This is a genomic window from Murinocardiopsis flavida (assembly GCF_003014485.1).
Lineage (GTDB): Bacteria > Actinomycetota > Actinomycetes > Streptosporangiales > Streptosporangiaceae > Murinocardiopsis > Murinocardiopsis flavida.
This window is the reverse complement of sequence record NZ_PYGA01000008.1, coordinates 1-230,686: the sequence shown is the minus strand read 5'-3', so window position 1 is coordinate 230,686 and position 230,686 is coordinate 1. Positions and strand designations below refer to the sequence as shown.

General features: G+C 72.2%; 205 protein-coding genes, 2 tRNA genes and 1 riboswitch (1 of these 208 cut by a window edge). Of the genes, 94 read left to right on the top strand and 113 right to left on the bottom strand.

Going from position 1 to position 230,686, the window contains the following annotated elements; all coding sequences use genetic code 11:
* The 11 genes from CLV63_RS13670 to CLV63_RS13620 all read right to left on the bottom strand — a co-directional run.
* Nucleotides 1-1,464, bottom strand: the 5' portion of a protein-coding gene (locus tag CLV63_RS13670) for a protein kinase domain-containing protein (protein ID WP_106583360.1). It extends 654 nt beyond the left edge of the window; 1,464 of the gene's 2,118 nt are visible here — the first part of the coding sequence; the start codon lies at nt 1,462-1,464; the stop codon falls past the left edge of the window.
* A gap of 420 nt (nt 1,465-1,884) precedes the next feature.
* On the bottom strand, nt 1,885-2,421 hold the full coding sequence (locus tag CLV63_RS13665) for a YbaK/EbsC family protein (RefSeq protein WP_106583359.1): 537 nt from the start codon (nt 2,419-2,421) through the stop codon (nt 1,885-1,887).
* Between the two features lie 5 nt (nt 2,422-2,426).
* Nucleotides 2,427-3,215: an enoyl-CoA hydratase/isomerase family protein gene (locus CLV63_RS13660; protein WP_106583406.1), complete on the bottom strand. Its 789-nt coding sequence runs from the start codon at nt 3,213-3,215 to the stop codon at nt 2,427-2,429.
* 78 nt (nt 3,216-3,293) lie between these two features.
* Entirely contained in the window at nt 3,294-5,111 is a 1,818-nt protein-coding gene (locus CLV63_RS13655; RefSeq protein ID WP_106583358.1) for a hypothetical protein, read from the bottom strand.
* A 216-nt stretch (nt 5,112-5,327) separates the two neighbouring features.
* Nucleotides 5,328-6,134 (bottom strand): energy-coupling factor transporter transmembrane component T family protein, encoded by an 807-nt coding sequence (locus tag CLV63_RS13650; RefSeq protein ID WP_106583357.1) that lies wholly within the window; start codon nt 6,132-6,134, stop codon nt 5,328-5,330.
* Nucleotides 6,131-7,708 (bottom strand): ABC transporter ATP-binding protein, encoded by a 1,578-nt coding sequence (locus tag CLV63_RS13645; protein ID WP_245928790.1) that lies wholly within the window; start codon nt 7,706-7,708, stop codon nt 6,131-6,133. Before CLV63_RS13645 ends, CLV63_RS13650 begins: the two co-directional genes overlap by 4 nt.
* Complete coding sequence (locus CLV63_RS13640) at nt 7,705-8,301, bottom strand: ECF transporter S component (RefSeq protein ID WP_106583355.1); 597 nt, start codon at nt 8,299-8,301, stop codon at nt 7,705-7,707. Before CLV63_RS13640 ends, CLV63_RS13645 begins: the two co-directional genes overlap by 4 nt.
* 6 nt (nt 8,302-8,307) lie before the next feature.
* Nucleotides 8,308-8,922, bottom strand: a complete 615-nt coding sequence (locus CLV63_RS13635; RefSeq protein ID WP_245928789.1) for an ECF transporter S component — start codon at nt 8,920-8,922, stop codon at nt 8,308-8,310.
* Between the two features lie 98 nt (nt 8,923-9,020).
* Nucleotides 9,021-9,128, bottom strand: a riboswitch (TPP riboswitch).
* A gap of 76 nt (nt 9,129-9,204) precedes the next feature.
* Nucleotides 9,205-11,832 (bottom strand): alpha-glucan family phosphorylase, encoded by a 2,628-nt coding sequence (gene glgP / locus CLV63_RS13630; RefSeq protein WP_106583354.1) that lies wholly within the window; start codon nt 11,830-11,832, stop codon nt 9,205-9,207.
* Nucleotides 11,833-11,961: 129 nt separating this feature from the next.
* A complete protein-coding gene (codB, locus tag CLV63_RS13625; RefSeq protein ID WP_106583353.1) occupies nt 11,962-13,242 on the bottom strand; it encodes a cytosine permease in 1,281 nt (426 codons plus the stop codon).
* Nucleotides 13,239-13,736, bottom strand: a complete 498-nt coding sequence (locus CLV63_RS13620; RefSeq protein ID WP_106583352.1) for a nucleoside deaminase — start codon at nt 13,734-13,736, stop codon at nt 13,239-13,241. Before CLV63_RS13620 ends, codB begins: the two co-directional genes overlap by 4 nt.
* A 635-nt stretch (nt 13,737-14,371) precedes the next feature.
* Here CLV63_RS13620 and CLV63_RS13615 point away from each other — a divergent pair.
* The 6 genes from CLV63_RS13615 (at nt 14,372) to CLV63_RS13590 (ending at nt 23,430) form a co-directional block, all read left to right on the top strand.
* The gene (locus tag CLV63_RS13615) at nt 14,372-16,366 is read left to right on the top strand and encodes an alpha-1,4-glucan--maltose-1-phosphate maltosyltransferase (RefSeq protein ID WP_106583351.1); all 1,995 of its coding nucleotides are present in this window, start codon (nt 14,372-14,374) and stop codon (nt 16,364-16,366) included.
* Between the two features lie 96 nt (nt 16,367-16,462).
* On the top strand, nt 16,463-18,325 hold the full coding sequence (treS, locus tag CLV63_RS13610; protein ID WP_394339769.1) for a maltose alpha-D-glucosyltransferase: 1,863 nt from the start codon (nt 16,463-16,465) through the stop codon (nt 18,323-18,325).
* A 3-nt stretch (nt 18,326-18,328) separates the two neighbouring features.
* Nucleotides 18,329-19,801 (top strand): maltokinase N-terminal cap-like domain-containing protein, encoded by a 1,473-nt coding sequence (locus tag CLV63_RS13605; protein WP_106583350.1) that lies wholly within the window; start codon nt 18,329-18,331, stop codon nt 19,799-19,801.
* A gap of 95 nt (nt 19,802-19,896) precedes the next feature.
* Nucleotides 19,897-22,104 (top strand): 1,4-alpha-glucan branching protein GlgB, encoded by a 2,208-nt coding sequence (glgB, locus tag CLV63_RS13600; RefSeq protein WP_106583349.1) that lies wholly within the window; start codon nt 19,897-19,899, stop codon nt 22,102-22,104.
* A 259-nt stretch (nt 22,105-22,363) separates the two neighbouring features.
* Nucleotides 22,364-23,215 carry a DUF5753 domain-containing protein gene (locus CLV63_RS13595; protein ID WP_106583348.1) on the top strand — a complete coding sequence of 284 codons (852 nt, stop codon included), beginning with the start codon at nt 22,364-22,366 and terminating at the stop codon, nt 23,213-23,215.
* 11 nt (nt 23,216-23,226) lie between these two features.
* A complete protein-coding gene (locus tag CLV63_RS13590) occupies nt 23,227-23,430 on the top strand; it encodes a DUF397 domain-containing protein (RefSeq protein WP_106583347.1) in 204 nt (67 codons plus the stop codon).
* A 74-nt stretch (nt 23,431-23,504) separates the two neighbouring features.
* Here the strand turns inward: CLV63_RS13590 and CLV63_RS13585 are convergent, their stop codons facing one another.
* The gene (locus CLV63_RS13585; protein WP_106583346.1) at nt 23,505-24,173 is read right to left on the bottom strand and encodes a hypothetical protein; all 669 of its coding nucleotides are present in this window, start codon (nt 24,171-24,173) and stop codon (nt 23,505-23,507) included.
* A 138-nt stretch (nt 24,174-24,311) separates the two neighbouring features.
* On the opposite strand from CLV63_RS13585, the gene CLV63_RS13580 reads away from it, so the two are divergent.
* From CLV63_RS13580 to CLV63_RS13570, 3 genes are all read left to right on the top strand, one after another.
* Nucleotides 24,312-25,556: a glycoside hydrolase family 18 protein gene (locus CLV63_RS13580; RefSeq protein ID WP_106583345.1), complete on the top strand. Its 1,245-nt coding sequence runs from the start codon at nt 24,312-24,314 to the stop codon at nt 25,554-25,556.
* 64 nt (nt 25,557-25,620) lie between these two features.
* Nucleotides 25,621-27,342: a signal peptide peptidase SppA gene (gene sppA, locus CLV63_RS13575; RefSeq protein WP_106583344.1), complete on the top strand. Its 1,722-nt coding sequence runs from the start codon at nt 25,621-25,623 to the stop codon at nt 27,340-27,342.
* Nucleotides 27,327-27,851, top strand: a complete 525-nt coding sequence (locus CLV63_RS13570; RefSeq protein WP_106583343.1) for a flavin reductase family protein — start codon at nt 27,327-27,329, stop codon at nt 27,849-27,851. The genes sppA and CLV63_RS13570 overlap by 16 nt, the downstream gene beginning before the upstream one ends.
* 291 nt (nt 27,852-28,142) lie before the next feature.
* Here CLV63_RS13570 and CLV63_RS13565 read toward each other — a convergent pair whose 3' ends face one another.
* The 6 genes from CLV63_RS13565 to CLV63_RS13540 form a co-directional block, all read right to left on the bottom strand.
* Nucleotides 28,143-29,048, bottom strand: coding sequence for an ABC transporter substrate-binding protein (locus CLV63_RS13565; protein WP_106583342.1), 906 nt, complete (start codon nt 29,046-29,048; stop codon nt 28,143-28,145).
* A gap of 59 nt (nt 29,049-29,107) precedes the next feature.
* On the bottom strand, nt 29,108-29,776 hold the full coding sequence (locus CLV63_RS13560; RefSeq protein ID WP_106583341.1) for an ABC transporter permease: 669 nt from the start codon (nt 29,774-29,776) through the stop codon (nt 29,108-29,110).
* Nucleotides 29,773-30,483, bottom strand: coding sequence for an ABC transporter permease (locus CLV63_RS13555; RefSeq protein ID WP_106583340.1), 711 nt, complete (start codon nt 30,481-30,483; stop codon nt 29,773-29,775). The genes CLV63_RS13560 and CLV63_RS13555 overlap by 4 nt, the downstream gene beginning before the upstream one ends.
* Nucleotides 30,476-31,636: an ABC transporter ATP-binding protein gene (locus tag CLV63_RS13550; RefSeq protein ID WP_106583339.1), complete on the bottom strand. Its 1,161-nt coding sequence runs from the start codon at nt 31,634-31,636 to the stop codon at nt 30,476-30,478. Before CLV63_RS13550 ends, CLV63_RS13555 begins: the two co-directional genes overlap by 8 nt.
* Before the next feature lie 158 nt (nt 31,637-31,794).
* On the bottom strand, nt 31,795-32,451 hold the full coding sequence (locus CLV63_RS13545) for an HAD family hydrolase (RefSeq protein ID WP_106583404.1): 657 nt from the start codon (nt 32,449-32,451) through the stop codon (nt 31,795-31,797).
* Nucleotides 32,452-32,493: 42 nt separating this feature from the next.
* A complete protein-coding gene (locus CLV63_RS13540) occupies nt 32,494-33,225 on the bottom strand; it encodes an NUDIX hydrolase (protein ID WP_211301290.1) in 732 nt (243 codons plus the stop codon).
* Nucleotides 33,226-33,354: 129 nt separating this feature from the next.
* Between CLV63_RS13540 and nadA the strand changes: the two genes are divergently transcribed.
* Nucleotides 33,355-34,347, top strand: a complete 993-nt coding sequence (gene nadA / locus CLV63_RS13535) for a quinolinate synthase NadA (RefSeq protein WP_106583338.1) — start codon at nt 33,355-33,357, stop codon at nt 34,345-34,347.
* A gap of 179 nt (nt 34,348-34,526) precedes the next feature.
* Nucleotides 34,527-35,945 carry an RNA polymerase sigma factor gene (locus CLV63_RS13530; RefSeq protein WP_106583337.1) on the top strand — a complete coding sequence of 473 codons (1,419 nt, stop codon included), beginning with the start codon at nt 34,527-34,529 and terminating at the stop codon, nt 35,943-35,945.
* Between the two features lie 66 nt (nt 35,946-36,011).
* Here the strand turns inward: CLV63_RS13530 and CLV63_RS13525 are convergent, their stop codons facing one another.
* A complete protein-coding gene (locus CLV63_RS13525) occupies nt 36,012-36,671 on the bottom strand; it encodes a TetR family transcriptional regulator (protein ID WP_106583336.1) in 660 nt (219 codons plus the stop codon).
* 636 nt (nt 36,672-37,307) lie between these two features.
* Between CLV63_RS13525 and CLV63_RS13520 the strand changes: the two genes are divergently transcribed.
* Genes CLV63_RS13520 through CLV63_RS13510 form a run of 3 tightly spaced genes read left to right on the top strand, consistent with a single transcriptional unit; the run spans nt 37,308 to nt 40,392 of the window.
* Complete coding sequence (locus tag CLV63_RS13520) at nt 37,308-38,591, top strand: glycosyltransferase family 4 protein (RefSeq protein WP_106583335.1); 1,284 nt, start codon at nt 37,308-37,310, stop codon at nt 38,589-38,591.
* The gene (locus CLV63_RS13515; protein WP_106583402.1) at nt 38,588-39,316 is read left to right on the top strand and encodes a class I SAM-dependent methyltransferase; all 729 of its coding nucleotides are present in this window, start codon (nt 38,588-38,590) and stop codon (nt 39,314-39,316) included. The genes CLV63_RS13520 and CLV63_RS13515 overlap by 4 nt, the downstream gene beginning before the upstream one ends.
* Nucleotides 39,313-40,392, top strand: coding sequence for a prenyltransferase (locus tag CLV63_RS13510; protein ID WP_106583334.1), 1,080 nt, complete (start codon nt 39,313-39,315; stop codon nt 40,390-40,392). Before CLV63_RS13515 ends, CLV63_RS13510 begins: the two co-directional genes overlap by 4 nt.
* 63 nt (nt 40,393-40,455) lie before the next feature.
* Here the strand turns inward: CLV63_RS13510 and CLV63_RS35015 are convergent, their stop codons facing one another.
* From CLV63_RS35015 to CLV63_RS13485, 5 genes are all read right to left on the bottom strand, one after another.
* Nucleotides 40,456-43,902, bottom strand: a complete 3,447-nt coding sequence (locus tag CLV63_RS35015; protein WP_281260730.1) for a transglycosylase domain-containing protein — start codon at nt 43,900-43,902, stop codon at nt 40,456-40,458.
* Between the two features lie 183 nt (nt 43,903-44,085).
* Complete coding sequence (locus CLV63_RS13500; protein WP_394339768.1) at nt 44,086-44,760, bottom strand: class I SAM-dependent methyltransferase; 675 nt, start codon at nt 44,758-44,760, stop codon at nt 44,086-44,088.
* The gene (locus CLV63_RS13495; protein WP_106583333.1) at nt 44,757-45,920 is read right to left on the bottom strand and encodes a pyridoxal phosphate-dependent aminotransferase; all 1,164 of its coding nucleotides are present in this window, start codon (nt 45,918-45,920) and stop codon (nt 44,757-44,759) included. The genes CLV63_RS13500 and CLV63_RS13495 overlap by 4 nt, the downstream gene beginning before the upstream one ends.
* Before the next feature lie 106 nt (nt 45,921-46,026).
* Nucleotides 46,027-46,398: a BlaI/MecI/CopY family transcriptional regulator gene (locus CLV63_RS13490; RefSeq protein WP_106583332.1), complete on the bottom strand. Its 372-nt coding sequence runs from the start codon at nt 46,396-46,398 to the stop codon at nt 46,027-46,029.
* Nucleotides 46,399-46,634: 236 nt separating this feature from the next.
* On the bottom strand, nt 46,635-47,546 hold the full coding sequence (locus CLV63_RS13485; RefSeq protein WP_106583331.1) for an SDR family NAD(P)-dependent oxidoreductase: 912 nt from the start codon (nt 47,544-47,546) through the stop codon (nt 46,635-46,637).
* A 487-nt stretch (nt 47,547-48,033) separates the two neighbouring features.
* Here CLV63_RS13485 and CLV63_RS13480 point away from each other — a divergent pair, with 487 nt between their 5' ends.
* The 6 genes from CLV63_RS13480 (at nt 48,034) to CLV63_RS13450 (ending at nt 54,871) form a co-directional block, all read left to right on the top strand.
* Nucleotides 48,034-51,726, top strand: a complete 3,693-nt coding sequence (locus tag CLV63_RS13480) for a multifunctional oxoglutarate decarboxylase/oxoglutarate dehydrogenase thiamine pyrophosphate-binding subunit/dihydrolipoyllysine-residue succinyltransferase subunit (protein ID WP_106583330.1) — start codon at nt 48,034-48,036, stop codon at nt 51,724-51,726.
* Between the two features lie 4 nt (nt 51,727-51,730).
* Nucleotides 51,731-51,922 carry a DUF6104 family protein gene (locus tag CLV63_RS13475; protein WP_106583329.1) on the top strand — a complete coding sequence of 64 codons (192 nt, stop codon included), beginning with the start codon at nt 51,731-51,733 and terminating at the stop codon, nt 51,920-51,922.
* A gap of 217 nt (nt 51,923-52,139) precedes the next feature.
* Nucleotides 52,140-52,994: a DUF4097 family beta strand repeat-containing protein gene (locus CLV63_RS13470; protein WP_106583328.1), complete on the top strand. Its 855-nt coding sequence runs from the start codon at nt 52,140-52,142 to the stop codon at nt 52,992-52,994.
* Complete coding sequence (locus CLV63_RS13465; RefSeq protein WP_106583327.1) at nt 52,991-53,992, top strand: PadR family transcriptional regulator; 1,002 nt, start codon at nt 52,991-52,993, stop codon at nt 53,990-53,992. Before CLV63_RS13470 ends, CLV63_RS13465 begins: the two co-directional genes overlap by 4 nt.
* 77 nt (nt 53,993-54,069) lie before the next feature.
* Nucleotides 54,070-54,306, top strand: coding sequence for a hypothetical protein (locus tag CLV63_RS13460; RefSeq protein WP_106583326.1), 237 nt, complete (start codon nt 54,070-54,072; stop codon nt 54,304-54,306).
* Nucleotides 54,307-54,679: 373 nt separating this feature from the next.
* On the top strand, nt 54,680-54,871 hold the full coding sequence (locus tag CLV63_RS13450; RefSeq protein ID WP_245928788.1) for a type II toxin-antitoxin system HicA family toxin: 192 nt from the start codon (nt 54,680-54,682) through the stop codon (nt 54,869-54,871).
* Nucleotides 54,872-54,904: 33 nt separating this feature from the next.
* Here the strand turns inward: CLV63_RS13450 and CLV63_RS13445 are convergent, their stop codons facing one another.
* Nucleotides 54,905-55,873 (bottom strand): zinc-binding dehydrogenase, encoded by a 969-nt coding sequence (locus CLV63_RS13445; RefSeq protein WP_106583323.1) that lies wholly within the window; start codon nt 55,871-55,873, stop codon nt 54,905-54,907.
* Nucleotides 55,874-55,924: 51 nt separating this feature from the next.
* Nucleotides 55,925-56,278 (bottom strand): VOC family protein, encoded by a 354-nt coding sequence (locus tag CLV63_RS13440; RefSeq protein WP_106583322.1) that lies wholly within the window; start codon nt 56,276-56,278, stop codon nt 55,925-55,927.
* 239 nt (nt 56,279-56,517) lie between these two features.
* Between CLV63_RS13440 and CLV63_RS13435 the strand changes: the two genes are divergently transcribed.
* Nucleotides 56,518-57,375: a helix-turn-helix domain-containing protein gene (locus tag CLV63_RS13435; protein WP_245928787.1), complete on the top strand. Its 858-nt coding sequence runs from the start codon at nt 56,518-56,520 to the stop codon at nt 57,373-57,375.
* A 117-nt stretch (nt 57,376-57,492) separates the two neighbouring features.
* Nucleotides 57,493-57,693 carry a DUF397 domain-containing protein gene (locus CLV63_RS13430; protein WP_106583320.1) on the top strand — a complete coding sequence of 67 codons (201 nt, stop codon included), beginning with the start codon at nt 57,493-57,495 and terminating at the stop codon, nt 57,691-57,693.
* 132 nt (nt 57,694-57,825) lie between these two features.
* Here the strand turns inward: CLV63_RS13430 and CLV63_RS13425 are convergent, their stop codons facing one another.
* Nucleotides 57,826-59,004, bottom strand: a complete 1,179-nt coding sequence (locus CLV63_RS13425; protein ID WP_106583319.1) for an NAD(P)-dependent malic enzyme — start codon at nt 59,002-59,004, stop codon at nt 57,826-57,828.
* Between the two features lie 365 nt (nt 59,005-59,369).
* On the opposite strand from CLV63_RS13425, the gene CLV63_RS13420 reads away from it, so the two are divergent.
* The 8 genes from CLV63_RS13420 (at nt 59,370) to CLV63_RS13385 (ending at nt 66,215) form a co-directional block, all read left to right on the top strand.
* Nucleotides 59,370-60,323, top strand: a complete 954-nt coding sequence (locus tag CLV63_RS13420) for an ABC transporter substrate-binding protein (RefSeq protein ID WP_106583318.1) — start codon at nt 59,370-59,372, stop codon at nt 60,321-60,323.
* A 12-nt stretch (nt 60,324-60,335) separates the two neighbouring features.
* Entirely contained in the window at nt 60,336-61,304 is a 969-nt protein-coding gene (locus CLV63_RS13415) for an amino acid ABC transporter permease (RefSeq protein ID WP_394339767.1), read from the top strand.
* Nucleotides 61,304-62,095, top strand: a complete 792-nt coding sequence (locus CLV63_RS13410; RefSeq protein ID WP_106583317.1) for an amino acid ABC transporter ATP-binding protein — start codon at nt 61,304-61,306, stop codon at nt 62,093-62,095. The genes CLV63_RS13415 and CLV63_RS13410 overlap by 1 nt, the downstream gene beginning before the upstream one ends.
* Nucleotides 62,096-62,160: 65 nt before the next feature.
* Nucleotides 62,161-62,724: a GNAT family N-acetyltransferase gene (locus CLV63_RS13405; RefSeq protein WP_106583316.1), complete on the top strand. Its 564-nt coding sequence runs from the start codon at nt 62,161-62,163 to the stop codon at nt 62,722-62,724.
* Nucleotides 62,725-62,809: 85 nt separating this feature from the next.
* Nucleotides 62,810-63,235 carry an anti-sigma factor gene (locus CLV63_RS13400; RefSeq protein ID WP_106583315.1) on the top strand — a complete coding sequence of 142 codons (426 nt, stop codon included), beginning with the start codon at nt 62,810-62,812 and terminating at the stop codon, nt 63,233-63,235.
* A 41-nt stretch (nt 63,236-63,276) separates the two neighbouring features.
* Nucleotides 63,277-64,035, top strand: a complete 759-nt coding sequence (locus CLV63_RS13395; RefSeq protein ID WP_211301289.1) for an RNA polymerase sigma factor SigF — start codon at nt 63,277-63,279, stop codon at nt 64,033-64,035.
* A 199-nt stretch (nt 64,036-64,234) separates the two neighbouring features.
* Nucleotides 64,235-65,785, top strand: coding sequence for a hypothetical protein (locus tag CLV63_RS13390; RefSeq protein WP_106583314.1), 1,551 nt, complete (start codon nt 64,235-64,237; stop codon nt 65,783-65,785).
* A gap of 1 nt (nt 65,786) precedes the next feature.
* Nucleotides 65,787-66,215 carry a hypothetical protein gene (locus tag CLV63_RS13385; RefSeq protein WP_106583313.1) on the top strand — a complete coding sequence of 143 codons (429 nt, stop codon included), beginning with the start codon at nt 65,787-65,789 and terminating at the stop codon, nt 66,213-66,215.
* Between the two features lie 77 nt (nt 66,216-66,292).
* Here CLV63_RS13385 and CLV63_RS13380 read toward each other — a convergent pair whose 3' ends face one another.
* The gene (locus CLV63_RS13380; protein WP_106583312.1) at nt 66,293-66,691 is read right to left on the bottom strand and encodes a hypothetical protein; all 399 of its coding nucleotides are present in this window, start codon (nt 66,689-66,691) and stop codon (nt 66,293-66,295) included.
* Nucleotides 66,692-66,846: 155 nt separating this feature from the next.
* Here CLV63_RS13380 and CLV63_RS13375 point away from each other — a divergent pair, with 155 nt between their 5' ends.
* Nucleotides 66,847-67,785 (top strand): diacylglycerol/lipid kinase family protein, encoded by a 939-nt coding sequence (locus tag CLV63_RS13375; RefSeq protein ID WP_106583311.1) that lies wholly within the window; start codon nt 66,847-66,849, stop codon nt 67,783-67,785.
* A gap of 448 nt (nt 67,786-68,233) precedes the next feature.
* A complete protein-coding gene (locus CLV63_RS13370; protein WP_106583310.1) occupies nt 68,234-68,491 on the top strand; it encodes a WhiB family transcriptional regulator in 258 nt (85 codons plus the stop codon).
* A gap of 58 nt (nt 68,492-68,549) precedes the next feature.
* Here CLV63_RS13370 and CLV63_RS13365 read toward each other — a convergent pair whose 3' ends face one another.
* The gene (locus CLV63_RS13365; RefSeq protein ID WP_106583309.1) at nt 68,550-70,097 is read right to left on the bottom strand and encodes a sensor histidine kinase; all 1,548 of its coding nucleotides are present in this window, start codon (nt 70,095-70,097) and stop codon (nt 68,550-68,552) included.
* A gap of 147 nt (nt 70,098-70,244) precedes the next feature.
* Here CLV63_RS13365 and CLV63_RS13360 point away from each other — a divergent pair, with 147 nt between their 5' ends.
* Nucleotides 70,245-70,985, top strand: a complete 741-nt coding sequence (locus tag CLV63_RS13360; RefSeq protein WP_106583397.1) for a GntR family transcriptional regulator — start codon at nt 70,245-70,247, stop codon at nt 70,983-70,985.
* A gap of 147 nt (nt 70,986-71,132) precedes the next feature.
* Nucleotides 71,133-72,794: an acetolactate synthase gene (locus CLV63_RS13355; protein ID WP_106583308.1), complete on the top strand. Its 1,662-nt coding sequence runs from the start codon at nt 71,133-71,135 to the stop codon at nt 72,792-72,794.
* 27 nt (nt 72,795-72,821) lie between these two features.
* Here CLV63_RS13355 and CLV63_RS13350 read toward each other — a convergent pair whose 3' ends face one another.
* The 5 genes from CLV63_RS13350 to CLV63_RS13330 all read right to left on the bottom strand — a co-directional run bounded on the left by CLV63_RS13350 (nt 72,822) and on the right by CLV63_RS13330 (nt 77,681).
* Nucleotides 72,822-73,196: a thioesterase family protein gene (locus CLV63_RS13350; protein ID WP_106583307.1), complete on the bottom strand. Its 375-nt coding sequence runs from the start codon at nt 73,194-73,196 to the stop codon at nt 72,822-72,824.
* A gap of 113 nt (nt 73,197-73,309) precedes the next feature.
* Nucleotides 73,310-74,608 carry an HD-GYP domain-containing protein gene (locus CLV63_RS13345; protein ID WP_106583306.1) on the bottom strand — a complete coding sequence of 433 codons (1,299 nt, stop codon included), beginning with the start codon at nt 74,606-74,608 and terminating at the stop codon, nt 73,310-73,312.
* Nucleotides 74,605-75,954 (bottom strand): HD-GYP domain-containing protein, encoded by a 1,350-nt coding sequence (locus tag CLV63_RS13340; RefSeq protein ID WP_245928786.1) that lies wholly within the window; start codon nt 75,952-75,954, stop codon nt 74,605-74,607. The genes CLV63_RS13345 and CLV63_RS13340 overlap by 4 nt, the downstream gene beginning before the upstream one ends.
* 798 nt (nt 75,955-76,752) lie before the next feature.
* Nucleotides 76,753-77,040 carry a mycothiol system anti-sigma-R factor gene (rsrA, locus tag CLV63_RS13335; RefSeq protein ID WP_106583305.1) on the bottom strand — a complete coding sequence of 96 codons (288 nt, stop codon included), beginning with the start codon at nt 77,038-77,040 and terminating at the stop codon, nt 76,753-76,755.
* A complete protein-coding gene (locus tag CLV63_RS13330; RefSeq protein ID WP_106583395.1) occupies nt 77,037-77,681 on the bottom strand; it encodes a sigma-70 family RNA polymerase sigma factor in 645 nt (214 codons plus the stop codon). Before CLV63_RS13330 ends, rsrA begins: the two co-directional genes overlap by 4 nt.
* A 578-nt stretch (nt 77,682-78,259) precedes the next feature.
* Between CLV63_RS13330 and CLV63_RS13325 the strand changes: the two genes are divergently transcribed.
* On the top strand, nt 78,260-79,156 hold the full coding sequence (locus CLV63_RS13325; protein ID WP_394339766.1) for a methyltransferase domain-containing protein: 897 nt from the start codon (nt 78,260-78,262) through the stop codon (nt 79,154-79,156).
* An 82-nt stretch (nt 79,157-79,238) separates the two neighbouring features.
* On the opposite strand, the gene CLV63_RS13320 is transcribed toward CLV63_RS13325, so the two are convergent.
* Complete coding sequence (locus CLV63_RS13320) at nt 79,239-80,102, bottom strand: SOS response-associated peptidase (protein ID WP_106583304.1); 864 nt, start codon at nt 80,100-80,102, stop codon at nt 79,239-79,241.
* A gap of 80 nt (nt 80,103-80,182) precedes the next feature.
* Here CLV63_RS13320 and CLV63_RS13315 point away from each other — a divergent pair, with 80 nt between their 5' ends.
* Nucleotides 80,183-80,704 carry a DoxX family membrane protein gene (locus CLV63_RS13315; protein WP_106583303.1) on the top strand — a complete coding sequence of 174 codons (522 nt, stop codon included), beginning with the start codon at nt 80,183-80,185 and terminating at the stop codon, nt 80,702-80,704.
* A 150-nt stretch (nt 80,705-80,854) separates the two neighbouring features.
* Here the strand turns inward: CLV63_RS13315 and CLV63_RS13310 are convergent, their stop codons facing one another.
* The 3 genes from CLV63_RS13310 to CLV63_RS13300 all read right to left on the bottom strand — a co-directional run bounded on the left by CLV63_RS13310 (nt 80,855) and on the right by CLV63_RS13300 (nt 82,656).
* A complete protein-coding gene (locus tag CLV63_RS13310) occupies nt 80,855-81,313 on the bottom strand; it encodes a VOC family protein (RefSeq protein ID WP_106583302.1) in 459 nt (152 codons plus the stop codon).
* Between the two features lie 58 nt (nt 81,314-81,371).
* Entirely contained in the window at nt 81,372-81,797 is a 426-nt protein-coding gene (locus CLV63_RS13305; protein ID WP_245928785.1) for a helix-turn-helix transcriptional regulator, read from the bottom strand.
* A gap of 352 nt (nt 81,798-82,149) precedes the next feature.
* Complete coding sequence (locus CLV63_RS13300) at nt 82,150-82,656, bottom strand: OsmC family protein (protein ID WP_211301288.1); 507 nt, start codon at nt 82,654-82,656, stop codon at nt 82,150-82,152.
* Nucleotides 82,657-82,810: 154 nt separating this feature from the next.
* Here CLV63_RS13300 and aroA point away from each other — a divergent pair, with 154 nt between their 5' ends.
* Nucleotides 82,811-84,085 (top strand): 3-phosphoshikimate 1-carboxyvinyltransferase, encoded by a 1,275-nt coding sequence (gene aroA, locus CLV63_RS13295; RefSeq protein ID WP_106583300.1) that lies wholly within the window; start codon nt 82,811-82,813, stop codon nt 84,083-84,085.
* Nucleotides 84,082-85,071: a ribosome small subunit-dependent GTPase A gene (gene rsgA / locus CLV63_RS13290; RefSeq protein WP_106583299.1), complete on the top strand. Its 990-nt coding sequence runs from the start codon at nt 84,082-84,084 to the stop codon at nt 85,069-85,071. Before aroA ends, rsgA begins: the two co-directional genes overlap by 4 nt.
* A gap of 360 nt (nt 85,072-85,431) precedes the next feature.
* On the opposite strand, the gene CLV63_RS13285 is transcribed toward rsgA, so the two are convergent.
* Nucleotides 85,432-86,037, bottom strand: coding sequence for a TetR/AcrR family transcriptional regulator (locus tag CLV63_RS13285; protein WP_245928784.1), 606 nt, complete (start codon nt 86,035-86,037; stop codon nt 85,432-85,434).
* Between the two features lie 257 nt (nt 86,038-86,294).
* Between CLV63_RS13285 and hisN the strand changes: the two genes are divergently transcribed.
* The 4 genes from hisN (at nt 86,295) to CLV63_RS13265 (ending at nt 90,549) form a co-directional block, all read left to right on the top strand.
* Entirely contained in the window at nt 86,295-87,101 is an 807-nt protein-coding gene (hisN, locus tag CLV63_RS13280) for a histidinol-phosphatase (protein WP_106583298.1), read from the top strand.
* 368 nt (nt 87,102-87,469) lie between these two features.
* The gene (locus CLV63_RS13275) at nt 87,470-88,678 is read left to right on the top strand and encodes an ABC transporter permease (protein WP_106583297.1); all 1,209 of its coding nucleotides are present in this window, start codon (nt 87,470-87,472) and stop codon (nt 88,676-88,678) included.
* 12 nt (nt 88,679-88,690) lie between these two features.
* Nucleotides 88,691-89,710 (top strand): peptidase M23, encoded by a 1,020-nt coding sequence (locus CLV63_RS13270; protein ID WP_106583296.1) that lies wholly within the window; start codon nt 88,691-88,693, stop codon nt 89,708-89,710.
* Between the two features lie 179 nt (nt 89,711-89,889).
* On the top strand, nt 89,890-90,549 hold the full coding sequence (locus CLV63_RS13265) for an ABC transporter ATP-binding protein (RefSeq protein ID WP_394339765.1): 660 nt from the start codon (nt 89,890-89,892) through the stop codon (nt 90,547-90,549).
* A 235-nt stretch (nt 90,550-90,784) separates the two neighbouring features.
* Here CLV63_RS13265 and CLV63_RS13260 read toward each other — a convergent pair.
* Nucleotides 90,785-90,861, bottom strand: a tRNA-Met gene (locus CLV63_RS13260).
* Between the two features lie 125 nt (nt 90,862-90,986).
* The gene (locus CLV63_RS13255) at nt 90,987-91,394 is read right to left on the bottom strand and encodes a RidA family protein (RefSeq protein ID WP_106583295.1); all 408 of its coding nucleotides are present in this window, start codon (nt 91,392-91,394) and stop codon (nt 90,987-90,989) included.
* Nucleotides 91,395-91,622: 228 nt separating this feature from the next.
* Here CLV63_RS13255 and CLV63_RS13250 point away from each other — a divergent pair, with 228 nt between their 5' ends.
* The 6 genes from CLV63_RS13250 (at nt 91,623) to CLV63_RS13225 (ending at nt 99,604) form a co-directional block, all read left to right on the top strand.
* Nucleotides 91,623-92,969, top strand: a complete 1,347-nt coding sequence (locus tag CLV63_RS13250; RefSeq protein ID WP_106583294.1) for an alanine racemase — start codon at nt 91,623-91,625, stop codon at nt 92,967-92,969.
* A 204-nt stretch (nt 92,970-93,173) separates the two neighbouring features.
* Nucleotides 93,174-94,811 carry an N-acyl-D-amino-acid deacylase family protein gene (locus tag CLV63_RS13245; protein ID WP_106583293.1) on the top strand — a complete coding sequence of 546 codons (1,638 nt, stop codon included), beginning with the start codon at nt 93,174-93,176 and terminating at the stop codon, nt 94,809-94,811.
* Nucleotides 94,812-94,887: 76 nt separating this feature from the next.
* A complete protein-coding gene (locus tag CLV63_RS13240; RefSeq protein ID WP_106583292.1) occupies nt 94,888-96,390 on the top strand; it encodes a GntP family permease in 1,503 nt (500 codons plus the stop codon).
* Nucleotides 96,391-96,579: 189 nt separating this feature from the next.
* Entirely contained in the window at nt 96,580-98,001 is a 1,422-nt protein-coding gene (locus CLV63_RS13235) for an alpha/beta fold hydrolase (RefSeq protein WP_211301287.1), read from the top strand.
* A gap of 341 nt (nt 98,002-98,342) precedes the next feature.
* Nucleotides 98,343-99,062 carry an ATP-binding protein gene (locus CLV63_RS35130; protein ID WP_342751401.1) on the top strand — a complete coding sequence of 240 codons (720 nt, stop codon included), beginning with the start codon at nt 98,343-98,345 and terminating at the stop codon, nt 99,060-99,062.
* Nucleotides 99,059-99,604, top strand: coding sequence for a DUF6879 family protein (locus CLV63_RS13225; protein WP_245928783.1), 546 nt, complete (start codon nt 99,059-99,061; stop codon nt 99,602-99,604). Before CLV63_RS35130 ends, CLV63_RS13225 begins: the two co-directional genes overlap by 4 nt.
* A gap of 75 nt (nt 99,605-99,679) precedes the next feature.
* Here the strand turns inward: CLV63_RS13225 and CLV63_RS13220 are convergent, their stop codons facing one another.
* Nucleotides 99,680-100,399 (bottom strand): SDR family NAD(P)-dependent oxidoreductase, encoded by a 720-nt coding sequence (locus CLV63_RS13220; protein ID WP_106583290.1) that lies wholly within the window; start codon nt 100,397-100,399, stop codon nt 99,680-99,682.
* Nucleotides 100,400-100,465: 66 nt separating this feature from the next.
* Here CLV63_RS13220 and CLV63_RS13215 point away from each other — a divergent pair, with 66 nt between their 5' ends.
* The gene (locus tag CLV63_RS13215; protein ID WP_245928782.1) at nt 100,466-101,044 is read left to right on the top strand and encodes a MarR family winged helix-turn-helix transcriptional regulator; all 579 of its coding nucleotides are present in this window, start codon (nt 100,466-100,468) and stop codon (nt 101,042-101,044) included.
* 231 nt (nt 101,045-101,275) lie between these two features.
* Here CLV63_RS13215 and CLV63_RS13210 read toward each other — a convergent pair.
* A tRNA-Met gene (locus CLV63_RS13210) sits at nt 101,276-101,352 on the bottom strand.
* Nucleotides 101,353-101,478: 126 nt separating this feature from the next.
* Nucleotides 101,479-104,484, bottom strand: coding sequence for a UPF0182 family membrane protein (locus CLV63_RS13205; RefSeq protein WP_106583288.1), 3,006 nt, complete (start codon nt 104,482-104,484; stop codon nt 101,479-101,481).
* A 348-nt stretch (nt 104,485-104,832) separates the two neighbouring features.
* Between CLV63_RS13205 and CLV63_RS13200 the strand changes: the two genes are divergently transcribed.
* On the top strand, nt 104,833-105,360 hold the full coding sequence (locus CLV63_RS13200; protein WP_245928781.1) for a PPA1309 family protein: 528 nt from the start codon (nt 104,833-104,835) through the stop codon (nt 105,358-105,360).
* Nucleotides 105,361-105,386: 26 nt separating this feature from the next.
* On the opposite strand, the gene CLV63_RS13195 is transcribed toward CLV63_RS13200, so the two are convergent.
* The 3 genes from CLV63_RS13195 to CLV63_RS13185 all read right to left on the bottom strand — a co-directional run bounded on the left by CLV63_RS13195 (nt 105,387) and on the right by CLV63_RS13185 (nt 108,058).
* Nucleotides 105,387-106,442: a YlbL family protein gene (locus CLV63_RS13195; protein ID WP_106583287.1), complete on the bottom strand. Its 1,056-nt coding sequence runs from the start codon at nt 106,440-106,442 to the stop codon at nt 105,387-105,389.
* A gap of 36 nt (nt 106,443-106,478) precedes the next feature.
* Entirely contained in the window at nt 106,479-106,916 is a 438-nt protein-coding gene (locus CLV63_RS13190) for a molybdenum cofactor biosynthesis protein MoaE (RefSeq protein ID WP_106583286.1), read from the bottom strand.
* 74 nt (nt 106,917-106,990) lie between these two features.
* Entirely contained in the window at nt 106,991-108,058 is a 1,068-nt protein-coding gene (locus CLV63_RS13185; protein WP_106583285.1) for an NAD-dependent epimerase/dehydratase family protein, read from the bottom strand.
* A 145-nt stretch (nt 108,059-108,203) separates the two neighbouring features.
* Between CLV63_RS13185 and CLV63_RS13180 the strand changes: the two genes are divergently transcribed.
* Nucleotides 108,204-109,739 (top strand): zinc-dependent metalloprotease, encoded by a 1,536-nt coding sequence (locus tag CLV63_RS13180; RefSeq protein ID WP_394339764.1) that lies wholly within the window; start codon nt 108,204-108,206, stop codon nt 109,737-109,739.
* Complete coding sequence (locus CLV63_RS13175; RefSeq protein WP_106583283.1) at nt 109,736-110,335, top strand: NUDIX hydrolase; 600 nt, start codon at nt 109,736-109,738, stop codon at nt 110,333-110,335. The genes CLV63_RS13180 and CLV63_RS13175 overlap by 4 nt, the downstream gene beginning before the upstream one ends.
* Here the strand turns inward: CLV63_RS13175 and CLV63_RS13170 are convergent.
* From CLV63_RS13170 to CLV63_RS13150, 6 genes are all read right to left on the bottom strand, one after another.
* Nucleotides 110,313-110,855, bottom strand: a complete 543-nt coding sequence (locus tag CLV63_RS13170; protein ID WP_211301286.1) for a M48 metallopeptidase family protein — start codon at nt 110,853-110,855, stop codon at nt 110,313-110,315. The two genes, CLV63_RS13175 and CLV63_RS13170, sit on opposite strands and share 23 nt — an antisense overlap.
* 361 nt (nt 110,856-111,216) lie before the next feature.
* Nucleotides 111,217-111,378 (bottom strand): hypothetical protein, encoded by a 162-nt coding sequence (locus CLV63_RS33545; RefSeq protein WP_170134217.1) that lies wholly within the window; start codon nt 111,376-111,378, stop codon nt 111,217-111,219.
* A gap of 47 nt (nt 111,379-111,425) precedes the next feature.
* Complete coding sequence (locus CLV63_RS13165; RefSeq protein WP_106583281.1) at nt 111,426-111,704, bottom strand: WhiB family transcriptional regulator; 279 nt, start codon at nt 111,702-111,704, stop codon at nt 111,426-111,428.
* A 209-nt stretch (nt 111,705-111,913) separates the two neighbouring features.
* Nucleotides 111,914-112,141, bottom strand: coding sequence for a hypothetical protein (locus CLV63_RS13160; RefSeq protein WP_106583280.1), 228 nt, complete (start codon nt 112,139-112,141; stop codon nt 111,914-111,916).
* Between the two features lie 184 nt (nt 112,142-112,325).
* The gene (locus CLV63_RS13155; protein ID WP_245928780.1) at nt 112,326-113,285 is read right to left on the bottom strand and encodes an acyl-CoA thioesterase; all 960 of its coding nucleotides are present in this window, start codon (nt 113,283-113,285) and stop codon (nt 112,326-112,328) included.
* The gene (locus CLV63_RS13150) at nt 113,275-115,395 is read right to left on the bottom strand and encodes an ATP-dependent DNA helicase UvrD2 (RefSeq protein WP_106583279.1); all 2,121 of its coding nucleotides are present in this window, start codon (nt 115,393-115,395) and stop codon (nt 113,275-113,277) included. The genes CLV63_RS13155 and CLV63_RS13150 overlap by 11 nt, the downstream gene beginning before the upstream one ends.
* A gap of 477 nt (nt 115,396-115,872) precedes the next feature.
* Here CLV63_RS13150 and CLV63_RS13145 point away from each other — a divergent pair, with 477 nt between their 5' ends.
* Both CLV63_RS13145 and CLV63_RS13140 read left to right on the top strand, forming a co-directional pair.
* Complete coding sequence (locus CLV63_RS13145) at nt 115,873-116,127, top strand: mycoredoxin (protein WP_106583278.1); 255 nt, start codon at nt 115,873-115,875, stop codon at nt 116,125-116,127.
* Nucleotides 116,128-116,379: 252 nt separating this feature from the next.
* On the top strand, nt 116,380-116,817 hold the full coding sequence (locus CLV63_RS13140) for an ANTAR domain-containing protein (protein WP_245928779.1): 438 nt from the start codon (nt 116,380-116,382) through the stop codon (nt 116,815-116,817).
* Between the two features lie 12 nt (nt 116,818-116,829).
* Here the strand turns inward: CLV63_RS13140 and nudC are convergent, their stop codons facing one another.
* Nucleotides 116,830-117,798, bottom strand: a complete 969-nt coding sequence (gene nudC / locus CLV63_RS13135; RefSeq protein WP_106583277.1) for an NAD(+) diphosphatase — start codon at nt 117,796-117,798, stop codon at nt 116,830-116,832.
* Nucleotides 117,799-118,188: 390 nt separating this feature from the next.
* Here nudC and CLV63_RS13130 point away from each other — a divergent pair, with 390 nt between their 5' ends.
* From CLV63_RS13130 to CLV63_RS13115, 4 genes are all read left to right on the top strand, one after another.
* Complete coding sequence (locus CLV63_RS13130) at nt 118,189-120,543, top strand: sensor histidine kinase (protein WP_106583276.1); 2,355 nt, start codon at nt 118,189-118,191, stop codon at nt 120,541-120,543.
* A gap of 172 nt (nt 120,544-120,715) precedes the next feature.
* On the top strand, nt 120,716-121,384 hold the full coding sequence (locus CLV63_RS13125) for a response regulator (RefSeq protein WP_106583386.1): 669 nt from the start codon (nt 120,716-120,718) through the stop codon (nt 121,382-121,384).
* Between the two features lie 169 nt (nt 121,385-121,553).
* Nucleotides 121,554-122,372, top strand: coding sequence for an alpha/beta hydrolase (locus CLV63_RS13120; RefSeq protein ID WP_106583275.1), 819 nt, complete (start codon nt 121,554-121,556; stop codon nt 122,370-122,372).
* 95 nt (nt 122,373-122,467) lie between these two features.
* Nucleotides 122,468-123,556 (top strand): hypothetical protein, encoded by a 1,089-nt coding sequence (locus CLV63_RS13115; protein ID WP_106583274.1) that lies wholly within the window; start codon nt 122,468-122,470, stop codon nt 123,554-123,556.
* A 114-nt stretch (nt 123,557-123,670) separates the two neighbouring features.
* On the opposite strand, the gene CLV63_RS13110 is transcribed toward CLV63_RS13115, so the two are convergent.
* The 7 genes from CLV63_RS13110 to CLV63_RS13080 all read right to left on the bottom strand — a co-directional run bounded on the left by CLV63_RS13110 (nt 123,671) and on the right by CLV63_RS13080 (nt 135,367).
* A complete protein-coding gene (locus CLV63_RS13110; protein ID WP_245928778.1) occupies nt 123,671-127,030 on the bottom strand; it encodes an ATP-dependent DNA helicase in 3,360 nt (1,119 codons plus the stop codon).
* A gap of 25 nt (nt 127,031-127,055) precedes the next feature.
* On the bottom strand, nt 127,056-130,184 hold the full coding sequence (locus CLV63_RS13105) for an ATP-dependent helicase (protein WP_211301285.1): 3,129 nt from the start codon (nt 130,182-130,184) through the stop codon (nt 127,056-127,058).
* 238 nt (nt 130,185-130,422) lie between these two features.
* A complete protein-coding gene (locus CLV63_RS13100) occupies nt 130,423-131,331 on the bottom strand; it encodes an SDR family oxidoreductase (RefSeq protein WP_106583271.1) in 909 nt (302 codons plus the stop codon).
* 532 nt (nt 131,332-131,863) lie between these two features.
* Entirely contained in the window at nt 131,864-132,187 is a 324-nt protein-coding gene (locus CLV63_RS13095; RefSeq protein WP_106583385.1) for an MGMT family protein, read from the bottom strand.
* A gap of 235 nt (nt 132,188-132,422) precedes the next feature.
* Nucleotides 132,423-132,788, bottom strand: a complete 366-nt coding sequence (locus CLV63_RS13090; RefSeq protein ID WP_146165560.1) for a hypothetical protein — start codon at nt 132,786-132,788, stop codon at nt 132,423-132,425.
* 236 nt (nt 132,789-133,024) lie between these two features.
* Entirely contained in the window at nt 133,025-134,185 is a 1,161-nt protein-coding gene (gene moeZ, locus CLV63_RS13085) for an adenylyltransferase/sulfurtransferase MoeZ (RefSeq protein WP_106583269.1), read from the bottom strand.
* A 183-nt stretch (nt 134,186-134,368) separates the two neighbouring features.
* Nucleotides 134,369-135,367 carry an alpha/beta fold hydrolase gene (locus tag CLV63_RS13080; protein ID WP_245928777.1) on the bottom strand — a complete coding sequence of 333 codons (999 nt, stop codon included), beginning with the start codon at nt 135,365-135,367 and terminating at the stop codon, nt 134,369-134,371.
* A 195-nt stretch (nt 135,368-135,562) separates the two neighbouring features.
* Between CLV63_RS13080 and CLV63_RS13075 the strand changes: the two genes are divergently transcribed.
* From CLV63_RS13075 to CLV63_RS13065, 3 genes are all read left to right on the top strand, one after another.
* Nucleotides 135,563-135,790 carry a hypothetical protein gene (locus tag CLV63_RS13075; RefSeq protein WP_106583268.1) on the top strand — a complete coding sequence of 76 codons (228 nt, stop codon included), beginning with the start codon at nt 135,563-135,565 and terminating at the stop codon, nt 135,788-135,790.
* Between the two features lie 154 nt (nt 135,791-135,944).
* Complete coding sequence (locus CLV63_RS13070; RefSeq protein WP_106583267.1) at nt 135,945-136,568, top strand: TetR/AcrR family transcriptional regulator; 624 nt, start codon at nt 135,945-135,947, stop codon at nt 136,566-136,568.
* Between the two features lie 276 nt (nt 136,569-136,844).
* Entirely contained in the window at nt 136,845-137,666 is an 822-nt protein-coding gene (locus CLV63_RS13065; RefSeq protein ID WP_106583266.1) for a mechanosensitive ion channel family protein, read from the top strand.
* Nucleotides 137,667-137,742: 76 nt separating this feature from the next.
* On the opposite strand, the gene CLV63_RS13060 is transcribed toward CLV63_RS13065, so the two are convergent.
* The 3 genes from CLV63_RS13060 to CLV63_RS13050 form a co-directional block, all read right to left on the bottom strand.
* The gene (locus CLV63_RS13060) at nt 137,743-137,985 is read right to left on the bottom strand and encodes a hypothetical protein (RefSeq protein ID WP_106583265.1); all 243 of its coding nucleotides are present in this window, start codon (nt 137,983-137,985) and stop codon (nt 137,743-137,745) included.
* A gap of 286 nt (nt 137,986-138,271) precedes the next feature.
* A complete protein-coding gene (locus CLV63_RS13055; RefSeq protein WP_106583383.1) occupies nt 138,272-138,583 on the bottom strand; it encodes a DUF6401 family natural product biosynthesis protein in 312 nt (103 codons plus the stop codon).
* A 180-nt stretch (nt 138,584-138,763) separates the two neighbouring features.
* The gene (locus tag CLV63_RS13050; RefSeq protein ID WP_106583264.1) at nt 138,764-139,468 is read right to left on the bottom strand and encodes a ferritin-like fold-containing protein; all 705 of its coding nucleotides are present in this window, start codon (nt 139,466-139,468) and stop codon (nt 138,764-138,766) included.
* A gap of 758 nt (nt 139,469-140,226) precedes the next feature.
* Here CLV63_RS13050 and CLV63_RS13045 point away from each other — a divergent pair.
* Both CLV63_RS13045 and CLV63_RS13040 read left to right on the top strand, forming a co-directional pair.
* Complete coding sequence (locus CLV63_RS13045) at nt 140,227-141,663, top strand: DEAD/DEAH box helicase (protein WP_245928794.1); 1,437 nt, start codon at nt 140,227-140,229, stop codon at nt 141,661-141,663.
* Nucleotides 141,664-141,854: 191 nt separating this feature from the next.
* Entirely contained in the window at nt 141,855-142,742 is an 888-nt protein-coding gene (locus CLV63_RS13040) for an alpha/beta fold hydrolase (protein ID WP_106583262.1), read from the top strand.
* A gap of 33 nt (nt 142,743-142,775) precedes the next feature.
* Here CLV63_RS13040 and CLV63_RS13035 read toward each other — a convergent pair whose 3' ends face one another.
* The 4 genes from CLV63_RS13035 to CLV63_RS13020 all read right to left on the bottom strand — a co-directional run bounded on the left by CLV63_RS13035 (nt 142,776) and on the right by CLV63_RS13020 (nt 146,946).
* Nucleotides 142,776-144,059 (bottom strand): MBL fold metallo-hydrolase, encoded by a 1,284-nt coding sequence (locus CLV63_RS13035; protein ID WP_106583261.1) that lies wholly within the window; start codon nt 144,057-144,059, stop codon nt 142,776-142,778.
* Between the two features lie 197 nt (nt 144,060-144,256).
* Nucleotides 144,257-145,120 carry a PHP domain-containing protein gene (locus CLV63_RS13030; RefSeq protein WP_106583260.1) on the bottom strand — a complete coding sequence of 288 codons (864 nt, stop codon included), beginning with the start codon at nt 145,118-145,120 and terminating at the stop codon, nt 144,257-144,259.
* Nucleotides 145,121-145,188: 68 nt separating this feature from the next.
* Entirely contained in the window at nt 145,189-145,851 is a 663-nt protein-coding gene (locus CLV63_RS13025; RefSeq protein ID WP_106583259.1) for a DUF6758 family protein, read from the bottom strand.
* Nucleotides 145,852-145,968: 117 nt separating this feature from the next.
* Complete coding sequence (locus CLV63_RS13020; protein WP_106583258.1) at nt 145,969-146,946, bottom strand: CPBP family intramembrane glutamic endopeptidase; 978 nt, start codon at nt 146,944-146,946, stop codon at nt 145,969-145,971.
* Nucleotides 146,947-147,276: 330 nt separating this feature from the next.
* Between CLV63_RS13020 and CLV63_RS13015 the strand changes: the two genes are divergently transcribed.
* Nucleotides 147,277-148,413, top strand: coding sequence for an Mrp/NBP35 family ATP-binding protein (locus CLV63_RS13015; RefSeq protein ID WP_106583257.1), 1,137 nt, complete (start codon nt 147,277-147,279; stop codon nt 148,411-148,413).
* Between the two features lie 60 nt (nt 148,414-148,473).
* Here the strand turns inward: CLV63_RS13015 and CLV63_RS35010 are convergent, their stop codons facing one another.
* The 4 genes from CLV63_RS35010 to sigE all read right to left on the bottom strand — a co-directional run bounded on the left by CLV63_RS35010 (nt 148,474) and on the right by sigE (nt 153,178).
* Nucleotides 148,474-150,249 carry a S1C family serine protease gene (locus CLV63_RS35010; protein ID WP_106583256.1) on the bottom strand — a complete coding sequence of 592 codons (1,776 nt, stop codon included), beginning with the start codon at nt 150,247-150,249 and terminating at the stop codon, nt 148,474-148,476.
* A 288-nt stretch (nt 150,250-150,537) separates the two neighbouring features.
* The gene (locus CLV63_RS13005) at nt 150,538-151,647 is read right to left on the bottom strand and encodes a sigma-E factor regulatory protein RseB domain-containing protein (protein ID WP_170134216.1); all 1,110 of its coding nucleotides are present in this window, start codon (nt 151,645-151,647) and stop codon (nt 150,538-150,540) included.
* Nucleotides 151,648-151,700: 53 nt separating this feature from the next.
* On the bottom strand, nt 151,701-152,444 hold the full coding sequence (locus CLV63_RS13000; RefSeq protein ID WP_106583254.1) for a zf-HC2 domain-containing protein: 744 nt from the start codon (nt 152,442-152,444) through the stop codon (nt 151,701-151,703).
* Nucleotides 152,441-153,178: an RNA polymerase sigma factor SigE gene (sigE, locus tag CLV63_RS12995; protein ID WP_281260732.1), complete on the bottom strand. Its 738-nt coding sequence runs from the start codon at nt 153,176-153,178 to the stop codon at nt 152,441-152,443. Before sigE ends, CLV63_RS13000 begins: the two co-directional genes overlap by 4 nt.
* 119 nt (nt 153,179-153,297) lie before the next feature.
* Between sigE and CLV63_RS12990 the strand changes: the two genes are divergently transcribed.
* Nucleotides 153,298-153,936: an O-methyltransferase gene (locus CLV63_RS12990; RefSeq protein WP_394339771.1), complete on the top strand. Its 639-nt coding sequence runs from the start codon at nt 153,298-153,300 to the stop codon at nt 153,934-153,936.
* A gap of 36 nt (nt 153,937-153,972) precedes the next feature.
* Here CLV63_RS12990 and CLV63_RS12985 read toward each other — a convergent pair whose 3' ends face one another.
* Both CLV63_RS12985 and CLV63_RS12980 read right to left on the bottom strand, forming a co-directional pair.
* The gene (locus tag CLV63_RS12985) at nt 153,973-155,469 is read right to left on the bottom strand and encodes a leucyl aminopeptidase (RefSeq protein WP_106583382.1); all 1,497 of its coding nucleotides are present in this window, start codon (nt 155,467-155,469) and stop codon (nt 153,973-153,975) included.
* A gap of 131 nt (nt 155,470-155,600) precedes the next feature.
* Entirely contained in the window at nt 155,601-155,768 is a 168-nt protein-coding gene (locus CLV63_RS12980; RefSeq protein ID WP_106583251.1) for a DUF3117 domain-containing protein, read from the bottom strand.
* Nucleotides 155,769-156,060: 292 nt separating this feature from the next.
* Between CLV63_RS12980 and CLV63_RS12975 the strand changes: the two genes are divergently transcribed.
* The gene (locus tag CLV63_RS12975) at nt 156,061-156,852 is read left to right on the top strand and encodes an enoyl-CoA hydratase-related protein (protein WP_106583250.1); all 792 of its coding nucleotides are present in this window, start codon (nt 156,061-156,063) and stop codon (nt 156,850-156,852) included.
* Between the two features lie 13 nt (nt 156,853-156,865).
* On the opposite strand, the gene CLV63_RS12970 is transcribed toward CLV63_RS12975, so the two are convergent.
* From CLV63_RS12970 to CLV63_RS34545, 5 genes are all read right to left on the bottom strand, one after another.
* Entirely contained in the window at nt 156,866-158,317 is a 1,452-nt protein-coding gene (locus CLV63_RS12970) for a serine/threonine-protein kinase (RefSeq protein ID WP_106583249.1), read from the bottom strand.
* A gap of 93 nt (nt 158,318-158,410) precedes the next feature.
* Nucleotides 158,411-158,878, bottom strand: a complete 468-nt coding sequence (locus tag CLV63_RS12965) for a hypothetical protein (protein ID WP_106583248.1) — start codon at nt 158,876-158,878, stop codon at nt 158,411-158,413.
* Between the two features lie 186 nt (nt 158,879-159,064).
* A complete protein-coding gene (locus tag CLV63_RS12960) occupies nt 159,065-159,637 on the bottom strand; it encodes a hypothetical protein (protein ID WP_106583247.1) in 573 nt (190 codons plus the stop codon).
* 277 nt (nt 159,638-159,914) lie between these two features.
* Nucleotides 159,915-160,376, bottom strand: a complete 462-nt coding sequence (locus CLV63_RS12955; RefSeq protein WP_106583246.1) for an SRPBCC family protein — start codon at nt 160,374-160,376, stop codon at nt 159,915-159,917.
* The gene (locus tag CLV63_RS34545; RefSeq protein ID WP_245928775.1) at nt 160,373-160,909 is read right to left on the bottom strand and encodes a hypothetical protein; all 537 of its coding nucleotides are present in this window, start codon (nt 160,907-160,909) and stop codon (nt 160,373-160,375) included. The genes CLV63_RS12955 and CLV63_RS34545 overlap by 4 nt, the downstream gene beginning before the upstream one ends.
* A 93-nt stretch (nt 160,910-161,002) precedes the next feature.
* On the opposite strand from CLV63_RS34545, the gene CLV63_RS12945 reads away from it, so the two are divergent.
* Complete coding sequence (locus tag CLV63_RS12945) at nt 161,003-161,338, top strand: hypothetical protein (protein WP_245928774.1); 336 nt, start codon at nt 161,003-161,005, stop codon at nt 161,336-161,338.
* 28 nt (nt 161,339-161,366) lie between these two features.
* Here CLV63_RS12945 and CLV63_RS12940 read toward each other — a convergent pair whose 3' ends face one another.
* From CLV63_RS12940 to CLV63_RS12930, 3 genes are all read right to left on the bottom strand, one after another.
* A complete protein-coding gene (locus CLV63_RS12940) occupies nt 161,367-162,182 on the bottom strand; it encodes an LOG family protein (protein ID WP_106583244.1) in 816 nt (271 codons plus the stop codon).
* 81 nt (nt 162,183-162,263) lie between these two features.
* Nucleotides 162,264-163,325 carry a succinyl-diaminopimelate desuccinylase gene (dapE, locus tag CLV63_RS12935; protein ID WP_106583243.1) on the bottom strand — a complete coding sequence of 354 codons (1,062 nt, stop codon included), beginning with the start codon at nt 163,323-163,325 and terminating at the stop codon, nt 162,264-162,266.
* A 104-nt stretch (nt 163,326-163,429) separates the two neighbouring features.
* Entirely contained in the window at nt 163,430-164,266 is an 837-nt protein-coding gene (locus tag CLV63_RS12930) for a 2,3,4,5-tetrahydropyridine-2,6-dicarboxylate N-succinyltransferase (protein WP_106583242.1), read from the bottom strand.
* Between the two features lie 257 nt (nt 164,267-164,523).
* Here CLV63_RS12930 and CLV63_RS12925 point away from each other — a divergent pair, with 257 nt between their 5' ends.
* The gene (locus CLV63_RS12925) at nt 164,524-165,423 is read left to right on the top strand and encodes a hypothetical protein (RefSeq protein WP_106583241.1); all 900 of its coding nucleotides are present in this window, start codon (nt 164,524-164,526) and stop codon (nt 165,421-165,423) included.
* A 32-nt stretch (nt 165,424-165,455) separates the two neighbouring features.
* On the opposite strand, the gene dapC is transcribed toward CLV63_RS12925, so the two are convergent.
* Both dapC and fdxA read right to left on the bottom strand, forming a co-directional pair.
* The gene (dapC, locus tag CLV63_RS12920) at nt 165,456-166,571 is read right to left on the bottom strand and encodes a succinyldiaminopimelate transaminase (protein WP_106583240.1); all 1,116 of its coding nucleotides are present in this window, start codon (nt 166,569-166,571) and stop codon (nt 165,456-165,458) included.
* 116 nt (nt 166,572-166,687) lie between these two features.
* Nucleotides 166,688-167,014, bottom strand: a complete 327-nt coding sequence (fdxA, locus tag CLV63_RS12915) for a ferredoxin (RefSeq protein ID WP_106583381.1) — start codon at nt 167,012-167,014, stop codon at nt 166,688-166,690.
* A 151-nt stretch (nt 167,015-167,165) separates the two neighbouring features.
* Between fdxA and CLV63_RS35350 the strand changes: the two genes are divergently transcribed.
* The 3 genes from CLV63_RS35350 to CLV63_RS12900 all read left to right on the top strand — a co-directional run bounded on the left by CLV63_RS35350 (nt 167,166) and on the right by CLV63_RS12900 (nt 170,089).
* Nucleotides 167,166-167,552 (top strand): putative acetyltransferase, encoded by a 387-nt coding sequence (locus CLV63_RS35350; protein WP_449288802.1) that lies wholly within the window; start codon nt 167,166-167,168, stop codon nt 167,550-167,552.
* 113 nt (nt 167,553-167,665) lie between these two features.
* Complete coding sequence (locus tag CLV63_RS12905; protein WP_106583238.1) at nt 167,666-169,006, top strand: hypothetical protein; 1,341 nt, start codon at nt 167,666-167,668, stop codon at nt 169,004-169,006.
* A gap of 168 nt (nt 169,007-169,174) precedes the next feature.
* The gene (locus tag CLV63_RS12900) at nt 169,175-170,089 is read left to right on the top strand and encodes a site-2 protease family protein (protein WP_245928773.1); all 915 of its coding nucleotides are present in this window, start codon (nt 169,175-169,177) and stop codon (nt 170,087-170,089) included.
* 153 nt (nt 170,090-170,242) lie between these two features.
* Here the strand turns inward: CLV63_RS12900 and CLV63_RS12895 are convergent, their stop codons facing one another.
* Nucleotides 170,243-170,689 carry an ester cyclase gene (locus CLV63_RS12895; RefSeq protein WP_106583237.1) on the bottom strand — a complete coding sequence of 149 codons (447 nt, stop codon included), beginning with the start codon at nt 170,687-170,689 and terminating at the stop codon, nt 170,243-170,245.
* Between the two features lie 123 nt (nt 170,690-170,812).
* Here CLV63_RS12895 and CLV63_RS12890 point away from each other — a divergent pair, with 123 nt between their 5' ends.
* Entirely contained in the window at nt 170,813-171,301 is a 489-nt protein-coding gene (locus CLV63_RS12890; RefSeq protein WP_106583236.1) for a MarR family winged helix-turn-helix transcriptional regulator, read from the top strand.
* A 166-nt stretch (nt 171,302-171,467) separates the two neighbouring features.
* Here CLV63_RS12890 and CLV63_RS12885 read toward each other — a convergent pair whose 3' ends face one another.
* Both CLV63_RS12885 and mshB read right to left on the bottom strand, forming a co-directional pair.
* Nucleotides 171,468-171,923, bottom strand: coding sequence for a hypothetical protein (locus CLV63_RS12885; protein WP_146165559.1), 456 nt, complete (start codon nt 171,921-171,923; stop codon nt 171,468-171,470).
* A 59-nt stretch (nt 171,924-171,982) separates the two neighbouring features.
* A complete protein-coding gene (mshB, locus tag CLV63_RS12880; protein ID WP_106583234.1) occupies nt 171,983-172,840 on the bottom strand; it encodes an N-acetyl-1-D-myo-inositol-2-amino-2-deoxy-alpha-D-glucopyranoside deacetylase in 858 nt (285 codons plus the stop codon).
* Nucleotides 172,841-173,185: 345 nt separating this feature from the next.
* Between mshB and CLV63_RS12875 the strand changes: the two genes are divergently transcribed.
* Complete coding sequence (locus CLV63_RS12875; RefSeq protein WP_106583233.1) at nt 173,186-175,354, top strand: S9 family peptidase; 2,169 nt, start codon at nt 173,186-173,188, stop codon at nt 175,352-175,354.
* Between the two features lie 118 nt (nt 175,355-175,472).
* Here the strand turns inward: CLV63_RS12875 and CLV63_RS33210 are convergent, their stop codons facing one another.
* Nucleotides 175,473-175,703, bottom strand: a complete 231-nt coding sequence (locus CLV63_RS33210; RefSeq protein WP_146165558.1) for a hypothetical protein — start codon at nt 175,701-175,703, stop codon at nt 175,473-175,475.
* Between the two features lie 195 nt (nt 175,704-175,898).
* On the opposite strand from CLV63_RS33210, the gene CLV63_RS12870 reads away from it, so the two are divergent.
* The 5 genes from CLV63_RS12870 (at nt 175,899) to CLV63_RS12850 (ending at nt 179,683) form a co-directional block, all read left to right on the top strand.
* A complete protein-coding gene (locus CLV63_RS12870) occupies nt 175,899-177,029 on the top strand; it encodes a S1 family peptidase (protein ID WP_106583232.1) in 1,131 nt (376 codons plus the stop codon).
* Between the two features lie 218 nt (nt 177,030-177,247).
* Nucleotides 177,248-177,700: a DUF3054 domain-containing protein gene (locus CLV63_RS12865; RefSeq protein WP_106583231.1), complete on the top strand. Its 453-nt coding sequence runs from the start codon at nt 177,248-177,250 to the stop codon at nt 177,698-177,700.
* An 82-nt stretch (nt 177,701-177,782) separates the two neighbouring features.
* Entirely contained in the window at nt 177,783-178,166 is a 384-nt protein-coding gene (locus tag CLV63_RS12860; RefSeq protein WP_106583230.1) for a hypothetical protein, read from the top strand.
* Between the two features lie 34 nt (nt 178,167-178,200).
* Nucleotides 178,201-178,860: a TrmH family RNA methyltransferase gene (locus CLV63_RS12855; RefSeq protein ID WP_106583229.1), complete on the top strand. Its 660-nt coding sequence runs from the start codon at nt 178,201-178,203 to the stop codon at nt 178,858-178,860.
* A gap of 160 nt (nt 178,861-179,020) precedes the next feature.
* Nucleotides 179,021-179,683 carry a GNAT family N-acetyltransferase gene (locus CLV63_RS12850; RefSeq protein ID WP_106583228.1) on the top strand — a complete coding sequence of 221 codons (663 nt, stop codon included), beginning with the start codon at nt 179,021-179,023 and terminating at the stop codon, nt 179,681-179,683.
* 57 nt (nt 179,684-179,740) lie between these two features.
* On the opposite strand, the gene CLV63_RS12845 is transcribed toward CLV63_RS12850, so the two are convergent.
* Genes CLV63_RS12845 through CLV63_RS12835 form a run of 3 tightly spaced genes read right to left on the bottom strand, consistent with a single transcriptional unit; the run spans nt 179,741 to nt 183,138 of the window.
* Nucleotides 179,741-180,490 (bottom strand): succinate dehydrogenase/fumarate reductase iron-sulfur subunit, encoded by a 750-nt coding sequence (locus tag CLV63_RS12845; protein WP_106583227.1) that lies wholly within the window; start codon nt 180,488-180,490, stop codon nt 179,741-179,743.
* Nucleotides 180,487-182,427, bottom strand: a complete 1,941-nt coding sequence (locus tag CLV63_RS12840) for a fumarate reductase/succinate dehydrogenase flavoprotein subunit (RefSeq protein ID WP_106583226.1) — start codon at nt 182,425-182,427, stop codon at nt 180,487-180,489. The genes CLV63_RS12845 and CLV63_RS12840 overlap by 4 nt, the downstream gene beginning before the upstream one ends.
* Nucleotides 182,428-183,138 (bottom strand): succinate dehydrogenase cytochrome b subunit, encoded by a 711-nt coding sequence (locus CLV63_RS12835; protein ID WP_106583225.1) that lies wholly within the window; start codon nt 183,136-183,138, stop codon nt 182,428-182,430.
* A gap of 79 nt (nt 183,139-183,217) precedes the next feature.
* Between CLV63_RS12835 and CLV63_RS12830 the strand changes: the two genes are divergently transcribed.
* From CLV63_RS12830 to CLV63_RS12815, 4 genes are all read left to right on the top strand, one after another.
* A complete protein-coding gene (locus CLV63_RS12830; RefSeq protein WP_106583224.1) occupies nt 183,218-184,177 on the top strand; it encodes a LysR family transcriptional regulator in 960 nt (319 codons plus the stop codon).
* 400 nt (nt 184,178-184,577) lie between these two features.
* The gene (locus tag CLV63_RS12825) at nt 184,578-185,396 is read left to right on the top strand and encodes a hypothetical protein (RefSeq protein WP_106583223.1); all 819 of its coding nucleotides are present in this window, start codon (nt 184,578-184,580) and stop codon (nt 185,394-185,396) included.
* A 143-nt stretch (nt 185,397-185,539) separates the two neighbouring features.
* Nucleotides 185,540-187,456, top strand: coding sequence for a fumarate reductase/succinate dehydrogenase flavoprotein subunit (locus CLV63_RS12820; RefSeq protein ID WP_106583222.1), 1,917 nt, complete (start codon nt 185,540-185,542; stop codon nt 187,454-187,456).
* Nucleotides 187,453-188,256 (top strand): succinate dehydrogenase/fumarate reductase iron-sulfur subunit, encoded by an 804-nt coding sequence (locus CLV63_RS12815; RefSeq protein ID WP_106583221.1) that lies wholly within the window; start codon nt 187,453-187,455, stop codon nt 188,254-188,256. Before CLV63_RS12820 ends, CLV63_RS12815 begins: the two co-directional genes overlap by 4 nt.
* 23 nt (nt 188,257-188,279) lie before the next feature.
* Here CLV63_RS12815 and CLV63_RS12810 read toward each other — a convergent pair whose 3' ends face one another.
* Both CLV63_RS12810 and typA read right to left on the bottom strand, forming a co-directional pair.
* Complete coding sequence (locus tag CLV63_RS12810; RefSeq protein ID WP_106583220.1) at nt 188,280-189,446, bottom strand: FAD-dependent monooxygenase; 1,167 nt, start codon at nt 189,444-189,446, stop codon at nt 188,280-188,282.
* 205 nt (nt 189,447-189,651) lie between these two features.
* A complete protein-coding gene (gene typA, locus CLV63_RS12805) occupies nt 189,652-191,538 on the bottom strand; it encodes a translational GTPase TypA (RefSeq protein ID WP_106583219.1) in 1,887 nt (628 codons plus the stop codon).
* A 269-nt stretch (nt 191,539-191,807) separates the two neighbouring features.
* On the opposite strand from typA, the gene CLV63_RS12800 reads away from it, so the two are divergent.
* Nucleotides 191,808-192,836, top strand: a complete 1,029-nt coding sequence (locus tag CLV63_RS12800) for an iron-siderophore ABC transporter substrate-binding protein (RefSeq protein ID WP_106583218.1) — start codon at nt 191,808-191,810, stop codon at nt 192,834-192,836.
* A gap of 38 nt (nt 192,837-192,874) precedes the next feature.
* On the opposite strand, the gene CLV63_RS12795 is transcribed toward CLV63_RS12800, so the two are convergent.
* Nucleotides 192,875-193,285: a (deoxy)nucleoside triphosphate pyrophosphohydrolase gene (locus tag CLV63_RS12795; protein WP_106583217.1), complete on the bottom strand. Its 411-nt coding sequence runs from the start codon at nt 193,283-193,285 to the stop codon at nt 192,875-192,877.
* 147 nt (nt 193,286-193,432) lie between these two features.
* Here CLV63_RS12795 and CLV63_RS12790 point away from each other — a divergent pair, with 147 nt between their 5' ends.
* Nucleotides 193,433-193,750, top strand: coding sequence for a hypothetical protein (locus tag CLV63_RS12790; RefSeq protein WP_106583216.1), 318 nt, complete (start codon nt 193,433-193,435; stop codon nt 193,748-193,750).
* 284 nt (nt 193,751-194,034) lie between these two features.
* On the opposite strand, the gene recD2 is transcribed toward CLV63_RS12790, so the two are convergent.
* The 3 genes from recD2 to CLV63_RS12775 form a co-directional block, all read right to left on the bottom strand.
* On the bottom strand, nt 194,035-196,266 hold the full coding sequence (gene recD2, locus CLV63_RS12785; RefSeq protein ID WP_106583215.1) for an SF1B family DNA helicase RecD2: 2,232 nt from the start codon (nt 196,264-196,266) through the stop codon (nt 194,035-194,037).
* 112 nt (nt 196,267-196,378) lie between these two features.
* The gene (locus tag CLV63_RS12780) at nt 196,379-196,813 is read right to left on the bottom strand and encodes a hypothetical protein (protein ID WP_146165557.1); all 435 of its coding nucleotides are present in this window, start codon (nt 196,811-196,813) and stop codon (nt 196,379-196,381) included.
* 207 nt (nt 196,814-197,020) lie between these two features.
* Entirely contained in the window at nt 197,021-197,194 is a 174-nt protein-coding gene (locus tag CLV63_RS12775; RefSeq protein WP_106583213.1) for a CsbD family protein, read from the bottom strand.
* Nucleotides 197,195-197,842: 648 nt separating this feature from the next.
* Here CLV63_RS12775 and CLV63_RS33540 point away from each other — a divergent pair.
* Both CLV63_RS33540 and CLV63_RS12765 read left to right on the top strand, forming a co-directional pair.
* Nucleotides 197,843-198,142 carry a DsbA family oxidoreductase gene (locus CLV63_RS33540; protein ID WP_170134215.1) on the top strand — a complete coding sequence of 100 codons (300 nt, stop codon included), beginning with the start codon at nt 197,843-197,845 and terminating at the stop codon, nt 198,140-198,142.
* 260 nt (nt 198,143-198,402) lie between these two features.
* On the top strand, nt 198,403-199,170 hold the full coding sequence (locus CLV63_RS12765; protein WP_211301284.1) for a nucleotidyltransferase domain-containing protein: 768 nt from the start codon (nt 198,403-198,405) through the stop codon (nt 199,168-199,170).
* Between the two features lie 34 nt (nt 199,171-199,204).
* On the opposite strand, the gene CLV63_RS12760 is transcribed toward CLV63_RS12765, so the two are convergent.
* On the bottom strand, nt 199,205-200,806 hold the full coding sequence (locus CLV63_RS12760) for a toll/interleukin-1 receptor domain-containing protein (protein WP_106583210.1): 1,602 nt from the start codon (nt 200,804-200,806) through the stop codon (nt 199,205-199,207).
* A gap of 303 nt (nt 200,807-201,109) precedes the next feature.
* Nucleotides 201,110-201,589: a MarR family winged helix-turn-helix transcriptional regulator gene (locus CLV63_RS12755; protein ID WP_245928772.1), complete on the bottom strand. Its 480-nt coding sequence runs from the start codon at nt 201,587-201,589 to the stop codon at nt 201,110-201,112.
* A 104-nt stretch (nt 201,590-201,693) separates the two neighbouring features.
* Here CLV63_RS12755 and CLV63_RS12750 point away from each other — a divergent pair, with 104 nt between their 5' ends.
* Entirely contained in the window at nt 201,694-202,056 is a 363-nt protein-coding gene (locus tag CLV63_RS12750) for a cupin domain-containing protein (protein ID WP_245928771.1), read from the top strand.
* A gap of 374 nt (nt 202,057-202,430) precedes the next feature.
* On the opposite strand, the gene CLV63_RS12745 is transcribed toward CLV63_RS12750, so the two are convergent.
* Nucleotides 202,431-203,420, bottom strand: a complete 990-nt coding sequence (locus tag CLV63_RS12745) for an SEC-C domain-containing protein (protein ID WP_106583207.1) — start codon at nt 203,418-203,420, stop codon at nt 202,431-202,433.
* A gap of 531 nt (nt 203,421-203,951) precedes the next feature.
* Between CLV63_RS12745 and CLV63_RS33535 the strand changes: the two genes are divergently transcribed.
* From CLV63_RS33535 to CLV63_RS12735, 3 genes are all read left to right on the top strand, one after another.
* A complete protein-coding gene (locus tag CLV63_RS33535) occupies nt 203,952-204,122 on the top strand; it encodes a hypothetical protein (protein WP_170134214.1) in 171 nt (56 codons plus the stop codon).
* 257 nt (nt 204,123-204,379) lie between these two features.
* Entirely contained in the window at nt 204,380-206,227 is a 1,848-nt protein-coding gene (locus CLV63_RS34065) for a serine/threonine-protein kinase (RefSeq protein ID WP_245928770.1), read from the top strand.
* Nucleotides 206,228-207,778 (top strand): serine/threonine-protein kinase, encoded by a 1,551-nt coding sequence (locus CLV63_RS12735; protein ID WP_245928769.1) that lies wholly within the window; start codon nt 206,228-206,230, stop codon nt 207,776-207,778.
* 69 nt (nt 207,779-207,847) lie between these two features.
* Here CLV63_RS12735 and CLV63_RS33205 read toward each other — a convergent pair whose 3' ends face one another.
* The 9 genes from CLV63_RS33205 to ychF all read right to left on the bottom strand — a co-directional run bounded on the left by CLV63_RS33205 (nt 207,848) and on the right by ychF (nt 222,540).
* Nucleotides 207,848-208,615, bottom strand: coding sequence for a hypothetical protein (locus tag CLV63_RS33205; protein ID WP_146165556.1), 768 nt, complete (start codon nt 208,613-208,615; stop codon nt 207,848-207,850).
* Between the two features lie 11 nt (nt 208,616-208,626).
* Nucleotides 208,627-209,787: a C40 family peptidase gene (locus CLV63_RS12730; protein WP_106583206.1), complete on the bottom strand. Its 1,161-nt coding sequence runs from the start codon at nt 209,785-209,787 to the stop codon at nt 208,627-208,629.
* A 39-nt stretch (nt 209,788-209,826) separates the two neighbouring features.
* A complete protein-coding gene (locus CLV63_RS12725) occupies nt 209,827-210,462 on the bottom strand; it encodes a hypothetical protein (protein WP_106583205.1) in 636 nt (211 codons plus the stop codon).
* 75 nt (nt 210,463-210,537) lie between these two features.
* Nucleotides 210,538-212,973, bottom strand: coding sequence for a type IV secretion system protein (locus tag CLV63_RS12720; RefSeq protein WP_106583378.1), 2,436 nt, complete (start codon nt 212,971-212,973; stop codon nt 210,538-210,540).
* Nucleotides 212,970-215,642 (bottom strand): VirB4 family type IV secretion system protein, encoded by a 2,673-nt coding sequence (locus CLV63_RS12715; RefSeq protein ID WP_245928768.1) that lies wholly within the window; start codon nt 215,640-215,642, stop codon nt 212,970-212,972. The genes CLV63_RS12720 and CLV63_RS12715 overlap by 4 nt, the downstream gene beginning before the upstream one ends.
* Nucleotides 215,643-215,721: 79 nt before the next feature.
* Complete coding sequence (locus CLV63_RS12710) at nt 215,722-219,750, bottom strand: conjugal transfer protein (protein WP_106583204.1); 4,029 nt, start codon at nt 219,748-219,750, stop codon at nt 215,722-215,724.
* A 36-nt stretch (nt 219,751-219,786) separates the two neighbouring features.
* Complete coding sequence (locus CLV63_RS12705; RefSeq protein ID WP_106583203.1) at nt 219,787-220,083, bottom strand: hypothetical protein; 297 nt, start codon at nt 220,081-220,083, stop codon at nt 219,787-219,789.
* A 91-nt stretch (nt 220,084-220,174) separates the two neighbouring features.
* Nucleotides 220,175-221,155, bottom strand: a complete 981-nt coding sequence (locus tag CLV63_RS12700) for a conjugal transfer protein (protein ID WP_106583202.1) — start codon at nt 221,153-221,155, stop codon at nt 220,175-220,177.
* Between the two features lie 290 nt (nt 221,156-221,445).
* Nucleotides 221,446-222,540: a redox-regulated ATPase YchF gene (gene ychF / locus CLV63_RS12695; RefSeq protein WP_106583201.1), complete on the bottom strand. Its 1,095-nt coding sequence runs from the start codon at nt 222,538-222,540 to the stop codon at nt 221,446-221,448.
* A gap of 352 nt (nt 222,541-222,892) precedes the next feature.
* Between ychF and CLV63_RS12690 the strand changes: the two genes are divergently transcribed.
* The 3 genes from CLV63_RS12690 to CLV63_RS12680 all read left to right on the top strand — a co-directional run bounded on the left by CLV63_RS12690 (nt 222,893) and on the right by CLV63_RS12680 (nt 225,903).
* The gene (locus CLV63_RS12690) at nt 222,893-223,852 is read left to right on the top strand and encodes an FkbM family methyltransferase (RefSeq protein ID WP_245928767.1); all 960 of its coding nucleotides are present in this window, start codon (nt 222,893-222,895) and stop codon (nt 223,850-223,852) included.
* A gap of 120 nt (nt 223,853-223,972) precedes the next feature.
* Nucleotides 223,973-225,334 (top strand): DNA recombination protein RmuC, encoded by a 1,362-nt coding sequence (locus CLV63_RS12685; RefSeq protein ID WP_106583199.1) that lies wholly within the window; start codon nt 223,973-223,975, stop codon nt 225,332-225,334.
* Between the two features lie 32 nt (nt 225,335-225,366).
* On the top strand, nt 225,367-225,903 hold the full coding sequence (locus tag CLV63_RS12680; RefSeq protein WP_106583198.1) for a DUF6542 domain-containing protein: 537 nt from the start codon (nt 225,367-225,369) through the stop codon (nt 225,901-225,903).
* A 46-nt stretch (nt 225,904-225,949) separates the two neighbouring features.
* On the opposite strand, the gene CLV63_RS12675 is transcribed toward CLV63_RS12680, so the two are convergent.
* From CLV63_RS12675 to CLV63_RS33200, 3 genes are all read right to left on the bottom strand, one after another.
* Nucleotides 225,950-226,249 (bottom strand): exodeoxyribonuclease VII small subunit, encoded by a 300-nt coding sequence (locus CLV63_RS12675; protein ID WP_106583197.1) that lies wholly within the window; start codon nt 226,247-226,249, stop codon nt 225,950-225,952.
* Nucleotides 226,246-227,478 carry an exodeoxyribonuclease VII large subunit gene (gene xseA / locus CLV63_RS12670; protein ID WP_106583196.1) on the bottom strand — a complete coding sequence of 411 codons (1,233 nt, stop codon included), beginning with the start codon at nt 227,476-227,478 and terminating at the stop codon, nt 226,246-226,248. The genes CLV63_RS12675 and xseA overlap by 4 nt, the downstream gene beginning before the upstream one ends.
* 79 nt (nt 227,479-227,557) lie before the next feature.
* Nucleotides 227,558-228,412, bottom strand: coding sequence for a hypothetical protein (locus CLV63_RS33200; protein WP_146165555.1), 855 nt, complete (start codon nt 228,410-228,412; stop codon nt 227,558-227,560).
* Nucleotides 228,413-228,714: 302 nt separating this feature from the next.
* Between CLV63_RS33200 and CLV63_RS12660 the strand changes: the two genes are divergently transcribed.
* The gene (locus CLV63_RS12660; RefSeq protein WP_106583195.1) at nt 228,715-229,689 is read left to right on the top strand and encodes a 4-hydroxy-3-methylbut-2-enyl diphosphate reductase; all 975 of its coding nucleotides are present in this window, start codon (nt 228,715-228,717) and stop codon (nt 229,687-229,689) included.
* A 132-nt stretch (nt 229,690-229,821) separates the two neighbouring features.
* Here CLV63_RS12660 and CLV63_RS12655 read toward each other — a convergent pair whose 3' ends face one another.
* The gene (locus CLV63_RS12655) at nt 229,822-230,184 is read right to left on the bottom strand and encodes a hypothetical protein (protein WP_106583194.1); all 363 of its coding nucleotides are present in this window, start codon (nt 230,182-230,184) and stop codon (nt 229,822-229,824) included.
* Between the last annotated feature and the right edge of the window lie 502 nt (nt 230,185-230,686).

Here is a 230,686-nt window from a genome sequence, read left to right as displayed (position 1 = left end):
CCCGAACCGGCCGAGCAGCCCCTTGCGCTCGCCGTCGTCCTCGTCGTCGCCCTGGAAGGTGGCGGTGTGGTCGGCCCTGCGGCCTTTGCGCTCCTGCTCGACCGGGGTGAGGATGTCCTCGAAGTCCTCGGGCCGCAGCGTGGAGTTGTAGTACATGGTGTGCTGCATCCGGTCCTGCGGCGACTCTTCGGGCTCGTCGTAGTCGGTGGACCGGTCGGGGTACCCGGAGTCGCCGCCGGGCAGCAGCCCGGTGCGCTGGGGGTCATCGGGCGACGCCGCCATGGTGCGGTCGACCTCGCCGCCCGCCATGGTGCGGTCGGCGGGTGCGGACCCGGCGGCCATGGTGCGGTCGGCCGGAGCCGAACCGGACGCCATGGTGCGGTCGTCGCGCCGTTCGCGCGGGGCGGGGGAGTCGCCGCGGGTCGCAGCGTCGCCGTAGGTCGCCGCGCCCGCGAGCCCGCCGGCCGCCGCGCCGGCGCCCGCCGCGGCCGCCCACGAGCCGAGGGTCTCGGCCGCGCCGCGCCCGCCGGAGGGCCCCGACGGCGCGCCCTCGGAACGCTGCGGATCGACGGCGCCCTGCACGGTGTGCTTGCCGGTCATACCGGTGCCGCCCTGGTAGGCCGCGCCCTCGGCCCAGGGCAGGTCGAGGTTGAGGCGGCCGGTCTCGGAGAGCAGTTCGGCGGACGTGGGCCGGGCGCGCATGTCGCGCGAGACGGCCCGCTGCACCAGGGGTTGCAGCGCCTCGTGCATGCCGTCGAGCTTGATCTCGCCGTTCAGGATGCGGAAGAAGATGACCTCGAACGCGCCCGCGCCGTAGGGCGGGCTGCCGGTCGCCGCGAACGCGACCGTGGCGCCCCAGGCGTGCACATCGGTGGACGGCCCCAGGTCGGTGCCCTCGATGACCTCGGGCGACAGGTAGCTCGGGGTGCCGACGAAGGTGCCGGTCTGGGTGAGCTTCGCGCCGTCGACGGCGTGCGCGATGCCGAAGTCGATGACGATCGGGTTGCCGTTGGAGATGATGACGTTGCCCGGCTTGAGGTCGCGGTGGATGACCCCCGCGGCGTGGATGTCGTCGATGGCCTGGGCCAGGCCCGACACCAGCCGGGTCAGGGCGCGGCCCCGCAGCGGCCCGTGGTCGGTGACCGTGGACTCCAGTGTGGGGCCGGGGATGTACTCGGTGACCACCCAGGGCCGGGGCGCAGCGGTGTCGGCGTCGATGACCTCGGCGACATTGCGGCTGTGGACCCGGCGCATGGTCTCGACCTCGCGCGCCAGCCGGGCACGCGCGATCTCGTCGCCGGCGACCTCCGGACGGAGCACCTTGACGGCGACCGGATTGTTCTGGGGGTCTACGGCTTGGTACACAACGCCCATACCGCCCTGGCCGATCTTCCGGCGGATCGTGTACGGACCGATGCGTTCCGGCAGCCCCTCGCCATCGGGGAAACCTGCCGTCATTGCCATAGCGAACTCATCCCCTCGAATACCCCACATACCACCTTGTTCAGGTTATCGGTGGATCGGCCCGCGGTACGAAAATCCGCTCCGCTTCTCACGACCCTCCTCCGGTGCCGCAACCACCCGGCCCTGCCTGTGCCGGGGACCAACGCCGACCCGCGCGCTCGGCCCGCGGCCCCGGCCGACGGTGCACGGCGCCGTGCGGCCAACACGAGTATGACGCAAAAATCGACACGCCCGGTTCCCAACGCCGGGCAAAGTGTCAGCCTGCGCAGACCAATTTCCGAGCGTGCACGATCCGCTGCTCGGACGCCAGACCGCCCGCCGGGGACCCGGGAGAGACAGGGGTGGCCCCCGAGACCCGGCCCAGGGTCGGCTCAGGGGCGGTCGGCGCGGCGCGCCGACCGCCCCTGGCGGCAGGACCCCTTATCGCGCCAGGTCGGCGACCGTCTCCGCGCCGGGAAGCTCCGCGACCGTGTGCCCGGGCAGGACGATTTTGGACCCGCGGAGTCCACTGCCGATCACGACGTGCGGCTGCTCGATCACAGCGGAGTCGACCAGAACCGGCCAATCGGCGGGCAGTCCGACGGGTGTGATGCCGCCGTACTCCATCCCGGTGGCGCGCACGGCGTCCTCCTGCGGCGCGAACGACGCCTTGCGCGCCTCCAGCCGCTTGCGCACCACCCCGTTCACGTCGGCGCGCGTGGTGGCCAGCACCACGCACGCCGCGTAGCGGACCTCCCCCGCGCGCTTGGCGGCGACGATGACGCAGTTGGCGGAGGCCGCCAGCGGGATGCCGTACTCGGCGCTGCACGCGGCGGTGTCGGCGAGCCCGGGGGCGATGGGCGCCACCAGGACCTCGCCGAGCGGCGTGGGCGCCTTCCACTCCGCCAGCGCCGCCGCGACCGGCTCGCCGAGAAGGGCGGGACTGCCGGCGGCGGGAACGGTGCGCAACCCCCACATGGCGCTCACTCCCCCGTGAACCGGGCCTTGCCCGGCCCCTGCTCGACGAAGCTGCGCATGCCGGTCTTCTGGTCCTCGGTGGCGAACAGGGCGGAGAACTGCACCCGCTCGATCTCCAGCCCGGTCGCGAGGTCGACCTCCAGCCCGGCGTCGACGGACTGCTTCGCCGCGCGCAGCGCGACCGCGGGCCCGTCGGCGTAGCGTGCGGCGAGCGCCGCCGCGGCCGCGTACACCTCGGCTGCGGGGACCACGTGGTCGACCAGGCCGATCCGCAGCGCCTCCGCCGCGTCGGCGTGCCTGCCGGTGAAGATGAGGTCCTTCGCCTTCGCCGGGCCGATGAGGCGCGGCAGGCGCTGCGTCCCGCCCGCCCCGGGGATGACGCCCAACTGGATCTCGGGCTGGCCGATGCGGGCGTCCTCTGCGGCGACCCGGAAGTCGGCGCACAGCGCGAGCTCGCAGCCGCCGCCCAGCGCGTAGCCGGTGATGGCGGCGACCACCGGCTTGGGGATCCGCGCGACAGCGGTGAAGGACTCCTGGAGCCCCCGGGAGTGCGCGCTCATGGCCGCGTAGGTCATGTCCGCCATCTCCTTGATGTCGGCTCCGGCGGCGAACACCCGCTCGCCGCCGTAGAGGACCACCGCGCGCACGGTGTCGTCGGCGGAGACGCGCAGCGCCGCCTCGTGGATCTCCGCCTGCACCTGCGCGTTCAACGCGTTCATCTTGGGCCGGTCGAGCCGGATGACCGCGACGGACGGCTGGTCCGGGTCGGTCTCCACACGCACGAATTCGCCCACCGTCAGCACCTCTCGCTCGGGAACCGGGTCATCCGATTGCCTATCACGCCGGGCCCGGTGCCGGGCGCCGGAGGCGCGTCAGCCGCCCGTGCCGAAGACCGTCATCGGCTCGCCGTCGGGGCCGGTGGCGGCGAGTTCGACGGCGGCGCCGGGGCGGTCGCCGTCCTTCGGCCCGGCGATGGCGAGCGTCTGGCCCTCCTCCTCTCCGTCGGCGCCGCCGGAGGCGCGGATCACCAGCGCGTCGCGGGAGGCGGCCGCGACGTAGTGCCAGCGGCCGGAATCGGCCCGCCACCAGGTGCCCCCGGCGATCCGGCGGCCGAGGTTGCTGCAATCCCACCCGTTGTCACGGGTCCCGACGTCGACGGCCTCGGTACCGTCGCCGGTGGTGGCGAGCAGCGTCATCCGGGCGCGCCCGTCGCCGTCGGCGTAGCCGAGCCGCGTGCACACCCACCGGGCCCTGCCGCCGCCCGGCAGCTCGCCCTCTGCGAACTCCCACGCGGTGGCGGTCTCGACCGACTCGTCGGGGATCCCCGTTCGGCAGCCGATCTTCGACCACAGCTGGAACGACGCCTCGTCCGTCAGCTCGTGCGGGCCGAGGCGGCGGATCTCGGCCGGGGGCGGCGGCATTGCGCCGATGTGCGCTGTGGCGAAGGAGCCGGTGTCGACCGCCGTGTAGGGCTGACCGTGGGCGACGCCGGGGGCGCGCAGCCGCAGCACGGAGTCGACGGCGCACTTGGCCCCTCCGTTGGGCCGGACCGGTTCGGTCACCCCGCCCTCGGTCGCCAGTTCCGCCCAGTCGGGTGCGCTGTCGGCGAGTTCGGCGGTGGCGGCCGAGGTCACCCACGGCGGCAGCAGGTAGCGGACGCCGTCGGCCCCTTCGGTGAGGCGCAGCGCGGGCCAGTTCGCGGCGCCCGCGCCGGGCGCCGGGTGGATGTCGGCCCGCCGCGTGTCCCCGCGCTCGATGTAGCGGACCACCCGCGGCTCCTCGTACAGCACCACCACGTCGGAGCCGTCGACCTCCCCGGCGAACAGGAGGTGCGGCTCCCCCATCGGCGGGGCGTCGGACGCCCCGCCGTGGGCGCGGGACGCCGGGGCGTCGCCCCATGCCTTCAGCGCGCGGCGGACGAGGGCGTCGTCGCCGCGCAGGCCGCCGCGCGCGTTCCACGCGCCGAGGTCCAGCCGGAACCGCTCGCGCCAGGTCCCGGCGGGGACGCTCCGCGCGTCGGTCGCGCCGTCGGCGCGCGCGGCCGGCGCCGCGTCGAACCCGCCGCCGTAGCGGCCCACGACCAGGAGCGCCCCGGCGCACAGCACCAGGGCCGCGCCGGCGGCGGCGACCCGGCGGCCCCGGTGGGCGGTCGTCGGCCGCGCGTAGACCCGGACGATGGTCGGGTCGAACGGGGGGCGGTCGAGCAGCCGCTCCTGGTGCTCCTTGCTCATCTCCAGGCGCCGCCCGAGCGCGGCGGCCTCGGTGATGGCGGTCGCGGGCTCGCCGACGCCGCACTCCACGAGGAGGTCGCGCACCACCGACGGTTCGAGCCGTTCGAGGAAGGCCAGCGCGTAGGCGGCCCGCGTCTCGGGCGCCAGCTCATCGAGCGCGCCGAAGAGGGCTACGTCGTCGCCGAAGCCGATGGCGGGCAGCATCCGGACCCAGGACGGCCGGCTGCGTACGCGCCGCCGGGGGCTGAGGGCGCGGCGCAGCACGGTCAACCGCACTTCGGCGTAGGCGCTCTCGGAGAGCTCGGCCTCCCTCCCGGGCAGCGCTTCGGCGACAACGCGGTGCGCCTGGTAGAGGCGCTGCTGGTCGCGCCGCGACCCGGGCAGCACCAGGTAGGCGATGCGCACGAGCGATCGGTAGGCGCCCAGCAGCCCGGGCGGGATGACTCTGGTCTCGAACACGCCGTACTCCAACGAACGGTCTTGGCGGTACCGAGGGCGGCGGGCGGCGGCGCGCCGCCCACTCCGACCCGAAGGGACTCTGTGCGATCGCACGATCCCTGTCCGTAGCGGTCGTTCAGGAGCGTAGAGGTCGCGACACGCCCGTGAAGGGCGAACCACGAGAGTCGTCCGATATCTGTGGAACATCCGGAGTTCCGGTGTTCTCAGGCGCGGGGGTCAGGAGAACAGCATCTGCCAGGTGCCGGCGGCGATGCCGAGGGCGTGCGCGGCGCACAGCAGCACCGCGGTGCCGACGAGGAACCAGGTGTCGGCCGCCCGCCATGCGCTGACGCGCGCGTGGCTGCGCTCGCCGGTGCCGAACCCCCGCGCGTCCATCGCCATGGCCAGCATGGTGCCGGTCCGGATCGAGCGCACCAGCAGGGCGAACGCCTTTCCGGCGAAGATCGCCACCGCTGCGGCCGGGTTGCGGCCCGCCTCCATGCCGCGGGCGCGACGGGCGAGGGTGAGCATCCGCCATTGCGCCGCGAGCAGCGGAATGAGCCGCAGCGCCGCGAGCACGCCCATGGCGGGCCGCTCGGGCAGCCGCAGGCGCTGGACGAGAGCGTCGGCGAGGTCGGTGGGGTCGCTGGTCATGGCGACCAGCACCCCGGGCAGCGCGATGGCCATGAGCCGCACGGCCGCGCCGACCGCGAGCAGCGGCCCCCCGTCGCCGAAGAGCCAGTTCACCACGCCGATGGAGGCGCCCATGAGCAGGAACGGCCCACCCACCAGGAGCAGGACGCGGGCGCGGACCCCGCTGAAGGGCAGCAGGGCGAGCCCGGCGGCGAGGACCACCGCGCTGCCCACCGGGTCGAGCACGGGCAGCAGCGCGATGGTGGTGATGACGGCGGCGAGGACCTTTGCCGCGGGGTTGGTCCGCGCCAGGAAGGCGCGGGCCGGCGGCGCGGCGGCGGGGCCGCCGGGCCGCGCCTCGGCGCCGTGCGGGGTGCCGTGCGCCGGGCGGGTGCCGGGGGACGCGCTCATCGCCGGTCCGCCTTCCGTGCGGGCGCGGCGCCGGTCCGCGCCGCGGTGTCGGGGACGGCCACCCGGCCCTGGTCGATGCGCAGTTCCGTGTCGGTGAACCGGCGCAGCAGCAGGGAGTCGTGGGTGGCCATGACGATCGCCCGCCCCTGTTCGCGCAGCACGGCGAGCAGTTCGACCAGTTCGGTCCAGGTCGTGGTGTCCTGGCCGAACGTCGGCTCGTCCAGCAGGAGGACGTCGGGCGCGTGCGCGGGCCCCGAACTGAGGGCGGTGGCAACGGACAGCCGCCGCTTCTCGCCCCCGGACAGCGTGAACGGGTGGACGTCGGCGAGCGCGGTCAGCCGGAGCCGTTCGAGCAGCTCGTCCACCCACGACTCGATGTCGGGCCCCGCCATCCCCGCCCTCAGCGGGGCGTAACGCAGTTCGTCGCGCACGGTCGGCGTGACGAACTGGTCCTCGGCGTGCTGGAACACGGTCCCCACGTGCCGGGCGAGGCGCCGCGCCTGCCACCGCCACAGGGGGCGCCCGCTCACCTCGGCGAGAGGGCCGCACGGCAGCACGGTGCCGCTGTCGGGGCGGGCCAGCCCGGCCAGCAGCATCAGCAGTGTGGACTTGCCGGAGCCGTTGCGGCCGGTGAGCGCGGTCGCCGTGCCCGCGGCGACGGCGGCGGTCGCGCCGGTGAGGACGGGGTGCCGCGGGCCGGCCGCGGCGCCCAGCTCCACCGGGGTCCGCGTGCGGCACTCCCGCGCCTCGATGAGCACCGGGCCGCCGGGACCGGGCGGCACCTCGGGGTCCGGTGCGCGGTCGGGCAGCCACACGCCCTGCGCCGCGAGCCGCGCGCCGTGCGCGGCGAAGACGTGGCCGGGCGCGCCGTCGGCGAGGACACCGCCGCCGGGCGCCAGCACGATCACCCGGTCGACCAGGTCCACCACATCGGCGACGCGGTGCTCGACCAGGACGAGGGTCGCCTCGGTCCGGGCGGCGGTGCGGGCGAGCAGGTCGCGGACGAGCAGCGCGCCCTCGGGGTCGAGGTTGGCGGTGGGCTCGTCCAGCAGCAGCAGGCGCGGGCCCATGGCGAGGACCCCCGCGATCACCAGGCGCTGCTTCTCGCCGCCGGACAGCGCGGCGGTGGAGCGGTCGGCGCCGTAGGGGAAGCCGACCTCCGCCAGCGCCTCGTGGACGCGCGGCCAGATGCGCTCGCGCGGAACGGCGAGGTTCTCCAGGCCGAATGCCGCGTCGTCGCCCGCGCGCGCCATGACCAGCTGGGTCTCGGGGTCCTGACTGACCAGACCGACGCGGCCGGGGCGGCGCGCCGCCGGTTCGCCGTCGACGAGCATGCCGCCCTGCTGCTCCCCGGCGATGGAGTTGTCGTCGCCGGTGAGCCCGGCCAGGGCGTGCAGGAGGGTGCTCTTTCCGGCGCCCGACGCGCCGAGCAGCAGCACGCGTTCGCCCGGCTCGATCGCGAACGTCACGCCGCGCAGCGCCCAGGAGTCGCGTCCGGCGTGCCGCCAGCCCCAGTCGGTCAGCGCGACCGCCGCGCCGCCGCCCTTCGGCACCGCCGCCCGATCCCCGCTCACCGGGCGCCGCCCGGCGCGGTCCGGAATGAGGCGAGCGCGCCGGTCCTGGTCAGCGCCTTGTGCAGCAGGACGCTGCCGCCCCCGGCGAGCACGGCCCCGCTCACGGCGGTGAGCGCGCCGAAGGCCAGCATGAAGGAGAGCGGCCAGGTGGGGTAGGCGGTGACGAGCGTGTAGAGCGTGGTGGTCGCGCCGGCGCAGACCCCTGCCGCCATCGCGGCGCCGGTGCCCCAGCGCCGGTACCCGGTGGCGGCGAACACGGCCTCGGCGCCGGCGCCCTGCGCGAAGCCGAGCAGGATGATCGCCATGCCGCCGACGGAGCCCAGCAGCACCGAGACCACGGCCGCAGCCACCTCGCAGAACAGGGCGGCGCCCGGCCTGCGGGCGATGAGGCCGCCCAGGACGGCGGGCAGCAGCCACACGCCGGTCATGACGGCCTGCGAGGGCGGGAACACGGCGAACACGCCGCTCACCGCGGCGAACGTGAGGTTCCAGATCCAGAACACCAGGCCGAACACCGCGCCGACGGTCGCGAGGACGACGATGTCGACGGTGCGCCAGCGCAGGCGGGACGGCGGGCGGTCATGCGTCGCCACGGCGCCTCAGCCCTTCGCCGACGGGAAGGCCGAGAGGGCGCCCGCACGGGCCAGGGCGCTGGTCAGCAGGCGCCCGCCGACGCCGCCGATGACCGCCGCGCTCAGCACCACGGCGGCCGTCCACGCCGCCTGGAACGGCGTCGTCCAGGTCGGGTAGTACAGCACCAGGTCGGTCACTGCCGCGGCGAGACCGGACGCGGCCCCCGCCAGGGCCGCCACCGCGATGCCCCAGCGGCGGTAGCGCCACGCGCCGAACACCAGTTCCGCCGCCGCGCCCTGGAGCACCGAGGCCAGCAGCACCTGCATGCCCCAGCTCGAACCGAGGAACATGGACACGGTCCCCGCCGCGATGGCGGTGAGCAGCCCCGCTCCGGGCTTGCGGATGACGAGGGCGCCCAGCACCCCCGGGAGCAGCCACACGCCGTAGAGCACCCCGCGGGCCGGCGGGAAGAACAGGAACGCCGCCTCGACGGTGTTCCACAGCAGTCCCCAGAAGAAGAACAGGACGCCGATGGCGACGCCCAGCACGGCGGCGACCATGATGTCGACGGTGCGCCAGCGGAACGTCCTGGCGGCGCCGCTGCGCGGTTGTGCGGACGGGTCGTCGGATCTGGTGTTCACGGTGGTTCCTTCGCGTCGCAGCGAGAAGGAGCGACTACAACCAAGAGCATCCGAACCCGGTCGCCGGGCATGCTCGCACGCCCGACGGCGGTGTCCGGAGGACGAGTCCTACGACTTCCTTCGCTGGTATTACCCAGATCAGGTGTGTAAGGGTCTGCGGCGGGTGACCGCACTCTCAGCGCCGGGGCGCTCCCCTGTCGGTTTCCCCTCCATTATGCGGTGCCGTCAAGCGCCGCGGTCAAGGGCCCCGCGGCGCGGGCGGTGCCGCGGCACCGCCCGCCGTCAGCGCAGCACGATCCCCTCGGCCATGCTCTCGGGCGGCTCGGGGACCACGACCAGGCCCATCTCGGCGGGGTTCGAGAGCATCGGGTGGCTCGGCAGCACCCGCAGCGTGTACCCGCAGGTGCCGGCGCGGTCGAGCGGCATCGACCCGGTGTAGCGGACGAGGGGGCCATCGCGCACGGCGTCGTCGGGGTCGAGCCGGGCGAACACGGGGTCGCTGAGCCGCTGGGCGGTGTCGACCCGGCCGAGCGCGATCTCCACGCAGACGTCCGCGGGGTCGAGGTCGCCGAGGACCAGGGTGGCGCGGACCTTCAGCTCCCCGCCGACCTGCGGGGGTTCTTCGACCCCCACCACCTCGACGTGCTCGATGTGCACGCCGGGCCAGGAGCGGACCACCCGCTGCTTCCACGCGGCGAGTTCGCGGACGCCTTCGGGGCCGTCGGCCGTGAGGCGCCGGGAGGAGTCGGCCGCGCCCTGGTACAGCTCGGTGACGTAGTCGCGCACCATCCGGGTGGCGAGGACCTTGGGCCCCAGCGAGACGAGGGTGTGCTTGACCATCTCCAGCCAGCGCTTGGGCAGCCCGGAGTCGTCGTGGTCGTAGAACAGCGGCATGACCTGCTCCTCGAACAGGTCGTAGAGCGCGGCGGACTCCAGGGCGTCGCGGCGGTCGGGGTCGGCCACGCCGTTGGCGGTGGGGATGGACCAGCCGTTCGACCCGTCGAACCACTCGTCCCACCAGCCGTCGCGCACCGACAGGTTCAGGCCGCCGTTGAGCGCCGACTTCATCCCGGAGGTGCCGCACGCCTCCAGCGGCCGCAGCGGGTTGTTCAGCCACACGTCGCAGCCCTGCACGAGGGAGGCCGCGAGGCCCATGTCGTAGTCGGGCAGGAAGACGATGCGGTGCCGGACGTCGGCCTCGTCGGTGAAGCGGATGATCTCCTGGATGAGGCGCTTGCCGCCTTCGTCGGCGGGGTGCGCCTTGCCGGCGATGACGATCTGGATGGGGTGCCGCGGGTGCCGCAGCATGGCCCGCAGCCGGGCGCGGTCGTGCAGCATCAGGGTGAGCCGCTTGTACGACGGGACCCGGCGCGCGAACCCGATGGTGAGGATGTCGGGGTCGAGGACGTCGTCGATCCAGCCGAGTTCGGCGTCGCTGGCGCCCCGGTGCCGCCACGACGCGCGCAGCCGGTCGCGCGCGTCGTCGACGAGGCGGCCGCGCAGGGTGCGGCGCATCTCCCACAGCTCGCGCTCCGAGGCGCCGGTGACCTTGCGCCAGCCGTCGGGGACGAGGAACTCCTCGGAGTCGGCGACCAGCCGGCCGGCGAGCTCCTGCGCCTCGTCGGCGATCCAGGTGCGGGCGTGGACGCCGTTGGTGACGGAGGTGATGGGCACCTCGGCGGCGTCGAAGCCGGGCCACAGGCCGCGGAACATCTCGCGGCTGACCTGCCCGTGCAGCCGGCTCACCCCGTTGACCCGCTGGGCCAGGCGCATGCCCATGACGGCCATGTTGAACACGCCGGGGTCGCCGTCGGGGTAGTCCTCCTCGCCCAGCGCCATGATGCGCTCGACGGGCACGCCGTCGATGGCGGTGTCGCCGCTGAAGTGGCGCCGCACCAGGTCGCGCGGGAAGCGGTCGATGCCGGCGGGGACCGGGGTGTGGGTGGTGAACACCGTGCCCGCGCGGGTGGCCTCGACGGCCTGGTCGAAGCCGAGCTCGCCCGCCGCGACGTACTCGCGCACGCGTTCGAGGCCGAGGAACCCGGCGTGCCCCTCGTTCATGTGGCAGACCTCGGGCGCCGGGTGCCCGCTCACGGCGCAGTAGGCGCGCACGGCGCGGATGCCGCCCACGCCGAGCAGCAGCTCTTGGCGGAGCCGGTGCTCGTTGCCGCCGCCGTAGAGGCGGTCGGTGACGCCGCGGAGTTCGAGGTCGTTGTCCTCGTGGTAGGCGTCGAGCAGCAGCAGCGGGACGCGGCCCACGCGCACGACCCACACGTGCGCCGTGAGCGTGCGGTCGTCGGGGAGTTCGAGGGCGATGCGGACCTGGGCGCCGTCGGAGTCGCGCAGCCGGCTCATGGGCAGGCTGTGAGGATCGATCTCCGGGTAGTCCTCCAGCTGCCAGCCCTCGGGCGACAGGGTCTGGGAGAAGTAGCCGTGCCGGTAGAGCAGCCCCACGCCGATGAGCGGCACACCGAGGTCGCTGGCGCTCTTGAGGTGGTCGCCCGCGAGGATGCCGAGCCCGCCGGAGTACTGCGGCAGGGTGGCGGTCAGGCCGTATTCGGCCGAGAAGTAGGCGACGGCCCGCGGCGGCTCCGGCCGTGCCGGGTCCTCGCCCAGGCCCTGGTACCAGCTGGCCTCGGACAGGTAGGAGTCGAGGTCGGCGGTCGCGGCGTCGAGCCGCGCCCGGAAATCGGGGTCGGCCGCGAGGACGGCGAGGCGTTCGCCCGACACCTCGCCGAGCAGCCGGATGGGGTCGCGGTCGACGGCGGCCCACAGCCGGGGGTCGACGGCGGCGAACAGGTCGCGGGTCGCCGCGTGCCACGACCACCGGAGGTTCGCCGCTAGTCGGCCCAGGGGGGCGAGGTCGTCGGGGAGGACGGTACGGACGGTGAACCTTCGGATCGCCTTCACGCAGCGTGAGATTAGCCAATGTGGCCGCGCGGCGCCAGCATTCCGGGATTTCGGCCCGGATTGGCGGCGAAAAGAACCGATCCGGCCGGCGCCGGGGCCGGCGGTGCGGCCGTGCCGCACCGCCGCCCGTCAGGAAGCCGCGGACCTGCGCAGACCCGCCACCGCCGCCCCGCCGAGCGCCGCGAGGACGATCCCCACGAGCGGCGGGATGAACCAGCCGGCCTCGCTGCACCACCACGCCGCGCCGCACGCCACCGCGTACACGGCGAGGGCGTCCCAGCGCACGGCCGGGATCGACGCCGGGTCGGCCGGGGCGGTGCGGCCGCGCAGCAGGAAGTCGCCGATGATCACGCCGCCCAGCGGCGGGATGAGGATGCCCAGCCAGGTCAGGTAGGCGATCAGGTGGTCGTAGATACCGGTGGCCGCCAGCGCGGTCCCCGCGACGACGCACACCACCACCCACGGGCGGCGGGAGCGGCTGTTGAAGATCTCCGCACCGGCCACGCCCACCGCGTAGGCGGCGTTGTCGTTGGTGCTCCAGATGTTGGCGATGAGCAGCACCACGGCCCAGAACACCAGGCCCATGCCGAACAGCACCTCGACGAAGTCGCCCTCGCCGAACGCCAGCGCCCCGATCGCGCCGCAGAACAGCATCAGCAGTTCACCGGCGAAGAACGCGACGGCGCACGCCCAGAACCCCGCTGAGGGTGTGGCCGCGAACCGGGTCCAGTTGGGCGCCTGGGTGCCGCCCGAGGCGAAGGTGCCGACGATGATGGTGACGGCGGCGGTCACGGTCATGGCCTCGTCCGGCACGATCGCGCTCAGCCCGGCGTAGCCGCCCGCCTCGGTCCACGCCGCCCAGCACACCCAGGCGCACAGCACGAGCAGCAGCGGCACGGCCACCAGGGACAGCCAGTACATCGCCTGGTAGCCGAGGTAGGCGCTGACGCCCATGGCGGCGCCGCACACGACCATGACCAGGGGCGCGGCGTAGGGGGCGTCCCAGCCCGCCGCCTTCGACACCAGCAGCCCCGCGGTGGCGATCGACACCCCGTACCAGCCGATCTGGGTGCCGCCGAGGAGCACCGACGCGAACTTCGCCCCTCCGGTGCCGAGGGTGGAGCGGGACATCATGACGGTGGTGAGGTTGGTCCGCGCGCCGATCCAGCCGAGGACGGCGACGTAGCCGCCCAGCACCAGCGAGCCGAGGAGCAGGACCCCCACGAGTGGGCCGAACTCGAACGCGGCCCCGACCTGCGCGCCGGCCAGCATCACCGGGGTGAACAGCGTGAAGCCGGTGAGCACCACCATCAGCGAGAACAGCGACTTGCGCGCGTGGGGCGGGACCGGCTCGATCGGGTAGTCGGGGTCGGGGGCGGCGTCCTGCCGCGCCGTCTCGGGCTCGCTCACCCGGCGTCCCGCCCGCCGGCCGGGTCGACTCCGATGTCCTCGTTCCACAGGTCGGGGCGGGCGTCGATGAACGCGGCCATCATCGCCGTGCACTCGGGGTCGTCGAGCAGCACGACCTCGACCCCGTTCTCGGCGAGCCAGTCGTGGCCGCCGTGGAAGCTGCGCGCCTCGCCGATGACCAGCCGGGAGATGCCGAACTGGCGGACCAGCCCGCTGCAATACCAGCACGGCGACAGGGTGGTGACCATGGTCGTGCCCGCGTAGCCCCGCTGCCGCCCGGCGTCCTTGAACGCCGCGGTCTCGCCGTGGACGGAGGGGTCGTCGTCCTGGACCCTGCGGTTGTGTCCGCGGCCGAGGACCGTGCCGTCGGCGCCGATCAGCGCGGCGCCGATGGGCACCCCGCCCTCGGCGGCGCCGGCGCGCGCCTCGGCGACGGCGACGGCCAGCCAGTCGGTGTACCGCGTGGTACCGGTCTCGGGCACGGTCTCCCCCATTGCTTCGACAGTTCGCACGCGGGCCCGGGAGAAACCGACAATCGACGCAAACTCCACGCAGAGCCCGGACGACTCTACCCGCTCCGCCCGGCCGGACCCGCCCGGACCACGGTGTGCTCCGGCGCAGCTCCGGCGGGGTCCGCCCCGGCCCGGTCCCCGGCCCGTACCGGCGGCATGTGTAATCCGCCGCCCCTCGGGCAGTAAAGCGATCCACAAACCCGGCAGGATCCGACCGGCGACCGATACGTTCCGTTGACGAAGAATGGCCGTCCGGCGGCGGCGCCCGAATTCCGGGAATTCCGGGCGAACCGGCCGCGCGGCCGACGCCAAGCCGTGCCCCGTCCGCCCCACGACCCCCTCATTGCGCAGGTCAGCACGGTAGTCTGTGCCTGTGAGGACAATCACAAAAAGACCTGTGGCCGGACTGTCGGAGATACGGCCGTCGCGGCCGACGATAGACAGGAGAACGTATTGGCGGCGGGACGCGATTTCCGGCCGGTGCGTGTTCCCCCTGATGCCCGACACCGTCCCGCAACCGCCGTTGTGAACCACGCTCCGATGGTCCCCGGCCGCCCGCCGGGAAGCCGTCGATTCCCCGTGCACGCCGCTTCGACCTGGACAGTCATGGTGCCCTTGTGATCGGACGCTTTCCCATTCTCGACGTCGCCCCCGAGGTCTCTCCCGGCGTCGCCAAGGCCGCCGCCGGCGAGACCTTCCCCGTCAGCGCGACCGTGTTCCGCGAGGGGCACGACTCGCTCTGCGCCGGGGTGGTCCTCTACGATCCGCGCGGCCGCCGCCGCCCGCTGGTCCCCATGCGCGAACTCGCCCCCGGCACCGACCGCTTGGGCGCCGACGTCACCGTCACCTCCGAGGGGCGCTGGTCGTTCGTTGTCGAGGCGTGGAGCGACCCGTACCTGTCCTGGTGCCACGACGCCGAGATCAAGATCCCGTTGGGCCAGGACGTCGAGCTGATGTTCGCCGAGGCGGCCCTGCTGTTCGAGCGCATGGCCCGGCGGGTGCCCCGGCGCCCCGCGTTCGCCCGGCTCGCCGAGCGGCTGCGCGACGACGCCCTGCCGGCCGGCGAGCGGCTCGCCCTCGCGACCTCCGCCGAGGTCGCCGCCGACGTCGCGGCCCGGCCGCTGCGCGACCTCCTCACGCGCTCGCGCCGGTACCCCGTGCAGGTCCACCGCAGGCGGGCGCTGTTCGGGTCCTGGTACGAGTTCTTCCCGCGGTCCGAGGGCGTGGTCCTCGACGGCGGGCCCGACGGGGCGTCCGCCGAGGCGCGCTCGGGGACCTTCGCCGCCGCGGCGAAGCGGCTGCCCGCCATCGCCGAGGCGGGGTTCGACGTCGTCTACCTGCCGCCCATCCACCCGGTCGGCTACTCGTTCCGCAAGGGCCGCAACAACACGCTCACCCCCCGACCCGGCGAGCCCGGCTCGGTGTGGGCCATCGGCTCGCACGAGGGCGGGCACGACACCGTGCACCCCGACCTCGGCACCATCGACGACTTCGACGCGTTCGTCGCCGAGGCCGCCGCGAACGGCCTGGAGGTCGCCCTCGACCTCGCGCTCCAGGCGTCGCCCGACCACCCGTGGGTCGCCGAGCACCCCGAGTGGTTCACGGTGCGCGCCGACGGTTCGATCGCGTACGCGGAGAACCCGCCGAAGAAGTACCAGGACATCTACCCCGTCAACTTCGACAGGGACTTCGCCGGCATCTACAGCGAGGTGCTGCGGGTGGTCCGGCACTGGATGGCGCACGGGGTGCGGATCTTCCGGGTGGACAACCCGCACACCAAGCCGGTGCGGTTCTGGGAGGCGCTGCTCGCCGAGATCGCCCGCACAGACCCCGACGTGCTGTTCCTCGCCGAGGCGTTCACCCGCCCCGCCATGATGCACACGCTCGCCAAGGTCGGGTTCCACCAGTCCTACACCTACTTCACCTGGCGCAACACCCGAGAGGAACTGGAGGAGTACCTGCGGGACCTGAGCGGCGACACCGCCGCCTACATGCGGCCCAACTTCTTCCCCAACACGCCCGACATCCTGCACGCCTACCTCCAGCACGGCGGCCGGCCGGCGTTCGAGATCCGGGCGGTCCTCGCCGCCCTGCTTTCACCGACATGGGGCATCTATTCGGGGTACGAACTGTGCGAGGACCGGGCAGTGCGCCCCGGCAGCGAGGAATACCTCGATTCAGAGAAATACCAGTACAAACCGCGTGACTGGGCGGCGGCCGAGGCCGCCGGAATGACGATCACGCCGTTGATCCGCACGCTAAACTCGCTGCGTCGCGGCCACCCCGCCCTTCAGGAACTCCGCAATCTGCGGTTCCACGACGCCGACCGGCCGGAGATGCTGTGCTTCTCCAAACGGCTGCCCGGAGCGGGCGGCCGGGAGTCCGACGACGTCGTCCTGGCCGTCGTCAACCTCGATCCGCACCACGCACACGAGGCGACGGTACGGCTCGACTTGAACGCCCTTGGATTCTCCCCCGGTGACCAGATCACCGTGGAGGACCAATTGTCGGGCGCCCGCTACCAGTGGGGCGATGCCAATTACGTCCGGCTCGATCCCCACGCGCAAACAGCACACGTATTCACCGTCCATCCCGCCGGAACCGCCTCCTAGGACCCTGGGGACGCTTCGGCTCTCGCAGCGGACCGGACCCCCTGCGCGCCGCAAGGGCGAACGGACTGACAAGCCAACCTGGTGGAGCAGTACATCGTGACCACTCCCGAGCCGGCGTCCGGCGCCGACCCCACGCCCCTCGTGGCCGTTCCCGACACGTTCAGCCACGAGCAGCCCCGCAATCCCCACTGGTACAAGCACGCGGTCTTCTACGAAGTCCTCGCACGCGGGTTCTACGACTCCAACGGCGACGGCACCGGCGACCTCCGCGGCCTGATCGACAAGCTCGACTACCTCGAATGGCTGGGGATCGACTGCGTCTGGCTGCTCCCGCTGTACGAGTCGCCGCTGCGCGACGGCGGCTACGACATCTCCGACTACATGAAGATCCTGCCGGAGTTCGGCCGGCTCGCCGACTTCGTCGACCTCGTCGACCAGGCGCACCGCCGCGGCATCAGGGTCATCGCCGACCTGGTCATGAACCACACCAGCGACCAGCACCCGTGGTTCAAGGCGTCGCGCGAGGACCCCGACGGCCCCTACGGCGACTTCTACGTGTGGTCCGACAACACCGACGCCTACCCCGACGCCCGCATCATCTTCGTCGACACCGAGCAGTCCAACTGGGCCTACGACGACGTGCGCGGCCAGTACTACTGGCACCGGTTCTTCTCCCACCAGCCCGACCTGAACTTCGAGAACCCCGCGGTCCAAGAGGCCATCATGGAGGTCCTGCGGTTCTGGCTGGACCTCGGCATCGACGGCTTCCGGCTCGACGCCGTGCCCTACCTGTACGAGCGCGAGGGCACCAACTGCGAGAACCTCAAGGAGACCCACGAGTTCCTGAAGCGGGTGCGCGCCGAGGTCGACCGCATCTACCCCGACCGGGTCCTGCTCAGCGAGGCGAACCAGTGGCCGTCCGACGTCGTCGACTACTTCGGCGACTACGCCACCGGCGGCGACGAGTGCCACATGAACTTCCACTTCCCGCTGATGCCGCGCATGTTCATGGCGGTGCGCCGCGAGCAGCGGTACCCCATCTCCGAGATCCTGGCGCAGACCCCGGCGATCCCGCAGAACTGCCAGTGGGCGATCTTCCTGCGCAACCACGACGAGCTGACCCTCGAAATGGTCGACGACGAAGAGCGCGACTACATGTACTCCGAGTACGCCAAGGACCCGCGGATGCGCGCCAACGTCGGCATCCGGCGCCGCCTGGCCCCGCTGCTCGACAACGACCAGAACCAGATCGAGCTGTTCACCGCCCTCCTCCTGTCGCTGCCCGGCTCGCCGGTGCTGTACTACGGCGACGAGATCGGCATGGGCGACAACATCTGGCTGGGCGACCGCGACGGCGTGCGCACCCCCATGCAGTGGACGTCGGACCGCAACGCCGGGTTCTCGCGGTGCGACCCGGCCCGGCTCTACCTGCCGCTGATCATGGACCCGATCTACGGCTACCAGGCGCTCAACGTGGAGGCGCAGCGCGAGAACCCCGGGTCGCTGCTGAACTGGACCCGCAAGATGATCCAGATCCGCAAGCAGCACGCGGTGTTCGGCACCGGCGAGTTCACCGAGTTGCACGCCAGCAACCCCAGCGTGTTCGCCTTCGTGCGGGAGTTCGGCGACGACCGGATGCTGTGCGTGAACAACCTGTCGCGTTTCCCGCAACCCGTCGAACTGGACCTGCGCCGCTTCCGCGAGGTCACCCCCATCGAGTGCATGGGGGGCGTCCGCTTCCCCGCCATCGGCGAACTCCCCTACCTGCTCACACTCCCGGGGCACGGCTTCTACTGGTTCCAGCTGCCCCTGGTGGACGCCGAGTCGTCCGACCCGCCGCGTGTGACCGAGAACACAGCGGGAAGGGCCACGGTAAGCGCCCCCCGGCCGGCGGAGGCGCCCCCCGGCCCGGGCAGAGCGTCCGCGGGACCCTCCGGCGAGCAGGCGAGGAAGCGGTAGCACATGACCCAGCTTGAGGACCTTCTGGCAGCGTGGGTGCCGAGGCAGCGGTGGTTCGCGGGGAAGGGGCTGCCGGTCGAGGCGCTGCGGATCGAGTCGGCGCACACCGTGCTCGACCGCTCCGACAGCGGCGGCCCGGAACTCCGGATCCTGGTGGTCGCGGTCAGCCAGCGCGGCGAGACGGCCCGGTACCAGGTGCTCCTCGGGCTGCGTCCCGGAACGACCCTCGACGCCGACCTCGCGCACGCGGCCATGGGCGTCTGCGCCGCCCCCGGGCGGGGGTCCGGGCCGGGGTCGGCGACCGTCGTCGCCTACGACGCCGCGCACGACGCCGAGCTCACCTCGCACCTGCTGGCGCGCATCGCCGCCGACGACGGCGCGGGCCCGGTGGGCTTCCGCCGCATCGGCGGCGCACCGGTGCGCACCGGGCTGCGCAGCATCGCCATGACCGCGGAGCAGTCCAACACCACCCTCGTCTTCGGCGAGGAGTACGTGCTGAAGATCTTCCGCAGGCTCTGGCCGGGGAAGAACCCCGACCTGGAGCTCACGACGGAACTCGCCGGGTCCCGGCACGTCGCGCCGGCGCACGGCTGGATCGAGGCGGGGGTGCGCGCCGACGGCGCGGTCCCCGAGCAGCGCGGCACCGGACCGGCGCCGGCCGAGGGGGCCGACCCGCGGCCGCGGCCGGGCCCGGCGGTCCCGACCACACTGGCGATGTTGCAGCGCTACCTGCGCAGCGCCACCGACGGCTGGGTGCTCGCCGCCACCAGCGTGCGCGACCTGTACGGCTCGCCGGGCGCGGCACCCGAGGAGGCCGGCGGCGACTTCTCCGGCGAAGCCGCCCGCCTGGGCGCGGCGACCGCCTCGGTGCACCGCGCGCTCGCCCGCGCGCTGCCGACCGATGTCCTGGCCCCCGACGACGTGCGCCTGCTCGCCGCGGCGATGGAGCGGCGGCTCGACCTCGCCGTTGTCGACGTCCCCGAACTGCGCCCCTACGCCGCGCCGTTGCGCGCCGCGTTCCAGGCGTTCGCCGACCTCGACGACCCGCTGCCCGTGCAGCGCGTGCACGGCGACTACCACCTGGGCCAGGTGGTCCGCACCGACACCGGCTGGATCCTGCTCGACTTCGAGGGCGAACCCGCGGCGCCGGTCGAGGAGCGCCGCCGCCTGTCGAGCCCGCTGCGCGACGTCGCCGGGATGCTCCGATCCTTCGACTACGCGGCCCGCCACCAGCTCATCGGCCACATCGACGAGGAGGCCCTCGCCGGACCGGCGCGCGCGTGGGCGCAGCTCAACCGCGACGCGTTCAGCGCCGGCTACGAGGACAGCGGCGGTGTCGCCCCGGAGAAGCACCAGGTGGTGCTGCGCGCGTTCGAGTACGACAAGGCGGTCTACGAAGTGCTGTACGAAGCGCGCAACCGCCCCGCGTGGCTGCGCGTGCCGCTCGACTCCATCGCGGCGCTGGCAGCGGGCTGAGCGCCGATGACCCGCACGGCGCCACCGCACCGGCCCGGCCCCGCGCCGCACGCCCCACCGCCCCCGAACCTCGCTCCGACGCATCCGGGATTCCAATGACGGACACGCTCCTTTCCGAGATCGACCGGCTCGTCCAGGGCCGCCACCACGACCCGCACACCCTCCTCGGCGTGCATCCGGGGGCAAGGGGGACGGTGCTGCGCGCGCTGCGGCCCATGGCCTACTCGGTGCACGCCGTCCTCGCCGACGGCGGCCGGGTGGAACTGCCGCACGTGCACAACGGCCTGTTCGCCGCCGCGCTGCCGAAGGCCGCGGACGACCACGCGCCCGACTACCGCCTCGCCGTCCGCTACTCCCCCGACGGCCCCGAGACCACGGGCGACGACCCCTACCGCTTCCTGCCCACGCTCGGCGGCCTTGACCTGCACCTGCTCGGCGAGGGGCGGCACGAGGAGCTGTGGCGGCACCTCGGGGCGCACACCCGCGGCTACCCCTCCGTCATGGGCGAGGTGACCGGGACGTCCTTCGCGGTGTGGGCGCCCAACGCGCAAGGGGTCCGGGTCGTCGGCGATTTCAACCACTGGGACGGGACCGCGCACCCGATGCGCTCGCTGGGCTCCAGCGGGGTGTGGGAGCTGTTCGTGCCCGGTATCGGCGACGGCACGCTGTACAAGTACCAGATCCTCGGCGCCGACGGGGCCTGGCGCGACAAGGCCGACCCGCTGGCGTCGGCGACCCAGGTCCCGCCGGACACCGCCTCCGTGGTGTTCACCTCCGGGTACCAGTGGGGCGACGACGACTGGCTGACCCAGCGCAAGGCGCTGGAGCTGCACCGCAGCCCCATGAGCGTGTACGAGGTGCACCTCGGCTCGTGGCGGCCGGGGCTGTCCTACACCGAGCTCGCGAGCGAACTCGTCGCCTACGTCGGCGAGATGGGCTTCACCCACGTCGAGTTCATGCCGGTGGCCGAGCACCCGTTCGGCGGGTCGTGGGGCTACCAGGTCACCTCCTACTACGCGCCGACCTCCCGGTTCGGCTCCCCGGACGGGTTCAGGGCGCTGGTCGACGCGCTGCACCGGGCCGGTATCGGCGTGCTGCTCGACTGGGTGCCCGCGCACTTCCCCAAGGACGAGTGGGCGCTCGCGCGCTTCGACGGCACCGCGCTGTACGAGCATCCCGACCCGCACCGGGGCGAGCACCCCGACTGGGGCACGATGATCTTCAACTTCGGCCGGACCGAGGTCCGCAACTTCCTGGTCGCCAACGCGCTGTACTGGCTGGAGGAGTTCCACATCGACGGCCTGCGGGTCGACGCGGTCGCCTCGATGATCTACCTCGACTACTCGCGGGAGTCCGGCGAGTGGTCGCCCAACGCCTACGGCGGCCGCGAGAACCTTGAGGCCATCGACTTCCTCAAGGAGGTCAACGCCACGGCCTACCGCCGCAACCCCGGTGTCACCGTGATCGCCGAGGAGTCCACGGCCTGGCCCGGCGTGTCCCGGCCCACCGACTCCGGCGGCCTGGGGTTCGGCTTCAAGTGGAACATGGGCTGGATGCACGACAGCCTCGCCTACCTGCGCAATGAGCCCATCCACCGGCAGTACCACCACAACGAGATCACCTTCTCGATGGTCTACGCGTTCAGCGAGAACTACGTGCTGCCGCTGTCGCACGACGAGGTGGTCCACGGCAAGGGCTCACTGCTGTACAAGATGCCCGGCGACGACTGGCAGCGCCGCGCGAACCTGCGGGCGCTCTTCGGGTACATGTGGGCGCACCCGGGAAAGCAACTGCTGTTCATGGGCGGCGAGTTCGGGCACGGCGACGAGTGGTCGCACGACGACGGCCTCCAGTGGTGGCTGCTCGACCACCCCGGCCACCGGGGCGTGCGTGCGCTGGTCGCCGAGTTGAACCGGGTGTACGGCGGTACCTCGGCACTGTGGTCCCGCGATTGCGACCCCGGCGGGTTCACCTGGCTCGACGGCGGCGACTCCGCGGGCAACACCCTGAGCTTCCTGCGCAACGGCGAACCCCGGCCGGGCGGCGGCCCCGACGTCCTCGCCTGCCTGGTGAACTTCGCCGGGACGCCGCACGCGGACCGGCGGATCGGCCTGCCGACCACCGGTGTCTGGACCGAGGTGCTCAACACCGACGCCGCGGACTTCGGCGGCAGCGGGGCCGAGCGGCCCCGCGAGGTGCGCGCCGAGGCCGTGCCGTGGAACGGCCAGCCGGCCTCGGCCGTCCTCACCCTGCCGCCGCTGGCGACCGTATGGCTGGTTCCGGGGGACGGCGGCGCGCGGTGACGGTCCCGCCGAAATGCCGGTGACGGGGCGGTTCGGCGCAGCATCGCCGTGCCCGCCCCCCGCCGCACTGCGGGATGTTTCGCCACGTGGGCCCTTTGCGGTGGGTTCGTGGGGCCGAATAGGGCTCATGGACGGATTTCGGAAAAACTCTGCGTGACCGCATCCCCACCCGTCATAGTGAAGAGCGTCAACCCCGTCAGTATCCTCGGCAGCTAACTCCGGTTACTTGCCGAATGGACGATTCCCCCTAGGTGACTCCATGGCAACCGGAAGCCCTACTGTCGCGCTCTGGCAGCTCGCCCGCGAGCTCACCCGGCTGCGCGAAGGGCGCGGTCTGCGACGCACCGACGCGGCGCGGCTGATCGAGGTCAGCAACGCCGCCGTCGGACGTTGGGAGGCGGCCGAGCGGGTGCCGAGGGAGAAGGACCTCAAGCACCTGCTCCGGTCCTATGAACTCACCGAAGGGGAGATCGCCGACCTCGTCGAACTCCGCCGCCAAGCGGGCAAGCGGGGCTGGTGGCAGCCCTTCGACCTCGATCAGCGCTATGGGACCTTCATCGGACTGGAAGCCGCGGCGAGCGGCATCGAGACCTTTGAGAACAGCCTGATCACGGGGCTTCTACAGACCGAGGACTACGCGAGGGAGACCATCCGGGGCACCGCTCCGCGCGGCGGCGGCCCGGACCTCCACCTGGATCAGCAGATGGAGGCGCGCCTGGCGCGCCAGCAGCGGGCATTCGTCCACGACGGCCCCGACATCTGGGTGGTCATGGGAGAGGCCGCCCTGCGGCAGCGGATCGGAGGGGCGAAGGTCCTCCGGGAGCAGCTGAAGCACCTGCTGGAAGCGATGGAATGGCCGAAGCTGAACATCGCGGTCATCCCATTCGGCGCCGGGGCTCATGTCGGCCTGTGCATGCAGACCTTCATGATTCTGAGATTGAAGAGTGTCGGACTGACGACCGTTTACATCGAGGGAGAGCGAAGCAACCTCTTCCTCGAAAACGAGGAGGACATCGCCCAGCACGAGTCGATTTTCAATCTGCTCCGGCTGGCCGGTGTAGGGGGAGACCTCCTTCGCAATCTGCTACTCGAAATCATCAGTGAACTCTAGGGGGAGAACACGTGACGACCGAAACGGGATCGAAGCTCCGTAAGGCCTGGCGGACGGCCAGCTACAGCCGCAACCAGACCGCCTGCGTCGAGGTCGCCGACTTCACCGGCAACCACGGAGTACGCGATTCCAAGAACCTGAACATCCCGGCGATGTTCTTCACGCCGGAAGAATGGTCAGCGTTCGTCAAGGCAGTGAAGCTCAACGAACTGTAGCGCCGAACAACCGAACAATTGCTGTATCCGCCCCGGCGATCCCTGCGATCCCCGGGGCTCCTGGCGTCCGGCGGCTATTTCTTGTACGCGGTGATGTCCATCGACTTCGCGATGGCGTCGTAGACCTTGGTGAACCGGGAGTCGACCGACTGCACGTACACCGCGACGTCGCTCTGCGGCAGGTACCACAGCCGCACCTCGAACACGTCGTCGTTCTCGCACGTGACCGTCCACGCCGCGTGATGCGACTTCAGGCCGTCGGCGTGCGTGGTGAAACCGCCGGTGTCGAGCTTGGCCTTCGCGACCCCGACGTCGCCCTTCTCCATGGTGCCGGGGCTGCGGCAGGTGTCGGGCGCCGCCGCCCAGCCGTCTTTGTCTTCGTGCGCTTTGCCCTTGCGGGGCCACTTCGCGGGGTCGTTCTTCGCGGCGTGCGGCCGCACCTCCACGGAGCCGAACCCGCAGCCCTTCTCGCCCGGAGGCCGCATGCACAGCCGGCCGTCCTTCTCCTCGGCCTCCCAGTCGTCGGGGACGTTGATCTTGACGCCCTGGATCTCGGCCGGGCGGTAGCCCTTCGGCGCGGGTGCCTCCGCCGCGGCGACGGCGCCGCCGTAGGTGGAGTCGGGGGTCGGGGCGGTCGCCGCCTCGCCGCCGCACGCCGTCGCTGCGAGCGCGAGCACCGCGAACGCGGCGGCAGCGGACCACCGGAAACGGGTGGTCCGGCGCCGAACGGGCCTGCCAGACATGCGATTCCCCTCCTCGTGAGCCTTGACCTCACCGACGATAGCGGGCGAATCTGGCTTTCCGTACCCGACGGCGGGGCCGCCGTGCGAGCGGCCCGTGATCCCAGCGCGAGAGGACCCCCGGTGCGCAGGAAAGCCCGAGTGCAGGACAGCGGACCGCCGAGACCCCCGGTTCCCGACGGGAACCGCCGATCGATCGGCTACTTCCCGCAGTGGGCCATCTACGACCGCAACTACCTGCCGCGCGACGTGCACACCAGCGGGCAGGCGGCGTCCCTCACCCACCTCATGTACGCCTTCGGCGAGCTCGACGCCGGCGGCCGCTGCGTCATGACCGAGGACGCGACAGGCGACCCGTGGGCCGACTACCAGCGGCGGTTCACGGCGGCCGAGAGCGTCGACGGCCGCCCCGACCGCTACGACCAGGCGCTCGCCGGCAACTTCAACCAGCTGCGCAAGCTCAAGGCGCGCTACCCGCACCTGCGGCTCTGCGTGTCCTTCGGCGGCTGGAACGCGTCGCGCTACCTGTCCAACGCGGCGCTGACCGAGGAGTCGCGTGCCGCGTTCGCCGCCTCGCTGGTCGAGCTGTACTTCGACGGGCACCTGCCCATCCTGCCGGGCGAGCCGCAGGGCGGGCCGGGCACCGCGGCGGGGCTGTTCGACGCCGTCGACTTCAACTGGGAGTGGCCGGCCACCGAGGGCAACCCGCACAACGTGAACCGCCCCGAGGACCGCCGCAACTTCACGCTGCTCCTCGCCGAGACCCGGCGCCGGCTCGACGCGTTCACCGAGCGGACCGGCCGGGCCGCCCAGATCAGCGCGTCGCTGCCGGCCGACCCCCGGCGCGCCATCGCGGGGATCGAGCCGGAGGTCTTCCGCCACCTCGACTTCGGCATCGTGCAGGGCTACGACTTCAGCGGCGACTGGGACCTCACCACCAACCACGCGTCGCAGCTCTACACGCCCCCGGCCGACCCTTCGCCCGACCGGCTCAGCGTCGACGCCGGGGTGCTCTGCTACCTGGAGATGGGGGTCTCCCCCGGGAAGCTCGTGGTGGGCCTGCCGGGGTTCGGCCGCGGCTGGCACGGGGTGCCGAGCGCCGACCACGGGCTCTACCAGCACGCGAAAGCGGTCGCCGCCGGGGTCTGGGAGCCGGGTGACGAGGACTACCGGACGCTCGCGCGCCGGCCCGGCGAGCGGTTCCGCGACACCGAGTACGGCGCGCTGTGGCTCTACGACGGCGACGAGTTCTGGAGCTACGACGACCCCGAGCAGATCCGGCGCAAGCTCGCCTACGTCGTCGACCTCGGCCTCGGCGGGCTGAGCCTGTGGTCGCTCGACAACGACGACGCCGAGGCGTCTTTGGTGCGCGCCATGCGGCACTGAGCGGTGCGCGGCGGGGCCGCACGCGGTCCCGGCGGCGGGGGGCCGCGGACACTACGCTGGCACCATGGTTGAGTCTGTGAGCATCGCCCGCCTGTCGAGGATCCGCCAGCGCCGCACCGCACCGCTGATACTTGAGGTCGACCTCACCGAAGGGCTCGCCGACGAGACCCCCACCGACCCCATCGGCCAGATCCTGGCCATGCGGCGGCAGCGGCTGTCCGACGTCGTCGAGGGCATCCGCCGCGGCGCGGCCGACCCCCGGGTCAAGGCCCTCGTCGCGAAGGTCGGCGGCCAGCCCATCGGCCTGGCGAAGGTGCAGGAGCTGCGGTCGGCCGTCCAGGTCTTCGGCCAGGCCGGCAAGCCCACTGTGGCGTGGAGCGAGTCGTTCGGCGAGTTCGGCCCGGGCACCGTCCACTACTACCTGGCCTGCGCGTTCTCCGAGATCGCGCTGCTGCCCTCCGGCTCTGTCGGGCTCACCGGCATCAACGTCGGCAACCTGTTCTTCCGCGACGTGGTCGACAGGCTCGGCGTGGAGTACGAGGGCGGGGCGCGGCACGAGTACAAGACCGCGGCGAACACCTTCACCGAGCGGGGCATGACCGCGCCGCACCGCGAGGCCACCGGGCGCATCGTGGCGTCCTTCACCGAGCAGTTCGCCGAGGGCATCGCCGAGGCGCGCGGGACGACGGCGGCGGAGGTCCGCTCCCTGATGGACCGCGGCCCGTTCCTCGCGGCCGAGGCGCTGGAGGCGGGGCTGGTCGACCGCCTGTGCTACCGCGACGAGGTCTACGGCGAGCTGTTCGACCGGTTCCGGCCCGCCGACGGCGCCGCGGCGCCGCACCTCCAGTACGTCGCCCGCTACCACCGGCTGCACTCCCTCGCCGACCGGGTGCCGTCGGTGCGCCGCGGCGGCGGGCAGGTCGCGCTCATCTCCGGCGTGGGCCAGGTCGTCAGCGGACGCAGCAGGCGCGCCCCGCTGGGCGGCGGCACCGCCATGGGCTCCGAGACGCTCGCGACGGCCTTCCGCGCCGCCCGCCGCGACCCCGCCGTGCGGGCGGTGGTGTTCCGCGTCGACAGCCCCGGCGGCTCCTATGTCGCCTCCGACGTCATCATGCGCGAGGTCCGGCTCACCGAGGAGGCCGGCACCGCGGTCGTGGTGTCCATGGGCGACGTCGCCGCGTCCGGCGGGTACTTCGTCGCGCTCGGCGCGGGGACGATCGTCGCGCAGCCCGGCACCATCACGGGGTCCATCGGGGTGTTCGTCGGCAAGGCGGTGCTCACCGGCCTGCTCGACAAGCTGGGCGTCGGCAGCGACCGGGTCGACGGCGCCCGGCACGCGGGCATGTTCGGCACCGACCGCAAGTTCAGCGAGTCGGAGTGGGAACGGGTGAACGCGATGCTCGACCACATCTACGACGACTTCACGGCGAAGGTCGCGCACGCGCGCGGCATGAGCCGCGAGGACGTCCACGAGGTCGCCCGCGGCAGGGTGTGGACCGGAAAGGACGCCTTCGAGCGGGGCCTGGTCGACGAGCTCGGCGGGCTCGACGCCGCGGTGCGGCGGGCCCGGTCGCGGGCCGGGCTGCCGTCCTCGGCGCCGCTGCGACCCTATCCGCGCACCACCCCGCTCGACCGCCTGCTGCCGGTGGAGTCCAGCGAGGACCGGACCGCTGCGCTCGCGCGGATGCGCCTCAGCGGCTGGGGGCCGCTGGCCGACGTCTCCGCCCGCCTCGGCCTGCCGGCGGCCGGCCCCCTGGTCCTGCCGGGGTCATGGGAGGTCCGTTGAGCATCGGCGCCGGGGCGTTCACCGAGGCCATGAGCTGCTTCGCCACCGGGGTCGCGGTCGTCACGGTGCGCGACGACCGCGACGACATCGGCAGCACCGCCACCTCGCTCACCTCGGTGAGCGCCGACCCGCCCATCGTCATGCTCGCCGTGGTCGAGAGCAGCTACCTGACCGAGGTCATCGACCGGCAGGGGCGGTTCGCGGTGAACGTCCTCGGCGCGGGGCAGAAGGCCATCGCCGGCCGGTTCGCCGCCGAGGGTCGCCCCAGCGCCCGGCTGCTGCTCGCCCGCGAGGCGCACCACCGGGGCGACCACAGCGGGGCGCTGCTGCTCGACGCGGCGCCCGCCGTACTCGAATGCGCCGTGCTGCGCCGCATGGCCGACCCGGAGAGCACCGGCGACCACGTCGTGTACTTCGCGTCCGTCGAGGCGGTCGGCGGGGCCGACGCCCCGGGCCCGCCGGGTCCGCCGCTGCTGCGGTACGGCGGCCGGTACCGCAGCCCGCAGTGATCCAAACTCTCTAGAGAGGTCACTGTTCGGGCACTGTGCGTGCCCATCGTGCATCGCGCGCGCTACTGTCGCGCCCGGCCCCGGCGGGGTCCAATGGAACCGGCGCACGGTGGACTCGGCTGCCGGCCCGGACCGGCCGGCGGCTCCCTCCGCAGACGAAGCCGTGCACCGGGAGGGTCTGGTGCGTGCGGGGCTTCCCCCCACCGGGCGCGAGGTAGCGGCCACCCGCCGACTGTGGGGCCGGAGGGTGGCCGCGCGTTCTCCCTATTGGCCGGTCAGACTATTGGCCGGTCAGACCAGGTCGGCCGACTTCAACCACTCCTCGGCGACCTTGTCGGCGCCTTCGCGCTCCAGGACCACCTTCTCGTTCAGCTCGGCGAGGGTGTCGGTGGTGAGCTTCGCCGACACGTCGTCGAGGACGCCGCGCGCCTTGTCGTCCACCTTCTCGCTGTAGACCAGCGGGGTGACGTTCTGCGCGCCGAACAGGTTCTTGGGGTCCTCCAGCGCCACGAAGTCCTCGGCGATGATGGCGGCGTCGGTGGTGAACAGGTTCGCCGCCTGGATGTCGCCGTCCTTGAGGGCCTGCGGCAGCAGGTTGACGTCGAGCGAGCGGAAGTCCTTGAACTCGATGCCGTACTCGTCCTTGAGCCCCGGCACGCCCTGGGTCCGCTCGGCGAACTCCGGCGGCCCGCCGAGCACCAGGTCGCCCGCCGGGTCCTTGAGGTCCTCCAGGGTCTTCAGGTTCTCCTTGTCGGCGGTCTCCCTGGTGACGGTGACCGAGTCCTTGTTCTCCGCCTTGGAGGAGTCGAGGATCTCCAGGCCCTCCGGCAACTCCTTCTTCAGCGCCTTGTTGGTCTCCTCGGTGGTGCCGGGGGCCGCCTTGGGGTCGAGGTAGGCCAGGGTGGCGCCGTTGTACTCGGGGAAGACCGTCAGCTCGCCCGCCTCGATCTGGTCGTAGTAGACCTCGCGGCTGCCGATGTTGAACTGGGTGTCGACGCCGATGTCCTCGGCCTCCAGGGCCTTGGCGTAGATGTTCGCGAGCAGGGTGCTCTCGGGGAAGTCGGCCGAGCCGATGACGATGTCGGCGTCCCCGCCGGAACCGCCGCCCTTGTCGGCGTAGGGGTCGCTGCCGCCGCACGCGCTGAGCGCGAGGACCAGCGGGACGGACACGGCGACGAGCCGGGTGGATGTGCGCATTGGGACAACCCTCTTCTGTGGTGGCGCGGATGGCGCCGACGGACGGCGGGCCGGCCGGGTCACCGGCGCAGCCCAGGAGCGAGGGCGAACCGGCGGACCGCCGCGAAGAGGACGGTCACCAGGATCGCGAGGACGACCACCAGCACCGAGCCGCCGGCGATCATCGCGAAGTTGCCGCGCCCCTGGGACTGGCCGTCGACCAGGAAGCGGCCGAGCCCGCCGACCCCGACGTAGGCAGCGATGGTCGCGGTGGAGATCACCTGGATGGCGGCGGTGCGCAGGCCGAGCAGGATCAGCGGCATGGCGACGGGCAGTTCGAGCCGGCGCAGGACCTCGGGCCCGCGCATGCCCATGCCGACCGCGGCGTCCTTGAGCAGCGGGTCGACCCCCCGGACGCCTTCGTGCGTGTTGACGAGGATCGGCGGGATCGCGAGGGCGACGAGCGCCACCATCACGGGGATCAGGTTGATGCCCGCGAGGACCACGACGACGAAGAGCACGCCGATGGTCGGCAGGGCGCGGGCGAAGTTGGCGACGCTGACCGCGGCGAACCCCCCGCGTCCGGTGTGGCCGGTGAGCAGCCCGACGGGGATGGCGATGACGGCGGCGATGAGCAGCGCGAGCGCGGAGTACTGGATGTGCTCCAGGAACCGGATCGGGATGCCGCCGGTGCCCGCCCAGTTCGCGGGGTCGAGGAACCAGTTCAGGACCTGTTCGAAGGGGCTCATGCGGGGTCGCCCTCCGGTGCCGGGGCCGCGGCGCGCGCGGCCTTGCGGGAGTCGTCCCTCGTCCACGGGGTCAGCCAGCGCTGGAGCAGCACGAGCAGGCCGTCGACCAGGAACGCCAGCGCGACGGACAGCACGATGCCGACGAGGATCGGGGTGAGGAACTTGTAGTTGCGGAAGCCCTCGGTGAGGATGAGCTGGCCGAGCCCGCCCAGCCCCACCAGCGAGGCCACGCTGACCATGCTGATGGTGGCGACGGAGGCGATGCGCAGCCCCGCGATGACGAACGGGACCGCCACCGGCAGGTCGACCTGGAGCAGCCGCCGCATGGGGCCGAACCCCATGGCGGTGGCCGCCTGCCGGACGTGGTCGGGCACCTGGCCGAGGCCGTCGACCACGTTGGGGACGAGGATGGCGAGGGTGTAGAGGGTCAGCGGGATGACGGCGGTCCACATGCTGAAGCTGGTGTAGGGCAGCACCAGGAAGAACAGCGCGATGGACGGGATGGCGTACAGGATGTTCACCCCGGCGAGCACCGGCGGGTACAGCGGCTTCCAGCGGGCGCTCAGCACCCCCAGCGGCAGCGCGAGGAGCAGCCCGAACAGGATCGGCAGGAACGACAGCTTGATGTGCTCCAGCAGCGACGTCCCGATGGGATCGCCGAGGTTGGTGAGGATCCAGTCGACGTCGATGAGCGGCTGATCACCCATCGGACCCCACCGCCCCCCGCTCGGCGGGGTCGGACTCCTCGCCGCCGACCGACCAGATGGCCGAGCCGAGTTCGGACTGGGCCACGACCCCGACTACCTGCCCCTGGGCGTCGACCCCGACGGCGCGCCCGGCCGGCGACAGCACCGAGGCGTCCAGCGCGGAGCGCAGGGAGTCCTCGGCGACCCTGAACACGTGGCCGTAGGGGTCGGTCGCCAGTGACCCGAGGAGGGCGTCGGGCTCGGCGGCGGTGAGCGCCGGCTCGCCGAGCCAGCCCTTCGGGGTGCGGTCGGCGTGCACCACGAGCACCCACGGTTCGCCGTGCGCCCGCACGGTCTCGCGGGCCCGCGCGACGGTGTCCTCCTCGCCGAGCACGATGTCGGAGCGCAGCGGCAGGGCGTCGGCGCGGAAGAAGGACAGCCGGCGCACGCCGCGGTCGTAGCCGATGAACCCCTCGACGAAATCGTCGGCGGGGACCGCGAGCAGCCGCTCGGGGTGATCGACCTGCGCGAGGTGGCCGCCGGGCCGGAACACCGCGACCGAGTCGCCGAGCTTGACCGCCTCCTCGATGTCGTGTGTGACGAAGACGATGGTCTTGTGCAGCTCCGCCTGCAAGCGGAGCAGCTCCTCCTGGAGGCTCGCGCGCACAACGGGGTCGACCGCGCTGAACGGCTCGTCCATGAGCAGCACCGGCGGGTCGGCGGCGAGGGCCCGCGCCACCCCGACCCGCTGCTGCTGGCCGCCGGAGAGCTGGTGCGGGTAGCGCCGCGCCTGCTCGGGCAGCAGGCCGACGAGCTCCATGAGCTCGCGGGCGCGGGCGTGCGCCTTGGCCTTGGACCAGCCGAGCAGGAACGGCACGGTCGCGATGTTGTCGATGATGGTCCGGTGCGGGAACAGCCCGGCCTGCTGGATGACGTAGCCGATGGTGCGGCGCAGCTCGGCGGGGTCCTTGCCGCGGACGTCGGCACCGTCGATGCTGATCACACCGTCGGTGGGATCCACCATCCGGTTGATCATCCGCAGCGACGTGGTCTTGCCGCACCCCGACGGGCCGACGAACACGGTGGTCCGGCCGGTCGGGATCTCCAGGTCGAGGGAGGCGACGGCCACGGTGCCGTCGGGGAAGCGTTTGGAGACGCGCTCGAAGGTGATCATGGGACTGGTCGGGTCCTTAATTGCGGCCCGCGGATGAACCGCCGATTAGGTCGTTTGAGGTGGCACTTTCCCACAGGAATGGGCATAAGACCAGACCATCGCCAAGTCTATTCTACCTATACGGTAGGGAATACGCGGGCGTGACACGCCGGTGCCGGTCAGCGCGCGTTCTCGGCCGCGATCCAGGCGGCGATCGGCGCCAGGCCGTCGGCGACCAGGTCGGCGCGGCGGGCTTCGGCGCTCTCGGCGTGCAGGTAGCCCCACATCCCCCGGCGCAGCAGAGCGGCGCGCATGCCGGCCCGCTGGGCGGGCAGCACGTCGTTGTCGAGGCGGTCCCCGACGTAGAGGATCTCCGCGGCCGGCAGGCCGGCGGCCGCCTCGACCCGGGTGAAGAACTCGGGGTCGGGCTTTTCGACCCCCCAGACCTCCGAGAGGTACACCCCGGCCACCGGCAGGTCCATGGCGGCGAGCGCGGGGCCGGCCTCGACGGGCTGGTTCCCCGCGATGAGCACGCGCAGCCCCGCCGCGTGCAGCGCGTCGAGGGCCGGGCGGACGTCGGGGTACAGGTCGGCGTCGTCGAAGCCCTCGCGCAGCGAGCCGGGCTCCTCGGCCCGCCACCGCGCGATCTCGGCCTCGAACCGGAAGGAGGGGTCGACCAGGTGGAAGGCGTCCATCAGCGGCCGCCCCTGCTGGAGCACCCCGCCGAGGATCCCGAAGAACGTGAGCTGCGGCACGCCGAGGCGGTCGGCCCAGCGGGCGAAGATCCGCGTCTCGTCGATCAGGGTCTCGCCGACGTCGAAGACCACCGCGTTAATAGCCACGCAGGGGAAGCTAACACAGGCCGGACCGGCGGCCCGTCAGGTGTCGGAGGGCGGCCGGAGCACGGCGAACGCGTCGGTGATCTCCATGCGGCGCACCCGGAAGCGGAAAACGGCGGCGGGACGGCCGCCGGAGCGGCCCGACGGAACGGACTCCCCGGTCTCCTCGATCTGGCCGCGGCGCAGCAGCACCCGGCGCAGGTTGGTCGCCGCGACGTCGTGGCCGAGCGCCGCGCGGTAGTAGCGCGACAGTTCCGACATGGTGAACTCGGGCGGCGCGAGCGCGAACCCGACGTTGGTGTAGGAGAGCTTGGCGCGCAGGCGGCGGCGGGCCGAGTGGACGATGGCGGCGTGGTCGAAGCCCATGGCGGGCAGGTCCGACGCCGGGTGCCACTCGGTGTCGTCGGGCGTCGCCGGGTCGATGTCGGCGGGGATGAGCCCCAGGTAGGCGGTCGCGAGCGTGCGGCCGCGGGGGTGGCGGTCGGGCTCGCCGCGGGTCTCCAGCTGTTCGAGGTGGGTGAGGTCGCGGACGTCGACCTTCTGCGCGAGCTGGCGCCGGATGGACTCGTCGAGCCCTTCGGTCCCGCCCAGGCGCCCGCCGGGCAGCGCCCAGAGCCCCTCGCAGGGCGGGAGCGCGCGCCGCCACAGCAGCACGCTCAGCCGGTCGTGCCGGATCTGGAGGACCACCGCCAGGACCTCGTGCGCGGAGACCGCCGCACCGGTGTCCAGAGCGGCGCTGTCGTCGTCCAGACCTACCCCTATGCCACCCATGGGCATCATGTTAAGCTGCCACAAGTTTTCGCCTGTTGGACATAAACTGGAACCGGCCACTGTGGCACCGGCCGGACGCCGGAACGCGGGCCGCCGCGACCGGCCGAGCGAGCACGAGGGGCACCCCACATGACGACGCGCACCGCCACCGGGCCCGCCACCGATCAGTGGGCGGCGGAGGTCCGCCGGCTCGCCGACGAACGCGGAGCGGTCATCCTCGCGCACAACTACCAGCGCCCCGAGATCCAGGACGTCGCCCACCACACCGGCGACTCCCTCGCCCTGTCGCGGCTGGCCGTCGAGGTCGCGGCCGAGACCATCGTCTTCTGCGGCGTCCACTTCATGGCCGAGACCGCCAAGATCCTCTCCCCCGAGAAGACCGTGCTGCTGCCCGAACCGGCCGCCGGCTGCTCCCTCGCCGACACGATCACCGCCGCGGACGTCCGCGCCTGGCGGGCCGAGCACCCCGGCGCCATCGTCGTGGCCTACGTCAACACCACCGCCGCGGTGAAGGCCGAGAGCGACATCTGCTGCACGTCCTCCAACGCCGCCGACGTCATCCGGTCGGTCCCCGCGGACCGGGAGATCCTGTTCCTGCCCGACCAGTTCCTCGGCGCGCACGTCAAACGGGTCACCGGCCGCGACAACATCCACGTGTGGATGGGCGAATGTCACGTCCACGCCGGGATCGACGGCGACACGCTGCGCCGCAGGGCCGCCGAGGAACCCGACGCCGAACTGTTCGTACACCCCGAGTGCGGCTGCGCCACCTCGGCGCTCTACCTCGTGGGCGCCGGCACCGTCCCGCAGGAGCGCGTGAAGGTCCTCTCCACCGGCGGGATGCTCGCCGCCGCCGAGCAGACGAGCGCCGACAAGGTCCTCATCGCCACCGAGACCGGCATGCTGCACCAGTTGCGCGCCGCCAACGCGCACACCGTCTTCGAGCCCGTGAACTCGCGCGCCGAATGCCACTACATGAAGATGATCACCGCCGAGAAGCTGCTCGGCTCGCTGCGCGACGGCACCACCGAGATCACCGTGCCCGAGGACGTCGCCGCGCGGGCACGCAGGTCCGTCGAACGCATGGTCGCCATCGGCGCACCCTCCCGCGGCGGCGAGTGAGACCCGGCGACGCGCCGTAGGTGACAAAAAGCTAACTCCTGCGCCAGAACCGCGCCACTTCGCGGACAGCGCCGCGCGGCACCGGCTAGCGTCACGGACGACTGCGGCGAATCATCCCTAATCGGTCCGCCGGCCGCCCGATGGGGACCCCGCCGCACGCGCGCATCCGGGGAGGGGTCGTGGCACGTCCGAGCGACACTGGCGGTTCCACCGGCCGCGGCGGCACCCCGCGGTCCGGGCCGGAGCGCCATCCCGCCCACCTCGACGCCGAGCACGCGCTGGCGCTCGGCCGGGGGCACGGCCACGACGCGTTCTACGACACGTTCGGCCCGGCGCTCTACGAGTACTGCTGGGCCCTGCTCGGCCCCGGCGGCGACGGCGACGAACCCGACCGGCCCGGCGCCGCGGTGCGCGAGGCGCTGCTCGCCGCGGTCGAACTGCTCGACCGGCTCCCCGACCGCCGCCTGCTGCGCCCGTGGCTGTTCGCCCTGGCACGGGCGGCCTGCCAGCGGCGCGGCTTCGCCGCCGAACCGCCCTACGCGCTGATCGCGACCGCACCCGAGGAGCGCGCCCTGGTCGCCATGGTGCGCCGGCTGCCGCCGAGCCACCGCGAACTCCTCGAGCTGTACCTGCGACACGGCCTCGCCCCGGCGCAGATCGCGCCCGTGCTGGCCCTCGAAGGCGGGACCGCCGAGGAGCTGTGCCGGGCCGCGGTGCGCCGGGCGGTCGACGCCCTCCGCGAGTCCGCGCCGGCACCGGCCCGGCCGGGCGCCGCCCAGTGGGCGCTGGTCGACGTCGCCGAGGTCGTGACCTGCTTCGTCCTGCCGGGGCCGCCGCGCAGGCTGCGCCGGCAGATCGTCGCCGACCTCACCGCAGAGGAGACCGCGCGGGAGCGCGCCGGCGCCGCAGAGGCCATGCTGCCGCTCGGCGCGGACGGCTTCCCGCTGCACCGCGACCGCGCCCCGGCCCCCGCTCCCCCCGCCGAGGCGGCGGCCGCGCCCGCCGCCCGCGCTCCGGAGGAGCCCACCAGCATCGCCCCCGACCGGGCGACCACCGCCGACACCCCCACCCGCCGCGACGGCGAACCCGTCGCCGAGCTCGCCCCTCCGCACGCCGCCGCACGCCCCGCCGCCGGCGGCACGCGCCGCTGGATCGCCCCTGCCGCGGCGGGGATCGCCACCGTCGCCGCGGCGCTCGTGCTGTGGGGCATCGGCGGCTCCCTCACCGGGCCCGGCCTGGTGACCCAGGGCGATCCGCCCGGCGCCGCCGGGCTCGCCCGGGGCGGCGGTACCACCGGGAGCACGGCCCCCGACCGGCTCCCGCCGCCCACCGGCACCGCCGAGCCCACCGCGCCCCCGCAGGCGGACCGGCCGTCGGCATCAGCCGCGCCGGACCCCACGCGGCGCACCGGCGACACCGCCGAGCAGCCGCAGGCCCCGCCCGACGACCCGCCCGGCGGCGGTCCCGCACCCGAGGACCCGCCCGCCCCGCCGTCGATCCCGCCGTCCCCGCCGCCCGTCGACGACCCGCCGGGCGGCGACCGCGACGGCCTCGGTCGGCTGCTCGACGACCTCGGCGACCTCCTCGACGGCGGCTGAGCACCCCCGGACCGGGCACGCCCGCGCAGCGTTCAGCGGAGACCGGCGGCGCGCTCGGCGCCGAGTTCAGCGCGCGGCCTCCGCGGGCTCTGCTGTCTCTGCCGCTTCCGCGGGCTCGAAGTCGGCGAGGAGGGCGCCGGCGGCGGTGTCGAGCCGGTGCTGGGCGTCGTCGATGTCGCGGTGCCCCTTGAGGATCTCCAGCAGCTCGAAGATCCACACGCTGGTCAGCGCCCCCGCGAGGACGTAGCCGGGGCTCTCGCGGTCGGGCGTCGCCGGCTCGGCTTCCGCGGTGGGCGACGGCGGCCCGCTGGCGACCCGCCAGATGAGGTCGGTGATGCGCGGGGCCAGTTCGGTGCGCGCCTCGGCCATGATGAGCGAGCGCACCAGGGCGTCGGCGAGCTCCGGCTCCCGCAGCAGCCCCCGCGTCGCGCGGATGAGCACGTCGACGGAGCGCCCCGCTGCGCTCTCGGCCGCGGGCGGGCGGCGGATGATGCTCGCCTCCAGGAGGTCGAGCTCCTCGGTGACCACGGCGACGACAAGGTCCATCTTGGACGGGAAATAGCGGTAGAGCGTGCCGAGCGCGACCCCGGCGCGCTCGGCGACGGCCCGCATCTGCATGGCCTCGACGCCGCCCCGCAGCGCCAGCGCGGTCGCGGTCTGCACGATGCGTTTGCGCCGCTGGCTCTGGTTTCGCGACCGCATCCCGATCGGCGCCTGGACCGCCACGGCGGCTCTCCCTCCGTCGTCGTTCACAGGGGGGAGCCCCCCATTGGTCGCCGGCACCGCGGCCGCACCGACGCGCCGACTCCGTCGGCGCCGCGGCCCACCGCCCCCTGCGCAAGAACAGGTTATCTAAGGATCGCCCACATCAATGTCCGACGACAAGCATCGACCGGGAACCAAAACCCCTAATTAGCGCACATTCCCCATCGGTCTACGCACTTCGCTCCGTACGATGCGCCGCCTTTCGGACCACGGACTAGAATCTGTTCTACTTGTCGGTAACCCCACGCGTACCAGCGACCGGGACCCCGGTGCCGCCGCCGCCGCGGCGGCACCGCACGGCACCGGGCCCACCCCGATCCGGATGACCGCGGCGCCGACCCGCCGAGTAGGATCCCGCTGACGAGGCGACAGGCTGTTACGGTCGCGCAGTAAACTGGCGAGTAACGTCGGCGCTCGCCGGGTGCACGACCGGCGAGCCGCGCCGACCGGATCGGCGGTGGGGCCGGCGCACGACCAGCGAGGTGATCTGTTGACCCTGCCGACCGGCGCGGACCGCACGGCACCGCGACCGCATCGCGCACCGGCTGCCCCGCTCTCGACTCCGCTCCACTCCACGCCGCCGATGGGTTAGCACCGATGCCATCTCACTCCCGATCCCTGCGGGTCGCCCTGCTCTCGTACCGCAGCAAGCCCCATTGCGGAGGGCAGGGCGTGTACGTGCGCCACCTCTCCCGCGAACTGGCGGCACTGGGGCACAGCGTGCGGGTGTTCTCCGGCCAGCCCTATCCCGACCTCGACCCCGGCGTCGCGCTGGAGAAGGTGCCCAGCCTCGACCTCTACAACGACGACGACCCCTTCCGGACCCCGCCGCTGCGCGAATGGCGCGACTGGATCGACGCCCTCGAGGTCGGCACGATGTGGACCGCCGGCTTCCCCGAGCCGCTCACGTTCTCGCTGCGCGCCGCGCGCGCACTGCGCGGCCGCACCGCGGAGTTCGACGTCGTCCACGACAACCAGACACTGGGCTACGCGCTGCCGGCGCTGCGCTCGCTCGGCTTCCCCCTGGTGACGACCATCCACCACCCCATCACCGTCGACCGCCGCATTGAGATCGCGGAGGCGCGCGGGCTCCAGCGGCTGTCCAAGCGCCGCTGGTACAGCTTCGTCCGCATGCAGGGGCGCGTCGCGCGCCGGCTGAGCCCCATCCTCGTTCCGTCGCAGTCCTCCGCCGACGACATCGTGCGGGAGTTCGGGGTGCGGCCCCGCGCCATCGACGTCGTCCCGCTGGGCGTCGACACGCGCTCCTTCCACCCCCGTCCCGACGTCGCGCGGATCCCCGGCCACCTGGTCTGCGTCGCCAGCGCCGACAGCCCGCTGAAGGGCGTCGCCACGCTGCTGCGCGCCGCGGCGAAGCTCGGCACCGAACGCGACGTGTCGGTGACCATCGTCAGCCGCCCCAAGCCCGGCGGCCCCACCGACCTGCTCGTCGACGAACTGTCGCTGCGCGACCGGGTGCGCTTCGTCAGCGGCGTGGCCGACACCGAACTCGCCCGGCTGCTCGCCTCCGCCGAGGTCGCCGTCGTGCCGTCGTTCTACGAGGGCTTCTCGCTGCCCGCCGTCGAGGCCATGGCGTGCGCCACCCCGCTCGTCGCGAGCCGTGCCGGGGCCCTGCCCGAGGTCGTCGGCACCGACGGGGCGGCCGGCCGGCTGGTGCGGCCCGGCGACCCCGAGGACCTCGCCGCCGCCATCGGCGGGCTGCTCGACGACCCCGCCGAGCGCGCCCGGATGAGCGAGGCCGCCTGGCGCCGCGTCCAGCAGCGCTTCACCTGGAGCGCGGTCGCCGAGACCACGGCGCTGCGCTACACCGAGGCGGTCATCGCCGCCGAGGGCGTCCACCCAACAACGAGGAGCCACCGCTGATCACCGTCGACTTCTCCCTCTTCCCCACCGGGCCCGGCAACCGGGTCCTCGACCTCGGCTGCGGCGGCGGGCGGCACGCGTTCGAGTGCTACCGGCGCGGCGCCGACGTGGTGGCCTTCGACCAGAACGAGAACGACCTCGCCGACGTCGCCACGATGTTCGCCGCCATGCGCGACGAAGGCGAGGCCCCCGCGGCGGCCGAGGCCGAGACCGTCAAGGGCGACGCGCTGAACATGCCCTTCGACGACGGCGCGTTCGACCGCGTCATCGCGGCGGAGATCTTCGAGCACATCCCGCACGACACCGCGGCGATGGCCGACCTGTACCGGGTGCTGGCCCCCGGCGGGATCGCCGCGGTCACCGTGCCGAGCTGGCTGCCGGAGCGGGTCTGCTGGGCACTGTCGGAGGAGTACCACACCAACGAGGGCGGGCACGTCCGCATCTACACCCGGGCCGAGCTCGAAGCCAAGCTCAAGGCCATCGGGTTCGAGATCGGCCCGCACCACCACGCCCACGCGCTGCACACGCCGTTCTGGTGGATCAAGTGCGCCGTGGGCACGGCGAACGACGACCACCCGCTCGCCGCCGCCTACCACCGCCTGCTGGTCTGGGACATCCTCCAGGCCCCCCGCGCCACCCGGGTCGCCGAACGGCTGCTGAACCCCCTCATCGGCAAGAGCGTGGTCGTCTACCTGCGCAAACCCACCGGAAAGTCCGCCGGATGAGCCCGGCGCCCGAGCTGCCCGAACTCCCGGGCGTGCTGAGCGCCGACGACCTCACCCGATCCGCCGGGTACCTCCTCTCCGCCCAGGAGCCCTCCGGGGCGATACCCTGGTTCCCCGGCGGCCACGTCGACGTGTGGGACCATGTCGAGTGCGCCATGGCGCTGTCGGCGATGGGGCACACGGCGGCCGCCGAGCACGCCTACGCGTGGCTGCCGTCAGCCCAGGCGGCCGACGGATCCTGGCCGGCGAAGCTGCGGCACGGCAGCGTCCTCAACCCCATCCGCGAGGCGAACCACGCCGCCTACCCGGCGGTGGGGGTCTGGCACCACGTCCGCATCACCGGCGACGACGCGTTCGCCGAGCGCATGTGGCCGACCGTGCGGGCGGGGATCGAGTTCGTCCTCGGGCTGCGCACCGACCGCGGCGAGATCCTGTGGGCACGCGACCCCGACGGCGGCGCGGGCGACCACGCGCTGCTGACCGTGTGCGCCAGCGTCCACCACGCCCTGCGCTGCGCGGCGGAGCTCGCGGAGCGGGTGGGGCGGCCGCAGCCCGACTGGGAGCTGGCGGCCGCGCACCTCGGCCACCTGGTGGCGGAGCACGAGCCGTTCTTCGCCGACCGCTCCCGCTACGCCATGGACTGGTACTACCCCATCCTCGGCGGCGCCGTGCGCGGCGCGGCGGCACGCGACCGGCTCGCCGAGCGCTGGGACGCGTTCGTGGTCCCCGGCCGCGGCATCCGCTGCGTGGCCGACCAGCCGTGGGTCACCGGCGCCGAGACCTCCGAGCTGGTGCTCACCCTCGCCGCGATGGGCGAGGTCGAGCGCGGCACGGCGCTGCTCGCCGACATCGGCCACCTCCGCGACCCCGACGACGGCGCCTACTGGACCGGCTACCAGTTCGCCGAGCACGTCCGCTGGCCGATCGAGCGCAGCACCTGGACGGCGGCCGCCGTGATCCTCGCCGCCGACGCGCTGTGCGGCGCGACCCCAGGCGCCGCCGTGTTCACCTCGGCCCCCGGCGAGGTCGCCGCCATGGACCCCGCCGCCTGCGGCTGCGCGGCGCTCGTGGGCTGACCGCCGGCGCGCGGAGACGCCGAAGGGCGCGTCCGGCGGGACGCGCCCTTCGGCCGGGCCTGGTCAGCCCTCGGGTATGCCGGGGTCGCCTGGCCCGGGTTCGGGGGGCACCTCCGGCGGCGGAACGGTCTCCGGCGGATCGGTGGGCGGGGGCGGCGGCTCCTCGGGCTCCTCGGGAACCGACGGCTCCTCGGGCTCCTCGGGCTGCTCGGGCTCCCGGGTCTCCTCGGGCTGCTCGGTCTCGGGCGGGGGCGGCGGCGCGAAGTTCTGGGTGTTGCCGCCGTAGCTGGGCGGCGGGAACTGCTTGACCTCCTTGCCCTCCATGGCCTTGGACATGAACTCGCGCCACACCTGCGTGGGCAGGGTGCCACCGGACAGGGTGCCGTAGCCGGGCACGCTGAACGGCTGGTTGTCGCCGTTGTAGATACCCACCGACGAGGTGAGCTGCGGGGTGTAGCCCACGAACCAGGCGGCGACGCTGCCGGACGTCGTACCGGTCTTGCCCGCCGCGGGGCGGCCGATCTGCGCGCTCGTGCCGGTGCCGCTCTGCACCACCTGCTGGAGGGCGTAGCTGACGTCGGCCGCCTGGTCCTCGGTCAGCACCCGCTTGCGCTTGACCTCGGGCCGCTGCTCCTCGCCCTGCTTGTCCTTGACCGAGCGGACCACGTGGGTCTCGATGTGCTCGCCGCCGTTGGCGAAGGTGGAGTAGCCGCCGGCCTGGTCGACCGGGCTGACGTCGGAGACGCCGAGCGGCAGGGTCGCCGCGCCCGCCTGATCCTTGGTGATCTTGCTCTTCGGGATGCCGGCGTCGTGCGCGAACTCGACGACCTTGTCGAGGCCGACCTTCTCGCCGAGGTGGACGTAGCCGACGTTGTTGGACTTCGCCGTGGCCTGGATGAGGTTGTAGTTGCCGCCGGGGTCGTTGCCGGCGTTCTGCACCGACGACCCGGCGAACGACTGCGGGCCGTTGCCGTCGACCACCGTGTTCAGGGAGAAGTCGTTCTTCAGCGCCGCGCCGAGCACGTAGGGCTTGAACGCCGACCCGGCCTGCGCCGAGCCGCGGAACGCGCTGTCGTACTGGTTGTCGAGATAATCCTTGCCGCCGTAGAACGCGACGACCTCGCCGGTGGTGGGGTCGACCGCCGTGAGCCCGGCGTTCACGCCGTCGGGGAGGTCGTCGACCGGGACGTTGTTCTCGACCGACTCCTTCGCGGCGTCCATGAGCTTCTTGTTGAAGGTCGTGGTGACCTCCAGCCCGCCGCGGTTGACGTTGTCCTCACTGAACCCGAGCCGTTCGAGCTCCGACATGGTCTGCTGGAACATGTAGCCCCGGTACCCGCTGAGATCGACCCCCGACTGCGGGATCTCCTTCTTGGGGATGGGGAACTCGTACGCCTCGGCCTTCGCCGGGGTGATGCTCTCCATGGTGACCAGGCCCTTGACGACGTAGTTCCAGCGCTGCTCCATCTCGGGCGTGGTCTTGGCGTCGGCGATGCCGAACTTGGTGGGCTGCTGGATGGCCGCCGCGAGGAACGACGCCTCGTCGGGCGAGAGCTCGCCGACGTCCTTGTGGAAGTACGCCTGCGACGCCGCCTGGATGCCGTAGGCGTTGCGGCCGAAGTAGATGGTGTTCAGGTACTGCTCGAGGATCCACTCCTTGGACTGCGACCGGTCGACCTTCAGGGAGATGATGATCTCCTTGAACTTGCGGGTGACGGTCTGCTCCTGGCTCAGGCCCTCGTAGTAGTTGCGCACCATCTGCTGGGTGATGGTCGACCCGCCCTGGACCTGCTTGCCGGTGACGGTCGACCACACGCCGCGCAGGGTGCCGGTGATGGACACGCCCGGTTCGTCCCAGAATCCGCGGTTCTCGGCGGAGAGGATGGCGTTCTGCACTTCCTTGGGGACGCGGTCGAGCTTGACGGGGTCGCGGTTGACCCCCCGCTCGGCGAAGACGGTCTTGCCGTCGTCGTAGTAGAAGGTCGAGCCCTGATCGGTGGCCTGGCTCTGGGCGTTCGGCGGCACCGGGATCGTGGCGTAGGCCACCCCGAACACCCCGGCGCCCAGGAGGAACATCACCGCGGCGGCGATGAGCCCGCCGCGGGTGATGCGCCACCACAGGGGCTTGGGCGGCTTCTTCGGCTTCGCGGACTTGGGCCCTCGGGGCGGTCGGCCGCCCTTCTTCGGCGTGCCGCCGGCGGCCGCCGCGGCACCGCCCTTGGGGTCATCGGGCCCGCTTGGCCCGCCGGGACCGCCGCCGGAGTGTGCCGACGACGGCTCGCTCGGCTCGGCGGGCGCGGGCCCCTCGGGCGCGCCGCTCTGCGCGGCCGCGGCCGCTCCCGCCGCACCGGCGGCAGCGCCGGTCGCGGCACCGGGCGGCGCGGTGGCCGGGCCGTCGCCGTACGGCGCGGCACCGTGCTGCGCAGCGTCGGATTCGGGCTCGGCGGCCGGATCGGCGGCCGGCTCACCGGGCCGGTCGCTCTTCGCGGCCTCGGCCGCGGCGAAGTCCATCTTCCACGCGGTGGTGTCGGGGCCGTCGGCACGCGCGGCGTGGCCCTCGGACTCCGGCTCGGCCTGCACGTAGGGCCGCGCGATGGAGGTGTCGGGGTCGGGTGCGTCCGCCGCGGCGGGCTCCTCGGCCCGGGGGGGCGTGCCGCGGCCGGGGGGCGGGGAGAAGAAGGCGGATCCGGGGGCGGGGGGTGCCGCGCCACCGGCGGCGCCCGCGGGCGGGGCGGCGAGAGCGGACGACGGGGCGGAGCCGGTGCCGGGGGTGTCGGGGGTATCCGCGGTGTCAGGGGTATCGGGGGTATCGTCGCCGGGGTCCTCGGCCGCGGGCTCGGCGCCCTCGGGTGATTCGGCGGACTCCTCGGCGCTTGCGGACGCGGGGGCGGCCGAGAGGGCGGACCCCTCGGCGGCGGCCGCCTCGGATCCGGCGCCTGCGGCCGGTTCGCCGGCAGGGGCCGACGCCGGCTCATCGGCCTTCGGGGGGCCGGGGTCGGCCGCCCGCTGCTCGTCGGCCGAAGTGTCGGCTGCGGCATCCTCTGCGGGATCGTCGGACCCGCCGGCCGGCTGCTCCGCCGGCCCGGGGTCGTCGGGCCGCTCGACCACCCTGCCGTCGTCGGAGAAGCCGTACCCCTGCTCGGCAAGGGTGCGCGCGACCCGCTCGCGGAAGAAGGTGCCGCTGTCCTGGAACGCGCCGGAGTCGGCGGGCGCATCGGCCGCGGATTCGTCGCCCCCCGCGGCGGACCCTGCCGCGGGCTCGGGATCGGCGTCGGCTGTTACAGCATCGTTGGTCGCGGCGTCGTCTTTCGCGGCGTCGTCGGGCGCGCCCGAAGGGGACGCGGTCTCCTCGGCGGGCCCGCTCTGCGCGCCGTCGGCCGCGGGAGGGCCCGACGATTCAGGCGTCTGGGGTTCACGGCGCGACTGGTCCTCGCCATCGCCGTGTTCTCTCTCGCTCAGTTTCCAGCCCCCTGGGTCGGTCGGCCGCTGCCTCGCGGTGCGACGACGCACCGGGCACGCGAGCCGATCTGGTTCCTCTATTCGTGGAGGTCGAATGGGCCCTGCCGGGGGATCGGCCAATAACCCTCCGCATTACACTACCCGCCCTGGCGACACCGCCAGTTCTCATGACCGCCCCCACGGGGATTCTCACGCGACTCTTATGCCGCGCTGCGCCCCCTGCCTTACGACGTTTCAGGGCGCCTTGCGGAGCACGCGCAGCGAGCCTTTCGCCCGAATCTCCGCGAACGCCCCGGAGTCGAGGGCCCGCCGGTAGACGTTGTACGGCGGCCGCCCGCCATCGGCGGGGTCGGGGAACACGTCGTGGATGACCAGCGCACCGCCGGGAACCACGAAGGGGCTCCAGCCCGTGTAGTCGGCCTGCGCGGCCTCCTCGGTGTGGCCCCCGTCGATGAACACCATCCCCGCCGGCGCCGCCCACAGCCGCGCGACCTCGGCCGAACGGCCCACGACCGCGACGACGGTGTCCTCCAGCCCGGCGGCGGCGATCGTGCGGCGGAACTCGGGCAGCGTGTCCAGCCGGCCGGTCACCGCGTCGACCAGCGACGGGTCGTGGTACTCCCAGCCGGCCTGGTGCTCCTCGGAGCCGTGGTGGTGGTCGACGGTGACCACCCGCGCCCCGTTCCCGGCCGCCGCTGCCGCGGCGCCGAGGAAGACGGTCGACTTGCCGCAGTAGCTGCCGATCTCAACGATCGGCCCCAGCGGCGCGTGCTCGTATGCGGCCTCGAACAGCGCGCGGCCCTCGTCGGCCGGCATGAAGCCCTTCGCGGTCTCGGCGACCCGGAGCAGCTCCGCGGGCATCTCGGGCGGCATTGCGGCCGACGGCCGCCGCCGCTGCTCGGCGGTCATCGGATGCCGCCGGCGCTCAGCCGCGCGACGGCGTCGTCGAGCACGTCGTCGCGCTTGCAGAACGCGAACCGCACGAGGTGGCGCCCTTCGTCCTGGTGGTCGTAGAGGACCTGAGCGGGGACGGCGGCGACCCCCGCGCTGCGCGGGAGGGCGCGGGCGAGTTCGATGCCGTCGGTGTAGCCGAGCGGACGGATGTCCGCCATCACGAAGTAGGTGCCCTGCGGCCGCAGGACGTCGAACCCCGCTGCGCGCAGCCCCGCGCTCAGCCGGTCGCGCTTGCCCTGGAGTGCGTCGCGCTGCGCCAGCACCCACGCCTGCTCGTCGCGGATCGCGTCGGCGATCGCGAGCTGGAGCGCGCCGTTGGCGGTGAAGGTGAGGAACTGGTTGACCGTCTGCACGGCGCGGACCAGCGGCGGCGGTCCGATGACCCAGCCGGTCTTCCACGCGGTCACCGAGAACGTCTTGCCCACCGATGAGACCGCGAGGGTCCGCTCCCGCATGCCGGGCAGCCCGGCGAGGACGTGGTGCTCGGCGCCGTCGAACACCAGGTGCTCGTAGACCTCGTCGGTGAGCGCGATGACGTCGTGCTCGACGCACAGTTCGGCGATGAGCGCCAGCTCGTCGCGGGTGAACACGGTCCCGGTGGGGTTGTGCGGGGTGTTGACGATGATCAGCCGCGTCCGCGGGCCGAACGCGGCGCGCAGCTCGTCGGGGTCGAAGCGGAACCGGCCGCCGTCGGCCGCCGATGGCCGCAGCGGCACGGGGCGCCGCACGCCGCCCGCCAGTGCGATGACAGCGGGGTAGGAGTCGTACATCGGCTCGAACAGGACGACCTCGTCGCCCGCTTCGACCAGCGCCTGCACCGAGGCCGCGATCCCGGCCGTGGCGCCCACGGTGACGTACACCTCGGTGTCGGGGTCGTAGTCGAGCCCGTAGCGCCGCGAGCGGTCGGCGGCGACGGCCGCGCGGAGCTCCCTGCGTCCGGGCCCCGGCGGGTACTGGTTGACGCCGGCCATGATGTGCCGCGCGGCCCCGCTGAGCAGCGACTCGGGCCCGTCGGTATCGGGGAAGCCCTGGCCCAGGTTGATGGCGCCGGTGTCGTTGGCGAGCTGGGTCATCTCGGCGAAGATGGTCTCGCCGAAGCCGCGCATGCGCCGCACAAGAGGGTGGTCCACAGCAGTCGAGCATAGGGCCGCCCGCCGGGCGCCGCGCCCCCGCCGCGGGCCGGTCCGCCCGGTCCCCGGGCCGACACCGGGGGTTCTTCCGTTAGGCGACGCTCCGTTGGGCGCGGACCTTGTGCAGCATCTCGCCCAGCCGGCCCACCTCCTCGTCGGTGAACCGCTCGATGAACCGCAGCAGGGCGGCCCCGGGGTCTTCGCTGCCGCTGAGGACCTCGCGCATGAGCCGCGCCGTGTGCTCGTCGCGGGTCTCGTGCGGCCAGTACTGCCAGGCGCGGCCGGCCTTCTCCCGGCGCAGCAGTCCCTTGTGGTAGAGGATGTTCGCCACCGTCATGACCGTTGTGTAGGCGACGTCACGGTCGTAGGTCATCAACTCGCGCACCTCTCGAACCACGAGCGGCCGCCGCGCACTCCACAGCGCCGACATGATCGCGGATTCGAGTTCGCCGAACTCCTTCATGCCGTGTCCCACCTCCCTGAGGATCATGCTAGAAGCGCGATCCCGGGCCTCGTGGGGAAACCGGCGGCAGGGAACGGATCCGCGCCCGCCCATGCGCGAGACCATCCGTTCCGGCAGCACAAGCCCGCCTCGAACCGTGGTTTCGGGGCACCCGTCCCGCCATTCCCCGGCGATGGGCCGACCGGAGCCGCGTCGGACCCGGCACGCGGCGCGGCGGGCACGCAGTGGGCGGGCGGCTACCGGCGGGGGCCGCGGAGGGACTCGGTCTGCTCGCCGAGGCTGCGGGGTATGACGTAGGGGCGCTCGGCGTTGACGTCGGGCCAGTTGTCGGCGATGGTCTCGGCGGTGGCGCCGGGCAGGCGGACCCCCGGGCCCTCGGCGACGAACACGCGCGCCACCCTGCCGCCGCCGACCGAGTAGATCTCGCCGGTGCTCGGGCAGTCCTCGTGGGCGAGCCAGACCACCACCGGGGTCACGTGCTTGGGCGCGAGGTCGGCCGCCGACTCCGCGGGGAGCAGGTCCTCGGTCATGCGCGTGTAGGCGAGCGGCGCGATGACGTTCACCGCGACGTCGTAGCTGGCCCCCTCGATGGCGAGGCTCTTGGTCAACCCGACGACGCCCATGGTGGCCGCCGCGAGGTTGCTCTGCCCGAAGTTGCCGAACAGGCCCGTGGGCGAGGTGGTGTTGACGATGCGGCCGTAGCCGTGCTCCCGCAGGTGCCCGAACGCGGCGCGGGACACGAGGAACGCGCCCCGCAGGTGCACGCCGATGACCGCGTCCCATTCGCCGACGGAGATGTTCTTGAACGAGCGGTCGCGCAGGATGCCGGCGTTGTTGACCACGACGTCGACCCGGCCGTACCGGTCCATCGCCGCGTCGACCAGGGACTCGGCGCCGTCCTCCGTGGACACGTCGCTGGTGTCGGACACGGCCCAGCCGCCCTTGGCGGTGATCTCGGCCGCGACGGCGGCCGCGGGGGGCTCGCCGCCGTCGGCGCCGCCCTCGGCACTGCCGTCGACGCGCCCGCCGAGGTCGTTCACCACGACCTTGGCACCGCGTGCTGCGAGTTCGAGCGCGTGCGACCGGCCCAGGCCGTGCCCGGCGCCGGTGACAATGGCCACTCGACCGTCGAACCGCAGGTCCGTCATGTTCTTCCTCCCACCGACGTCCACCTTCGTAGCAGTCTGCCGTACCGGCGCCCGCTGCGGCCTCCCGCCGAACCGGCGGTTCCGGTACGCGCCGCGGCCCGACCGCGGCGGCCCGACCGCGGAGACGTCCGAGGAGCGTTCGCGCGCGGCCGGACCCGACCCCGAGAACGGGTCCGGCCGTCCCGTCCGGCCGCGCGCAGAAGCTCAGACGTGCCCGCCCGGCCTGCGGTTCCCTGCGGCGGAGGGCGGTGCGACGCGCCGTTCGGACGTGGGATCGGCCGCTGATTGTGAAGTATTGTTAGGTATCTCCCAAATCCTTGAACGGGCTAGTGTCTCCAAGTCAAGGTATTGCCAAGTAGCCTGTTAGCCGAGATTGCCGTCCGGATGTGAGCGGCGCGTTCACCTGCCACTCCGTCCCTGTACGAGTACTCGGCCTTCTCTTTCATCCACATTCACAAGCGAGCTGCGGAAGAGGGCGATCTCCGCCGTGTCGTCTGAGGCGTCTCAACCCCTGACAGACTTCGGTCCGAACGAGTGGCTCGTCGATGAGCTCTACCAGAAGTACCTGACCGACCCGAACTCGGTCGACAAGGCCTGGTGGAGCTTTTTCGCCGACTACAAGCCCGCCACGAGCGGGCCGTCCGGCAACAGCACACCCGCCAAGAGCACCGACAAGGGCTCGGGCGGTGCCGCGTCCGCGGCCTCTGCCAAGGGGCCCGAGAAGACCGCGAAGCCTGCCGCGTCGGCGGCCAAGACCGGGGCGAAGGGCAAGGACGCCGCAAAGCAGGGCGACGGCTCCGGCGGCGACGACCTCCTCGAGGTCACCGAGGAGCGGCTGCGCGGCGCGACCGCGCGCACCGCCACCAACATGGAGTCCAGCCTCACCCTGCCCACGGCCACGAGCGTGCGCGCCATCCCGGTGAAGCTGCTGTTCGACAACCGCATCGTCATCAACAACCACCTGAAGCGCAGCCGCGGCGGGAAGGTCTCCTTCACGCACCTCATCGGCTTCGCCATGGTGAAGGCCGCGGTGTCGATGCCGGAGATGAACCACTCCTACACCGAGATCGACGGCAAGCCGGGCGTCGTGAAGCCCAAGCACGTCAACCTCGGCCTGGCGATCGACCTCCAGAAGCCCGACGGCTCCCGCCAGCTCGTGGTGCCCAGCATCAAGGGCGCGGAGTCCATGGACTTCATGGAGTTCTGGAACGCCTACGAGGAGATCGTCCGCAAGGCCCGCAACAACAAGCTGGGCGTGCCCGACTTCCAGGGCACCACCATCAGCCTGACCAACCCCGGCGGCATCGGCACCGTGCACTCCGTGCCGCGGCTGATGCCCGGGCAGGGTGCCATCCTCGGCGTCGGCGCCATGGAGTACCCCGCCGAGTTCCAGGGCGCCTCCCCCGAGACCCTGACCAAGCTCGCCGTCAGCAAGGTCATGACCCTGACCTCGACCTACGACCACCGCATCATCCAGGGTGCGCAGTCGGGCGAGTTCCTGCGCCGCATCCACCGGCTGCTGCTGGGCGACGACGGCTTCTACGACGAGATCTTCAAGGCGCTGCGGCTGCCCTACGAGCCCATCCGCTGGGTCGAGGACATCTCGATCAGCCAGACCAACCAGATCGACAAGGTCAGCCGGGTCCAGGAGCTCATCCACGCCTACCGCGTGCGCGGCCACCTGATGGCCGACACCGACCCGCTGGAGTACAAGCAGCGCCGCCACCCCGACCTCGACGTCCTCGAACACGGCCTCACCCTGTGGGACCTCGACCGCGAGTTCCCCACCGGCGGTTTCGGCGGCAAGCAGGTCATGAAGCTGCGCGACATCCTCGGGGTGCTGCGCAACACCTACTGCCGCACGGTCGGCATCGAGTACATGCACATCCAGAGCCCCGAGGAGCGGGCCTGGATCCAGACCCACGTCGAGCACGAGCACGAGAAGGTCAGCCGCGACGAGCAGCTGCACATCCTGCGCAAGCTCAACAGCGCCGAGGCGTTCGAGACCTTCCTCCAGACCAAGTTCGTGGGGCAGAAGCGGTTCTCGCTCGAAGGCGGCGAGTCCCTGATCCCGCTGCTCGACGGCGTCATCTCGCAGGCGGCAAAGGCCGAGCTCGACGAGGTCGTCATGGGCATGGCGCACCGCGGCCGGCTCAACGTCCTCGCGAACATCTGCGGCAAGTCCTACGGGCAGATCTTCGGCGAGTTCGAGGGCAACCTCGACCCCCGCAGCGCGCACGGGTCCGGTGACGTCAAGTACCACCTGGGCACCGAAGGCACGTTCGTCACGCCCGAGGGCGAGAAGATCGACATCGCCCTCGCGGCGAACCCCAGCCACCTGGAGACGGTCAACCCCGTCGCCGAGGGGATCGTGCGCGCCAAGCAGGACCTCCTCGACAAGGGGCCGCGCGGGTTCACCGTGCTGCCGATCCTGATCCACGGCGACGCTGCGTTCGCCGGGCAGGGCGTGGTCGCCGAGACCCTGAACCTGTCGCAGCTGCGCGGGTACCGCACCGGCGGCACCGTGCACATCATCGTGAACAACCAGGTCGGCTACACCACGCTGCCCGGCGACAGCCGGTCCAGCTTCTACGCCACCGACGTCGCGCGGATGGTGCAGGCGCCCATCTTCCACGTCAACGGCGACGACCCCGAGGCCGTGGTGCGGGTGGCGCAGCTCGCGTTCGCGTACCGGCAGGCGTTCACCAAGGACGTCGTCATCGACATGGTCTGCTACCGGCGCCGGGGCCACAACGAGGGCGACAACCCCTCGTTCACCCAGCCGCTGATGTACGACGTCATCGACGCCAAGCGGTCGACCCGCAAGCTGTACACCGAGGCGCTCATCGGCCGCGGCGACATCTCCGTCGAAGAGGCCGAGCAGACCCTGCGCGACTACCAGCGGCAGCTGGAGCGGGTGTTCACCGAGACCCGCGAGGCCGACAAGCAGCCCAGCCAGCCGGGCTCCGTCATCAAGCCCGAGGTGTTCGACGAAGGCCGCATCGACCACGCGTCGGTGCCGACCGCCATCTCCAAGGAGACCGTCAAGCAGGTCATCGACACCCAGTTGAACCTGCCCGAGGGCTTCACCCCGCACCCCCGGCTCCAGCCGCAGCTCCAGCGGCGCGCGCAACTCGTCGCCGACGACGCCGTCGATTGGGCCACCGGCGAGACCCTCGCGCTGGGCTCGCTGCTCTCCGAGGAGCACCCGGTGCGCCTGGTGGGCCAGGACACCCGCCGCGGCACGTTCGGGCAGCGCCACTCGGTTGTGGTCGACCGCAACACCGGGGTCGAGCACACCCCGCTGAAGACCTTCGACAAGGGCACGTCGAAGTTCTACGCGCACGACTCCCTGCTCAGCGAGTACGCGGCCCTGGGCTTCGAGTACGGCTACTCCGTGGTGCGGCCCGACGCCCTCGTCGCGTGGGAGGCGCAGTTCGGCGACTTCGTCAACGGTGCGCAGACCATCATCGACGAGTACATCAGCGCGGGCGAGCAGAAGTGGGGGCAGCGCTCCAGCGTCGTCCTGCTGCTGCCGCACGGCTACGAGGGCCAGGGCCCCGACCACTCCTCCGCGCGCATCGAGCGGTTCCTCCAGATGTGCGCGCAGGAGAACATGACCGTCGCGCTGCCGTCGACCCCCGCGAGCTACTTCCACCTGCTGCGCTGGCAGGTGAAGTCGAGCTACCGCCGCCCGATGGTGGTCTTCACGCCCAAGGCGCTGCTGCGGATGAAGGCAGCGACCTCGGCCGCGGCCGACTTCACCTCGGGCTCGTTCCAGCCGATCATCGCCGACAACTCCGGGATCGACCCCAAGGACGTCCGGCGCGTGGTGCTGTGCTCCGGAAAGGTCTACTACGACCTCGACGCCGCCAGGAAGCGCTCCGGCGACAAGCAGACCGCGATCCTGCGGGTCGAGCGGCTGTACCCGCTGCCGGTGGAGGAGATCCGCCAGCAGCTCGCCTCGTTCCCGCGCGCGGGCGAGGTGCTGTGGGTGCAGGAGGAGCCGGCGAACATGGGTCCGTGGCCGTTCGTCGCGCTGGTCTTCTCCGAGCAGCTCGACCGCCCGTTCACGCGGGTGTCGCGGTCGGCCAGTTCGGCTCCTGCCGCCGGGTCGGCCAAGCGGCACGAGGCCGAGCAGCAGGCGCTCGTCAACACGGTGTTCCCGCCCGAGGACTGAGCCGATGTACTACACCGACCGCGGTATCGAGGAGCTGGTGCAGCGCCGCGGCGAGGAGGAGGTCTCCTTCGCCTGGCTCGCCGAGCAGTTGCGCACGTTCACCGATCTGAACCCGGAGTTCGAGACCTCCGTCGACCGGCTGGCCACCTGGCTCGCCCGGTCGGACGACGACGAGGACCTCGCCGAGGACGCCTGATCCGCGCCGAAGGGCCCCAGCCGCGGCTGGGGCCCTTCGCCGTGCGCGGGGTGTCCGGTGCGGCGGGGCCCCGGGGCCGCCGTCCGGGCGATCCCGCGCCTTTCCCGGACACGACCCCGAGTTCTCACGACATATCTTGAGTGTCGGTGAGTCGCGACATATCGTGTGCACAAGACATGCAGCACGAGCAGGCGGCACCGACGCGAAAGGGCCCGCGATGGCGCGATGGACCATCGACCAGCCGACGACGCGCACACTGGACGGAATCGTGTCCTTGCGCATCCGCATCATCGGCGGTCACGTCAACATCCTCCCCACCGACGACCCGGTGACCTTCGAGGTCTCCGACATCGTGGGCGACCCGGTCCTCGTCACCCAGGAGGCCGGGATCCTCACGGTGACCTACGACGACCTCACCCGCAGCGGGCTGCTCGACCGGCTCAAACCGGTCCAGCTCAAGGGGTACAAGGACGTCGGCCGCCGGTCGGCGACCATCAGCCTGCGGATCCCCCGCGACTGCCCCGTCGAGGTCACCACCGTGTCCGCCTCGATCGTGGCCGCCGGGCTGACCGGCAAGGCGCGCCTGCGCACGGCCACCGGCGACATCACCGTCGACGGGCTGACCGGCAGCACCGACGTCAACACCGTCTCCGCCGGGCTCGACGCCCGCGCCACCGGCGGCAGCCTGCACTTCAACAGCATCAGCGGCGACCTCGCCCTCGCCGGCGGGCGCCTCTCCGACTTCGCGGCGAAGACCGGGTCAGGGCGGCTCCTCGCCGATGTCGACCTCGCGCCCGCCGCCCGGGTCAGCTTCGCCTCGGTGTCGGGCAGCGTGGCGCTGCGCATCCCCGCCGAGAGCTCGGCAACGGCCGAGCTGCGCTCGGCGACCGGCACGCTCGACTCCGGGTTCGGCCTGGACCGCCGCGACCTCCCCGGCCGCAGCCACCTCAGCGGCAAGATCGGCAGCGGGGTCGACCCGGCCGCCATCTCCGCCACCACCGTCTCCGGGGCGGTCTCGCTGCTGCGGAGGGACCCCGACGCCCCGGCCGCGATCCCGAGGGGGGACGCATGAGTACCATTTTCGGTCACGGCAGACTCCGGCTCTACCTGCTCAAACTGCTGGACGAAAGCCCGCGCCACGGCTACGAGATCATCAGCCTGCTGCGCGACCGCTTCCTCGGCGTCTACTCGCCCTCGCCCGGCACCATCTACCCCCGCCTCGCCCGCCTGGAGGAAGAGGGCCTGGTGACCCATGAGGAGGTCAACGGGCGCAAGGTGTACCGGCTCACCGACAAGGGCCGCGCCGAACTCCACTCGCGCTCCTCCGACCTCGACGACCTGGAGCAGGAGATCACCGAGTCGGTGCGCGACGTCGCCCGGGCGGTCAAGCGCGACGTCCGCGACACCATCAGCCACCTCCGCGCCGAGCTGAAGTTCGCGGCGGGCGACACCCGGCGGGCCGCCAAGTCCGAGCCGGCGCCCGAGAACGTGTGGGACGCCGCGGGCGCCGAGGACCCCGAAGGCGCCGAGCGCAAGGGTGCCGCTGCCGATAGCAAGGCCGCCGGTGCCGAGCGCGGCGACGACGCGCCCGGCGCCAAGAGCGGCTCCTGGTGGGAACGCGACTGGGGCCGGTTCGCCGAGTCGTTCAACGTCTGGGGGCACGCGTCCGGCACGGCCGAGCGCGGCGGCGACAAGGAGGGCGCCGAGAACGGCGAGTCCGGACGCCCCGCGTTCGACCGCGCCCTCGGCGACTTCTCCGACCGTGTGCGCGACGTCCTGCGCGACGCCGGCAAGGTGAGCGAGAGCGCCGCCGGGGACCTCCGCCGGATCCTCGACGACACCGTCGAGGTCATCCGCCGCGACGCCCGCGACTGGGGCCCGAAGGACGCCGCCGACCCCGACGGCCCGGCGGGCAAGCACGCGCAGGCGGCCGACCCGCACCACGGCGACGCCCCGCCCTCGGCCCCGGCCGACGAACCGCACCCGCCGTTCGCCCAGCCGCCGGCATCCGCCGACCCATGGGACACCGCCACCAAGGAGCCCCCGCCCGACCCCGACACCCCGCGCTGATACCGGCACAGAGGGGCCCGCAATTCCGGGCCCCTCTTCGCATGCGCCGGAGCATCGAAGGCTCCATACTTGGATGTGTGAGAGCGACGCTGACCATCGATGAAGACGTAGCAACGCAACTCGGCGAACTGCGTGAGAGGGAGGGGATCGGCTTGGACCATGCCGTCAATCGACTCCTGCGACTCGGCCTGCGGCTCACGTCACCAGGCGGCCCGTTTCACACCTCGCCAGTCGACCTGGGGCGCCCGCAGTTGACGAACGTCGATTCCATCTCCTCCGTGCTGGAATACGCGGAGGGCAGCGAGTTCCGGTGACTCTCAGAAGGGGCCGCTTCGATCACCGGCTTCATATCCAGGGCCGAGGCCGTTGTTGCCGGGCGACGGCGGTCGTAGAGCGTCATCCGATAACCTGATCGAACCGGATGGTTGCAGAGGAGACACTGCCAATGGCTCGGACCGTTCACATTCCATACGTCCTGGACCAGGACGAAGACGGTGTGTGGTGTGCGCACGCCCAACTGCGCCCTGGTGTCGGAGCACATGGGGAAGGCAGCGATCCCGACTCCGCGATCGCTGATCTCCGAGTCGCTCTTTCCGGCCTCCTGGAAGAGTTCGGGGCTCCGCAAGAACTTGCATTGACCATGGACGTCGCCTGATGCCTCCGGTTCCCTGCGTCCGAGGCGACCGCGTGGTCAAGGCACTCGAAAAGGTGGGATTCGCCGTGGTACGGATCAGCGGTAGTCATCGCATCATGCGTCACCCGGACGGTCGCGGCACCACCGTTCCCGTGCACTCGGGACGCGATCTCGCGAAAGGCACCCTCCGTGGGATCCTCGCCGATGTCGGCATGACGCCAGAGGAACTTCAGAAGCTCCTCTGAGCGTCCCTGGGCCGCGGGGCCAGGGGAGCCGGGTCACGCCGTGAACACCACCTTGCCGAAGAGGTCGCCCTGGTCCATCGCGCGGAAGCCCTCCGCTGCGCGGGCGAGGGGGAGGACCCGGTCGATCTCGGGGCGGACCCCGGTGCGCGCGCAGAACTCCACCAGGCGGCGCAGCTGATCGCGTGAGCCCATGGTCGACCCGATGACCTGGAGTTGCAGGAAGAACACCCGGGTCAGTTCGGCCGAAGGGGCGTCGCCGCTGGTGGCGCCGCAGGTGACGATCTTCCCGCCGGGCCGCAGCGCGCGCAGCGAGTGCTTCCAGGTCGCCGCGCCAACCGTGTCGAACACGGCGTCGACCTTCTCGGGCAGCCGGGCGCCGCTCTCCAGCGCCTCGTGCGCGCCGAGCTCCAGCGCCTTGGCGCGCTTGGTCTCGCTGCGGCTGGTGGCGTAGACGCGGTAGCCGGAGGTCGCGGCGAGGCGGATCAGGGCGCTGGTGACCCCGCCGCCGGCGCCCTGCACGAGAATCGGCGCGCCGGGTTCCAGGCCGGCCTTGTCGAAGAGCATCCGGTAGGCCGTGAGCCATGCCGTGGGCAGGCAGGCGGCCTCCTCGAAGGAGAGCTCGTCGGGTTTGGGGATCAGGTTGCGGCGCGGCACGGCCACCTTCTCCGCGAACGTGCCGTCGTGCACCTCGGACAGCAGCGAGCGGCGGGGGTCGCGGGTCTCGTCGCCGCCCCCGGCGTCGGCGTCGCCGATGACGGCGTGCACGATCACCGGGTTGCCGTCCTCGTCGAGCCCCGCTGCGTCGCAGCCGAGGACCATCGGGCACTTGTCGGCGGAGAGGCCGACCCCGCGCAGGCTGAACAGGTCGTGGTGGTTGAGCGCGGCGGCCTTGACGGTGACGGTGGTCCAGCCGTCGGGCGGGACGGGGTCGGGGTGCTCGCCGACCCCCAATGCGTCGAGTGGGTTGTCCTTGTCGATGCGCGCGGCGGTGATAGCGAACATGCCCCCGACCCTAACCACCGATCCGCCCCGCGGGCGCGGGCGCCCGCGAGGTCAGTCGTCGCCGATCCGCTGGACCACGCAGAACTCGTTCCCCTCGGGGTCGGCGAGGACCGCCAGGCGGTGGCCCATCTCCTCGAACGGGGCGCGGCGCCGCACCGCCCCGAGCGCGGTCAGCCGCTCCGTCTCCGCCGCGAGGTCGGCCACCACCATGTCCAGGTGCATGCGGTTCTTGCCGGCCTTGTGCTCGGGGACCTCCTGGAGCAGCAGGTCGGGCCAGCGGCCGGCGGGATCGGAGAGGGTGAGGTAGAGCGGGGAGGGCGCGGCGCGGTCGAAGCCCAGTGCCGCCGACCAGAACGCGGCGGCGCCGGTGATGTCGGCGGTGTCGAGCACGTACACCAGTCGCATGGCGCGCCTTCCCGTGCGTCCGTGCGCACCCCGTCGTGGCCGCGTCCCGCACCCGGCCCGCATCCTACTCCCGCCGGTCCGCGCGCCGCCGCGGCGACGCGGATCCGGCAATTCCCACATGGAATTATCCCTTCGGCTTTCCGGAAGGACGGAGTGAAGTAACCTTCTGCCGTTTGTGGAAGTAGCCTCTCCTGATAAAACCCAAGGAGGCTCCGGTGACCGCTGGCTACAATCCGACAGTGCGTCGACGTCGTCTCGGGGTGGAATTGCGACGATTGCGCGAACTCGCCGGGCTCACCGGCGAGGAGGCGGCCGAACAGATGTCCTGGTCGGGCAGCAAGGTGTCGCGGATCGAGCGCGGGCAGGTCGCCACCAACTCCGATGACGTACGCGACCTGCTGGAACTCTACGAAGTCGACGATCCGGGCTGGCGCCAGACCCTCATCCTGCTGGCCAGGGAGTCGCGCCGCCGCGGGTGGTGGCACGTCTTCGGCGACGTCATCCCGGAACGGTTCGAGGTCTACCTCGGGCTGGAGCCCGAGGCGAGCACGCTGCGCTTCTACCAGACCCAGATCGTCCCCGGCCTGATGCAGACGGCCGAGTACACCCGGGCGCTGCTTGAGGCGCACCCCAGCGTCGTCGACACCGAGGAGATCGACCGCAAGGCCGGGCTGCGCACCCGCCGCCAGGCGCTGCTGGACCTCGACAGCCCCCCGGCGATCAGCACGGTCCTGGACGAGTCGGTGCTGTGGCGCCCGGTCGGCACGCCGCGCGTCATGGCCGACCAGATCCGCCATCTGGCGGAAATGAGCAGAAAACCGCATATCACCCTGCGGGTCCTGCCCTTCGAGACCGGTGCGCATTCCGGGCTCAACGGATCATTCGACATCCTTGAGTTCGCCGAATCCGACATTTACGCACCAAGGCTGATCCATTTGGAGAATCTGACCAGCAGCCTGTTCATAGAAAAGGAGAAAGAGGTCAAGTTCTACACCGAGGCGTTCGAGCACCTCCAGGGCGCTGCGCTCGACCCCGGCCAGACACGTGACCTGCTCGCGCACGTCGAACGGCGGATGCGGGAGCGGCAGGACGGATGAGCATGGACAACGCACGCGGGCTCCCCGTCTCGGCGCGCGCACCGCCCGCCGGGAAATGAGAGACCGCCCGGCGCGCGACGCGCCCACCGGGCGGCACCGAACGAAAGGGGGCGCGGGATGACCGCGTTCGACGACAAGGATCCTGTGTGGCGCACCAGCTCCTACAGCGGCACAGGTGGGGGGCAGTGCGTCGAAGTCGCTTCCTGCCGCACGGCAACGGCCGTGCGCGACTCCAAGCGGCACGGCGCGGAAACACTGATCTTCTCCGCACCGGCGTGGGCGGCGTTCGTGGAGGCCGTCGCCCGCGGCGAGCTGTAGCGCACACCGACTGATCGGGAGTGGCGACCGACCGCATCGACGGGTTGCGGCGCCGGTCCCTCCCGAACGGGGGAACGACGGTGGGCCGGAACGGGACACCCGCTCCGGCCCACCCGACGCGTCGGACCGCGGTCAGCCGCGCGCCACACCGTCGGCGCGCGCCTGCGCCGCGACGGCGGCCGCGACCGCGGGGACCACGCGCTCGTCGAACGGGCTGGGGAGGATGTAGTCGGCCGACAGGTCGTCGCCCACCAGGTCCGCCAGCGCGTTCGCCGCCGCGAGCTTCATGTTCTCGGTGATGTCGGACGCGCGGGCGTCGAACGCGCCCCGGAAGACACCGGGGAACGCCAGCACGTTGTTGATCTGGTTCGGGAAGTCGCTGCGCCCGGTGGCGACGACCGCCGCGTACTTGCGCGCGACGTCGGGGTGCACCTCGGGGTCGGGGTTGGCCATGGCGCAGACGACGGCGTCCGCCGCCATGCTCGCGACCGCCTCCTCGGCGATGGTGCCCCCCGACAGGCCCACCAGGACGTCGGCGCCCGCCAGCGCGGTCTCGATGGACCCCTTGAGCCCGGCCTTGTTGCTGAGGGCGGCGATCTCGGCCTTGGCGTCGTTCAGCCCTTCGCGGCCCGCGTAGACGAGCCCCTTGCTGTCGGCGACCACGAGGTCGCCGACACCGCCCCTGATCAGCATCTTCGCGACGGCGATCCCCGAGGCGCCCGCGCCCGAGATGACCACGCGCAGGTCGCCGAGGGAGCGCCCCGTCACCCGCGCCGCGTTGCGCACGGCCGCCAGCGCGACAATGGCGGTGCCGTGCTGGTCGTCGTGGAAGACGGGGATGTCGAGCCGCTCGCGCAGCCGGCGCTCGATCTCGAAGCACCGGGGCGCCGAGATGTCCTCCAGGTTGATCCCGCCGAACGACGGCGACATCCGCTCGACGGTCTCGACGATGGCGTCCGTGTCGTTGCACGACAGCGCGATCGGCACCGAGTCGATCCCGGCGAACTCCTTGAACAGCAGCGACTTGCCCTCCATGACCGGCAGCGACGCGGCGGGGCCGATGTCGCCCAGGCCCAGGACCGCCGAACCGTCGGTGACGACCGCGACGACCTGGCTGCGCCAGGTGTAGGTGTCGACGAGCTCGGGGGTGTCGGCGATGGCGGAGCAGACGCGGGCGACGCCCGGCGTGTAGGCGAGGGCCAGCCCCTCGTGGTCGGTGACCGCGACAGAGGACTCGACGCGCAGCTTGCCGCCCCGGTGCAGGGCGAAGGCCGGATCCTCGTCGCGGGCGGTATGGGAATCGGTGGTCACGGTAAAACCCCTCGGATATACGCACGCTCGCCCCCGTCGGCCAACGACGGGGACGGCCTGGATGGTTCGGTTACGGCGCGCGGGGACCGGGTGCTAGGGGATTCCGGCGCCCGGCCGGACACGACCGGGCGCGCATGGGGTCGGTCCTCGCGGGGCTCATATGCGAGCAGTGAAGCGCCGCCGGTTGCTACGGGGTTGACCCGTTACGCAATCATCTCACAACGGTGACCGCAGCCACATGCCGACTTCGGCACGATGAAGCCCCCGCGCTTCGCGGCCCCGCCCTCCCCGAGGGCGGCGCCGCGTGGCGCGGAGTGCCGTCGGGCCGTCCCCCGACCGGCTCATCTGACAGAAGGAGACCTCAGGTGGCCAAGCCGCAGCTCCACTATGGACCGGCCGCGCGCGGTACCGCGATCGCGGCCGCAGCCCTGTTCGCCCTGTCCGCCTGCGGTGGTGGCGGAGGAGGCGACGACGCGGGCGGCGGCGGGGGCGGCGCCCTTTCCGCCCCCGAGATCCCCGACGCGCCGAAGGTGCAGGCCGACTCCAAGATCGCCGACATGGTCCCCGCGGAGTACCGCGACAAGGGCACCGTCAAGGTCGGCAGCGACACCAGCTACGCCCCCGCGGAGTTCCTCGACGAGGACGGCAAGACCCCGGTCGGCTTCGACATCCAGCTCTTCGACGCCGCGGCGGCCCGCATGGACCTGAAGGTCCAGTGGGAGTCCGCCGCCTTCGGCGGCATCGTCGAGGGCGTCGACAGCGGCAAGTACGACTTCGGGGTGTCCTCCTTCACCATCAACGCCGAACGGCTGGCGAAGGTGAACATGGTGAGCTACTTCAACGTGGGCACCCAGTGGTTCACCGCCAAGGGCAACCCCGCCGAGATCGACCCCGACAACGCCTGCGGCAAGAAGATCGCCGTGCAGGCCGACACCGTCCAGGTCGAGGACATGGAGGCGCGCAACAAGAAGTGCGCCGACGACGGCAAGGCGGAGATCGACGTCCAGCAGTTCGAGGGCCAGGACCAGGCCACCGCCGCCATCGCCTCCGGCAAGGCCGACGCGGGACTCGCCGACATGCCGGTCGCCGCGTACGCGGTCGAGCAGACCGGCGGCAAGCTGGCGACCCTCGGCGAGCAGTACGAGGCGGCGCCGTACGGTGTGCTGGTCGACAAGGAGGGCACGGAGATGGCCGACGCCATCGCGGCGGCCTACCAGTCCCTCATCGACGACGGCACCTACGACGAGATCCTCAAGAACTGGAAGCTCGAACAGGGCACGCTGGAGAAGACCGAAGTCAACCCCGACGTCGAGGGATAAGAGCACCGCGCAGTGAGCACCAGCGCCGAGTCGCCCCCTCCGGCGGGACCCCCGCCGGAGGGGCGCAGACCACCCGAGACCATCAAGGCCGTCCCCGTCCGCCACCCGGGCAGGTGGGTCGCCGCGGCCGTCATCCTGCTGCTCGCCGCCATGTTCGTGAACATGCTGCTCACGAACCCGGCGTTCGACTGGGCGTACATGCGGTCGCGCGCCTTCCTGCCCAACGTCCTCGAAGGTGTGCGCACCACCCTGCTGCTGACCGTGCTCGCCATGGTCATCGGGGTCGTCATCGGCGTCGTCGTCGCCATCATGCGGCTGTCGACGAACCCGATCCTGTCGGCGACCGCGTGGGTGTACACCTGGTTCTTCCGCGCCGTGCCGCGCCTGGTGCTGTGCGTGCTGTTCGGCAACCTCGGCATCCTGTACCGCGAACTGGAGTTCGGGGTCCCGTTCGACAACTACCTGATGCCGCTGTTCGGCATGGACGGCGACCTGCGGTTCTACTCCGTCGACATGAACACGGTGCTGACCGCGTTCATGGCGGCGCTGCTCGGGCTGGCGCTGTCCGAGGGCGCCTACATGTCGGAGATCGTGCGCGCCGGCCTCCAGTCCGTCGACAAGGGGCAGACCGAGGCCGCGCAGGCGCTGGGCATGAACAACACCACGGTGCTGCGGCGCATCACCCTGCCGCAGGCGCTGCGCGTCATCGTCCCGCCCACCGGCAACGAGACCGTCGCGATGCTGAAGGACACCGCGCTGGTCGCCTACGTGCCGCTGAACACCGAACTGTGGTTCCAGTTGCAGGCGATCGGCAACCGCGACTTCAGCATCTTCCCGATGCTGATCGCGGCCTGCCTCTACTACCTGGTGATCACGAGCGTCTTCATGGTCGGGCAGTACTTCCTCGAACGCTCCTTCAGCACCAACGACCCCGTTGCCAAGATCACCGCGCGCCAGACCGCCGGCGGAGGGGGGATGTGATGACCGACAGTCCCAACGGTGCACCCGGGTCCGACGCCATGGTCGTCGCCGAGGACGTGCACAAGAGCTTCGGCCGGCTGGAGGTCCTGCGCGGGATCGACCTCACCGTCAAGCGCGGCGAGGTCATGTGCGTCGTCGGCCCCTCGGGCTCCGGCAAGTCCACCTTCCTGCGCTGCATCAACCACCTGGAGAAGATCAACGCCGGGCGGCTGTGGGTGAACGGCCACCTGATGGGCTACCGGCAGAAGGGCAGCAAGCTCTACGAGCTGCGCGAGCAGGAGGTCGCGGCGCAGCGGCGCGAGATCGGGATGGTGTTCCAGCGCTTCAACCTGTTCCCGCACATGACGGCCCTCGCCAATGTCATGGAGGCGCCGGTCCAGGTCCGGAACGTCCCGAGGAAGCTCGCGCGGGAGCGCGCGACGGAGCTGCTGGCGCGGGTTGGCCTCGGCGACAAGCACGCCCACCACCCCGACCAGCTCTCCGGCGGCCAGCAGCAGCGCGTCGCGATCGCCAGGGCCCTGGCGATGGAACCCGCGCTGATGCTGTTCGACGAGCCCACCAGCGCGCTCGACCCCGAGCTGGTCGGCGAGGTGCTCGATACCATGAAGGACCTCGCCCGCGACGGGATGACCATGGTCGTGGTCACCCATGAGATGGGGTTCGCCCGCGAAGTCGGCGACTCCCTGGTCTTCATGGACGACGGCGTCGTGGTCGAGGCGGGTTCGCCCGCCCAGGTGCTGGGCTCCCCGCAGGAGGAGCGCACCAAGGCGTTCCTGTCCAAGGTCCTCTGAGCCGCCCCTCGCGGGGCACAACGGCGCCGTGCCGCCATGCCGGTCAGCCGCCAGTAAGGAGCCCCATGTCCCGCCCGTCCGCCGCCCTGTCCGCGACCGGCACGCGCGTGCGGCCCGCCGAACGGGGCGACGTCCCCGAGATCCGCCGGCTCATCGGCGAACTCGCCGAGTACGAGAAGGCCGCCGAGTCGGCCACCGCGTCGGAGGCCGACCTCGCCGAGGCGCTGTTCGGCCCGCAGCCCGCCGCCTACGCGCTCATCGCCGAGGCCGAGGCCCCCGGCGGCGGCAGCGCCGTCGCGGGGTTCACGGTGTACTTCCGCAACTTCTCCACGTGGACCGGGCGGCACGGCATCTACATGGAGGACCTCTATGTGCGCCCGGAGTTCCGCGGCAGCGGGCTCGGCCGGGCGATGATGGCCGAGCTCGCCGCGATCTGCGCGGAGCGCGGATACACGCGGCTGGAGTGGTCGGTGCTCGACTGGAACACCCCGGCGATCGACTTCTACCTGGCGCTCGGCGCGGTCGCGATGGACGAATGGACCGTCCACCGGCTGTCGGGTGACGCGCTCGCGGCGTTCGCGGGTTCGCGGTCGCAGGAACCGGGCGCCGCACCGGGATCCGGTGCGTGACACCGATCGCGGCGCCTGCAACGGGGCCGGACCGAAACAAGATACATTGCTAGCAAGCTGCCATCGCACATCCCGAAGGAGGGACGTGACCGAAGAGACCGCAGTGCCAACGGCTGGTGCCACGGACATCCGTGACGCTGTCACCGTGCGGATGCCGGCCGACAGCGCCTACCTCTCCGTGCTGCGCACTGCAACGGCCGGCCTCGCGGCCCGGCTCGACTTCACCCTCGACGAGATCGAGGACCTCCGTATCGGAGTGGACGAAGCCTGCGCCATGCTGCTGGCCCAGGCGCTGCCCGGTACCGACCTGACCACCGAGTTCGAACTCACCGGCGACGGCATGCGCATCGCCGTCTCGGTGCTGACAGCCGATGGTCGGCTCCCCGAACGCGACACCTTCGCCTGGACCGTGCTCTCCGCATTGGCAGGCGAGGTCGACGCAGGTGTCGGCCCCGACGACCGTGTGAGCATCGTCCTCCTCAAGCGCCGCGGCGCGGTGGAGTCGGCGTGAGCGAAAGGGGGTCCGCTCTGACGGCGAAAACGGAGCATTCGGTGCCCGACAGAGCACGTGCACGAGAACTGTTCGAGCGCCTGGGCGAGCTCCCGGCCGACTCCTCCGAACGCCAGCGCATCCGCGACGAACTCGTCGAGTTGCACCTTCCGCTGGTGGAGTACCTGGCCCGGCGCTTCCGCAACCGGGGCGAATGGCTCGACGACCTCACCCAGGTCGCGACCATCGGACTGATCAAGTCGATCGACCGCTTCGACCTCGAACGCGGCGTGGAGTTCTCCACCTACGCCACCCCCACGATCGTCGGCGAGATCAAGCGGCACTTCCGCGACAAGGGCTGGGCGGTGCGCGTACCGCGCCGCCTCCAGGAACTGAAGCTGTCGCTGACCAAGGCCGTGGGCGACCTCTCCCAGCGCCAAGGGCGCGCCCCCACGGTGCACGAGCTCGCCGAGCACCTGCAAATGACCGAGGAGGAGGTGCTCGAAGGGCTGGAGTCGGCGAACGCCTACTCCACCGTGTCGCTCGACGCCCCCGACAGCGGCGACGAGGACGCGCCCGCTGTCGCCGACTCCCTCGGCATCGTCGACGACTCCCTCGAAGGCGTCGAGTACCGCGAATCGCTGAAACCGCTGCTGGAGCAGCTTCCGCCGCGCGAGAAGCGGATCCTGCTGCTGCGCTTCTTCGGCAACATGACCCAGTCCCAGATCGCTCAGGAGCTCGGCATCTCCCAGATGCACGTGTCGCGGCTGCTGGCCCGCACCCTCGCCCAGCTGCGCCAGGCGCTCACCACAGAGGACTAGGTCGCCCGGAGGGGCCCGGGACACCCGTGTCCCGGGCCCCTCCGGGCGTTTCAGCACACCGCCCGCCGCCCGCCGCACGGCGGGGATCCGGCCTCGCACCCGCGCACCCCCAGGTCATAGCCTCACACCGGCAGAATGGGACCCCATTTGGGCTCTGGGACTCTTACCCTTCACGCGGTGTGCACTTTATGGTCACTTCATGCTGTCCCCTCGCCGACCAGGTTCCGCCCGATTACAGCACTCCCCAGGTGGCACGGCCACGGACCGGGGGACGCGCCGCGCCGACCGCGGCGCGGGGGCGGTCGAGTACAGCTCGATCATCATTCTGGTCGCCGCGATCTTCGCCGGCATCGTCGTGGTGATCCCGCCCGGCATCAGCAACCCGGTCGACGACGCCCTCTGCCGGCTCCTCTCGATCTTCGGCGATGCCGAATGCGCCAAGAAGGAGGAGCGCGACTACGCGCCCGACTACTGCGTGCGCAACGCCGAGAGCCAGCACGGCGGCTTCTCCGTGGACATCGGCTTCGTCACCATCGGCAAGGACTACAGGTACGCCAAGGAGACCCTCTCGGACGGCTCGGTGATCGTCACCTTCGAGCCGAAGACCATCCTCGGCGCGGTCGGGGGCGCCGGCGTGCAGATCGGCAAGAAGAGCGCGGCCGGCATCGAGGCCGCCGTCGAAGGCAGGGCCTCCGGCAGCTACACCCCCGGCGAGACCCACATCTTCAAGAACGAGAAGGAGTACAAGGACTTCGAGGACCAGCTCAAGGGCGACTACAAGGACGAGATCGCCAAGGACCTCTCCCCCGGCTACCGCTTCGGCCGGTGGGCACTCGACAAGACCGGGGTCGTCGACGACCCCGATCCCCGCAAGCCGGAGATCGAGTCGCACCAGGTCGCCTTGAGCGCCAACCTCGATGCCGGGCTCGGCGCCAACCTCGGCGAGCCGGCCTCCAAGGGCAGGCACGCCAAGCCCGAGAACAAGGAGGCGCAGCCCAAGTGGAACCTCAACCTCGGAGTCGACGGCAGCGTGCAGACCGAGGGATCCGCCGAGCTGGCGTTCTGGCGCAACGAACCCGGCAACACCAAGACCGCCACGACCTACGAGTGGAGCGGTGAGGGCTCACTCGGCGCCAACGTCGGCCCCAAGCGCTACGAAGAGGCCCTGCGCTGGAAGGGCGGCACCCGCATCATGCGCAACCAGGACGGTTCGCTGAAGAACATCCGCTACACCACCGTCATGGGCAAGTCCTCCACCGACGGCACGGGCGGCGAGGGCCGCCGGGGCGACAACAGCGGCGGGGGCATGAACAAGGACGTCGACGAGACCGCGACCACCCAGTCGATCCAGCTCAACTTCGAGACCCCCGAGGAGCAGGAGGCCGGCGAGGCGCTGCTGCGCGACCGCGGGCTGCTGCCCCCGACCAACGCCCTCACCTCCTTGGCGAACCCCGAGATGGACGACAAGGAGGGCGGCACCCTCAACAAGAAGCCGGGGCCCGACGCTCCCCCGTGGGAGCAGGTCATGTACGACAAGGGCACCGCCTGGCAGTACGAGTCGGACGTCCAGAAGGACGAGACCGAGCTCGGCGCCAAGGCCAAGCTCGGGCTGTCCGTCGGCGCCGACGTCAGCTGGGGCATCGACAGGCGCCACACCAGCAAGGCCCAGATCCTGGGTCCCCCCGGCCCCGATGGCAACCGCAACTTCATCGACTACCCTCCGTGCGTCTACGAAGGAAAGGGCAACTGACATGCGGCGATCGGACGAGACCGGGGTGCGGTGGGGGCGCGCGGTCCTCGCGGTGGTCGCTTCGGTGCTGTTCTGGATGCTCTGGAGCATGGGCCAGTACATGGCCTACCTCCGCTACGCCGATGTCGACCAGGCGGAGGAGACCGGCAGCCAGGTGCTCTGGACGGCGGTGCCGCAGCTCTTCGCGTCGTTCGTCCTGGTACTGATCGCGACCCTGATCTACGGGCGCGCCCGCATCGCCGCGCCGGCCGGAGCGGCGGTCGTGCTGGCGTTCCCCGTGGGCATGGCGGTCGTGAGCGCCGTGCTCGGCGCGGCGGGCGGCGACCCGGTCGCGCCGATGATCGCCCAGTTCGTCACCGGGCTCGCGGGCGCGGCGGCGGCGTACCTGTTCCTGCGGCCGAAGCGCCGCGCGTCGTCCTACGGGTATTAGCCGGTGTCCTGCGGGCCGCGGTCCGGCCGGAACAGGGCGCCGCGCCGCCGGGGCTGCGTGCTGTGGCCGCCGCGGGGTCAGCCGCGGCGGTTCTCCGGCCCGTCGGGGTACAGCGCCGCCGTGCTCGGCGGCAGCAGCACCAGGACCAGCGCCGCGGCCGCGACGACCGCCACCCCCGCGCTGAGCGCGTACTGCGCGCTGGTCAGCAGGTAATAGGCGATCACCAGGGCGAAGATCTGGGTCAGGACCACGGGTGTACGCGCCCAGTCGTGCAGGGTGTACAGGCCCCACGCGACGTAGCCGATGACCCCTGCCCCGGCGAACGCGAACACGATCAGCGGGATCGCGAAGGTGAGGTCCGTCGCCCTGCCGAGGACCGTGTTGACCAGGATGTAGCAGGCTTCGCCCAGGAGCACGAGCCCGACCAGGGCCTCAAGTGCCGCAGCGGCGGTGATGGTGGTGGGGCGTCGGGGCACACTTCACTGTATCGGCAGGGCTGTCCGGGCCGGGCGCGGCGCACCCGGGCCGCACCCGGGCCACCCGTGCGGCGGCGCCGCCCCGGGGCCGCGCGGGGGCCGCCGCCGGCGCCCCCTTCCGCCCGAATGGGCGCCTGAGTCAATAGGCTGTCGGTGTGCGCGCCCTGTTCATCACCAATCCGCAGGCCACGACCACGACCCCGCGTGCGCGGGACGTCATCGTCCGGGCCGTCGCGAGCGACATCCCGGTGGAGCTCGCGCAGACCGAGTACCCGGGACACGCCGAGGAGCTCGCCCGGCGCGCCGCCGTGGAGGGCTACGAACTCGTCGTCAGCCTCGGCGGCGACGGCACGGTCAACGAGGTCGTCAACGGCCTTCTCACGGCCCCTGCCGAGCTGCCCAGGCCGTCCTACGCCGCGCTGCCCGGCGGCAGCGCCAATGTGTTCATCCGCGCCCTGGGGCTGCCCGCCGACCCGGTCGAGGCCACCGGCGCGGTGCTGGAGGCGCTGCGCTCGGGCCACCAGCGCCACGTGAGCCTCGGCCGGATCGAGAGCGAGAAGGACGACCGCTACTTCACGTTCTGCGCCGGGTTCGGGTGGGACGCCGACGTCGTCCACGAGGTCGAGCGCCAGCGCCGCCGGGGCCGCCGCGCCTCGCCGGCCCTCTACATGGGCATCGCGCTGAAGCTGTTCTTCGAGGGCAACCGGATCCGCGACACCTCGCTGCGGGTCGAGCCGGCGGGCGGCAGCCTGGTGAACGACCTCAGCTTCGTCGTGGTCACCAACACCACGCCGTGGACCTACGCGGGCGCCGTGCCGGTGCAGCCGACCCCCCGCTCGCGGTTCGAACTGGGGCTGGACGCGTTCGCGCTGACCCGCATCTCGACCGTGCGGACGGCCGAGCTGCTGCGGCAGATGATGTCGAAGCAGGGTGTGGGGCCGGCCGGGCGGGGCTATGTGAGCTGGCACGACCAGGAGGGCTTCGAGGTGACCGCGCGGCGGCCGCGCGCCTTCCAGATCGACGGCGAGTACCTGGGGCCGCGCACGCGGGTGGTGTTCCACTCGGTCCCGAAGGCCCTGCGGATGGTCTGCTAGGGCGTGTTCCGCGGACGCCTCGGGATGCCCCTGCCGCGCCGCCGCGCGAGGGTCGCGCAGCGGGGATGTCGTCCCGATGGGCCCCGGCCCGCGCCGGTCCACACAACGTGACCAGGGCGCAATCAGGGCAAACGGGCGCTTTTCGGCTGTGACGCACACGACATACCGGGCGACAGGATAGACCACACCCACCCCTTGCGTGTGCGCGGGATGCCTGCGAGGCTCAAAAGTACCGCCGACGTTACGCTCAGGTAAACACGTTCGGCCGAGGTCGCGGGGCTGCGGTGTGCAGCTCGCCGCCCTGGTCGGCGCGGACCTTTGCCCGGGTCGGCACAGAAAGCGCATCGGGGTCCGACGATGGAGTCGCCCCCTGACGGCGTCGCGAATTGTGAACGTGTTCACAATTCCCGGCTATCCCCGATCGCCTCACTGTGAGGAGTTGTGCCGCATGGACTGGCGCCATCACGCCGCCTGCCGTGACGAAGATCCTGAGTTGTTCTTCCCGATCGGCGATTCCGGGCCCGCACTGGTCCAGATCGAAGAGGCGAAAGAGGTCTGCCGGAGCTGTCCGGTGGTCGACTCCTGCCTGCGCTGGGCGCTCGAATCCGGTCAGGACGGCGGGGTCTGGGGCGGCATGAGCGAGGACGAGCGCCGCGCGCTGAAGCGCCGCCGTTCGGTACGCGACCTCCGCGCCACCACGGTCTGACCGCTCCTTCGCGCACCGGCCATTCGCTGCACCGGCCCCACGGACACCCGCGACGACGCTACGGCTGGGGGTGTTCCACCGGCAGGTCGATCGCGACCTTCGTACCGCCGCTCTCCTGCGGCTTGATCTCCAGGTGGCCGCCCAGTTCGCCGACGATGAGCGTGCGCACGATCTGTAGGCCGAGGCTGTCGTTGCTGTCGATGTCGAAGTCGTCGGGCAGCCCGCCGCCGTCGTCGGCGACCTCGATGAGCAGCCGGCCCGCCCGGTCGGGCTCGTCGCGCCCGGCGTCCTCGCGGACGACCCGCACCTCGATGTGCCCCGGGCCGTGCCGCAGCCCGTGCTCGATGGCGTTCTGCACCAGTTCGGTGAGGACCATCGACAGCGGCGTTGCGGTGAGCGCCGACAGCAGGCCGAAGTGCCCGCATCGGCGCGGGACCACGGTGTCGCTGGTCGATGAGACCTCCGCCGCCATTTCGATGACCCTGTCGGCGATGTCGTCGAAGTCCACGATCTCGTCGGGGGTGTGCGACAGCATCTCGTGCACGATGGCGATGGACCCCACCCTGCGCTCCGCCTCGTCCAGCGCCGCGCGCCCCTCGGGGACCTGGATGCGGCGCCCTTGCAGCCGCAGCAGCGCGGCGACGGTCTGGAGGTTGTTCTTCACCCGGTGGTGGATCTCGCGGATGGTCGCGTCCTTGGTCATCAGCTCGCGTTCGCGTCGCCGCAGCTCGGTGACGTCGCGCACCATGACCAGCGCCCCGATCCGGGTGCCGCCGATGACCAGCGGGATGGAGCGGAGCTGGATGGACGAGCCGCGCGCCTCGACCTCCGACTCCTGCGGGACCCGGCCGGCCGCCGTCCACGGCAGCGACTCGTCGCGCGCGTCGGCGGTGCTCGCCAGGTCGAGGGTCGTGCGCGACAGGTAGCCGCCGACCAGGTCGGCGGTGAGCCCCAGCCGGCGGTACGCCGAGAGCGCGTTGGGGCTCGCGTAGACCACGCGCCCCTCCTGGTCCAGGCGCAGCAGGCCGTCGCCCACCCGCGGCGAGCGGACCATGAGCGGCCCCTGGTCGCTGAACGGGAAGTCGCCTTCGGCGATCATCTGGGCGAGGTCGCTCGCGCTTTGCAGGTAGGTCAGTTCCAGCCGGCTGGGGGTGCGCGCCGAGCTGAGGTTGGTGCTCCGCTGGATGACGGCGATGAGGTGGCCGTCGCGCCGCACGGGGACGGTCTCCTCGCGCACGGGCACCCCGCCGGACCAGTCGGGGTCGCCCTCGCGGCAGATGCGGCCCTCGGTCCAGGCGCGGTCGATGAGCGCGCGTTTCGCCGCGGCCTGCGCCCGGGTGCTCGCCCCGGGGCGCAGCATCCCGGCCATGCCGTCGCTGAGGAAGGTCTCGACCAGATCGTCCTGGAAGGCGGTGGGGCCGGTCGTGGGGCGCATCTGCGACACCGCCACCCATCCGCTGTCGTCGCGCAGCCGCACCCACAGCACCAGGTCCGCGAACGAGAGGTCGGCCAGCAGCTGCCAGTCGGACACCAGTGCGTGCAGCCATTCGAGGTCGGCCGTCTTGAGCGCGGTGTAGCGGCGGATGAGGTCGCTGAGGTGAGGCACTCACAGATCATCCCACGATTGCGTGCATACTATGAGGACACTTCGCCCATTGGTCCAGACCAGTCGGTCTGCGGCGCCGACCGCGTCCGGACCCGCCCCTTGCGAAGATGCGCCACAGTGCCGGTGGAAGCGGTGGAGGAAACCTACGTGACGGGTCAGCAGACGCTCGAAGACGGTCCCCGGGTTCCGAAGTACTACCAAGTGAAGAAGCAGCTGCTGGAGCTCATCGAGACCATGCCGGCCGGCAACCCGGTGCCGCCTGAGCGCACCCTCGCCGCCGAGTTCCAGACCTCGCGGACCACGGTGCGCCAGGCGCTCACCGAGATGGTGGTCGAGGGGCGGCTCCTGCGCATCCAGGGCAAGGGGACCTTCGTCGCCAAGCCCAAGGTCGCCCAGGTCCTCCAGCTCACCAGCTACACCCAGGAGATGCGGGCGCACGGCCTGCACCCGGCGACCCGCATCCTCGACGTCAGCTACATCAACGCCGACGACGACCTCGCCGAGCTGCTCGCCATCCGCTCCGGCGGCAGGGTGCTGCGCATCGAGCGCCTGCGGCTCGCCAACGGCGAGCCCATGGCGGTCGAGACCGCCCACCTCGCCGCGCGCCGCTTCCCCGGGCTGCGCCGCCAGCTCGACCGCTACGCCTCCCTGTACGAGGCGCTCGCCAGCGCCTACGACGTCCGGCTGGCCGAGGCCGAGGCCACCATCGAGACGGTCCTCGCCACCCCCAACGAGGCGCGCCTGCTCGGTGTCGACGTCGGGCTGCCCCTGGTCCTGCACTGCCAGCACAGCTTCGACGGCGAGGGGCACCCGGTCGAATGGGTGCGTTCGCTGTACCGCGGCGACCGGTACAAGTTCGTCACGCGGCTGCGCCCGCCGATGGACTGATCCGGCGCCCGGCAAGGTTGTGTGGCCCGCGCCACTCGCGGCATGCTACCGGCTGGTAGGTTGCGCGGTAGCAACCGCGAGGGGCGCGACACCGCCCCGCCCCGGCCCACCCGTGCCCTCCGGGGCCGCAAGGAGTGTGACGCAGCCATGAGCACGCCCCCGTTCTCCGGCCGGATCACCGGCCACGGCGGCACCCATGCGGTGACGGTCGCCCGGCACCACGGGGTCGACACCATGTTCACCCTCAGCGGGGGCCACGTGTTCCCCCTCTACGACGCGGCGGTGCGGCCCGAACCCGTCATGCGGCTGCTCGACGTGCGGCACGAGCAGACCGCGGTCTTCGGCGCCGAGGGCATCGGCAAGCTGACCCGGCGCGCCGGCCTCGCGGCGGTCACCGCTGGCCCCGGTGTCACCAACGCCGTCAGCGGGGTCGCCACGGCGCACTTCAACGGCTCCCCGATGGTGCTCCTCGGCGGCAGGGCGCCCGACAGCCGGTGGGGCCAGGGCCTCCTCCAGGAGCTCGACCAGCCCCCGCTGCTCGACCCCGTCACCAAGAAGGCGTGGACCGTCCACGACCCCGCGGCGATCGCCGGGGCGACCGACGAGGCGTTCGCGCTCGCCAACGGGGCTCACCGGGGCCCGGTGTTCCTCGACGTGCCGATGGACCACATCTACGACCAGGCCGACACCGACCTGCCCGGCAGCGCACCGGCCCCCGACCGCACCCCCGACCCCGGCGCCGTCGCCGCCATCGCGCGGCTCATCGGCGAGGCCGAGCGCCCGCTCCTGGTGTACGGCTCCGATGTGTGGCTCGACGGCGCCGAGGACACCGCGCTCGCCGTCGCCGAAGAACTCGGCATCCCCGTCATCACCAACGGGCAGGGCCGCGGCGTGCTGCCCGCCGGGCACCCGCTGCTCGCCACCCGGGCGCGGGGGGCCGCGTTCGGAGGGGCCGACCTGGTCGTCGTGGTGGGCACCCCGCTGGACTTCCGGCTGGGGCACGGCCTGTTCGGCGGCCGCGACGGCGCCCCGCTCGCCAAGACCGTCCACATCGCCGACTCCCCCGACCAGCTCGCCGGCCACCTCACCCTGGCGGGCGCCGCATCGGGCGACCTGGCCGCGATCCTGCGCGCGCTCGGCGACGCGGCCAAGCCCGCGGCGTCGGTCGAGCGGTGGCGCGCCTCGCTCGCCGAAGCCGCCGCCGCGGCGATCGCCGCCGACGCCGACGCGCTCGCCAGCGACGCCGACCCGATCCACCCCGCGCGCATCTACGGGGAGCTGAACCGGGTCCTCGACGACGACGCCGTGGTCATCGGCGACGGCGGCGACTTCGTGTCGTACGCGGGCAAGTACATCGAGCCCGCGCGCCCCGGCAACTGGCTCGACCCCGGCCCGTTCGGCTGCCTCGGCACGGGCATGGGCTACTCCATCGCGGCCCGGCTCGCCCGCCCGTCGTCGCAGGTGGTCACCCTGCTCGGCGACGGCGCGGCCGGGTTCTCGCTCATGGACGTCGACACCCTCGTCCGGCACAAGCTGCCGGTGGTCATGGTGTGCGGCAACAACGGGATCTGGGGGCTGGAGAAGGCCCCGATGCAGATGCTCTACGGCTACGACGTCATCACCGAACTAACCCCACAGACCCGCTACGACGAGGTGGTGCGGTCGCTGGGCGGCGGCGGGGAGCTGGTCACCCGCCCCGAGGAGATCGGCCCGGCGCTGCGCCGCGCGTTCGACTCCGGGGTGCCGTACCTGGTGAACATCGCCACCGACCCCGAGAACGTGTATCCCAGGAAGACCATGGGGGTCTGAGCGGCGGGCCGGGCCCCGTGCCCCGGGTCAGGCCCGCGCGTTCGCGAGGAAGCGCTCCCTGTCGACGACCACGCGCTCGATCGTGCAGCGCGCGGCCTCGGCGCCGTCGCTACTGACCACGACGTCGAACACCAGCCGCCGGCCGGCCGACTCGCGCAGCACCGCGGCGGCGTGCACCTTCGCGCCCACGGGCGTGGCACGCAGGTGGGTCAGCTCGACGCGGGTGCCGACCGTTGTGTCGCCGCCGTCGAGCCGGCCGGCGAGCGCCGCGACGGTCGCCGCCTCGGCCAGCGCCAGCACCCGCGGGGTGCCGAGGACGTCGATCTCGCCGCTGCCCAGCGCGGCCGCTGTGTCGGCCGCGCCGACGAGCAGGTCGGCCTCTCCGGTGAGTCCTGTGTCCATGGCCGCACACCCTACCGGGGGCCGCGCGTGCGGCGCGCCGGGGACCAGGGGCATGCCGCGCGGGGGACACCGGGCGCCGCGTTGGGGCCCGGGGCGCGCGCACGGGCGCGGCCTCACCAGCGCGTCGCCGGGTGGCGCAGGACCCGGGTGAGGGCGTCGACAACGGTGGGGTCGTACTCGTGGTCGGTGTCCATGCGCAGGCGCTGCACGACCGCCTCGAACCGGTCGCGGTCCTTGGACTCCCCGACGAGGTCGTCGAACGCGTTGGCGACCTTGATGATCCGGCTGCCCAGCGGGGGCGGGCCGTCGTCGCCGTCGCCGCCGAACGGCTCGCACTGGCGCCGCACCAGCTCCGCCACCGCGTCGAGGACGCCGGTCTCGCGGATCACGGCGGACCCGAGTTCGGCGATGCGGCGCTGCTCGCGCGGCGGGGCCAGGACGGTGGCGCCGCCGGGGATGGGGTCGCGCAGTGAGAGCTGCCCGATGTCGTGCATGAGCGCCGCGTATTCGAGTTCCAGCAGCTCGGCCTCTCGCATTCCGAGTTCGGCGCCGACGGCCTGGGCGAGCCGGTTGACGCGCCGCGAGTGCCCGGTCTCGACGTAGCCGCCGACCTCGGTGACCCGCGAAAGCGACCGGACGGTCTGCAAATAGGTCAGCCGGACCTCGGCGAACCGGCGGAACGCGACCTGGGTGACCAGCAGCGGCGCGGTGAAGATGAGCAGGCCCGCCAGCCCCATGGCCGAGGTCGCCAGCGCGATGAGCACGCCGGAGGCGCCGATGGCGACGCCGATGGGCCCCTGTGCGCGCAGCTCGTCGTTGAACGCCACGGTGAAGCGCGTGCGCAGCCGTTCGGCGCGCAGCACCGCGGCGATCGCGGAGTCGGCCGCGCACGCCAGCACGACCAGGATGGCCATCGCCGACAGCATCAGCCACCAGTCGCCCGACATCGGGACGAACCGGGTGACCAGGAGGCGGAAGACGACCGCGACGAGGACCACGATGAACAGCCGGCGGGCGAAGTCGCCCCAGCGCGGGGTGCGCCCCACGACGATGTGCGGCAGCTCGCCCAGGGCGAGCCCGATGGCGACCACAGCGATGACCTGCCCGGCCGAGTGGTGCACCTCCGCGCCGCCGGTGCGCAGCAGGAACGCGTAGCCGATGGCGCCGGCCGAGGCGACCGGCGCGATCTCGCGCTGCCCGGGCAGGGTGATCCGCGCGAGTTCGCCGAGGCCGATGATGACGCCGAACGCCAGCGCGGCGTCGGGCTCGACGAACCCGGTGAACGCCGTCCACAGCAGCGCAGCGGCGGCGCTCCCCGCTGCGAGGGTCAGCAGCAGCAGCCGGTTGGGCCCGACGCGGCGCCGCAGGCGGCCGCGCCGCCGGGCCGAGCGTGGCGGCTTCCGTTCGGTCATTCGCCGACCTCGCCCGCGACGCGCAGCGGGACGCTGGGGTCGTCGTGGTCCTGCCTGGCGACCTGGGCGGCGTCGTCCTCGGGCGGTTCGACGGCCTCGGGCGGGGTCCACCCGTCGCGGTCGATGGCGCGCACCAGCGCCTCGACCATCCGGCCGTCGAACTGGGTGCCGACGCAGCGGCGGAGCTCGTCGACCGCCGCCTCTATGGTCCACGCCTTGCGGTAGGAGCGGGTGGACGTCAGGCAGTCGAAGACGTCGGCGACCGACACGACGCGGGCCGCCTCGGGGATCTCCTCGCCCGCCAGCCCCATGGGGTAGCCGCGCCCGTCCATGCGCTCGTGGTGGTGCATGATCGCCGCGAGGGCGTCGTCGAGGAAGCCGATCTCGCGGACGATCTCGTAGCCCCGCATGGGGTGCAGCTGGATCGCCGCGAACTCCTCCTCGGTGAGCCTGCCGGACTTCTGGAGCACCTTGGTCGGCACGCCGAGCTTGCCGACGTCGTGCAGCATCCCCCCGTAGCGGATGGTCTGCACCCGCTCGGCGTGCATGCCGAGTTCCTGCGCGATCATCCCCGCGGCCTTGGACACCCGCATGCAGTGCCCGCGGGTGTAGTAGTCCTTGGTCTCCACGGCCTGGCACAGCGTGGCGAGCGTCGCCTCGTGGGCGCGCTGCTCGGCGACGCACTGGTCGAACGCCCAGCGCGCGATGAACAGCGGCAGCAGCACCAGGACGATGGCGAACGCCCCGGCGTCGGCCCAGATGGCGGCGATGAACAGGCCGAGCATGCCGTAGCCGGCCGAGGACAGTTCGAGCGTCGCCAGCGGCCGCCAGCGGAACCGGCGGCCGCGCTGGAAGCGGACGACGCCGAGGCACCACATGAGGGTCCCGATGAGCACCGAGTTCACGATGGCGTGCAGCAGGACCGCCACGGTGAACGGGAGGACGATCCATGGGAACGCCTCCTGGCCCGGCACCCCGACCTCGCCGCCGAGCAGCACGAACACCTGGCCGGCCGCGTAGCCGGCGAGGGCGAACTGCGCCCCGTTGAACAGCCGCTTGACCAGGCTCTGCCGGCGCAGCACCAGGCAGGAGGCGAAGCCCACCACCGCGGCCCCCACCGGCCCGCACAGGACGATCGCAGCGAGCGACGCGGCCGAACTCGGCGAAATCCCGGTGCGCCCCTTGTCGACCAGGGTTCCGATGGATTCGGCCGAAACGAACAGAAGTGCGATGACGATCAGGGTGCCGGGGTCGATCCCGTCATAGGAGCCGAAGACCATGACGGCGGCGGCGGCGAGGATGACAATGGAGACGTAGAACCGCGCGGATACTGGAAGGCTGCGCAATTCCGGCCCACTCCTTCCTCAATCCGGGCCGACCGCCCGGGGTTCGCTGCGCACACCCCTACCACCAGGAGAATCCTCCGGCGGCCACGTAGACGACGAAGACGAGTACTGCGTAGAACGCGAGCTTCCCGAACAGCGAACTCATGGTTTTGGCGCCCCTCCCGATACTGCGCGCGACAGGCCGGCGTGCGACCCAGCGCGAATTGCCCTAAACGGTGGATATGGCAGTTAGTTTAACGGCATCCGAGAGGCGAATGATTGCCGTATCCCTAACGCCACACCGGCCGTCCGATTGGAAGTCGGATTCGCCCGCCGGAATAGCTGAATTACTAAACCCATTCGTAGCTTTTAGCGTAACTCTCCGCAATCACCTTTTTCGCACGATCCCCCGCCAGTGCCGACCGGTGCGCCCGAATCACGAAATCATCCGCCCGACCCGGCCGAAAACATCACACAGAGTGACGATTGCGTGCCTCGTCGCGACGGAGAGCCGGTCCAAAGCCTCCCGTCGGGTCCTGACGAAATTTTCTCCTCATCGTTGGGCGTGTCGCGCCACCGGCCTTTGGGGGCCGCCGCGGCCGAAGACCGAAACCACGCGGCGCGCTCACCCGGAGCATCCCCCGCAAAAGCATACTTATGCCGGACAAGCGGACGGCGGCGGCCGCATGGTGCGGCCGCCGCCGTCCGCGCAGCGACTGAAGGCCACGCCGGACCCCCGGCAGAAGCCGGTTGACCTGCGATCGGCCTGCGCCTGCGCGCCTGGCGTCCGCGCCGGCGGCGGCCGGCGGACGCGGCGAATCAACTCTCGGCGTGCGCCTCGCGGATCTGCATGTCGGCGCGCGCGGCGGTGAGCCGGCTGAGCACCTTGGAGCGCAGATCGCCGGGGACGGGGTCGCAGCCGCAGTGCTTGGCGACGAGCTTCTTCACGACCTCTTCGAGGCCGTACTCCTCCAGGCAGGGCCCGCACTCGTCGAGGTGGACGCGGATGTCCTCGCAGCTGGCGTCTTCGAGCTCGCCGTCGATGTAGGCGTAGACCTTCGCCAGTACCTCACTGCAAGACGTATTGTGCGGTGTTCCGCAGCTCATCGTTGATCCTTCCGCCGTGACCCGCCATGCGGCGCCCCAATGGCAACGGACGCGTCGGCGCCCTCAGGGAGGATCCCGCGGTCGACCGCGTACTCCTCCAGGTGCGACCGGAGCTGGCGCCTGCCGCGGTGCAGCCGCGACATCACGGTTCCGATCGGCGTGTCCATGATCTCCGCGACCTCCTTGTACGCGAAGCCCTCGACGTCGGCGAGGTACACCGCGATCCGGAAGTCCTCCGGGAGCTCCTGGAGAGCGCGCTTCACATCGCTGTCGGGCAGGTGCTCCAGCGCCTCGGCCTCAGCGGACTTCAGCCCCGCGGAGGAGTGCGAGGCCGCCTGCGCGAGCTGCCAGTCCTCGACGTCCTCCGACCCGGCCTGCTTCGGCTCGCGCTGCTTCTTGCGGTACGAGTTGATGAACGTGTTGGTGAGGATCCGGTACAGCCACGCCTTGAGGTTCGTCCCCTCCTTGAACTGGTGGAACGACCCGAACGCCTTCGCGAAGGTCTCCTGGACGAGGTCCTCGGCGTCGGCGGGGTTGCGGGTCATCCGCAACGCGGCCGAATACAACTGGTCCAGGAACGGAAGGACGTCCCGTTCGAACCGGGTCCCCCGCTCGTCGATTGTCTCCTGGCCCTGACTCAAGCCCGCCGGCCTCCTTGTGCTGGTGTCCTGTGTGGCCAGGGTAGCCACACTGGACGCCACCGCGGGCTCGGCACGCGAACCGGCGGGCGCCGCAGCGCCTATTGCGGCGCCCATTCGCCTCTCCAGCACATTTCCCGGTGAAGCCGGCATCGACCTGCCTCTGCTCTCGTCTACTCGCATCGACTCCGGACCGCGGAACCCGAGGTCCGGCCACCGCTGCGGTGCCGATCACGGCGCCCGCAACAGGCTGTGTCGAGTGCCAACACCGGCCATGCCCCGCTGATTCCAAAGGACCCTGCCGCCGCGTCCTCGGCGAAGAGCGCGAATTCACAGGGTGACCCGTGGAAGAGTGGGGGTAGACCCTTCAAAAGGCCACACCCGGCGCGCGGAGAACGCGCCGGGCGCGGCCGAAGGAGCCGCCCGGCGGCGCGGACGGGCGGAGCGAACGAACCACTCGGCGGGCGCAGTGCCCTGCCGAGGCGAACGACAAGCGCCCGGTGTGCCGCACACACCGGGCGGATGGAATAGGGCTGCTCGGCCCGCGGTGCGCGCGCCGAGTGGAATGGAAGTGACAGCACGTGCGACCGATCTCCGATTCCGCGTCCCCACGGCCCGTGCCGCAGCCCGGTCGCCTACCCGGCCCCCGCACACCGCGGCTGCCGGGCGACGCGGGCGACCTCGATTCACCCATCCGGTCCACAGCGGCGCACTTCGGCGCCAGCGACTCGCTGTCCGCCTACTGGCGCTTCTACTGGGCCGTCGCCGGCGTGCAGATGGCGCGGTGGCTGCCGCGCGAGCCCGGCCGCATCCTCGACCTGTCCGGACCCGAGTTCCGCGGCACACCGCGCGCGGTCGCCGCCGGCCACCACGTGGTGGCCCTGCTGCCGTCCGCCGAAACGACCTACCGGCGGGAACTGAGCCTGGTGAACGGGCACGCGCCGAAACCGCGCGGCCACGCGCCGGGCCGGCTGCACCGGGTCGTCGCCGACTCCACCTTCCTCTCGGGGATCGCGAGCGGCGTCTTCGACGCCGTCATCGCCGACAACCGGGTGCTGTCGCAGCACCTCGTCACCGAGACCCTGCTCGCCGAGATCGCCCGCGTGCTCAAGCCCGGCGGGCGCACGCTCATGTGCGTCGACTCCGTGGTCCTCGGCATGGCGCTGCTCGCCGAGCAGGACTGCTGGCCCGAGCTCAGCTACGCCCCGTCCGCCGACGTCCTGCTCGTGCCCTGGCCCGACGGCAGCATCACCCGGTGCTTCACCGTCGAGCAGATCGACGAGCTGCTGACCGACGCCGGACTGGAGATGGAATGGGTCAAGCCGCGGACCGTTCTCTCGGCGTCGACGGTCGAGATGGTCATGGGCAAGGACCCGAAGGCGCTGAACCGGCTGGTCGAGATGGAGCTCAAGGCATCGGGCGGGGAGGACTACGTCGGGGTGCACCTGCTCGCGAGCGCCGTCAAGCCGGGCGGCTAGAACGGCGCCTGGAACGCAGATCGGCACCTGGACCGGCGCCTTGAACCTGGTACGACGCCTGGACCGGCACCTGGTACGGCGCCTAGAACAGGGTCGCGTCCTGGGGCTCCGGTTCGGGTTCGGCCTCGGCGAGGAGTTCGGGCCCGTTGTTGCGGACGCTGTTCACCGCGGTGCCCACCTGGCGCACCTCGAACGCGGCGGCCGGGGTCAGCTCCATGGTGCGCCGCAGGTCGCCGAGCCCCGCCGAGGGGTCGAGCCAGGTGCCGAAGTGCTCGGGCGGCACCACCACCGGCATGCGCTCGTGGATGTGGCCGAGTTCGGGCGCCGCCTCGGCGGTGATCACCGCGCAGCTCCACACCCATGCGGCGGGGTCGTCGTCGGGCACCTCGGGGTCGCGCCACCGCTCGAACAGCCCGGCCAGCGCCAGCGGTGTGCCGTCGGAGTAGCCGATGGCGTAGGGGCGCTTCGCCGCCTTGGCCTTGCGCGACGCGTGCGCGGGGTCGGTCGCGGGCGAGGTGCCGGGCTCGGCGCCGTCGGCGGACAGCAGTTGCCACTCGTAGTAGGCGTCGGCGGGCAGCAGGCAGCGCCGGTGGGCGAAGGCCGTGCGGAACGCGGGCTTCTCGGCGACGGTCTCGCTGCGCGCGTTGATCATCCGGTAGCCGACGGCGGCGTCGCGCGCCCAGGACGGCACCAGTCCCCAGCGCAGGGTGGCGAGGTGCCGGGGGCCGGGCGGGACGGCCCGCTCCGCCACCGCTCCGGGCGGACTGCCCAGCACGGCGTAAACGGACCTTCCCGGCGCGATGTTGTGGTCGGCGGCGAGGTCGTCGGTCGGCGGCCAGGTGCGCGCCCCGGACCCGGCGGGCCCGCCCGGCGCAGCCTCCTCCGGTAGGTCGAACGCGAGCCGGAGCTGGGACTGCGTACGCGACTGCGCAAAACGACCGCACATGGCCCCGAGTGTAGGCCGCCGCACGAGAAGATCTCCGCCGGATCTGGGACGGTCCCGGTTCCGCGGGTATAGGCGACTCCATGGGCATCTTCAGAACGCAGGCCCGGCGCCTGCTCGCGCTGCCGTTCCTCCTGGACGGTGTCGAGAACCTCCGCAACCCTGAACCGCGGGCCGAAGAACTCAAGTCCGCCGTGCACACCGTCTCCGCGCGCTTCCCGTGGTTCCCCGACAACCCCGCGCTGGTGGTCCGCGTGCAGGCGGCGACGGGCGTGGTCGGCGGCACACTGCTGGTTTCGGGCCGCGCGCAGAGGGCGGCGAGCCTGCTCCTCGCGGTGCAGGCCGTTCCCACCCTGGTGGCAGAGGCCGGCGCCATCAAGCGTCACAGCCCCGAAGCGCGGCGCGGGGTCGCGGTCCGCGATCTGAGCCTGGTCGGCGCGCTGCTTCTCTCCGCGACCGAGCCCAAACGGCGCCCGCCCAGGGTCGTCTACGACGCCGAGCACGCCGTGGCACGGGTGCGGCGCGGCGCCGACCGCGCCAAGAGCCGGGCGAAACTCGCCCGCCGCGCCGTCCAGGCCGGCCGGAAACTGCCGGCCAAGCGCTGACACGCACGGGACGGCCCCGGGGGGATGACGGGGCCGCCCTGCCGGTGGCTCCGTGGGCGGCTCTCCGGTGCCGCTGGGGCCCCACCCCGCCGGTCGCTGCGCGGGCGGCGCCACCGGTGGCTCCGAGGCCACCGGTGGCGCCGCGGGCCGTCAGCTACCCGGCGCGAACTCCTGCGCCATGGCGTCGGGGTCGAACGCCTCGGGCCGGGTCTCGTTCAGGCTGTACCAGTTCCCGGAGTTGTCGCGGAACACCGCTTCGACGCCGTAGGGGCGCTCCTGCGGCTCCTGGATGAACTCCACACCGCGCGCCGAGTACTCCTCGAAGGTCTTGCGGCAGTCGTCGGTGTTCCACGCCCCGCCGCTGAGCGCGCCCTTGGCGAGGAGCGTCCGGATGGCGGCCGCAGTCTCCTCGTCGTGCACCGGCGGACCGGGGACGGTCAGGTTCAACTGGAAGTGCGGGTCGGCGGGCGGCCCGACGGTGAGCCACCGGTACCCGTTCTCCATCGTCAGGTCGAACCGCTCCGTGAACCCGAGCTTGTCGATGAAGAACCGCTTGGACTCCTCATAGTCGAAGACGAACACTCCCGTGACGCCGATCCTGGTGATCATCGCCTGCTCCCTCTCGCCGAATGTCCCTACGTAACTCTGCTTTCCTTCGCTTTCGATCCTAGGGTTCGACCTGGTCAGCGGGCTTCTCCTGGATTGCTGTCCGAAGAGGGGAAGCGGCGCCCGCCGCCATGAGCACGAAGCAGCCGGGGATGGGCGGCGGCCGCACCGCGTGCGCCCGCCGCTGGAACTGCGAGGGCGGCGTCCCGACGAGTTCGCTGAACCGCGCGCTGAACGACCCCAGGCTGGAGAACCCGACAAGGTGGCAGACCTCGGTGACGGTGAGGTTGACCGAGCGCAGCAGGTCCTGCGCCCGTTCGACCCGGCGCCGGGACAGGTAGCGGCCGGGCGGCTCGCCGTACGCGGCGCGGAACGCCCGGGCGAAGTGGTAGCGCGAGTACCCCGCCGCGCTCGCGATCGTGTCGAGGTCGAGCGGCTCGGCGTAGGAGCGGTCGATCAGGTCGCGTGCCCGACGCAGCGCGACCAACGTCTCGACCCCCAAAGATCCCGGCGGTGCCGCCACACCCCGGCGCATCCCATTTGGCATGGGGGCACTCTAAGCACAGGTGCCGACAGACCCCGCGGCCGCCGACAGCCCCCGCGGTGATCTAGCAGGACGGGATCTCCGATCGTGCGAGACGGGATCCCCGGTCGAGAGAGGACTCTCGGCACCTCAAGGCGTCGAGCCCACGGGACGCCCTTGCCACCGAGAACCATGCGGGTGACCTGCGGAGCAGGGCAGCACCAACGACCCGCCCACCGTTGGTGCCGCTCCTCACCCCAGACCACCCACACGCGGCCCTGCGAGAAGGCCGTCCCGCCCACGGAACGGAGTACCGCTAAGCGGAAGGTTCTGCCGCGGTGACACGGGGGCGGTGGCGCACCGGGAAGTTGACCGAGCGGGCGATGAAGCACAGCTCCGCCGCCTTCGCGTGCATCGCCTCCGCCGCCGCCAGCATCGCGGGCTCTGCGACGACCACCTCGGGGTGCAGGATCACCTCGGTGAACTGCCCGGAGCCGTCGGGGTTGGTCGCCAGAACCGCGGTGGCGGTATCGCGGTAGGCGACCACGCTCACCCCGTTCGCCGCGGCGATCCCGAGGTAGGACAGCAGGTGGCACTCGCTCAGCGCGGCGGTCAGCAGGTCCTCTGGGTTCCACCGCGCGGCGTCGCCACGGAACGCGGAGTCGGCCGAGGCGGGCAGCACCGGCCTGCCGTCGGCCTCGATGTCGACCGACCGCTCGAACCCCCGGAAGGTGGCCGTCCCGTTCCCGTTGTTGCCGGTCCAGGTCACCCTGACCTCGTAGCGGTACTCCTTGCCGCGGGTGCGCATCCCTTCGGCAGCCATCACTCGACCCCTCCCCCGTCCCTTCAACGTGCCTGCTCCGCCCATCATCGGACACCGCCGGGCCACCGGACACCGACCCGCCGACCCGCCGACCCGCCGACCCGCACCCTGCCGTGCACCGCGTCGGGGACGCGCCGCCGGATAACCTTTGACCATGCCTGAAACCGCACCGCACTGGCCGGCGCCGACGGTCACCGAACCGGTCGACGCCGTGGTGAGCCTGCCCGGATCGAAGTCCATGACGAACCGCGCGCTCATCCTCGCCGCGCTCTCCGAGACCCCCGGCACGGTGCGGCGGCCGCTGCGCAGCCGCGACACCGACCTCATGGCCGACGCCCTGCGCGCACTCGGCACCGGCGTCACCGCGTCAGGGCCGGACCTGGCCGTGACACCGGGCCCGCTGCGCGGTCCCGCGGCCGTAGACGTCGGCAACGCGGGGACGGTCATGCGGTTCGTCCCGCCGCTCGCGGCGCTCGCCGACGGCGAGGTGTCCTTCAACGGCGATGAGCGCGCACGCGAGCGGCCCGTGGGCCCGCTGCTCGACGCCCTCCGCGGGCTCGGCGCGGCCATCGACGACGACGGCCGCGGCGCGCTCCCGATCACCGTCCGCGGCACCGGGTCGGTGCGCGGCGGCACGGTGACCCTGGACGCTTCGGCCTCGTCGCAGTTCGTCTCGGCGCTGCTGCTCAGCGGCGCCCGGTACGCCAAGGGGGTCGAGGTCCGCCACGTGGGCGAGCCCGTGCCGTCCCAGCCGCACCTCGACATGACCGTGGAGATGCTGCGCGCTGCCGGGGTCGCGGTCGACACCCCCACACCCGACGTCTGGCGGGTGCACCCCGGCCCGGTGAAGGCCGGCGACATCGCGGTCGAGCCCGACCTCTCCAACGCCGCCCCGTTCCTCGCCGCGGCGCTGCTCACCGGCGGCACGGTGACCGTGCGCGACTGGCCGCGCGACACCACCCAGCCCGGCGACGTCCTCCGGGAGCTGTTCACCGCCATGGGCGGCAGTGCCGAGTTCACCGCCGAGGGGTTGGCGTTCACGGGCTCCGGCGAGGTCCGCGGCATCACCGCCGACCTGCGGGCCGTGGGTGAACTGACCCCCACCATCGCCGCTGTGGCTGCCCTCGCGACCACCCCCTCGCGTCTCACCGGCATCGCGCACCTGCGCCGCCACGAGACCGACCGGATCGCCGCGCTGGCACACGAGATCAACGCCTTGGGCGGCGACGTCGAGGAACTCCCCGACGGCCTGGTCATCCGGCCGCGCGCCCTGCACGGCGGCGTGTTCCGCAGCTACGACGACCACCGCATGGCGACCTCCGGAGCGGTGATCGGCCTCGTTACCCCCGGAGTGGAGGTGGAGAACATCGCCACGACAGCGAAGACACTGCCCGACTTCCCGGCGCTGTGGAGCGAGGCCGTGGCGTGACCCGCGGGCACCGGAACCTCGACGAGGACGACGTCCGCGTCCGCGCCCGCGGGGGCTCGCGCCCGCGGACCCGCAACCGGCCCAAGCACGAGGACGCCCGGCAGGGCTTCGTGACCGCCGTCGACCGCGGACGCTACCGGTGCCTGGTGGACGACCGCAGCGTCGTCGCCATGAAGGCCAGGGAGCTCGGCAAGGGCAGCATCGTGGTCGGCGACCGGGTGGCCCTGGTCGGCGACCTGTCGGGGAGCGCGGGCAGCCTCGCCCGCGTGGTCCGGGTGGAGCCGCGCACCGCCGTGCTGCGCCGCACCGCCGACGACACCGACCCTGTCGAGCGGGTCATCGTCGCAAACGCCGACCAGCTCGTCATCGTGTGCTCCCTCGCCGACCCGGAACCGCAGCCGCGGTTCGTGGACCGCTGCCTGGTCGCAGCGTATGACGCCGGACTCGACCCGCTGCTGTGCCTGACGAAGTCCGACCTCGCGCCCGCCGACACCCTCCTCGCGTCCTACTCCGCTCTGGGCGTCCCCGCAGCGGTGACCCGCAGCGACAGCGCCGAGGACATCGCCGCGCTGCGCGAGCACCTGCTCGCGCGGCTGAGCGTCATGGTGGGGTCCTCGGGCGTGGGCAAGTCGACGCTGGTGAACCTGCTCGTCCCGGACGCCGCCCGCGCCGTGGGGCACGTCAACCCGGTCACCGGGCGCGGCCGACACACCTCCACCTCGGCCGCCGCGCTGCCGATCGACGGCGGCTGGATCATCGACACGCCCGGTGTGCGCAGCTTCGGGCTGGCCCACGTCAGCCCGGACGACGTCGTCGCCGGGTTCACCGACCTCGCAGCGGCGGTCGTCGACTGCCCGGCCAACTGCGCGCACACCGAGGAGTCCCCCGGTTGCGCGCTCGACATCGGGGTCGCGGCGGGCCGACTCGACCCCGCCCGGGTGGCATCCCTCCGCCGCCTGATCCACAGCCGCGAGCCCACCGAATAATCCGCAGCGCGTGCCGTTGACTCGAAGGGCGCGAGGGTGTCTTCACTTTCCCGGTGACCTGGGCGAAGGGGACGGGTGATTCACAGCCCCAATGACCCGGGCGAAGGGGGTTGGTGTTTCACCGTCCGCGACCACCTGAACCAGGACGCAACCCACCCCCGCCCTCCGCAGTCACCTGGACGGGGACGCTGCTCTCCTGGGGTGCAGGTCTGGCGGGAGCTGATGAGCGTCGTGCTTCGGCCGTCGCTGCTGCGCAGGCTTCCCGGCACCCCTGCCAACGTCCGCTCTGGAAATCGGGACCTCGGCCTGCGCCTCTGGTTGGGGCGGGCACGACATGTGAGGGGTGCGCACCGTGTGCGGCTACACGGCTCCCGATCGGATTGCGGTGACCATGCTGCGGACCACCAGTTCCACCCGGCGGGCCGCCTCGGCGGGGTCGCCGGGGAGCAGCAGGTAAGAGATCGTCAGGCGCAGTGAGACCTCGGCGATCGCCGCGGCGTCGTCGGCGGCGAGGCCGGGCGCCCGCTCGCGCAGGAACTGGGCCATCCGCTCGCTCAGCGCGGTGTGCAGCGTGGCCGAGCGGGTGGTCAGTACCGGCAGGAGCGCGTCGTCGCCGGTGATGATGGCGCGCAGCAGCGGGTCGTCGTGCGACGCGCTGAGGGTCCATTCCACGGCGTCCGCGATGGTGCGGGCGGGTGCGCAGGCGTCGCCGTCGAGGATCTCCTTGACCCGGTCGAGGAACGCCGCGCCCTGGCGCAGCACCATCGCCTGGAGCAGGCCCTCCTTGGTGCCGAACTCGTTGTAGAGGGTCTGCCGGGAGACACCTGCGGTGGCGGCGATGTCGGCCATGCGCAGGCGCGGCCACTGCCCGGACACCACACCGGTGTAGGCGGCGTCGAGCAGGCGGTCGCGGACACCCGGGCGCCGCTCGGCCTCGGGTCCCTGGTCCTGGCTGGTGGCCCTCACGGAATCATCGTCGCATGTCCTCTGCTGAGCCCTGCCGATACATGGGATCGGGGGCTGCGCCGCGCGCTGCCCGCACACGGGACCCGGACCTTCACGCACCGCCGCCGGTCCACCGAATCTGGCCCCTCGCGCGCGCTCCTTCCGGAGTCCGGGCCTTGTGCGGCGGGCCGGGGTCCTCGCGTGTTCTCCGCTAACACTCCGGTCACGCGCGGGTGCCGGACGTCGCCGCCGGGCCCCGGGCGGGTAGCGTACGCGCCATGGCGGCCTATGACGACGACCTGCGTCTCGCTCACGTCCTCGCGGACGCTGTCGACGACGTCTCCCTGAAACACTTCCGCTCGCTCGACCTCAAGGTCGAGACCAAACCCGACCTGACCCCCGTGACAGAGGCCGACCGCGCGGTGGAGGAGACGATCCGCAGCGTGCTGTCGCGGGCCCGGCCGCGCGACGCCGTTCTCGGCGAGGAGTACGGCCGCACCGGGCACAGCTCCCGCTGCTGGGTGCTGGACCCCATCGACGGGACCAAGAACTACGTGCGCGGCGTGCCGGTGTGGGCGACCCTCATCTCGCTGCTGGAAGGCGACCAACCCGTCGTCGGCCTGGTCTCGGCGCCCGCGCTGATGCGCCGCTGGTGGGCGTCGCGCGGCGACGGCGCGTGGACGGGGCGGAGCCTGCACAAGGCCAGCCGCTGCCGGGTGTCGTCGGTGTCGTCGCTCTCCGACGCCTCGTTGTCGTTCTCCGACCTTGACGAGTGGGAGAAGGACCGGCGGCTGGAGTCATTCCTCGGCCTCACCCGCTCCGTGTGGCGCACCCGCGCCTACGGCGACTTCTGGTCGCACGTCATGGTCGCCGAGGGCGCCGTCGACATCGCGGCCGAGCCGGAGTTGAACCTTTGGGACGCCGCGCCGCTCCCGGTGCTGCTGGAGGAGGCCGGCGGCCGCGCCACCGACCTGCGCGGTCAGACCTTCACTGACGGCGGCGGGCTGGTCTGCACCAACGGCGTCCTGCACGATGCCGTTCTCACCCAGCTCAACGGCGGCCCCACACCCCTTCGGCTCACCTGACCCCAGTCCACGCGACTCCGGTTCACCTGAGGGCGCACTGGCCCAGTCCACCCGACCCCGGTCCACGCAACCCCGGTCCCCCTGGATCGGGCGCACCGACCCCCGCTCACCAGACCCCGGTCCCGCTCACCCGACCCCGGCGCGGCGGGCGGCCTTGTCCTGCCGAGATCGCGGCGGTAACCGCTTTCGCACGAGCGAAACGGTCGCAGTATTGGCCAAGTTCGGCCAGAACCTTGCGCTATACATGAGTTCCGGATATTTCCGGCGCTAAGATCCACTAGCGTCGGCCGCCGATCCGGTCTCGGATCCGCGGCCCCGCGGTCCGCACCGCGCCGTCCTCTCCCCAAAGCGCTGGAAAGGCCGACCGTTTGCTGCGCTCACTCGTGTCCGGTTTCATCCTCGCCGCCGCCGGATCGCGCGCCAACGTCACCCGGACGATCCTGTCCTGCGCCGGGATCACCATCGGTGTCGGCGCGCTCATCCTCATCGTGACCGGCGGCGATGTCGGCGAGCGGTTCGCGAAGTCCTTTGCCGAGTCCAACGCCGGGGTCGCCGCAACCTACACCGTCGACGTCTACGACGAGTCCGGCGGCACCCTTGAGGACCTCGACGCGCTGGAGGCCGACCTGCGCAGAGCGGGCGCCCAAGCCGTGTCCATCAACTCCATGTCCGAGGCCCAGATGCGGATCGGCGAGGAGGAGGTCGAGCACGCGTACACGACGGTCGTCGACGCCGAACTCGGCGACATCCGCCGCATCACCCTCGCCTCGGGACGCTGGTTCGACGACTCCGACACCCACTCCCTCGCCCCGGTCATGGTGGTCAACGAGGGGCTCGCCAAGCAGATCGGCGGCGACGGGCGCTTGCAGGTCGGCATCGAGGGCCAGTGGAAGACGGTGCGCGTCGTCGGGGTGGTCGAGGACTCCGCGATGGACGGCGGCAGCGCGTCGGCCTACCTGCTGCGGGCGCCGGCGAGCGCCCCGCTGGTGTTCCCCGACGGCGCCGTCCCGTCGACCGGTACCGGCTTCTCCGTGCGGGCCGACCCCGAGGGCGCCGACGCCGACGCCTACCGGGAGCGGCTGGTCACCTCGGCGTCGCGCTGGTCCTCCTTTGACGAGGACAGCATCAGCGCGTACCGCATCGACCCCGGCGACGAGATCAACACCGTGCTGACGTACCTGTCGCTCGGCCTGGGCGGCATCGCCCTCATCACGTTGTCGACGGGGATGCTCGGCGTGCTCAACGTCGGCCTGGTCACGGTGCGGGAGCGCCGCCGCGAGCTGGCGACCTACCGCGCGCTGGGGGCGACCTCGTTCGGGCTGTTCATCATCGTGGTGACGGAGGCCGTCGTGGTCTCCGTCGTCGCCGGTGTGGTGGCCCTGCTGTTCTGCTACACGGCCGTGGGCATCGGCGGCGCCCTCGTGGCCGACTACCTCCCGTCCGACGTCGGCGTCTACGTCCCGGCGCAGGCCGTGCTAGTCGGCTTGGGCAGCGCCGCCCTCGCCGGACTCTTGGCCGGGGTCATCCCCGCCTGGCGGGCGCTGCGCACATCCGTGGTCAGCGGCCTGCGTGAATAGGAGCGATACACCGTGAAGAAGTGGATCATCGCCGGGGTCGTCGTGGTCGTCGTCCTCGGCGGACTCGGAGTCGGCGGCTTCGTCCTGCTGGGCGGCATGTCGGCGGGCGCCGGTGAGGAGATGACGGGCGCCGCCGACGAACTGACGGAGAGCGCGCCCATCGCGGTCGAGCGGGGCGACATCGACAGCAGGCTCGTCCTGAGCGCCACTGTGCACGCCGAGACTCCGGGCAAGGTGAAGGCGGGCCAGGGCGGCACGGTCACCAAGGTGTGGGTGCGCAACGGCACCGAGGTGCAGAAGGGCGCCCCGGTCGCCACGGTGAAAGCCGGGTCCGGCGGTTCGAGCGGCGAGGGCGCGGAGTCCGAGGGCTCCTCCTCCGGGTCCGGCGGTGGCGGCAGCCAGGTCACCCTGTCGGCGCCGTCTGCCGGCAAGATCGCCGACCTGGGCGGCCTCACAACGGGCGACCAGGTCGAACCCGGCTCGACCGTCGCGACGGTGCGCAAGCCCGGGTTCCGCGCCGTGGCCGAGATCAAGCCGAACGAGTTGTACCGGTTCTCCGGCGACCCCGAGCGGATGACCCTCAAGATCGACAAGGGCCCGGCCGCCGCGGAATGCGACTACCTGTCGCTGAAGACGCCCGACGAGGTCTCCGGCGGCGGGAAGGGCGAAGGCAAGCCCAGCGCCGAGATCTCCTGCCGGATCCCCAACGACGTGAAGGTGTTCGACGGGGTCACCGGCAAGATGTCGGTCGTCACCGGCACCACGGAGAACGCGATCCTCGTCCCGGTGACCGCCGTGCGCGGGACGGCCGACGAGGGCGAGGTGCTCGTCGCCGGCCCGGGCGGCGCGAAGAAGGCCCGCAAGGTCTCCCTCGGCGTCTCCGACGGCGACCTGGTCGAGGTGACCAAGGGCCTGACGACGGACGACAAGATCCTCGACCCGGTGCCGCTGTCGGAGGACTTCGACGCGCCCGGCGAGGGCGAGGAGGACGATGGCGCCGTCATGGCGCCCGGCATGGGCGGGGGCGGGTAGCGGTGCCGCTGAACTCGCCCAGGCACGCCGCCGCGCCCGCGGGGACCCGCCCGGCGACCGGCGCCGCCCCCGGTCCGCTCCCGGCCGCGCACACGGCGCCGCACGGGGCACCGCTCCCGGCCGCGCACACGGCGCCGCACCCGGCGCCGCACCCGGCGCCGCGGCAGCCCCTGCTCCGCGTGGAGGGGCTGCACAAGGGCTTCTCGGTGGACGGGGAGACCATCAGGGTCCTGCACGAGTGCAGTTTCGCCGTGGGGCGCGGTGAGGTCGTCGCGATCGTCGGTCAGTCGGGGTCGGGCAAGTCCACTCTGCTGAACCTGCTCGGCCTGCTCGATGAGGCCGACGGCGGGACGCACGTCTTCGACGGCGTCGACGTGACCGGGCTGCGCGAGCACCGGCGGGCCCGCCTGCGCGGCGACCGCATCGGTTTCGTCTTCCAGCAGTTCCACCTGCTGGAGCGGCGCACTGCGGTGGCGAACGTGTGCGTGCCGATGGTGCTGGGCGGTGTCCCGCTGCTGCGCCGCCGGGCGGTCGCGCGGGAGCTCCTGGAGTCGGTGGGGCTGGGGCACCGACTGGGGTCGAAGCCGCACCAGCTCTCCGGCGGCGAGCAGCAGCGGGTGGCGCTGGCGCGGGCACTGAGCCGCGACCCGGCCCTCATCCTCGCCGACGAACCCACGGGCGCGCTCGACGCCGAGAGCAGCGAGCTGATCATGAATCAGCTCCTGCGCCAGGCGTCGGACCGGGGCGCCGCGGTGATCGTGGTGACGCACGACCCGGCGGTCGCCGCCCGCGCCGACCGGTCGATCACCATCGTGGAGGGCTACACCCGCGACGGCTGACCGGCCGACGGGGCGCCGCCCTCAACGTCCCCTGCCACGATGTGCTTCGGCGGTCGCTGCTGCGCAGCAGCGGCCGCCGAAGCACACCCGGGCCGGCGATCTCCAGTCCGACACCCAAGCCCGGCCGGGCCGCGCAGCGGAGCCGGGCCGGGCCGGGTCGAGGTCCGACCGGGTCGGCAAATGCGAAAGGCCCGCCGGTCCGAGGGTTCTACTCTCGGACCGGCGGGCCTTTCGGTGGTAGCGGGGACAGGATTTGAACCTGCGACCTCTGGGTTATGAGCCCAGCGAGCTACCGAACTGCTCCACCCCGCGCCGCGTTCTTGCTTTGCTTTGCGTTGTTCGCTGCGTGCACAACTCTAGTGACACTGACCGGCCGGTGCAAATCGGCGGCCCCACCGGGTACTCGGCGGGGCCGCCGGGGGATTCAGGCGACCCCGTCAGCCGACCACGGCGAGCGCGTCGATCTCGACGAGCATCTCCTCGCGGGGCAGGCCGGTGAACACGGTGGTGCGGGCCGGCAGCACCCCGCCCTCGCTGATGGCGGTGCCGATGAACTCGCCGTACGCCTCGTTCATCAGGGCGAAGTCCTCGCGCTTGGTGAGGTATACGCGCAGCATCACCACGTCGTCGAAGGTGGCGCCGCCCGCGCGCACGATGGCCGCGACGTTCTCCAGTGTGCGCAGGGTCTGCGCCTTGACGTCGCCCGGGTACAGGTACTCGCTGGTGGCGGGGTCGACCGGCCCTTGGCCGGAGACCTGGAGGACGGGGCCCTTGCGGACGCCCTGCGAGAAGGTGTGCGCCGGTGCGGGGGCCTCGTCGGTGCGGACGGCCGTCTTGTCGCTCATTCGGGGTAAAGCCCTTTCTCAGTGGTCACCGCGGCCCACTCGCTCGAACCGGCCGCGGCGCGTTCCCTGACCACGATCGCCCGCCATTGACTCGTATGGGGGCCCGTGTTACAACCATTCACATAATACGCAAGGCTCGTTGCATATGTTGCACAGGCGGGAGTCCGGTGCGCCGCGGCGCCCGCACCATTCCGCACCAGGGTCGCCGACACTGGAAGTAGGCCGGGTATGTCCGACGCACCGACCGCCAGCCTCGACAACGGCGCCGTAGCGGCGCTGGCCGACCAGGTACTCGGCCCCCACGACAAGGCGGTCCCGCCCGCGGCGTGGGGGCGCACCGTCCGCGAGTACCTGCGGATGAGACCCACGCGCCAGCAGTTCCCGACCCCCGTCCTCACCCTCTCCGAGGCCGACCTCCGGCACAACATCGCCACCATGGCCGAGTGGTGCCGCGCCGAGGGCGTCGACCTCTCCCCGCACGGCAAGACCACCATGGCCCCGCAGCTGTGGCAGCGGCAGTTCGCCGCCGGATCCTGGGCCGTCACCCTCGCCAACGCCGCGCAACTCGCCGTGGCGCGCTCCTTCGGTGTCGACCGCGTGCATATCGCCAACAGCGTCATCTCTCCCCAGGCGCTGCGCTGGATCGCCGACGACCTTGCCGCCGACCCCACCTACACCGTCCTCACCTGGGCCGACTCCCCCCGGACCGTCCACTTGATGACCAAGGCGCTCGCCGGGCACCGGCCCGGCGAGGGCGCCGCGCGGCCCATCCCCGTGGCCGTGGAGGTCGGCGGCCCGGGCGGGCGGACGGGTGCGCGGACCCTCACCGACGCCCTCGACACCGCCCGGGCGATCGCCGAGTCACCCGCGCTGCTGCTCGCCGGGGTGTCCGGCTACGAGGGCTCCCTCGCGCACTCCCCCGCGCCCGACGACCTCGACCGGGTGCGCGACTACCTCCAGGCCCTCCGCGTCACGCACGAGCGGATCCGCGACCTGGACCTGTACCCGCCCGGGTCCGTCCCGGTGCTCACCGCCGGCGGCAGCGCCTACTTCGAGCTCGTCACCCAGGCACTGGCCCACCTGCACGACCCCGAGGGGGCGTCGCAGCCCGCCGCCCGCGTCGTCCTGCGCTCCGGCGCCTACATCGCCCACGACGACGGCTTCTACCGGTCCATCAGCCCCTTCAACCGCGTCGGCGGCACCGGGTTGCGCTCGGCGATGCACGCCTGGGTCCGGGTCACCTCCCAGCCCGAACCCGGCCTCGCCCTTTTCGACGCGGGAAAGCGCGACCTGCCCTTCGACGAGGGCATGCCCGAGGCGCAGGCGGTCCAGCGCGAGGGCGGGACCACCGTCACGCCGCTGTCCGACCCGCCCAAGGTCACCGCGGTGAACGACCAGCACGGCTACCTGCGCTGGGACCCGTCGGCCGCGGCGCCGCTCGCCATCGGCGACGAAGTCCGCCTCGGCCTCTCCCACCCCTGCACGGCGTTCGACAAGTGGGGCCTCATCCCGGTGGTCGCCGACACCGACCACGACGACCCCCCGGTCGTCGACCTGGTCCGCACCTTCTTCTAGCCCCCTGCCGTCGACGTAAGGAGCACGGTGCGCACCCTCACCTCCGAACGACATCAAAGGCTGCCGCAGCGATATCCCCTCACCCCCTCGTCCGAGGACATCAGGGTCGTGAGAACACCCTCGCACTCGTCACGTCAACGGCATCGGAGCGACGCGAAGCGCCTCGCTCCGGCCGTCACCGCGCTCGACCACTGAAGGGCCAGCATGGTCGTCCTCATCGCCAACGCAACGGTCATCGACGGGACCGGCGCGCCCGGATACCGCGCCGATGTCACCATCGACAACGGCACCATCGCCGCCATCCGGCCGCACACGGACGGCGGCCCGGCCGCGCGCCCCACCGCCGACCGGGTCATCGACGCCGACGGGCTCGTGCTGTCCCCCGGCTTCATCGACATGCACGCCCACTCCGACCTCCAGATCCTGGCGAACCCCGACCACACGGCGAAGGTCGGCCAAGGGGTCACCTGCGAGGTCCTCGGGCAGGACGGCCTGTCGTTCGCCCCGGTGGACGACGCGACACTCGACGCCATCCGCCGCCAGATCGCCGGCTGGAACGGCGAACCGCCCGGGTTCGACTACTCATGGCGCGGCGTCGCCGGGTACCTCGACCGCCTCGACGGCGGCATCGCCTGCAACGCCGCGTACCTCGTCCCGCAGGGCAGTGTGCGGATGCTGGTCATGGGCTCGGACGACCGCCCGCCCCGCCCGGCGGAACTCGACCGGATGCGCGAGGCCGTCGCGCAGGGCATGCGCGAAGGCGCGATCGGCATGTCCAGCGGGCTCACCTACACCCCGGGCATGTTCGCCGACGACGACGAGCTCACCGAGCTGTGCCGGGTCGTGGGCGGGATGGGCGGCTACTACTCGCCGCACCACCGCTCCTACGGAGCGGGCGCCGTCGACGCCTACGCCGAGATGATCGAGGTGTCGCGCCGCTCCGGCTGCCCGCTGCACCTCACCCACGCCACCCTCAACTTCCGCCCCAACAAGGGCCGCGCGGGCGAGCTGATCGCGCTGCTCGACCGCGAACTCGGCAACGGCGCCGACATCAGCCTCGACACCTACCCCTACCTGCCCGGCGCCACCACCCTCGCGGCGATCCTGCCGAGCTGGGTGTTCGCCGGCGGTTCACACGCGACGACGCTCGGCCTGCTCGCCGACCCCGACACCCGCGCGCGCCTGTGCCACGAGTTGGAGGAGGTCGGCACCGACGGCTGCCACGGCGTCCCCGCCGAATGGGACACCCTCCAGATCAGCGGGGTCGGCAACCCCGACCTCGCCGACCGGGTGGGCAAGACCATCGCGCAGCTCGCGGCCGAGACCGGAGCCGCACCCGCCGACGTGTACTTCGACCACCTCATCGCCGACGACCTCGCCACCACGATCCTCCAGCACGTGGGCCACGAGGAGAACGTCCAGGCGATCATGCGGCACCGGGTGCACACCGGCGGCTCCGACGGCATCCTCGTCGGCGGGCTGCCGCACCCCCGGGCGTGGGGCACCTTCCCCCGCTACCTCGCCCACTACGTGCGGGAACTGGGCGTGCTCGGCCTTGAGGACTGCGTCCACCACCTCACCGGGCGCGCCGCCGCCCGGTTGAAACTGCACCGGCGCGGGCTCGTCCGCGAGGGTTACCACGCCGACCTCGTCCTGTTCGACCCCGAGCGGGTCAAGGACGAGGCGACCTTCGACGTCCCGCGCCAGCAGGCGTCGGGCATCCCGTTCGTGTTCGTCAACGGCGTCCCGGTCATCGACGAAGGGCGGCGCACCGGCGCGCTGCCCGGCCGGGCCATGCGCCGCACCGCCGACGGCGCCCGCGCGGAGGCCGCCCCCCGCTGAGCGCCCGACGCGGCCGCCGTCCCCTCCGCAGCCGCCGCGCACACGCCCCCCTCGTCCCCGCCTCCCGGAAAGACCCATGACCACATTCGTGAACTGGCTGCACGACAGCACCCCAGGACTCTTCCTGCTGTGCGCCGTCGCCATCGCCGTCCTGCTGTTCCTCATCATCAAGATCAAGCTCGAACCGTTCATCGCCCTGCTGATCAGCGCGATGTTCCTGGCGCTCGCCGCGGGCGTGAGCGTGACCGACCTGGTCGGCACGGCGCTGAAGAGCGACGAATCGCTGCTGGAGACCGGGTTCGGCGGGATCCTCGGGCACATCGCACCGATCATCGGACTCGGCACGGTGCTGGGCGCCATCCTGGAGAAGACCGGCGGCGCCGACGTCCTCACACAGCGGCTGCTGCGCCTGTTCGGGCCGCGCGGAGCGCCGGTCGCCATGGGTGTTGCCGGGGTGGTCTTCGGGATCCCCGTGTTCTTCGACGTCGGGATCTTCGTGCTGGCGCCGCTGGTGTACGTGGCGGCCAAGCGGGGCGGGCGCTCCCTGGTCCTGTACGCCCTGCCGCTGCTGTCGGGGCTGTCGATGACGCACGCCTTCCTACCGCCGCACCCGGGCCCCACCGCCGTCGCCGGGCTGCTGGGGGTGAGCCTCGGCTGGCTCATCATCATGGGGTTCGCGTGCGGCATTCCGGCGTTCATCGTCTCCGGCATCGCGTGGCCGATGTGGATCGCCCCGCGCGTCCCGGTGAGCGTCCCCGCGGACTTCCTGGTCGGTACGGCGGGCGAGAACGGCAACGCGAACGGGAGCACGACGGGGAACGCGGACGGTGACGGGGACGGTAAGGCGACCGGAGACGGGAACGCGAAGGCGGTCGGCGACGGGAACGGGACCGCCAGCGGTCCGCCGCCGGTCGGCCTGGGCCTGGTGGGGCTGGTCATCGCCATCCCCCTGCTGCTCATCCTCGGCGCCACCTTCGGCACGGTCACCCTGCCCGAGAACAGCGACGTCCTCCAGGTCCTCACCTTCCTCGGCAACCCGACGGTCGCGCTGACCATCGCCGTGCTGCTCGCGTTCTACCTGCTGGGCGTGCGGCGCGGGATGACAGTGGCGGAGTTCGGCGAGCTCAGCGCCGCGTCGCTGCGGCCGATCGGGATGATCATCCTGGTGATCGGCGCGGGCGCGTTCTTCGGCAAGGTCATCTCGGCGACCGGGATCGGCGACGCGCTGGCGGACAGCCTGTCCAGCGCCGGGCTGCCGATCATCGTGCTCGCCTACGTCATCAGCTGCGGGCTGCGCATCGCCCAGGGGTCGGCGACGGTCGCGATCGTGACCACCGGCGGCATCATCAGCCCGCTGCTCGCCGACGGCGGTTTCAGCCAGGCGCAGCTCGCCCTGCTCGCGATCGCGATCTCGGCGGGGTCGATCATCCTCAGCCACGTGAACGACGGCGGGTTCTGGATCGTCGCCAAGTACTTCAACATGACCGTCAAACAAACCCTGCTGACCTGGACGGTCCTGGAGACCATCCTGTCGGTCGTCGGCTTCGCCGCCGCGGCCCTCCTCTGGCTGGTGGTCTAGCCGCAGCCCGCCACCGCCGGGGTTGTTCGTGCCGCAATTACAGGGACCGTACATCTGTAGGGCTACGAGAAGGGCAAAGCAGGACTTCCGTCGCATGGCGGGATGTACTTGAGGGTGATGCTTCGACTCTGCCGCGTGGTCGAGCATGACAGGCGTCCGTCACTTCACCGACATGGGAAGAGTTCGCCTGTGCGCAGCAGCGTCATCACCACCTCCGCCGTCGTAGCCATGACCGCCGTTGTCGGCCTGTCGGGGGGCGCGAACGCCGAGCAGGAGGGTCCACCCAAGGGCAAGCTCGCCTGGGGTGAGTGTGCGCGGGAGGACATCGTGAAGGGGGTGGAGTGCGGCACGCTGACCGTTCCACTCGACTGGTCCGAGCCCGACGCTGACACAGTGCCGTTGCGCGTCTTCCGGTATAAGGCTCCCGGCGGCAAGAGCCGTGGGACGATCGTCAACTTCCCCTCTGGCCCCGGCGAATCGGGCGACATCGCCTTTGCCGGCCTTCGCGAGAAACTGCCCGGCTACGACCTGGTGGCCATCGACCCGCGCGGCGTCGGTGAGAGCAGTGCGCTGAACTGCTCGGCGGAGGACGCGGTGAATATTCCGCTGGTGCCCCCGACCGACGGGAAGTCGTTCACCGCCCTGGAGAAGGAGCAGCGCGACTTCTGGTCCTCCTGCACCACGAAGCCGACCGCTCTCAAGCAACACACGGACGCCTACAGCAACGCTCGCGATGCCGAGGCCCTGCGCACCGCGCTGGGCCTGGACCGGATCAATCTCCACGGCTTTTCCTACGGCACGCTCTACGCCGAGCGCTACCTGGCGATGTTCGGCCAGCACGTCAACGGCTCGATTCTGGAAGGCGTCATGAACCCGGCGCAATCGCGCCGGGAATTCATCACGACCGCCGCCACAGGCTCCCAGGCTCTTTTCGACCGGTTCGCGAAGTCGTGTGCGGCCGACGCCGAATGCGCGCTGCACGGCCAGGACATCGCAGCGGTGCTGCGGACCGCGAAGGACAAAGCCGACGCCGGCCGCATCCCCGGGGACGCCTACGGGCGGCCCTGGTCGGCCGCTGCCGTCAATCAGTACCTGGACGTGGCGATGGCCTCGGACGTCCGCAAGGCCGCCACCGGCCTGCTGAAGCTCTCCCGCGGAAAGAACCCCATCGCGGACGGCAATCCCGGCGGCCAGCCCGAAGAGCCGACCCCGGACCGCGTTCCCTACTCCGATCCCCTCGTGTGCTCCGACTTCGACATGTCGGTCGAGAGCGTGAACGCGGCACGGCGCGACCAGGCGGCGATGCGGACGGCCGCCCCGGACATGGGCTACTCGGCCAACTCCACCCAGTACACCTCGATCTGCCTCGGCGGGCCGCAGCCCGCCAAGGACTCCGCCGCGCCCGTCACCTCGCGCAGCGACAACCCCACCCTGCTGCTCAGCAACAGCCACGACCCCGCCACACCCATCGCCTGGGCCGACAGCGTCGAGCGCCAACTCGGCCCCGACACCGACCACATCCGCACCGACAAAACCGGCCACGGCGGAGCCATGGACGAACCCGAGGTCAACCAGCGCGTCACCGACTACCTGAACCGACTCAACCCCTGACCTAAGCAGCCACAAGGCCGGGCTGCGGCACTCGGACGCCGATGCCGCCGCCGACCCGGCCGAGACCCCGCCCCGCCGTCGGGTCGCCCTCTTCTCCGCTGATCTTGATGAAACGGTTCCCTCACCGGCCGGTGAGGGAACCGTTTCATCAAGATCAGCGAGGGATAGGAGGAATCGGACACGCGGTAAGGCCGGTGCGCCGATAACCCGGGGGATGACCGCCTACCGGGGCGACCCGCCGCCGTTGGTGCTGCTCTTCTCCCCAGGCCCCCGCAGCGGCACTGCGACAAGGCCGCCCCGCAGACGGACCGACCCCGAAAAAGCCGAAACTCCACCGGCCGATGAGAGACCCGCTTCGCCAAGATCGGCAGGGTGGAGCCCACAAGAAAGCTCTGGCGGGTGCGCGAACACCCCCAGAGCACGGCCGACAGCATGCCTACCCGAACAAACGAGCCCTCGAAAGGACTGCCGACATGGCCATCCTGCCCTACCCGACCCGGCCCATGCCCGCATTACCCGGAAATCACTGGGCGCCGCGCATCTACCCCGGCGAGACCGCCCAGGCCGCCCGCGTCCGCGCCGAACTGCGCACCGACCTCACCGGGCTCCCCGGCATCACCGACGACCTGATCGAGACCGTTGTCCTGTGCGCCAGCGAGGCCTTCGCCAACGCCGCCGAACACACCCGCTCCGGCGACCCCGGCGGCCGCGTCGTCCGCGCACTGTCCGCCACCGCCACGGCGCTGCGCCTGTCGGTGATCGACGACGGCGCCAGGGAACACCGTCCCCGCGTCCCCCACCATCGCAGAGTGGGAGGACGCCGAGAACGGCCGCGGCCTACTGCTGATGGAATCCCTCGCCACCACGTGGGGCACCCGCCCGGTCCTGGCGTTCCCGTTCTGCACCGAACTGGGCACCACCGTCTGAGCCGAGTTCACCCTCACCAGGGGCGAAGACACAGACTGACCACGCCAGCCCGCGCCTTCCGGTTAAGGCGCAGATCTGTCCGCGCACCACGTATGACTTTCGACGGTCCGTCAGATCGAGGGAGAGCCTTGTGAGTACTGTGCCCGCTGCGGAATTCGCCGCTCAGTTCCTGTCCTGGTTTCAGGTGTCGGCGTTTCGGCTGGATACGCTCGGTTTCTACCTCGCCGACAACGAACGCGAACCCTACCGCCGCTTCCTGGCCGGTCAGGAACAGGATCTGAGTTGGCGGCACCCCTGGCAGCGGACGGTTCGACAGATCGGGAAGAGAGATCGCACCATCGGGCGCGTCCACATCGTCCCCGACCCGCTGACCGACGACCTCAGGTTCGAGCTCACCTGCGCCTATCCCGCCAATGTTGCGGCGGGTGAGGACGCGCAGATCCTCGCCCGAAGCGAGGCCGATGGAATCGGGCTACCCGATGGGGAGGACTTCTGGCTGTTCGATGACCGGCGTTCAGCTGTCCCGAACTACGGCCCGGGTGGCGAGTTCACCGAGGTCGAGTTCGCCGATGCCGACCGCGTCGATCAGCACGTCGAATGGCGGTGCGCCGCCCAAGCCGCTGCTGTTCCCCTGCACGACTACCTCGAATTCGCCGGCCTCGCTCCTGCCGAATGAGCTCCGGTCCGGGCACAACCGCATGAGCTCCGACAGAGATTCTTTGCACCTTCGACCCCAGCGGCGGCAGCCGGGTCAGCGGGTCATTTGGGCTCCTCCGTTGACGTTGAGGACTTGGCCGGTGATGTGGCGGGCGGCCGGGGAGGCGAGGAAGGCGACCGCCTCGGCGACGTCCTCCGGTGCGCCCGCGCGGCCCATTGCGGTCGCCGCGACCAGCGCCTCGCGGCGCTCCGCTGAGAGGCGGTCCCGGAAGAACTCGGTGTCGGCGATGTAGCCGGGCGAGACGACATTCGCGGTGATGTCGCGGCGGCCCAGCTCGGCGGCCAGGTCGAGGTTCCACGCGGCGAGACCGGCCTTCGCCGCGCCGTAGGACCCCGCGCCCTGGTCGGCGGCGATCGAGCCGATGTGCACCACGGCGCCGCCCGCCGTGAGGCGCTGGTCCAGCGCCTTGGTGGTCAGCGCGGCGCCGACCAGGTTCGCTTCGATATTGCCGCGGAAGTCCCTGGCGTAGGCGTCGAGGTCGGTCCGCCCCTCGGCGTCGAAGTCGGTGTTGCCGCCCGCGTTGTTGACCAGCACGTCGATGCGTTCCGGCAGGTCGGTCAGCAGCTCGGTGAGCGCGGCGGTGCGGGTGTGGTCGCACACGACCGTGCGGACGCCGGTCTCGACCGCCAGTTCCTTGAGGGGCCCGGGACGGCGGCCGGTGGCGATGACGTTCTCCCCCTGCTCGGCGAAGTGCCGGGCGACGGCACGACCGATTCCCGTTCCGCCGCCGGTGATCAGGATGGTGCGTCGCATATGCTTACCGGGTACCTTCCATTGAGATCTAAATATAGATCTAAACGTAGCACTCGTGGAGACACCGTGACACCAGGCCCCAAAGCGGGCGCCGACGGATACCCGCTGGACGGCGCGGCCGACGACCCCGTGCGCGAGATCGCCGCCGCGTGGGAGCGCGAGCGGCCCGGCACGCCGGTCTCCTCCATCGGGATCGTCACACCGATCTGGCGGCTCGCGAAGCTCCTCGGCGACGACCGGCGCCGCGTCCTCACCCGCGCCGGGGTCGACGCCGCGACCCTCGACCTGCTCAGCGTCCTGCGCCGGAGCGGCGCCCCCTACACCCTCAGCACCCGCGAACTCGGCCGCCGCTCGCTGGTCACCGCGGGGGCGGTCTCGCAGCGCGTCGCCCGCGCCGAGCGCGACGGGCTGGTGACCCGCTCCCCCGGACAGGGGCGGCCGCGCACGGTCGAGGTGACGCTGACGGTGACCGGCCACGAACTCGTCGAGGCGACCGTCGACCAGGTGCTGCACCGCGAGGCCGAACTGGTCGGCGGACTGACACCCGACCAGCAGGACCGCCTCGCGGAGCTGCTCCACCTGCTGCTCCAGGACGTCCAGCACCGCCTCGGCGACGACAGGATCACCCACGTCGGCCACGAGTGAACGGACTCCGGGGCGGCGGCCGGGACACCGGGCCTGTGCCCCGGGGCCCTGTGCCTGGGGTCTGGTGCCCAAAGCGGACCGTGGCGCTTCGTGCCGCCGGGTGCTTCGCAGTCCCCTACTGCGCCCGCTTCGCGGATTGTCGCGCAGCGGGGCCCCGCGACGGCAGCCCACCCCTTGACCCCCGGGACATGCGAAAAGCCCGCCAGATTGAAATCTGGCGGGCTCTCGGCGTGGTAGCGGGGACAGGATTTGAACCTGCGACCTCTGGGTTATGAGCCCAGCGAGCTACCGAACTGCTCCACCCCGCGTCGGTGTGTGATCACTACATTAGCGGTTATTCGACGGTGTACCAAATCGGAGCGTACCGGCGGGGAAACGCCGGAGGAGCGGGGGTCGAACCCCCGCCCCTCCTGTTTGCGCCGGTGCCGCCGGGCTCAGTCCCCGGACGCCTTGGCTGCGCGGTCGAGGGCCTTCTTCAGCTTGTCGTTGGCCTTGCCGTAGCCCTCGAAGTCGCCCTCCTTGAGCGCCTCCTGGCCTTCGTCGTAGGCGGCGTCGGCGTCCTTGAGCGCCTTGCTCAGCTCGTCGTTGGCCGCTCCGCCGCCACCGCCGTCGCCGCCTTCCGGCGCCGGCTCGTCGGGCAGCGGTGCGTCGCCGCCCTCGAACAGGTTGTTCAGCGCGTCCTGGAGGTTGCTGCCGATGGCCACCTGCTCGCCGTAGGCCACCATGACCTGCTGGAGCAGCGGGTAGGAGGCGTCGCCGTCGCCCGACTGCACGTACAACGGCTCGACGTAGAGCAGACCGCCCGCGAACGGCAGGGTCAGCAGGTTGCCGTAGGTGACCTTCGCATCGCTCTGCTGCAACGGCAGCAGCACCTCACGGACGTTGGCATCGGACTGGAACTGGTTCTGCACCTGCCCCGGACCGTTGATGACCCTGCTGCGCGGCAGCTCCAGCAGCCGCAGCTTCCCGTAGTTCTCGGACTCCGGATCGCTGTCGACCGCCATGAACGCCGCCAGGTTCTCCCTGCCCCGCGGCACGAAGGTCGAGGTCAGCGAGAAGCTGGCGTCGTCGTCGCCGGGGTAGCGCAGGGTCTGGCGGTACGGCGGCTCGGGGCTGTTGCCGCTCTTGGTCGGGTCGGACGGGACGTTCCAGAAGTCCTGGCCGCCGTAGAACGCGTTGGCGTCGGTGATGTGGTAGCGCTTCAACATCTCGCGCTGCACCTTGTACATGTCGTCCGGGTACCGGAGGTGGTCCTGGAGCTCCTCCGAGATGTCGGACTTCTTGGTGATGGTGCCGGGGAACGCCTTGGACCAGGTCTTCAGGACGGGGTCCTTGTCGTCCCAGCCGTACAGCGTGACCGTGCCGTCGTAGGCGTCGACGGTCGCCTTCACCGAGTTGCGGATGTAGTTGACCTGGTTGCCGGGCAGGGTGTTCACCGCGTTGGTGTTCTCGGTGAAGGTGTCGGCCGTGGCGTCGGCGAGGTCGATGGGCTTGGAGTACGGGTAGCGGTCCGAGGTGGTGTAGGCGTCGACGATCCACTGCACCTTGCCGTCGACCACCGCGGGGTAGGGCTTGCCGTCGACCGTGAGGTACGGGGCGACCTTCTCCACCCGGGTGGCGGGGTCGCGCTCGTAGAGGATCTGCGACTCGGAGCTGATGGCGCTGTTCAGCAGGATGTCGGGCTCTTGGTACTTCACCGCGTACAGGATGCGGTCGAAGAAGTTGTTGAGCTTGACCCCGCCCTTGCCGTCGTAGTGGTTGGTGGCCTGGCCGGTCTCCTCGCCGCCGCCGCCGGAACCACCGCCGGAGCCGCCGCCGCCCTTCTCGCCGCCTGAACCGCCCTGGTCGGCCTCTGCGCCGCCGCCGTCCTTGCCGGACGCCTGCGCGGGCGCCTTGGCGTTGTCGGGAGACGGTGAGGGCGACGGGTCCTGGGCGTCCTCGCGGGTGGTGACCTCGCTGTCGCCGGCGTCCTCCGGGTAGTCGTACTCGGGCTCGGCGTTCACGATGACGTACTCGGCGCCTTCGCGGCCGAAGTAGATGCGCGGCTCGTACTTGCCGGTGCCGGTCTCCTCGTTCGACAGCTCACCCTGCGGCGGGATGTTGTACTGCGTGAACGCCGGCTTGCCCTCGCTGTCGACCTGGTTGCCCGCTGCCGCGACGATGCCGAACCCGTGCGTGTAGACCAGGTGCCGGGTGAGCCAGTTGTCCTGCCCCGCCGGCGGGCCGTCGACCTCGCGCGCGGCGATGATCGTGTCGACCGAGCCGCCGTCGGCGGTCTTGTAGCGGTCGACGTCGAGCACCTCGGGGAACTGGTAGAACCCGCGGACCTGCTGCATCTGCTGGAAGGTCTGCGAGACCACCGCGGGGTCGACCAGCCGGACGCTGGGGATCGTGGTCGCCTCTTCGGCGAGCTGGTCGGGGTCGAGCTTGGTCTCGGCCTCGTAGGTCTCGACCTCGGCGTCGGCGATGTTGTAGGCGTCGCGGGTCGCGTCGATGTTCCGCTTGATGTAGGCGTTCTCCAGGCGCTGCTCGTTCGGCTGAACGGTGAACTGCTGGACGAACGCGGGGTACACCCCGCCGATGAGCACAGCCGAGAGCACCAGGAGCCCGAGGCTGACCACCGGGATCATGGCGTTCTTGAAGTAGATGTTCGCGAAGAACAGCACGGCGCAGACGCTGGCGATGATCACCAGGATCGTCTTGGCGTAGAGCACGGCGTTGACGTCGGTGTAGGCCGCGCCGTCGGTGTAGCCGCGGGTGGAGAACACCAGTCCGTAGCGGTCGAACCAGTAGGCGATGGCCTTCAGCAGCACGAAGGTGCCGAGCAGCACGGAGAGCTGGACCCGCGCCGGCGCGGTGGCGCGCTGGCCCTGCGACTGGAGCCGCACGCCGCCGTAGAGGTAGTGCACCACCAGCGACGCGATGAACGCCACGACGACCGCGACGAACAGGTAGCCCAGGATCACCCGGTAGAACGGGTAGGAGAACGTGAAGAACGCGATGTCGATGCCGAACTGGGCGTCCTTCTGCCCGAACGGCGTGGCGTTCGTGAACTCGAGGAACGTCTTCCACTCGGCGCTCGCCGAGGCCCCCGCGAGCAGCCCCAGGCCGCCGGTGATCGCCCAGAAGAAGATCTTGCGGTGCGGGTCGATCGACGCGCGGTAGCGGTCGAGACCCTGCTGTTCGAGGCTGAACGGGCGGAACGTGGGCCGGGTGCGGTACGCGAAGAAGATGCTGGCGCCCACGATCAGCGCCATGAGCACGCCGCCGGCGGCGAACAGGATCGCGCGCGTGCGCAGCTCGGTCAGGAAGACCCCGGTGTAGCCGACGGAGTCGAACCACCGGTAGTCGGTCCAGAAGTTCGCCGCCAGCATCAGGCCGGCGACGATGACGACCACGGCGGCGGCCACAGGCGCGAGCAGCCGGGTCCGACGAGGCATTCGCGCAGATGATGCGCCGGGTGATCGGAAGCTCACGCCTCCCCCTCGTTATTGTTGAAGCGAGTCGGGCAGTCCGGGAATCGGGGGTCCCCCATCATCGGCCCTCTTATCGGCAACTTATTGGCCGCGCACTTGGTTCCCGAGACCACGCGCCGAGGCGATGTCAAGATTGCATCGAGCCGGCATCGCCCGGATTTCGGCCCGCGGCCGGGCGGGGTCGAGCCCGGGTGACGACGCCGTCCGGTCATGGTCCGCCGGATCGCCGACGCCGTCTACGACCTTACTGGGCGTGTCCGGGCGCGCCGCCCTGCGTCCCCGACACCCCCTGCGGCAGGGGACACTGGGGGCGTGCCATTCAACATTCGCGAGGTCGTGCTGGACCTCGAACGCCACGCCTCCCAGCAGGGCTGGGACCAGCCGCTGCGGGTCTACGCCCTGGTGCCGACCGCCGACCTGCTCGCGCGCGAGCCCGGTGTCGCCGCGATGCTCGGGGTCTCCGCACCCGTCGACCCCGACGACCTCACCCCCATCGAGCAGGAGCCGCTGCCCGACGACCTCCCCCTTGAGGACGCGCTCGGCCGCATGGCCTGGCCCGACGCCGTCGCCGGGTGTGCGCTGGTGATGGAGCGGCTGGTGGTGCAGGGCTCCGACGAGACCCTCGAACCGCCCCGCGGCGCCGATTCCGGCGCGTGGGCCAAGGACCAGCCGGGCAGCGAGGAGATCCGGATGGTCGCCGCCGTCCTGCGCGACGGCGCCCGCCACTCGGCGCTGCGCATGCGCGCGCACGACAGCGAGGACCAGGTGCTCAACGGGGCCGACATGGTCCCCGCGCTGACCTCGGCACTGGCGCTGACCCTCGACACCGACGACGACTGACGGCCGCTCGAGCGGCCGCCCGCCGCTCACTTCTGGGTGCAGCGCGGGAGGTCGTCGGTGTCGCCGCCGCGGATGTCGGCGAGCGCGTCGACCGCGTCGTCGAGCTTGTCGATCTTGACGACCTCGATCTCGCCGGTGGCCGCCGAGTCGAAGGTCAGGTCGCAGCTTTCCGATGCGACGAAGAAGTACTCGGCGCCCTCGCGCTGCGCGCTCACCATCTTCTGCTCGACACCGCTGACCCCGCCGACCTTCCCGTCGGGCTCGATGGTGCCGGTCCCGGCGATGGCGTGGCCGCCGGTGAGCCCCTCGCTGCTGAGGTGGTCCATGATCCCCAGCGCGAACATCATGCCGGCGCTCGGCCCGCCGACATTGCCGACGCTGACGTCGACCTCGAACGGGAAGTCCATGTCGTCGCGGAGCATGACCCCGACGACCGCCGTGCCGTCGTCGGACTCGGCGGTGTCGATCCGCACGTCCTTCGGCGCGCCCTTGCGCTCCACCGTCATCTCGACGGGGTCGCCGGGCTCGCGGTCGGAGACCTTGCCGACCGTCTGCTTCACGCCGTCGACCTGCGCGCCGTCGACCTCGGTGATGACGTCGCCCGCTTTCAGCTTGCCGTGCGCGGGCAGCTCGGGGTCGACGTCGGCCACGACCGGCTGCACGCCGTAGTCGATGTCGAGCTGGGTGAGCGCCGCTGCGATGGCCTTGGACTGGGAGTCGTCCATCTGGAGCGACTGCTCCTCGCTGATGTCGTCCATGCTCTGCCCGGGCGGGAAGATCGCCTCTTCGGGGAGCACCGCGTCGCGCGGGGAGAGCCAGGCGCTGAGCGCGGTGAACAGGTCGACCCGGGCCCCGGGGCCGCCGACGTACTGCACGGTGACCATCGACAGCCCGCCCTTGTGCTCGTAGCTCTTGCGGCCGTCGACCTGGATGATCCGCTCGCCCTCGTCGTCCTCGCCGAGGGTGTTGAGGGAAAGACCGGGCGACGCGACGAGGTAGGGGACGGGCAGCAGCAGTCCGCCAACGGCGAGGCCGACGAGCAGCGCCGAGGAGACCAGCAGGGTCATTACGCGACGGAACATGATGGAAAGCCTAAACGGCGCACGGCCGCGCGGGCGTCAGCATGCGCCGACCCACTCGGCCCCGCCGTCGGCGAAGGTCTGGTGCTTCCAGATGGGGACCTCGGCCTTGAGGTCGTCGATGATCCGGCGGCAGGCGGTGAACGCCTCCTCGCGGTGCGACGCGGCGACAGCGACGATCACCGCAGGGTCGCCGATGGCGAGGTCGCCGACGCGGTGCACCGCGGCCGCCCGCCAGACGGCGCGGTCGGCGGTGCCGATGTCGGCGGCGGCCTTCTCCATGACCCTGCGCATCGCGGCCTCGGCGGTCGGGTGCGCGGAGTAGGACAGGGTGCGCACGGTGCGCCCGTGGTCGTGGTCGCGGACGGTGCCGACGAAGAACGCGCTGCCGCCGGAGCGGGGGTCGCCCACAGCGGCGACCACCTCGTCCAGGGACAACGGGGTGTCGCGGAGTTCGGCCAGGGTGATGAGTTGCACAGCACCGAAGGTACCAACCGCCGCCGCCTCGGGCGGGTGCGGCCGGTGGTGGGCGGCCGGTGGTGGGCGGCCGGTCAGCCCTTGCGGCGCTTGCGCAGGTACCGGACCGTCGCCGCGGTGCCGATGGCGGCGACCGCCGCACCCGCGGCGCTCGCGGCGGTGACGGTGACCTCCTTGCGGCCGACGTTGCGCCCCACCAGCGCGTGCCTGCCGGTGCGCGACTCGAGGAGAGCGCCCAGGGCGGCCTCGTTGTCGAACGACGGCCGCCAGCCCGCTTCGCGCAGCGTCGCGCAGTCCACGACGCACGGGTACACCAGGAACTTCAGCTCGCCCGCCGGCGCCGGGGTGATGCCCAGCCGGTGCAGGCGCTGGGTGGCGCCGAACGCGAGGTTCGCGGGGACCTCGAAGCTGCGCAGCCCGGCGATCTCCTCGGCGTCGGCCTGGGCGAGGGAGCCCGCGCAGCCGACGGCGACGGCGCCGTCCTTGCCGTCGAGGCGGTGCACCACGACGAAGCGGAGCGCGTCGGCGAGGTCCTCGACGTGGCAGAACTGCCACTCCTGCGCGCTGCCCTTGACGGTCAGCAGCCGGGGCGCCGCGAAATGCCGGGTGAGCAGGGTGTCGAGCCCCGGCCCGACCAGCGGGGCCGGGCGGACGACGGTCACCGAGAGCCCCGGGTGTGCGCGGCGGGCCAGCGCCGCGAGGTCCTCGATCTCGGTGAAGTCGCTCACGAGGCCGGCGCCCGACTCGGGCACCAGCGGGGCGTCCTCGGGCAGCGGCACGGCATTGGCGGGGTCGGCGCCGTAGACCATGGTGCTGGTGACCAGGATCGCCCGGGGCACGCGCTGCGCTGCGGCCGCCGTGAGAACGGTGCGGGCGGAGAGGGTGTTGTGCGTGCGGCGGCGGCGCGGGGCGGTCTCAAGGGAGCGGTCGTCGGCCGTGTGCACGACGACGTCGACGCCGTCGAGGCGGTCGGCGAGCCGGGGATCGCAGACGTCGACCACCCGCCAGACGGGTCCGTCGAGGTCGCCGCGGTTCTCGTCGATGGCCACGACCTGCGCGATGTCGCCGGAACCAACAGCGGACATCAGACGTTCCACCAGTATGCGGCCGACACCGGTCGCGGCGCCGGTGACCGCGACCACCAGTCCATTGGAATCGGCGCTGTGCTGTGGGCGAACCTGGTCGGATCGAGTACTCACTCGGGGCGGCTCCCAGCTAACGTGACAGTGGAGACAAACCTAACCTGCCTGGGGTCTGATCGTGAGTGACGTGCCATTTGGTTTCAGCATGCCGAACGACCCCGACGACGAGTCGGGGCGTCGATCCGGTGAGGGCGGTCCCGGCCAGGGCGGCTCCGGTCAGGGGGGTTCCGGTATGGGCTTCACCTTCGGCCAGGGCGGCTCCGGCGGTTCGGGTGGCTCCGGCGGTTCGGGTGGGTCCGGCGGTTCCGACGGCGGCCCTCCGGGGATGCCCGGGGGCATGCCCTTCGGCGACCCCCAGCAGATGGCCCAGATGCTGCGGCAGTTCGCCGACATGATGTCGGCGCAGTCGGCGCCCGCCGGTGAGTCCGGCGGTGCGAAGAGCGCCATCAACTGGGACATGGCCAAGAACATCGCCCGCCACACGGTCGCCGAGAAGGGCGACTCCAGCGTCATCCCCACCGACTACGCCCGGGTCCAGGAGGCGCTGCGCCTCGCCGACCTCTGGCTGAACGAGACCACCGCGCTCCCCTCCGGCGTCAGCGCCATGGAGGCGTGGAGCCGGGCCGAGTGGGTCGAGAAGACCATGCCCACCTGGTCCACGCTGTGCGAGCCGCTCACGGCGCGCATCGTGGAGTCCATGGGCCAGAACATGCCCGAGGAGATGCAGTCCGTGGCCGGCCCGCTGCTGGGCATGGTGCGCCAGATGGGCGGCATGCTCGTCGGCCAGCAGGCCGGCCAGGCCATCGGCGAGCTCGGCGCCGAGGTCGTGGGGTCGACCGACGTCGGCCTCCCGCTCGCCGGGACCGGCCGCGCGGCGCTGCTGCCCTCCGGGGTCGCGAAGTTCGGCGAGGGGCTCGGCATCGAGGTCGAAGAGGTGCGCCTGTACCTCGCCGCCCGCGAGGCGGCCCACCACCGGCTGTTCGGCCACGTCCCGTGGCTCCGCTCGCACCTGCTCACGCTGGTCGAGGACTACGCCCGCGGCATGTCCTTCGACATGAGCGCCCTGGAGGAGAAGCTCGGGCGCATCGACCCCGCCAACCCCGAGGCCATGCAGGAGGCGCTGTCGGGCGCCGAGGGCGAGGGCCTGTTCCAGCCGCAGGAGACCCCGCAGCAGAAGGCGTCCCTGGCCCGGCTGGAGACCACGCTCGCCCTCATCGAGGGGTGGGTGTCCGCCGTCGCCGACGCCGCGGTGGGCGAGCGGCTGCCCAGCGCCGCGGCCCTCGCCGAGGCCACCCGCCGCCGCCGCGCCACCGGCGGCCCGGCCGAGCACACCTTCGCCACGCTGGTGGGGCTCGAACTCCGCCCGCGCCGGCTGCGCGAGGCCCGCGCGCTGTGGGACGCCCTGGGCGAGGCCCGCGGCATCGACGGCCGCGACGCCGTGTGGGAGCACCCCGACCTCATGCCCTCCAGCGCCGACCTCGACGACCCCGCGTCGTTCGTCTCCGGCCAGGCCGACGCCGAGGCCGCGCAGATCGACATTTCGCAGTTCACCGACGGCCCGGCGGCGACCGACGGGCCCGACGCCCAGGACGGCGGCGCGGCCGGCGACCAGGGCGCATCGGAGAACGGCCCGGACGACGGCGCCGGGGGCGGCGGCGAGGACCGCGGCGACGGCCGGTGACCCTGCACGCCGACGCCCGCGCCGTCCTCGCGTCCTGGCGCGCCCCCGACCCCGGTCAGGACGCCCTGCGCCGGGAGTACATCGACCACCTCGACCGGCACCCCGACGCCATGACGCGCGGGTGCCTCCCGGGCCACCTCACCGCCAGTGCCGCCATTGTCGACACCGCCGGAGCCCGGGCGGTGCTCACCCTGCACGCGAAATTGGGGCTGTGGTTGCAGACCGGCGGGCACTGCGAGCCCGGCGACACCACGCTCGCGGCGGCCGCACTGCGCGAGGCCACCGAGGAGTCGGGCATCAGCGGCCTCCGGCTGCTGCCCGAGCCCGTGTGGCTCGACCGGCACCGGGTGCCGTGCGGCGGCGGGTCCTGGCACCTGGACGTGCAGTACGCGGCGGTGGCGCCCGAGGGCGCGCCCTTGGTCCGCGATGCCGCGGAGTCGGCCGACCTCGCCTGGTTCGCGGTCGATGCGCTGCCCGAGCCCAGCGACGACTCCTGCCGCACCCTGTTCGCTGTCGCGGCGCGGGCGGTGCGCCGTTCGGGCGGCGGCCCTGCCGTGGACGCGCCGGCCGGGGTCAGTCGTCCGCTTCCTCGATGAGGTCGTCGCCGCCGGCGGCGAGCCGGGGCGCGGCACTGACCCCTTCGAGGTAGCCGCGGGCGCGTTCGGCCTTGGGGAACCGGGTGACGAGGTCCCAGAACGCCGGGCCGTGGTTGGGCTCGATCAGGTGGGTCAGCTCGTGCAGCAGGACGTAGTCGACCACCCATGACGGCATGCCCGAGAGGCGGCGCGAGAGCCTGATGGAACCGTCCTCCGGCGTGCACGAACCCCACCGCGTGTGCTGGTTGTCGACCCACCGGACGGAGTCGGGCCGGACCGCGGCGTCGAGGTAGCGCTCGGCGAGTTCCAGCGCGCGCATGCGCAGGGCGTCGTCGCTCGGGCGGCGGCGCTCTTCGCGGGCGCGCAGCCGCTCCAGCATCCGGTCGACCCAGCGCCGCTCTTCGGCGCGGGAGAATGTGGCGGGCATGAGGACGACCGTCTTGTCCCCATCGCGATATGCGGACACGGTTCGCCTTCGCCGGGAACTACGGCGCACCTCGACTCTGGTATTCGGAGGCACAACCAAAAGGTAACCCAGACGAGCCGGTGTCCACAGGCCCGCAGCTTGCCCGTTTTCATGCAGAATGTCGTTTTTTGCGCTCCGCACCTGCCCGGATCACCGGCGGGCGGAGCGCAATCCCGCACCCACGCGCGTGGGACGCGCGGGGGTGCGAATCGACCGGATCCGGCCAGATTTCCGTGCTCTTCCGCCCGGGCCCGCTCCTCGCGGCGCCCTCCGCCGCCGGGGTCCGGCGGACGGTACCCGCGCCCGGCCGGGCGGCACCCGATTTCGCGCACCGCGAACGCCGGAGGGGGTCGGCGACCCGTCGGTCGCCGACCCCCTCCTCCCCTTATGGCCTAATCAGCGGGCCGCTGCCCGGTCAACATAGGCGCGACATCCGTATTTCCATGAGCGCGCGCTCCGCACGGCGCTGCTCGCGCAGCTCGGAACGCAGCTGTCGGGCCGAGAGCCGCTGGCGCTGATGTTCGCGCTTGTTGTCGACGGTCTGCTCCAGCCGGACGAGTTCAAAGAGAGCCTGCATGATGTGTCCTGTTCGGGTCGTGTTCGAAAAGTCGGATACGGGGCGGGTTATGCGGCCACGGGGGCGGGGTTCTTACGCGGGCGGCCGCGCGGGCGCTTGCGCGCCACGACCTGCCCGGCGACGAGCAGCTCTCCACCCCAGACGCCCCACGGCTCGCGGCGCTCAAGAGCGTCGGCCAGGCACTGCGCCCGGACGGGGCACTCCTGGCAGACGAGCTTCGCGGCCTCGACGTCTGCGGGGGCCTCGGCGAAGAAGAGGTCCGGCTCCGACCGGCACGGAACTTCGGCCTCGCCCAGCCACGGGGTCTCCAGGACCGACGCAAGCATCGGTGTCCTCCCTGATCTACGCGGTGTTCAACGCGGTTGGCGGCTTCGCTACAAGTGCCGAACGAATTCGGCTTGCGGGGCCTTGACCTGCGATGGGTCCGATCCGACACTCGTCTCCCGCAAAGGAGGGATGTCGCGCGGAAATCACAATGGCCGCGGCCCCATGAGTGGGGATCCGCGGCCACGGGAGTTGCACCCGGCCTAATCGGCTAGGTGATCCGTGAACACTTCCCCACTGCGCCCTTGGGACGCGGGGTTCCTTCGACAACAGGCGTGGTCCAGTGGCTCTCAGCCGCCCTGTCCATCAGGACGACACGGGCCTGGAGCCCATATGCCATCCCTGCGGATTCGGCCGACATGCCACTACCGCCGCCGCGCAGGGCGATGCCCCGGGCATCGGCGAACGGCTTGAGCGCGAACTCCTTGGTCTCCATCACAGGGCACCTCCTTCTCGATGACGCCGGGCGGGCTTGCCACTCGGCTGCGCGAACGTGTGGGTACAGACTAGACGGCTTCCGGAAAGACCGGCAAGTTATTTTTGACCTGGGACAACGGTGAATTCGCCCACCGCCGGCCCGACGATTCCGGGCGCTGCGGCGGCCGACCGGATGCGGCCGGTGGTCAGGAGCCGCCGCCGACCGACCGGATGAGGCCCTCCTGCACCACCGAGCAGACGAGGTCGCCGCCCCGGGTGAACACGAGCCCGCGGGCCAGCCCCCGCGCGCCCCCGGCCGTGGGGGTCTCCTGCGCGTAGAGCAGCCATTCGTCGGCGCGGAACGGCCGGTGGAACCACATGGCGTGGTCGAGGCTGGCCATGGAGATACCGGCCCACGACCGCCCGTGCGCCAGCAGGACGGTGTCGAGCAGGGTGAGGTCCGAGGCGTAGGTCATGAGGCAGACGTGCAGCAGGGGGTCGTCGGGCAGGGTGCCCCCGACCTTCAGCCACACCAGGTTCTGGGTGGTGCGCAACGCGGGGTCGTTCTCGACCTCGAACGACAGCGGGCCGACCGGGCGCATCTCGATGGGGTGCCAGGACGCGAAGCGCGGCACCTTGCCGAACGCCGCGAGCAGCCGGTCGCGGGTGCTCGGCAGGGTCTCGGGGTCGGGGACGTTCTCGGGCATGGGCACCTGGTGGGTCAGCCCCGGCTCGGTGTGGTGGAACGACGCCGAGAGCGTGAAGATGGCCTTGCCGTGCTGGATGGCGGTCACCCGCCGGGTGGTGAACGACCGGCCGTCGCGGACCCGGTCGACGTCGTAGACGATGGGCACCGACGGGTCGCCCGGCCGGATGAAGTAGGCGTGCAGCGAATGCACGTGCCGCTCCGGCGACACGGGCTGCCGCGCCCCGCTCGCGGCCGGGCTTTCCGCGGCGGGGGTGTCGGCGGCCGGGGTGCCGGCGGGGGGCGGGACCGTTCGCCCGGCCGCGACCAGGGCCTGCCCGGCGACCTGCCCGCCGAAGATGCGCTGGGGGCCGCCGTCGGGGCTGCGCCCGCGGAAGATGTTGACCTCGATCTGCTCCAGGTCGAGGATGTCGAGCAGCTCGGGCAGGCTCTGCCCGGCGGGATCGCGCTCAGCCGTCACCGTTGCGCCCTTCGTGGTCGGCACCGCCCGGGGCGCCGCCGCCGGCCGGGACCTCCTCGCCGGCGCACAGCGCCAGCACCGCCTCGCCGTAGCGTTCGAGCTTGACCGCGCCGACCCCCGAGATGCCGGCCAGCTGCGCCACGCTCGACGGCTCGCGCTCGGCCACCGCCTGGAGGGTGGCGTCGGTGAAGACGACGTAGGCGGGGACCTTCTGCTCGGTGGAGACCTCGCGCCGCCAGTCCTTCAACCGTTCGAGCAGCGCTTCGTCGTAGTCGGCCGGGCAGTCGAGGCAGCGCCGCAGCTTGCGTTCGGCCGCTTCGATCAGGGTGGCGCCGCAGATGCGGCACTGGACGGTCTTCGCCTGGCGCCCCTGCGTGCGGCGCTCGGCGAGCGACGGCGACGCCGGGCGCAGGCCGTCGAGGAACCGCGACGGCTTGCGGGTGCGGCGCCCCCCCGGTGCGCGCGCGAGCGCCCAGGACATGGCGAGGTACTCGCGCGCACGGGTGACCCCGACGTAGAACAGCCGCCGCTCCTCCTCGACCTGCTCGGCCGATTCGGCGTAGATGATGGGCAGCATCCCCTCGGTGAGGCCCACCAGGAACACGGCGTCCCATTCGAGGCCCTTGGCGGAGTGCAGTGAGGCGAGGGTGACGCCCTCGAACTGGGGGACGTGCTCGGTGGCGACCCTGGCGTCGAGCTCTTCGACGAACTCGGTCATGGCCGCGCCGGGGCGCTCGGCCGCGACGTCCTCGGCGAGCTGCGCGAGCGCGGCGAGGGACTCCCAGCGCTCGCGCGCCTGGCGGCCCTCGGGCGGGGAGTCGGTCAGGCCGAGCGGCGCGAGGATGTGCCTGACCGCGGTGACCAGCGGCTCGACGTCGGCATCGGCGGAATCGGGCGCGCCGTGGCGGGCGCCGCGCAGGGTGTGCACGGCCTGCTTGATCTCCTGGCGGTCGAAGAACCGGGTGGCGCCGCGCACGGTGAACGGGATCGAGGCGTCGCCGAGCGCCTGCTCGTACGCCGCCGACTGGGAGTTGGTGCGGAACAGGACGGCGATCTCGCGCGCGAGGGTGCCGGAGTCGATCAGCGCGGTGATCTTGCGTGCGACGGCGTTGGCCTCGGCGGGTTCGTCGTCGTACTCGGCGTAGCCGGGCTCGGGGCCGTCGGGGCGCTGCGCCTGGAGCTCCAGCCGCTGCGCGCTCGCGGGGACGCCGCGCAGCGCGTGGTTGGCGACCCTGACCACCTGCGGGGTCGAGCGGTAGTCGCGGACCAGCTTCACGACGGTGGCGTGCGGGTAGGCGGCGGAGAAGCCGGTGAGGAAGCTGGGGGTGGCCCCGGCGAAGGAGTAGATGGTCTGGCTGGGGTCGCCGACCACGCAGAGGTCGTCGCGCCCGCCGAGCCAGGCGTCGAGCAGCAGCTTCTGCAACGGGTTGACGTCCTGGAACTCGTCGACCACGAAGTAGCGGTACTGGTCGCGGACCCGCTCGGCGATGCGCGGGGACTCGGTGATGATGGCGGCGGTGAGTTCGAGCAGGGACTCGAAGTCGAGCAGGTTGCGCTCGCGGCGCAGCTCCTCGTAGGCGTCGTAGACCCGGGCGACGTCGCGCGCCGCCATGGGGGCGGTGCGGCCGGCCTTGACGATCGCGGCCTCGTAGTCGGCCGGGCGCACCTGGGTGACCTTCGACCACTCGATCTCCGAGGCGAGGTCGCGCAGGCCGGTGCGGTCGGGTTGCAGCGCGCACGACGAGGCGGCCTGCGCCACGGCCTTGATCTTGCTGTCGATGAGGGTGGGCTGCGGGCCGCCGATGGCGTCGGCCCAGAAGTAGGAGAGCTGGCGCAGCGCCGCGGCGTGGAACGTGCGGGCCTGCACCCGCGGGGCGCCGAGGCCGCGCAGCCGGCCGCGCATCTCGCCCGCGGCGCGCGTGGTGAACGTGACGGCGAGGATCTGCTGCTCGGAGACGACGCCGCTCGCGACCGCGTAGGCGATGCGGTGCGTGATGGCACGGGTCTTGCCGGTGCCGGCACCCGCGAGGATGCACACCGGCCCGCGCGCGGCGCGGGCCGCCTCCGACTGCTCGGGGTCGAGCCCTTCGAGCAAGCGGTCGGCATCCATAGAGAGCTCTCCTCACCTGTCGTTCCCTGCTGACCGGCGGCGGTGCGCGAGGGGCCGACCACCGTCCTCTTCCGGCCACGCGGAGCACTTCCGCCCGGCCAGTCTCTCAAGTATCAGTGGTACCCGGGGCACAACTCGACCCGGTTCCCGGGGTCGGTGGACAACCCGCACGCCGGGTCGCCGCCCGCTCCTCCGCCGCTGCCGCGGAGTGTTCTCTGAGATCCCAGCCCTGCTCCCGGGGCGGCCCGCCCGACGGCGCACCGTTCCGCCCGCACATCGGGGAGGAAAACCGGCGCGATCGGAACCAAAGATCCCAGACCGACGTCTGACCTGCCATCACGAACCGCGCCGGGGAAGCACGGCACGGTGTTCTGCGTTGGTAGGGAGTGTTCGGTTCGGGTATGCGGTGGAAACGGCCAAGCCTGCACGCCGGACCGATCCGTGTTCACAGGTCGCCTACTCCGAGGAGACGAGTCAATGACCACCCCCATGACCAAGCAGATCACCATGTACACCACGCCGTGGTGCGGTTTCTGCAAGCGGCTGAAGAGCCAGCTCGGCCGCGAGGGGATCGAAGTAACCGAAGTCGACATCGAACAGGACCCGGCGGCGGCCGATTACGTCATGGCGGTCAACGGCGGCAACGCCACCGTTCCCACCCTCGTCTTCTCCGACGGGACCGCCATGACCAATCCGTCCCTCGTGCAGGTCAAGGCGAAGATCACGGAGTAGTCGAACGCGTCGGCCGCAGCGTCCCACCGGCCTCCGCCGCACCGGCGGAGGCCCCGCACACGGGGGTGTGCGGGTGGTCACAGGCCGGCAGCGGCCCGGCCGCAGGGGGCGCCGCCCGAACGCAAACGAGTACGTCAGGGGGAAACGACAGTGGCAAGGGAAGTCAGACACGACCAGGTCGGCGGCGAGGTAGCCGACCGGTTGCTCCCGCGGATACCAGGGCAGCACACCGCCGGCGAGGACGGTCCCGATGTGATCCGCCGAACGGCATCGGGTTGGCGGGTGTTCGACGGCGACGAAGTCCCCGATCTGCTCAACGCCATGGTGCTGGCCGACCTGCTCCTGGCCGACGAAGGGGTGGTGCGCCCGGCCGCGGCACCGCCCAAGGCCGCCGAGCACGCCACCGACGAAGAGCGGCTGCGCGTCACCGTCAGCCAGTTGGAGCACGCGCTGCACACGCGGGTCGTGGTCGAACAGGCCATCGGCGTGCTGGCCGAACGCCACCGCATCGCCCCCCGCAAGGCGTTCGAGCGGCTCCGGTCCGCCGCGCGGTCGCGCGGCCGCAAGGTGGCCGAACTCGCCCGCGACGTCATCGCGAGCTGCAACAACCCTCTCACCGCCCTTCCCGAAGAGCTCGCCCGTGCCGGCGCCGCGGCCGAGGCGGGTCCCCCCAGACGCCGGTCGCGGTGACCCCCGCCCCTCTCACCAGCCTCCCGGTAGCTCCGCCCCGTACCAGTGCTCGATCAGCTTGCGGGCGATCGACACCGGGCCCGGCAGCAGCACCGCACCGCTCTCGGCCGCCTCGCGAAGTTCGGGGCGGCTGAACCAGCGGACCGACTCGATCTCCTCGTCGTCCGTGCGCTCCGCGACCCCGACCGCACGGGCGTGGTAGCCCAGCATCAGGCTGCGCGGGAACGGCCACGGCTGCGACCCCAGGTAGACCGGTTCGGCCACCGCGACCCCCACCTCCTCGGCGACCTCGCGCACGACCGCCTGCTCCAGCGACTCCCCCGGTTCGACGAACCCGGCCAGCACGGAGTACCGGTCGTCCGGCCACGCGGGGTTGTGCGCGAGCAGGCACTGGCCGACACCGTCGACCTCCCGGTGCACCAGCATGATCACCGCCGGGTCCATCCGGGGGTACAGCTCGGTGCCCTCCCGCTCGCAGACCCGCACATGCCCTTCGGACGCCATGGCGGTGGCGGCGCCGCAACGCGGACAGAACCGGTTCGCGGCGTTGAAGTTGGCGACCGCCACCGCGTGGGTGAGCAGGCTGGAGTCGCGGGGGCCCAGCACGGCCCCGATGTCGCGCAGCGACCGCGGCGCCGCCCCCGCGGTCTCCGGCAGCGCGAATCCGTCGTCGGCGCGCACCGCGAAGTACACACGGCCCTCGGGGTCCGCGCCGAGGAGGTAGCGCTCACCCGGCGGCGTGTCGCCGGGCGGGTGGAAGACCAGGTGGACACCGTCGGTACCGGTCGACACCAGTGCGCGCGACTGCTTCACCATGAGGGCCTGCCAGCCGTACTCGCCGGGTTCGCCGCCTTCCAGGACGAGGACCCGGGTCTTGGGGTCGGCCCAGGCCGACTCCAGCCACTCGGCGTCGGCGCGCCGGTGGCCGACCATGTCCACGCCGCCGCGGGAAAGGGCGGGCTCCGGCAAAGGGGTGGTCATCGGATGGGGTCCCTCTCATCGGTCGGGCCGGTCGAACCGGTCGCGTCGGTCAGCGGCGCGCCGGGCCGGTCGGCGCCGCAGCGCGACCGCCGGCGCCGCCCTGCCATGATCGCGCAGCGGGACACCGCCGACGGCCGTCCCCGCTTCCGCACCACCCGACGATCCCATAGCGAGCGCCGGCCGGTCCGCCCGTCCCGCGGATCGGCGTCCGGGCCGGCCGGCTCGTGCGGACGCGGTTCGCGCGGGTGCGGGCGTGCAGAATCCGGGCCGCCGGCGCCGAACACGTAGGGCCGCGGTTCGCGCGGGTACGCGCGCCGCAGGGGTCGCACCTGCGGGGGATGGGACATGGCCCCGTGGGGGCACGCCCGGCGGCGGCGCCGCGCTCTACCCTTGCCCCAGGGCATCGAGACCAAGGGGGCCGGGATCGGCGAGAGCCTGCCGGGCGCGACGCGGTGGCGGCACGCCCTCCGCGCCGGTGCGGAGGGCGTGGCCGGTGCGCTCGTCCTCGCGCCGCCGCGGGCTGCGCCGCCGGCCCCGCCGACCGCGGGCCCCCGGCCGCTGCTCAGCGGGCTGTGCGCCGACATCGCCGCGCACTCCCGGTTCCCCGTCTGGCTGATCCGGGTGGTCTGCGCCCTCCCCTTCGTACCGTGGGCCGTGTACGCCGTGCTCTGGCTGGCCCGGATCGGCGACCGCTCCGCCCCAGCGGGGATCGCGGGACGGGTGTTCCTGCCCGCAGCCATCACCATGTGGGCGCTGATCGCCCTGGGCGTCTTCACCTCCGAGAACGACGTCCACCCCGTCCTTGCGGTGGCGGCCGTCCTCGTGCTCTTCCTGCCGCTCGCGTTGTGGACCCGCGCCCCGCTCGCGGCGCTGCGGGCGCAGCTCGTCGCCCTCCCGCTGGTGCAGTTCGGCGTGCCCCTGCTCATGGGCACCGCCGTCATCTGGCAGGCCGGCACCGCGATCGCGTTCGGATTCGCGACCGTGCTGGTCTACGCCGTCGCGGCGCAGTACGCGCGGCCGGTCGCGAACGCCGCCGGGATCTGCGCGTGCGGGGTGGCGCTGGGCTGCGCCGCACCGGCCGGCGCGGGGACGGGCGTCATGGCGCTCGCGGTGGCCGGCGTCGTCGTCGCGCTCGTGTACGGCGACCGCGTCCGCCGCACCCGCGCCCCCCGTGACCGCTCCGGCGCGACAGCGGCACCACTCCCCGCCCCCGACAGCGGCTCCGATCCCGGCAATGCGGCCGACCCGCCGCTCGCGCTGCTCGGCGGCCTGGCCGACGCGCTGTGGCGGCTGCCGACCGCCCGGCCGTCCGGTCCGTTCCGGTTGAACGAGGGCCCGCATCGGCCCCGCAGCGGACGGGTCCTCGGCGGAGTGTGCCAGGCGCTGACCCAGGGGTCGCCGCCCGCGACCACCGTGCTGCGGGCGCTGATCATCGGGCTGTGCTTCATCGGGCTGGCCGGTGTGGGCTTCTACGTGCTGCTCTGGCTGCTGCTGCCGCCCGAACCCGAAGACCCCGACGCCGCGGAGCCGGCCGGCGCCCCGGTCTCGCGGCGGGAGTCGGCCGCGTGGTTCGTGCTGTTCACCGCCGCTGCGGTGGTGGTCCTGTTCGCGGCGTTCCAGGCAGAGGTGCTCTTCGCGGTCCCCGCGCTGCCCGCGGTCCTCGCCGCGCTGCTCGCCGGGCTGCCGCTGGGGCTGCTGCCCACCCGCCCGCTGCTCACCTGGCGGCTGATGCTGGTCGGGACCGTCGGCGTCCTCGTGTGCTCCGCCGCGCTCGGCACGCCCGCGCCGCCCACCGTCCCCGGCGGCATCTCCCCCGGCCTGCTGTGGCCGTGGCCGATCAGCGTGCTGCTCGCACTGGCGGTGGTGCTGTACACGGTCGCGGTGGAGTACCCCGGCCGGGTGGCGGCCGGTGCGGGGGCGGCGACCATCGGCGGCGTGCTCGTGCCCCCCGTGTTCGTCCCGGGCACACCGGTCATGCAGGTCCTGTGGATCTCGATCGCGGCGGCGGGCGTGCTCGCGCTCGGCTACAACGTCCAGGTGCGGCGGCGCGCGCAGCGCGCGCTGGCGCAGGAGAGCGCGCTGCGGCGGCAGGACCGGGCCCGGCGCGCCGTGCTGGAGGAGCGGTCCCGGATCGCCAGGGAGCTGCACGACGTCGTCTCGCACCACATGTCGATGATCGCCATCCAGGCCGAGGCCGCGCCCTACAAGGACCCGGGCCTCGCACCGCAGTCCGCGCACTCCTTCACCGCGATCCGCGACGCCGCCCGCGACGCGCTGTCGGAGATGCGCCGGGTCGTGGGGCTGCTCCGAGAGGACGGCTCGGCGGCCGACCGGGCCCCGCAGCCGGGCATCGACGGTATCGACGAGCTCGTGGCGGGGGCCCGCCAGGCCGGGATGACCGTCGAATGGCGGTCGCCGCCGCCGGCGGCCGGTGTCCCCGACTCGGTGGGCCTGTCCGCGTACAGGATCGTGCAGGAGTCGCTGAGCAACGCCGGGCGCTACGCGGCGGGCGCCCGCGTCGAGGTGGCGGTCGCGGTGCACGCCGACGCGGTGGAGGTCCGGGTCGCCAACGGCCCGCCGATCGCCGCGGCCCCGGCGCCCGACCTGGAGTCGGGCGGGCACGGGCTGGTCGGCATGGGCGAGCGGGTGTCGATGCTGGGCGGGTCGCTGCGCACCGGAGCCCTGCCCGACGGCGGTTTCGAGGTCGCCGCGACCCTGCCCACCGGGCCGACCCCGCCGAGCTGAACCCGCCCGAGGGCACCGGCGGCAGTGGCCTCGGAGATGCACGACGCTGGACTGATCCCGCCGGACCCGGGCAGCGGGCTGAAGGCGGCCTTGGAGCGCCCCGCGCCGCTCGGCTCGAACGGGCGTGGAACGCCCTGTGCTCCCCGGTTCCGGGGCCGCTACTGTGGTGCGCGTGCCCATCACCGTCATCGTCGCCGACGACCAGGCCATGGTCCGCGACGGGATCGCCACACTGCTCGACGCCGCCCCCGACATCACCGTCGTCGCACAGGCCGCCGAGGGGGCCGAGGCCGTTCGGCTGGTCACCGCGCACCGCCCCGACGTCGTCGTGATGGACGTCCGCATGCCGGTCCTCGACGGCCTGGAGGCCACGAGGCGGATCACCGCGCTCGACGGCGCGGCGGGCGAGGGCACCCGGGTCCTCGTCCTCACGACCTTCGACCTCGACGAGTACGTCTACGAGGCGCTGGGCGCGGGCGCCAGCGGCTTCCTGCTCAAGGACTCCTCGGTGGACGATCTGCGCGCCGCGGTGCGGGTGGTGGCCGGCGGCGAGGCCCTCCTCGCGCCGACGGTGACCAAGCGGCTGATCGCCGACATCGCCAAGCGCCGCAGCGACCGGATCCAGTCGCGGCCGGAGTCGTTCGCCGAACTCACACCGCGCGAGGTCGAGGTGCTGCGCCAGGTCGCGCGCGGCCTGTCCAACGCCGAGATCGCACTGGAGCTGTTCCTCGCCGAGCAGACCGTGAAGACCCACGTCGGCCGGATCCTGATGAAGCTCGGGCTGCGCGACCGCACCCAGGCCGTGGTGTTCGCCTTCGAGAACGGCCTGTTCCTGCAATAGCGTCCGCCGCACCGGGTCACCCCGCAGGAGGACTCCGAACCCGCGGGAGGACTCCGAGAACGGCCCTCCGGAGACGACGCCCGCGGCGCCGGGTCACCCCTCAGGACCATCCGGCGGCACCCCGCAGGGGTGACGACTCCACTGCGTGCGGCCGCCTACGCTCGCGACCATGCCCTCCGTGCGCACGATCGTGTTCTCCGGACTGGTGCTGCTGGCGCTCGGCGCCGGGGCGCCGCCGAGCGTCCGCCTCCCCGAACCCCCGCCGGAACCGCTCCGGTACGAGCCGGTCGCGGTCGACGGCGGCACCGTGCTCGCCGACGACCCCGCCGGCACCGGCCGGGTGGTCCAGGCGCTGGGCGACGTGGACGACGCCGACCACATCGCCGTGGTGGTCCCCGGCACCGGGCAGAACCGGGACAACTTCCGCACCAACGGCAGCGCGGACGACAGCGCCGTTCCGCTCGCGAACGGCCGCGCCCTCTACCGCGAGGCGCGGCTCCGCGACCCGGACGCGAAGGTCGCCGTCGTCGTGTGGCTCGGGTACCAGCCGCCGCAGATGTTCGACCCACGTGCCGCCGTCAACGGGCAGGCGGCGGTCGGTGCGGACGAACTCGCCCGGTTCCGCACGCGGCTGCCCGCCGACGCCCACGTCACCCTGGTCTGCCACAGCTACGGGACGGTGGTGTGCGGCCGCGCCGCGACGCGGCCGGGTGTGGCCGACGACGTCGTCGCGCTGGCGAGCCCTGGCATGGGCGTGGACCGCGCCGCCGACATCCGCGCCGACGTCTGGGCCACCCGCACCGAGGACGACTGGATCCGCCTGGTCCCCGGCGTGCGCGCGGGCTCCATGGGCCACGGCGCGGACCCGATGGCACCGGAGTTCGGCGCGCGCACCTTCGACCCCGGCACCATCAACGGGCACAGCAGCTACTACACCCCCGGGAGCGACGCGCTCGCGACCACCGCCCGGGTCGTCCTCGGCGCGTGACCCCCGGACGGCGCACTCCGACCGTCCGAGCGTGTCCCGATTGGCGCCAAAAGGGGTAGAACATCCTCCAGCGAACGGCCACTGGAGGCGCCCCCATGATCGTGTTGCCGAAGCGCGTGTACGAACGTGCCCGTTCCGTCCCTCCCGACCGGCTCCCGCTGAGCGTGTACGACCTCCCCCTCATCGACGAGCACGTCCGCAGGCTGCGGGCCGACCTGCCGCCCGAGGTCGAGTTGCACGTCGCCCTGCCCTACGTCGCCGACCCCGACCTCCTCGCCGTCCTCGGCCCGCACGTCGACGGGTTCACGGCGCAACCGGGCTCGGCGGCGGCGGCCGAGCCGGGCGGGGTGCCGCTGACGCTGAGCGGCACGGGCAAGAGCCTCGCCGAGATCGCGGAGGTCGCGGCGCACAAGGGCACCTGCGTCGAAGTGGAGAGCCCTGAGGAGCTGCACCTGGCCGGGCACACCGCGCGCGCGGCCGGCCGGACGCTCGACGTCCTGCTGCGGGTGGATCCCCCGCTGCGGCCGGGCTCCGCTGCCGGTCCCGCCGCACCGTCCTCGGGCATGGACGCGGCGTCGCTGGTGGCGTGCGCCGATGCGGTGCGCTCCGGAGCGCCGACGCGGCCGGTGGGGTTCTCCGTCCGGCTGCCGCCCGGGGGAGGCGGCGGGGCGACCGCAGCGGAGCACGCGGACGGGCTCCTCCGCGCGCTCCGCCCCTGGAGTGCGATGTTCGGCATCGAGAGCGCCCGGTACGCCATCGTCGGCGGGACCGTGAACGTTCCCGGCGGCGCGGACGACGGCACCGGCTTCGACTGGGCGGGGTACGGCGCGGGTCTCGCCGCGCTGGCCCGCCCCGGCGAGACCGTGCGGGTGACGCCCGAGGGAACCCCGGCCTCCTGGGCCGGGTGGCTGCTGGCCCAGGTCCTGGACGTGCGGCACAACTACGGCCGGGCGGTCGCCGTCGTCGCCCTCTCCGAACGGGCGCCGGGGTCGCGGCAGCCGGCCGTGGTGGCGCGCGACGACGACGTGTCGTGGGGGCGCCCCTGGCAGCGCCCGGACCTGCGCGGCGAGCCGGTGACGCTCCTCGGCAAGGGCGCGCACGACCACGTGCTCGCGCACGACGTGCCGCTGCCGAGCATCCGGCCCGGCGACATCGTGGCGTTCCCGCCCGGCGACCCCGGGTGAGGCGCCGCGCCCGTGCGGCGCCGGTGCGGCGTCCGCGCGGGCCCGGGGCGTCGCGGCGCACCGCAGGACGGGCGGACGGTGCGGGCGGCACGTCGCGGGGCGGCGCGGCCCCGTTCAGGACTCCTCGGGGACTCCGGTGATCAGGGCCTCCAGGCCCTCGGCGTCGGGCAGGTCCACCGGGCGGACCGTGAGATCGGCGCGGACGTAGTGGAACGCCGCGCCGACCTCGGCCAGCGGGACCCCGGCGAGGTGCGCCCACGCGATGCGGTAGGCGGCGAGCTGCACGGCGACCGCGCGGCGCTCGCGCGGGGTGCCGGGCGGGTGGCCGGTCTTCCAGTCGACGACGTCGTAGCGCTCGCGGCCGCTTTCGGGGTCGGCGCCGCGGAACACGGCGTCCATGCGGCCCCGGACGAGGCGGTCGCCGATGATGGTCTCGAACGCGACCTCCACGGCGAGCGGAACGCGGTCGGCCCACTCGCTCGCCTCGAAGCGCGCACGCAGCTCATCGAAGTCGTCGTCGCCGCCCGCGGTGTCGTCGGCCGCGCCGGGCAGCTCATCGGGGTCGAGCAGGCTCTCCTGGCCGAAGCGCCGCTCCAGCCACGTGTGGAACGCCGTGCCCCTGCGGGTGTGCGGCGCGGGCGGGCGCGGCATGGGGCGGCGGATCTGGCGGGCCAACGCGTCGGGGTCGCGCGCGAGGGACACCAGTGACGACACCGACAAGTGGGCGGGCAGCTCCACGGCGATGGGCCCGCCGTCGGTGTCGGCGCGGTCCGGCGAATCGGCGGCGAGCAGCAGCTCGGTGTCGCGCCCCCACCCGTCGAGGCGCCGTTGCAGGGACGGGCGGACGGTGCTGCGATCGAGCGCCTGGAGCCACCGCGCGCCGCCGCCCGCACGCGCCTCCTCGACCAGGCGCGCCCCCGCGACGACACGGGCGTGGCGCTGCGCGGCGTCGCCCTCGTACTCGTCGGACCGCTGCGGCCACGGGACCGGATCGGCCTCGGCGAGCTGCGGGTTGACGGCCCCCTCGGCGGGGGGTTCCGCCCATTGCGCCACGCGGCCCGCGCCGTTCTCGCACGCCTCCCGGACCTCCTCCAGGAACACCGAGGGCCCGCGGTGGCCGGCCGCGCCGCGGCCCCACCAGTGCCCGGTGCACAGCAGCGCGAACGACGCGCGGGTGACGGCGACGTAGGCCAGGCGGCGCTCCTCCAGGACGTGCCGCTCCTTCTCGGCCTCCTTGAAGCGGTCCAGGGCCGCCTTGTCGAGGTCCTCGATGCGGGGCAGGCCAGCGGAGTCGCCGCGCAGCGGGTACGGCAGCTTCTGCTCCTTGGCGGCCCACCCCCCGGCGTCGCGCGCCCGGGTGGGGAAGAGCGGGGACGTTTTCCCGCCGCTCAGCCCCGGCACCACGACCAGCGGCCATTGCAGGCCCTTGGCGGCGTGGACGGTCATGAGCTTCACGGTGTCGCGCGCGCCCACACGCTCGCCGGGTTCGAGGCCCTTCTCCGCGTCCTCGGCCGACCGCAGGAAGCCGAGGAAGGACCCGAGGCTGGGGTCGTCGCTGTTGCCGACGAAGCGCACCGCGGCGTCGGAGAACGCGTCGAGGTCGGCGCGGGCCGCCATAGGGTCGCCGCCGGGACGGGCGGCGGTCTCGATGTCGAGGCTGAGCGCGCGCTCGATCTCGCCGATGAGCTCGGGCAGCGGCTGCGGCGTGACGCGGCGCAGCGCGCGCAGCTCCGCCGCGAGCCGGGCCAGGCGCTCGTGACCGGTTTCGGAGTAGCGCTCGGGGTCGCCGAGGTCGTCGAGCGCGTCGACCAGGCTGCCGCTCTCGGCCGTGAGGTCGATCACGGTCTGCTGGAGCAGTTCCGGCCCGTCGGCGCCGGGGTCGGCCGCCGCGGGGGCGCCGCGGAGGTCGCGCCGGGTCTCCTTGGCGAGTTCGGCGGCGCGCTCGCCCAGCGCCACCAGGTCGCGCGGGCCGATGCGCCACCGGGGGCCGGTGAGGATCCGGGCGAGTTCGTTGCCCATGGCGGGGTCGTGCAGCACCCGCAGGACGGCGACGACGTCGCGGACCTCGGGCACGGTGAGCAGCCCGCCGAGGCCGACGACCTCGACGGGGATGTCGCGGCGTTCGAGCGCCTCGCGCAGCACCGTGAACTGCGACCGCTTGCGGCACAGGATCGCGACGTCGCCCGGTGTGACGGGCCGTCCGGGGTCCTCCCCTGCGGGCCAGGCGGCTCCGTCGGGCGCGAGGCCGGCCGGCTCGGTGAGGGCGGCGTCGACGGTCCGGGCGATCCAGTCGGCCTCCTCGGTCTCGGTGCCGAACAGGCCGCACGCGACGGTCCCCCTGCCCACACGGGCCGGGCCGGGGTACAGGACGGGGACGTAGTCGGCCTCCTCGCGCAGGCGCTCGGAGACCCGCTTGGCGACCTGGAGCACCCGCTCCCCGTTGCGGAAGCTGGTGGCCAGCCTGCGCACGGACGCCGGGCGGCCGGGCACGGCCGGGAAGTCGGTGGGGAAGCTGGTGAGGTTGCCGGCACTGGCGCCGCGCCAGCCGTAGATGGACTGGCAGGGGTCGCCCACGGCGGTGACCGGATGCCCGCCCGCGAACAGCGCGCGCAGCAGCGCGAGCTGCCCGAAGCTGGTGTCCTGGTACTCGTCGAGCAGGACCACCTGGAAGCGGCCGCGCTCGGTGAGCCCGACCTCGGGGTGCCGGATCGCGATGCGCGCCGCCAGCGCCACCTGGTCGCTGTAGTCCATGACCTCGCGCGCCGACTTGGCGGCGATGTAGCGCTCGACCAGCGGGAGGAGCTGCTCGCGTTTGCGCTGGGTCTGGATCATGGCCTTGGCGGGGGCCGTGGGCTTCTTCGGCAGCGCGGCGGCCCGCTCGTCGATCCACCGGCCGATCGCGCGCACGTCGTCGGGTGTGCGCAGGTGGTCGCCCAGTTCACCGGCGAGGTCGAGCATCCGCGCGGTGACAGCGGTGGGGCCGACCGTGACGGCGTCCATGGGGCCGTCGTAGCCGCCGACGATGCGCGCGGCCAACTGCCACGACTGGCCCTCGCTGATGAGCCGGGTCGACGGCTCCACGGCCTCGCGCAGCGCGTGGTCGCGCACCAGCCGGGCGGCGTAGGAGTTGTAGGTGGACACGGTGGGTTCGCCGTCGAGCAGCTCGGCGGGGACCTGCTCGGTGGCGCGCAGCTGGTCGAGGCGGTCGCGGACCCGCTCGGCGAGCTCCGACACCGCCTTGCGGGTGAACGTGAGCCCGAGCACGTTCTCGGGGCGGACATGGCCGTTCGCGACCAGCCACACCACCCGGCCGGCCATGGTCTCGCTCTTGCCGGAGCCCGCTCCGGCGACCACCACGCCGGGCTCGAGCGGCGCGGCGATGACCTCGGCCTGCTCGGGTGTGGGGTCGGGGCGGCCCAGCAGCCGGGCGATGGCGGCGGGGGTCAGCTCGCGCGCTCCGTCGGCGACGCTCACCGCGCCGCCCGCTGCGCGGGAGATGTCACGTGCGCTTCCCTTCGTCGTGTGCCGGGCAGCTCGACCGCACCGGGCAGGAGTCGCAGTTGGGGTTCACCGTTGCGGCGAACCGCGACCCGGACATGCCGTCGGCGACGTCGCGCACCAGGGTCTCCGACCAGCCGGGATCGGGGTCGTCGCCGAGCGGGCGCTGCGCCTGGACCCGGGCCGACGCGGTGTAGCCGCCCTTGCCGACCTGGACGAGTTCGGCGCCGCCGGGGTGGTCGAGGCCGAACTTGGCGAAGGCCGAGCGGAGCACCGCCAACTGGTACACGCCCAGTTGAGGGTAGCGGGCGAGCTCGGTGTCGCCGGGACGGGTCCCCCCGGTCTTGATGTCGACCACGACGGCGCGGCCCTCGGCGTCGCGTTCGAGCCGGTCGACCCGGCCGGTGATCTCGATACCGCCGATGTCGACCTTGAAGCCCTCCTCGGTGACGACCAGCTCGCGGGGGTCGGACGTGTGCCAGGCGAGCAGCTTGTCGACCATGGCGTCGGCGCGCTCGCGCTCCTTCCCGGCGAACCACGGGCCGCCGAAGTCGAGATCGGCCCAGATGCGGTCCATGCGGCGGTGGATGTCGTCGAGCCCGGCGCCCTCGGCGACCAGCACCGCGATGGCGTGGACGATGGACCCCAGCGCCGAGGACATGTCGGCGCCCGAGGCGCCGGCGGCGTTCTCCAGCAGCCAGCGCAGCCGGCACACGGTGAAGCTGCCCACCTGCGACGGCGAAACCCGGATGGTGCCGCCTTCGTCGATCAGGGGGCGGTCGTCGGAGAGTTCGGTCAGCGCGTGCCACTCGGCGGGGTCGGCGCCGCGCACACCGGCGTCGGCGAGGCGGGCGAGGTGCGCCGCTGCGGCCCGGCGCAACTGCTCGGCCGCCGAGGTGTCGGTGACGACCGACCGGAGGTCGGCCACCAACGCGGGGAGAGTCAGCCACCGGCGCCCCGTGGCGACCCGCTCGGGTTCGCCGAGGCCCAGCTCCGCCAGGAACCGGGACGGCCGCTCCTCGGCGTCGTCGCCCGCCACCGCGGTGACGACCAGCGAGCGGCGGGCGCGCGTGACGGCGACGTAGAACAGCCGCCGCTCCTCGTCCAGCAGCCGGGAGGCGACCGCCGCACCGGAGTTCTCCGCGAACCCGGCCACGGTGTCGACCAACTGCTCGACGCCCAGCAGCGAACCGCGCAGCCGCAGGTCGGGCCAGCCGCCCTCCTGGACGCCCGCCACGACCGTGAGGTCCCATTCGAGGCCCTTGGAGCGGTGCGCGGTGAGGATGCGCACGGCATCGCCCTCAGGCGTGTGCTCGGCCAGGGTGTCGGCCGGGATCTCCTGGGCTTCGAGGTCGTCCAGGAACCCCTCGGGCGCCCCCGGGGGCAGCCGGTCGCAGTAGCGCGCCGCGCTCTCGAACAGCGCCACGGCGGAGTCGAGGTCGCGGTCTGCCGCCGCGCCCCGGCGCCCGCCCGCCTGGCTGGCCCGCAGCAGGCGCTCGGCGAGCGCGCTGTCGTTCCACACCGCCCACAGGACGTCCTCGGCGGAGGCGCCCGCGGCGGTGCGGTCGCGGACGAGCCGCAGGAACCCGGCGACGCGGTCGGCGGGGGCGCGCACAGCGGGGTCGACCATGGTGAGTTCGCGGGGGTCGCGCAGCGCCTCGGCGAGCAGCGCCGCCGCCGGGCGGGTCCCCGCTCCCCGGGTGTCGAGTTCGAGCTGGCGCAGCGCACGGCCCAGGCGGCGCAGGCCGATGCTGTCGGCCCCGCCGAACGGGCTGATGAGCAACTGATGCGCCGCGGATTCGTCGAGGGTCTCGGGGCGCAGCGCGCAGCGGATCAGCAGCAGCAGCGGGCGCACCAGCGGCTCGGCGGCGAGGGGGAGTTCGTCGCCGCCCACCGCCGTGGGCACCCCCGCCGCGGCCAGCGCCCGGCGCAGCACCGGGATCTGCCGGGCCGCCGAGCGCACCAGCACCGCCATGCGCGACCACGGGACGCCGTCGATGAGGTGCGCGCGGCGCAGGGTGTCGGCCACCACCGCCGCCTCCTGCGCGGGGCTCTCGGCGACGAGCACGCGGGCCTCGCCGTCGGCGGAACCCGCAGCGGGATCGAGCAGCCGGTGCGCGTTGACGCGGCCGCCGGCCGGGCTGGGCGAGGCGGGCAGCCGCGCGGCGACGCTGCGCGAGGCCGCCAGGAGCGCGGCCCCGCTGCGCCGGCACACCCGCAGCGCGACGACGGGCGCCGACTCGCCCGTAGCCGCGGGGAACCGCCGGGGGAAATCGAGGATGCCGCGGACGTCGGCACCGCGGAAGCCGTAGATGGACTGGTCGGGGTCGCCGACGGCGATGAGCTCCCTGCCGCCGCCCGCGAGCTCGCGCAGCAGCTCCTCCTGCGCGGGGTCGGTGTCCTGGTACTCGTCGACGAACACCACTTCGCGCGCCGCGCGCTCCCGCTCGCGGATCTCGGGGTCGGTGAGCAGGTTCGCCGCGATGCGCACCAGCTCGGCGTAGTTCAGCGTGGGGGTCGGCGCGATGTCGAAGCGGCCGGTGTAGCGGTCGAGGAACCCGGCGGCGGCCGACCAGTCGCCGCTGTCCCGCTCGGCGCCCAGCCGCCGCAGCGCATCGGAGTCGAGGCCGCGTTCCTGGGCGCGCATGAGGAAGTCGCGCAGCTCCTCGGCGAACCCGCGGGTCGCGAGCGCGGGGCGGAGCTTCTCGGGCCACAGCTCCGCGCCGTCCTCGACCTCCCACGACAGCAGCTCGCGGACCTCCATGAGCTGCTCGGGCCCCGAAAGCAGCCGGGGTGCGCGGTCGCCCAACCGGGTGAGCTCGCGCCGGATCAGGGCGTAGGCGTAGGAGTGGAAGGTCAGCGCCAGCGGCTCGCGGGTGGTGCGGCGCAGCCGCGCGGTGATGCGCTCGCGGAGCTCCTGCGCCGCCTTGCGGCTGAAGGTCAGGACGAGCACCCGCGACGGGTCGACCCCGCGGTTCTCGATGCGGTCGACCACCGACTCGACAATGGTGGTGGTCTTGCCCGTACCCGGCCCGGCGAGGACCAGCAGCGGGCCGCCCTTGTGGGCGACCACGCGCTGCTGGTACTCGTCGAGCCGCGGCGGTGGCACGACATCGTGCACACGCCGCACAAGACGATACGGGGAGGGGCTCACCCCTCCAAGTTCACCAGACGCTCACGACAAACGCGCCGAACATGAGCAGACACGCCCATCCGCCGACACCGTGCGCCCCACCCGCCGCCGTGCCCCCACCACCGCCGCAGGGCCGCGCACCGGTACCCGGTACCCGGTGACATCGGCGGGTCCCACTGCCGCAGCGCCGCTCACCACCCGGCGGCGTCGGCGGGTCCCACTGCCGCAGCACCGCTCACCGATACCCGGTGGCATCGGCGGGGCCGTCCTTGCGCTCGACCTCGACAATGTAGCGCCAGGCGTCCGGGCGGCTGCCGTCGAGGTCGGTGAACCCGTACACCTTGGCGAGCCCGCCGCTGGACACCGAACCGCCCGACCAGCGTGCCCGATCGGGATCCGCCGCCAGCGCCGCGACCGCCCTGCCGACGAACCGCGGCGTCTCCGAGATGCAGAAGTGCGGCTGCGCGGCGACGGCGTCGCGCCAGTTCTCCTCGGCGACGCCGAACAGGTCCAGCATCTCCTCCGACCGCAGCCACCCCGGTGTGATCGCCACCGCCGCGCAGCCGTGCGGGCGCAGCTCCTCGGCGAGGCCGTACGCCATCCGGTTCGCCGCGACCTTGGACAGGTCGTAGAACATCGACTCCCGGTAGAAGGCGTCGTTGTACTCCGTCGTCCCGTCGCCGACCTCGACGACCAGCCCACCCGCGCGGATCACCAGCGGCACCAGGTGGTGGGAGGTGATGAGGTGGGTCTCCACGGCGAGCCGCAGCGACCGCAGCCCCTCGTCCAACGGGTGCTCCCAGATGGGGGTGTTGAACTCGGGACTGCCGCCCGAGATGTCGTTCACCAGGACGTCGAGCCGCCCCTGCTCGGCGTCGACGCGCGCCGCCAGCGCGGCGACCTCCTCGGGCACGAGGTGGTCGACCTGGACCGGGATCCCGGTCCCGCCCAGCGCCGTGACCAGTTCAGCGGTCTCCTCGATGGTCTCCGGGCGGCCAATCTCGGACCGCTGCTCCCGGGTCGACCGGCCGGTGCAGTAGACCGTGGCCCCCGCAGCGCCCAACTCCGCGGCGATACCGCGCCCCGCCCCCCGCGTCGCCCCCGCGACCAGCGCAATCGTCCCCGCCAACGGTGTCTCGCCCATACCCGTCCCCTTGTGTCGCCCTGTAGTCGTGCCCCGATCGTAGAAAGCGAACCTGACACCTCCTGTCAGGTAGACGGAGACACGCCCGACCTCACCCCGCCGCCGCGGCCCTCGCTGCGCGACAAGAGACGGCCCGGGGACGGGGCGTCCCAGGACGAGGGCACCCGGAAGCCGAGGTGTCCGGGGACGAACGCGCCCCAGGATGAGGAGTCCCATGATGAGGGCGTCCGAGGGCGAGAGCGTCCTTGCCTCAGGGGACGGTGCCCAGGTCCACTGTGAGGAAGGACACTCTCGGCACCCACCCTCTGCGCCAGGCCCAGACCGAAAGCCCCGCCTCCCGAAAACAACGGGATTGCGCACCGCTCACGCTTCGCGCGGAGCGGCAGCCTGCGATGTTGCGAGGGGCTGAAGGGGGGACGTGGCCCTGGCGTCATCTGCGCTGAGGAGCCGACGGCGCTATCGCCGCGCTTCGCCGTCCAGCGGGCACCGCGGCACCATCGCCGCGCTTCGCCGTCCAGCGGGCACTGCGGCACTATCGGTGCGCTTCGCCCGTCCAGCGGGCGCGGCGCATGTCGACGCGGTCGGCGCCGGGGCGCATGGGGGTGGCCTCAGCCGCGTACTGCTCCCGCGCCCGGACCTCATGCCCGGGTGGCGGCGTGCCGTCGGAGCGGATGACCCGCCACCACGGGACCCCGCCGCCCCACCGCGACATTACGGCGCCCACCTGGCGCGGTCCGCCCTCGCCGACGTACTCGGCGATGTCGCCGTAGGACATCACCCGGCCCGGTGGAATCGCCTCGGCGATGTCGAGGACCCGCTCGGCGTAGTCGTCGGGGTGCGCGTCGGGTCGTGCCATGACCGCAGAATAGCGGCCCTGGGGCAGGGGCCCGCTCGGGGCGGCGGGCCGGATCAGGCGCTCCGCGAGGAGCAACGGACCGGGTCAGTCGCTCCGCTCAATGACGACCCGGCGCATGGGCTCCGCTCAGTGGGACGTCCAGGGTCGGGCGCTCCGCTCGGTGCAGCGGGCCGGTCAGGCGCTCCGCGAGGAGCGGCGGGCCGGTCAGGCGCTCCGCGAGGAGCGGCGGGCCGGGTCAGGCGTTCTGTTTGGAGCGGTAGGCGAGGACCCTGCGGTACTCCCGGTAGCTGAGCGGCAGGCACAGCAGGCTCAGCAGCCCTGCGACGGCGCCGGCGGCCCACGCCGTCCACGCCGCGGCGGCCTGGTCGGCGAAGCCGGCGTAGGTCGGGGTCAGGACGAGGAGCACGGCGAGGAGCAGAACGCACACCTCGGCCGCCACCAGCCCGGGACGGGTGATCGCCATGCACGCCGCGAGGACGATGCCCATGCCCAGCATCAGCATGGCCGCCATTCCCGGCCCGATCATGCCGTGCCACGCCCACCCGACCGCGGGTGCCACACCCGCCGCCATGATCACCCAGTCCGCCCATCGACCCTGCATAATGACGCCTCCCGATCCGATCCCCACGATCACCCGGGGTAACAGGGTCTACCCCGAACGGCGGCCACCCATGTTCGGCCTCTGCGCGGGATCCGCGCAGCAGAACGGGCCGCCGCGGAGGATCCGCGGCGGCCCGTTCACGCGCGCTCGGGTCGGCGGCCGGGCGGACCGGCACGCCGATGCCCCGATCGGCGGGGCAGCAGGCGAACCCACGCGCCCGAACCCCGGTCGGCGGGTCAGTAGGCGGGCAGGCTGGGGTCGATCTGGTTGACCCATGCGAGCACGCCGCCGCCCACGTGGACCGAGTTGCCGAAACCGGCGCCCTTGAGTGCGGCGAGCGCCTCGGCCGAACGGCCGCCCGACTTGCAGTGCAGCACGATCTTCTTGTCCTGCGGCAGCTTGGCGAACGCCTCGCCGTTCAGGAACTCGCCCTTGGGGATGAGCACGGCGCCGGGGATGCTGACGATCTCGTACTCGTTCTTCTCCCGGACGTCGACGAGCTGGAAGTCCTCGCCGTTGTCGATCATCCGCTTGAGCTCGCGGGCGGTGATGGTGGACCCCGCCGCGGCCTCCTCGGCCTCCTCCGACACCACGCCGCAGAACGCCTCGTAGTCGATGAGCTCGGTGATGGGCTCACCCTCGGGGTCCTTGCGGACCTTGACCGTGCGCCAGGTCATCTCCAGGGCGTCGTAGATCATCAGCCGGCCGACGAGGGTCTCGCCGATGCCGGTGATGAGCTTGATGGCCTCGTTCACCATCACGGAGCCGATCGCGGCGCACAGGACGCCCAGCACGCCGCCTTCGGCGCAGGACGGCACCATGCCCGCGGGCGGGGGCTCGGGGTAGAGGTCGCGGTAGTTCGGGCCGTACTCGTTCCAGAACACGCTGACCTGGCCGTCGAAGCGGTAGATCGAGCCCCACACGTACGGCTTGTCGAGCAGCACCGCGGCGTCGTTCACCAGGTAGCGCGTCGCGAAGTTGTCGGTGCCGTCGAGGATGAGGTCGTACCCGGCGAAGATCTCCAGCGCGTTGTCGGTGTCGAGCTGCTCCTTGTGCAGGACCACCGTGACGAACGGGTTGATCTCCTCGACGCTCTCGCGTGCGGACTCGGCCTTGAGCTTGCCGACGTCGCTCTGGCCGTGGATGACCTGGCGCTGGAGGTTGGACTCGTCGACGACGTCGAAGTCGATGACGCCGAGGGTCCCGACCCCGGCGGCGGCAAGGTACAGCAGCGCGGGCGAACCGAGCCCGCCCGCCCCGACAACCAGCACCTTGGCGTTCTTCAGGCGCTTCTGGCCGTCCATGCCGACATCGGGAATGATCAGGTGGCGGGAGTATCGGCGCACCTCGTCAACGGTCAGCTCGTCGGCCGGCTCGACCAGCGGCGGCAAGGACACAGCAACTCCTAAAAGGGCATTCACGGGCGTCGCGTCCGCGTGGACGTGCGCGTGCCGCGGGCGCGACGAGCTTTCACTCATACCCAACCTAGAGGGTGGGGTATCGCATTCCCGAGCCGGGACCGTGCTCTCACCATCCGAGACGGCCGCCGCGCCGTCCCAGCTCAGGTGGTGCCGCGCCGTTCAGGTGATGCGGTGCACCGCGCCGGGTTCGAGTCGCGCGGCGTCGCGCAGGAACGGGCGGATCCGTTCCGCCAGCACGTCCGGGCGTTCCATCATCGCCACGTGGCCCGCCTTGGACAGCAGGACCAGGTGCCCTTTGCTGAAGGTCCGGGCGGCGCGCACCGCCATGCGCGGGTGGATGAACTTGTCGTGGCGCGCGTAGACGAGCATCGCGGGGCACCGCACCTCGGCGGCCTGCCGCCACAGGCCCCGCGGCCCCCGCCGCAGGTACTCCGCCACGAGCGAGCGGAGCGTCTTGAGGGTCGCCACGTTGGCGTAGGAGAGCGCCTCCCGCGCCTGTTCGGCCCGCAGCGCCTCGCGCACGCGCCGCATGGGCACGGCGGCCGGGTCGAAGTAGGTGGCGTCGAAGGTGCCCTGGACGCGGACCTCCGGCGGGCGGCTCTGCATGCGGGCGAACACCGCCGGGCCGATGACCGGGACCAGCGCACTCGTCATCTGGTACGGCACGAGCCGCGGGTACAGGTCGGGCAGCGCGGGCGACACCAGCACGAGGGTCCGCACCAGCTCGGGGTGCTCGGCGGCGATCCGGACGGCGAGCGAGCCGCCCATGGAGTTGCCGACCAGGTTCACCGGCCGCCCGCCCCTGCTGATCAGGTCGACGACGCATTCGGCCTGGGCGTCGAGGCGGTAGTCGCCGTCGGCGGGGGCCGGCGACTCGCCGAACCCGGGCAGGTCGACCGCCGCGCCGGGGAACTCCTCGCCCAGGAGTCCCATGAGCTCGGTCCAGTTGGTCGAGGAGCCGGCCAGCCCGTGCAGGTAGACGTTGCGACCGTGCGGGGCGGCGCGGCCGCCCGCGTGGTCGCTGGTGCGGACGAAGACGTCGCGCTCCGCGAGGCGCATCAGCTCCCCCGGCCACGCCCCGGTTTCGGGTTCCCCCTGCGGCGGTTCCGCCGCCTGCTCCCGCGGCTCCTCCGCCTGGTCGTCGACGGACTCCGGCATCGCCACCCCCCTTGATGACACCGCTCCGGCCTCCGACCTTAATCCGGCGCCGGGTAAAGATTCCATCGTCGGCATGGTCATCGGACGACCGGCTCGCACGAATAACGGCCCCGGCAGCGGGCAGGAGGCCGGTGCCGCCGCCCGCGCAGCAGCCGCACCCTGGGCCGCGGCACCCGACGACCCACGGAGCGCGACGTGACCGCAGATCAGGACCCGCAGAGCGCCGGAGGTGCCGAGGAGCACACCCCCGGGTCAGCGGACTCGCTGGAGGCCCCCGAGGCCGACACCGCAGAGCAGCGCATCGACGTCGACGAGGACACCGAGGAGTGGGACAGCGGAGTGCTCGACCGCTTCGACGTCCCCGAAGCCGACGCCGTCGAACAGCGCCGCGGGGTCGGCGGCGATGCGGACGAGTACCGCTAGCAGGCCATGGGGAGGCGCCGAACCTACGTCCGAGTAGGATGGGTCCCGCGCGCCCGTCGAGCGAGTGCCCGACGCCCCCTCGGCCAGCGGGTCGGCGTGCCTGCCGGACGGCGCGATCCGCTGCGCCGTCCCAAAGTGTCGAAAGGGTTCGGGTGTGACAGTGCCTTCAGACGCCCGCCCGCGAGGAACCCGGCTGCCCCGGCTCGCGCGGCGGCGTCAACTGCTGGCTGCGGCCCAAGAGGTGTTCGTCGCCCAGGGCTACCACGCGGCCGCCATGGACGAGATCGCCGAGCGCGCCGGGGTCAGCAAACCAGTCCTGTACCAGCACTTCCCCGGCAAGCTCGAACTGTACCTGGCGCTGCTGGAGCAGCATTCCGAGGCGCTCATCGCCAAGCAGCGCGAGGCGCTGGAGTCGACCGACGACAACCGCCAGCGCGTCGCGGCCTGCTTCCAGGCGTACTTCGACTTCGTCGCCGGCGAGGGCGAGGCGTTCCGGCTGGTCTTCGAGTCGGACCTCCGCAACGTCCCGGCCGTCCGCGAGAAGACCGAGCACACCCTCCAGCAGTGCGCGGAGTTCATCGGCGAGGTGATCCGCCAGGACACCAGCATCTCCGACGAAGAGGCGCACCTGTTGAGCATCGGCCTGGTGGGCATGGCCGAGACCAGCGCGCGCTACTGGCTGGGCACCTACGAGACCATCCCCAAAGAGGCCGCCGAGGAGCTCATCGCGCGGCTCGCGTGGCGCGGCATCAGCGGCTGGGACCTCACCCGCGGCTAGGGCGCGTCCCGAGAACCGTTCCGGACCCGAAAGCCCATGCAGGACCACCCCAGGCGTGCGACCGCGTCCTGGCCCGCGCTGACTCGGCACGGGCCGGTGCGCTGCACGGATGCCCAAGCCGGGGTAATGCCCGCGCAAATAATCACTTTGCGTAGCCCGTGGTGACTCTCTGATGATTGACCGCATTTTCTCCGGGTAAGCGGCGGGATGACGAGGAATTCCTCGTGATTCGCCATGCGGCGGAGTACGCGGGACATCATCGGGGGAGGGTCCGTTATGGACATAGGCCAGGGTCTGACGAGCGCGTGGGGCGCCATCGCCTCATTCGTGCCGAAACTGGTTGGGTTCCTGCTCATTCTGGTCATCGGCTGGCTCATCGCCAAGTTCATTGGCCGGATGGTCGGCAAGGCACTGGGGAAGGTCGGCCTCGATCGCGCATTGGACCGCGGGGGCGTCGGCCAGTACCTGCACCGGAGCCGGTTCAGCGCCAGTGAGTTGACCGGGAAGGTCGTGTACTACGTCGGCCTGCTGATCGTGCTGCAACTCTCCTTCAGCGTGTTCGGAGCCAACAACCCGATCACGCAGTTGCTGAACTCCGTTGTCGCGTGGATCCCGCAGGCCATCGTCGCGATCGTCATCGTCGTCGTCGCCGCGATGATCGCCAAGGCGGTGCGCGACATCGTCTCCAGCGCACTCGGCGGGCTGAGCTACGGCCGACTGCTCGCCAACGTGGCCGGGGTGTTCATCCTGGCGCTCGGTGCGATCGCCGCACTGAACCAGATCGGGGTGGCCACCACGGTGACCCAGCCCGTGCTCATCGCCGTGCTCGCCACGGTCGGCGGCATCCTGGTCGTCGGTGTCGGCGGCGGCCTCATCCAGCCCATGCAGCAGCGCTGGGCCGGGTGGCTCGACGTCGCCGAACGCGAGACCGGGCGGCTGCGCAACGACGACAGCTACCAGCGCGGGCGGGGCGACGCCATGGCGCAGCCCGCCACCCCGAACGAGGGGGCGACGCCCACGCAGCCCAGCGCCTCGCACGCCCAGCACACCGCGGCGGGCGACCCGCTGAGCGATCCCCGGCACTCCGGCAACCGGTAGCCGGAAGAGAGGCGACACACCAAGGGCGGGGCCGTAACGGCCTCGCCCTTCATTCGTCGACCGGGTCCCCCGGCGCCTACAGCAGCTCGTCGTCGGCGACCTCCTCGCGCGACAGCCGCTCGATCCGCCGCACCATGAGCGTGACGCCGACGGCGATCATCACCACGGCGGCGCCCAAGACGATGAGGTTCCCCCACGCCGCCACGGCGGCCACGATCGCGATGACGATCTGAACCGTGAGGAGTATGAAATCGAAGCGCTCCACCTGGATCAGCACGCCGATCGGTGGTCGAGCCGCCCCATGCCGGCCGCTTCCCATGCGCTTTTCCTTTCTCGCGGCACTGGCGTGCGCACGTCATCGATCGCGGGGCGGTCCAGGGTGCGGTCCGAAAACGGCTCCGCCCCGGGTGGAGAACGACTCCCGCGCACGCCGGGTCCTCCGCGAGTGGTGCGGATGCTGATGGCACGACCTCGGCGCTGACCTGCGGTCGGTTACCCGCCGGATCCCGCTGGTCACTACTTAGCGTACGCCTTGCGAACGGAACTGCGCGTTCACTTGACCAATCGCTGTATTCAGGCTGATCCGCAACCCGAGCGGAACTAATTTAGCTCACAAAACCACTTTCCCTTGCCATGCGGCCGATGGCGAGCAAGCGGATCGTCTCCCAATCGAACTCGACGGAGTCGGAAGCCCACCCGCGCTCGCGGCACCCGTCGAGGAATCCGTGCAGGTAGTGGGTGAGACTGCGGCGGGACAGCGCGATCCCGTCGCGCTCGATGGACTCGCGCACCGCCGCGGCGTGCTGATCGAGTTCGGCGGTCAACCGCGGCTCGGCGGCCGCGGTGTACAGGCCGAACGCGCCGAAATCGCGCCAGAGCCTGGACAGGGGGCATTCAACGGGCAAGCCACGGCGCATGGAGGTGAACCTCGAAAAACACGGGAACAATGGGAACCGGTCGACGCTCGCCGGGGGCGCAGGGACGTGGCGCATAGCAAGCGGACCTCCAGCATTGTATATCGACTTGTAATAAAGCAGGTCAACCGCGCGCCAACCGGCACATCCCGCCCGCGCCCGCGGAACCCGGCTCCCCCGCCCTCAGGAACTGAGCCCCATGGCTTCGAGCCGCGCCGTGTGCGCGTCGGTGAGGCGCCCGAACACCTTGCTGACCGCCGCGAGGTCCGCGCCGGTGGAATCGGCCTCAGCGCCCTCGGTGATCAGCAGCGTCGCGAGTTCCGGCCGCTGCGCCGCGACCGACTGCGCCTGGTTGAGCGCCTCCCCCACGAGCCGGCGGGCCCACAGCGACAGCCGCCCCGCGAGCTTGGGGTCGTCGGTGACGGCGGCCCGCACCCGCCCCGCGACGAACTCCGCGCGGCCGTCCTCGCTGAGCACACCGGCGACCAGCTCGCGGGTGCGGGGATCGGCCAACTCGGCGACCTGGCGGTAGAAGTCGGCGGCCAAGCCGTCGCCCACATAGGCCTTGACCAGGCTCTCCAGCCAACTCGCGGGTTTGGTCCGCGCGTGCCAGGCGTCGAGCGCGCCCACGAACGGGCGCATGGCCTCCTCGGGGTCGACCCCCGACTCGACCAGGCGCTCGCGCAGCCGCTGGTAATGGCTGTACTCGACCGCGGCGAGACCGGCCAGCTCGCCCTTGTCGGAAAGGCTGGGCGCGAGCTCGGCGTCGTCGGCGAGGCGGAAGAACGCGACGAGCTCCGCATAGGCCAGCAGGCCGAGAAGGTCGGCCACCGCACCGGCGAAAGCGGGATCACCTGCGGGGGAATCGGCGTGGGGGGCGTCTGTCATAGGGAGAAGACTAGGGGAGCGCGCCCGATCCGCCCACTGCGCACCCTGCCGCGGGGACGTGCAGGCGGCGGGACTATTCGGCCGCATCGCGGCGTTGTATCCGGCGGCGCGGAGTTCGCGCGCATTGTCCAAGCTGTGGTAGTGGTCGGCCCCCGGTCGGCGACCCCGCAGGATAGACTCTGACCGGTGACCGGCGAAGTGCCGGTCCCCTGTGCGGAGTCCCCTGCGCATCGGCCTGCCTTCGGAGCGGAACCCGGTGGTGCGAACGGCGCGAGCCGTCGGCCCCATCGTGCGGAACCACCCGGCGGCAGACCGCCCCGTCGGGGCCACGCGTGGACGCTCAGGCCGCAGCGGAGACACCATCCGGCGCGCAGAGCGCCCGCCGGTGTGCCCCTAAAGGACCGCGACCACCCGCGACGGTGGCCAGGACCGACCGCACCGCGTCACCCGACAACCGAGCGGACGGCCGGGGCCCGAACCATGGGCCACGTGACCGACCAGCCGAGCACGGTACGGAGACCGCGCCGCAGATCCGAGCGGGATCCCCCGCCCGCACCTGCGCGCCGCGCCCGTACCGCCGCCGATACGGTCCGCCGCCCATGGCGAGCCCGTCCGCGAAGACGACCACCGGCCGCCGGCCCCCACCGGGCATGCGGCCAGCCCAGATGGAGGCATGAGCCCTGAGTAACCCAGAGACCACCCCAGACCATCGACGGACCTTCCGCGACCTCGGCGTCGGCGCCGACATCGCCGACGCCCTGGAGGCGGAAGGCATCGTCGAACCGTTCCCGATCCAGTCACTCGCGCTGCCCCTCGCCCTGAACGGCAGCGACATCATCGGCCAGGCGCGCACCGGCACCGGCAAGACCTTCGCGTTCGGCCTGCCCCTGCTCCAGCGGGTCCAGCAGAACCCCGCCGAGCCGAAGCATCCGCGGGCCCTGGTGGTGGTCCCAACGCGCGAACTGGCAATACAGGTCGCGGCCGACCTCACCACCGCCGGCAAGCGCACCGGCGCGCGCATCCTCACCGTTTACGGGGGGCGCGCGTACGAGCCGCAGATCACCGGCCTGAAGAACGGCATCGACATCGTCGTGGGCACCCCCGGGCGGCTGCTGGACCTGGAGAAGCAGGGTCACCTGCGACTCTCCCAGGTGACCGCTGTGGTGCTCGACGAAGCCGACAAGATGCTCGACCTCGGGTTCATGCCCGACATCGAGCGCATCATGGCCAAGATCCCGACCTCGCGCCAGACCATGCTGTTCTCGGCCACCATGCCCAGCGAGATCGTGGCGCTGTCGCGCAACTACCTGCACCGGCCGACCCACGTCCGGGCCGGTGACGACGACGATCCCGGCCAGATCGCCACCGACCGCATCGAGCAGCACGCGTTCCGCACCCACTCGATGGACAAGCAGGAGATGCTGGCCCGGCTCCTCCAAGCCGACGGCCGCGGGCTGAGCATGATCTTCTGCCAGACCAAGCGGGTCTGCGACCAGGTCGCGACCGCGCTGAAAGGCCGGGGGTTCGCCGCGGCGGCCGTCCACGGCGACCTGGGGCAGAGCCAGCGCGAACGCGCCCTGCGGGCGTTCCGCAACGGCAAGATCGACGTTCTCGTGGCGACCGACGTCGCCGCGCGCGGACTCGACGTCGACGACGTCACCCACGTCGTCAACTACGAGTGCCCCGACGACGAGAAGAGCTACACGCACCGCATCGGCCGCACCGGCCGCGCCGGGCGCGCCGGTACCGCCGTGACGTTCATCGACTGGCGCGAGATGGCGCGGTGGCGGCTCATCAACACCGCACTGGACCTGTCGATCCCCGAACCGGCCGAGACCTACTCGACGTCGCCGCACTTCTTCGAGGCGCTGCGCATCCCCGAAGGCACCAAGGGGACGCTCGCCAAGGAGCGACGCGACCGCGCCGGGCTCGAGGCCGAAGAGGTCGAGGACATCGGCGAGACCGGGCGCGGCGCGCGCGAACGCGAGCGCGACGAGAAGCCCGCCGGCGGCCGCTCCCGCAACCGCCGCAGGTCCCGCGGGCAGGGCCCCGCCCGGCAGGCGAAGGAGGACACCAGCGCCCCGGCGCCGGAGCCGGCCTCGGCATCCGGAGCCGACGACGCCCCGGCGAAGCCCGCCCGCCGCAGGCGCCGCCGCACCCGCAGCGGAGTCGACGCTCCGGAGAACCGGGACTGACCGTCCTGTGCAGCCACCGGCTCGCACGCCGAGCCCACTGAAACCGGCGCCCCGCTCAGCGGGGCGGCGGAGCCGCGCCCGGGTCCGCAATGGGCCCGGGGCCCGGACACCGACCGCCACCGGGCCGCAGCGCCACCGGGGGCACTGGGGGCACTGGGGGCACCGCCGCGTATCCAATAGGGTGATCCGTCGTGAGTACCCCTCGGTTCCTTGACCTGCCACCCGGCGTCCGGCACGTGGAGATCGCCACACCCACCGGCACGATCGCAGCCCTAGAGGCCGTACCCACCGCAGGCGGCTGCGAGCGGCAGCCCGCTGTGCTGGTCCCCGGGCTGACCGGCAGCAAAGAGGACTTCATCGCGCTGTTGCAGACCCTGGCCCAGGCGGGCCGGCGGGTGCACGCGCTCGACCTCCCCGGCCAGTACCAGTCGCCGGGCAGCGACGACCCCGACTCCTACACCTGCGCCTCACTCGGCCGCGCCGTCGCCGCACTGGTGGCGACCCTCGGCGACGACCCCGTCCATCTGCTCGGGCACTCCTTCGGCGGCCTGGTCACCCGCGAGACCGTTCTCGCGGCCGAGACCCCTCTGCTGTCCTACACGCTCATGAGCTCCGGCCCCGGCGCCATCACCGGCGAACGCGCCGGCTACGCGCAACGGCTCATGGCGGTCCTCCGCCCTTCCCCCACGCGCGCCGCGCTGGAGGAGATGTGGGACACCTACCTCATGGAGTCCGCGCGCAGCACCGGGCTCCCCGCGGAACTCGTCGGATTCCTGCGGAACCGGATGGTCGCGAACCACCCGCTGGGGCTGGTGCGCATGGCCGAGGAGATCACCACGGCGCCCGACCGCACCGCCGAACTGGCGGCGCTCCCACTGCCGACGCTCGTGCTCTACGGCGAGAACGACGACGCCTGGCCCACGGACGTCCAGGCCGACATGGCCGCACGCCTGGCGGCCGAACGCGTCGTCGTCCCCGGGGCCGCCCACTCGCCCAACGTCGAGGCCCCCGAGACCACGGCCAGCGCCCTCACCCTGTTCTGGAACAACGCGGAGCACCGGGCGGCCTCGGCGGCCTGAGCCGGGGCGCCGCGCGGCGCCCCGGGGCCCCGCTCAGTCCATGCTGAGCCACGTGTCGAAGTTCTTCGCCTCGGCGCCGACCGTCGTCTCCCGCTCGCTGTCGGGCAGGATCCTGGTCTCGGGCGGCAGCGACAGCAGGACCTCGCCGATCGAGGCGAGCTGGGTGGTGTAGTCGATGTAGTCGCCGCCCACCGTGCCCATCCGCCCCGCGAGGAGGGTGTCGCCGCTGACGACGATCCCCTTCTCGGAGACGTAGTAGGCCACCGACCCCACCGAGGTGCCCGGCGTCGCCAGGATGTCGACCTCCAGGTCGCCCACCGTCAGCGAACCGCCGCCCTCGATCTCCATGTCGGGGTTGTGCTCCACACCGTGCACCTTGCGCCAGGCGCGCAGCTCCCGCCGGTGGAGTGCGATGGGCGCCTCGGTCTCCGCCGCGATCTCCACCGCGGCCTGGATGTGCGTGTTGTAGCCGTTGGTGCAGGCGATGAGGTGGACCTCGCGGTCGCCGACCGCTTCGAGGACGGCCTCGGCGTCGTGCGCCGGGTCGATGACGATGACGCCGTCCTTGTCGGCCTCGATGATCCAGGTGTTGCTGACGACCTCGTACTCTTCGTCCTCGAACTTCAGCACCCCCGCGGTGCGCACGCACTGGACGCCCTCGGCGTCGACCTTGGTCGTGCCGGGCTCGACGGGTCCGGCGGGTTCGGCGGGTTCGTCATCGGACTCGGCCGCCGCGGCGTCGTCCTCGTCCTCGTCGTCCTGCTCCGCGTCCGCGTCCTCGGCCTCAGCGTCGTCGTCGACCTTCGTGGCGTCGGACTTCTTGGCGTCAGCCTTCTTGGCGTCGCCCTTCTTGGCGTCGCCCTTCTTGGCGTCGGCCTTCGTGACGTCGGCCTTCTTGGCGTCGGCGTCCTGCTCCGAGTCCGCGTCCTCTTCGTCCTGCTCCGCAGCGGCACCCTTGGCGTCGGCCATTTCTGCGTCGGTGCCCTTGGCCTCAGCGTCATTGGCGGCGGCCGCTTCGACGTCAGTGTCCTCGACGTCGGCGGCCTTGGCACCGTCCTTGGCCTCAGTGTCCTCGGCGCCGGTGTCCTTGGCGTCGGCGTCGGCGTCCTGCTCCGCGTCAGCGTCCTTGGCCTCGGCGTCCTTGACGTCCGCGGCCGGCTCCGCCGCTGCCGCGGTGTCCTTCGCCGCGTTGTCGGAGTCGGAATCGGCAGCGCTCTCCGCCAGATCGTCCGTCTTGGGGTCGTCGACCGCCGTCGCCGAGGCGTCCGCGCCGCCGTCCCCGGCGCCCTTCTTCTTGCCCTTCCGATTCCAGAACACGGTGCCGACCCTTCGATTTACGTCCGGTTTCTCGAACTGTGCGGGCCCATTGTCCCGGCTCCGCGGCGCGGATGTGCAATCCGAGGTGCCGCACGAGGCTGCCGCATACCCGTTAAGCGGCCGGTAAGCGCGTATCCGCGCACATCAGACCAAGTCCGGACGGCCGCGGTTCCGCCGCTGATCGGGCCCGCCGGCGGTCAGGCTCCGACCACGGGGGCCGTGCCGGTCGCCGGGGCGATCAGCGCCTCGAACGCCTCGGGTGCGGTGGTCTCGCAGCCCAGCCGGTGCCCCGAAAGGTCGCCGTGGTCGTCGCTGGATCCCGTGACCACCAGCCCGAGGTCCCCTGCGATACCACGCCAGTAGACACGCTCGGCGTCGTCGTGCGCCGGATGGTCGGCCTCGATGCCGCCGAGCCCGGCCTGTGCCATGGCCTCTGCCGTCTCCGGTGAGACGGCGCCGGTGTCGGTCCCCTCGCCGCGCGCCGGGTGGGCCAGGGCACACACCCCGCCCGCCGCGCGCACGAGCCCGACAGCCCGCACCGGGTCGAGCGCGTAGCGCTCGACGTAGGCGGGCCCGCCATGGCCGACCCACCGGTCGAACGCGTCCTGCACGTCCTCTGCCGCGCCCGCCTCCACGATCGCCCGGGCGATGTGCGGACGACCCACGACGTCGCCGCCGCCGATGTCGCCCGCGATCTCGGTGACCCGCTCCCACGTGACGCCGACCCCGGCGTCGTTCAACCGCTCCACCATGCCCTGCGCGCGGATGACGCGGTCGGCGCGCACACGCCGCAGTTCCGCGGCGAGCTCCGGGGACTCGGGGTCGAACAGGTACCCCAGCAGGTGCACGCTGCCGCCGTTGGACGCACACGACAGCTCCATGCCGGGCACCAGGGTGAACCCGCGCGGCACGGCGGCCGCCGCCGCAGCGATCCCCGCCATGGTGTCGTGGTCGGTGAGAGCGAGGACGTCGAGTCCGGCCGCAAGGGCGTACTCGATGACGGCGGCAGGTGCGTCGGTACCGTCGGACACGGAGCTGTGCGAGTGCAGGTCGATGCGCATCGCACGAGTCTAGAGCGCGTCTCGCGGATCGTTCCGGGCGCGGGTTGGGCCGCCGCCGCGGCGGCCCGCTACCCCTCCGGGGCCGGGCGCAGCGCCGCGTCGAGGAACGGCGACGGCGCGCCGAAGGGCGGTTCGAGCGCGACACCGCCGTCGTGCAGGTCGCGGAGGTCGCGCACGGCGGTGATCTCGCACATCAGGACGCCGCAGTCGGCGGGGCTGAGGACGAACCACAGCCAGTGGGCGAGGGCCTCGCCGACGTAGACCGCGCACTCCTTGCCGGCGTCGACGCTCCACAGGGCGATCTCGTGGCCCTCGTGGCGCACCTTGCCGTCGGGCGCGCTGTTGCCGAAGGTGGGGCCGGGATCGGGGCCGGGGAGCCCGGCGAGCCGCGCCCCCAGCCCGATGCCGGGGTCCTCTGCCGTGATGACGAGCTCGCCGACACCGCCGAGCGGGGCGGGCCCCGAGAGCGCGACCGCCGCTCCGAGCGCCCCTGTGCGGTCGTCACCGGCGTCGGCGAAGCCGGTGACCACCCAGCCCGACGGCAGCGGCCACGGGATCCAGACGGGCACCTGGGCGATGCCGAGGAGGCGTTGCAGGCCCGCCTCGCCCGGCCTGCGCACGGCCTGAAGGGGTGCGACCGGCCCGTGCACGTCGCATTGCCACGCGCTGCTCCACAGGTCTGGTGCGTGGACTGCGCGCCCGCAACGAGGGCAAGTCGGCTCGGCTCTCATGACTGTTCGGAGTGGTACCCGCGCGATCTCACCGGAAAACGCCGCTTCGGATCCTGCGGTGTTGGGGGTAATGCCAGCTCAACCCGTGAGATCGAGGTTCGTGCGCGGCAGCGGGGCTCAGGCCGACGGCGCCGCGGGCGGCTCCGCGGGCTCGGTGCCCGGGACCGTGCGGCGCAGCCCCAGCCAGCGCGCGGCGAGCACGACGGCCCCGGTGTAGACCCCGACCTCGATGACGGTGCCGGCCAGGTTCGCCAGGTCGGCCGCCCCGGTACCGGCGTCGGCGAGGGTGCCGTGGTACGCCGACAGGCCCATGCCGAGTGCGTTGTGCAGGACGTGCAGCGCGATCGCGGCCTCGATGCCGCCGGTGTACCAGGTGAGCCAGGCGATGGCGAGGCCGAACACGGCGACGTCGGCCTTGCCGAGCATGTCGTAGTTGTGCAGCAGTGCGAACACCCCGCCGCTGACGAGGATCGCGAGGACCGGGCCGCGGAGGAATCGGTCGAGCGCGCGGCCGCCGCCGGCTTCGTCGGGGCCCGCACCGTAGGACCCGACCGCCTGCATCAGGAAACCGCGCAGCGCGATCTCCTCGCCCGCGGCCTGGAAGGGCATGAACAGCGCGATGACGACCACGGCGATCGCGAAGGTGCCGGCGCCCTCGAACGGCCCGAGGAACGGCTGACCGGGCGTCACCGCCTCGTTGAGCACGAAGTGGTACACCAGCGAGGCCGCGACGCCGCAGAGGGCCAGCCCCAGGCAGATCAGCAGCCAGCGGCCCCGCAACCGGCCCTCGACCGAGACGAGGCTGCCCATGCGCCGCCGCTGCACGAACCGGGCGGTGAGGAGCGCGGCGGGGATCATCATGGCGGTGAGGATCAGGGTGACCGCGAAGTCGGGCACCACCCACCCGAAGATGGCGGTGCCCTCGGGCGGCGACCCGGCGAGCAGCGCGACCAGCCCCGCGATGTTGACGACCAGGACCTGGAGCAGGAACACCAGTGCGACCAGGATCACCAGCGCGACCGGCGGGACCCACCACCGGTACCGGACCGTGCGCGCGATCCGGTGGTACGGCGTGCCCGGCGGGGCGTCGGCCACCCGGGCGGCGCTGGGGCGCGGCGCCGGAGGCGGCGGCCATGCCCATACGGGGGCCGTGCCCGCCTCGGCGCTGGGTGGCCACGCCCACGACGGTGCGGTCCGGGCCTCGGTGCGTTCGGAACCCCGGGGTTCGGAAGGCCACGATCCCGACGCAGGTGGCGAATTTCCCATCGTCTGCCGAGATTACTAGCCGCGGATGTAGCGACCGCGTTAAGGACGCGCCGTACAGGGCCTCAGGGCCCGCCGCGGGGACCGCCCCGGCGCGGGGCCGCCCGTGTCCGGCCGGGCGCGGCGACCATGAGGCCGCCGCTCTTTCGTACCATTGGGAGCATGGCCTCCACACCCACCACCGAGCAGGTGACCGCGGCGCTCGCCACGGTCCAGGACCCCGAGATCCACCGCCCCATCACCGAACTCGACATGGTCAAGAGCGTCGACATCGCCGACGACGGCACCGTGGCCGTCGGCATCTTCCTCACGGTGGCCGGATGCCCGATGAAGGGGCGCATCGAGAAGGACGTCACCACCGCGGTCTCCAAGGTCACCGGTGTCACCGGTGTCACGGTCGAGCTCGACGTCATGAGCGAGGAGCAGCGCAAGGCGCTCCAGACCAAGCTGCGCGGCGGGCAGGCCGATAAGGAGATCCCCTTCGCCAAGCCCAACTCGCTCACCCGCGTCTTCGCGGTCGCGTCCGGCAAGGGCGGTGTCGGCAAGTCCTCCATCACCGTCAACCTCGCCGCCGCCATGGCCGCCGAGGGCCACAAAGTGGGCGTGGTCGACGCCGACATCTACGGGCACTCCGTGCCGCGGATGCTGGGCGCCTCCGACCACCCCACCAAGGTCGAGGACATGATCCTGCCGCCGACCGCCCACGACATCAAGGTCATCTCGGTCGGCATGTTCACCCAGGGCAACCAGCCCGTGGTGTGGCGCGGCCCGATGCTGCACCGCGCGCTCCAGCAGTTCCTGTCCGACGTGTTCTGGGGCGACCTCGACGTCCTGCTCATGGACCTGCCGCCCGGCACGGGCGACATCGCCATCTCGGTCGCGCAGCTGCTGCCGAGCGCCGAGATCCTGGTGGTCACCACCCCGCAGCAGGCGGCGGCCGAGGTCGCCGAGCGCGCCGGCGCGATCTCCGCGCAGACCCACCAGCGGGTGGTCGGCGTCATCGAGAACATGTCCTACTACGACGCCCCCGGCGGCGAGCGCACCCGGCTGTTCGGCGAGGGCGGCGGCCGCCAGGTCGCCGACGGGCTCACCCGGTCGCTGGGAGCCGAGGTGCCGCTGCTCGGCCAGGTCCCGCTCGACATGGGGCTGCGCGAGGGCGGCGACTCCGGCAAGCCGTTCGTGCTCAGCGACCCCGACACCGAGGCGTCCAAGGTCCTCACGTCGATCGCCACCGGCCTGGTGGGCAAGCCGCGCGGGCTCTCGGGCATGCAGTTGGGCATCAGCCCGGCCGGGCGCTGACCCGGGCGCGACCGAACGGCGCGGGGCGGGTGCCGCGGCACCCGCCCCGCGCCGTTCGGGTCAGTCCTTGGACGACCCGAGGGTGATCTCGGTGGTCTTGTCCTGACCGCCGCGCTTGTAGACGAGCTTCACCTTCTCCTTGGGCTTCTTCTCGCGGATGAGGTTGATGAGCTGGTTGGCGTCGCGGATGCGGGTGTCGGCGAACTCGGTGATGACGTCGCCCGGCTTGAGCCCGGCGGAATCGGCGGGGCCGTCCTCCTCGACCGCCTCGCCCCCCGCGTCCTTGTCGTCGATGATGCGCGCCCCGCCGCCCTGGTAGCGGACGTCGAGGTTGGCGCCCATGACCGCGTGCGGTGCCGCGCCGGTGTCGACGAGCTGGCCGACGACCCGCTCGGCCTGCTTGGCCGGAATTGCGAAGCCGAGGCCGATGCTGCCGGACTGCTGGCCGGGGTTCTCGGAGCCCATGGTGGCGATGGCGGAGTTCACCCCGATGACGCGGCCCTCGGCGTCGACCAGCGGGCCGCCGGAGTTGCCGGGGTTGACCGCGGCGTCGGTCTGCAATGCGTTGATGAAGGTCTCGTCGCCCCGCTCGCCGACGGTCACCGGGCGGTCCTTGGCGCTGATGATGCCGGTCGTGACCGTGCCGTCGAGGCCGAGGGGCGCCCCGATGGCGATGACCTCGTCGCCGACCGTCGCCTTCTCGGAGTCGCCGAACTCCAGCGGGTCGACGTCGACGGGGTCCGCAAGTTCGAGCACCGCGAGGTCCGAACTGGGCGAGGAGCCCACGATCTCGGCCTCGGTGGTGTGGCCGTCGCTGTAGGCCACCTCGATACCGCTGCGCAGCGCCGCGGCGACGTGGTTGTTGGTGACCACGAAGTTGTCGCGGATCACGAATCCGGAACCGTTGCCGCCCTTGTCGCGGCCCGAGGGGCGGATCGACACCACGCTCGGGCTGACCCGCTGGGCGACCCCCGCGATGGTGTCGGGGGCGCGGCTCGGCGTGCCCTTGGGGACGTCGTTCTTCAGGGTGGTGGACTCCGACGTGGGCGCGGCACCGGCCGAGCCGATGGCACCGCCGACCGCGCCGCCCGCACCGGCGGCGAGCAGCGCCACGACGGCGACGCAGACCACGAGGCCCCACAGCGGGACGAACCGGCGGCGGCGCGCCGGGGCCGCCTGCCATTGGCCGGTGGCCGCCCACGGGTCGCCCGGCCCGGGCGGCCGCCCGGGACCGGGGGGGCCGCCGGGTCCTCCTGGTCCGCCGGGTCCATTGGGTCCGCCGGGAGCACCGGGACCGCTGGGTGCGCCGGGCCCACCGGGTGCGCCCGCGCCGAAGCCCGGACCTTGGGGGCCGGGCGGCCCCGAGCGCATTCCCACGGGGGGCGGGCCGCCCTGCGTTCCCATGGCGTGTGCCGAGGGCGTGCCCTGGGTCGGCTGCGGACCGGGGCCGGTTCCAGGTCCGGGGCCGGTTCCAGGTCCGGGGCCGGGCGCGGGGCGCTGCGGCGCGGCGCCGAGCGCGGGGTCGGCCCCCTGCTGGGCGCCGGTGCCCGGCGGGCGGTCCCAGTGGTCGGCGGACCCGTACTGCGGGCCGCGCGCGGGCTCGCGGTTCCACTGCGGGACCTGCGGGGCGGACACATCGGGCTCGTAGGGCGGCCGGCGGGGACCGGACGGCGCATCGGACGCGTTGGCGGCCTCGGCCTGCCACGCCCCGGCGGGGTCAGGGTCGGCCGGAGGAGCGCCGACCGGGTGATCGGACACCGCGTCGGGCCCCTGGCGGGGGTACTCCTCGGGAGGGCTCCCGTCGTCGGGAGCGCTGTGTCCGGTCTCGTCGGTCATGAACTCTCCGTCTGTTGCCGCATCCGCACTCGGTGCACCCCGTGCCGAATTCGTCGGTCAAGTGCTCGCACCCTACGCCGGTATCGGTGGTGTTCCGCCCGTATCGCGCCGGTTGTCGTGACCCTCCGACTTTACGTGGTCTGCCGGGGGGTGTCTCGTGGGATCCGCCGGGGACGGCGGCCCGTATCGGCCGCCGTTTTGCGGAACCGCGCAGGCAGACGCGCCGCCACGGCCCACAACGCCCCGCGGAGCGCGGGGCACGGGCGGTCCCGGCGCCCCGGCCGCCGCTCAGAGGCCGACCCAGGACCCCAACCGGTCGAAACCGCGCCCGATGCGCGCCCAGAAGCCGGTGCCGTCGGGCGCGGGGAGCGAGCCCGACGCGGCCTCGACCGACTCGGCCGGCGCGTCGGCCATGACCGTGTAGACGAACCCGCCTGCGCCCCACATGCGGCGGTGCTGGCCCGCGTCGCCGACGTAGACGGTCGCGCCGTCCTCCGCCACCGCGCGGAGCCCCGCGACGGACCCGGTACCGGTCGGCCGCAACCGGCCGGGCTGGACGAACACCGAGAGCATGGAGAGCCCGTCGGAATAGGTGAGGTGCACGGCGCGCGCGGCACCCGCCCCCCTGGACCGCGCCTCGACCAGGCTGAACCGCCCGGCCAGCCGCTCGGGCAGCCGCCACCCGGCGGCGTCGAGCCTGCGGCGGTCGGCGGCGCCGAGCCGGTCGCCCCACGGTTCGGTGCGGCGAGACCCGGCGAACATGCGCGACGGCGGCCCCGCCGCGGCGCTCTCGGACTCGTCCCCGGCCCGCTCCACCATCTCGATGGCGACGAACACGCTCGACTGGGCGACCCTCCCCTCGTTGTCGAGGGTCTCGCGGCGCAGCAGCAGGCCGGTGGCGTCGTCGATCCAGAAGCGCCCGGCGGCCGACCCGTCGGAACGGCGCGCCTCGACCATCCCGGCGTCCCTGCCGCAGACGACGGCGTCGCCGGCGGCCGCAATGGTGTAGTTGCCGCGCAGCAGCGTGAGGAGGGTGTCGTCGAGGTCCAGCGGGGGTTGGGCTGAGTCGACGGCCTCACCCGGCGGCAGCTCGGCGTCGACGACGAGCCCGCCGGCGCCGCCGCCGGATTCGGGCCGGTCGAGCACTGTGCCGTATCCGGGCTGGTGCGCGACCTCGACGGTCGTGCTCTGGGTACGTTGCCCGTTGAAGAACGAGAGCCGCTGCACCCCCTCGTAGCCGAGTTGGGCCTCGGCGCGCACGGCGCGCCGCAGCAGGTCCACGGCGCGGGTGTCGTCGCGCGCCCCTGACACGCCGGCGGCGGGGTGCACGGAGGAGGTCAGGCCGAGCAGGAGCAGCAGCGTGCACAGCACCGCGATGGCCCTGGCGTCGTCGGGCACGACCCGGGGACGCCCCCCGGACGGTTGGCCCGGGGGACGGTGATGCGGCCCGCTCACCGCGGTCGGGCGGGATCGGGCGCGGAGCCGTCGCCCGTGGTGGTCACCACCACTCGGCCGCCGCCCGGCGCATCGGGCCCGGAGTGGTCGACCGGTGTGAGCCCCATGGGGCCGGGCAGCGGCGCGTGCTGCGCGGTCACCGCGTGCTCCAGTGCGTAGTCGTCGAGCGGCGGGCGCACCAGCGGTGCGTCGCCGCCTTCGCCGCCGGCGACAAAGGCGGTGCCCAGCGCGACCGCCGCGACCGACATGCCTGCGACGGCGAAGCGCGCGCGGCCCCACACGGGCTGCCGGCGGGCGAACACGGAGGTGGACGGCATGCGCCGCTCGGCGGGCACCCGGGTGCGGGGGCCCGTGGGGCGCGGCGGATCAGCGCTTGCCGGGGCGGGCCTGGGGGCCCGTCGTGCGGGGCCGCCACCGATCGGCCGACTGGACCCCAGCGGGGGCGAGGAGCCGAAAGGGCGTGTGCCGCCCGCTGTGCCGGCGCCCGGCGGCGCGGACGGCGGCGGCGCGGGCGGGCGGTCGTCGGCCGCGGCGGTCAGCGAGCTGAGGCGGCCCATGAAGTCCATCGAGGGGGCGGGGGTGTCGAGCCCGTGGAGCCGCCGTTTCAGGCTGCGGGTCATCTCGGCCTCGAAGCGGCACGACTGGCACACCGCGAGGTGGCTCAGGGCGCGTTCGCGCTCGGCGTGCCCCAACTCGCCGTCGACCAGTGCCGAAAGGCGCTCGCCCAGGTGCCGGGTCATCGGGCCTCCCCTTCGCGCTCCGCTCCGAGCGGGGCCGCGGCTTCGCTCTGCGCCGTGACCTTCCTGCGGTGCTCCAGCGCCTTGCGGAGCTGCGAGCGGCCGCGGTGGATGCGGCTGCGCACGGTGCCCAGCTTCACGCCGAGCGTCGCCGCGATCTCCTCATACGACAGGCCCTCGATGTCGCACAGCACCACCGGGGCGCGGAACTCGGCGGGGAGCGCGTCGAGCGCGGCCTGGATGTCGGCGTCGAAGTGCTGGTCGTCGTAGACCTGCGCGGGGGTGGGCTCGCGGCCCTGGAGGCGTTCGTCGGCGCCGTCGGCCAGCCCCTCGAAGCGGATGCGCGCCTTGCGGCGCGCCATGTCGAGGAAGAGGTTGGTGGTGATGCGGTGCAGCCAGCCCTCGAACGTGCCCGGCGTGTAGTTCGCGAGCGACCGGAAGACCCGGATGAAGACCTCCTGGGTGAGGTCTTCGGCGTCGTAGCGGTTGCCGGTGAGTCGATACGCCAGGCGGTACACCCGCGCTGAGTGGTTGCGCACGACGTCGTCCCAGCTCGGCGGCTCCCACTGCTCGAACTCGACGGCAGAGTCGGAATCCGCCACCACCACTCCCTCCCGCCGGTCGGCCGCCGCTCGCGAAACGGCGGTACCGGTCGCGGTCTCGACTACGGCCTTCGAGGATTGAAACCCGCCTGGTACGTGAAGTCTTCCCTGTCTGTAACGCCACGAGTCCGTGATTAAGTTCCCACGCCGCTCCGGAACACCCCCGGCGGGTTACGCTTTGCCCGAGACCGCGACCCGGGTGTAATCGCCTAGGGAGCACCCACAGGGTGTAACAGGGGATTAGGGGAGGCGTCATCGCCAGCCGAGACGACAGTTTCGCCCACGTCGACCACTACGTCACCGAGGACGATCCGCTGGCCACCGCGCGCCGTTTGGGCAGGCAGGCCGACACCCGGCCCATCAGCCCGTCGGGCGGCGCCGTGCTGCGCTTCCTCACCGCCGCCATCGGCGCGCGGGCCGTCGTGGAGATCGGCACCGGGTGCGGCAGCTCCGGCATCTGGCTGCTGCGCGGCATGCGCCCCGACGGCATCCTCACCAGCGTCGACGTCGTCCCCGAGTACCAGCAGTCGGCGCGCGAGTCGTTCCAGGCCGCCGGGTTCGCCGCCAACCGCGCCCGGCTCATCCACGGGCGCGCCATGGACGTGCTCCCCCGGCTCAACGACGCTGCGTACGACATGGTGTTCGTCGACGCCGCGCTCCCCGAGTACCCCGAGTACCTCAAGGAGTCGCTGCGGCTGCTGCGCGACGGCGGCATCGTGGCGTTCAACAACGCCCTCGACGCCACCCCGGCCGATGACGGCCCGCTCAGCGGCCCCGACCCCGGCACCGAGGCGATGCGCGAGACCGGCCGCCTGGTCCGCGAGGACGACGGCCTGATCCCGCTGCTGCTGCCCATCGGCGAGGGCATGCTCGCCGCCATCCGCGGGGCGTGACCCCGGCGGGCCCCGCCCCGGCGCCGGCCGGCCGGTTCAGGCGGCGAGCCAGCGCAGCAGCAGCCGGGTGCTGAACCCGGTGCCGCCCTTGGTCAGCTCGGCGTCGTCGCTCATGGCCCGCCCCGGCCCCGCGATGTCGAGGTGCGCCCACGGCAGGCCCCCGGTGAACTCCCGCAGGAACAGCGCCGCCTCGCAGGCGCCCGGGCGCCCGAACTCGGTGCTGGTGCCGATGTTGGCGAGGTCGGCGACCCGCGAGCGCAGGGTCTCCCCGTACTGCTCGGTCAGCGGCATGCGCCACAGCGCTTCGCCGGACTCCTCCCCCGCCTCGGTGAGCGCCGCCGCGAGGGTGTCGTCGGTGGCGAACAGCGCGCCGAGGCCGGTGCCCAGCGCCAGCTTCGCCGCACCGGTGAGCGTGGCGACGTCGACCAGGGTGTCGGGGGCGAGCCGGTCGACCGCGTAGGCGAGGGCGTCGGCCATGACCAGGCGCCCCTCGGCATCGGTGTTGAGGACCTCGACCGTGCGCCCGCCGTAGGTCGTGAGGACGTCGCCGGGGCGCTGGGCGCTCCCGGAGAACGCGTTCTCGGCGATCGCGAGCAGCGCGGTCACCCGTACCGGGCAGCCCAGCTCCGCCAGCGCCGACATGACGCCGATCACCACGGCGGCGCCGCTCATGTCGGTCTTCATGAGCACCATGTTGTCGTTGGGCTTCAGCGACAGGCCGCCGGTGTCGAAGGTGATGCCCTTGCCGACCAGCACCACGTGCCGCTCGGCCGCCTCGGGCCGGTACTCGACCTGGACCAGCCGCGGGGGGCGGTCGGAGCCGCTGCCGACGGCGAGGATGGCGCCGAAACCGTCGGCGGCCAGCGCGTCCTCGTCCCAGGTGGAGACGGCCAGGCCCGCCTTTGCCGCCGCTTCGTCGGCGCGGGCCGCGAGCCAGGCGGGGTCCTTCTCCGCCGACGGGGTGTTGATGAGGTCGCGCGCGAGCGAGGTCGCGCGGGCCAGCGCCGTGCCGCGGCGGACGTGCTCGCCGAGGCCGGGGTCGGCGCCGCCGGTGAGCAGGTCGATGGCGGGAACCGGGGCGGGCTTCTTCGGGACGGCCGCGAGCGTGTAGGAGTACCCGGCCAGCAGCGCGCCCTCGGTGAAGGCCGTGAGCGACGCCGCCCCGTTCGCATGGCCGAGGGAGTCGGCGCTGATCGCGGCGCGCTCGCGGCCCTTGGCGAGGCGCGCGAACGCCGCCCCGGCCTTGCGCAGCGCCTTGGCCCCGCCGTCGCCGATCCCCAGCAGCGCGAACCGCACCAGCCCCCGCCCCAGGTCCACCGGCAGCTGCGCGGACTCGCCCGGCGCGCCGGTGAGCTCGTAGTGCACGACGAGCTCGGCGAGTGGTGCGGGCAGCCGGGCGTCGAGGTCGGCTGCCGCCCCGGCGGTCAGCGCGACCGGGCCGTCGGCACCGGACACGACCGGCAGGGCGACGAGGTCGGCCGACGTGTCGGCGAAACCGCCCTGGACGGGGTGGATCTCCGTGGCTAGAGGCACGAACACTCTCAATCTGCTTCGCCCCGCTCAGCGGGGGATGGGCGGGGCGCCGGCGCGCCTCGTGCGCGCCGCGACCGGGCCGCGCGTTGGAGGCGCGCGCAGCCGGCCCGCGGCGTCCGGGATCGGCGGAGTCAGCCCACGACGCCGTCGAGGGCCTCGGCGAGCTCCGTCGCCTCAGCGGGGGTCAGCTCCACGACAAGGCGCCCGCCGCCTTCGAGCGGAACCCGCATGATGATGCCGCGGCCTTCCTTGGTGACCTCCATCGGACCATCACCAGTCCTCGGCTTCATCGCCGCCATGCCGTGTCCCCTTTCATAGGAAGCTCTCGGTTCACGGTGGTGTACCGCGGTGCTCCCGCACCCACGAGGGGCGAGCGCGGGCGAAACGGTGCGCGGCCGTGTCCGCGTGACTCAGCGAGCGAGTCACTGGTCGGTCATTATCTCGGTTTTTGGGCCGGGTGGGAAACGATCGGACGGCGCGCGGCCCGCATCGCCCGGGGATCGTCGAAGGCTAAGGTTCTAAAGTTATAGCCGCAGCGCCGCCGAACGGGTGCTGGAAGGTGGCCCAAAAGCATCCAGACAGGGAGTTCACGTGGCCGAGTCCGACAGCGTTGTCTATGACCTCTCCGACGGCGTCGCGACCATCACGCTCAACCGCCCCGAAGCCATGAACTCGCTGACCGTGGAGTCCAAGGAGGCGCTTCTCGCGGCGGTCGAGCGGGCGAAGAACGACTCCGGCGCCCGCGCCGTGGTGATCACCGGTGCGGGGAAGGCGTTCAGCGCGGGGCAGGACCTCAACGAGCACGCGGCGTCGCTCGACGCCGGCACCGGGCTCGACGACACCGTCCGCCGACACTACAACGCGATCGTTCTGGGCCTGGTCCGGATGCCCAAACCGGTCCTCGCCGCCGTCAACGGGGTCGCCGCCGGTGCGGGGGCGTCGCTGGCGTTCGCCTGCGACCTGCGGATCGCCTCCGAGAAGGCGTCCTTCCTGATGGCGTTCGCCAAGGTCGGGCTGGGGTCCGATTCCGGGGCGTCGTGGACGCTCCCGCGGCTGATCGGCCACGGGCGGGCCATGGAGATGCTGATGCTCGCCGAACCGGTCAAGGCGGCGCGCGCCCTGGAGATCGGCCTCGTCGGCAAGGTCGTCCCCCACGACGACCTGGAGGGGGCTGCGCGCGAGCTCGCGCTGCGCCTCGCCAACGGGCCGACGGTCGCCTACGCGGCCCTCAAGGCCGAGCTCACCTTCGGTTCGGGCCTGGACCTCCAGAACGCGCTGGAGATGGAGGCGACCTTGCAGGACCAGTGCGCCCAGACCATCGACCACGCGGCGGCCACCCGCGCCTTCGTCGCCAAGGAGACCCCCTCGTTCGAGGGCCGCTGAGGCCGCCGGAACCTCAGCCGCCGGCGGCGCTGATCAGCGCGTAGAGGATCACGATCAGGACCAGCGCGAGCACGGCGACCCCGCCGACCACGCCGAGGAGCAGCCCGACCCGCACGCCGGAGTCCTGGGCGGGCGGCTGGGCGGCCATGGGCGGGTAGTGGCCGGGCGGGGCCGTGGCCGGCCCGAACGTCGCCGGGCCGTACTGGGGCGCAGAGGGCCCGTTCGGCACGGGGCCGTGCATGGGCCGGGGCCCCGGCGGGGCGGGGGTCGGGGTCGGCGGCCCGCCCGCGCCCGCGGGCGGGTAGGTGGGCCCGTAGCCCGGCTGCGGCGGCCGGGCCTGCGCCGGCCAGCCGCCCGACGGCTGCCCGCCGGGCGGGTGCATGGGCCCGGGCGGCGGCTGCGGCTGGGGGGTCGGCGGGCCGCCGAAGCGCATCTGCGGCGCGTTCGACATCGGCCCCGACACCGGCGGGCGCGACGGCGGGCCCTGCCGCAGCACCGGTGCCGGCATCGCCGGGCCGGCCGCGGGGAAGGACCGGTAGACGTCGGCCTCGGCGCGCTCCTTCGCCTCGCTGTCGGCCGCCGCGACCGTCCCCGCGACCATGGTCTCGACCGGCAGCGGCGCCTCCGCCGACGATGCGGCCGTCGCGGCGCTCGCGGAGTCGACGCCGAGCACCTGGAGCAGGGTCTCCGAGGCGCTCGGGCGGTCGGCGGGGTCCTTGGACAGGCACCGCTCGGCGATCTCGCGGAGCGGGCCGGTCAGCTCGCCGAAGTCCGGCGGCTCCTGGATGACGCGGTTGACGACGGCGCGCAGGGAGTCGTGCCCGAACGGGCCCTTGCCGTTCGCGGCGAAGACCATGGCGGATCCCCACGCGAACATGTCGACGGCGGGGCCCAGCGGGCCGCCCATGATCTGCTCGGGCGCCATGTAGGCGGGGGTCCCGGCGATCCGGCTGGTCATGATGGCGGTGCCTTCGAGCACCCTGGCGATGCCGAAGTCGATCACCCGCGGGCCGTCGGGCCCCATGAGGACGTTGCCGGGTTTGAAGTCGCGGTGCACGATGCCCGCCTGGTGGATCGCCGCGAGCGCCGTGACCGTGCCGATGGCGAGCCGTTCGAGGGCCGCGCCGCTGATCGGGCCGTTCTCGCGTACCACCGAGTGGAGGGACGGTCCCTCGATGTACTCGCTGACGACGTAGGGCGGGTCGGCCTCGATGTCGGCGTCGAGCACCTGCGCCGTGCAGAACCGCGCCACCCTGCGGGCGAGGTCGACCTCCTCGGCCATCTGCTTGCGCAGCCCCGCGACGTCGAGCGCGTCGGCGTGCAGCATCTTGACGGCGGCGTAGCCGCCGTCGGGGCCCTGACCCTGGTAGACGACGCCCTGGCCGCCCTGGCCGAGGCGGCCGAGGAGCTCGTAGTCGCCGACGACGCGCGGATCATCATCGGTCAACGGCCCGATGTCAGCCATGCGATTCCCCTCTGACGGACCGGCGGTAGCACGTGCCGACCGCTGCCCCGACCTTAACGGGCAGTCCAGCGCACCGTCGCGTCCGCACGGTCCTCAGCGGAAGAGTTGTCCGGTGGAGGCCATCGCCGGGACGGAGTCGGGCGAGGTCCGCCAGTCGGCTTCGAGCTGGCGGCGCTGCTCCCCCTCGCGGCGCAGCACGAGCATGCTGGTGTCGACGCAGCGCCGGTCGTCGTCGGCGGTCTCGATGTAGCGGAACCGCGCCGTGTCCCCATCGGCGCCGGTCAGGGTGAGCCTGCCCCGGCAGTGCAGGCCGGCCAGCTCGGCGGTGCCGCTCGCGGCCCCCTCTGCGAGGCGGACGGTGACCTGCCATTCGCTCAGGAACGTCCCGGTCTCGGTCTCCATCTGCGTGAGCTCGCCGGACCAGGCCCCGGCGAAGTCGTCGGGCACCCCCTGCGCCGGGGCCCACATCCAGGCCGCCGCGGCCAGTGCGAGCGCCGCGCCCGCCGCGGCCGCACCGCCCGCGATCACCCGGCGGTTGCGCAGCAGCCGCTGCCCGTTCATCGCCACTCCCGTCACTGCTCACTGCGCTGCCGGATCACCGGGCCGCCGCCGTGCGCGACCGCGCGCGGCCCGCCTGCGGGGCGGCCGCGCCGTCCCCGCGATCGGCCGGTTCCCGATGATCCTAGAGCGCCGCCGGACCGGGACACGACAGATCACCGACGAATCCCGCCCGCCGCCACCGATACGTCAGTCGAGGGCCCCGGTGGACGTCATCATCGTGCCGTCGTGGGATTCGGCCAGCCATTCCGCCTCGACGGCGTCGCCGCTGCCCGCCGCGAGGGTGAGGGTGGCCTCGTCGACGCACCTGTTGTCGGGGTCATAGGTCTCGACGTAGTCGAAGGACAGCCTGGCGCCGTCCTTCTCCGTGAGGGTGAGGCTGCCGCGGCAGTTGAACGTCCGCCACTCGGCGCTGCCACGGTGGGCGCCCTCCTTGAGGTCGACCGCCGCCGTCCAGTCGGTCACCGGCTTGCCCTGCTCGTCGACCTGCGCCATCTCGCCGACGCGGGAACCGGCGAAGGCAGCGGGGACGCCGTCGCCGACGGGGCCGGGCTCGTCGCCGGGGTTGAGCACCCACGCGGCGGCAGCGCCGCCCGCGAGCACCACCAGGACGGCGGCGATGGCGATGAGCACGCCTTTGCGCCGCTTGCCGCTGTGGCGGGTGGACCGCGGCGGCGGCCATAGGGACATGCCCCTGATCGCCGTGTGCGGTTCGGCCGGGATCTCGTCGCGCTGCTCCGGCTTCCCCGGACTCGCCGACACCCGACTCACCTCATGCCCATTCGGGCACAGGAACAAGAGCCCGGACAGAACATGGTCTTTCCTCCAAGTGCGGGGGATGCGGAACCCGCTCGCATAGGGCGAGCACGGACGCGATCGGCAGGCCCTGCATACACCGAGTGGACCACATGGTCAGCCACTCAATCCAAATTTATCCGGACAATTCGACCGGTGGATCCCCGTGTCGTTGCAGTACGCGAAACGCCGATGCGCCGAAGTCGACCCTAGATCACGATTCGGTATCCGAATCCACCGGGTCTCAGCGGAGCGCCGCCTCGTCCCCGAGCGCGCGCAGCGAGCTGCGGAACATCGGGGCCAGCAGCAGCCGCGCCAGCGGGCGCGCCGCCGCGCCGAGCCGCCCGAACGGCAGGTCGGCCCACTCGGTCCAGACGACCACGCTGTGGCTCGGCGAGACGGGCCGGACGTCGAACCGCCCCTCGCCGCGCACGACGCCGCCCAGGTGCCGCACCGAGCACCGGCCGGCCGCGGTGTCGGTGGCGGGCCGCCACTCGGTGATCTCCATGGGGTCGGTGAAACCGATCGGCCCGACACCGGTGAACGCGTCGATGCGCGCCCCTTCGCCGGAACCGCCGCTCGCCGAGGTCAGCACCATCCAGCGGTGATGGATCTCCCAATCGGTGAGGGTCAGCCAGACCCGCCCGGCGGGTGCGGGGCAGATGCGGCTGACGCGCAGCAGCGGCGGCGCCTGCGGCACGCTCATGCGCGGCCGTTGCCGACGTGCAGGGAGGAGGTGTCGGGCGCATCGGCGGCGGTCTCGGCCGCGGTACCGGCCGCGGAGTCGTCGTGGCGCACGACGGCGTGCCGACCGGTCGGCGCATCGGCCGCGCCGCCGGGCCCGGGGGCGGCGGGCCGGGGGCCGCCGTGGGCGGAGTCGGCCTCCTCGAACGGCAGCGGACTCTGGCCGGGCGCCGCACCGGCGGGGGCCGAATAGGCGGCCAGCCCGCCCAGGCGCGCTTCGAGCTCCTCGATCCGGGCGTCGCGGTCGCGCAGCGCGCCGGAGAGGCGGCGCAGCGCTTCGTCGACCGCCCGGACGTGGTACCCCCACATCGACAGCGGCAGGCGGACCCCGGCGACGTCCGCCGCGCTGATGGGCCGGTCGGCGGGCAGGTCCAGGGGCGCGTGGTCGGCCTCGAACCGGGCGAGCTGGCCGCCCTTGCCCATGACCACCAGCGCGACGGCGGCCAGCACCGCGACCGCCGCCAGGCCGGTCAGGATGAGGATCGTCAGGTTCACTCTCCCGATCGTGCCACACGGGCGACACCCCGGCGCCGCGGAAACGCGTCCCGCACCGCGAGGCACCGCCGGGGCATGCCAGACTTTGCGACCGTGCGCAGTACAACCGAGCAGTACACCGTGGTGGCACCCGACGCGGACCCCGGCTGGGCGGTCGACGCCGGATACCGGCCCGACCCACGCCGCACCCGGACCCTGTTGACGGGCCCCCGCCCCGTGCTGGTCCGGTGCGAGCCGCCGGCGGGGGCCGCGCACCCCGACGGGGACGTCGATCTCGCCGACAGCCTCGCGGTGATCGCGGTCTACGCCTGGCTCGGGGTCAGGGTGTTCGCCACCCGCCACCCCCGCTCGGCCCGCCAGGTGCTCGACATGGTGGCGTCGATCCGGGGGGACCGGCCGCCCGCGACGGCCCGAAGGGGCCTCGCCTGAGGCCGTCCCCGCAGCGGCCGGGCGCGGGTCACGGGTCGGCGCGCTCGGCGTCGTGGATCCGCTCGCCCTCCTCCTCGACCCGCCCGGCCTCGAACTGGCGGCGCGCCATGTCGACGTGGGCCTTGCGGATCGTCTCGATGACGTCGTCGGGGTCGTCGGTGAGATACATCAGCTCGGGGTCGTTCGGCGAGACGAGCCCTTCGACCAGCAGGGTCTTGCGGATCCAGTCGAACATGCCGCCCCAGAACTCCGTGCCGACCAGCACGACGGGGAACTTGGTGACCTTGCCGGTCTGCACCAGGGTGATGGCCTCGAACAGCTCGTCCAGCGTGCCGAACCCGCCGGGCAGCACGACGAACGCCTGCGAGTACTTGACGAACATGGTCTTGCGCACGAAGAAGTACCGGAACGTGACGCCCATGTCGATGTAGTCGTTCAGGGACTGCTCGAAGGGCAGCTCGATGCCCAGCCCGATGGACGTGCCGCCGGCCTGCTTGGCGCCCTTGTTCGCCGCCTCCATCATCCCGGGGCCGCCGCCGGTGATGACCGTGTACCCGGCCTCCACCAGCTTGCCGCCGATGGTCTCGCCGAGGGCGTAGTAGGGGTTCCCGGGCTTGATACGCGCCGAGCCGAACACGCTGACCGCGCTGCCGACCTCCGACAGCAGCCCGAAGCCCTCGACGAACTCCGACTGGATCCGCAGGACCCGCCACGGATCGGTGTGCACCCATTCGGCCGGGCCCCGCTGGTCCAGCAGCCGCTGGTCGGTGGTGGTGTCGGGGACCGCCTTGCCGCGGTAGGTCAGCGGGCCCGCGCGCCTGACGTCTGCTTCGCTTTCTCTCATGCGGCAAAGCTACCCATTGCGGGGTGCTCAGGGGGTGATCTTCGTCGTCCGCCGCATGAACGGGGACGTGCCGACGGGGTCTCAGGCCCCGGTGAGCCAGGCGGCCATGCGGCGCTCGGCCTCGCTGATCTCGTCGAGGACGACGTACTCGTCCTTGGTGTGCGCCAGGGTGGGGTCGCCGGGGCCGTAGTTGACGGCGGGCACGCCCAGTTCCGAGAACCGCGAGACGTCGGTCCAGCCGAGCTTGGCGCGGGCCTGCCCCGACCCCACGGCGCGCACGAACACCTCGGCGGCCGGGTGGTCCAGCCCCGGCCGGGCCGGGGCAGCGGCGTCGGTGACCGCCACGGGGAAGCCCGCGAACACCTCCTTCAGGTGCTCCTCGGCCTCGGCGACGGTGCGGTCGGGCGCGAACCGGTAGTTGACGGTGACCGTGCACACATCGGGGATGACGTTGCCCGCGACCCCGCCGGAGACGAACACGGCGTTCAACCCCTCGTGGAAGGTCAGCCCTTCGACCTCGGGGCGGCGCGGCCGGTACCCGCGCAGGACGTCGAGGATGGGCGCCGCGCCGTGGATGGCGTTGCGCCCCATCCAGGAGCGCGCGCTGTGGGCGCGCTCGCCGTAGGCGGTGACCTCGGCGCGCAGGGTGCCCTGGCAGCCGCCCTCGATCATCCCGCCGGTGGGCTCCATCAGGATGGCGAAGTCGCCGGCCAGCCACTCGGGGTGGTCGCGCGCGAGCCGCCGCAGCCCGTTGCGCTCGGCGTCGATCTCCTCGCAGTCGTAGAACACGTAGGTGACGTCGTGGACCGGCTCCGCGATGGCGGCAGCCAGCTTGAGCTGCACCGCCACCCCGCTCTTCATGTCGGTGGTGCCGCAGCCGTAGAGGCGGCCCTCCGACTCGTGCGAGGGCACGTTGCCGACGATGGGCACCGTGTCGATGTGCCCGGCGACGACGACCCGCTGCGCGCGGCCCAGGTTCGTGCGCGCCACCACGGCGTCGCCGTCGCGCTCGACGACGAGGTGCGGGAGGGGGCGCAGCGCCTGCTCGATCGCGTCGGCGAGCGCGCGCTCCCCGCCGCTGACGGATTCCATGTCCACGATGCGGGCGGTGAGCGCGCGGACGTCCGTCGCGAGGTCGAGCATGCGGTGCGGCCTTTCTCCCAGGAGATCGGGTGGCGCGCGGCGCCGGCGGCGCCGCGCGCGGGTCTGCGGGTCCTCGGTGCCCGGCGCCGTGCGGGCGGGACGCCTCAGGCGTTGACGCCGTGCTCGCGGAGCAGCGCGTTCATGGCGAGCTTGTCGTGCTCCTCGCCCTCGTGGAGGCGCTTGAGGACCAGCAGGCACGGCAGCCCGAAGTCGCCGCCGGGGAAGCTCTTGACGCGGTTGGCCGTGACGCAGACCGACCACGCGGGCGCCTCGCCGCGGGGCAGTTCGTCGCCGGTCTCGGCGTCGAACACGCGGGTGGACGACGTGAGGATGGTCCCGGCGCCGAGCTTGGCACCGGTGCGCACGCGGGCGCCCTCGACCACCATGCTGCGCGAGCCGAGGAACGCGTCGTTCTCGATGACGACCGGCGCGGCCTGCGGCGGTTCGAGCACGCCGCCCACGCCCACGCCGCCGGACAGGTGCACGTTCTCGCCGACCTGCGCGCAGGACCCGACCGTGGCCCAGGTGTCGACCATGGTGCCGGAGCCGACCCAGGCGCCGAAGTTCACGAACGACGGCATCATGACGACGCCGGGCGCAAGGTAGGCGCCCCAGCGCGCGATGGCGCCGGGGACGACCCGCACGCCTTCGAGGCGGCTCTTCAGCGGGATGCGGTCGTGGTAGTTGAAGGAGCCGATGGCGGACTCCTCCATGGCGAGCACCTTGAAGCTCAGCAGGATGGCGCGCTTGGCGCGCTCGTCGACGACCACCTCATCGGTAGCGGGGTCGACGAACGCCACCCGCGCCTTGCCCGCGTCGAGTTCGTCGACCGCGCCGACGATGGTGGCGCGGGCCTCGGTGTGGTCGGGGGTGAGCTCGGTGCGGCGCTCCCACAGTGCGTCGATGTCCTGCGGAAGGGGGCTGGTGAACGAGGTGGTCATGGCTCTGGAGCCTACTGGTTGTGCGCACGGGGCGACGAACCCGTCCCCACTCGGCGGTGCGCGCCGCGGCGCCGTGCGACGCGCCGCGGATTCTCGCCCACTTGCAGCACCGCGACTCGTATGACGACCTAGAATCTGTGGTGTATCCCTTCCCCATCCCGGTGGCGGCCGCGGCCGCCGGTCCGGGGATGCCCGTCCCCATCCGATCGCGGACCGCGCCTGGCGCGCCCGCCCCGATACCCCTGACGGTTCACGGAGTGTCTGGAAAGCGTCGAAAGAGCAGCGAGCCGAGCGAGACCCCGCAGCAGCGCGGGCGCCGCAAGGTCTCCGCGTTCTTCAAGATCCTGGTCATCCTGACCGCAGCCTGCGGCGTGCTCGTCGGCGGCGGCTTCTACCTGCTGCGGTCCATCAAGCCGATCGAGATCGCCCCGCCCGCTCCGGCGGCCGGCTGCAAGATGACCGAGGCCGGCCGGAAGACCGGCCTGGAGATCGAACAGGCGGCGAACGCCGCGACGATCGGCGGAGTCGCCTTCGCGAAGGACCTGCCCGACCACGCGGTCGTGATCGCCTACGCCACGGTGTGGCAGGAGTCGAAGTTCCACAACATCGACTTCGGCGACCGCGACTCCGTCGGCCTGTTCCAGCAGCGGCCGTCCCAGGAATGGGGACGCGTCGACCAGCTCATGGACCCCGTGTACGCCTCCGGCCGGTTCTACGACGAGCTGGCCGACGTCCCCGGCTACCGCGACATCCCCGTGTACGAGGCGGCGCAGGCGGTCCAGCGCAGCGCCGACGGGTTCGCCTACGACGACCACGAACCCAAGTCGCGCGGCATGGCCAAGGCGTTCACCGGCCAGGAGGGCGCGGCGCTGAGCTGCTGGTTCAAGAAGCAGGAAGCCGCCGAGACCGACGTCGCCGGCGCACGCGAGGAGATGACCCGGATCTTCGGCATCGACCCCGGCACGCTGCCCGTCGCCGACCCGCCGGCCACCGGCGACCCCGGCCAGGCCATGGCGCTGTGGGCGGTCGCCAACGCCAAGGACTACGGCTTGACCTCCGTCACCTACGGCGACCAGCGGTGGACCGCAGCGAAGGGCCGCGACGGCTGGGTGCGCACCGCCGACGTCGCCCCCGAGGGCCAGATCCTGCTGAAGTGAGCCCGGCGGCGGTCAGGTGAGCCCCGCGGCGGTCACGCGAGCGCCGCCAGCCGCCGCACCGCGGCGGCGACCCGCTCGTCGGTCGCCGTGAACGCCACCCGCACGTGGTCGGCTCCCGCGGCGCCGTAGAACACCCCGGGCGCGACCAGGATGCCGTGCTCGGCGAGCAGCTTCACCGACCCCCACGCGTCGTGCGCGGGGTGGGCCGCCCACAAGTACAGCCCGGCCTCGGAGTGGTCGACCCGCCAGCCGGCGCGCTCCAGCGCCGCGCGCAGCAGGGCGCGGCGTGCGGCGTAGCGCTCCTTCTGCTCGCGGGCGTGCGCGTCGTCGTCGAGCGCGGCCCGCATGGCGGCCTGCACCGGGGCCGGCATGATCATCCCGGCGTGCTTGCGCACGGCCAGCACCTCCTCGACCAGCGCGGGGTCGCCTGCGGTGAACGCGGCGCGGTAGCCGGCCAGGTTGGAGCGCTTCGACAGCGAGTGCAGCGCGAGCAGCCCGGTGTGCGAGCCCCCGGACACATCGGGGTGCAGGATCGACAGCGGGTGCGTGCCGTCCCAGCCGAGGTCGAGGTAGCACTCGTCGGAGGCGACGATCGCGCCGCGCTCGCGCGCCCACGCGACGACCTTGCGCAGGTGCTCCGCTGGGAGCACCCGCCCCGTGGGGTTCGCGGGCGAGTTCAGCCACACCAGCCGCACCGGCGCCGGTCCCAGCGAGGTGAGCCCGTCGGAGGCGGCGGGGGTGGCCTGCGCCAGGCGGATCCCGAGATCGTAGGTCGGGTAGGCGAGCTCGGGGTACACGACGGTGTCGCCGGCGCCCAGCCCCAGGAGGGTCGGCAGCCAGGCCACCATCTCCTTGGAACCGAGGGTGGGCAGGACGGCGTCGGGCGCCACGGCGACGCCGTGGCGCCGCTCCAGCCAGCCCGCGATGGCGGCGCGCAACTCAGGTGTGCCGTGGGTCTGCGGGTACCCCGGACTGTCGGCCGCGTCGGCCAGCGCCGCGCGCAGCGCGGGCGGCACCGGGTCGACCGGTGTGCCGATGGACAGGTCGACGATGCCGTCGGGGTGCGCCGCCGCGGCCTCCTTGTGCGGGACCAGGCGGTCCCACGGAAAGGCCGGCAGCCGGTCGGTCACCCGTCGTCGTTCAGTCATCGGTCCCCGTTGCTCCTGGTCTGCCGCCGCGGCGCCGCCGCCGCGCGGATCGGTCGTCGGCGCGGAACCGGCGCCCGGCGCTGCGGGCCGCCGCACCGCCGGGCGCTCGGGCGCCGCTACTCCTCGGTCGCCTGCGGGGGCAGTTCCGCCACGACCGAGTGGTCCTTGGCGATCTTGCCGACCTTGGAGGCCCCGCCGGGCGAGCCGATGTCGTCGAAGAACTCGACGTTCGCCTTGTAGTAGCTCGACCACTGGTCGGGGAGGTCGTCCTCGTAGTAGATCGCCTCCACCGGGCACACCGGTTCGCAGGCACCGCAGTCCACGCACTCGTCGGGGTGGATGTAGAGCATGCGCTGGCCCTCATAGATGCAGTCGACAGGGCACTCATCGATGCACGCCTTGTCGAGCAGGTCGACACAAGGCTGCGCGATGACGTAGGTCACGTCGTACTCCTCTTCGGTCTTCGCCACGTTGACCGCATATAAATGTCTTCGATGTCACATAGCCTGGCGGTGCCGGGCCCCGGCACCGCGGGTCGGCCGGCCGTGGGACATGCGATTCACTGCCATCTAGTATTGCGGTGCCCGGCATACCATGCGCACATCGGGGTGCCATGGCAGCCGCGGGCCCAGACCATGGGGGCCTGGCGCCCCGCGTCCTCGGCGGGCGCGCCGGGACGCCCACGACGACACCGAGGCACCGCCGCCGCACGCGGCGGCCGCGCACCGGGGGGTGACGGATTTGGGATATGCGGCGCGGCTCCGCGCGCTGGTGACTTCCGACGACGTCGGGCGGCGTGTCACCCTGCGCGTCCTGCTCTCGGGCGGCGTGTTCAGCGATATCGTCGGGGTTCTCGAATCATGGGAGCACGGTGTCGCCACCGTCCGCCGTCGCGACGGAACTGTGACCGAGGTCATAACGAACGATATCGCGGCCAGCAAGGTCGTACCCCAGGAACCCGCACGCCGCCCACCCCGCTGAGGAGGACCGAACCGCGCCTCCGGCGCACGCGGACCCCGCCTCCGCACCGACGATACAGAGCCCATCCATCGCAGCGAGCCTCTGGCCGCACCGGGAGGTGGCGAACTCACGCCATGCAGGAGACCGTCGCGTCCGCCCTCGCCCAGCTCGCCCGCCTCGACGCCAAGGCCGCCCGGTCCGCTGAAAGCGCGCTCGCCAGCCTCACCGCGGGCCAGGGCCTGGAGTCCCTCAGCCAGCGCGCGGTCCAGGAGTTCTGCTGGTACGTCCTGCCCGTGCGGTTCACCCGCGAGACCGGCGACCGCCTGAACGTCGCGACCTCCCTCGGCCGGCTGTTCTCGCTCCTCGACATGCCGCGCTACGCCGACATCTGCACCTCCGCGGCGACCCGCGACATCCTCGCGTGCTACGACTCCGCGCACGACGCCGGCCTGACCGCCTACGAGCGCCAGATGCGCGCCTCGGGCATCGAACCCCCCGACCTCTCCGAGCTGACCTGGGGGACGCCGCTCGGCACCGCCGAGACCGACGCCTACCACGCCACCTCCGCAGCGCTGGAGCTGTCGATCGCCGTGGGCGACATCCGTCCCGGCACCCGGGGCTGGCGGGCGGCGCAGGAGCAGCACGCGCGCTCCTTCCTCACCCAGCCCGACCCCCAGGGCCGCAGCCGGCTCGACCGCATCCGCGAGGAGCGCGTCCGCGACTGGCTGGCGTCCCCCTCGCACCCGCACCGCCAGCGGTTCTGGCCGCTCCTCGGGCAGATCATCACGGGCGCCGAGACCCCGCCCGGCGCCGCCGACGCCCTCGCCCCGGTGCAGCGCCTGCTCCAGTACGCCGATGACGGCATCGGGCTCACCCAGATCGGCTACATCTCCCCCAACGTCGTGCGCGAACTCCGCGCCGAGTTCGACTGGGACACCGTCCCCGCACCGCCCCGCAGCGAGACCGACGTCATGCAGCTCATCGCGCTGCACAAGCTCCTGCGCACCATGCGCGCGGTCCGCAGGTCCGGCCGCCGCCTCGTCCTCACCCGCAGGGGGCGGCAGCTCTACGCCAGCACCGACGCGCTGTGGCGGGCGGTCGGCGAGAACGTCCTCAACACCGACGGCTTCGAGCAGGCCGCCATCGAGACCCTGCTCGGCCTGCTGCTGATGCGCTCCCCCCGGTCCACCGGCAGCCACGCCCGCGCCGAAGCGGTCGAGACCGACATCGCCGAGGAGGCGCGGCTGGTGCTCGCCGACGCCGGGTGGGAGCACCCCTCGGGCGGCGACGAACCCCCCACGCAGCAGGTCCGCTCGGTGCTGCTCACCGTCACCTGGCTGCTGGAGACGCTTGGCTGCGTCGTCGGCGGCGACCTCCTGTCCGAGGGCCGGTCGCAGCGCCTCACCAAGGTCGGGCGGGCCTTCGCGCTCACGGCCATCCACCTCTCCGCGACCACCCCGCGGGCCTCGATCTGACCGCTCCGCCGCCGCGGCCGGGCCCGTGCGGGTCCGCGCGGAGCACCCCATAGCCTGGGGCGTGTCCCGCCGATCCGAAAGCATCCGCGAGACACGCCCTGGTAGCGCCGCCGCGGCGCCCCCGCGTCCGGTCGGCCTCCTCGATCCCGTTGAGCATGTGGGAGCAGCATGTCCGCACCAGAGTCACCCGGCTCCCCGGCCCGGCCCGCCGGTACCGGCGACGCGGCAAAGGCAGACGCGGCACCGGCTGCGGACCCGGCCGGTGCCGCCGACACGGACCCCCGCGGCGGCCGCGCACCGTCGCGGCTCGACTTCCTGCCCAGCCCGGTGTTCGTGCTGCTCCTCGGTATCGCCGGCCTGGCCGGCTGGCTCTCGTGGACGCGGGCCGAGGCCGGCTGGACCACCGAGGGCACCACCGCCTACACCCCGTTCATCCTGGTCACCGCCGCGTGGATCTGCTGCCTCGCCCTCCAGGAGCTCGGCAGGTCCGTTCTCTCCTACCGGTTCGGCGACCGCGCGCTGCGCGGCTCGGCGTACCTGCGGCTGAACCCGTTCGGCTACCGGGAACTGTTCGCGGGCCTGCTGATGCCTATGGCGTTCCTGCTGGTCGGCGGATTCGGAATGGTGGGCCCCGCGCTGCACCTCGACCGGTCGGCCGTGCCGGGGCGCGGCGCCCGCAGCCTGGTCGCCATCGGCGGCGTCGTCGTGAACCTGGTGATCGCCGCCGCGCTGCTGCTCGTCGTGCAGGCACTCGTGCCGGAGGGCTCGGTCACCGACAACTGGACCATCAGCGGGCTGGTGTTCCTGTGCTACGCCAACGCCACCGCGGCCCTGCTCGCGCTGCTGCCCGTCCCCGGGTTGGCGGGCTACGACGCCATCGCGCCCTACCTGCCGGCGCGGGCCGCCCGGCTCGCCGGGTCGCCCGTGGGGGTGTTCGCGCCGGTCGCCCTCTTCGCCGTGCTCGCGTTCCCCGAGGTGAACCAGGCGTTCCTGGCGACCATGGCTGGCACGCTCGACGGTATCGGCCTGAACCAGAACTACGTGGGCTTCGGCCAGACCCTGCTGTGGCCCTGGGCCGGCTGACCAACGCTCAGCCCGCGGGGCCGACCTCCGTGACCACTCTGTCGCCGGTGCGGCCCCATCGGCACGCGTGGCCTCCGGCACCGGATCTCACCGGCCCGTCGCTCCCCTGACGAGTGGGGCGACGGGCCCGCGTGGTCCGCTTCGCGAGGCGACTCAGGCGGGACCGTTGGGGCCGGAGATCGCGCCCAGCTGGACCAGCCCGTTGAGTGTGTCGCTGCATGTCCAGTACTCGACGAACCGGCCATCGGCGATGCGCAGGATGTCGTTGCCGCTGAACTCCACGCGGGTGCCGATCGGGGCCGTGGCGCGCGGCAGGCCGCCCTTGTACGAAGCCCGCATGGTCCAGCGGAAGGAGATCAGGTCGCCGTCGATGAGGGGGCCGACTTCGGTGGTGATCCCGACGTCCGTGAAGTGGGCCATCGTCTGCTCGATCTCGGGAAGCAGCCGCTCCGGACCGCGCTGTGCGGTGGAGTCGGATCCGTCGGGGCGCGCCTGGTGGACCAGGAGATCCGGGGCCAGGATGGATTCGGCGACGCTGAAATCGCCGTTCCACAGGCGGTTCCAGCGGGCGTACAGAGCCGTCGGGTCGGTGTCGGTCATGGTGATCGGTGTCCGTTCGGTGGTGCGAGCGCGGCTGCCTCGCGTAGAATATTTATCGTCACACACATAATGCACCACACACTATATGCGTGGTGCAAGTAAATATCGTCGAGAAGGCGGACCATGTCAGCTTCCCGCGCGCGGCTCCTCCGCGAAGTGACCGATGAGAGTCGGCGGCACTACGCCGCGTACACGCTGTTCAACCAGGCACTCGCCGATCACATGGGGCTGCACCCCACGGATCTGCAATGCCTGGGGCTGCTCGCGCTGGAGACCCGGCCCATGACGACAGGCCGGATCGCCCAGCTGTCCGGGTTGACCCCGGGTTCGGCCACCCGGCTGGTCGACCGGCTGGAGCAGGCCGGTTTCGTCGCCAGGGAGAACGACCCGGACGATCGCCGCCGGTCGCTGGTCCGCCTGCTGCCGCGCCCGGGTGCGGAAGTCGCCGAAGCCTGGGACGTGCCGGGCCGTGCATTCGACGAGGCGATGGCGGAGTTCAGCGACGACGAACTCGCGGTCGTCGCCGCCTACCTGCGCCGGCTCTCGGCCGTCGGCAACGAGCAGGCCGCCCGGCTCGTCGCGGAACGCCCGGCGCGATCGCCGGGCGGCTGACCCTTTGCCCTCGCTTGGCGGCGGTGGGTGCGATCGGGACGTGTTCCGCCGATCGTTCCGGGCTCTCGTCCACGGTCGTGTGCGGGCGCGTACCCGCCCCTTTGCGATGATCTCGACGATGATCTCGACCTTGTCGAGGTCATCGAGGGAACGTGGCGGGAAAGGGTCAGGCGACGCCGGCGGCATCGGGCTCCGAGAGCAGGGCGGCCAGCGCGAGGACGGCGACGGTGCCGAACAGGAAGGCGTAGTTGATCCACGACGCCAGCATCACGGTGTCGCCGGCCGAGCCGAACCCCACCACCAGGAAGATCCCCGCGGTCCAGCCCGCGGCGAGCAGCGCGGGGCCCCACCGCGACGACGTCGCCCATCCCACGGCCCGGCCGCCGGCGAACAGCACGCAGCAGATCCCCGCCAGCGACACCAGCGCGAGCACCAGGCCGGTCCCGCCCGACACCGCGAGCCACGACAGCCAGCTCTCCGCCAGGGCGAGGACGACCGCGCCGACGAACCCGAGCAGCAGCAGGACGACCCCGCACGCGCCGTTGAGGAGGGTGCCCGCCATCGCGGGACGGCCGGGGGCCCCGGCGGGCGACGCGGCAGGGTCGGAGATCGTGTTCGGCACGGACGCAGCGTACTCGGCGCTCCAGCCCACTCTGCCTCCCCAGGTCCCGCCGGTGCCGGTTACTCGAACAGGTCGGTCTCGTACCCGTCGCCGCGGCGGCGGCTCGGACCGCGCAGCAGCGTGTAGTACTCCACCGCGTCGATCTCCTGGCGGATGCCGTTGGACAGCGCGAAACGCTCGCCGCTGACGCTGATCTGGGTGGCGTGCGCGCGCATGGCCATGGCCTTCGCCGCCCAGTGGGCCGAGCCGTCGACACGGGAGGTCACCAGCGCGTCGGGCACCCCCGGGGCGATGTCGCCGACATCGGCGGGCGGCGCGAACGGCCCGGACTCCTCGCCGAGGCGCCGCACCGACTCCGCCAGGACCGAGCGGGGCCGCGCCACGGCGTACAGCTTCCGGGTGTGCCAGGGCGCCCCCGGCACGGCGCGCTCCCCGGCCCTGCCGAAGGCGCGCAGGGCGACGCGGTGCGCCTGGATGTGGTCGGGGTGCCCGTAGTCGCCGTTGTCGTCGTAGGTGATCATGACGTCGGGGCGGACCTCACGGACGATCTGGGCGAGTTCGAGCGCAGCGGCGTCGAGGTCGGCGCGCCAGAAGCAGCCGGGGTCGTCGTTGCCGGGGTCGCCCATCATCCCGGAGTCGCGGTACCGGCCGGGGCCGCCGAGGAAGCGGTGGTCGTCGACCCCCAGCGCGGCGCACGCCTTGGCGAGTTCGCCGATGCGGTGCTCGCCGAGGCCGCCGCTCCTGCCGATCGCGAGGTCGGCGAGGTCGGCGGGGATGACCTCGCCGCGCTCGCCCAGGGTGCAGGTGACAAGGGTGACCGCCGCGCCCTCCGCGGCGTATTTCGCCATCGTTGCGCCGGTGACGATGGACTCGTCGTCGGGATGCGCGTGCACCAGCAGCATTCGCCGATCTGTCATAACCTCCGACGATACAGCTCTACGTAGGGGCACTTGTCCGCATTGTGATCATGATCGGGTCACCGGAGGGCAATGCGCGGGCGCGCCGCCGCCGTCCCCGGCGCCCCCGTGGGCGGGCGCGTCGCGCCAGGTCGTGTTTTGAAAGCCATTTCGGGCTCGCGGCCACCAGGCACCGCCTCGCTGTACCGATATCGCTCGAACAGCCAACCAGGCTGCACCTCGCGAATCGGCTTGCGACGCGGCACCTGGACGGCCGCTCGCTGACCCGAAAGCCCTTCCAAAACACTCCCCGCCCCCTCCCGCGTCCCTGGGGCCGCCGGCCGCGCTGCTGCCACAATGCGTCCCATGAGTTTTCCACGGCAGCAGGCGAGGACCCGCCGCTTCACCCTCGGCGCACCCCGGTCCTTCCAGATCTCTCCCGACGGCACGCGGGCCGCGTTCCTGCGCGGCCGCGACGGCAACGACACCGCCACCTGCCTCTGGGTCGGCGAACTCGGCGGGCGGGGCGGACCGGGCGAATGGGTGGCGGCCGACCCCAGGGAGATCGGCCGGGTCGACGAGGACCTGCCGCCGGAGGAGCGCGCCCGCAGGGAGCGGCTGCGCGAGACGGGCGGCGGCATCGTGTCCTACACGGTGGACGACGCGTTCACCCGTGCGGCGTTCACCCTGTCCGGCCGGCTGTACTGCGTCGACCTCGCGGGCGACGACCACACCCCCCGCGAACTTCCCGCGGCGGTGCCGGTGGTCGACCCGGCGCTGTGCCCGCGCGGCGACTCCGTCGCCTACGTGAGCGGCGGGGCCGTCCACGTGATCGACATCGGCAGTGGCACCGACCGGGTCCTCGCCGAACCCGACGGCGACAATGTCACCTGGGGGCTCGCCGACTTCATCGCCGCCGAGGAGATGGGCCGCTACCGCGGCATGTGGTGGGCGCCCGACTCGTCGGCGGTCCTCGCGGCGCGGGTGGACGACTCCGCCGTGGAGCGGTGGACGATCGCCGACCCCGCGCACCCCGAGTCGGCCGCGCACACCGTCGCCTACCCCGCCGCGGGCACCGCCAACGCCGACGTGCGGCTGGCCGTCCTGCCCGCGCACGGCGACGGCAGGGAGGTCCCCATCGAGTGGAACCGCGCCGAACTGCCGTACCTGGTCACCGCCTCCTGGACCACCGGCCCCGAGGGCACGCCGACCGTCGTGTTCTCCGCGCAGAGCCGCGACCAGCGCACCCTGACCGTGTTCAGCGCCGACCCCGCCACCGGCCTCGTCTTCGAGCTGCACACGGAGACCGACGACGTGTGGGTGGAGATCATGCCGGGCGTCCCCGACTTCTGCGGGGGCGCGCTGCTGTGGGTCGGGCGCCGCGCGGGCGACGCCGAGCGCCGCCTCTACCTCGGCGGCGAGGCCGTCACCCCGGAGGGCCTGTACCTGCGCGGGGTGCTCGGCGTCGACGGCGACCGGGTGCTGTTCTCGGCATCGGAGCGCGGCGCGCCGGAGTCGACCGGCCTGTGGCTGCTCGACGTCACGGACAAGCGCGTCGAACCACTGGAGTTCCCCGGCGCCGAGGGCGGCGGCGTCCACTCCGGGCGGCTGCGCGGCGACACCCTCGTCCACCAGCGCCGCGACCTGGCGTCCGACGGTGTGGCCACCGTCGTGACGCAGGGGGCGGGGACCGAGACCCGGCAGGTGCACACGGCCATCGCCAGCTTCGCCGAGGTCCCGGAGCTGCCGTCCCCCCGCGTCACCCTGTGGCGCGCCGGTGAGCGGCGGATCCCGACGGCGCTGGTCCTGCCCTCCTGGTACGAGCCGGGCTCCGGCAGGCTCCCGGTGCTGCTCGACCCCTACGGCGGGCCGCACGCCCAGCGCGTGGTCAGCGCGCGCTCGGCGTTCCTCACCTCGCAGTGGTTCGCCGACCAGGGATACGCCGTGCTCATCGCCGACGGGCGGGGCACGCCGGGCATCGGCGTCGAGTGGGAGCAGGCCGTGCACGGCGACCTCGCGGGGCCGGTGCTGGAGGACCAGGTGGCGGCATTGGCCGACGCGCTGGAGCGGTACCCCGACCTCGACCCCGGCCGGGTGGCGATCCGCGGCTGGTCGTTCGGCGGCTTCCTCGCGGCGCTGGCGGTCCTGCGGCGGCCCGACGTGTTCCACGCCGCGATCTCGGGTGCCCCGGTGACCGACCAGCGGCTCTACGACACCCACTACACCGAGCGCTACCTGGGGCACCCCGCGACCGAGGGCGCCGCATACGCGCGCAGCAGCGTGATCGACGACGCCGCGCGGCTGGAGGGCCGCCTGATGCTCATCCACGGCTTCGCCGACGACAACGTCGTCTACGCGCACACCCAGCGGCTCTCGTCGGCGCTGCTGGCTGCGGGGAAGGCGCACACGGTGCTGCCGCTGTCGGGCATCACGCACATGGCGTCGGAGGAGACCACCGCCGAGAACCTGCTGCTGCTCCAGGTCGCGTTCCTGCGCGAGGCGTTCGCGTCGGGCCCGTCCGGGGCGGCCGGGTAGGCGCGGGCGCGTGCTGAAGGGGCGGGGCGTCGGCGGCGGCGCCCCGTTCTCGTGCCGCCGGGACGGGTGCCGGAGCGGCCGGCGCCGCTGATGCACGCCCGACGCGCACGTTCGGTGATCATCGCAGTTCACGACCGCGTTCAGGGCGTGAACACAGAATCGCCTTAGATGTTCCTACCAACTGGCGAGTACGGAGAATATTGGCCTGATTCGGCCGTATGTTTCTATTGACTTTCTGATTTTCGCCCATCACCGTCACGCCGCCCGCGCCGTGATCAAGGGGCGACATCGCAAAACGGGACCCCCGGACACCCGAAGCCACGCGTTCGACCAGCGCGTTCGTGATCATCACCGGTTTGTCGCCGTCCACAGCTTTCAACCCGGCCTATTGCCATCTGGGCGAGATGACTTATGGTTTCCAATCGTTTACCGAGTGTCCGGTTGACGAAGGTCGCACAGCCTTCGGCCACCCCTCGGCGATCGCGCTGGGTCCCCGCTCATTAACGCGATCTCCTGGTCACCAACCAAGAGAAGGGCAGCACGAATGAAGAAATCCCCCCTGGTCAGAACCATCGGCAGTGGTGTGTTCGCCATTGGCCTCATCGCGGCGGCCGCGACCGCCGCGACCGCCGACGCCGCCACCCAGGGCGACGCCAACCAGGCGACGGCCATGAAGCGCGACCTCGGGCTGAGCACCCCTGAAGTCGAGGCGCTCTACAAGCAGCAGGACGACGCCCGCTCCACCGAGTCGGCGCTCCGCTCCTCCCTCGGCGACGCCTTCGGCGGCGGCGTCTTCGACGTCGCCACGGGCAAGCTCACCGTCAACATCACCGACAAGAGCGCGGCCCCCGAGGTCCGCTCGGCCGGCGCCACCCCCAACCTCGTCGACAACGGCCAGCAGGCGCTCGACGCCGTCATGTCCGACCTCAACAAGGAGGGCACCGCCGACCACAAGGGCGTCACGAGCTGGTACACCGACGCCGAGTCCGACACCGTCGTCATCACGGTCAAGCCCGGCGCCACCGCAAAGGGCGAGCAGTTCGCCAAGGGTGCCGGGGTCGCCGGCTCCGCGGTGACCGTCAAGGAGAGCAAGGCCCAGCCGCGCACCTACGCCGACGTCCGCGGCGGCGACGCCTACTCCACCGGCGGCGGGCGCTGCTCCATCGGCTTCTCCGTCGAGGGCGGGTTCGTCACCGCCGGGCACTGCGGCGCCGAGGGCACCCAGGTGTCGTCCGAGGACGGCAGCGGCACCGGCACGGTCGCCGGGTCCGTGTTCCCCGGCAACGACATGGCCCACGCCCAGACCGAAAGCAACTGGACCCCGCAGCCCGTCGTCAACGACTACCAGGGCGGCACCGTGACCGTCGGCGGTTCGGAGGAGACCCCCGAGGGCGGCGCCATCTGCCGCTCCGGTTCCACCACCGGATGGCACTGCGGCACCGTCGAGTCCAAGAACCAGTCGGTCGACTACGGCGGCGGCGACGTGGTGAACGGCCTCACCCGCACCGACGTCTGCGCCGAGCCCGGCGACTCCGGCGGCTCCTGGCTCACCGACAACCAGGCACAGGGCGTCACCTCCGGCGGATCGGGCAACTGCTCCAGCGGCGGCGTCACCTTCTTCCAGCCGGTGAACCCCATCCTCGACGAGTTCGGGGTGAGCCTCCTCACCGGATGACCCCCGCCGGCGGCCCGCGCAGCGGAGCCAAGGCCGGACCCACTACCCCCGGCACCCCGCGCATCTCGGGTGCCGGGGCCTCGCGCACCGCCGTACGCGTGAGGGCCGACTGGTACATCCCCGTCCTTCCATCCCCGGTACCCGTCGGCACCAGCGTCGGCCCCCGCGCCCAGCGGGGGCCGACCCCGTTGCACGCACCCCACCGCTAGCCTGGCCGTATGCGTGCACCGTTCTTCGCGCTCCGCCCCGGAGGCACCGCCGTCCCCACTCCGTGGGCGGTCCTGTTCGACCTCGCGTGCGTGACCGTGTTCGTCGCCGTCGGCCGCGCCAACCACCACGAGGCCGGTGTCCTGCTCGGCCTGCTCGGCACGGCGTGGCCCTTCGCCGCCGCCCTCGCCCTCGCCTGGGCGCTCGCCGGCGCCGCCGCACTCGCCCGCGGCCCCGCCGCGCCCGGTCCGGCACGCGTCCTTGCCAACGGCGCCCTCATCTGGGCGGTCACGGTCGCCGGCGGGCTGGCGCTGCGCGTCGCCGCCGGCGCGGGGGGAGCCCCGCTGTCCTTCGCCGTCGTCACAACGCTCTTCCTCGCCGTCACGATGCTCGGCTGGCGCGCCGCGGCCCTCGTCCCCGCCGGCCGCGCCGCACGGCGCGGCCGGGCCGCGCCCACGAGCTGACCGGAATCGGACTGGTGGGCACCGCAGGAGCTGTGCGACTCTGGAAGCCACCGGTCACCGCCCCTTTCCCCCGGAGCCAGCCATGGACCCTGTGAGCATCGCCCTCGCCACCGCGGTCGCCGGCGGCCTCGGCGGAAAGATCGGCGAGGCGCTGGCCGACGGCGGCCTTACGACGCTGACCCGGCTCCGCAAAGTGCTGTTCCCCCGCCTGCGGAGTCGGCCCGATTCGAGCGCCGCACTCGACGCCGCGCAAACAGACCCCTCCGACGATGCCGCGGTCCGAGTCCTCGCCGGGCACATCGTCGACGCCGAGGCCGCGGAGCCCGGTATCGCCCCCGTCGCCGCCGAACTGCGCGAACTACTGGCCGAGTCGGGCGGCACGGTGACCAACACCGTCAACGGCGACGTCAGCGGCACTGTCATCCAGGGCCGCGACTTCCACGGCGACCTGCGCTTCGACCGCTGAACCGGGCGGCACCGCCGGCGCCTATCCTGGAGGGGTGAGCGAGCAGACCGTCCCCCAGCCGGAGCCCGAGGCGGCGCCGCCGGCGCGCATCGTGGGGCTCGGCCCCTGGGAGGGCCCGTGGCCCGACGGCGCGCACTACGACCCAGACCTGCTCGCCAACGGCGACCAACGCAACGTCGTCGACCAATTCCGCTACTGGCGCCGCGAGGCGATCGTCGACCACCTCGACGCGTCCCGGCACCCCTTCCACATCGCGGTGGAGAACTGGGAGCACGACTTCAACATCGGCTCCGTCGTGCGCACAGCCAACGCCTTCGGCGCGGCGGCGGTGCACATCGTCGGCCGCCGCAGGTGGAACCGGCGCGGCGCCATGGTCACCGAGCGCTACCAGCACGTGTACCACCACGAGGGCCCCGCCGAGCTGCTGGCGTGGGCGGACGAACGCGAACTGCCCGTCATCGGCGTCGACAACCTGCCCGGCGCCGTGCCGCTGGAGACCTACCCACTGCCGCGCTCCTGCGTCCTCGTGTTCGGCCAGGAGGGCCCCGGACTCTCCGACGACGTCCGCGAGGTGTGCCGGGCGGTGCTGTCCATCGCCCAGTACGGCTCGACCCGCTCCATCAACGCCGGGGCGGCCGCGGCCGTGGCCATGCACGCGTGGGTCCGCGCGCACGTCTTCGACCAGCCGGTCTGACCCCGACCGCCGCACCGCGTCCGAGCCCCGGGGCACCGGCTCCGGGCCCGTGCGGCGCCGCGGCCGGAAATCCCGCGGGACGGCCGGTTCGCCTTATAGGCCGCCCTTCCGGCCGCTAGCCTGGACCGACGGCAAGCACCGTTGACGAGAGGCGGCAGGCATGGGCAAGGACGACTCTGCACAGGCGCGCGGTGCGTCCGGTGGGCGGGGGACCGATCCGGCGCCGGTCCGGGCCGCCGATCGCGCCGACATCCCCAGGGCGGCCCGCGCGCTGGGCCTCGCGTTCGCGGACGACCCGGTGTTCGCCTGGCTGTTCCCCGACTCCGCGATCCGGCCGGAGAAGGCGCGCCGCTTCTTCTGCATGCAGCTCGCCTTCGACGCGCGCGGGCTGCGGGGTGTCGACGTCGCCGAGCACGAGGGCGTCGTCCGCGCCGCCGCCCTGTGGGTGCCGCCGGGCATGAAGAACAACGGCCCCTGGCACGCCCTGCGGGTGCTGCCGCACGTGGTGGAGCTGTTCGGCACCCGGTTCCCCGTCATCGCGCGCGGCATGGGCCCGATGGAGCGGGCCGCGCCGAAGGAGCCGCACTGGTACCTGGCCGACATCGGCACGGACCCCAAGGAGCGCGGCACCGGGCTGGGCGGCGCGCTGCTCCGCCACGGCCTGCGCCGCGCCGACTCCGACGCGATGCCGTGCTACCTGGAGGCGTCCCGGCCCGAGAACATCCCGCTGTACGAGCACTTCGGCTTCGCGGTCGTCAACGAGACCACCTTCCCCGAGGGCCCCACGATCCACGGCATGCGCCGCGAACCCGCGGCCGGCTGAGCCCCGGAACCGGCGAAGGGCGGCCCCGCGACCGGGACCGCCCTTCGTCTCACGGGATCAGTCGAGGTTGCCGGACGCGAGCGCCCCGAGCAGGTCCTTGTTGAGCTGCGAGATCGTGTCGAGCGGGATGCCCTTGGGGCAGACCGCCGCGCACTCGCCGATGTTGGTGCAGCCGCCGAAGTCCTCCTCGTCGTGCTGGTTCACCATCTTCACCACGCGGGCCGCCCGCTCCGGCTGCCCCTGCGGGAGCATGCCGAGGTGGGTCACCTTCGCCGCGGTGAACAGCATCCCCGAGGCGTTGGGGCAGGCCGCGACGCACGCGCCGCAGCCGATGCAGGTGGCGGCGTCGAACGCGCGGTCGGCGTCGGCCTTGGGGATGGGGTTGGCGTGCGCGTCCGGCGCGGTCCCGGTCGGCGCGCTGATGTAGCCCCCGGCCTGGATGATGCGGTCGAACGAGCCGCGGTCGACCACCAGGTCCTTGAGCACGGGGAACGCCTTGGCGCGCCACGGCTCGACGGTGATCGTGTCGCCGTCCTTGAAGCTGCGCATGTGCAGCTGGCAGGTCGTCGTGGTCTCGGGTCCGTGCGCGACGCCGTCGATCACCACGCCGCAGGCACCGCAGATGCCCTCGCGGCAGTCGTGGTCGAAGGCCACCGGGTCCTCGCCCGCTGTCGTGAGCTTCTCGTTGAGGACGTCCAGCATCTCAAGGAAGGACATGTCGGTCTCGACGTCCTCGACCTTGTAGGTGACCATCCGACCCTCGGCGTCGCTGTTCTTCTGGCGCCACACGCGCAGGGTGATGTTCACTTGTAGCTCCGCTGCTTCATCTCGACGTACTCGTATTCCAGCTCTTCCTTGTGCAGGATCGGCGGCGCGCCGGTGCCGTTGAACTCCCACGCGGCGACGTAGGCGTAGGTGTCGTCGTGGCGCAGCGCCTCGCCGTCCTCGGTCTGGCTCTCGGCCCGGAAGTGCCCGCCGCACGACTCGTTGCGGTGCAGCGCGTCGATGCACATCAGCTCGGCCAGCTCGAAGAAGTCGGCGACCCGGCCGGCCTTCTCCAGCGCCTGGTTCAGCTCCTCGTTGCCGCCGAGGACCTTGACGTCGCTCCAGAACTCCGTCCGCAGCTCGCGGATGCGCTCGATGGCCTTGCGCAGGCCCTCCTCGGTGCGCTCCATGCCGCAGTAGTCCCACATGATGTGGCCGAGCTCCTTGTGGAAGGAGTCGACGGTGCGGCTGCCGTCGACCGACAGCAGCGTGTCGATGCGCGAGCGCACCGCCTCGGCCGCCTCCCTGGCGTCCGGGTCGTCCGCGTCGAGCTTCTCGAACGGGCCGGCGGAGAGGTAGTCGTTGATGGTGTTGGGCAGCACGAAGTAGCCGTCGGCGAGGCCCTGCATCAGCGCGCTCGCGCCCAGGCGGTTCGCGCCGTGGTCGGAGAAGTTCGCCTCGCCGGTCACGAACAGGCCGGGGATGGTGCTCTGGAGGTCGTAGTCGACCCACAGCCCGCCCATGGTGTAGTGCACCGCCGGGTAGATGCGCATCGGCACCTCGTAGGGGTTCTCGCCGGTGATGCGCTGGTACATGTCGAACAGGTTGCCGTACTTCGCCTCGACCGCGGGGCGGCCCATGCGCTTGATCGCGTCGGCGAAGTCGAGGTAGACGCCCAGCCCGCCGGGGCCGACGCCGCGCCCCTCGTCGCACACGTTCTTGGCGGCGCGCGAGGCGATGTCGCGCGGCACCAGGTTGCCGAACGCCGGGTAGATGCGCTCCAGGTAGTAGTCGCGCTCGTCCTCGGGGATCTCGCGCGGGTCGCGCTTGTCGCCGTGCTCCTTGGGCACCCAGATGCGGCCGTCGTTGCGCAGCGACTCGCTCATGAGCGTCAGCTTCGACTGGTACTCGCCGCTGACCGGGATGCAGGTCGGGTGGATCTGCGTGAAGCAGGGGTTGCCGAACAGCGCGCCCTTGCGGTGCGCCCGCCAGGTGGCCGTGACGTTGCAGCCCATGGCGTTGGTGGAGAGGAAGAAGACGTTGCCGTAGCCGCCGCTGGCGAGCACGACGGCGTCGGCGAAGTGGGTCTCGATCTCGCCGCTGACCATGTCGCGGACGACGATGCCGCGGGCGCGGCCGTCCTTGACGACGAGCTCCAGCATCTCGTGGCGGGTGTGCATCTGCACGGTCCCGGCCGCGATCTGGCGCTCCAGCGCCTGGTAGGCGCCGATGAGGAGCTGCTGACCGGTCTGGCCGCGCGCGTAGAAGGTCCGGGAGACCTGCACGCCGCCGAAGGAGCGGTTGTCGAGCAGGCCGCCGTACTCGCGGGCGAACGGGACGCCCTGCGCGACGCACTGGTCGATGATCTCGACGCTGACCTGGGACAGCCGGTAGACGTTGGACTCGCGGGAGCGGAAGTCGCCGCCCTTGACGGTGTCGTAGAACAGCCGGTAGATGCTGTCGCCGTCGTTGCGGTAGTTCTTGGCGGCGTTGATGCCGCCCTGCGCGGCGATGCTGTGCGCGCGGCGCGGGCTGTCCTGGTAGCAGAAGGACGTGACCTCGTAGCCCGCCTCGCCGAGGGTCGCGGCCGCCGAGGCCCCGGCGAGGCCGGTGCCGACGACGATGACCGACAGCTTCCGCCGGTTCGCGGGGTTCACCAGTTTGGCGGAGAAGCGGCGCTTGTCCCAGCGCTCCTGGACGGGGCCCGCGGGGGCCTTCTCGTCGCGGACGGGGTCGCCCTCGATGTACAGCTCAGTCATTTATTCCACCAGCCCGAAGGTTACGGAGAGCGGTCCGAGCAGGAACCCGACCGTCAGCACGACCGCGATGAGCGTCGAAGCGGCGTGCAGCGGCCGCTCGCGCTTGGCCTTGTTGGCACCGAGCGTCGCCAGGGCGCTCCAGATACCGTGCCGCAAGTGCAGGCCCACTGCCAGCACCGACAGCACGTAGAACAGGGTCACGTACCAGAACTCCGGCTGGAAGCCGTTCACGAGCCGCTCGTAGGGGCTGGTGGACGCGCCGCCGGGGGCGATGTCGTTGGTCGTCAGGTGCAGGATGTGGAACACCACGAAGAGCACGATGACGACGCCGCCCCACCGCATGGTCTGCGTCGCGTAGCGGGCCGAGGCGCCCTGGGCGCTCTTCGTGACCGCGTAGCGGTGGCCCCGGGCCTTCTTCGCCCTGCTCCACAGCGCGACCGCGCTGTAGGCGTGCCCGAGCACGCTCGCCAGCAGGACCACGCGGATGATCCAGAGTGCGCCGCTGTGCGGGAGCATCGGCTCGCCGAGCTCGCGCAGGTGGTGCGAGTACTCGTCGAACGCCTGTTGGCCGCCGAACACCATCAGGTTGCCGTACATGTGTGCCAGGAGGAACAGCACGAGGATCACGCCGGTGACCGCCATCAGCGATTTGAGGGCCACCGTGGACCGAAATGCCGTCGACCTCTGCCTGGTCAGGGAACTGTTCGCCACACCTTGCCACTTTAGGCAGCGTTTATCGGTACGTCTAAGTCATGGCCATGCTCGTGTCCATAGCCGTAGGCTATGGAGCATGCAGTTGCAGCAGCTCGCGTACTTCCTCGCCGTCGCCGAGACCCGGCATTTCACCCGCGCAGCACAGGTTTCGCGGGTCGCGCAGCCCAGCCTGAGCAAGCAGATCCGCAGCCTCGAACAGGAGCTCGGCGCACCGTTATTCAGCCGTGCTAGGGGGAACATCACACTCACTCCCGCAGGTGAGGTGCTGTTGCCGCTCGCCCAGCGCATCATCACCGACACCGAGACCGCGCGCCGCTCCGTCGCCGAACTCGCCGGCATGCGCAAGGGCCGGGTCCGGCTCGGCGCGACCCCCTCCTTGTGCGCCGGCCTGCTGGCGGAGGCGCTCTCGGAGTTCCACCGTCGCTTCCCCGGCATCGAACTGCACGTGGAGGAGAGCGGGTCGCGCGACCTGATCGGCGCCTTGGGCCGCGGCGAACTCGACCTCGCCGTCATCATCCTGCCGCTGCACAGCAACGACCCGGCGTTCGTGACGGCGCCGATCCTGCGCGAGAGCCTGGTCGTCGCGAGCGCCCGGTCGGCGCCGCCGCCGTGCGCCGCCGTGTCGATGCGCGTGACCGACCTGCGCCACCAGCCCCTGGTGATGTTCCGGCGCGGCTACGACCTGCGCGAGTCGACACTCGCGGCGTGCCGCGAGGCGGGCTTCGAGCCGCGGCTGTCCATCGAGGGCGGGGAGATGGACGCGGTGCTGCGCTTCGTCGAGGCCGGGCTGGGCCTGGCCGTGGTGCCGAGCATGGTGCTGAAGAACCGGCCGGGGCTGCGGGGTACCCCGCTCGCCCGGCCGCGGCTGCTGCGCACCATCGCGCTCGCGCACCGCAAGGACGTCGAACCGTCGCACACCGCCCACGCGTTCCGCATGGAGCTGCTGCGCTTCCTCGCCGCCCGGCCGACGAGCGAGCTCGGCGACGACCTCGAACTCCTCTCCCCTGAGCCGGCGGGGTCGGCGGACGACGGCTGAGGGCGGCTGAGGCCGGCGGGCGATTGGGGCCCTGATCACACCGCGATCCGCCCTCGCGCGCCGTCCCGCGGCACTAGATTCGGCGCAGGACAGCGAGGCGCCATGCGCAATTTCCGCATTTCGCCACAAACCACGCAGAAAAGCTTAAATAATCACATAAACGGCAATCGGTATTTCCGCCGGGAATTCACATTGTGAATATCGGATCCCGCCCGGTGCGAGTGGGTTTAATCACACCCGAATTGCGCGGAACTTTTGCTGAATCCGTGATGATGCAGTCCTAACGTGGCATCCCATAACCTGCCCTGCTCGAAATCCCTCTTTCCGAGCAGCCGGTCTCCCCGCATGCCCGATTTCGGCACCGGACCGGCCCATGTCGCTAGATGGAGATGCCGCGACGATGACAGCGACTATGCCCCCGTCGGGGAAACCCGGCCACGCGCGAGCGCAGATCACGGCGAAGACCTACCGCAAGGACCGCTGGTGGGTGGGCCCTGTGCTCACCACGCTGGGGCTGGCGGTGTTCATCGTCTACGCCACCGGCCGCGTCTTCCAGCAGGACCACTACTTCGTAGAGGCGCACCACTACCTGACCCCGTTCTACTCGCCGTGCCTGGCGCTCCAGTGCGAGCCCGCCTCGGCGATGTTCGGCACACTCCCGTTCGAGTTCCCGTGGTTCCTGCCCTACGCGCTGGTCAGCCTGCCATTCCTGCTGCTCTTCCGGTTCACCTGCTACTACTACCGGAAGGCGTACTACCGCTCCATCTGGCAGGCCCCCACCGCGTGCGCGGTCACCGAACCGCACAGCTCCTACACCGGCGAGTCCCGCTGGCCGATGGTCCTCCAGAACCTGCACCGCTACGCCTTCTACATCGCGGTGCTGATCTCGGTCGTCAACACCGCCGACGCGATCATCCCGCTGTTCCACGGCACGGGCGGCGGATTCGGCATCGGCGTCGGCAACCTGGTCCTGATCGCCAACGTCGTCCTGCTCTGGGCCTACACGGCGAGCTGCCACTCCTGCCGGCACGCGTTCGGCGGGCGGCTGAAGTCGTTCGGCACCAAACCCGTCCAGTACTGGATGTGGACCCGGATCAGCCGGCTCAACACCCGGCACATGCAGTTCGCGTGGATCACCCTGGCGTCGCTGATGCTGACCGACCTCTACGTGGCCCTCGTGGCCTCCGGGACGATCACCGACCTGCGGATCTTCAACTAGGAGCGTGCCGCGGCGGCTTCCGGGACGGCGAGCCCGGAACGGTCCGCGGAACGCGGCCTAGCGACCGCGCACACCCCCGGCCGCCGATACCCGGGCGAGCAGTGGCATCGGCGGCGAACCCGAGCGCAACGAAAGTCAGGCACATGTCCGAGATACAACGGCACTCCTACGACGTGGTGGTGATCGGGGCCGGCGGAGCCGGGCTGCGCGCCGCGATCGAGGCGCGCCAGCAGGGCAAGAAGACCGCCATCATCTCCAAGTCGCTGTTCGGCAAGGCCCACACGGTCATGGCCGAAGGCGGGGCCGCGGCCGCCATGGGCAACGTCAACGCCAAGGACAACTGGCAGGTCCACTTCCGCGACACCATCCGCGGCGGCAAGTTCCTGAATAACCCCCGCATGGCGGAGCTGCACGCCAAGGAGTCCCCCGACCGCATCTGGGAGCTCGAACTCTGGGGCGCGCTGTTCGACCGCACCAAGGACGGCACGATCAGCCAGCGCAACTTCGGCGGGCACGAGTACCCCCGGCTGGCGCACGTCGGCGACCGCACCGGCCTGGAGCTGATCCGCACCCTCCAGCAGCGCGTCGTCCAGCTCCAGCAGGCCGACGCCGCCGAACTGGGCGACCCCGAGGCCATGCTCAAGGTCTACGCCGAGACCACCATCACCGAACTGGTCAAGGACGGCGGCGCCGAGGGGCGCATCGCGGGCGCGTTCGGCTACGTCCGCGAGACCGGCGACCTCGTCCTGTTCGAGACCCCCGCGGTCGTCCTCGCCACCGGCGGCATCGGCAAGTCCTTCACCGTGACCTCCAACTCCTGGGAGTACACCGGCGACGGCCACGCCCTCGCCCTCCGGGCCGGCGCCGGGCTGGTGAACATGGAGTTCATCCAGTTCCACCCGACCGGCATGGTCTGGCCGCCCTCCGTGAAGGGGATCCTGGTCACCGAGTCGGTGCGCGGCGACGGCGGTGTGCTGCGCAACTCCGACGGCAAGCGGTTCATGTTCGACTACGTGCCCGACGTCTTCCGCACCCAGTACGCCGAGACCGAGGAGGAGGCCGACGGCTGGTACGAGGACCCCGCCAACAACCGGCGCCCGCCCGAGCTCCTCCCCCGCGACGAGGTGGCGCGCGCCATCAACAGCGAGGTCAAGGAGGGGCGCGGCTCCCCGCACGGCGGCGTGTTCCTCGACATCGCCAGCCGGATGCCCGCGGTCGAGATCATGCGGCGGCTGCCGTCGATGCACCACCAGTTCAAGGAGCTGGCCGACGTCGACATCACCGCCGAACCCATGGAGGTCGGGCCGACCTGCCACTACGTGATGGGCGGCGTCGAGGTCGACGCCGACACCGGCGCGTCCCTCGTCCCGGGGCTCTTCGCCGCCGGCGAGGTCTCCGGCGGCATGCACGGGTCCAACCGGCTCGGCGGCAACTCGCTGTCGGACCTGCTGGTGTTCGGGCGCCGCTGCGGCCTCGGCGCCGCCGCCTACATCGACGGGCTCGGCGACGACCGCCCCGTGCCCGACGCCGACGTCGTGGCCCGGGCCGCCGAGGAGTCCGTCGCCCCGCTGGAGCGCACCGACGGCGAGAGCCCGTACGCGGTGCACCAGGCCCTCCAGACGATGATGAACGAGCTGGTCGGCATCATCCGGCGGGGCCCGGAGGTCGCCCAGGCGATCGAGGACCTCGACAAGCTCCGGCCCCGCGTCGAACGGGTGCGGGCCACCGGCGGCCGGGCGTACAACCCCGGCTGGCACCTCGCCGTCGACCTGCGCAACATGCTCGTCGTGTCGGAGGCGATCGCCCGCTGCGCGCTGGAGCGCGAGGAGTCCCGCGGCGGGCACACCCGGGAGGACTTCCCCGGCATGGACCCCGAGTGGCGCAAGACCAACCTCATCACCCGGCTGGTCGACGGCGGCGTGGCCCTGAAGCGCCAACCGCTGGATTCGCTGCGCCCCGACCTCCTCGCACTCTTCGAACGGACCGAACTGGCCAAGTACCTCACCGAGGACGAGCTTCCCGCCGAGGACGGCGCCGACGCACAGGAGGACACCGCATGAGCGAGACGCGCACTTTCAAGGTCTGGCGCGGCGACAACGGCGACGGCGAACTCGTCGACTACAAGGTGGAGGTGAACGAGGGCGAGGTGGTCCTCGACATCCTGCACCGCCTCCAGGCCACCGAGGCGCCCGACATGGCGGTCCGGTGGAACTGCAAGGCCGGCAAGTGCGGGTCCTGCTCCGTGGAGATCAACGGGCAGCCCAAGCTCGCCTGCATGTGCCGCATGAGCACCTTCGAGGACGGCGAGGAGATCACGGTCACGCCGCTGCGGACCTTCCCCGTCATCCGCGACCTGGTCTGCGACGTCTCGTACAACTACGAGAAGGCGCGCCAGATCCCCTCGTTCACGCCCGACCCGGACCTCGAGCCCGGCGAGATGCGCATGCAGCAGGCCGACGTGGAGCGCCCGCAGGAGTTCCGCAAGTGCATCGAGTGCTTCCTGTGCAACAACGTCTGCCACGTGATCCGCGACCACGAGGAGAACAAGGAGCACTTCTCCGGGCCGCGCTTCCTGATGCGGGCGACCGAACTGGAGATGCACCCGGAGGACACCGCCGACCGCCGCATGATCGCGCAGGACGAGTTCGGGCTCGGCTACTGCAACATCACCAAGTGCTGCACCGAGGTGTGCCCCGAGAACATCAAGATCACCGACAACGCGCTCATCCCCCTCAAGGAGCGGGTGGCCGACCGCCGCTACGATCCGCTCGTCTGGCTGGGCAGCAAGATCGGGTTGCGCAAGGAGGGCGCCGACACCCCGATCGTGCCGAACACCAAGCCCGGCCCGGCCAACGGCTGAGCAGCGCCGGGCGGGCCGCCGCCTCAGAGCGGGGGCCCGCCCGGCGGGTGCCATTCGCCGTCGGAGTGCATGTACCGCGTGAGGACGCGGGGCGCCATGAGCCCCACGGCGGTCATGGCGGTGTCGCGCAGCCGGGTCAGGAACGGCGACTCGCTCTGCACCGCCTCGGCGAGCTGCGCCGACCGTTGTACCAGCGCCGTGGTCCGCGGGAGCCGGGCCTCGCTGTAGGACTGGAGGGCGGTCGGCACGTAGGCGGTCGACCCGTCGATGTGGTGCGCGAGGACCACGGCGTCCTCCAGGGCCAACCCGGCGCCGAGGCCCAGGTGGGGGGTCATGGAGTGCGCGGCGTCGCCGAGCACCGCGACCCTGCCCTTGTGGTAGGCGGGCAGCGGGGTGTCGACGTGCCAGATGTCGGTGCGCACGACCGCCTCGGGGGCCGCCCCGGTGAACAGGTCGGGGATGGGCGCGTGCCAGTCGGCGAGCCGCGCGACGATCTCGGCCCGCTCGTCGCCGGCCCGCTGCCCCGCCGGGAGGTTCGCGGTGGCGTAGCAGTACAGCCTGCCCCCGGGGAACGGGAGGACGCCGACGACGCCGCCCCGGCCCCAGCTCTCGCCGAAGTCGACCGGCCGCGGCTCGACGACGGCCCGCCACGAGGTGAACCCCGCGTAGACCGCACCGGGGTGCTCCAGGAACAGTTCCGCGCGCAGCGGCGAGCGGACGCCGTCGGCGACCACGACGAGCTCCGCGCCGAGGTCGCCGGTGTCGGTGGCCACGCGGGCCGGACGCCGGGTGTCGCCGGGGTCGACGCTGGTGATGGCCGTGCCGGTGTGCAGGGTCTCGGGGCCACCGCCGATGGCGGCGAGCAGCGCCTCGACCAACACGGAGGACGCCAGGACCACCGCGTCGGGGTCGCCGGGGTGGACGCGCGGGCCGTGCATGATCCACCGGCCGTCCTGGCGGCGCACCCCGGTGCCGCCCACGCGCACGCCGAGCGCGCGGACCTGCGCACCCACCCCGAGGGCGTCGAGGGCGCGCAGCGCGTTGGCGGAGAGGACCAGCCCGGTGGCGCCGGGCTCCACAACGGGGGCGCGCTCGTAGACGGCGACCGACCAGCCCTTGAGGCGCAGCGCGAGGGCTGCGGCCAGGCCGCCGATACCCGCGCCGACCACCACCGCGTGCGGCTGCGCCATGGCTGCTTCGTCTCCCGACCTGTTCCCGGTCCGGTGGCCGCGCGATCACGGCCGGCTGGACCCTCAGGCTAGGTTCGGCGGGCGCCGCACCGCCACGGAATGCGCGGTTTCCCCCCGATGATGGCCTGACCCGGACGCGCGGTAAACCTTTTGCCGGTACCGCGCCGGGGCGCGGTACCGGTGGGCGCGCCCGGGCGGGCCGGGGTCAGCCGCGCTTCTTCTGCGCGGTGAGCCGCCCGCGGTCCTTCTGGTCCAGGATGACCTTGCGGATGCGCACGGCCTCGGGGGTGACCTCGACGCACTCGTCCTCGCGGCAGAACTCCAGCGCCTGCTCCAGCGACAGCTTGCGCGGCGGGACCAGCCGCACCAGCTCGTCGCCGGTCGAGGAGCGCATGTTGGTGAGCTTCTTCTCCTTGGTGATGTTGACGTCCATGTCGTCGGAGCGGGAGTTCTCGCCGACGATCATGCCCTCGTACACCTCGGTCGTGGGCTCGACGAACAGCGTGCCGCGCTCTTGCAGGTTGAACATCGCGAACGCGACGGCCGCGCCGGCCCGGTCGGCCACCAGGGAGCCGTTGGGGCGGGTGCGCAGCTCGCCGAACCAGGGCTCGAAGCCCTCGAACACGTGGTGCGCGATGCCGGTGCCGCGGGTCTCGGTGAGGAACTCGGTGCGGAAGCCGATGAGGCCGCGCGAGGGCACCAGCCAGTCCATGCGGACCCAGCCGGTGCCGTGGTTGGTCATCTGCTCCATGCGGCCCTTGCGGACGCTGAGGAGCTGGGTGATGGCGCCCAGGTACTCCTCGGGGGCGTCGACGGTGAGGCGCTCGGTGGGCTCGTGCAGCTTCCCGTCGACCTGCTTGGTGACCACCTGCGGCTTGCCGACGGTGAGCTCGTAGCCCTCGCGGCGCATCTGCTCGACCAGGATCGCGAGCGCCAGCTCGCCGCGGCCCTGCACCTCCCAGGTGTCGGGGCGCTCGGTGGGGAGCACCCGCAGGGAGACGTTGCCGACGAGCTCGCGGTCGAGGCGGTCCTTCACCAGCCGCGCCGTGACCTTGGCGCCCTTGACCTTGCCGACCAGCGGCGAGGTGTTGGTGCCGATGGTCATGGAGATGGCCGGCTCGTCGACGGTGATGAGCGGCAGCGGGCGGGGGTCCTCCGGGTCGGCGAGGGTCTCGCCGATCATGATGTCGGGGATGCCGGCGATGGCGATGATGTCGCCCGGCCCGGCCTTCTCGGCGGGCTTGCGCTCCAGCGCCTCGGTCATCAGCAGCTCGGTGATCTTCACCTGCTGCTGGGTGCCGTCGCCCTTGAGCCAGACGACCTGCTGGCCCTTGCGGATCTCGCCCTCGTGGACGCGGCACAGCGCGAGGCGCCCCAGGAACGGGGACGCGTCGAGGTTGGTCACGTGCGCCTGGAGGGGGTGGTCGGGGGTGTACTCGGGCGCCGGGATGGTGTCGAGGATGGTGCGGAACAGGGGCTGGAGGTCGCCGTTGTCGGGCATCTCGCCGTTGGCGGGGCGCTCCCGCGACGCCATGCCGTCGCGCGCGCAGCTGTAGACGATCGGGAACTCGATCTGCGACTCGTCGGCGTCGAGGTCCATGAACAGCTCGTAGGTGTCGTCGACGACCTCGGCGATCCGGCTGTCGGGGCGGTCGACCTTGTTGATGACCAGGATCACCGGCAGCTTGGCCGCGAGCGCCTTGCGCAGGACGAACCGGGTCTGCGGCAGCGGGCCCTCGCTGGCGTCGACCAGCAGCACCACTCCGTCGACCATCGACAGGCCCCGCTCGACCTCGCCGCCGAAGTCGGCGTGGCCCGGGGTGTCGATGATGTTGATGACGACGTCGTCGCCCTCGGGCGTCGTGTAGTGGACCGCGGTGTTCTTCGCGAGAATGGTGATGCCCTTCTCGCGTTCGAGGTCGTTGGAGTCCATGACGCGGTCGTCGACGTCCTGGTTGACGCGGAAGACGCCGGACTGCCAGAGCATGGCGTCGACGAGGGTGGTCTTGCCGTGGTCGACGTGCGCCACGATGGCGACGTTGCGAAGGTCCTTGCGGAGTGCGGAGCCTTCGGCGGGCGTGGCGCTGGGCATGCGAAAGTCTCGATCTCATCAGCTGGGAAGGACCGCGACTCCCGCGGTCGGACACCCAGTTTATGGGGTGTTCCCCGTTCCGCGCGGATCCGGCCGGTCGGAGGGGCGCGACGCGGGGCGTTCGCCGCACCCTGGTGTCGCGCGTTCCGCCCTCGCTGATTAGGGTAGGCATGCCTCACAATTGCGGGCATATCGGCGTACGGGCGGCCCGCCCGGCGCGGCGCCCGCCACTCCGCCACCACCGGCAGGCACCCACCTGGAGGACCCTGATGCCCCGCACCGCACGCCGCACCCACACCTGGCGGGCCCTCGCGGCGACCGCAGCAGCGGCGCTCGCCGTGTCGGGCTGCGGCACCGGCGGCACCGCCGCGGACGACGGCGCCGGCGGCGGCGACTTCGCCGACATCGAGATCGAGCACGCCCACGGCACCACCGCCATCACCGAGAAGCCGAAACGGGTCGTGACCGTCGGCTGGTCCGACGAGGGCACCCTGCTCGAACTCGGCGTCGTCCCGGTCGGCATCTCCGAGTCCACCTTCGCCAGCGAGGACGGCCGGCTGCCGTGGAACACCGCCAAGATCGAGGAGCTCGGCGGGAAGCAGCCCGAGCTCCTCGCCACCGACGACGGCATCCCGCTGGAGAAGATCGCCGCTCTCGCGCCCGACCTCATCCTCGGCGTGCAGTCCGGCATGGAGAAGAAGGAGTACGACGACCTCACCGAGATCGCGCCGACCGTCGCCTACCCCGACAAGCCCTGGCTGACCGCCTGGCAGGACCAGACCCGGCTCATCGGCAAGGCGCTCGGCAAGGAGGCCGAGGGCGAGAAGCTCGTCGAGGACACCGAGGCGGCGACCGCCGCCATCGCCGACGACCACCCCGAGTTCAAGGACAAGACCTTCGCGGTCGGGTCGGTCACCCCGCAGGACCAGCTGGCGTTCTACGTCCCGGGCGAGGCCCGCTACGAGCTCATGACGCAGCTCGGCTTCAAGCCCGCGAAGGTCATCGACGACCTCGACCTCGCGAGCGACACCGCGTTCTTCGGCACCATCGACCTGGAGAACGCCGACAGGGTCGACGCCGACGTGATGCCCATGTGGTACACCACGGCGCAGGACAAGAAGCGCGTGGAGGACAACAAGGTCTTCGCGAAGATCCCCGCTGTGCGCGAGGGCGGCTACATCGCCTTCGACGACCCCGCGGTCTCCATGGCGTTCTCCTCCCCCAGCCCATTGAGCCTGCCGTGGGCCATGGAGCGCCTCGAACCCGAACTCGCCAAGGCCGCCAAGGGCGACGCCTAGGGACCGGCCGCCCGCCGGGTGCCGCGCGCGGCACGGGGTCACCCGCCGTTGAGGTGCCGCCTGATCTCGCCGAGGAACGGGCGGTCGGCGGGCAGCCAGTCGAGACCGTCGATCGCCTCGGGGCCGAGCCAGCGCAGCGCGAGGTGCTCCAGCGCCGCCGGCTCGCCGTCCAGCACCTCGCACAGCCACACCCGCAGCACCGCCGGCGGCGCGCCGACGCGCTGCGGGAACGGGGCCTCGGTGCCGATGCGCGCCAGCGGGCGGACGTCGGCGCCCAGCTCCTCGCGGCACTCGCGGACGAGGGCGGCTTCGTCGGTCTCGCCGGGGTCGACCTTGCCGCCCGGCAGCTCCCACCGTCCGCGCATCTGCGCCGGCTCGGCGCGCTGCGCGGCGAGGAGCGAACCATCGCGCACAATGGCGCCGGCGACAACGATCACAGTGTCCGTCACAGGCCCCAACGCTACTGCGCGGCCGGTGCCGGCGCGCCCCGCTGCCCTCGACCGGAACCGGTCGGCGGCGGTGTGGAACCCGGGCGGCGGGGCACGGTGACCGCAGGGGACGCCCGCCGGTAGGGCAGCGGACAGGGGGCGGGTCGCATGCCGGGACTCCAAGCGCTCAGAGGTGCGGTGCTCGACGGCGTCTGGCTCGACGCCCCGGGGCACCGCGTCATCGTCACCCTGCGCGCCGACAGGGAGAGCGACCAGGTCAGCCACACACTGGTCCTCGAAGGCGTCACCGATTTCAGCTTCTTCGACGACGTGCCCGAACCGTGGGCCGAGGCCCAGGTGGCCGACATCGCGACCGAACACGAACCCGGCACCATGCGCCTCGACGTCTCCTTCGAAACCGCGGCGGCGGGCCTCGCCATCACCTGCGCCAAAGGAGTCCTGCACCGGAATTCCCGCAGGGCCTGACAAGTCACCCGAAAACCACCATTACGGGCGGGGCGATTCGGGGCCCGCGCGGGTCCGGACATGCCTCGGGCGCCGGCTCGCACCGACGCCCGAGGGGGCTGACGCTCTCCGGGGGGAGTGGTAAGAGCGTCAGCGTCCGCGGTGGTAGGCCGTCGCGATGCGCGGATTGCGCCACGATCCGAGATTCATGTGGGAAGCGTAGTTCGCGGACGCCGCCGGGCGTTGGGAAACACCGAAAAAGACCGGCCGGCCGCCGCGGCGCACCGGCTCAGTGCACCGCCGGCTCAGTGCGCCGCCAACCGGTGCGCCAGCGCCGTGTGCCGCCGCCCGGCGCTGGCGTTGCGCACCGCCTGGGCGACGGCCCGGCGCGAGCCCACCAGCACCACCAGCCGCTTCGCCCGCGTGATGGCGGTGTACAGCAGGTTGCGTTGCAGCATCATCCACGCGCTGGTGGTGACCGGCACGACCACGGCGGGGTACTCGCTGCCCTGCGAACGGTGCACGGTCATGGCGTAGGCGTGCGCGAGCTCGTCGAGCTCGGCGAAGTCGTAGGCGATGTCCTCGTCCTCGTCGGTGCGCACCGACAGCCGCTGCTCGGTGGGGTCGATGCCGGTGACCGCGCCCAGCGTGCCGTTGAACACGCCGTTGGCGCCCTTGTCGTAGTTGTTGCGGATCTGGGTCACCTTGTCGCCCACGCGGAAGACGCGGCCGCCGAAGCGCCGCTCGGGCAGCCCCTCGCGGGCGGGGGTCAGCGCGGTCTGGAGCAGCGTGTTGAGGTTGCCGGCGCCGGCGGGCCCCCGGTGCATGGGGGCCAGGACCTGGATGTCGCGGCGGGGGTCGAGCCCGAACCTGCGCGGGATCCGGCGCGCCACCACATCGACGGTCAGCTCCGCCGTGGCGTCGGTGTCGTCGCACGGGAAGAGGAAGAAGTCGTCCATCCCGTCCAGCAGCAGCGGCGCCCCGCTGTTCACCCGGTGGGCGTTGACGACCACGCCCGACTGCTGGGCCTGCCGGAACACCTGCGTGAGCCGCACCGACGGGATGGCGCTGGACGCGCCGTCGCGGGCCGTGCCGTCGATGAGGTCGCGCAGCACCTGCCCGGCGCCCACGGAGGGGAGCTGGTCGACGTCGCCGACCAGCAGCACGTGCGCGCCCGGCGGAACCGCCTTGAGCAGCTTGTTCGCGAGCAGGAGGTCGAGCATCGACGCCTCGTCGACCACGAGGAGGTCGCAGTCGAGCGGGCGGTCGCGGTCGTAGGAGGCGTCGCCGCCGGGCTTGAGTTCGAGGAGCCGGTGCACCGTGGCCGCCGGGTGCCCGGTGAGCTCGGTGAGCCGCTTGGCCGCGCGCCCGGTCGGGGCCGCCAGGACGATCCGCGCCTTCTTCGCCGCGGCGAGCGTGATGATCGACGCGACGGTGAACGACTTCCCGCAGCCCGGCCCGCCGGTGAGCACCCCGGCCTTGCGGGTGAGCGCCAGCCTGACGGCCTGCTCCTGCGCCTCGGCGAGATCGGTGCCCGTGCGCTCCCGCAACCAGCCGAGGGCCGCGGCCCAGTCGACATCGGCGAAGGCGCCCATGCGGTCCTCGGGTGCGCCGAGCAGGGCCAGCATCTGGTTCGCAAGGGCGACCTCGGCGCGCTGGAACGGGACGAGGTAGACCGCCGTGACCGGCACGCCGTCGTCGCCGGGGACCTTCTCGGCGACGACCCCCTCCTCGGCGACGAGCTGCGCCAGGCACTCGATGACCAGCCCGGTGTCGACGCCCAGGATCTTCACGGCATCGGCGATCAGGCGGTCCTCGGGCAGGTAGCAGTGGCCGTCGGAGGTGGACTCGGAGAGGGTGAACTGGATGCCGGCCATGACCCGCTGGGGGCTGTCGTGCGGGATGCCGACGGCCTGCGCGATGGTGTCGGCGGTCTTGAAGCCGATGCCCCACACGTCGGTCGCCAGCCGGTAGGGGGTGCTGCGCACGACGTCGATGGAGGAGTCGCCGTACTTCTTGTAGATGCGCACCGCCAGCGAGGTCGACACCTCGATGCCCTGGAGGAAGACCATGACCTCCTTGATGGCCTTCTGCTCCTCCCACGCCTCGGCGATGAGCCGGGTGCGCTTGGGGCCGAGTTTGGGGACCTCGATCAGCCGCTCCGGGGTCTGCTCGATGACGTCGAGCGCGTCGGCGCCGAAGTGGCCGACGATGTGCTCGGCGAGCCGCGGCCCGATGCCCTTGACCAGCCCCGACCCGAGGTAGCGGCGGATACCCTGCACGGTGGCGGGCAGCACCGTGGTGTAGTTCTCGACCTGGAACTGGCGGCCGTACTGGGGGTGCGAGCCCCAGCGGCCCTCCAACCGCAGCGACTCGCCCGGCTGCGCGCCGAGCAGGGATCCCACGACGGTGACGAGGTCGCCGCCGCGCCCGGGGTCGACCTTGGCGACGGTGTAGCCGGTCTCCTCGTTGGCGTAGGTCAGGCGTTCGAGGACCGCTTCGAGAACGGCAGGGGTGAACGGGCGATTCTCGGCCACGGGCGCCTCCTCCAGCCTGGGTCGGCCATCGTCGCACAACAGTGCGACAGGGCGCGGGCGGCCGCAGAGACCGGTCCCGCGCGCACGGGGCCCGGTTCCCGCGGTCCGGGCGTCAGGCGCCGTCGCGGGAATGCGACCCGTGGGCGAAGTACTCCTTGGCGCTCGTGGTCCGCGTGAGGAGGGTGATGACGACCGGCAGGATGACGACACCGTGGATGGAGACGCCGTCCAGGAACGAGATCAGCACGTTGACGATGACGTAGCCGAACAGGGCGATGCTGATGCCCCACTCGACGGCTGTGGTGGCCCTGCCGACCAGCGCCCCGCAGACGATCGACGCGATCCCGTAGGCGAGCCCGGCGATGCCGAGGACCACCGAAGAGGCCATGCCGGCGCCTTGGGCTGCGAGCACGTCCGCCGCCGCCGAATCCAGCGTGCCCATGGCCGACATCAGCGTGATCCCGCCGGAGAGCAGCACGATGACGCCGACGATGAAGAGCATGGCGCGCAGCGCCTTGACGGCTCCGGGCATTGGCCGAACGGCCATGGGGCAACCTCCGGTGGCAGCGGGCAGGCGATCCGTAAGCTCCGCCGATGCGTCGTCGGCGAACGGGGAGGGGAGAGGCGAAAATGGACAACCTAGCGCACCACCGGACCGGTGGGCATCGGGAGGGCGGGGCCCGCAGGCGGGCGCGGGGGCTGGACGGCGGCGCCGCGCCCCGCGGGCGCAGCGCGGCGGCCCGGCCGCTCCGCTCTACTTCCGGAACTTCTGCTTGGCGTTCTGGCCGACCTCGCGCGCCTTCCCGGCGACCATGTCCTTGCGGCCCTTGTTCGTGAGGCGGGTGTTGTTCGTTGCCTTGCCGGTGAGCTCTTCGAGCTTGCCCTTGATCATCTGGGCGTAGGCTCCGGCCTTCGTGCCGGCGCTCATGGAGAACCTCCAGGGTCGTTCGCGCTGCGGGCGGACGGGGGTGCCCGCCCCTCTCCCCTCCACTGCCACGCGGCGCCCGGTCCATGCGCGTCGGACGGCCCTGATCGGCGGGGCGGCGGCCAGGGGCCTGGTCGGGACGGCAGGGAGTCCGCGCACCGCGGCGGCCCGAAGGGGGATCAGGACGCGCGGTCGTACCGGTCGCGCAGGCCACCCGGGGTGTCGCACACGCCACCAGCCTCGCCGCGGAAGTGGGCCTCCACCTACCGGCTCGACCACGCGTGGACTTTCGGGTTTTCTTGTCGGTGTGGTGGGTCGGGGCCGTGCTGTCATCGAGCCGGTGTGCGTCGGCCGAAGCACATCCCGCCACTCGACCACCGGACCCCGACCCGAGCAGGCCCCCGACCCACCACGCCGAAAGTCCACCCGCGGTTGAGAGAACACTTTCGTCGAGCCTGCCGGAGCCGCCCTGGCGGGCGGCCGTGATGGATGGACAAAATAGGGGCGCGGCCTGATCCCCAGGTCAGCGGTAATCCCTCCGGCTATTTTGGGAACAGATCGGCAAGGGAACCGAGAGGAAACGGACACCTTTGCCGTGTTCAGTCGCCGAGACGAACGGGCGTGCAGTCAGCGGCCGCCAGCGCAGTCTCGGTGCCAGCGCCTCGTCGGCACACCGGCGAGGGCGCACACCTCGGCGCCCCGGACGTCCTGACCGGCCTGGCGGCCGACGCCGGCCTCGACCCGGCGGGCGTGCGCACCATGCCGGCCGGCACCGCCTTCGCCGACGCCGTACGCGCCGACCTGCTGCGCGCCCGCCACCTCGGCGTCAGCGGGGTGCCGAGCTTCGTCTTCAACGGCGCCCGGACCGCGTTCGGCGCCGAGTCCGTCGCGGCCCTCACGGCCCACCTCGACCAGGCGCTCGCCGCGGGCGCCGCACGGACCGACACCTGACCGACACCTGACCGGTGGGCTCCGGCGGGCCGCCGCCGGAGCCAGCACCCGACCCGGTCCGGGACAGCGGGCGCGCCGCCCGGCGAACCGCTACCCTCGTCACCCGTGACGCACTGACATGCCGCCCCAAGGACCCCGCGCCGTCGAGCAGCGCTCCGGCGCCGTCCCGGCTGCCCGCAGCAGCGGGCCGGGCGGCCTTTCCGCGACCATGTCGCGATCATGACGCGACCAGCGCTTCCCCACGGACACAGGTGACGATCGTGCAGGATCAGGAATTCCTCGACCACGTCGGCGACCGCCTCGCCGCACTCCCCCGCGTCGGCGCCGTCGCCCTGGGCGGCTCCCGCGCCCAGGGCACCCACCGGCCCGACAGCGACTGGGACTTCGCCGTGTACTACCGCGGCGCGTTCGACCCCGCTGACCTGCGCGCCCTCGGCTGGCCCGGGGAGGTGTCCGAAATCGGCGCCTGGGGCGGCGGCGTGTTCAACGGCGGGGCGTGGCTCACCATCGACGGGCGGCGAACCGACATCCACTACCGCGACCTCGACGCCGTGGAGCGGGAGATCACCGAGGCCGAGAACGGGCGCTTCCACCGGGAGGCGCTGATGTTCCACCTCGCGGGGATCCCCAGCTACCTCGTCGTCGCCGAGCTCGCCCAAGCCATGGTGCTGCGCGGCGAACTGCCCCGCCCGGCCTTCCCCGCGGCGCTGCGGGCGGCGGCGGCCGAGCAGTGGCGGGACACCGCGCGCCTCACCCTGCTCTACGCGCAGGCCAACAGCGCCCCGCGCGGGCAGCGCACCGAGGTCGCCGGGGCCATCGCCACCGCGGCCATGCAGGCGGCGCACGCGGTCCTCGCGGCCCGAGGCGAATGGGTCACCAACGAGAAGACGCTGCTCGAACGGGCCGGACTGCGCGGGGTGGACGCCGTCATCGCCGGGCTCGGCACCGGCCCCGGCACACTCGCGGCGTCGGCCGCCGGCGCCGAGGCGCTGTTCGAGGCGGCGTTCGGCGGCCGCCCGACGGCATGAGCCCGCCGGCCCGGGCGGCGCCCGGGCGCCGGTGTCAGCTCACCGGCTCGCCCGTGCGGTCGAGGTCCGGACCGCCCGCCTGCCGAAGCGCATCGGCGGGGCCCGACTGCTGGAGGAAGGACCGCACGATGATCCGCGCCAGCAGCGGGTGGACCCGCAGCGTGCCCGCGCCGGCCCGCACGTAGGTCTGGAACCCGAGTTCGGTGACCGCCCGCGCCGCGCGGCGCTTGCCCTCCTCCAGCGGCCTGTCGGCCGCCGTTGCGAGCGCGGCGCCCAGCGCCTCGATGTCGACCCGGCGCGGGCTGCGCTGCGCCGCGAGCACCAGCACCGCGCGCTGGTCCGCCGCCATACCGGCGATGTCGGCCCGCAGCACCTGGGCCAGCTCGGCGTAGGAGGGGTCGTGCTCCAGCACGTCGTGGTCGAGTTTGCCCAGCTCGGCCCAGAGGTCCTGGTAGCCGCGCAGCGGATGGAACATCGTGGCGCGGAGCCGCCGCGCGGCCGTGAGCGCCTGCCGGTGCCCGCCGAGGGAGCGGATGATCCGCCGCGTCGCCTCGTTCTCGGGCTCGCCCACCGGCCGGTTGCCGTGGATCAGCAGCTCCATCGCGTCGTGCTCGTCGGGGTCGTTCAGGTCGATCTGGACGCCGAGCGCCTCGTAGCGGCGGGTGCGCGCGACGACAAGGGTCGACCCCGCGGTGTGCGGGTTGCGCAGCAGCCGCGCGCGGTCCATCGGCACGCCGTCGGGGAGGCCGTCGACCACCCACAGGGACGCGCGCCCGTTGCGCTCCATCGCGCTGCGCACCCGGTCGAGGCGCTCGACGAGCCCCGTGCCCGTGGTGGGGATGTCGAGCAGCCGGCAGATGGCGCCGACCTGCGCCAGATAGGACGCGTTGACGGTGTCCCACGGGGTGGCGCCGTTGGGCTGCGCCCCCGAGCCCAGGTCGACCCAGAACACGCCGCCGGGGTAGGCGGCGCCGAACCGGAGCGCGTACTCCTCGGCGAAGGTGGTGGTACCGGCCCGGCGCATGCCCGACACGAGCGCGACCCCGCCCCTGCGGACACCGGTGAACATGGCCGCCGTCCCGGGGAGCAGGCCGCTGTGCACGGCCCAGTGCTGGCGGCGGAACAGGCCGGGGAACGGGTCGCCCAGCCGGGGTGGAGGGGGGTACCACGGCGTCCGCGACGGGTCGGGGAGCGGGCCGATGACGCCGCCGATCTCCGCGGCGTGGCGCGCCACCCGGTCGGCGAGCGCGTCGAGGTCGCCCGCGTAGTCGGGAAGGGACAGGGAGCGGATGTCGCGCAGTTCCAGCGGCTCGACATGGCCGAAGTCGGAGTGTGGGTTGACGACGACGATGCGGCCCCGCGAGCCGACCTCGCGCTGTCCGGCGATGAAGGCGCCGTTCAGCTCGTAGTCGCAGGCCCGGCTGGTCGGGAACGCGCGGCTGTACAGCGCCACCATGAGGGTGGAGTTGGCGAGCGCCGCGGAGATGGTCCCGCTGATGCTGGTGAACTCCTCGACCCCGCGGTGGTCGAGGAAGACGCGCAGCCCGCGTGCCGTCAGCGCGTCGCAGAGCCGCGTGGCGAGCAGCACGTCGCTCTGCGCGTAGCTGATGAACACATCCCATTCGGCGCGCCTCATAGGACCCTTACCCCTTCTGCTCCCGGTCGACAGGGGCGGCAGTGCGGAACGACCACGGCTGCGTCGCCGCGGGGCGGTGTCGGGCCGAGGGACCGCGAACACCGCTGTACGAAGGATTGCGACCGCGGTGCCCGGCGTCCGGGCGGCCACGGCGGCGCCCGGCCCCGGTGCGGTCGGCGTCCCGGCTCCGGCGCGAGGGCACCGGACCACCGGCCGAACGCCGCCGCGACGATGCGGTCACCGCGCGTACCGGCGACCGGGAACGCGGCCGCGGTCACTACCACGGCCCCGTACTGCCCCGGGTCAGGCGCCACCGAACCAACCGGGCGCGTCGATGCGCATCGGATCGGCGGGAACGACCTTGCGGAGATCGTCCTCCATGGCCCGCAGCCGGTCGGCGCCGATGGCCTTCTCCCAGCCGGCGCGCAGGTCATCGAAGATGAGCGCCGACCGGTGCAGGCAGTCCTTGCCGCGCTCGGTGAGGCGGACGACCTTGCGCCGCGCGTCGGCGGGATCGACGCCCCGCTCCGCGTACCCGAGCCGCTCCAGTGCCTCGATGCTCTTCGCCGCCGCCTGCTTGGTGGTTCCCATGCGGCGGCCGAGGCCGGTGGCGGTGGTCGCGCCGGACCCGATGGCCTGGAGCACGAAGCCGTGCATGGGCCGCACTCCGGGATGGCCTTGCTTCGCGAGTTCGGCGTGCAGCTCGTCTATGAGCGCGCGAAAACCGAGGAAGAGTCGCATCGGGAGTTCGAAACCGGGCGGGGCGCTTGACAAATTAGACAACCAGGTTAACTATATGGACAACTCAGTTGTCTAGTTTAGGACATACACCGTTGCCTGTCACCCGCAAGGCCCATTCCCGACGCACCGAAACCCCCAATGGGGTCATGACCACATTCGCCTCCCCCACCCAGGGCGGCAGCCGCACAGCACTCTGGGGCGTCGCCATGGCACCCGGCAAAGAGGGGCCCCTGCACGCCTTCGACACCGAACAGGTCTGGACCGTGACGGCAGGGGGCGCCGTTGTCGTCCTCGGCGGCGAGACCTTCGACATCGGCCCCGGCGACACCGTCGTCATGCCCGCCGACCTGCCCCGCCAGGTCTTCGCCGCGCCCGAGGACGGCCTCACCGCGACCGTCGCCGCACCGGCCGGCGGTACCGCGTACAACCCCGGCGGCATCACCCCCGACGGCGCATGCGCCCAGGCCCCACGGGACGCCGACCGCGTCATACCCCCCTGGACCGTGTAACCCGCACGACAGCGCCCCGCCCTCAAGCGGGGCGCGCGAGCGGGTGCGCGATCGGGGAGCGCACAATCGGGGGCGCGAGCGGGGCACGCGAGCAGGGCGCACAATCGGGGGCGCGATCAGGCACGCGATCGGGCCGCGCGAGCGAGAGGCACGGGCGCGGCGCACGATCGGGGCGCGCGAGCAGGGCACGCGAGCGGGTATACGAGCGGGGCGCGCGACCCGGCAGGCGCAGCCGAGAGCAGCCGTACAGGCGGCAGCGGGCCGGGCAACGGGCGGGGGCAGTGCCCGGATCCAGTGCCCGGATCCAGTGCCCGGATCCAGTGCCCGGATCCAGTGCCCGGATCCAGTGCCCGGATCCAGCGACCCGCCCGGCCTCAGCCCGGCCCGCCCGACCGCCGGACTACGGTCCGCAGGCAGCAGTCGCCATAGCGGTCACCAGACCCGCACCAGCACCGGCCCTCCTCCTCCGGGGGCCAGGCGACCCGCTCACGGCCGGCGCACAACCCCGCCAGGAAAAGGTCCCTGGCGCACTCCGCCTCGTCGTCGTCGACCGAACGCTCGAACAGCGTGGCGAGGTGCCGCAGCTCCGCGACCGACAACGGGACCAAGTCCCGCAGGTGCGCCCCACCGTTCCTGCGGTCCCACCGCCACAGGGCCTCTTGCTGCATGAAGTAGAAGTCGGTGTCCCCGCCCGGGCCCAAGAGTCCCGCGTCGGCGGCCTCGGGCGCGACGTCCCGCCGCACGAAGGGGGTCAGCGTCCGCTCGCCGTCAGCGGGGTAGTACATGCGATCCAGCTCGCCGGTCTCCTCCTCGCGCCGCCGCACCTCCTCATCGTGCAGGTCCGGCTCCAGGCCGATGCGGCGGCGCAGCTTCGCCCGCTCCTCCGCCGCCGCGTTGCGCAAGCGCTCCTCCCGCCCGTCCACCTGCGCGGTCACAAGCGCGCGGTCGTACCAGTCCAACGCCCGCTCCAGCGCACCCTCGCGCTCCCACACGATCGCCACACCATGCGCGTTGTGCACACTGACGGGCCCGTACACCCCCGCCTCGACATCGGCGAGGTCCGCTGCGACCTGCGGGCCCATCCCCACCTCCTGGTGCGTCATGAGCGCACGCGCCAGCACCGCGCTCTGCGCGACACTGACGGCGCCGTCGTCGGCGAGCCTCTCCCGTAAGCCGCGCATCCTCCCGTCCGGATCCGGGCAGCCGCCCTGCTCCCGCAGTGCCCGGTAGACGAGCAGCGTGTGGAACACCGCAGCGGGATCCGACCGGATCGTCCGCTCCACCTCGTCCGCCTTGCGCAGAAAGTCGCCGGGCTCGGGCAGCCCACCGACCCCCCGGCCGCCCGTCCCGATTCCGTCGCCCATGCTTCACCCCGTCCGCTTCGTCCGCTTCCCGCGGCGCCACCGAAACGGCCGACTCGATGGGCGACCCGGCGGGCCGGCCCGTCGGACGCTGCACCGCTCACCACCCCGGCCGTCCGACAACGAACCGGTAGCGTGCCACGAACGCTAAGAGACGGAAACACCCTCGCGCAGGCAAACCCCGAATGTTCCGTCACATTCCATCGGTACTTATCCACCCCGGGCACGTATCCACCGCCGACGGTTATCCACTCCAGGCACTCATCCACCGCAGACGGTTGCCCACCCCAGGCGCCCCGCACCACCTCGGGCAATGACGTCGGCATCGACCCACTCCGCACTGTCGGGGACCCGGCACCTGCGCGAGCGGTACTCCCGCGGAACAGGCACACGCCGGTGAACAGCGGATTCAGGACGGGGGTTGCACGCCGGGGCGCGGCGATGTGCGTTCGGCCCCGATCGGGGTAGCCGAGAAGCACACCGATCGGGGTAGCCGAGAAGCGCACCCCGCAACCCCCTCCCCCGGAGGCACCCGTGTTCGCCACCATCGCCGCGGTACTGTTCGGAATCGCCCTGCTGCTGGAACTCCTCGGCACGAGCATCGAAGGTCTGATCACCCCGACCACCCTCGCCCTCCTCGGCCTGGTCTTCGTGGCAGTCCACCTGGCCGGCTACGGCACCGGCTGGCCCCGCCGCTCCCGCTGAGCCCACTGAGCCCGCTCTTGCGGCGGCCGGTGCCACCACACAAGCATCCGGTGCATCGGCGCATCGGCAGATCAGCGCAAAGCCCCTCTGCCATGCCTGTGCGCACGACTCCGGTGCGGTAACCCGAGGCCCCAACGGCGCCGACCGTCGGCGCGCGGACGCGTAGGATCTCTGGACGGCAGTCCCCCGCCGCCGGCTCCCCGCCGACGGGCCCCCCAACCCATCCGGATCCGCCCGTGCCCCCACACACCGGTCCCGTGCCGACGTCGTCCACCCACGGCCCCGACGACCCGTTCTCCAAAGCCGGTCTCACACCGCCGGCTCCCACCGATCCGACCCGGATCGGCCCGTACCGGATCGCCGGCCGACTCGGGGCGGGCGGCATGGGCACGGTGTTCGCCGCGATCGACGCGGACGGCCACCCGGCCGCCCTCAAGATGGTGCACCGCGAGTACGCCGCCGACCCCGAGTTCCGGGCGCGGTTCCGCCGGGAGGTGGACCTCATCGGGCGGGTCCGCAGCCACTGCACCCCCGAGTTCCGCAGCGCCGACACCGAATCCGACCGCCCATGGCTGGCGACCGAGTACATCCCCGGCCCGACTCTGCGCCGGCACGTGCGCGCGCACGGCCCGCTCACCGACTCCATGCTCATGGGGCTGGCCGCCGGAATCGCAGAAGCGCTCCAAGCCATCCACAGGCTCGGGATCGTGCACCGCGACCTCAAACCCGGCAACATCATCCTCGCGCCCGACGGCCCCAAGGTCCTCGACTTCGGCATCGCCCGCGCGATCGAGGAGAGCGCCATCACGCGGTCGGGCGGCCTCTTCGGCACCGCGGGGTGGCTCGCACCGGAGCAGTACCAGGAGGCGACGGTCGCCGCCGAGGCCGACATGTTCGGCTGGGGCGGGCTGGTGTCCTTCTCCGCGACGGGACGCAACCCGTTCGGCACCGGCGAGGCCGCGATCCTCGCGTTCCGCACGATGGAGGACCCGGCGGACACCGAAGGGACGCCGGAGATCCTGCTGCCCCTCGTCCACGCCGCGCTGTCGAAGGACCCGGCGCAGCGACCGACGTCCGCCGAAGCACTGACCGAGGTCACCCGCCTGTGGACAGGGGCCGAACCGCGCACCGGGCGGCCGGCCGCCGCGACCGCACCTACCGCAGAAGCCGCAGAAGCCGCGGACAGCCTTCCCGGTCTGCTCGGCACCCAGTGGACCGGTATCCCCTCCGACGACACAACGGCGACCGACCGCTCATCCCAGTGGGCGTCGCTCGCCCGCCTCTCCGCTGCCAGCACCCATTGGAGGCACCGCCGCATCGCCATGACCTCGGGTGCGATCGCGACGGCACTGGCCGTCGGCGCCACGGCGTGGTTCATCGGCGACCTCGGCGAACGCCTCGGTCCGTCCGCCCCGAGCGCCACCGGCCCACCCAGCGGACAGAACGCCCCCGCAACGGGCAGCACCCAAGGCGACCAGGGCACCGCCAAGGGCACGCCGCAACCGCAACCAACACGCGGCGGGGCCAACCTCATCGGCGGAGACCCCAACGAGAAGCGCCACTTGAACGCCGTGAGCGCGTCGACCGTCTACAGCAACCCACACGCCGACACCATCGTCCTCACTGTCACCACACGTGTCGGCACCAAGGACGACTGGCGCGTCGGGCCTCTGCACAACGAGGTCACGCTCGTCCTCAAAGGGGCCGAGCAGAGCGGGTCGACCACCGATCTCGTTTTCGACGCCGGATACGACCGCGAGGTCGGCTCGTTCACGCTGCACAGTGACGACTTCGAAGTGGAGATCGCCGATGCGGAGGAAGGCGACGGCGCCAAGGTGAGCACACACACCCCAAGCGAGTCCGAGGTGCTGGCGACACTCACGCCCGAGGACAACGAGCAGCAGATCCGCGTCCCGTTCGAGGGGATCCCCTCCCGAGGCGCGGTGACGTGGGCTCCGGATCCGGCGGAGTTGTGGGCATTCCCCGCGGACGATTTCAAGGCCGACGATTCCTATGCGTGCTACAGCACCACTGACACAGAGTTCGCCGGGCAGGCCGTCGACACGCTCCGCCATGCCTGCACGCTGCCAGAGAACTGGAGCTAGATGACCGCCGATCGTGTGCGCATGGCCGCTCTCACTCCGGAGGACCCCAAGCGCCTCGGCCCACACCGTCTCGTCGGGCGGATCGGGGCGGGCGGTATGGGTACCGTCTACGCCGCCAGAGGAAGTGCCGGCGGCTACATCGCGGTGAAGATGATCCACGGCGAACACGTGGCCGAACCGGGGTTCCGCGCGCGATTCGCACGCGAAGTCCACCTTCTGCAACGCGTGCGCAGTACCAGCGTTCCGAGCTTCATCTCCGCGGATCCCGACGGCGCGACGCCCTGGCTGGCGACCGAGTTCGTCGCAGGCTCCACGCTGCAACGGCACGTCCAAGAGGCGGGCCCGCTTCCGCCCGGACTGCTATTGGCGCTGGCGGCCGGAGTCGCGGAGGCTCTGCTCGATATCCATGACGCCGGAATCGCGCATCGCGACCTCAAACCCGGCAACGTCATCCTCTCAGCGGACGGGCCCAAGGTTCTCGACTTCGGAATCGCGCGCGCCGCGGAGGACACCGGGCTAACCGCGACCGGCGGCGTAGTCGGCACGCCTGGTTGGATCAGTCCCGAACAGTACGAAGGGCATCCGGCAACGAGCCGCTCCGACGTCTTCGCGTTGGGCGGACTCATCGCATTCGCTGCAACGGGCCGCAACCCGTTCGGCTTCGGTGCCGCGAATGTGCTGGCGTTTCGGACGATAGAGGACCCACCGGACCTCCTCGGCGTGCCGGAGCAGTTGGCAGCGGTCATTGCCGCCGCGATGGCGAAGAACCCCCCAGAGCGACCGGCAATCGACGCCCTGTTGCCGATGGTACACAGGCTGTGGTCCGGTGACCGCGCCGACTCGGAACCGAGCGGGGCCCTGCTCGCGGAACTGCTCGATCGGCACTGGCGCGGACTCCCGACGAGTCCACCCGCCCCTCCGGCGCCGCCGCGACACCGTCGACTCCTCATGGTCGGTGCACCCGTCGCAGCCGCGTTGCTGACAGCCGGCGGCCTGGGAGTTCCAACAGCCCTTGGAACGGCCCCTTGGTCGAAAGAGAATGGGGGCAACAGCGGAGTCGGCCGCAATGCGTCGACGTCAACGGCTCCCGAGCCGTCGCGATCGCTGCCACCGGAAGCGGTTGCCGAGGCGGTCAACGGTTCCGACTACTCCCGGGTCCAGCTAAAAAAGGGTTTGCCCACTATCGAGGCGAACTCCGGCGAGCGAACGGGTTACACGGTGACCGTCAAGTCCGTCGAAGAACTGAACGACGGCCTCCGTTTTTCCGCGGAGGTTGCATTCTGGAGCGCCTCGCCACAGATCAATTCCGACCAGTTGACCCTGCGGAAGATTGGAGGGGGTCACATCCCACCGTCGAACCCGGAACCCCTCACCGCCGAAGGATTTTCCCCTACCAGGAACTTCGATCTGATCTACCCGACGACCGAAGAGTCCGGGCTGATCACTTTCACCGGAGGATCCTACAAGGAAGGAGAACTGGGAAACCCCCCAGTCAGCTTCTGCTTCGAAGTTGGAGGTGACTTCTCCCTCGACTACCACGACTGCACCTAGAGGGCACTGGAACTCCGGTCTCCCCACCGGCCGGAAACCAGGAGGTTCTCGACAACGAACAAGTAGTGGCTAATCCGGGAGCAGCCGGTCAAATCTTTCGAACAGCCGAGGTTCCGCACCCATGGCTTTCCCTTTTAGTTCATTATTCAGTTCATCGTCGGCCATTTTACTCTGCTTGATCTCTGCAAAGCTCAAGAACAGAACACCGCTCTTCTCACGACCCGCAGCGACGAACTTTCGCTCCCCGGACGATGTTTCGCCAAAAATATAGGCCGACTCCTCACCGAACCCCTCCAGGGCCCTCGGGCGCGACCCTTCCGGAAACTCTGATTCCAGCTTGGAAATTCCTTGACGCAGATGCCGATCGGCCTGCGAACCAATCGAACCCTCTTCACCGCCGGAAACAAATGCCTTGTACGTCAACTCCACGGTAAGGGTCCGATTGTACTCGGGTTCTATGACCCATTCACACCGGTCACTCACGGTTCGGTTGGAATCTTCGTCAGGTCCGCCTCTAGAGGCCGTGTCAATGTAGTGGCTGCCGTCATCCTTGCGCTCTGGCAGATCCCCTTGAAGACCTTCTTGCTCTAGGGCTTGACAAAGATCCAGTGCGCCGACCTTCATCTCTTTGACTGGCCCTCGTTCTGGCGCGACTCCCTTGCTGCCCTGCCCCGCAACCGGAGGACCGGCGACGGCCGACCCCAAGGTACGAACAATTCCAACAAGCACCCCGAAAACCAGCAATGCGGCAAGAATCCCGGAACCGAGAACGACGAAGAACGCCCTTTTGCCATGCAGGCCGCGTCTTTCCGTAGCCCGTTCTTCGCTATTCTCCATCCTGCTCCTCATCAGTCAAGACTCGCCTTGGCGCTCTCATCCTCCAGTGGGCGCGTGAATCCCATGATGGCGGACCGGCTCGGATCGTCGTACTTCCGTGTGGCAATCGGTCCGCAGTCGGTACACCACGCCTCTACCATCAGACCGTCGCCGACGACCATGCCGACGTGACCGGGGCCGGGAGGTTCACCCGCCCTCTGCACGTCAAAGAAGACCAGGTCACCTGGCTGTTCGTCGCCCTTCTTCACCCGTGGTCCGAAATTCCACTGGTCCTGGGAGACCCTGGGAATCGTCACGCCGATGCTTGAATACGCCTTCATCAGCAGTCCCGAGCAGTCAAAGCCCGATGGCCCGGTTCCGCCCCAGATATACGGCTTCCCTCGCTGCTCCAAAGCCCAATCGACTACGGCCTGGGTCGCATCGTCGGGAGCCTTCCCGATCCTCTCTCCCTGGCTATCGATCTCGCAGTTCACAGCGACCTCGATCGATGTACCCGTCGAGAAATCGCCATCAGCGTACTTCTTCGCCCACCCGAGAACGTCGTCGACATACCACCATGCATGGTTATAACCGAATATCGCCTTGCGCATATCATCCTTTGCGCCATGGGCGATCAGATAGTCAGCGGAGGCGGGAATGGCATCCTCGGGGTCGTATACGTCCACGACCCCATCCTTGTTACCATCCTGCCCGTACCCTTTTTCCGGCCGCTTGTCGACGGGCATGACGGGATCGCCGCCCCAACTGTTTCCGGCCGGGTATCCGTCTTTCACGCCAAACTGCATCGGCCCAGCTGCGCCCCAGTCATTATGCTTTTCGGTGATTCCCGGGCCGTCCCACCGGCCGTGCTTGCTCTCGACCTGGCCGACTCCCGCGAGCACGTTCCAAGGGATGCCCTTGTCCTTGCCGACCTTCCGGTAGATCTTGAGGTAGTTCTCGGGAATCGAGTCCTCGGCGTACCCACTGGTGTCGGCCTGTTCGGCCGCTTCGTCCGAGGTGCACTTCAAGCCGCCGGCCGCAAGCGAGCCGATCCCCTGGTTCATCGACGCCATCGGCACGATCAGTACCGCCAACGCGACAACTGCCACCATGAAGAGTCCTACCGCGATGGCCAGCCGGGTGGCACACGAGCCCGAATCGGATGGTTCGGGGCGTGCGAAGCGGCGGATCATTGAACACCCCTCAACCCATGCCGCACAGGTCAGCGCACATCAGCCATCTCCCAGATTCGCCGCATCAGCGGGTTGGAAGTCGTAGACCTTCCACTGGCCGCCCTCGTCGATGACGGTCACCGCGAAATCGCCGAGTTCCTCGGTCTCTCCACTTTCGCTCGCACTTATGGACTGCGCTTTCACGACGAAGACGACCGACTTGTCGTCGAAGCTGCGAATGGACCGGACGTCCGCCCGGCCCTCGGAGACGGTCTTCTCCTTCGCCTTCTCCCCCCAGAGCGCCGATGCTCCCGAGCTCCTGGCGAGGGTCTTGGCGTAGTCCTTGGCGGCAAGCGACTCCAGTTTCGACTGGTAGTCCTCTTTCGGTGTCTGGTAGTCGATGGTTCCGTATGCTGACGCGAATTCCTGGGCGACGGCAGCCGCCGACTTCAGTTCGGATTCCTCGAACGGCAACCAATCGAGCACCTTCATGTCCTCGGTGTCGGCCGTGGGAATCGGACTCGGCGACGCCGCGCCCGCGCCGCCTCCCGCCGACTCGCGATCCTGGCCGGCACCATCCCCCGGGCCGCCGCCGTTGAATCCCCCAAGGCTCAGATAGATACCGAAGGCGACCAGCGCCACGACCAGTGTGCCGAACACCAGTCGCTGGGCCGTATCCGAGAGGGGTTTTGGCATGTCAGGGGGTGCCTATTCTGATCGGAGGTGCTGCCTCGGTGGAACAGGGTGCGGGTGCTGGTCGGGAATTCGGGGTCAGTCCTCGTCTCTGAGCCAGAATGGGATGTCGCGCCTGCCGTTCCGGCGCTGCTGGCCGCCGTTCTCGGTCCAGAAGGGGCTCATCGGCTGGTCCTTGCGGCTGCCGCCTTCGGATTTGAACCAGTTCCCCGCCTTCTCCATGCGGCCTGTCGGCGCGGGTCGGGGTGCGCGCGGCGGAGGTGCGGGCCTGTCGCGGCGCTGAGGTGCGCCGCCCCATCGGGAGCCCTTCGGGATGGTGTTCCCCTGCGGTGGCGTCTCCGACCGCCCATTGAAGATGCCCCGGCCGGTACTCGGCGCGGGCCGCGATTCGTCGGCAGGACCGCCCCCGGAGGAATTGCCGCCCCCGCCCGATGCGGGTTGCGGGCCGCGGCCCGTGGCCCCGAACACCGACGACCACCCGGTGTCCCCCACGCCGGTGTACCCCCCAGCAGGCCGCGGCGGTATCGCTCCCCGGGCCGGGGCGGCAGCGGACCGGCCGCCGAGTCCACCACTCGCCGCCATCGACTCGCCGAGCCGTGGCGCCTGCGCGGAACTGCGCGGGGTCGGGGCGCCTTGCGGCCGCTCCGGGGCGGCCGACGCCGCCTGCCCGAGTCGCAACGGCGGCGGCGCGGTCTTCGACTGCACCGGGCCGTAGCCCGCCCTGCCGCGCACCCGGCCCGTCTCGCCCCGGACCGATGCGCCCTCGTGCTCGCCGGTGTCGGGCGCGGCCGCTCCCGACATCCCCGGCGCAGTTTCACCGGGGTCGACTCCACCACCGCCGGCGGGCACTCCACCGGCCGCTGTCGCGAGCTGCGGGGCGCGCCGCAGCCCCCAGCGCTGCGCGCGCATATACGCGACCGGGGGCAGCACGTTTGCGCTCTTCCCGAGAACATTGCTGGTCATAGCGTCATTGACCATGCGCGACGTGAAGGTGTTCGCATTCACGGACGCGAAGAGGTGAGCGAACGGCTTCCGGTAGATGAACAACGCAACGGTGAAGAGCGCCAGCAGGATCATTTGCAGCCCCCAGCCGAGACCGGACGCCATGACGAGCCCGTAGCACATCACCAAGAGGGAGATGAGGAGGACGACGAAGATCTGCTTGAGCAGCAGGCCGATCATCATCTCCAGCCACCGCAGGAGCACCGTCCGCCCATACCCCGGATGGATGCCGATCAGCAGGAATATGGGCGACAGGAGCAGCAGCAGCAGGAAACCGATCTTGAGAACGATCAGAGCGACCGCCCCCGCCAGGATCAGCCCGCCCGCGAACACCGAGGCGAAGAGGGCGAGCGTGGCGACGCCCAGCCGGCTCCCCTGCTGCGATCCGTCGAACAGCGGATAGACCTCTGGATAGGTGTTCTCGATGTCGGCCGCGATCTCTTCGTAGTCGTCCTGCTTCTGCTTGTACAGGTCCTCCGAGTCGACGTCGCCGTCCGCGACCTCTTGGAGTTCCACCCTGCTCACGCCCTGGGCACCCAGCAGGGCGACGCCGTGCTGCTCGGCGGCGATGTCGGCCACGGGGCCGGTCCCGAACTCCCCTGCCATCCACGGTCGGCACACGAGCCCGGACCACAGCATCTGGGAGTTCTTCCTGACGGCGAACTCGCTGTCGCTCTCCCACGCCGCCTTCTCGATCCCGGGAGCCCCGGTCGGGCAGTTGTCCGAAACACCCGGGACGGAGATCTTCGAGACGGCGGAATTGACCAGTTGGCCACCGGAATTCACAGCAGTGCTCGCGTAGCCGAGGATCTGCCCGGGATTGACGAGGATCCAGATGCCGAGCGTCATGGCGAGCACCATCCACACGGAGCTTTCGACCGTGAGGGTGACGCGCTTTCGGACCAGGCCGAACCAGCCGAGCCAGATCGCGCCGAGGATGACCACCGTCGGCAGGAGTGGCTGCCAGATCCCCCCGCGGAGCTCGTTGATCACGTTCTCGACGAGGCGGTTGAAATTGTCGAGGAGCCCGTCGGACGTCGCCGCCTGGTAGACCGTGATGGTCGACTGGTTGATGGTCTTCGAGAGGTCCCACGCCGTGTTGCTCAGGGTCGCTACGGCGCTTGTTCCCAGCTTGTCGACGCACGACTCCCGGATGACGTGCCATTGCTGCCCGGAGGTCCCGTACTGCCCGTAAAGGCTCGAATCGGGCGGCAGGTTGTCGGGCGATGCCGCGGTCGAGGCGGCCGACTGCGGTGGCACCAGCAGCCCGTCGGCGCCGCTGCCCGCAGCCTCGGGGAGGGGTGCCGGTTCGCCCTCGCAGCCGGGGACGGTGGCCGCGTAGCTGGATCCCATCGGGACGAGCAGGAAGCCCAGCATCATCACCGCGAGGAGCACCCCGCGCCGCAGGCGCCGGGACAGGGTGTTCGGCCGCCGCGGGGGCGGGGCCGGTGGCTCAGGCGGCTCAGGCCGCTCAGGGGACTCAACGGTGTCGGCCAGTCGGTGTCTGGTCATCCGTGCAGCTCCTGACCTGGTCCCCGGGTGTCGTGCGGTTCGCGGGCGGTTCGGCGCCCCCCTGCTGGGGCACCGCCCGAGCCGGCCGGTCTGGATGCGGCGCCGCCGCCGCTTCCGGTCCCCACCAGTGCGCCGCCGGACGCTTCCGGTGGGACGCCTCCGTGCGGGTCGCCTCCGTGCGGGTCGCCTCCGTGCGGGTCGTCGTCCGCGTGGTCGCGGTGCCCGCCGTGGTCGCCGTGCTCGGCGTCGTCGGGACGCTGCCGTGTGGGGTTGGTGTCGAGCCAGGCCAGGAGTTCTTCGGAGACGAGGTCCACCGCGATCCGGCCGGCCCTGCCGTCGAGGTCGCGGAAGATGCACTCGCCGTTGCCGAGGTTGCGCAGCGCCGCCCCGTGCTCTTCGGACGCCTCGACGCCGAGGAGTGCCATCACGCTGTCGACCTCGACCCGCTCCGACGACCGGAACGCGAACACGCTCGACAGGCAGTTGGTGACCTGCTCGTTCAGCAGGTCGCCGGCGTTCTGGCTGACGAGGATCAGCGCGGTGTTGCGCGAGCGCCCCATGCGCGACACCTCCGGGACGAGTTTCGCGCCTTCCGGTGTGGAGGTGATGGCCCACGCCTCGTCGAGGAAGATGGCCTTGGGCAGGTGCCGGTCGAGGCCGTTCATCAGCCGCCGGGCGAACTGGCTGACCAGGTACAGCAGCGCCACACTGAGCCGCTGCTCGTAGCTGTAGTCCTCGCGCTGGATGGTGGAGTCGGGCAGGGTCAGCCCGCCGAGGGTGAACACCGTGGTCCAGCTCTCGGTGTCGATCTGCGCTTCGCCTTGGGGGTCGAAGCACAGCCCGGCGAGCCGCATCTCCGACATGGACCGCAGCACGGCCCCCAGGTTCCTGGACGCCGGGTCGTGCGACGACTCCAGGTAGGCGACGACCTTGTCGAGGCTGGGCCGCGGCTGGTTGGCGACGGCCGCCACCGCCTGGATCATGGCGGATTCGCGTTCCTCGCTCATGCGGGGCAGGAGCAGCCGCAGGGTTTCGGTCGCCATGGTCTTCTTGGTGGCGAGGTCGTCGCCGAACGCGAACGGGTCGAGGAGGCCCGGTTCGGCCGACGCCATGGACATGATGCGCGCCTTGCGGCCGCGCCGTTGCAGCAGCCGCACCAGGGATTCGGCGTCGCCCTTGGGGTCGATGGCTGCGACGGTCACCCCGCGCAGCGCGAGCTGGTAGATGAGCAGCAGCGCCAGCGTTGTCTTCCCGCCGCCGGGTTCGCCGGTGATGGCGATGGCGGTGGGCCGGTTGCGGGCGGCCGCCACCATCGGGTCGAAGTGGACGATGGACCGCGCCCGCCCCAGGGTCTCGCCGATGTAGGGGCCGATCCACCCCGATGCGGAGGAGTCGCTGCGGTCGCCCAGGTCGACCGTTGCGACGGGCATGCCGCCGGCGATGGTGCGCAGCGGTTGGCGCTGCACGTAGGCGTTGAGGCGGATGCGGTCGCCGGGCAGCGACTCGCAGAACAGGGAGAACTGGTCGCCGGTGGAGTTGACGATGTCGATGCCGATGTCGCGGTAGTGCTCCACGACCGCTTCGACCCGCTGCACGAGCAGCTCCTCGGTGTGCGCCGACACCATGAGCCGGTGCCAGCCGTACACGAACGGCAGCCGCTCCTTGGTGATGCCGTGCTCCAGCAGCCGGGCCGCGTCGATCTGCTCGGCGAGGTCCAGCGGGGCCTCCACCCCGGCCTCGCGGATGTGCGCGTCCATGTCGCGGGCGTGCGCGAGCTTGCGTCCGACGTCCTTGCTGGCCTTGGCGGGCGGCACCAGCTTCATGCGCAGGGACACCTCGACGGGGAACGGGAGCGCGTCGGCGTAGTGCAGCCAGGGCTCGCCGTCGGGGAACGGCATGAGGTCGGGGAACCGCGAGAACGACAGGTAGGCGACGTAGTTGTCGCCGCCGGGCTGCTCCAGGCGCAGCAGCGAGCGACCGTTGTGGACGGTGCCCTCGACCAGCCCTTCGATCTCGCCCTTGCCCCAGGTTCGCCGCCCCGCAGCGGAGCGGCGGGGTTCCTCGATGGCGCCGGTGACCGCGTGCCGGATGAGCCAAGCGAGCTGGGTCGATGACGCGTGCCGGGCGTGCAGCGCGCTCGCCGCGAGCGCGCGGCCGAGGCGTTCGGCCTGCTCGGTCCAGCGGGAGATCTCCTTGGGGTCGATCGCGTCGTCCTCAAGGCCGAGGATCTGCTCTGTGCGCTGGTAGGCGGTGAAGAGCTGGGCGAAGACGCCGCCGGTGAGCTGCGCGCGAACCCCCCTCTGCCCCAGCCGCACCCCCAGGTAGATCTCCTTCGACCAGAAGTCCTTCGCCCACACATGGCGGTACATCTCGTCGAGGTAGTCGTACCAGCCCGGCCCGGAGTCGGAGGTGTCGTCGAGCTTGGTCGCCCACGCCGCGGCAGGGTAGGTGCGGTGCGCGACGCGCAGGTGCACTTCGGCGTCGTTCATCCTGATCGCGGCGAGCGCGATGGTGATGTTGGTGGCGAGGGTCTCGCGGTCCTCGGGCGTGGAGAACTCGTAGTTGATGGTGGGCAGCCGGAAGTACGCCCACGCTTCGGTGTCGCTGAGCAGGACGCGGTCGTCGAAGTAGCGGACCGCGAGGCGGCTCGCCCCCGTGGTGCCGTTCATTGGGTGTCCTCCGGCTGGAGCGTCGTTGTGGCGTGCGTCGTGACGGTGGTCGGCGGCGGACGGGTCCGGGTGCGCCGGGTCATCGGCGGGCCTCCGATGTCACCCGGGTTCCCGGGGTCGGGCCTGCCGCGAATCCGCCGGCCAGTACCCCGCCGAGGGCGGCATGGGCCCGGCGGGTGGTGGGGCGCAGCGCGCTGACGTCGATCACCGCGCGCGCCGATGCGAGGTGGTCGTCCCACGGCACCCGGGCGATCGCCCGGCAGCGGCCCCGGGCGACCTGCTCCGCCGCGTCGACGTCGGCGAGGCTGCGGCGGCTCACCCCGTTCACCACGACAACGGACTTCGCCCGCAGGTTCGCGTACCCGTGCCCGTCGAGCCACTCGAAGGTCATGGCGACCGCCCGCGCCGCGTCGGCGTTCGCGGGGGCCACGAGGACGAGCGCGTCGGCGATGGGCAGCGCCCGGGCGACACCGGGCGCCGCCGGGTCGAGCAGGGTGATCTCGTAGTGCCGCTCCAGCAGCTGCGCGAGCCCCACGTAGTCGCGGTCGTCGAGGGTCTGCACGTACGGATCGTCCAGGGTGGTGACCACTTCGAGCCCGCTGGGCGACTGCGACGTGTACCCGCGCATCCCCGCGTACCCCTGGATGCGCTCGGCGTTGGCGAACAGCGAGGTGAGAGTCTCGGTCGTCTCGGTGCGGATGCGCCGCGACAGCCCGGCGCCGCCGGGGTTGACGTCGACGGCGACGACCCGCTGGTCGCGGTGGGCGGCGAGGGTGTGGCCGAGCATCAGCGCTGTCATGCTCTGCCCCGCTCCGCCTGTGCAGCCCAGCACGATGATCCGGCGCGTTCCGGTGAACTCGGTGCGCAGCCGCCGGATGTCGGCTTCGGGGACGTCCGTCTTGGCGGCGGCGGACGCGTTGCCGCCGGTGACCACACGGGCGAGGCGGCGCCAGCCGCGGGTGGCCCCGCTGTCGGGGGGCGCGGCGGGCTCGTCGGCCGGCTCCGGAACGGGGCGGGCCGGGGCTGGCGTCGCGGCCCGCGCCGGGCGGTCGGGCCGCCGCTCCGGGGTCGCCGTGAGGGCGTCGTGCTCGCCGGTGCCGTGGTCGAGTTGCAGGTCGGGCTTTGCGGCCGGGGCGGGCTTCTCGGTGTCGTCCTTCGGCGCGGGCACCCCGCCCGCCGGGGTGAACAACTGCCCGAGGCGCCGCGCGTTCTGCGCAACCCGGGTGAAGACGCTGTCGTCGCCCGCCTCGACCTCGACCGGCCGGGTGCGCCGCACGGGCCGGGACGGCGGGGCGGTGTCGCGCTTCGGCGCGGGGGCGCCGCCGGGACGTTCGGCGTGGGTCGGCGCGCGCTTGGCCTTCGCCGGCTCGCCCGGTGTGGCGGGCCCGTTGGACCGCATGCTCCGCGACAGCCGGTTCGAACGCGGCGGCCCGGTGGGAGCGGGGTGGGGCTGCGTATCGACGTCCGCGGCGGCCGCGGGGGCGGCGGGCGCGTCGTCGGACGTGCCATCGGCGGCGCCGGCCGCGTCGGGCTGCTCGGTGGCAGCAGCGGGGACGACCGGGTCGGGGGGCGCCGGGACAGCGGGGGCGATCGGCGCGGCGACGGCGGGGACAGCGGGCACGATCGGCGCGGCGGCAGTGGAGGCGGCGGGGGCGATCGGCGCGGCCACCTCGGGAGCGGCGGGACCGGACGCCGCCGACTCGTCGGCGTCCTCCGCGCCGGGGTCGGCCGCCTCGGCGTCCAACGCCTGCGCCGCATCCGCCGCACCGTCCGGGTCGGCGGCAGGGGCCGCGAGGAGGTCGCCACCTGTGTCGGTGCCCGACTCTGCGCTCGGCTCCGTGCCCGTTTCCGCGGTCGCCTCTGTCGGCTCTGCCGCGGCCTGCTCCGGCTCCGTCGTCGCGGCGTCGCCGAGTGCGTCCTCGCCCTCCGCCGCTGCCGGGACGGGCGGGGCCGCTTCGCTGTCGGCGGCCGTCTCGCTGTCATCGGCGGCGGGCCGAACCGGAGCGTCGGCGGTGGGCACTGTGCGGCTCTCAGCCGCCTCCTGGGGCGCGGCGGGGCCGTCACCGCGGTCACCCGGCACCTCGGCGGCGTTCGGCACCGCAGCAGCCTCGTGGGCCGACGCGGCGGCCACTGCACCGGCCGCCGCAGCGTCCGATGCGGGCTCCTCTACCCCGGGCTGTCCCGGGCGGGCGGCCCGGGGACGGCGGGCGGCGAACGCGGCCTGCTCGGCGGCCTCGATCTCGGCCAAAGTCGGCCGCCGGACCACCGGGGAGTCGGGGCCGCCGGAGTCGCTGAAGCTCTCGTGCTCACCAGTGCCGTGGTCGAGTTCGAGTGCCGGTTTCGCGTCGTCGGGGTGGTGTTCGGCCGTAGGCACTGCGGGCGCGGCCCCTTCGGCCCCTTCGGCTCCCTTTGGCTCCCCTCCCTTGGACTCCTCGGCCCTCTCGGACTCCCCGATCCCCTCGGGCCCCTCGGCGTCCCCGGCCCTGGCGGTCTCCGCGGGCTCCCCGGCCCTCTCTGGCTCCTTGGCCTCCTCGGCAGCCCCCTCAGCGGCCTCCTCGGCCCCCTTGGGCTCCTCTGTCCCCTTGGACTCCGCTGCGCCCGCAGGCTCCGTGGGCTCGGCGGCGGCCGGGCCGTCGACGTAGGCCAGGGACTCCGCTGCGAACGACGCCGCGGTGATCTCGGGGTCGTCGTGTCCGCTGCCGCCGGCCGGCCGTGCCGCGACCGCCTCGTCGGCGCCGGTGTCGACCGCGCCGGATTGTGCGGCGGCGGGCCCCGCCGCAGGCAGGTTCCAGGGCGCGGCGTGCGGGCGGCGGCGCGGCGCGGCCGACCGGGCGTGCGGGTCGCCCTCGGTCGCCGGAGCGCCCCGGCCCTGGGCCTTCGCCGGGGGCGGCGGGGCTTCGTGGCGGACCGCCTCGCGTTCGTGTTCGAGCCGGCGGGCGACCTCGCGGCCCTGCGACCGGCCGCGCAGCCGCTTACTGCCCTCGGCCGCGCCGGGGTCCGGGGCCGCCTCCCGCGCCGCCTCGGGGGCTCCGGTGTCGGCCGCCTGCTCCAGTGCGCGCCGGTGCTCGACCCGCTCCTGCTCCGCGGTCGGCGCACGCTCCCCCACGCGCCACCCCGCCGCCTCGGGGTCGGGGGCCGCCATGATCTCCTCGGCGCGGCGCCGCGCGGCCTTGCTCTCGACTGCGGGCGGAGCGGCGGCCGCGTGCTCGTGGGAGTGCTCGTGGGAGTGCTTGGACGCCAGGGGCCACGGGGTCTCGCCGGAGGAGGTCCGCAGGGAGGTCAGCCACTCCCCGCTGCCGGTGTCGGCGTCCTCGGCGGTCTCGGTGCCGCGCGCGGCCCCGGCCTCGGCGCCGTTGCCGCCGCGCGCGTGCTCGCGCTCGGGCCCCCAGCTCAGCCTGCTGGGCGCGTGCTCGCGGCGCTTGGCCGTACCGAGCTCCCGGCGTTCGGCGGCGGGGGTGCCCGATGCGGGTGTGGACTGCTTGGCGGTCTTGGGCAGGCCGAAACCGAGGTAATTGAGCGCCGCGCGGGGCGCCGCCCGCAGGCCGGGCCGGTCGGTGTCGCGTTCGGACCGGGCCGGTGCGGAACGGGTGGGTGCGGGTTCCGGCGCCGAGGGCGGGGACGCGAGTGCCGTGCGCGCCTTCGCCGGACGCAGGGCGCGCTTGCGCTCGCGGTCGGCGGCCTTCGCCGCGCGGGACTGCTGCTTCTGCGCGGTGGCGGTGAGCGGCAGCGGCCCCGCCGCGGGGTCGCGGTGCCACACCCGGACGCCCACGAGGATCACCCGGGGTTCGCGTTCGGGTGTGAGGCGCGTGTAGACGCGGGCCTCGGCGAGGTAGCGGCCCTGGGAGAAGACGAGTTCGGTGAGCCGCTTGCCCTCGACGACGGGCCGGGTCGCGAAGAACGCGATGACCATGGGCGGGACGATCCACAGGACGTGCCACGGTGTCGCGAAAGGCACCCCGAGCAGGCTCATGAGGAGCATCCACACCACGGTCACGCCCAGCCACACGCTGAACGTGACGAGGGGCAGCGGCATGGGCAGCCGGAAGTCGTACAGCTTGTACAGCCGCTTCTCGATACGCCAGATCTTGGTGTACGTGGGCAGGTCCACGCTGTACGACCCTCCTAACTCGGCACTCGGTTCGCGCTACTCGGGGGTCTCCACACCCATCGCACGGGCGATGGCGACGGCGATGGTCTCGATGATGCCGGGCACGTAGAACACGATCCCGATGAAGATCGCCAGGATGATGAACTGCGCGAACCTGGTGATCTCCCTGGTGAACAGGAAGAAGATCGCGACGATCGAGACGATCACCAGGAACAGCGGGCCGAAGAAGCCCCGCAGCCATTCGGCGAGGCCCTCCGTGTTGGGGGCGTCCTCCGATGTGGCGAGGACGACCGCGGTGGCGGCGTCGGCGGCGTCGTTCAGCAGGGGGAGCATTCAGCCACCGCCTTCCCGGTGCTCAGGTCTGAACTGCATGGTCCTTCACGTCTCCTTGCTCGGGCCGGGTCGCGGTGGGTGCTCCCGGTCATCATGTGCCGAACGAGTTGGGGGCCCCTCGAAGGTCGCGCACCGACCAGTCGCCGCCCGTCTGCTCGACGGTCACCAGGTAGCTCTGGGTGAGCTGGGCGGGGGCGGCCCCATTGTCGCCGGGCAGGGTCCAGACCACGGTGGCGCGGACCTCGCGGACGTCGTCGCCGGAGGCGGGCGCCTCGGGGACGACGACGTCGCGCAGCTCGCCGAAGCGCACTGCGTCCTTGGGGAGGGAGGCGATCTGCGCGCCCTCTGCGAAGTAGCGGCCGAGGTGCTCGGGGGTCTGGGCGTACGCCTCGAAGAACCCTTCGAGGAACGGCTCCAGCGTGGCGCGCGCATCGGCGTCGGTGCGCATGTCCTCGCCGTCGGGGAGTTCGGCCTTTGCGGGCGCCGCGAGCAGCGCCGGCTCGCCCGAGAGGACGAGGGAGCCGCCGCCGTCCGCGGCGTAGACCGGGACGTCGAGGCTCATGGGCTTGCTGTTGACGTCGGCGCTGAGGGTGACGACGGCGTTGTTGGCGTCCTTGGCGTCGACACCGAACACCTCGATGTTCTTGCCGGTCAGGCCGGTTCCGGCGAGGTCGAGGCTGGAGCCTCGGCCCTCGGGCAGGAACTGCGCGAGGGCTTCGTCGCGCTTCTGGCCCTCCTTGGGATTCAGGTAGGCCTCGCCGAACCGCAGCGCGAACGCCGCCGCGGCGGTCTCGGGGAACTCCGGCTTGTCGGCGGGAGCGGGGCCCCCGGCGGACGGCTCGGCGAAGGACGACCGGAACGGCAGCCATATGCCGTTGAACAGCACCACGATGATGAACGCCCAGAGCACGGCGCGGCCGAGCCACACCCACCACCGTCCGCCCGCTCCGGAGCGGGGCTGTCGCCGGGGTCGGGGGCCCACCGGTTCGGCCTCGTGGTGATCGGCCGCCTCCGGTGCGGTGGTCGCCTCATCCGAGACACCGCCGCGCCGCGCGGTCGACTTGCGAGCCATTACGCCTCCATCAACACCCGAGCACGCCCATCGCGGGCGACCGCGTCCCTGCGACGCATGTCTACCCCATCCCTATGGTGCGGCATTAAGCAGGATGTACGCGGTCATTGCACGAACGTGTTTCTTCCCGACCTGCTGCTCTTACCCGGTGCCCGATGCCCCCAAAGCCCCATGACCGGGTAATTCACTCCCAAACGGCGGGATTTGGCGAGGTCAAGCGGGTTGATCTGGTTATCCGGAAACTGTCCTCTTGCCATGGGGACAGTCGAGTGTGGCGAATCCATGATGGATTACACGTTGAACCGGAACTCCACGACGTCCCCGTCGTGCATGACGTAGTCCTTGCCCTCGATGCGCACCTTGCCCGCGGCCTTGGCCGCCTGCATGGTGCCCGCTGCCACCAGGTCGTCGTACGAGACGACCTCGGCCTTGATGAACCCCCGCTGGAAGTCGGTGTGGATGACCCCGGCGGCCTCGGGCGCCGTGGCGCCCTTCGGGATGGTCCACGCCCGCGACTCCTTGGGGCCGGCCGTGAGGTAGGTCTGGAGGCCGAGGGTCGCGAAGCCGACCCTGGCGAGCTGGCTGAGCCCCGACTCGCTCTGGCCCAGGGACTCCAGCAGCTCCATCGCCTCGCCGTCGTCGAGTTCGGCGAGCTCCGCCTCGATCTTGGCGTCGAGGAACACGGCCTCGGCCGGCGCGACCAGATCGGCGAGCTTGGCGCGCAGCGCGGCGTCGCCGAGCTCGTCGGTGTCGAGGTTGAAGACGTAGAGGAACGGCTTCACCGTCATGAGGTTCAGTTCGCGGAGCAGCGCGAGGTCGATCCCCGCCGCGGGGCCGCCGGTGGACAGCGGCCGCCCGGAGTTCAGGACCTCCTGGGCGGCCTCGGCCGCCGCGGCGCGCGCCTTGGCGTCCTTGTCCTTGGCGTTGATCCTGGCGTCCTTGGCGAGCCGCGGCACCGCCTTCTCCAGGGTCTGGAGGTCGGCCAGGATCAGTTCGGTGTTGATGGTCTCGATGTCGCGCGAGGGCTCCACGTCGCCGTCGACGTGGGTGACGTCGGCGTCCTCGAAGGCGCGGATGACCTGGCAGATGGCGTCGGTCTCGCGGATGTTGGCGAGGAACTGGTTGCCGAGCCCCTCGCCCTCGGACGCGCCGCGCACGATCCCCGCGATGTCGACGAAGGTCACGGTGGCGGGCAGCACCTTGGCGGAACCGTGGATCTCGGCGAGCGCGGCGAGGCGGGGGTCGGGCACCCCCACGACGCCGACGTTGGGCTCGATGGTGGCGAACGGGTAGTTCGCGGCCAGAGCGTCGTTCTTGGTCAGGGCGTTGAACAGCGTGGACTTGCCGACATTGGGCAGTCCGACGATTCCGATAGACAGACTCACAGCCTGTGAGTCTAGGCGGTCGCCGCCCCCGGTCCTCCCGCCATGGCGCGGGATCGCCGCCGCCGCGCCGTTCCGGTGTTCGGCCGGAATCGGCGGAGGAGACGTTTCGTGACACATGGATGATGTCTGACTGAATTGGCCTGCGCGCGGCGGACCCGGGGCAGTAGCGTCGATCACGCACCGCAGCGGGACGGGAGCGCCCCGCAGTCGCGTGGTGCGGGTTGGGAGGCCCGCGCCCGCGGACCACGGCGGGTCGGCGCGGGGGGCGTGCGCTGCGCCCCTGATGCACCCGGCGCCGCCGAGGGGCGCCCGTCCCGGGGAGACACGGCATCGCAGGGAGTGGGAGTTCATCGTGGTCAGTGAGCAGGTCCGCGCGTTCGTGCGGCGGCACCCGACAGTGCGGCACGCGGCCCGGCGCATCCGCGTCCACCTACCGCCCGTCCTGGGCGGGATCGACCGCAAGCGCGTCCCGCCGCGCGTGCGCCGGTTCGACCTCCGGCTGCCGCGGCGGGCGGGGGCGCCCGCGGCCGGGCCCGAGTCGCTCGACATCTCGCTGTCCGGCGACTACTGGGTGCCGCGGCGGTTGCAGCGCGCGGGCCTGGCCGGATACGAGCCCGAGACGCTGGCCTGCTTCCTCGCGGCGCTCGACACCGCGCGCCCCGGCGCCGTTCTCGACGTCGGCGCGAACGTCGGGGTGTACTCGCTGCTCGCGGCGTCGCGGAGCCGCCGCTCGGTGCACGCCTTCGAGCCCACCCCCGATGTGGCGGCCGCGGCGCGCGCCATCGCCGCGGCGAACCGGCTCGACATCCGGGTGACCGAATTGGCGCTGAGCAACCACACGGGCACGGCGTCCCTGCGGCTGTCGGCCACCACCGACGCGTCCAACTCGCTGGCGGCCGGCTTCCGCAGGGAGCTGGGCCGGCTCCCCGTCCCCGTCGACACCCTCGCCCACTGGCAGGAGCACGCCAAGGTGGCGCCGTCGGTCGTCAAGATCGACACCGAGACCACCGAGCCCGATGTGATCGCGGGCGGCCTGGAGGTGCTGCGCCGGTACCGCCCGTGGGTGTTCTGCGAGGTCCTGCCGCACCGGGGCGGCGGCGAGCGGCTCATGGCGCTGCTGGAGCCGCTGGACTACGGCTGGTACCACCTCAGCGGCCGACCGCCGCACCCCGAGCGCACCGCCATCGAGGGCCGCGGCGCCGACACCGGCGACCGCATGTGGATGTTCGCGCCGGAGCCGCCGAGCGACCGGTTCTGGACCGCGGCCGACGAGTGGCGGGCCGCCATCGACGCCTGCGGCCCCGCGGCCTGACGGCGGATCGCCCGTTGCGGGGCCGCCGGTTCCGGTCCGGCCGCCCCGCAGAAGAGCGAATCGGGTTCGTGCGCGCGTCGGGAACGCCCCTTCCGCCGCGGATTGAGAGCATGGGCGGCTATGGACGCGTTGAATGTGATTCTGGTGCTGTTCGTGGGGATCGCGGTCGGGGCGGTGCTCGGCTGGCTCCTGGCGCGCAGCCGCACCGCTGAGGCCCGCGCGCACGCACGCGCCGCCGACGACCGCGCCGCCTACATCGAGGAGCAGCTCACCGAGCGCTTCCGGTCGGTGTCGCTCCAGGCCCTCGACGACACCAACCAGCGCTTCCTCGAACTCGCCGAGGGGCGCATGCGCGCCGTCGGCGCGGAGGCGGGCAACGACATGGAGCAGCGCCGCCAGGCCGTCGAGCACCTCGTCGCCCCCTTGAAGGAGACGCTGGCGCGGGTGGAGACGCAGCTCCGCGAGGTCGACGCAGGCCGCCGATCGGCGCACGCCGAGCTCGCCAAGCAGGTGGACATGGTGCGCGAGGGCTCCGACCGGCTCGGCGACCAGACCCGTGCGCTGGTGACCGCGCTGCGCCGCCCCGAGGCGCGGGGGCGCTGGGGCGAACTCCAGCTGCGCAGGGTCGCCGAGCTGGCGGGGATGGCGTCCTACTGCGACTTTGACGAGCAGGCCACCGCTGCGGCGGGCGGCGGCACCCAGCGCCCCGACATGGTGGTGCGCCTGGCCGGCGGGAAGAACATCGTCGTGGACTCGAAGGTGTCGCTCGCCGCCTACCTGGAGGCGGTGGAGTCCGACGACGACGGGCTGCGCGGCGACCGGCTCACCGCGCACGCCCGGCACGTGCGCACGCACGTCGACCAGCTCGCCGCGAAGTCCTACTGGGCGGCGTTCAGCCCCGCCCCGGAGTTCGTGGTGCTGTTCATCCCCGGCGAGGCGTTCCTCGCCCCCGCGCTGGAGCGCGACCCGGGGCTGCTGGAGTACGCCATGGGCCGCCGCGTCCACATCGCCACGCCGACGACCCTTATCTCGCTCCTACGGACCGCGCAGTACGCATGGCAGCAGGAGGCGCTCAGCGAGAACGCGCGCGCGGTGTTCGAACTGGGCAAGCAGTTGCACGCGCGGCTGGCGACCCTCGGCGGGCACGTCGACGGCCTCGGCCGGGCGCTCTCGCGCACCGTCACCGCCTACAACCAGACCGTCGGCTCACTCGAAGGGCGGGTGCTGGTCACGGCGCGCCGGTTCGGCGAGCTGGGCCTGGTCGACGGCGACCTCGAAGCGCCCAAGGGCGTCGAGGAGCAGGCCCGCCCGCTGGCGGCGCCCGAACTCGTCACGGATCCCGGTGAGAGCGGGCCGGGAACCGGGGGCGGCGACCCGCGCGTCGCACTTTACGGAAATGCGTTCGACGATGATAACGATGACCGCAAAGGCGACACGACACCCCAGAGAGAGACAGATTTTTCACAGACAGTGAAATACTGATTGCTGTGAGTAGCACTAGGGAGCGACCAGCGATGACGCCGCGCGACGCCGATGGGCCGCGCGACCCGAACCAGCCGCACCGGCTCGCCCGGCGGCAGCGCAGACCGGCCGGACCCGGGTCCTCGGCTCGCGGTCCGGCACCGTCGACCGCCCCGCTGCGCCTCACCGCGCGCGGAGCGATCCTGATCATCGTCATGGTCGGCTTCGCGGCGGCGCTCGCCGACAGCATGGTCGCGCTGCCCATGCTGAACGGGATCGCGTTCGTCGCGGTGTGCACCCTGGCGGCGTTCTTCGTCCGTTCGACCGACCTGCTCACGCTGAGCGTGAGCCCGCCGCTGGCGTACTTCGCCTCGGCCCTGCTCGCCGAAGGGGTCCTGACCCTCGGCAGCGACGGGTTCGCCCGCGGCGTGGCGATCGGCCTGGCGACCCGGCTCGCCGACGTGGCGCCCTGGCTGTTCGCCGGCACCGCGCTGGTGCTGGTGATCACCCTGTTCCGCGGCCTGCCGCGCAACGTGCGGGCCCTCAGCGACGAGCTCAGCGGCCGCGCCCAGCGCCGCGCGCAGAAGTAGCCCGCCGCGGGCCCGCCGCCCCGAGCCTGCTCAGACCCGAGCCTGCTCAGAACGGGGCGGGGCCGTCCTCGTCCCCCGGTTCGTCGGCCGCCATCGCCGCGGCGAGCTTCGCGCGGGCGCCCTCCAGCCACTGCTCGCAGGTGGTGGCGAGCTTCTCGCCGCGCTCCCACAGGGCGAGGGACTCCTTGAGGCTCAACCCGCCGGATTCGAGCGTGCGCACCACGGTGGCGAGCTCCTCGCGGGCCTCCTCGTAGCTCAGCTCGGGGCCCGGCTCGGGCTCCTCCGCCGAACCGGTCCCCCCGGTCCCCCCGGTCTTCTTCGCGTTCTTCGCGGTCGTGCCGCTCATGTGTCCCCCTCGTCCTCGCCGCCGGCTGCCGCGCCGGCGGTAACGGTGATGCTGTCCTCGGCGAATCGCACGCGCAGCTCCTCGCCCTGGTCGGGTTCTGCCGCGCTGCGGACCACCGCGCCGTCGGACCGCTGCACGATGGCGTAGCCCCGCTTCAACGTGGTGGACGGCGAGAGCGCGAGCAGCCGGGCGCGGGTGTGGGCGAGGTCGTCGCCGACCCGGTCGAGCGAGGCGGCGACGCACCGCCGGGCGCGGTCGCGCAGGCCGGTGACCTGCTCGGTGAGGCGGTCGATCTCGCGCAGCGGGCTGGCGAGGACCGGGCGGGACCGCATGCCCGCCACCCAGGACTCCTCGCGCGCGATGCCGCCCTGGATCACCCTGCGCCCGCGGTCGCGCAGCTGGCGCACCAGTTCGAGCTGCTCGCCGACGTCGGGGACGACCTTCTTCGCTGCGTCGGTGGGGGTGGAGGCGCGGAGGTCGGCCACCAGGTCGAGCAGGGGGCTGTCCTGCTCGTGGCCGATGGCGCTGACGACGGGGGTGCGGGTGGCCGCGACGGCGCGCACCATGGCCTCGTCGGAGAACGGCAGCAGGTCCTCCAGGGAGCCGCCGCCCCGCGCGACCACGATGACCTCGACCGAGGGGTCGGAGTCGAGCTCCTTGAGCGCGGCGACGACCTCGCCGACGGAGCGGTCGCCCTGGACGGCGACCTGGCGCACCTCGAACCGCACCGCGGGCCAGCGCCGCCGGCCGTTCTCCAGGACGTCGCGCTCCGCCGCGGAGTCGCGCCCGCAGACGAGGCCGACGGTCGCGGGCAGGAACGGCAGGGCGCGCTTGCGGGACTCGGCGAAGAGCCCCTCGGCGGCGAGCGTGGTGCGGAGCTGCTCGAGCCGCGCCAGCAGCTCGCCCAGGCCGACGTGCCGGATCTCGGTCGCGAGGAGCGAGAACGTGCCGCGCGCGGTGTAGAAGTCGGGTTTGGCGTGGATGACGACCCGCGCACCGGCCTGGGGCACCGAACCGGCCGCCTCAAGGACCCTGACCGGGCACACCACCCGCGCCGAGACGTTGGCGACGGGGTCGCGCAGCGTGATGAACGCGGTGCTCCCCCGCCGGTTCAGCTCGGCGATCTGGCCCTCGACCCAGATGCGGCCGAGACGCCCGATCCAGCCGCTGACGGCCTGCATGACCACGCGGACCGGCTGGGGCGCCTCCGGAGAGCTCTCCATACCCATGGTCCCCGAGCCTAGAGGAGGCCGCCGACGTTTCGCTGTCGGCGGCCGCGGCGGCGGGTCCCGGCGGTGCGACCGCGGGTCAGGACCCGCTGTTCTCGGCTTCGATCTTCGCGATGCGGTTGTCGAACATCTTCACGAACGGCTCGCGGTCGGCGTTGGCCTTCTCGTAGGCGCGCAGCGCGCGCACCTGAGCGAGGGTGAGCTTGCGCAGCCGCGCCCGCATCGAGGCGACGGTCACCTCGTCGTAGTTGGGGACGGCGAGGGCGGCGGACCCGGGGATCTCGCCCTTGCGGATCTCCGCGAGCAGCTCGGGGTCGGCGGCCTGGGTCTTGGCCTCGGCGACGTTCAGCTCCTCGGCGATGGTCGCCTCGTCCTCCGGCGGGACGAGCGCCTCGCGCTCGGCCTTCGCGTCGGCGGCCTTGGCCGCCGCGGGCTTCGCGGCGGTCTTGGCGGCCGGCTTGTCCGCGGCGGGCTTCGCGGTCTTCTTCGCCGCGGGCTTCTTCGCGGCGGCCTTCTTGGCCGCCGGCTTCTTCGCGGGCTCCTCGACCACGGCGGGCGCGGTCTCGGTGGCGGCGGCGACCTCCTCGGACGCGGCGGGGCCCGCGGCGTCCTCGGCCGCGGCCTCGCGGACGCCGCGGGCCTCCTCCTCGGCGGGGCCGGCGGCGTCGTCGGCCGCCGCCTTGCGGGTGTCCTCGGCCTTCTTCGCCGCCCCGGCGGAGGTGGGGTCGGCGTCCCCGACCGGACCCGGTGCCGCTGCTCCGGTGGAACCGGTTCCGGCCTCTCCTGCGGCGCCCACGGGCCCGGGCGCCGTGGCGCCGGTCACGGGGGCCTCGGCGGCGCCGCTCTGGCCGGAGCCTGCGGTGTCTTGGCCGCGCTTACCGAAGACGCGCTTGACCGCGTCGCTGATCCTGCTGACGATCGTCGGGTTCGACATGGGACTGGGGGCTCCTGTGATCTTCGCGTGCTGAAGGGGGCGCCGCGGCGCGTCCCAGGGGCGGTCGGGGGGTTGACCGAATCGCCCCTTTTGCACGTACCGCTGACATTGCGGCTGCTACTTAAAGCAGGTTAGCCAGAATAAGGGAACTAATACCCGCCGAAGCGGATCGTAGCGCCATGTGTAGGCGGGTCGGTATACAGGCGAGTTCCCGGTGTTATCGGGAGCCTGCTCGGCCGCCGCCACCGTGGGTCGTGTCACAGCCGGAGCGGCACGGGGACACGGCCCCTAGACTTGGCGGCATGACTGCGACGAACCGACGTGTCCTGCTCGCCAAGCCCCGGGGCTACTGCGCCGGAGTCGACCGCGCTGTCGTCACCGTCGAGAAGGCGCTCGAACAGTACGGCGCGCCGATCTACGTGCGCAAGCAGATCGTGCACAACACGCACGTCGTGCGCACCCTGGAGGAGCGCGGGGCCGTCTTCGTCGAGGAGACCGGCGAGGTCCCCGAAGGCGCCATCGTGGTGTTCTCGGCCCACGGCGTCTCGCCGATGGTGCACGACGAGGCCGCGCGCCGGAACCTCACCACCATCGACGCCACCTGCCCGCTGGTCACCAAGGTCCACAAGGAGGCCAAGCGGTTCGCCGCCGAGGACCGCGACATCATCCTCATCGGCCACACCGGCCACGAGGAGGTCGAGGGCACCAGCGGCGAGGCGCCCGAGCACATCCAGATCGTCGAGAGCCCCGACGAGGTCCACAAGGTCCAGGTGCGCAACCCCGACAACGTGTCGTGGCTCTCGCAGACCACCCTGTCGGTCGACGAGACCAACGCCACCGTCGACGCGCTGCGCGAGCGGTTCCCCAACCTGCTCGACCCGCCCAGCGACGACATCTGCTACGCCACCTCCAACCGCCAGGACGCGGTGAAGGCCATGGCGCCCGAGTGCGACCTCGTGGTGGTGGTCGGCTCCGACAACTCCTCGAACTCGGTGCGGCTGGTCGAGGTGGCTCTCGAGGCCGGGGCCGGCGCCGCGCACCTCATCGACAACGCCTCGCTGATGGACGACTCCTGGCTCGACGGTGTCGGCACGGTGGGTGTCACCAGCGGGGCGTCGGTGCCCGACCTCCTCGTCCAGTCGCTGCTCGACCGGCTCGCCGGGCACGGGTTCGACACCGTGCAGGAGGTCGAGACCGCGCAGGAGAGCCTCACGTTCTCGCTCCCGAAGGAGCTGCGCCGGAACCTGCGCTCGCTGCCGGTGGTCGAGGTGACCTGACCCCGCCGCCGCGCACCGCGGGGGCCGTACCGCTCGTGCGGTACGGCCCCCGCTGCGTGCGGTCAGCACGTTTCGGACAGCGCCGTTCGGTCGGCGCTGTCCGGTCAGTGCTGTTCGGTCAGCGTTGTCCGGTCAGCGTTCGTTGCCGAACTGGTCGCGCAGTGCGTCGGCCGCCGCGGCGTCGGGGTCCTGCACGACCTCGCCCGCTGTGTCGGCGGCCTGGCCCGCCTCGCCGACCTGCTCGCCGAACTGCTCCTGCGCGGCGGCAGCGGGGTCGGCGAACTGCTCCTGGACGCCCGCGGCCTGGTCCTGGAGGCCGGTCGCGGCCTCCTCCACCTGCCCGCCGTAGTGGTCGCCGGCCGCGCCGACGAACTCGTCGGCCGCGCCGCCGGTGGCGCCCTGCGCGGCGTCGGTGGCACCGGCGACGGCGTCGCCGCCCTGTTCCGCGGCGCTGCCGACGAGGCCCTTGACCCAGTCGAGAATATTGTCGAGCACGGTTCGATCAACTCCAGTCTCAAGACGCATTACGGCGCGTGCGTCATTGGAAACCAGGTCTACCCGCCGCGGATTTAAGGCAACGTTAAGGGCCCACATTGAAACGCATGGGAACGGTCACAGTTATTGACCTCGGCTCACGTTTGCGCTGGTTAATGGGGTGAATTGTTCAGGCTTTCCGGGTTGGTCCGGTCTGATCCGGCCCTTTTCGGGGTGGTCGGGGCTCGTTCGTTGACGTGGTGTTGACGCAGGAATGGTGCGGGTGCGGCGGGCTGGCCTGCGGGGATGGGGGTGCGGAACCGTCGGATTCACTCGGGCGGGCGGGGTCGGTGGGGCCGTGAGTGTCCGGGCCGGTGCTTCTCGGGCGTGGGGCGCTGCGGATGCGGGCGGATTCGGGCGGTGCGCGCGGCGGGGGCGGCTCCTGGGCGGGTTCCCCGCGAGGGTGGCGGGTTCTGGTCACGGGAGCGGCACGCGGCGGGAGAGCGGAGGGCCGCACGCTGGC

Bases quoted from the DNA above. Each gene is read 5' to 3' on its own strand.
- CLV63_RS13665 (WP_106583359.1), bottom strand. From the start codon at position 2,421: ATGTGGGGGTTGCGCACCGTTCCCGCCGCCGGCAGTCCCGCCCTTCTC.
- CLV63_RS13650 (WP_106583357.1), bottom strand. From the start codon at position 6,134: ATGAGCGCGTCCCCCGGCACCCGCCCGGCGCACGGCACCCCGCACGGC.
- CLV63_RS13620 (WP_106583352.1), bottom strand. From the start codon at position 13,736: ATGGGGGAGACCGTGCCCGAGACCGGTACCACGCGGTACACCGACTGG.
- CLV63_RS13605 (WP_106583350.1), top strand. From the start codon at position 18,329: ATGACCCAGCTTGAGGACCTTCTGGCAGCGTGGGTGCCGAGGCAGCGG.
- glgB (WP_106583349.1), top strand. From the start codon at position 19,897: ATGACGGACACGCTCCTTTCCGAGATCGACCGGCTCGTCCAGGGCCGC.
- CLV63_RS13595 (WP_106583348.1), top strand. From the start codon at position 22,364: ATGGCAACCGGAAGCCCTACTGTCGCGCTCTGGCAGCTCGCCCGCGAG.
- CLV63_RS13585 (WP_106583346.1), bottom strand. From the start codon at position 24,173: ATGTCTGGCAGGCCCGTTCGGCGCCGGACCACCCGTTTCCGGTGGTCC.
- sppA (WP_106583344.1), top strand. From the start codon at position 25,621: ATGGTTGAGTCTGTGAGCATCGCCCGCCTGTCGAGGATCCGCCAGCGC.
- CLV63_RS13570 (WP_106583343.1), top strand. From the start codon at position 27,327: ATGGGAGGTCCGTTGAGCATCGGCGCCGGGGCGTTCACCGAGGCCATG.
- CLV63_RS13565 (WP_106583342.1), bottom strand. From the start codon at position 29,048: ATGCGCACATCCACCCGGCTCGTCGCCGTGTCCGTCCCGCTGGTCCTC.
- CLV63_RS13560 (WP_106583341.1), bottom strand. From the start codon at position 29,776: ATGAGCCCCTTCGAACAGGTCCTGAACTGGTTCCTCGACCCCGCGAAC.
- CLV63_RS13555 (WP_106583340.1), bottom strand. From the start codon at position 30,483: ATGGGTGATCAGCCGCTCATCGACGTCGACTGGATCCTCACCAACCTC.
- CLV63_RS13550 (WP_106583339.1), bottom strand. From the start codon at position 31,636: ATGATCACCTTCGAGCGCGTCTCCAAACGCTTCCCCGACGGCACCGTG.
- CLV63_RS13540 (WP_211301290.1), bottom strand. From the start codon at position 33,225: ATGGGTGGCATAGGGGTAGGTCTGGACGACGACAGCGCCGCTCTGGAC.
- nadA (WP_106583338.1), top strand. From the start codon at position 33,355: ATGACGACGCGCACCGCCACCGGGCCCGCCACCGATCAGTGGGCGGCG.
- CLV63_RS13520 (WP_106583335.1), top strand. From the start codon at position 37,308: ATGCCATCTCACTCCCGATCCCTGCGGGTCGCCCTGCTCTCGTACCGC.
- CLV63_RS13510 (WP_106583334.1), top strand. From the start codon at position 39,313: ATGAGCCCGGCGCCCGAGCTGCCCGAACTCCCGGGCGTGCTGAGCGCC.
- CLV63_RS13500 (WP_394339768.1), bottom strand. From the start codon at position 44,760: ATGACCGCCGAGCAGCGGCGGCGGCCGTCGGCCGCAATGCCGCCCGAG.
- CLV63_RS13490 (WP_106583332.1), bottom strand. From the start codon at position 46,398: ATGAAGGAGTTCGGCGAACTCGAATCCGCGATCATGTCGGCGCTGTGG.
- CLV63_RS13485 (WP_106583331.1), bottom strand. From the start codon at position 47,546: ATGACGGACCTGCGGTTCGACGGTCGAGTGGCCATTGTCACCGGCGCC.
- CLV63_RS13475 (WP_106583329.1), top strand. From the start codon at position 51,731: ATGTACTACACCGACCGCGGTATCGAGGAGCTGGTGCAGCGCCGCGGC.
- CLV63_RS13470 (WP_106583328.1), top strand. From the start codon at position 52,140: ATGGCGCGATGGACCATCGACCAGCCGACGACGCGCACACTGGACGGA.
- CLV63_RS13465 (WP_106583327.1), top strand. From the start codon at position 52,991: ATGAGTACCATTTTCGGTCACGGCAGACTCCGGCTCTACCTGCTCAAA.
- CLV63_RS13445 (WP_106583323.1), bottom strand. From the start codon at position 55,873: ATGTTCGCTATCACCGCCGCGCGCATCGACAAGGACAACCCACTCGAC.
- CLV63_RS13440 (WP_106583322.1), bottom strand. From the start codon at position 56,278: ATGCGACTGGTGTACGTGCTCGACACCGCCGACATCACCGGCGCCGCC.
- CLV63_RS13430 (WP_106583320.1), top strand. From the start codon at position 57,493: ATGACCGCGTTCGACGACAAGGATCCTGTGTGGCGCACCAGCTCCTAC.
- CLV63_RS13410 (WP_106583317.1), top strand. From the start codon at position 61,304: ATGACCGACAGTCCCAACGGTGCACCCGGGTCCGACGCCATGGTCGTC.
- CLV63_RS13405 (WP_106583316.1), top strand. From the start codon at position 62,161: ATGTCCCGCCCGTCCGCCGCCCTGTCCGCGACCGGCACGCGCGTGCGG.
- CLV63_RS13390 (WP_106583314.1), top strand. From the start codon at position 64,235: ATGCTGTCCCCTCGCCGACCAGGTTCCGCCCGATTACAGCACTCCCCA.
- CLV63_RS13385 (WP_106583313.1), top strand. From the start codon at position 65,787: ATGCGGCGATCGGACGAGACCGGGGTGCGGTGGGGGCGCGCGGTCCTC.
- CLV63_RS13370 (WP_106583310.1), top strand. From the start codon at position 68,234: ATGGACTGGCGCCATCACGCCGCCTGCCGTGACGAAGATCCTGAGTTG.
- CLV63_RS13355 (WP_106583308.1), top strand. From the start codon at position 71,133: ATGAGCACGCCCCCGTTCTCCGGCCGGATCACCGGCCACGGCGGCACC.
- CLV63_RS13350 (WP_106583307.1), bottom strand. From the start codon at position 73,196: ATGGACACAGGACTCACCGGAGAGGCCGACCTGCTCGTCGGCGCGGCC.
- CLV63_RS13345 (WP_106583306.1), bottom strand. From the start codon at position 74,608: ATGACCGAACGGAAGCCGCCACGCTCGGCCCGGCGGCGCGGCCGCCTG.
- rsrA (WP_106583305.1), bottom strand. From the start codon at position 77,040: ATGAGCTGCGGAACACCGCACAATACGTCTTGCAGTGAGGTACTGGCG.
- CLV63_RS13320 (WP_106583304.1), bottom strand. From the start codon at position 80,102: ATGTGCGGTCGTTTTGCGCAGTCGCGTACGCAGTCCCAGCTCCGGCTC.
- CLV63_RS13315 (WP_106583303.1), top strand. From the start codon at position 80,183: ATGGGCATCTTCAGAACGCAGGCCCGGCGCCTGCTCGCGCTGCCGTTC.
- CLV63_RS13310 (WP_106583302.1), bottom strand. From the start codon at position 81,313: ATGATCACCAGGATCGGCGTCACGGGAGTGTTCGTCTTCGACTATGAG.
- CLV63_RS13300 (WP_211301288.1), bottom strand. From the start codon at position 82,656: ATGGCTGCCGAAGGGATGCGCACCCGCGGCAAGGAGTACCGCTACGAG.
- aroA (WP_106583300.1), top strand. From the start codon at position 82,811: ATGCCTGAAACCGCACCGCACTGGCCGGCGCCGACGGTCACCGAACCG.
- hisN (WP_106583298.1), top strand. From the start codon at position 86,295: ATGGCGGCCTATGACGACGACCTGCGTCTCGCTCACGTCCTCGCGGAC.
- CLV63_RS13255 (WP_106583295.1), bottom strand. From the start codon at position 91,394: ATGAGCGACAAGACGGCCGTCCGCACCGACGAGGCCCCCGCACCGGCG.
- CLV63_RS13250 (WP_106583294.1), top strand. From the start codon at position 91,623: ATGTCCGACGCACCGACCGCCAGCCTCGACAACGGCGCCGTAGCGGCG.
- CLV63_RS13245 (WP_106583293.1), top strand. From the start codon at position 93,174: ATGGTCGTCCTCATCGCCAACGCAACGGTCATCGACGGGACCGGCGCG.
- CLV63_RS13240 (WP_106583292.1), top strand. From the start codon at position 94,888: ATGACCACATTCGTGAACTGGCTGCACGACAGCACCCCAGGACTCTTC.
- CLV63_RS35130 (WP_342751401.1), top strand. From the start codon at position 98,343: ATGAGAGACCCGCTTCGCCAAGATCGGCAGGGTGGAGCCCACAAGAAA.
- CLV63_RS13220 (WP_106583290.1), bottom strand. From the start codon at position 100,399: ATGCGACGCACCATCCTGATCACCGGCGGCGGAACGGGAATCGGTCGT.
- CLV63_RS13205 (WP_106583288.1), bottom strand. From the start codon at position 104,484: ATGCCTCGTCGGACCCGGCTGCTCGCGCCTGTGGCCGCCGCCGTGGTC.
- CLV63_RS13195 (WP_106583287.1), bottom strand. From the start codon at position 106,442: ATGTTCCGTCGCGTAATGACCCTGCTGGTCTCCTCGGCGCTGCTCGTC.
- CLV63_RS13180 (WP_394339764.1), top strand. From the start codon at position 108,204: ATGCCGAACGACCCCGACGACGAGTCGGGGCGTCGATCCGGTGAGGGC.
- CLV63_RS33545 (WP_170134217.1), bottom strand. From the start codon at position 111,378: ATGCAGGCTCTCTTTGAACTCGTCCGGCTGGAGCAGACCGTCGACAAC.
- CLV63_RS13165 (WP_106583281.1), bottom strand. From the start codon at position 111,704: ATGCTTGCGTCGGTCCTGGAGACCCCGTGGCTGGGCGAGGCCGAAGTT.
- CLV63_RS13150 (WP_106583279.1), bottom strand. From the start codon at position 115,395: ATGGATGCCGACCGCTTGCTCGAAGGGCTCGACCCCGAGCAGTCGGAG.
- CLV63_RS13145 (WP_106583278.1), top strand. From the start codon at position 115,873: ATGACCACCCCCATGACCAAGCAGATCACCATGTACACCACGCCGTGG.
- nudC (WP_106583277.1), bottom strand. From the start codon at position 117,798: ATGACCACCCCTTTGCCGGAGCCCGCCCTTTCCCGCGGCGGCGTGGAC.
- CLV63_RS13120 (WP_106583275.1), top strand. From the start codon at position 121,554: ATGCCCTCCGTGCGCACGATCGTGTTCTCCGGACTGGTGCTGCTGGCG.
- CLV63_RS13115 (WP_106583274.1), top strand. From the start codon at position 122,468: ATGATCGTGTTGCCGAAGCGCGTGTACGAACGTGCCCGTTCCGTCCCT.
- CLV63_RS13100 (WP_106583271.1), bottom strand. From the start codon at position 131,331: ATGGGCGAGACACCGTTGGCGGGGACGATTGCGCTGGTCGCGGGGGCG.
- CLV63_RS13095 (WP_106583385.1), bottom strand. From the start codon at position 132,187: ATGGCACGACCCGACGCGCACCCCGACGACTACGCCGAGCGGGTCCTC.
- CLV63_RS13090 (WP_146165560.1), bottom strand. From the start codon at position 132,788: ATGCAGGGTCGATGGGCGGACTGGGTGATCATGGCGGCGGGTGTGGCA.
- CLV63_RS13080 (WP_245928777.1), bottom strand. From the start codon at position 135,367: ATGCCGGAGTCCGTCGACGACCAGGCGGAGGAGCCGCGGGAGCAGGCG.
- CLV63_RS13065 (WP_106583266.1), top strand. From the start codon at position 136,845: ATGGACATAGGCCAGGGTCTGACGAGCGCGTGGGGCGCCATCGCCTCA.
- CLV63_RS13060 (WP_106583265.1), bottom strand. From the start codon at position 137,985: ATGGGAAGCGGCCGGCATGGGGCGGCTCGACCACCGATCGGCGTGCTG.
- CLV63_RS13055 (WP_106583383.1), bottom strand. From the start codon at position 138,583: ATGCGCCGTGGCTTGCCCGTTGAATGCCCCCTGTCCAGGCTCTGGCGC.
- CLV63_RS13050 (WP_106583264.1), bottom strand. From the start codon at position 139,468: ATGACAGACGCCCCCCACGCCGATTCCCCCGCAGGTGATCCCGCTTTC.
- CLV63_RS13030 (WP_106583260.1), bottom strand. From the start codon at position 145,120: ATGCGCATCGACCTGCACTCGCACAGCTCCGTGTCCGACGGTACCGAC.
- CLV63_RS13025 (WP_106583259.1), bottom strand. From the start codon at position 145,851: ATGAGAGCCGAGCCGACTTGCCCTCGTTGCGGGCGCGCAGTCCACGCA.
- CLV63_RS13015 (WP_106583257.1), top strand. From the start codon at position 147,277: ATGGCCTCCACACCCACCACCGAGCAGGTGACCGCGGCGCTCGCCACG.
- CLV63_RS35010 (WP_106583256.1), bottom strand. From the start codon at position 150,249: ATGACCGACGAGACCGGACACAGCGCTCCCGACGACGGGAGCCCTCCC.
- CLV63_RS13000 (WP_106583254.1), bottom strand. From the start codon at position 152,444: ATGACCCGGCACCTGGGCGAGCGCCTTTCGGCACTGGTCGACGGCGAG.
- CLV63_RS12980 (WP_106583251.1), bottom strand. From the start codon at position 155,768: ATGGCGGCGATGAAGCCGAGGACTGGTGATGGTCCGATGGAGGTCACC.
- CLV63_RS12970 (WP_106583249.1), bottom strand. From the start codon at position 158,317: ATGGCTGACATCGGGCCGTTGACCGATGATGATCCGCGCGTCGTCGGC.
- CLV63_RS12965 (WP_106583248.1), bottom strand. From the start codon at position 158,878: ATGAACGGGCAGCGGCTGCTGCGCAACCGCCGGGTGATCGCGGGCGGT.
- CLV63_RS12955 (WP_106583246.1), bottom strand. From the start codon at position 160,376: ATGAGCGTGCCGCAGGCGCCGCCGCTGCTGCGCGTCAGCCGCATCTGC.
- CLV63_RS12940 (WP_106583244.1), bottom strand. From the start codon at position 162,182: ATGAGAGAAAGCGAAGCAGACGTCAGGCGCGCGGGCCCGCTGACCTAC.
- dapE (WP_106583243.1), bottom strand. From the start codon at position 163,325: ATGCTCGACCTCGCGACGGACGTCCGCGCGCTCACCGCCCGCATCGTG.
- CLV63_RS12930 (WP_106583242.1), bottom strand. From the start codon at position 164,266: ATGACCACCTCGTTCACCAGCCCCCTTCCGCAGGACATCGACGCACTG.
- dapC (WP_106583240.1), bottom strand. From the start codon at position 166,571: ATGACTGAACGACGACGGGTGACCGACCGGCTGCCGGCCTTTCCGTGG.
- CLV63_RS35350 (WP_449288802.1), top strand. From the start codon at position 167,166: ATGCGCACATCGGGGTGCCATGGCAGCCGCGGGCCCAGACCATGGGGG.
- CLV63_RS12905 (WP_106583238.1), top strand. From the start codon at position 167,666: ATGCAGGAGACCGTCGCGTCCGCCCTCGCCCAGCTCGCCCGCCTCGAC.
- CLV63_RS12900 (WP_245928773.1), top strand. From the start codon at position 169,175: ATGTCCGCACCAGAGTCACCCGGCTCCCCGGCCCGGCCCGCCGGTACC.
- CLV63_RS12895 (WP_106583237.1), bottom strand. From the start codon at position 170,689: ATGACCGACACCGACCCGACGGCTCTGTACGCCCGCTGGAACCGCCTG.
- CLV63_RS12890 (WP_106583236.1), top strand. From the start codon at position 170,813: ATGTCAGCTTCCCGCGCGCGGCTCCTCCGCGAAGTGACCGATGAGAGT.
- mshB (WP_106583234.1), bottom strand. From the start codon at position 172,840: ATGACAGATCGGCGAATGCTGCTGGTGCACGCGCATCCCGACGACGAG.
- CLV63_RS12875 (WP_106583233.1), top strand. From the start codon at position 173,186: ATGAGTTTTCCACGGCAGCAGGCGAGGACCCGCCGCTTCACCCTCGGC.
- CLV63_RS33210 (WP_146165558.1), bottom strand. From the start codon at position 175,703: ATGATCACGAACGCGCTGGTCGAACGCGTGGCTTCGGGTGTCCGGGGG.
- CLV63_RS12870 (WP_106583232.1), top strand. From the start codon at position 175,899: ATGAAGAAATCCCCCCTGGTCAGAACCATCGGCAGTGGTGTGTTCGCC.
- CLV63_RS12865 (WP_106583231.1), top strand. From the start codon at position 177,248: ATGCGTGCACCGTTCTTCGCGCTCCGCCCCGGAGGCACCGCCGTCCCC.
- CLV63_RS12860 (WP_106583230.1), top strand. From the start codon at position 177,783: ATGGACCCTGTGAGCATCGCCCTCGCCACCGCGGTCGCCGGCGGCCTC.
- CLV63_RS12850 (WP_106583228.1), top strand. From the start codon at position 179,021: ATGGGCAAGGACGACTCTGCACAGGCGCGCGGTGCGTCCGGTGGGCGG.
- CLV63_RS12840 (WP_106583226.1), bottom strand. From the start codon at position 182,427: ATGACTGAGCTGTACATCGAGGGCGACCCCGTCCGCGACGAGAAGGCC.
- CLV63_RS12830 (WP_106583224.1), top strand. From the start codon at position 183,218: ATGCAGTTGCAGCAGCTCGCGTACTTCCTCGCCGTCGCCGAGACCCGG.
- CLV63_RS12825 (WP_106583223.1), top strand. From the start codon at position 184,578: ATGACAGCGACTATGCCCCCGTCGGGGAAACCCGGCCACGCGCGAGCG.
- CLV63_RS12820 (WP_106583222.1), top strand. From the start codon at position 185,540: ATGTCCGAGATACAACGGCACTCCTACGACGTGGTGGTGATCGGGGCC.
- CLV63_RS12815 (WP_106583221.1), top strand. From the start codon at position 187,453: ATGAGCGAGACGCGCACTTTCAAGGTCTGGCGCGGCGACAACGGCGAC.
- CLV63_RS12810 (WP_106583220.1), bottom strand. From the start codon at position 189,446: ATGGCGCAGCCGCACGCGGTGGTGGTCGGCGCGGGTATCGGCGGCCTG.
- typA (WP_106583219.1), bottom strand. From the start codon at position 191,538: ATGCCCAGCGCCACGCCCGCCGAAGGCTCCGCACTCCGCAAGGACCTT.
- CLV63_RS12800 (WP_106583218.1), top strand. From the start codon at position 191,808: ATGCCCCGCACCGCACGCCGCACCCACACCTGGCGGGCCCTCGCGGCG.
- CLV63_RS12790 (WP_106583216.1), top strand. From the start codon at position 193,433: ATGCCGGGACTCCAAGCGCTCAGAGGTGCGGTGCTCGACGGCGTCTGG.
- CLV63_RS12780 (WP_146165557.1), bottom strand. From the start codon at position 196,813: ATGGCCGTTCGGCCAATGCCCGGAGCCGTCAAGGCGCTGCGCGCCATG.
- CLV63_RS12775 (WP_106583213.1), bottom strand. From the start codon at position 197,194: ATGAGCGCCGGCACGAAGGCCGGAGCCTACGCCCAGATGATCAAGGGC.
- CLV63_RS12760 (WP_106583210.1), bottom strand. From the start codon at position 200,806: ATGAGGCGCGCCGAATGGGATGTGTTCATCAGCTACGCGCAGAGCGAC.
- CLV63_RS12750 (WP_245928771.1), top strand. From the start codon at position 201,694: ATGACCACATTCGCCTCCCCCACCCAGGGCGGCAGCCGCACAGCACTC.
- CLV63_RS12745 (WP_106583207.1), bottom strand. From the start codon at position 203,420: ATGGGCGACGGAATCGGGACGGGCGGCCGGGGGGTCGGTGGGCTGCCC.
- CLV63_RS12735 (WP_245928769.1), top strand. From the start codon at position 206,228: ATGACCGCCGATCGTGTGCGCATGGCCGCTCTCACTCCGGAGGACCCC.
- CLV63_RS33205 (WP_146165556.1), bottom strand. From the start codon at position 208,615: ATGGAGAATAGCGAAGAACGGGCTACGGAAAGACGCGGCCTGCATGGC.
- CLV63_RS12730 (WP_106583206.1), bottom strand. From the start codon at position 209,787: ATGATCCGCCGCTTCGCACGCCCCGAACCATCCGATTCGGGCTCGTGT.
- CLV63_RS12725 (WP_106583205.1), bottom strand. From the start codon at position 210,462: ATGCCAAAACCCCTCTCGGATACGGCCCAGCGACTGGTGTTCGGCACA.
- CLV63_RS12720 (WP_106583378.1), bottom strand. From the start codon at position 212,973: ATGACCAGACACCGACTGGCCGACACCGTTGAGTCCCCTGAGCGGCCT.
- CLV63_RS12715 (WP_245928768.1), bottom strand. From the start codon at position 215,642: ATGAACGGCACCACGGGGGCGAGCCGCCTCGCGGTCCGCTACTTCGAC.
- CLV63_RS12705 (WP_106583203.1), bottom strand. From the start codon at position 220,083: ATGCTCCCCCTGCTGAACGACGCCGCCGACGCCGCCACCGCGGTCGTC.
- CLV63_RS12700 (WP_106583202.1), bottom strand. From the start codon at position 221,155: ATGGCTCGCAAGTCGACCGCGCGGCGCGGCGGTGTCTCGGATGAGGCG.
- CLV63_RS12685 (WP_106583199.1), top strand. From the start codon at position 223,973: ATGGACGCGTTGAATGTGATTCTGGTGCTGTTCGTGGGGATCGCGGTC.
- CLV63_RS12680 (WP_106583198.1), top strand. From the start codon at position 225,367: ATGACGCCGCGCGACGCCGATGGGCCGCGCGACCCGAACCAGCCGCAC.
- CLV63_RS12675 (WP_106583197.1), bottom strand. From the start codon at position 226,249: ATGAGCGGCACGACCGCGAAGAACGCGAAGAAGACCGGGGGGACCGGG.
- xseA (WP_106583196.1), bottom strand. From the start codon at position 227,478: ATGGGTATGGAGAGCTCTCCGGAGGCGCCCCAGCCGGTCCGCGTGGTC.
- CLV63_RS33200 (WP_146165555.1), bottom strand. From the start codon at position 228,412: ATGTCGAACCCGACGATCGTCAGCAGGATCAGCGACGCGGTCAAGCGC.
- CLV63_RS12660 (WP_106583195.1), top strand. From the start codon at position 228,715: ATGACTGCGACGAACCGACGTGTCCTGCTCGCCAAGCCCCGGGGCTAC.